The organism is Paraburkholderia sp. BR10936, from assembly GCF_040965735.1.
In the GTDB taxonomy this organism is placed as follows: domain Bacteria; phylum Pseudomonadota; class Gammaproteobacteria; order Burkholderiales; family Burkholderiaceae; genus Paraburkholderia; species Paraburkholderia nodosa_A.
Map to the genome: position 1 here is coordinate 169,334 of NZ_JBFRCM010000007.1, position 177,403 is coordinate 346,736.

The window sequence follows — 177,403 nt, forward strand, 5'->3', positions numbered from 1 at the left end:
TTTTGTATTCTTCTGGGAAGCGAACTGATGAATAAGCGATGCCAACGCGGGAGGGTGTCCGGCGCCGACTCGCCGTGGGGGCTGCAGTCTTGCAAAGCCTATTTGCGACGATGACCCGGTCAGGCGGGCCACCAAGTACCGCCACCGGTGCGTCCTGGCATCTTCCAGAGGGCTGCAACCGAGGTGCCGCGTTGCACTGCCTGGACTCTGTCGGCACCTGTGTGCCGCCAGAGCTGGCTATGCCCGTCAGGTTCGCGTTGCGGTGCGACTGCTGGCGTTGCACGCAGGTAATCGCGTGAGGCGAGGAGAAAGCGTTCGATATGCATGATTCAACTCCCGTCGAGCCCGGCTGGCCGGGCAACGTTCGATAAGTGGCACACCGTCAGCGAAGTCGGGCGCTGTCGGCGTACTTAAGCAAAAAGGGAGCGAGCTACAGACAGACCGCACGGGCGGTCCGGAAGAAGCGCGCTGACCCGTCAATCGGGGTCAGCGGCAGGAGGGAAAGTCCGGCGTCGCTAACGCGCGATTGCAGTCTGGTTGCCGGCACACGCCGGCATACAAGATCGACAACTAGAGCTTGCGTCCACGAAGGACTCTCCTGTTTCTAAGACAGGGCGGATTCTATGCGCGCCATCTGCGAGCGCGCAAGTAAAAATTGTCATGCAGTGCAGAGCAGTTCGAAGAGGGACGCCAAACGCACCGGACCGTGCCAGCTCAATGGCATTCTGGGATGCACACGAGCGTGCGCGGCGCAGCACGTGTGCAACACAAACTCACGGGAAATGGTTCTGTTGTGGAGTGCATAACAAAACGGAATGCAAATGAATTTCGTCAAATGGAAGTAACAGATTCGAAAGAAAAATCTTTGAAATAGTCGTTGACTCGGCTCACGCGTCGTCACTAGAATTCGCCTGTTTCCACGAAAGGGGCATATGCCTTGGACAGTTGTAGTTGTCGACCTTCGAATCGTTTTTCTGCCTGACCGGCACGACGCCCGCCTGGATTCTTCCTTAGCCGCCGTCCTGCCAGCAGGCAGACGGTGCGCGCCGCAGTAGCTTCCGCAGTCTCTCCCGCGCATCTCTTCGATTGGCCGCCGTCGTTGGCGTGTGTGCTATCACGCACGTTCGTCAACGCGACCCTGGGTGTCGAGCCATTGGCTCGCGCCGCCGCTTGTTCACGCCGTTTTCGCGCACTGGCGCGCGGGACCTGGCGTGTGGTTAAACACGTCCGTCAAGCTTGACTCGGACCCTGACCCTGACAACAGAGGAGTTCACAATGCCCGACCCTGAGCCTTGTCCCTGCACGACTTGCGTTGCGCTCCCACAAGGCGCGGCCCGCTTCGCCTGACATCAGTCCGCATACGTTCCTCCCACACGCCCGGGCATATTGCCCCCCGCGTGAAGCGAAACGAAGGCACGCCTGATCGATGGCGCCACGTTTCAGGCATCTGGAGGAATCACCATGCACTTCGCTCTCCTCGTTTCGCAACTCCCGCACGTCGAAGAAGCTCGCACGCACTACAACGGCATGCTCGGGCTCGACTCACATTCGCACGGTTCCACCGGCGTAGTCGCTGCCGTCTGGACGGCATTCAAAAAGCTCGTTCGCTGACACGGCCTGGCGTCACCGACTTCTGCCCCTGCTCCCGCACCAGCAGTCGGCGGGGCAGCGCCACGTCTCAATCATTAAGTTCAAAAAAGTACTACTAAGGAATAAGTAACGATGTCCACCACTCCTGCAAACATCACGCAACGTCGGAGTGCCGTGCTCGACGACGCGCACGTGGGCGATATCAAAGGCGCCCTCGGCACCATCGCCCGCCACGACACCGCTCCGCGCAGCAACTGGATGGCGCGCCTGCGCACACTGCTTGCCATCCTCGGCCCCGGCCTCATCGTCATGGTCGGCGATAACGACGCCGGCGCCTTCGGCACTTATACGCAGGCGGGGCAGAACTACGGCACGTCGCTGCTCTGGACGCTCGCGCTGCTGATTCCGGTTCTCTACGTGAACCAGGAAATGGTCCTGCGCCTGGGCGCCGTGACCGGCGTCGGCCACGCACGCCTCATCTTCGAACGCTTCGGCAAGTTTTGGGGCGCCTTCAGCGTCATCGATCTTTTCCTGCTCAATGCGCTCACGATCGTCACCGAGTTCATCGGCATTACGTTTGCGCTCGACTTTCTCGGCGTCTCGAAGGTGCTCGGTGTCTGCATCGCCGCGGTACTGACGATGGCGGCGGTCAGTACGGGCGACTTCCGGCGCTTCGAACGCTTCGCGATCGTGCTGTGCCTGCTGAGTCTGCTGCTGATTCCGGTGCTCGTTTCGATTCACCCGCCTGTGAGCGTTATCGCGCGCGACTTCTTCGTGCCGACCTGGCCGGCGAATTCGAAGCTCTCCGACGTGATGCTGCTCGTGATCGGCATCGTCGGCACGACCGTCGCGCCGTGGCAACTGTTCTTCCAGCAGAGCTACGTGATCGACAAGCGCATCACCCCGCGCTTCATGAAGTACGAAAAGGCGGACCTCTGGATCGGTATCGCGTTCGTGATCGTCGGCGCTGTGGCGATGATGGCCTTCACCGCCGCGCTCTTTGACGGCAAGCCCGAGTTCGGCAACTTCACCGACGCGGGTGGCGTGATTGCGGGTCTGCACAAGTACGTCGGCCAGACCTTGGCCACGATCTTCGCCGTGGCGCTGCTCGACGCGTCGATCATTGGCGCCGCCGCCGTTTCGCTCTCGACGGCCTATGCGATTGGCGATGTCTTCAAGGTCAAGCACTCGCTGCACCGCAGCGTGCTCGACGCGAAGGGTTTCTATCTTGTCTACTTCGGCATCATCGCGCTCGCGGCGGCCCTCGTGCTGATTCCCGGCAGCCCGCTCGGCCTCTTGACTGAGGCTGTGCAGACGCTGGCCGGCGTGCTGCTGCCGAGCGCAACGGTGTTCCTGTTGCTGCTCTGTAATGACAAGGCGGTGCTTGGCCCGTGGGTGAATTCGAAGAGGCTGAACGTGTTCACGGGTGCAGTGATTGCCGTGCTCGTCGTGCTGTCGATCATCCTGACGGCGGCCACGGTTTATCCGGATCTCAGTGGTGCGGCAATTATCAAGATTCTCGTGGGCGGATGCGGGCTTGCCGCAGCGGTGTACGCCGCGGTGGAACTCTCGCGCAAGTCACGCCGCGCGAATGGCACCCAGGATGCCCTGCCGCTCAACAAGCCAGCGCTCAAGGAGTTGCGCAACACGTGGCGCATGGCGCCGCTCGAAGACCTGCCGGCGCCGCAGCACCTGACGTTGTCGACGCGCGTGTGGATGGGCGTGCTGCGCACCTACCTCGTCGTCGCGGTAGGTCTCGTGATCGTGAAGGTCGTGCAGATGGCTATCCATTAACGTGCATCGGGCAGACGCAAGTCTGCCCCTTCTCTAGTGCGCACGGCCCCGTCTTTTTCGTGCAAGCGTATGCATACGGGCACGTGACGCGGCTTCTGCTCTCGACATGTCTTCATTTGCGGGGACTTCGATGCTCAGCCACCATGAGATTGGCACGCTGCTAACGCTTGCGAACGGGGAAATGCGGGTACGCACACTGGACCCGAACATGAGGGCATTGCAGAGTCGGAAGCTTGTCGAAACTCAGGAGCGAGCGCCTGACTGGATCACCGTGCGATTAACCGAGGCAGGACGGGCTCTGCTACGGCGCCTGCGGGTCGGGTCGTGATGGTTGACAGTCATTTGAAGCGATACATTTCGTACGCAGTTCGCAGCAGGTATCGGCTCCGGGACCGCGACTCTTCGGCGCGGACGGCCCGAGAGGGCCGCGTTAATGCTCAAGTATCTTGGCGGTCCGAATGGACATGGACAACGGCGTATCTAGCTTCGATTGGTCGACAGGCCCACGAATCTGCGCCCGAATGAAATGAGTGGAAGCGCGGACAGCGCGCCGAGGTACATACTCCGCCGTGCAAGTCAAATGACGCCACGGCGGCGCAGAGCAACGTCATGTTCATTTGGCGAACGTGGCATAACAGGTCACTCAGTGGCATGAACTGAGAGCGAGCTCCGCCGCACCTTGGCAGGGCGTTTCGGGTTACCGTATCAGGCACCGACGATGAAAAAGCACATTCCACCGATATGCATGGTTTTTGCTCTGGTCTTGGTCATCGCATTCCAGTCCATAAATCAAAACCGTCCGGTTTTCACAACGAACACGACACGGGCTGTTACTGGCGTTTTCGCTGAAAACGCATTGCCGAATGTTGGAATTCACCACTGTTTGGTCTACGGGAAATACTGCCTTAGTAACGCATTACGCAGCCGATGACAGGAAACCCGGTACTGAACGTCATGACGCGTATAGACCCTGTTTGCGGGCCGACGCTCGTAGAGGTAAATATTAATCGCCACTAACTCGCGCTTCGCTTGTCAAGCTGACCCAAGTAGTCAGTCCTCTACTGGAATCGAGCCGGTTCCAGGGTTTGTGCTCGGCGTCGGCTACCACGATGCCGTAAGCCCATGAACAGGTATGCGCCACGTCAGCTACTGTGTCGTTGCCCGTCGCTCATTCGCGTGCGTCAATGTAATGACACTCTGCTAACCTGAAAAAAGCCATGGGTAGCTCTGGAACCCGTTACGGCTCGATCACGCAATTCCTTCACTGGTGTACGGCAGTTCTTGTCCTCGTCGCATCGTCTACGAGCCAGGCGGACGCGAACGGCGCGTGTATTCGTCCGTCCACGAGATAGACCGGCGATTCCACGAGACGCTTGGATTGTGTGTGTTCACGCTCGCCGTCATGGAACTCGGTGGCAATCCGTGGACTGCAGCGGGATTTTCGTTTCTGTTGTTTGCGGTCGGAGCCATCTTCCCGGCGATGCCATTGCTGTGGACGTCCGGCACCCCGGCGATCGTGCAGTGCGTAGGTCTGAGTATTTTTGCATTGGCGGCCGTCGGGGTGTTCACGTCACTGTTCAATGGCTGGCGCGTCATGAATGACCTCGCTCGAGTGTGGGGCTGGCGCGCCGGACGCAGGAGCTTTCGGGCAGACGTTTGCAAGCATGCGACCAGTGGCGCTGTATTCCGATGAGCCGCAGCGAACGTGACTGCGCGCGGTAGGGTGACGGGGCCAGACAGTTGCAGGCTCCTGAAGTCATCTGTTTCACCTGGCCATGCGCCGCCGCGCTGCGGAGATGGCAATCCGTCGAGTCCAACCTTTCTTGACGCGTCCGTGCGCAGCTGATCGTCCGAGTGCGGTCAACTGCCTGTGCGGAACCCATGAATTTAGTACGCTTGCCCGCGCCGGACCGCATCCTATACTTCGAGCGCTTCACGGACGAGGGACACTCCGCTTTGTCCCCCAAGCCTCCGTGTTCCTTGACATCAAGATCTTCTGCCTTCGTGAAAAGTATCGTGCGACGCCTGGCAGTTGCGCATCGAAGGCAATGCAGGGGCAATGAAATGATTTGCGATCCATCACGTCTTTGCGCGTCCTGCAGTCTTCTGCTGAGTCACCCCGATTTCGATGTGACCCACCCTCTGCGCGATGTCGGCGAACCGGCATATCTCGGCAGCATCCGCATCCAGTACTACCGCTGCCCGGGTTGCGGAGCTGAATGGTGCTGTTCATGTAGTCCTTTCCAAAACAGGGACGTTCATTGGACACTTCGCTGACGTCGTAGGGCCTGCGGCGTGCCATTGCCCACGTCGCGCTGCTGCTGCAACGGCCGCGGGAGCTCGCATGGCGTTCACAAAAGCCCGCTGGCGAATTACCTCCCAACTGGACATGCGCGTGCCCGCGCGTATGGCGCGGCCCCTGTCGATGTAATGCAACAGGCAAAGTGGGTTCCGATGAGTTCCGGTTCGTTTGAGCGGCTGCACCGGGACGACGCACCGGACTTGTATGATGACGGACCCGCGGCATGAAGGTTGCGCGCCATATTGCGGGACCGCTATTGGAGTATCAAATGAGACACAGCGTGACAGGGATTATTGTGCTTGCAGCGCTGCTGGCGCTGCTATCGGCTGCTGGATGCAAACGTGCCGACAACACCAATGCACAGAGCGACACTGGCATGAGCAGTTCGCCTGCTGCGGCGAGCAGCGCTGCCGGCGCCAGTCAATGAGAGATGGCGCGCCGCTTCGGGCGAACGTTCCGCGGTGAGTCCAGCGACGCCAGTCCGAGCGATGAGCCGTCGCTCGGGTCATATGCGGACGGTGAATCAGGCTGGTACAAGTTGCAACGGGGCAGCAGGCCTTACCAGGCCTGAGCGACGCTTGCGGCGATCTATTGGCCGCTCCGGCCCGTGCTAGCCCGTGCGGTTGGCAAGCGTGCTGCGAAGGATTTACTGCGTTGAAAGACTTGGGTGCCCGAGCATGCCTGATGCCTATGTCTGGCCTTTTCCGCACGGTCTAGCGGGCGCAGGCGCGGTTGGGCGAGAGTTACCGAATACCGCGGATGGGTGATCCGGTCAGTTGTAACGCCTGCAGAAAACGGTCGCCGTAAGGCAGCTGCGATTGTGACGGACCCGCTCGCGCAAGGCTTGCGCGAGCAATGCCTCGCCGCAGGCCTGCGAAAGGATCGTCTTTCCGTAGCGCGGATGCGCGCCAGCGAACTCGAGTTCTGCAATCAGTTTCCAGTCCTCATAAAAGCGCGTGCGGTGGATGGCACGCCCTTGCGCGACCATCGCCTGCGCGACGCCCGTGGACTCCAGCAGTTCGAGTGCGCGGGGATTCACGACCTGAGCGCGCGATTCGGTGGCAGCCCGCGGAGCGGCATCGACGATGCGGGTGCGCATGCCCTGGTCAGCAAGAAAAAGTGCGGCCGCGAGACCGACCGGTCCAGCACCGATGACAGGCGTCGTGTCATTCATGGTCCATCTCCGCACGGTCACACCGCCGCGGGCGCGCATTCCATAACGTAATAAAAGCAGGATCTTTGGCGGCCCTGACCTGGGGCGCCCTCTCAATGGCAGCCCATCCAGGACTCATGAGGAGGGTGTCCGGCGCTTCCCGGTTTTGTCGGCGTGACGTTCTGCTCGCAACTATTGATCGCCTTGAACTTCAATGGAGGACGCTCAAGGTCGCTCTTAGGGAAAATGATTCGGCCGGCTAGCGGTGCCCCTTGTAATACGCATCAGCCTTGATTACTTCGACGCCGCGCCAGCCCCAATACACGCGATGCCGACTGATCCGACCGTTCTCAACGTCCATCGCTTCAACAAAGTCCATTTGCTCGCCGTTGGGCGTCGCGCGCGGGTATTCCCATATCAACCGGCGACCGTTCGTGAAATAGCCCTCGCGATGGAAGGAGCGGGCATCAGGCTTGCGCGGCGCCGCGCTGTCAAGCAGTGAACGGATTCGCTCGCGCCCTTGAAGGACACCGTCGCTGCCGCCGAGCAGGTGAGGAACGAGTGGGCTTTCGAGTACCGCCTCCGGTGCATAGAGCGCGACCATCGCGTCGAGATCGTCGGTCGACCATGCGAGGTCCCATTGCTGGTAGATACGTTCGATCTCTGCGGCCACATCAGGAGGCAGAACGGTTCGATTCAGATTGTCGGTCATCGTGAACTCCGGTTGAGCGGCGGCCAGTGCGGCGTTCGGCCGCCGACGTTCATTGATCGCGCCAGTGCCTCATTGCGGCGCTGCCGCGCGCGGAAGAGACTCCAGGGGTCTCGCGTTTCCCGCTGGCAATGGAAACAGGCGCGCATCATCTGATCCTGCCAGCCGCGACTCGCACTGCAAGGAAGGTGCGGAGCGCGTATCTGATGCCGCCGGAGGCCCCGGAAACTTTTGATCCCGGGCATGTGTCGCGAAGCTCTCGCAAGTATGGCCAGTTTGGGTGCGCGTTGAGTGGTGGGTCAGTCGAGACGCACCTGGAAGATGTCGGCCCTTCGAGCCCTTCTTTGCCCGCATTGACCCGGCCCAACACCGGGATAGCAGATATGAGGCTATGCGATTTCATCGGGTGCAGCATGGACGTCCTGGTCGACGACTGGATCGGGCAGATCCGTCCTCCCGGATTGATCTTGCGGCCGGCGGCGGACCTGGAAGACTCTAGGTCTGGTGGCGCTAGCCGCCCTTGCCGGACGATGACGCGCTGTTCATGGGCGGCGATGCAGGCAGGTAATGAAGATGCTGCGCCACGGACACCGGAACTTAGGGCGAAAGCATACCGACGATGGTAAGTGCGTAGACGATGGCCGCGATCGTTGCCACTATGCGAATCGGTCGCGCAACCGCCGAGTGGCCAACGACGATGTTGAGATAGAACCAGATGCCGAGCAGTCCGAGCAGCAACAGACGGGGCTTCTTCGGAGTGTGCAATCAACGTGCCTTGTCGCGGTCGCTGCAATGGAGCCTTGAATCGAATTCAATGCGGAATCGAGATAGATCATAACGACAGGATTCCGTATTAAATGTGAGGCGAGCGGGTGAGCCGGCGCAACAGAAAGCAATCGCCATACACATGTTTTCGCTATCAGTGCAGGTACAGAAACCCTTCAGGGCAGCGGTCACTCCGCCGCCCGCTCGCGTGCGCCGTCCGACACGCCGCCTCCACCAGGCTGCCGGGCTGTCAGGACTGCGGGCAATGACGGGTTTTCCGGTTGCGTGTAACGTGCCTGAATAGCAGCGCGAATGCGCAGACGGCTCTCGCAGGCATCCAGCGAGTCGTCCCGCTCTATCGCACGCGCTTCCGAGGCCAGATCGTCATCGCCGATCTGCTCTTCGAACCAACGCGAATAGTCGCCCTTCAGGCGATGGAATTGCCACGTGTCGACATCGATGCCTTCTGCCAGTTCGATGAAGAGCACCAGGTTATGTGCGCGCAGATTCAGCTTGCCCTGCTCGCCGCGAAAATAAAAACTGCGCTCGGGAATCAGCAAGCCTTCCGCGTATTTGCGGTGATGGCGCCGCTTTTCCTTGTTCCCCGGTTCGAGGCAAACCGCCTGCGGTGCGGCTGCGTCACTGACACGCCACAACAGCGCCTCGCCACGCTTAAGCAGCGCAGTGCCCGTGCTTGCCCCCGGTGCCATCGAGGCCGGCAGCGGACGTGCGCTTACCGACGCGAAACTGTGCAGAGCCTCTTCGGCGTCATCGCCCATTGCCAGTACGACGCCGACTTGACGCAAGAATGCCGGCGCGAGCTGGTCGGGCGATACCGTTACGGCCAGCGCGGTTTCGAGCGTTTCGGGGATCGCCTGGCTCGCGCCTTCCCAAGCTGCCGGAAACAGATGATGTGCTTCGTCAAAAACGACCCAGTGCGGACGACCGGTGCGCGTGCGCAGGCGCTGAACGTGCAACAGCAGGTTCGCGCAGAAGACGGGGCGATCCGCCTGCGGCACGCGCAAAAGGTTGACGGCGACTACGGGTCGTGCTGGACGGGTCAACAACTGCATCAGTTCTTCGACCGAAGGCGCGCTGTGCGTGTCGCCGAGCACGATAGTCATGTCGTCGTTGGCATAATCGCCCTCGGGATCGATCACGCACAACTGGCAGCCCGCGCCTGCGAGCCGCTCCAGCATGCCCGCCGTCACGGTAGACTTGCCGCAACCTGACGGGCCGACCAGCAGTGAGACGCTCCCTTGCAGCGGTAGCCACTCCCGGTTTTTCTCACGGTCTTGCTCGTGGCTCTTCTGATTGTCCTGCAAGGAACAGCGTGTCCCCAGCAGGACGCGACGGCGCGGCGATACGGCGGCGATGGCGCGCAGATCGTCGGCGAGCAGCATCCCGATCAACTCCGCGACGCCCGATCCGGCCGCCTCATGCATCACGGCGTCGGCATGCTTCTTCAATGCGGGCAGCGCGTTTGCGACTGCGATGCTCAGGCCGCATGCGCTGAGCAGGGCGTGATCGTTTTCCGCGTCACCGACACCAACCACGTTCAGCGGCGCCAATTCGAGTTCGTCGAGCGCCGCGTTTAGACCGCTTGCCTTCGAAACACCCGGCGCCAGGATCATCACCGCATCGCCGTTGAAAACGATCTGCAAGCCCAGACCGAGGTCGCGGATCACGTCGAGCGCGACGTGCTCGTGCGGCTTCACCGTCGCGACCAGCGTCTCGCCGATGCTGAACGCGCCGGGCGCGCGCCGCCGCAATTCGGCGACGAAGGCTTCCGGCGGGGCGGGCGAGAGCAGACGATGAGAGCCAGTGGCGGGGCAATAGAGGACGCCTCCGTTCTCGGCCACGACGCGCGAGAAAAGGTCGAGGCGCGGGCAGATCGCGAGAAGATCGTCGAGCTCGCGGCCGCTCGCGAGAACGGCGTGACGGCCCGATGCACGAAGACGTTCGACGGCGTCCCACGTCGAATCGGCGACGCGGCCGTCACTCGCCAGCGTATTGTCGTAGTCGGTGGCAAGCGCAAAGAATTGCATCGGGCCCTCCTGCGGGTCTTGGCGGAGCGCCTGACGATTACTCGTTACCGACGCCCTTTGATACGTCGGCGGCCCTCTGAAATTCCTGCGCGGGCAAATCATCGAGGCGTTACATCACGTCGTCGCACCGTTTGCTCTAGGGGTTTCAATAGGCACTCTTCAGCGCTCTCTGCATATCGAATTCACGAACACGCATCGCGCGTACCTAAACAGCCTCGAGGCACGCTTCGCCCCCGTCTTCTACTTCACCCAGTTCGCCGCGATAGCGCAAGCGGCCGAGCGGGAGCTTCCCGATCTCTTGGGTAGCGCAGGGCCCATCGAATGGCGCGGTTTCGGGGCCGGGCAACGCTTAGTCGACCGCCAGAAACCGCGCATGGCCGGAAAGGCTGTGTTTCGTACAGCCAGGCCTTGCACATGCGGAACGTCGGTTGCTGATCGAGCGACGTGTCGGCTGAGGGAATCAACCGGCAAGCAACTGAATCGGACAGTCTGACCGCCCGCATCAGAGACATTGGAAAGGAGGGGGTATGAGAATTCAATGTATAGAAATGGCGGAGCTGTCGATAACGCCGACGGTCGAATTCGATTCCGAAGGGCGATTCCTGTGGGTTGTCCGAGTCGCTCGGCGCGCGCCCTTGATATTGCAGCACGTGCCGCGCAGGCTTTAGCCGTCGAGCTAGCGGCGCGATCGGCACATGGCGGCCGAGGTGGTTGACCGCCTGCACTTGAGGGGTGGCGACGCTGATGAAGCGGTCAGGCAGGCGCTCGCCGCGCTTGGGAATGAGTCGTTCGAGAGCCCGGCGGCAGTGTCGAAGGCGCTAGGCAATGAGGCATAGACGCCACCCACGTCGCATCACTTCGACAGCCTCGTTGGTATCGGGGACCAGCGCGTGGAGAAGGGGGAAGCGGCATCCGCCAATGAATAGAACGCTCAAGCGCAGGAATGCGAGTCGGTGAATTTCCTGAGGAGGACGCGCGCGAGCCGGGCTGGATCAAGGTCAAGCTAGAGCCGTGATGTCCGTGCTGGCGTGTGCCGGCGCACACGTGCTGGCTCCGCACGATGGGTAACACCGCTCGGCAATGGCCCGAGTTTGCGATAGATCTGAAGCGCGAGCGCGAGGCACGACATCGCCGCAACGTTGCGGTCTTTTGGGAGCCGGCGGTCGCGGACCGCCTGCCCGTCGTCCTCGCTCCGGCCTTGCCCCCAATGACCGTCGCCATCCGTTGAAGGTGCGGCACGGCCCGTGCTCTATTGGATGTGTCCTTTTCAACGATTGGGATAACTAAATGAAGACGATTAAACGTATTTTTGATTCAGGTGGAGCAGGCGGGTTACGAACCGTCGGCGGGCGACCGGGCGTCTTATCCGCGCGACCTGCAGGCGGCTGAAGCGCGCGTTAGCGCCCAGCAGGTGGGCATCGCGGGCAGCGGCTATGGCGGCGTAAGCGCGGGCTCGTCGGAGTCGGCCGCGAAGTGGGCGCAGCCAATGAACGCCCCCGCTGGAATCAAGCCGATCTACTTTGGGCACTGACACACAGGCTGTCACCTATACATGCGCACTGCGGCGGTGCTCGTGCGGCGCAGTGGGTTGGGCAACAGGCCTGGCGCCTCGGTCGTGTCCGAAGCACTTTCGCGAATGAAGGCTGGCCACGCTCAGTGCGAAAAGCAACGCGCCTCGATCCGCAGCCGCGCGGAAGCCTGCTCGGGCGCAAGCGGCTCGAAACCGAGGGGCCGGATCACTTGCCCAAGCGCTCGATCAGCGCGTTGAGCAGTTCGATCGGCAGCGGGAAGACGATGGTGGAGTTCTTGTCGGCGGCGATGGTGGTGAGCGTCTGCAGATAGCGCAGTTGCATGGCCTGCGGCTGCTTCGCGAGGCATTGCGCGGCTTGCAGCAATTTTTCGGACGCCTGCAGTTCGCCTTCCGCGTGAATCACCTTGGCGCGGCGCTCGCGTTCGGCTTCGGCCTGGCGGGCAATTGCGCGGATCATCGTTTCGTTCAGGTCCACGTGCTTGATCTCGACGTTCGACACCTTGATGCCCCATGCGTCCGTTTGCGCGTCGAGCACTTTCTGGATGTCGGCGTTCAGTTGCTCGCGCTCGGCGAGCAGGGCGTCGAGTTCGTGTTTGCCGAGCACGGCGCGCAGCGTGGTTTGCGCGAGCTGGCTCGTCGCGTCGATGTAGCGCGCGACCTGAATCACGGCCTTTTCCGGGTCTACCACGCGAAAATAGACCACGGCGTTGACCTTCACCGAAACGTTGTCGCGCGTGATGACGTCCTGCGAAGGCACGTCGAACACGACAGTGCGCAGGTCGATGCGCACCGCCACCTGCACCACGGGAATGATGAGCACGAGGCCCGGCCCCTTGACCTTCCAGAAGCGCCCGAGCATGAACACGACGCCGCGTTCGTACTCCTTGAAGATGCGGATGGACGACAAGGCGATCAGCACCAGCAGCGCGATCAGAAGACCTGTGAAGCCGAACGTGAAGCCGATCATGAATGTTCTCCCTTCTCGTTTGCCTTGTCGTGTGCCGCGCCGTGCAGCGGGGTCACGGTGAGCGTGAGACCGCTGCGCGAGCTCACTTGCACGCGGCTGCCGGCGGCGAGCGGCGTGGCGCATGCCACGCGCCAACGCTCGCCGTGCACGCGCGCCCAGCCCGTCGACAAAGCTGCGTGGCCGGGCCGCGGGTCGGGGTGCAGGCCCTCGTCGATTACTTCGCCCGTGGCGCCTACCATCGCCTCAGCGCCGGTCACCACGGGCCGGCGCCGCGCGCGCAGCGCCACGCTCGAGACGGTGGCGACGAACGCCGCGCCGCCTAGCGCGAGGCCCGCGATGAGCGGGATGGGGATGCCGTAGCCGGGCGCGCCGGTGTCCATCAGCATGAGCGCGCCGATGGCGAACGCCACGATGCCGCCGAAGCCCAACACGCCAAAGGTCGGCAGAAATGCCTCCGCGATGAGGCATGCGAGCCCGAGCAGCACGAGCCCGAGGCCCGCGTAGTTCACGGGCAGCAGCTGCATGGCGAAGAGGCCCACCAGCAGGCAGGTCGCGCCCGCCACGCCGGGCAGCACGAAGCCTGGGTTGGCGAACTCGAAGAAGAGTCCGTAAATGCCGATGGTCAGCAGAATCAGCGCGACGTTCGGGTCGGCGACGATCGAGAGGAAGCGGTTGCGCCAGTCGGGCGCGACGACTTCGAGCGGCGCGTGCGCGGTGGCGACGCGCAGCGTTCCCGCCGTGGTTGTGACGGTGCGGCCGTCGAGCTGGCGCGCGAGATCGGCGGGGTCCAGCGCGATCAGATCGATCACGTGCTGGTCGCGTGCTTCTTCATCCGAGAGGCTCACGGCCTCGCGCACGGCGCGCTCGCCCCACGCGGCGTTGCGCCCGCGCAGTTGTGCAAGGCCGCGAATGTAGGCGGCGGAGTCGTGCATGACCTTGCGGGCTTCCGTCGATTCGTTGTCGTCGGCGTGCGGGGCCGAGGCGCCGGAGGCGGTCTCGGGAGCGCCTGGCGGGCCGCCTGGAAAACCACCGCCACCGCCACCGCCGCCGCCCACGCCGAGCTGCACCGGCGATGCCGCGCCGAGGTTCGTCCCCGGCGCCATGGCTGCGAAGTGGCTTGCGTAGACGATATAGGTGCCCGCGCTCGCGGCGCGCGCGCCGCCGGGAGCGACGAAGGTCGCAACGGGCACCGGCGAGGCGAGAATCGCCTTGATGATCTGGCGCATCGACGTGTCGAGGCCGCCGGGCGTATCCAGTTCGAGGATCGCAAGCGGCGCGCGCTCGCGCGCGGCTCGCTCCAGCGAGCGGACGATGAAATCGGCGCTGGCGGGCCCGATCGCGCCGTTCACCGTCATGACGACGACGGGGGGGCTCGGTGCCGCGAACGCAGCCGGCACGGCTAGCGCGGCCGCCACAGCGGCCCACGCGACCAGCAAGGCGACGAACACAACGGCGCGAGCAAGCCGCGCGGTGAGCGGATGGTGCGGGTGAGCGTGCGGCGCGTCGTGCACCGCGGCATGCGAGGGGCGATGATCGCGCATCGGAAGTCCGGAAGGTGGCGCACGTTCCGGCTCACAGATGGGGCAAGAGCCGATACCTCAAGATTAGGCGCTTTCCGCCCAAAGCGCGAACCGGCCCGAATGGCGGGAAAACGCGCCGAATGTTGTGCCGCACACGGATTGCACGGCTCCGAAAGCAATGGAGGAATCGGGATTTGGCGCGCCGGGCTGCGGCGCGCACATCTTGTGGCCGGCAAGTCGTTGCTATTGCAACTAAACGGCAAGAGGGCTGCGGAAGCGCACGGACCCATACGGCGACGAGCCCTATGGTCGCAGCTTCGCTGCGGCGAGCTTCGAGGACGAACGGGATGTGGCCGCGTACCGCTCGAACGCGGTCGCGCATTTCATGCTTGTGCGCTACCAGGATTCGGTGCGGTGGCCATGGTGAAAGCTACGCGCTCACCCCCGGCGGGGTCTGGACGACCGGCCGGTCACGCGGGAACTGCGTGGCCTTGCGCAAGCCTATGACCGCACACGCGCATTTCTGGCTGCGCCGGGATCACGGCCCGATGCGGCGCGCACGGAGGCCTCCCGAATCGAGGCACGGCTGGGCGCCGCATAAAACCCGACCGCTCGATGCGGCCGCGTGTTACTTCTTCTCGTCCCTCGTTTGTACGGGCAGGGACGCTTGCTGCAGTCAGGCGCGGATTAGTACCAGCGGCGCTGAGCTTCTGCGAGCAGTTCGCAGTATTCGAGGTGACGGTTCAGCGCTTCGGCGCCAAGACGACGCAGTGCAGCCAGAACTTGAGTCAGTTTTTCGACGATTGCACCCATGATTTCCTCTTTGCTAGGGTTAGTGCCTAAGGGATAACCCTTATTATAGAGATTTCAGGGCAGAATGCAAGGCGCGAGGAGCTAAGTGTGCGGTGCAGCAACACTTTTGATTCGCCCCTTATTGTCGTGTTAGCCGGCCCCGCCCACGCGATACCATGAAGCTCGCACACCCGCTCGCTCGGCGCCGGCGCACTTGCTGCCCTCGTTGCCGTTCCTGCGCTCTCGTTCGCCCAGTCGAGCCAACCGGTGACCCGTGCCGAAGTGAAGGCCGAACTCGTGCAACTCCAGAAGGCCGGCTACAACCGCGCCAGCGACAACACGCGATCCCCCGCGAACCTGCTGTTACCATGTGCTTGCGTGGCTACGCGGCTCACGCGAACGCTTTCACGTTCGAGTTCAAGGCGCATCCATGCGCATCAAGGCGCACTTCGCGCCCACACCCCGAAGCTCGCACGAGGTCAACATGCCGGGAACCCAGATCCCCACTTCCGCTCGTCCGCGCATGATCCTGTTCAGCGCGCGCCAGTACGACGTCGATACGTTCGCCGAGGCGAACAGCGCTTTCGAATATGAATTGCACTACCAGGAATCGCATCTCGACGCCGATACCGCCGTGATTGCCGATGGCTACGAGGTGGTGTGCCCGTTCGTCAACGATACGGTCGACGCCGCCACGCTCGAGCGCCTCCACAAGGGCGGCACGCGCCTCGTGGCGCTACGCTCGGCAGGCTTCAATCACGTCGATCTGCCAGCGGCGCAGCGTCTTGGCATCACCGTCGCGAGAGTGCCCGCCTATTCGCCGCATGCGGTGGCCGAGCATGCCGTCGGGCTGATCCTCGCGCTCAACCGCAAGCTGCCGCGAGCCGTGTCGCGCACGCGCGAAGGCGACTTCTCGCTTGCCGGGCTGCTCGGTTTCGATCTGCATGGCAAGACGGCCGGCGTGATCGGCACGGGCATCATCGGCCGGTGTTTCGCGCGCATCATGGCAGGCTTCGGCATGCAGGTTCTCGCCCATGATCCCGGCCCGCCGGCCGCAGACTTGCTGGCGTTCGGCGCGCGTTACGTGCCGCTCGATACGTTGCTAGCGCAGTCCGACGTAGTGAGTCTGCATTGCCCGCTCGTGCCCGCAACCCGGCATCTGATCGACCGGCACGCGCTCGCGAAGATGAAGCGCGGCGCCATGCTCATCAATACCGGCCGCGGCGGCCTGGTGGAAAGCACCGCGCTCGTCGATGCGCTCAAGAGCGGCCAGTTGGGGCATCTCGGCCTCGACGTGTACGAGGAAGAGGGCGGCCTGTTCTTCGAGGACCACTCGGATGCGCCGCTGCAGGACGACGTGCTCGCGCGTCTCCTGATGTTTCCGAACGTGATCGTCACATCGCACCAGGCGTTCTTCACGCGCGAGGCGATGAACGAGATCGCGCAAACGACGCTGCGCAACGTGGAGGCCTGGCGCAGCGGTTCGCCGGTCAATCTCGTGGACGCGCCGCACGGCTAGCGCGCAGCGCGCACGGCAACGCATAAAAAGCGAAGCGGGGCGCGCGCAAGCCGCCCCGCTTTTTTGCTTTCTTCTGCTCCGCGATCACGCCTCGACGACGCTGAGCGTGACGTCGATGTTGCCGCGCGTGGCCTTCGAGTACGGGCAGATCTGGTGTGCCGTTTCGACGATGCGCTGTGCCGTCTCGCGATCGACGCCCGGCAGGGTCACGTTCAGACGGCCGCGCAGCTTGAACGCGTCGTCCGCGTTGATGAGGTCGATCTCGGCGTCGACCGCCACGTCGCGCGGCAGCGTCGTGCCGAGTTTCGTGGCGGCGCGACCCATGGCGCCGATGAAGCACGCCGACCAGCCCGCCGCGAACATCTGCTCCGGGTTCGTGCCAGGTGCGCTCGATCCGGGCGGCGAGAGCTTCACGTCCAGACGCCCGTCTTCGCTGCGGGCCGCGCCATCGCGGCCGCCGGTGGTGTGGGTCTTGCCGGTGTACAGCACTTTTTCTGCCTGACTCATGGTATTTATCTCCTGGGGTTAGCGTCGTCGGGACAATGAATTAGCTGCCGCGGTACAGTTGCTGGATCGCGGCGAGCTGGCCGTCGTGCTGCGCCTGAACCAGTTCCTGGCGAACCTGTGCACGCGTGATCTTTGCGTTGGCCGCATTGCTGGCGGGCATCCATGCCGGACTTTGCTGTACCGAGGGTTGCGCGGCGACCGACTGGGCGGGCATGGCGGCGAAGGCCGGAGCGGCGGTGAGGACTGCGGCGCTGGCGGCGAAGGCGAGGGCGAGCTTCGAGACGTTCATGACTTTCTCCTGGGAAGGGTTCGGAAATCCGTCCGGTCAACAGCAAGTTCCGGCGTTGATGCATTACAACCACCGGACGTATCTGCCGTGTTTCATGAACGCCGCGTTTTGCAAGGGTATGTGTCTGTGGCCGGCGCTTATACATTGCGATACAAACGCGCCGCTCGTGCAATCCCGCTCACGCCGAATCGATCCTGGCACGCCGACGCTTTTTTGATTCGTTTTGTGTACGCGCTCGCAACAGACACATTGGGATACATGGCGCTTTTGCTGCCCGGTTATAAATTCACCGGGGCGTTTTGCCTGCCGCCGCGAGCGTGATCGACCGGTTCGAACGATCTGCTGCCGCCGGCTCATCAACGAGGCCAAGCCGTTCGGGCGCGGCCTGCATGCACAACAAGGAGAAATGGTCATGTCAGATCCCGTCAACGTCCGGCGCCGTCGCCTTCTCGGCACGTCGCTTGCCGGCCTCACGCTCGCGGACTTCGCATTCGGCGGTCTCGCGCACGCACAGTCGGCTGGCGGCACGGAAGGCAACTCGCGCACGGGCAACGGCGTCTCGTTCGGCCCGATCAAGCAGGTCAACGCAGGCTTGCTCAATGTGGGCTACGCCGAAGCGGGTCCGAAGAACGGTCCGGTTGTGATTTTGCTGCACGGTTGGCCGTACGACATTCATAGCTATGTCGAGGTCGCACCGATGCTGGCCGCGTCGGGCTATCGCGTGCTCGTGCCGTATCTGCGCGGCTACGGCAGCACGCGCATTGTCTCCGACGACACGCCGCGCAACGGCCAGCAGGCCGTCACCGCCGTCGATCTCGTCGCGTTCATGGACGCCCTGAAGATCGATCAGGCCGTGCTGGGCGGCTACGACTGGGGCGCGCGCACGGCGAACATCGTCGCGGCGCTGTGGCCCGAGCGCGTGAAGGGGATGGTCTCCGTGAGCGGCTACCTGATCGGCAGCCAGGAGGCGAACCGCAAGCCGCTGCCGCCGCAAGCCGAGCTGCAGTGGTGGTACCAGTTCTACTTCTCGACCGAGCGCGGCGTGCAGGGCTATGCCGCGAATCGCGATGCGTTCAACAAGCTGATCTGGCAACTCGCCTCGCCGAAGTGGAACTTCGATGACGCGACCTACGAGCGCAGCGCAGCGTCCTTCCAGAATCCGGACCACGTGGCCATCGTGATCTCCAACTACCGCTGGCGCCTCGGGCTCGTACAGGGCGAGGCGAAGTACGACAGCCTCGAGCAGCGTCTTGCCGCCGCGCCGGCCATCACCGTGCCGACCATCACGCTCGAAGGCGACGCCAACGGCGCGCCGCATCCCGCGCCGGCCGCCTACGCGAAGAAGTTCACGGGCAAGTATCTGCACCGCAATCTCGATGGCGGCATTGGCCACAATCTCCCCCAGGAAGCGCCCAAGGAGTTCGCGCAGGCCATCCTGCAAGTCACGCATCTGTGACGGAGGCCGCGATGCAAGCACGTTTTCTCAAGCATCGCGCGCCCGTCGTGCTCGCACTGCGCGCGGCTCTCGCGCAGGTTCCCGCTGCGTGGGCCCAGTAAGGTACGCAAGCGCCGGGGCAGGCCGCATCGCCGATCTACGGCTTGACGATTGCGCCCGGCTACCGCAAGTGGGAAATGATCGCGACTACTTGTTTACTCGATTTGCACCTTGACAGGGTGCAGGGGCTCCTGATTCAGGATCGGTGACATAATTCCGCAGTTGTCTTCACACTGATCGGGAGAGCCCCATGCAGCGGACGTACCGTGGAAGTTGCCATTGCCAGTCGGTGAAGTTCGAAGCCCTAATCGATTTCAGCAAGGGCACGGGAAAATGCAACTGCAGTTTCTGCGGAAGGCTCCGCCTCTGGCTCGTCCAGGTTCGCCCGCAAGACTTCGTTCTGCTTTCGGGCGAAAGCGATCTCACGCATTACGAAGGGAAGAACCCGGTAGCCCACCATCCGTTCTGCAAACACTGCGGCGTGCATGTATTCGACCGCGTCGATATGCCGAATGGAACGGGTTACCCTTACATCAACGTGAATATCATGTGCATCGACGACTTCGACCTGAACGAAGCCCTCGATGCACCGATCTCCTATGCCAACGGTCTCGCGAATGATTGGGGCAATCCGCCTCCGCAAACGCGGCACCTTTGAGTGTCTCAGGGCGCTCGTCCCGCATGTTGAGCAATGCCGGGCTCGCGGGCGTCCAGCTGATGCCGCTCAGACGTGAACTGAACGAATTCGGCGCGAAACCGTGAAGGGTCATCGAGCGATCCGGCGTAGATCGTCACGATATCCGGCGCATGCTGTGGTGTGCCAAAGAGCAGGCTGCCGCAATGCGCACAGGAATTTCGTGTCGTTGGCATGCCGCTGCCGCCCGTTATTGTGTAAGAGCGGATTTCGCCTTCGAACGAGAATTCGGCCGCACTCACCACGACTACCGGCAACCCGGCCGATCCGGAAGCGCGCTGGCAATCGCGGCAGTGACAAACGAGCTGCGCGAACGCTGCGCCGCGAGCCTCGTATTGCACCGCGCCACACAGGCAGCGGCCTTTCCAGTCTGTCGACATCGGTCTTCTCCGTTTTTGCGGGTACGCGCGCATGTTACGCGTATAGTCGGTCTCTTCGCGCGCTGCTGCCGGATCTACGCGGGCAAACGCGTGATCGCCGCCGCCCCGCCAGCCGGAGCGGCGCCGCGCCAGCCGATCATCCCTGCTTGCCCTGAATGCCCAGCAGATCGCGAACTTTCTGCTCGGTCTGCGCGTAGTCGCCCTCGCCGAAGTGGGTATAAACGAGCTTGCCGTTCTGGTCGATGAGGTAGACCGCCGGCCAGTACTGATTGCCATAGGCGTTCCACGTCGCGTAACCGTTGTCCTGCGCGACAGGGTACGTAATGCCGTATTGCTTGATCGCCTTCTGCAGGTTGCCGGTATCGCGCTCGAACGAATATTCGGGCGTATGCACGCCGACCACCAGGAGACCCTTGTCGCGATAGCGCGCGTCCAGCTCCTTGATGTGCGGGATAGTGTGCGCGCAGTTGATGCAGTCGAAGGTCCAGAAGTCGACGAGCACGACCTTGCCGTGCAGTTGCTTGAGGTCGAGCGGCGGGCTGTTGAGCCAGTTGCTGATGCCGGTGAAGTCGGGCGCCTGCGCGCCGGTCTGCAGCGCGGCCGAGCCGCCCGACGGCGCTTCGCCCGAAGCGTACGCGGCGAGCCCGGCGGTGGCAGCGAGGCCGATGGCAACAGCGGCTATCTTGAGACGAGAGATCATGAGAGTTCTCCTTGTGTGGACGACGAGCGTATTGGACCGCTCCCACGTATCTGGCTCGTGTCCCGCTTGCGGCACTGTTGAAACGTAGTGTGTCGCCGGCGGGGCGCGATACGTAGGGATACAAATCGTCCACTGCGCGGCCACAGCTTCGCGGGCCGCTGTACGCCGTGCGCGTGTTTGTATCCCCATGTATCCAGCCGCCTGCGCGATACATGACGATGCACGACGCCCGCGTTCCGGACATTCCCCGGATACATGCCCGCGCTGAAATACGGCACATGGCAAGTCCGCCGACTTTCGTCTGGAGACCGAACTCATGTTACTCATCGTCATCGCATTCGTGGGCGGTGCGTTCACCGTCCTGAGCCCCTGCATCCTGCCGGTCGTGCCGTTCGTGTTCGCACGTTCCGAAGAACCTTTCCTCACTGGCCGGCTGCCCATGCTGCTTGGCCTCGCGCTCACGTTCGCGCTGCTCACGGGGCTCGGCGCCGCCGGCCTGAACGGCGCGGCGCAGCTGAGCGAGTACGGCCGCTGGATCGCGCTCGGGCTCTTCGCGCTGTTTGGCGCGGCGCTGCTCTTTCCCGCGCTCGCCACGCGCCTTTCCGGCCCGCTCACGGTGCTCGCCGACAGCTTCATGGCGCGCTCGCAGGACGACGGCGCGTCGCGCCGCATCGGTTCCGCCGTGCTGCTCGGCGCCGCGACTGGCCTGCTGTGGGCGCCGTGCGCGGGGCCGATCCTCGGTCTCATCATCACCGGCGCGGCTCGCCACGGCGTGACCTGGCAGACGTGGGCCGCGCTCGCGGCCTATGCCGTGGGCGCCGCCAGTTCGCTCGCGGTGGTGGCGGGCCTCGGCCATCGCGCGATGGCTGCGCTCAAGCGCTCGCTCGGCGTGGGCGAGCATGTGCGGCGCGCGATGGGTGCGCTCGTGCTCCTCACGGTCGGTGCGATCGCGCTGGGCGTGGATACGCGCCTGCTTGCGCTGGTGCCGGGCGCGCCGACCAATGGCGTGGAAGCGCGCCTCGTCGACCTGCTTGCGAGCCCCGCTGCGGCACGGCAGACGCCGAGCGCGGAGCCAGCGCGTCATGAGGAGCGGGTAGCCCAGGCAACTCGTCCAGCGGTACGAGACGAACCAGCGGCCCACATCGTGCGCGTGTCGCTGCCGGCCCCGGCGCCCGCGGTCGATCTTCCGGTGGAAGGCCGCCTGCCGGCGCTCGACGGCGCGAACGCGTGGCTCAACTCCGCGCCGCTCACGCCCGAAGCGCTGCGCGGCAAGGTCGTGCTGGTCAACTTCTGGACCTACTCGTGCATCAACTGCCTGCGAACCCTGCCGTATCTGAAGACGTGGGCCGATCGCTACCGTAACGACGGCCTCGTCGTGATCGGTGTGCACACGCCGGAATTCGGTTTCGAGCACGACACGGGCAACGTCAAGCGCGCGCTGGCCAATCTCGACATCCGCTATCCCGTCGCCGTGGACAGCGACTACCGCATCTGGAACGCCTTCGGCAACCAGTACTGGCCGGCGTTCTATCTCGTCGATGCTCAGGGGCGCGTGCGCTATCACCACTTCGGCGAAGGCGACTACGCGCAGGCCGAGCAGGCGATCCAGCAACTGCTGGCCGACAACGGCCGCGCCGCCCCCGCCGCCACGCCGACAGCACCACAGTCAAGCGGCGCGCTGGCTCCCGCGGATCAACGCGACATCGGCTCGGGCGAAACGTATGTGGGGTATCGCGAGGCGCAGGGCAATGCGAACGCGCAGCGCGTGCAGGCCGATACGGCCGCCGCGTACACGTTGCCGGGGCAGCTCGGCTTGAGCCAGTGGGCGTTCGGCGGGCAGTGGAACGTGGGCGCCGAGTCCGCCGTGGCGGGCGCGCCGCAGGCGAGCATTGCCTATCGCTTCCATGCGCGCGACCTGCATCTGGTGCTCGCGCCCACTGCCGACGGCAAGCCCGTGCGCTTTCGCATCAGCATCGACGGCGCGCCTCCGGGAGCCGCGCATGGCGCCGACGTCGCAGCGGACGGCACCGGCGTCGCCACCAGCGCGCGCCTCTATCAGCTCGTGCGGCAGTCCGGCCGCATTGGAGATCACACCTTCGAGATCCGCTTTCTCGACCCGGGCGCGCACGTCTACAGCTTCACGTTCGGCTGATAAGCGCCACGCCACGCCGCCGTGCCCTCGCGGGCCGGCGGCGTTTGCTTTATGGCTGTGCCGCATCGCGGAGGGCTTTTTGTAGAGCAATGTATCTGCGGGCAATTCGGACACGTTCATATGCAAACCGCGCCCCAAATGGAAACACGGCAGATACATCGGGGCGTTCAAATACACCTACGCCAGCTCGATAAACCCCTCGCGCTGAACTGAACCCGGTTTGAACCCGATCGCTGTCTACCCCTTCCTCTTTGGAGAACCTCATGAAAGCCCTCAAGCTCCTCGCCCTCGCCGCTCTTGCCGCCGCCCCGGTTCTTTCGTTCGCTCAGTCGAACGAGCCCGTCACCCGTGCGCAGGTGCGCGCCGAACTCGTGCAGCTGCAGAAAGCCGGCTACAACCCGGCCGCCGACGAAACCCAATACCCGCGCAACATCCAGGCCGCGCTGGCGCGCGTGGAAGCCACGCAGGTCGCGCAGCAAGCCGCTTCGTCATCGTATGGCGGTGTGACGGCCGGCTCGTCCGATGCGTCCGCTCCGCGCAAGCCGCATCACGCCATGAACGGCACGAACGCCGCGCGCGCTGCGCAGGACGATATCCCCGGCCTCGGCCCGATCTACGCGCATTCGTAATCCGCCTTTCCCGACCCACCGAACGACCCGATAAGAGAAGAGAGAAAAACGATGGCTTCGATCAAGCAGATTTTTACGTCCGTGGCCTTCCTCGGCGGCCTCTTCGCGCTGCAAGCGGCGCATGCCGCGCCGCCGCAGGACCTGAAAGGCACCAACGTCGTGCTGGTGCACGGCGCGTTCGCCGACGGCTCCAGCTGGAACCGCGTGATTCCGCTCCTCGAAGCGCGCGGCCTGCACGTCGTCGCCGTGCAGAACCCGCTCAGCTCGCTCGCCGACGACACGGCCGCAACGAAGCGCGTGATCGAGCAGCAGAAGGGCCCGGTGGTGCTGGTCGGCCACTCGTGGGCAGGCGTCGTGATCAGCGAAGCCGGCAACGACGAGAAGGTGAAGTCGCTCGTGTACGTGGCGGCCTTCGCGCCCGACAACGGCCAGTCGATCGCCGATATCACCCAGGGCCAGCCGGACGCGCCCTGGGCGAGCGAACTGCGCAAGGACTCGGCGGGCTACCTGACGCTTTCGGACAAGGCGATCCGCGAGGACTTCGCGCCCGACCTGCCGCCCGCGCAGCAACGCATCGTGGCGGCGACCCAGGGCCCGTGGTTCAGCGGCGCCCTCTCGCAGAAGGTCACGCAGGCCGCGTGGCACGACAAGCCTTCGTACTTCGTCGTGACGGCGCGCGACCGCATGATCGCCCCCGCGCTGCAGGAATCGATGGCGAAGCACATCGGCGCGAAGGTGACACAAGTGAACGGCAGCCACGTCTCGATGCTGAGCCAGCCGAAGGCCGTGGCCGACGCGATCATCGACGCGGCGGAACACGCGCAGCAGGACGTCAAGTAACCGGCCCGTCCCGGCCGTGCGGTGGAAGCGCTTCGACTCGCGCGACCGCTCGCCCGCCGCCGACATCGCACCCGAGGAGCACCTGAATGCAACGCTGGGTACAGGGACTGATAATCTGCACACTTCCGTCATCGTCCGGAAGGCCCGCCGTGCGCCCATTCAGTGCCCTCATCATGCTCGTCGGCGTCCTGCTCGCATCGGCAGGCTATGGCGCGACGTTCCTGTTCTCCATGCACGTGCGCGCCATCGGCGGGAACGACATCAACACCGGCGTGGCGCTCGCGGGCGCGGCGCTCGGCACCTTCGTGGGCGTCTCGCTCACGGGCTGGGTCGCCCAGCATGTGGGCGCGGCGCGCATGGCCGCGCTCGCGGCGCTCTGCGTGGGCGCGGGCGTGGTGAGTTTCGCGCTCGTCGAGCAGGTGAGCAGCTTCGACGTCGTGCCCGGCTTCCTCGTGGGCTTCGGCTGGGGCGCGTTCTGCCTCGCCGCGCCCATGGCGCTCGCCGAGCGCACGAACGACGCCGAGCGCGGCCTGTGGTTCCTGCGCTTCGCCACGATGCAGATGACGGGCATCGGCGCCAGTCCGGCGCTGGCGGGCTTTGCGATCCGCTTCTGGCGCATGCCGCTTGGCGGCGTGCTCTATGCGATCGGCGGCCTGTGCGTGCTGGCGGCCGTCCTGCTCGAGCTGTTCGGCCGGCTCGCGCCGCACGTGCGCTCCACTACCGCGACGCAAGAACCGGCCTCGCCGGACCCGTGGCTCCTGAAGATGGGCGTGATCGCCCGCACGCGCGCGGTGTATCCCATCGTCATCATCGCGCTGGGCGGCTGCGTGTTCTCGGGCCTCATGACGTTCCAGATGTCGCTCGTGCAAGGCACCGAGGCGAAGGCGACGACTTTCTTCAGCGTCTACACGGTGACGGTCATCGCCACGCGCTGGCTGCTCTCGCGCGTGGTCATCAAGATGCGCTCCGAAACCGCGACGAAAGTGCTGCTCGTCATGATGGTGATGGGCAGCGCGGCGATGTTCGTCGTGCCGTTTCACGTGCTGTTTCAATCGGCGGCCGCGGTGCTGCTGGGCACCGGGTACGGGCTCGCTTACCCGATCGTCCAGCTTCAGGCCGTCAACGACTCCGTCGCCGCGCACCGCCGCGCCGCGCTCACGTGGTTCGTCGCGGCGTACTTCGTCGGCGCGTTCGGGTTTCCGACCGTCGGCGGCTGGGTGCTGGTGCACGGCGGCCGCGCGGCGCTGCTCGCGCTCATCGCGGCATGCGGACTCGCGGCGCTCGCGCTGGCGGTTCTGCGCGACCGGCAGCGTGTCGAGACGTTATCGGCCAGCGCCTGAACAGGTCTGGCCACTCCCGATTTGCTAACGAACCGGAGGGATCGTGACTGAACTATGGCGTTTAACTGCAACTGAGCTCGCCAAGCGGGTTCGCGCGCGCGAGGTGTCGGCACGCGAGGCCGCGAAGGCCGCGCTCGATCGTCTCGAAGCCGTCAATCCGCTCATCAACGCGGTGATCGACTACCGGCCCGAGTGGGTCGTCGACCAGGCCGACAGAATCGACGCGGCGATAGCGCGCGGCGAAGACCCGGGGCCGCTCGCGGGGGTGCCCGTCACTACGAAGATCAACATCGACCAGGCGGGCTTCGCGACGACCAACGGCACGCGTCTGCAAAAGGATCTGATCGCGCAGGTCAACAGCCCCGCCGTCGAAAACCTCGTGCGTGCGGGTGCGGTGCTGCTCGGCCGCACCAATTCGCCGACCTTCGCCCTGCGCTGGTTCACGAGCAACCAGGTCCACGGGCATACGAAGAACCCGCGCAACGCATCGCTCACGCCGGGCGGCTCGAGCGGCGGTGCGGCGGCGGCGGTCACGGCCGGCATCGGGCATATCGCGCTCGGCACCGACATTGGCGGCTCGGTGCGCTACCCGGCCTATGCGTGCGGCGTGCATGGCCTGCGGCCCAGCATCGGGCGGGTGCCGGCGTTCAACGCGTCGTCGCCGGAGCGGCCGTTCGGCGCGCAGATGATGTCGGGCGCGGGCCCGATGGCGCGTACGGTCGAGGACCTGCGCGTGGCGCTCGCGGCGCTTGCCGCGCCCGACCTGCGCGACCCGTGGTGGACGCCGGCGCCGCTCATCGGGCCCGACGTGCCGCGGCGCGCGGCACTCTGCCTGCGCCCGGGCGGCATGAGCATCACGAAGGAGGTGGAGGATGCTTTGCTCGACGCCGGCCGCCGACTCGCCGACGCGGGCTGGACAGTCGAGCGGATCGACGACGTGCCGCTCCTGCGTGACGCCGGCGAAGTGCAGGAACGCCTGTGGCTCGGCGACGGCTTCCCGGCGCTCGCCGACGCCGTGGCGAGTGACGGCGACCCGGGCGCGCAGGCGGTGGTGGACGGCGTGCGCGCCAAGGTCGCGGCGATGCCCGAGAACGTGGTGGTCCCGTCGCTGGTGCGCCGCACGACGCTCACGCGCGCATGGCGCATGTTCCTTGCGGAATATCCCGTGCTGCTGCTGCCGGTTTCGGGCGAACTGCCGTTCCCCGATAACCTTGACATGCAGGGCTCGGCGGGATTCCAGCGGGTGTGGGACGCCCAGCTGACCATGCGCGCATTGCCCGCGATGGGCTTGCCGGGGCTCGTCGTTTCGACGGGCATGGTGAAGGACGTGCCGGTTGGCGTGCAGATCGTCGCCGGGCACTTCCGCGAAGACCTGTGTCTGCTGGCGGGCCAGGCCATCGAGGAACGCGGCGCGCCGCCTTCGCCCATCGACCCGGCCATGTAAGCCGGGCGGGCGTTATGCGGGCTTCTTGACCACGGTGTCGTGAGGGGTGAGCGCCTGCCCTTCGCGGGTCTGCGGAAACATCGACAGCAACGGCTTGCCCGTTGCTTTGTCGATCAACCACGAATGCCGTTCGCCGCGCTCGAACAAATGGCGCTCGCCCCACTGCTGAAGCGCCACGATAACGGGGAAGAGGCTTTCCCCTTTCTTCGTTAGCACGTACTCCTGATAGGTCGTGCCGTCGGAGGCAGGCCGAGTTTCGAGAATGCCGGCCTCGACGAGATGGCTCAAACGGCCTGACAGGATATTGCGCGCCACGCCCAGATTGCGCTGAATGTCACCGAAGCGGTGAATGCCGTCGAAGACATCGCGCAGGATCATCAGCGACCACCGGTCGCCGATCACGTCGACCGAGCGCGCGACGGGGCAGGTTTCCTTCTGCATGGATTTGCGGCTTGCCATGGCGATTCTCTCTCTTGCTGGAACGTATTGACGTAATGCGTACGCCTCACGTAGTTGCATTTTAAAACCAGTCGACATACCATTCAATCAGTTTTGTTTTGAAACTGGATTGAAGATCATGGACGCGGATTCCGTTGCGCTTGCAACGCCGGCCCGCGGCGCTCCCGTGCAGCCGCGCGCGCCGTTGTCGCGCGGCCTCGTACTGCTGTTCGCCGTAGCCAGCGGTTTGAGCGTCGCCAATGTCTACTATGCGCAGCCCTTGCTGGACGCCCTGGCGCGCGATTTCGGCATCACGCGCGCCGCGGTTGGCGGCGTGGTCACGGCGACGCAGGCCGGTTGCGCGCTGGCGCTGCTGCTACTCGTGCCGTTGGGCGACAGGGTAGAGCGTAGCCGCCTGATGATCGTGCAATTGCTGGCGCTGGCGGGCGCGTTGGGCGTGGTCGGTCTCGCGCGATCCGTAACGGTGCTGCTGGCCGGCATGCTCGGTGTGGGTATGCTCGGCACGGCCATGACGCAGGGTTTGATCGCCTATGCGGCGGCCGCCGCCGCGCCCGACGAGCGCGGGCGCGTGGTGGGCGCAGCGGGCAGTGGCGTGTTCATCGGCCTGCTGCTGGCTCGCGTGTTCTCCGGCGGCGTGAGCGATCTTGCCGGTTGGCGCGGCGTGTATGGCTGTTCCGCCGCCGTCATGCTCGCCGTGGCCGTGCCGCTGTGGCGCCGGCTTCCGAAACTGGCACGCGGTGAGCCAGGCACGATGAGCTATGTACAACTGATCATCTCGATGTTCGCGTTGCTGCGCTCGGATCGCGTGCTGCAGACGCGCGGCGTGCTCGCGCTGCTGATGTTCGCGACCCTCAATATCTTCTGGAGCGCGTTGGTGCTGCCGTTGAGTGCGCCGCCCTACAATTTTTCTCATACGGCGATCGGGGCCTTCGGCATAGCCGGGGCGGCGGGCGCGCTGGCCGCTGCGCGCGCGGGCCACTGGGCCGACCGGGGTTGGGGCCAGCGCACCAGCGCTGCCGCGCTGGCGCTGCTGTTGCTGGCCTGGTGGCCGCTCTCGATGCTGGGACACTCGCTATGGATGCTGCTGGTCGGCATCGTGCTGCTCGATCTCGGCGGTCAGGCGCTGCACGTGACCAATCAAAGCCTGATTTTCCGCAGCAGCGCGCAACTTCATAGCCGGCTCGTGAGTCTTTACATGCTGTTCTATGCGGTTGGCAGCGGGCTGGGCGCGATCGGCACGACGGCGACGTATGCCGCGGCGGGCTGGCATGGTGTGTGTACGCTGGGCGCGGCCGTGAGTTTGCTGGCGCTCGTGTTCTGGGCCGTCACGGTGCGCCGCATGCCGCGCGTCCCCGTGCGCCTGTACGTCGAATTGAAGCCTGAATGGAAACTCGAACCGGGAGACATGGATGGATGAACTGAAACTGCTGGCGGATGCCGACGCACGCGGCCTGCGCTATCTCGAAGGCAACGCCACACGGCGTGTTTTCCCCTCGAACGCAGCCATCGCGGCGCTCAGTGCGTTCGACGAGCCGCTGCCCGCGAGCGGATTACCCGCCGAAGACACGCTGTCGCTGCTCGACCGCGTAGGCTCGCCGGCGACCACGGCTTCGAACGGCCCGCGCTATTTCGGCTTCGTGATCGGCGCGGCGCTGCCTGCAGCGGCCGCGGTCGAGCGGCTCATGCTGGCGTGGGATCAGTGCGCCTCCACGTTCGACAACTCGCCGGTCGCAGCCACGGTGGAACGCATCGCGGGGCGCTGGGTGCTCGAAGCGCTCGACCTGCCACGCGAAAGCGCCGTGGGCTTCGGCACCAGCGCGACAGCGTGCACGCTCGGTGCGCTCGCTACCGCCCGGCGCGCGCTGCTCGCACGGCAAGGCTGGGACTTCGACCGCCAGGGGCTGATGGGCGCGCCCGAAATCAAGGTCGTGGTCTCGGAACTCGCTCACATTACAGTAAAGAAGGCGTTGCGCATCCTGGGCTTCGGGCTGGAGCGCATCGTCTACGCGGCCGTCGATGCTCACGGCGGCGTGGATGCGGCGCGACTCCCGCCGCTCGACGACCGCACGATCCTGTGCCTGCAGGCCGGCGAGGTGAATACCGGCGAATTCGACCCGTTTGCGCCGATCATCGCGCGTGCGCGGGAGGCCGGCGCGTGGGTGCATGTCGATGGCGCGTTCGGCCTGTGGGCGCGGACCTCGTCACTGGCGGCGCTGACCGAGGGTATCGAAGGGGCCGATAGCTGGACGACCGATGCGCACAAGTGGCTGAACACGCCGTACGACTGCGCCATGGTCATTTGCCGCGATGCAACGGCGCTCGCCGAGGCGATGAACAGCGACGCGGCCTATTTGTCTGCGAGCGCCGACGCGCAGAAGAACCTCACACTGGAGTTCTCGCGCCGCGCGCGCGGCATTCCCGTGTGGGCGGCGCTACGCACGCTCGGTCGCGAAGGTGTCGCGGCCATGGTCGAGCGCCATCACGCGCAGGCGCAGCGCATCGGCGCCGAACTCGAACGCCTGGGCTACGAGGTGCTCAACCGGGTCGTGCTGAACCAGGTGCTGTTCCGCGGCGCAACGGATGCCCAGACGCTGGCGCTGCGCAGCGCCGTGCAGGCTTCGGGCGAAACGTGGTTCGGCGGCACGATCTGGCAAGGGCGGCCTGCGTTGCGGATCAGCGTGTCGTCGTGGCGCACGCGGGATGAAGACATCGAGGCGCTCGTGCAGTTGCTGGCATCGCTGCGCGGCGATTCGCGTGCGCCGTAGCGAACACCGGCGACAACGTTGCGCGCACAGCGAAAGCCCATTCTCGAGTCAACGTAGCAACGCGAGACTCAGCGCGATACCGGCCGCGTAAGTGCCGAGCGCGCCGATAAATCGGGCGGGATTGGGTTTTGCCATCGAGGGAAACGCGACCAGCCCGACGACGAGCAAGCACCGGCAGACGGTCGCGGCCACGATCAGCGCGAGCGTTGCCGGCGAGGGCGAGTGTGTGCCCAGATAGAGAAACAGCGCGGCCAGGAAGGGCGCATATTCGGCCGTGTTCGCATGCGCGCGCACGAACTTGTGCAGCAGGCTGGCCGGGTCCGGCGCGCATCCCGAGAGCGTGCCTTCGCGAAAGCGAAGCATGGAAATGGACAGGCCGAGGCCAAACAGCAAAAGACCCAGCACGGCCACGCAGGCCAGCGCAATTCTGTCCATGACGGCCTCCCTGGCGAAAGAACGCGATGCGATTGTGGCGCGCGCTAGCCGACTTCCACGCGGTTGCGTCCGCTGTCTTTGGCCCGATAGAGCGCCACGTCCGCGCGTTTGACGATCGCACCGAAGTCATCCTCGCCCGGCAGGCGCTCCGTTACGCCGATGCTCACCGTAAACGGAACGGGCTTGCCCAGCCGCCATTGATGCTCGAAGTCCTGCTGCTCGATGGTCTGGCGCAATTCCTCGGCCACGGCCGTTGCCTGCTCGATATTGAACTCAGGCAGCGCGGCGACGAACTCTTCGCCGCCCCAGCGCGCAAACACGCCAATGCGCCTGTCGCTGTTCATCACGACTTTGGCCAGCACGCGCAGCACTTCGTCGCCGATGTCGTGCCCGTAGCTGTCGTTGATCTTCTTGAAGTAATCGATATCGAGAATAAAGACGGAAAGCGTTTTGTCGGCTTCGAGAAGCTGTTCAACGGTATCGGCAAATTCTCGGCGGTTCGGCAGGCCGGTCAGCTCGTCGGTGACGGCCTGCTTCTGAAGCAGATCCATCAAGCGAACGCGGTCGGCGATATCGCGAATCACGGCGGTGAATTCGATCAGCCCGCCCACGTTGATTTTCGAAATCGCAATTTCGACGGGCAACAGCGACCCATCCCGATGCAGCCCATACACGCGGTTGCGCTCGTCCATCTGCCGCGAGCGCACGGGCGAGCGCGCAAACAGGTGGACGTATTGCGAATGATTGGCGCGGTAGCGCTCGGGCAGAAGGTCCGTGATCGGTTGGCCGAGCATTTCTTCGGCAGAGTACCCGAACAGGTTTTCCGCGGCACGATTGAATAGCGTGATGCAATGCTGCTGGTCGATCGTGATGATGGCGTCGTAGGCTGCATCGACGACCGAACGAAAGCGCGACGTGCTGACTTCCAGTTCGTGCGTCAGCAACATCTTCGTGGTGATTTCAAGGCCTGTGACCATGATTTCGAGTACGGAGACACCGCTTTCGGCGTGGCGTATCGGCTTCAACGACAGGCGCCACCAGTGCGTTCCGTCCCTCAGGTCATAGGCTTGCTCGAGTTCCCGGGCGACGCCGGATTCGAAGCACTGGGTCAGCTTTTTGCGGAATTCGGTTCGGGCGTAGTTGGGAATGAGCGAATCGAACGGCGCCGGGAACGACTTGATCGCGCTGCGCCTGCCGCCCGTCATGCGCATGAAATGATCGTTGCAGGCCGAAACCACGAACTGGCCCCGCTCATCGCGGCCGATCATGGCCACGCTCGCAGCGATTTCGTCGACGAAATCGCGCATCATGTTCGACCAGTCGGCCATCGAGCCTCCTTTGCCCGGTTGCCCAATACACTGACGATATAGTAGTCCGCATTGCGCGGCGCGACAGCGTAATGTGTCCCACGGACGTTTTCGAACATGCGGGTTCACGCGCGTTCGGGCAGACCCCAGCGCGGAATCGGGGTAATTCGAAAACGCAAAGAATGCCAACGCCGAAGTCAGAACGGGAGGTAAATGCCGCGCTTTTTTACGGCATTTTTTCTTGTGAGAAGAAGCAGGGCTTCATCGGGCCTGTACGAAGCGGTGGAAGTGCGCACGAAGCGCCACTCGAAATTGCCAACGCGTGCCCGCGACGCTGGCTCGTCGTGCTGCATCTCGAGTTGAATCCGCAGCTCGCACAAGGCATGTGAGATTTAGACACGACGCACCGCTATTTTTAACACTGCTTTTACGCGTTCGGGAATACGCTGAAGTTGTGTTCACAACCTGCGAATAGCAATTCAAATCTCATGGCTTGCGCAAATCCCATCCCCCGTTACGAGATCGTGGCGCCGGCTCCGCGCCCGCGTGCAAAGGTCGTTCCGTTGCGGGCCCCGCGTGCCTGGCTCGAAGTCATGCTGACCGCGAATACCGAAGAAGCCGCGCGGGCGCATCTCGCGGCGCTGCTGCATTCCCCGCTCGGCGTCTACGTCGCGCAAACTGCCTTCGCGCGCGGCGCCATGCGTGTGCTACTCGATATCGCGCCCGAAGACATCGACTTCACGATGCATACGCTGATAGGCAGCGTGCCGGAAGCCACGATCGGCGCGTTGCGTCTGCGTACCGGCAACAAGGGGGCCTGATATGTTCGAGGGAATCCGGTTGCCCATCGTGACGCCGTTGCGCGATGGCGAGTGGATGTCGAGGCGTTGTAACTCCTGACCGACAAATACGCGAGTGACGGCGTTGCCGGCATCGCCGCGCTCAGCACGACCGGCGAGGCGGCGCTCCTGAACGACGTGCAGCGCGTGACCGCCGCGCCTTCGCCCTGATTTCGCTTCGCGCCCGCGCCCACGCGGATTTTTTTTCGCGTTTTCGAACTTTCATCTTGTCGCGCTACTATCCCCCTACTGTGTCATGGGAAACCACGAAGATGAAGTACGAGAACGCTCTGCAACGAGCGATCAAGGAGCGCCTCGAGCGCGCTATGGAGCTGGCCGAACTGTTCGGTCTGTTGATCATCGGCATTGGCACCGTGGCCGCCATGGGCGCGCTGATCTGGCATATGGTGCATTCGGACGGCGTGACGCTGACCGACCTGCTGCTGATGTTTCTCTACCTCGAGATCTTCGCCATGGTCGGGCAGTATCTCAAGGCTGGACAGCTGCCCGTTCGCTTCCCGCTGTATATCGCCATGGTGTCGATCGCGCGGGACCTCATCCTGCGCGCGGGCGCGAACACCGAGCTGCATTTGCTGGCGTCTGCGGGCGCGATCGTGCTGATCGCGCTGGGCGTGCTGATCATCCGCTTCGGGCAGGCGAAATATCCCAGCAACACCGATGAACGGCGCGTGGAAGAGGCGAAGTAGGCCGGTCCTGCTGAAGTCGTGCCGTTTTGAGTTATCGCAAGCAAACCGGCCCGAGCCGTGCGGCAATGGTGCGGCACGCGGCGAGCAGGGGTTCGATGTAGCTCTGCTGCGCATCCGCCTGGCGGCGGAACATCGGCATGCTGACGCTCACGCAGCCCACTGCGTGACCATCGGCGCCGAGAATCGCCGCGCCGTAACACCAGATCGACTGTTCGTTTTCTTCGCGGTCTTCCGCGTAGCCGCGTTGCGCCGTGAGTTCGATCTCGTCGCGGATCGCGTCGAGGTCGGTCATCGTATGCTCGGTGAAACGCACGCGCGGCGCCTGTGCGAGCATTGGCTCGCGCTCGGGCGGCGTGAGCGTGGCGAGCCAGGCCTTGCCGACCGAACTCGACGTGAGCGCCACGCGCGTGCCGATACGCGAAGCCATGCGCACGGCGTGCGGACTTTCGAGCTTTTCGATGTACACCATCGCGCCGTCGCTGGGCACGGCGAGGTGCACTGTTTCCGAGGTCGTGTTGCGCAGTTCCATGAGCGCGTCGACGGCGGCGATGCGCAGGTCGGATCGCTCCCAGCTGCGGCTCGCGAGATTCACGAGACGCGGCCCGAGCGCGAACGTATTGCCGCCGCCCACCGCCGCGACGAGCCCTTCGGCCTGCAGCGCGGCGACGATGCGATGCACGGTCGGGCGCGGATAGCCGCTCGCGGCCACGAGCTTCGCGATGTTCGGCGGTGTGCTGGCATCAGCGATGAGCTGCAGCACGGCGATGAACTTCGAAAAGGCGGCCGTGCCGGCAACGCCCTTGGCGTCGCCGGATTGGGAGGAGGTGGGGGAATCAGTGGTCGACATCGGAAAGCTAGCGGGCGCCATGTGTGGCGCCATTATGCCCGCAATTCCTGCGGATCAGGCGCACAGATAGCCGCCGTCCACGGGCACGATCGCGCCCGTCATGAACGAAGCGGCGGGCGAGCAGAGAAACGCGGCCACGTTCGCGACTTCTTCGGGCTGCCCCCAACGCTTCATCGGCGTACGCTCGAGGATGCCCTGCGAGCGGCCGCCGTCGTCCTGCAGGGCCTGGGTGAGGGGCGTCGCGATCCAGCCGGGCGCGAGTGCATTGACACGGATATTGTCGGGCGCATAGGCAATGGCGAGTGAGCGCGTGAGCTGCGCCACGCCGCCCTTGCTGGCGCTATAGGCCGGCACGAGACCACCGCCGAAAAAGCTCAGCATCGAAGCCGTGTTCACGATGCAGCCGGAAGAAGCCCTGAGCAGCTCGCGCGCGCTCGAACACACACGCATGGTGCCGTTGAGATTGATATCGAGCACGCGCTCGAACGCCTCGATCTGGTGCTCTTCGCCGCGGCTGATCACACCCGCGCAGTTCACGACGATATCGAGCCGCTCGCAGCCATTAACCAGTCGCGTCACGTCTTCGCTCGAACGCACGTCGAGCGAGGCGCGTTGCACGCCGGCATCGAGTACGTCCGGCGTGCCGGCGGGAGGCGGCAGGCCGGCGGCCGTGGTGTGTGCGCCGAGTTGTGCGAGCCGGTTGGCAATGGCCGCGCCGATGCCGGAGTGGCCGCCCGTCACGAGCGCGACCTTGCCCGCGAGAAAATTGTCCTTGAATGTCATGATGCGTAGTGCGAGTGAACAGATGAATCAGGTGGGTTGGGTCGCTGCCGTCCGGCGCTCGTTTTCAGGCACGACTTCCCTGACGACGAAGAGATAGACGAACGCGGCGGCGAACGCCACCGCTGCGCTGATGAGCAGGGCGTTCACGAACGAATGCGTCTGGTCGACCACGATGCCGGTGATGACCGGCGCAAACGAGCCGCCGAAATAGCCGCCGAAGTTCTGCATGCTGCCGAGCGACGCCACGAGATGGCGCGGGGCCGCCACGCTCACGAGCGCCCAGGCCGCGCCGCTCGACATGTTCACGAAGAACATCGCGACGGAAACATAGGTAATGGCGAGCGCGGTGCTCGGCGTGTAGGCGGCCGGCACGGTGAAGGCCGCCGCGCCGATCAGCCCGACGCACAGCGGCCACTTGCGGCTGCGGATCGGCGCCATGCCGCGCTTGAGCAGGTAATCGGAAATAAAGCCGCTGCTGGCCATGCCGATCGTGCCGAACACATAGGGAATGGCGACGAGCCAGCCCGTATGCGCGATGGAGATATGGCGCTCCTTCTCCAGATAGCCGGGCAGCCAGGTGAGATAGAGCCACACCATGTAGATCACGCCCATGAAGCCGAAGATCATGCCCCACGTGTTGCGCTGCTTGAGCAGCATGCCCCATTCGGCGAAGCTCAGCGCGCTCTTCTTCGGTGCTTCGGTCGCGCCGTCTTCGAGCCATGCCGTTTCTTCGGACGTGAGCACGACCTGATCGCGGTTGCGATAGACCACATACCAGCCGACCGAGACGAGCACACCCAGCACACCCATGATGATGAACATCGGACGCCAGCCGAACGAGAGCATCAGCGCGGTGAGCAGTGGCGGCGCGATCATCGGCGCGATGGTCGAGGAGGAGACGAACGTGCCGGTTGGCGCGCCGCGTTCGCGCACGGCGAACCATTCGTGAATGACCTTGGCGCCCGCCGGAAAGAGCGGCGCTTCGGCGATGCCCAGCACCACGCGCGCCGCCAGAAAATGATTGAGCGTTTGAATGAAGCCCCCCGTGACCTGCGCGAGCGACCACACCAGCATGCCGAGCCCGAGCATCACGCGCGAGCCGAAACGGTCGAGCATCGCGCCCACCGGCAATTGCGCGAACGCATAGGCGAGCGAGAACGCCGAAAGCAGCAAGCCCATTTGCGACGCGTTCAGATGCAGTTCCTCCGCCACCGAATGGTTGGCGATGGAAAGCGTGCTGCGGTCCAGATAGTTCACGATGCCCGCTATCGTCAGAAAGGCGATGGCGATCGTCTGGGTGCGTTTGAGCCGTTGCGATTTTTTGATCATGGGTCGTCTCCTTTTGGCTGTTGTCGTGTGGGTGTCTTTGGGCGTGTATCAGTACGTGGCGCGGCCGCCGGAAAGATCGAATATCGCGCCGGTGCTGAACGTACAGGAATCCGAACAAAGCCATAGCGCGAGATCGGCGACTTCATCCACGGTGCCGAGCCGCCCGAGCGGACTCTTGTCGATCATCGTCTGCACGTGGGCGGGCGCCATCTGCGCGAGCAGCGGTGTTTCTACGGCAGCGGGCGCAATGCCGTTGACGAGAATGCCCGTTCGCGCGAGTTCCTTGCCGAGCGATTTGGTGAGCGCGATTACACCGGCCTTCGCCGCGCTGTAGGCGGACGCGTTCGGCGTGCCCTCCTTGCCCGCGAGCGATGCCACATTGACGATGCGCCCCGAACCGGCGCGGCGCATGGCGGGCACGACGAAGCGGCAAACGTGATAGGTGCCCACCAGATTGACGTCGACGATGCGTTGCCATTCGGCGGGATCGTAGGCGTCGAGCGGCACGGTCGAACCGGCGAAACCCGCGTTGTTCACGAGGTAGTCGATGCGCCCGAATTCGGCGAGCGTCGCTGCCAGCGCCGCTTCGATCGTCTCCGGGCGCGTGACGTCGGCTTCGATGTGACGGGGCGCGTCCTGCGTATCCAGCGGGCCGGGCACGCGGTCCCAGTTGACCGTGCGCGCCCCGCCGCGCGCGAACGCATTGCAGATCGCGCGGCCGATGCCGCCCGCCGCGCCGGTCACGACGGCCACGCGCCCCGCGAAATCGTACTGGGCGCGGGTCATCGGATGAACTGATCCACGTAATCCTCGCCAAGACCCACCGCCGCGTAATGCTTGCGGCACATGTCGATCTTCGTGAACACGTCCTCATAGCCCGTGTAGTTGCCCCACGGATCGCAATAGAACATGACGCCGTTGACCTGGAAGTAGGTGATCATTTCTTCGACGTCTTCCGGTACGTAGAGCGTATGCGTTTCGCCGGGCGGCTCGAACACGTAGCTGCCTTCGGTCGCTTCCCAGTCGTGCTCCAGATAGCGCCAGCGGCCCTTGAGCACCATGCCGTGAACGGCCTGCGGATGCCGATGCCTGCTCAGGACACCTGATTTACGCACGCGCAGCAAATTCATCCAGTAGCCCTGTGCCGTGTTCAGGCACAGCGGACGGAACCATACGTTCTCGGCCTGGGGTACCCACACGCGCTCGTCGGTGGGAATGGCGTGGGGAATGACGATTTCCTGCTGCGCTTCCTTGGGGAACGGAAGCTGATACGGCGTCATGGGGGAATAGGGCTTGTCCGTCATCAATTGCTCTCGTTATGTCCATAATATGGACGATAAGTCCACGATATGGTTCATTGTGCGGGAGGGATTTGATTCAGGTCAATGCCAGGGTTTCCCCGGGCCGGCTGTCGCGCGCTTCAGAATTCAATGCCTTGCTTGTCGCACAGTGTTTCAATGAGCAGCCGCGCCGCGGGGGTGAGCGGCGCACCCTGGCGCGTGACCAGTTCATACGGTTCGCTGCGGGAAGCGAGGCGCAGCGGCAGGATGCAGGCCATCTCCTGGCTCGCGAAGAACTGCGCAACGTCGATCGACACCAGCGCGACGAACGAGGGATTGCCTTGCAGCAGCGCCAGCGTGGCGAACGCGGAGGTCGTTTCGAGCAGATGCGTGGGAAAGCGCAGTTCGGCCTCGCGAAACTCGCGTTCGAGCAACAGCCGCATGGGCATGTTGGCGCGGTAGACCACCCAGCGATACTTCTCCGTGTCCTTGAGGGTGAGCTTCTTCGCGCGGTGCAGCGGATGCCGCACGTTGGCGATCACGGCGAGCGTTTCGTCCTGCAGCTTGAGGCTCTCGTAGAGATGCGGCGTCTGGCTGACCGTGGTGCGGCAGATCGCGAGATCGAGCCGGCCCGCATCGATCTGGCTCAGCAGCGCAGCACTCGTGTCTTCGACGATTTCAACCGACATTTCCGGATGCGCCGCGATCAGCGTGGAAATCGCGTCGGTCAGCAGCGGCACCGCGCCCATGATGACCCCCACCGCTACGCGTCCGCCACGCCCGCGCGAGAGTCCGACAAGCTCCTCGCGCAAATGCGTGAGATCGGTGTGGATCAAGCGCGCGTAGCGGATCGCGCAGTGACCGGCCTCGGTGGGCTCGAGACCTCGATTGGTGCGATTGAAGAGCGCGGTGCCAAAGGTCGTTTCGATCTCCTGCAATGCCTTGCTGGCGCCGGGCTGCGTGAGTGAGACCTGTTGGGCGGCCTTCAGCAGCGAGCCGTGATCGCCCAGGGCGATCAACAGCCGAAGTTGCTTCACATGGAGGCGGGAGATGATCGAGTTGAGCGACGGGGTCATGGGGTTGAGGAAAAGTTATAGCTGTATCAAATCTTCTCAATTACCGCGTATAAGGTGTCTCCCTATACTGGCCCAAAACAATAGCACTATGCGGCCGAAATGCGGTAATTGCATTGCCGTTGTCAGCGTTTGCCGCCGCAACGGCCAAATTCACTATAACTGAAGCTCAATCCTATGTCCCTCATCAACTACGTCACGCAAATCCAGTTCGATTTCGGCGCCATTCATTTGCTGCGGAACGAATGCGAACGTGTGGGCATCAGCCGGCCATTGATCGTCACGGACAAGGGCGTACGCGCGGCGGGGATCGTCGATAGGGTGCTGGGCGCGCTGGCAGGCGTTGCGCCAGCAACGATCTACGACGGTACCCCGCCCAATCCGAGCGAAGCGGCCGTGCGTGAGGCCGTGGCGGCCTATCTCGCGGGGGAGTGCAACGGCATCGTCGCCGTTGGCGGTGGCTCCGCCATTGACCTCGCCAAAGGCGTCGCCGTTTGCGCGACGCACGAAGGACCGCTGCAGCGCTTCGCGGTGATCGAAGGCGGCGCGGTGAACATCACGGCGAAGACGGCCCCGGTGATCGCCGTGCCGACGACCGCGGGCACCGGCAGCGAAGTGGGGCGTGGCGCCATTCTGATTCTCGACGACGGTCGCAAGGTCGGTGTGATCTCCCCGTACGTGGTGCCGCGCGTGGCGATTTGCGATCCGGAACTCACGCTGGGCTTGCCGCCCGGTTTGACGGCGGCGACGGGCATGGATGCGATCGCACATTGCATGGAGACTTTTCTCGCGCCCGCCTTCAATCCACCCGCGGACGGCATTGCGCTGGACGGCTTGTGGCGCGCGTGGCGTCATATCGAGCGCGCGACGCGCGATGGCGGCGACCGCGTGGCGCGGCTGAACATGATGAGCGCATCGATGCAGGGCGCGCTTGCGTTCCAGAAGGGTCTGGGTTGCGTGCACAGCCTGAGCCATTCGCTCGGCGGCATCAACCCGCGTTTGCATCACGGCACGCTGAACGCGATTTTCCTGCCGGCTGTGCTGCGGTTCAACGAGGCAGCGTCTTCGGTGCGCGAGGAAGGCAAGCTCGACCGCCTCGCGACGGCAATGGGGCTAGGCAGCGGCGCCGAAGTGGCGCCTGCCGTGCGTACGATGACCGAACGCCTCGGTTTGCCGACGGGCCTCGCGCAACTCGGTGTGAACGCCGGGCTGTTCCCCGAGATCATCAGGGGCGCGCTCAAGGATCACAGCCACAAGACCAATCCGCGCGAGGCCTCCGAAGACGATTACCGCGCCATGCTCGAATCGTCGATGTAAAGCGGCGCGGCGTTCTAGTCCCACTGCGGGGCGAGGCCCATAGGGCGCACTTCACGACCGTTGCGTTCGAGCGCGGCGATCTGCACCATGTCGTCATCGTGAGTTCCAGCGTTTGCGCGAGCAGGTTGCTGGTCAGGTTCTCGCGCTTCGTCGAAGAGGGAATGACGGAGTAGTTCAGGCGCAGTGCCCAGGCGGGCGCCACCTGCGCGGGCGTGGCGTGGCGCCGTTCGGCAATCGCGCCGACGACCGGATCGCCGAGCACCTTGCCGTAGGCGAGCGTCATGTACGACGTCACGTGAATGCCTTCCTGCTTCAGGAATTCAACGAGCTTGCGATTCTGCAGATAAGGGCTCAACTCGATCTGGTTGGTCGCGATGTTTTCCTTGCCGACCACTGCGACAGCCTGCTTCGTCAGCTCGATATTGAAATTGGAAATGCCGATCTGTCCGGTCAGCCCTTGCAATTTCGCCTCGGCCAGTGCGCGCATGAATTCTTCGAGCGGTACGCCGTTGTTGGGCGCGGGTCAATAAATCAGCGTGAGATCGACTGCGTCAGTGCGCAGCTTCTTCAGGCTCTCCTTCAGGCTCGGCACCAGCTTTTCACGCGCGTAGTTGTCGACCCAGATCTTGGTCGTGAGAAAGAGATTGTCGCGCGCGATGCCGGAAGCGGCGATCGCTTCGCCGACTTCGGCCTCGTTGCGGTAGATCTGCGCGGTATCGATGGCGCGGTAGCCGACTTCGAGGCCGTTACGCAGGGAGTCGATCACAGCCTGGCCTTGCAGGCGGAACGTGCCGAGGCCGAATGCGGGAATCTTGCGCATGTTGCTCTCCACCAAAAATGATTGGGTAACCTAATCGAAAATAGTGATTTAACGCGAGCGCCGGCTCATGACGATCCAGGACGAGGACGAGTGCAACGCCGCCAAGCGCGACGAACGCTGCAGCGTAGACCGAGGTCGCGGTCGAGCATGGCATCGTGCCTGGTGGGGCACCGGCTAGTTGGGCCACTTAGCCCGAAGCGTTCGCATGAGCGGAGTCCGGCGTTATCGCGGCTTCAACACTGTCGTCATATATTCCGTCGCGAATTCTGTGAATGCCTGCACGCGCAGCGGCAGCCGCCTTTGAACGGGATAGACGATTTGCGCGGCGAGTGGTTTCGCCTGCCATTTCGGCAAGAGGCGCACGAGGCGGCCCGATATCAGATCCTCCTCGATCAGCCATTCCGGCAACACGGCCAGGCCCAGCCCCATGCGCGCGGCCTCGCGCATGCTCGTCACCCCCTCCGAGATCATCACGGGCTCGATCTGCAACGTATACGTTGCCGCGCCCGAATACAGCGTGACATCTCTCGAACCGCCGAATTGCCGGCTCGAAAGTGCGATCCACGGTAAGGCCTGGAGACTTTCCGGTTTGCTGGCGAACTTGTGATCCTTGAGGAAGGCGGGCGAGGCAACCGGATAGCGGCGGATCTCGCCCAGCGAGCGCGCCACGACGCGATCGTCAGTGAGCACGCCAGCGACGATACCCGCGTCGCAGCCCTCTTCGATCATGTGCAGCGGGCGGTTCGAATAGGCCAGCTCCATTCTCACTGCCGGGTGCGCCTGGATAAAGCTGCTGATCATCCGGCTCACCACGGACTGGCCAAAGTCGATGGTGGAGAACACGCGGATATTGCCGCTCAGCGCGCTCTGGTCGCGCCGCATGCGCTGCGCGGACTCCTCGGCTAGCGCGAGCAGCGCCTGGGCGTCGGCAAGGAATTGGTGGCCGGTTTCGGTGAGGCTCATGCGGTGCGTGTCGCGCCGCAGCAGCGCCGCGCCGCATTGATCTTCGAGCGAACGCAACTGGCGGCTCAGCGTGGGCTGGCTCAGATTCAGCTTGCGGGCCGCCGCGGAGATGCTGCCGCTCTCCACGATGGCAACGAAGGCCTGCAGCAGGCCCAGGTCGTTGAATATGGTCATACGCCGGGAGCATAACCGATATTCTGGCTATGCGGCTACCGTGGAGCGTTGGCTGGCGGGAAGATGCACCCATCGCATCACGTTGCATCACCCACCCAACCGGAACGGAGAGTCACCATGAGCACGCAAGCCAACACCAGCAAAGTCGCGATCGTCACCGGCGCTTCCCGCGGGATCGGCGCATCGATCGCCAGACGCCTCGCGGGCGAAGGCATCGCAGTCGTCGTCAACTACGCCGGCCGCGCCGCAGACGCCAATGCGGTCGTGGAGGACATCAAGGCCGCGGGCGGTCGCGCCGCGGCGATTCAGGCAGACGTGGCCGTGCCCGCCCAGGTGGCCGCAATGTTCGACCAGGCCATTACGCTCTTCGGCGGCGTGGATATCGTGGTGAACAACGCGGGCATCATGCAGCCGGGCCTCGTCAATCTGGCCGATACCGATGACGCCCTGTTCGACCGGCTCGTCGCGATCAACCTCAAGGGCACCTTCAATACGCTGCGCATTGCCGCGAAGAAGCTGCGCCAGGGCGGCCGCATCGTCAACTTTTCGAGCAGCATACAGGCGCTCGCGCTGCCGGGCTACTCGGTGTACGCCGCCACCAAGGCTGCCGTGGAAGCGATGACCAACATCTTCGCCAAGGAACTGCGCGGCCGCAATATCACGGTGAATGCGGTCGCCCCCGGGCCTACCGCAACCGAACTGTTCCTCAAGGACAAGACGCCCGAGCAGATCGAACGCCTCGCAAAGATGCCGCCGCTCGAACGGCTCGGCCAGGCGGACGACATCGCCGAGGTGGTCTCGTTCCTTGTCGGCAACGGCGCAGGCTGGATCGACGGTCAAACGATCCGTGTGAACGGCGGCATTGTTTGATGTCCTGATCAAGCGTTTCATGACGAACAAGGAGCCCATCATGAAGAAGGTCATTGTCGTTACCGGCGCATCGAGCGGTTTTGGCCGCCTCGCTGCCGAAGCACTCGCGAGCGCCGGTCATACCGTCTACGCGTCCATGCGCGCGAGCGCCGGGCGCAACGCCCCGGTCGTCGCGCAGATGGCGGAATTTTCGCTGCACAAGGGCGTGGATCTGCGCACCGTCGAACTCGACGTGCAGTCACAGGCGTCCGTGGACGCGGGCATCGCCCGCGTAATTGCCACAAGCGGGCGTATCGATGTGATCGTCCACAACGCGGGCCACATGGCCTTCGGGCCGGCCGAAGCGTTCAGCCCGGAGCAGTATGCACACCTGTACGACATCAACGTGCTGGGCACGCAGCGGGTGAACCGCGCGGTGCTGCCGCACATGCGCGAGCGGCGGGAGGGCCTCGTGGTATGGGTGTCGAGCAGCAGTTCCGCGGGCGGCACGCCGCCTTATCTCGCGCCGTATTTTGCGGCGAAGGCCGCCATGGATGCGATTGCGGTGCAGTACGCACGCGAGCTTGCGCGCTGGGGCATCGAAACGTCGATCATCGTGCCGGGCGCCTTCACCTCGGGCACGAATCACTTTTCGCATGCGGGCAGCCCGGAAGACAAGGGCGTCGTCGCCGCCTATGAAGCCGGCCCCTATGCCGGGTTCGGCGAGCAGATCCAGGAGGCGTTTGCCGCCATCGTGCCGCCGCAAGCCGACGTGGGCCTCGTGGCCGAGGCGATCGTCGATGTGGTCGATGCCCCCTTCGGGAAGCGGCCCTTCCGGGTGCACGTGGACCCGACCCAGGATGGCGCGGACGTTGGCTTTGCCGTACTGGACCGCGTGCGGGCGGAGATGCTGCATCGCGTGGGCCTCTCCGACCTGCTCGTGCCGCGCGGGCACGGCGACGCGTGATGCCACCGGCGGCGGGCGGCGGGGCGCGCTTACTCCGTGAGGCACTCCGACGCCTCGAGCCCGCGCAATGCCGCTTCGAACTCCTCGACAGGAATCGGGCGGCAGAACAGATAGCCCTGATACGCGTAACACCCGGCCGAGGCGAGGAAGGCGCGCTGCTCTTCGGTCTCGACCCCTTCGGCGATCACGCCGAGGCCCAGGCTGTGCGCGAGCGCCACGATGGTGCGGGCGATCGCGGCGTCGTTCGGGTCGACGAGGACATCGCGCACGAAGGATCGATCGATCTTCAGTTGAGCGAGCGGCAGGCGCCTCAAATACGAAAGCGACGAATAGCCGATGCCGAAGTCGTCGAGCGCGAAGACGACGCCGTTCGCCTTGAGCGCCTCCATCTTCTCGATGATCTCCTGCACGTTGTCGACCAGCACGCTTTCGGTCAACTCGAGCTTGAGCCGGTCCGCTCTTGCGCCAGTCTGTTCGAGCATGGCCAGCACGCTTTGCACGAAGTCGGGCTGGTGCAGCTGCTGCGCGCTGACGTTGACCGCAATGGTCAGATGCTCCGTGTCGGGCTGCGTGGCCCAGCGCGCCAGCTGGGTGCAGGCCGCGCGCAGCACCCAGCCGCCCAGCTCGGCGATGAGCCCGGTTTCCTCGGCCACGGGAATGAAATCGGCCGGGTACACGAGCCCGCGCAGCGGATGACGCCAGCGTACCAGCGCCTCGACGCCGGTGACCCGGCCGCTGTCGATCTGCATCTGGTAGTGAAGCACGAACTCTTCGTTCTCGATGGCTTCGCGCAGTGCCGCTTCGAGCGCGGCACGTTCCACCACGACCGTCTGCATGTCGGGGTCGAAGAGGCGCACCGCGTTGCGTCCGCGTTCCTTGGACTTGTACATGGCGAGGTCGGCCTGCTTCATGAGGTCGTCTGTCGTCGCCTGGAAGCCCTTGAATACGGTTGCGCCGATGCTCGCCGTGCTGCGGTAGTCGATCTCGTCGAGTCGATAAGGATTCCCGAGCACGGCGAGAATCCGCTCGCCCAGGGCCTCGGCCTGGCGGGCCGCTTCGCAGGGAACGGGGTTCAGGTTCCCCACCACGACGACGAACTCGTCACCGCCCACGCGCGCCACCGTGTCGCCCGCGGGTATGCTCGCCGCCAGGCGTTTGGCCACTTCCTGCAGCAGCAGGTCGCCCTTGTCGTGACCCAGCGTATCGTTCAGCGTCTTGAAGTGATCCAGATCGATGAACAGCAGGGCGCCGCTCGTGCCGTTTCTTGCGCTGTCGGTCAGGGCGTCTTTCAGGTTGTCGAGCAGCAGCGTGCGATTGGGCAAGCCGGTGAGCGCGTCGTAGAAGGCCAGCTCCTTGATGCGCTGGTCGGCGATCTTGCGCTCGGTGATGTCGCGCCCGCTCGTGCGGAAACCGATGAAGTCGCCTTTCGAGTCGGTAATCGGCACCCACGAGGCACAGAGCCACATGAGCGAGCCGTCTTTGCGCACGCAGCGGAACTCCAGATTGTCGCCACGCGAGCCCAGTTGCGCGCCGCGGAACTCGGGCGCGACGTAGGAGGCATCGCCCGGATAGATCACGGTGCAGGCGAAGTCGCTCATGGCCATGCATTCGTCGACGGTATAGCCGATGTACTGCTCCACCGCCGAATTGATCCAGCGCGGCTTGCCTTCCGGCGACCACCAGATTTCCCAGTTGACCGTACAGTCCGCAATGGCGCGGAATTTTTCCTCGCTTTCGCGCAGTTCCTTCGTCATCGACGAGGCAAGACGTATCGCGCGGCTGCGGCCCGTCATCATGAGGCGCGTGAGCAGCGCGAGCAGCAGGCTCAGACCCGTTCCGGTGATCGCGATGAGCGTTGCCGCGTCGCGGCCGAAGCGCGCCTTGAAGCCGTCGCGCGCCATCAGCTTGAGCATCCAGTCGTGCCCGCAGACCACCAGATATTCGGTTGCCGAAAGATCGCTGGGCAGGTGAGGGGCGGGGGCGCCCGACGTTCTGTAGAGCAAGGCGTCCGGCGACGATTCCACGCCGTCGTAGATGGAGACCGAAAGGCCGGGCGGTTCCTCGCCGTAAAGGCTGGCAATGACGTCGTGCATGCGAAAGGACGCATAGACCCAGCCCACCAGCTGCGCCTGGCGTTCCGTGGCGTTTTCCGGCGCCGAGCCGCGTGCGTAGACGGGCATGTACATCACGAAGCCGGGGTCGGCGGCGGGATCGGTGTCGACCGAGAGGCGCACCTTTCCTGAAATGGTCGCCATGCCGGTGTCGCGCGCCTGCTCCATGGCGCGCCGGCGCACCGGGTCGGCCCAGGCGTCGAAACCGGGCGCCGCGCGGTTGGCGCCGATATACGGCTCGCGCTGGATGATGGGTGCGTAGTTCGCGCGCGGACCGTCGGGCTGGATCGAGTAGCCCGGCACGCCGCGCTGCTGCATGGCCGTGATATGTGCGGCCTTTTGCGTTTGCGGCACCCACGCGACGATGCCGATGGCCTGGATGCCGGAAAAGTTGGCGTCGAGAGTGAGTGTATTGACGTACGCCCGGAACGCGTCGCGATCGACCTCGCCGGTGGCGGCAAAGAGGCTCTGCACGCCGCGCAGCAACAGCTGGTAAGTGCCCATGCGCTGTTCGATGCGGCTCACGACGTCGCCGAGTGAGTAATCGAACTGCGTCAGCAGTTCGTGGCGAGCCGCTTCCCGCTCGTGGTTCCAGAGCGTCCAGGTCACGCCGAGCGCGGCGGCGAGAACCAGTAGCGGGAGCAGAACGAGGCGCGTCCGGGTCATGGCGGCGTCTAGAAGGGGACCATCGAATCGGCGAGGTCAGGCTTGAAATACTTCGTGAAGATGCGCCGCACCGTGCCGTCCGCGATCATTTCGTTGACGAGGGCGCGCCACTTGTCCCGCTCCTCGGGCGAAAGCGCCTTCTTCGACATGATGAGTCCATGCGGAATGGGTGGATCGTCGAACTCCACGATATTGGTCACGCTCCGAATCTTCGCTTCATCGATGGCGGGATAATCGAACGGCTCGATGATCATTCCCTGAATGCGGCCAAGGATCAGCGCCTGGTAAAGCGGCTCGAGGCCCCCGGCCTGACTCACGCGGTTTTCGGCCGAGAGCGAATCGACCAGCCGGTTGGCCGACTCGCTATAGCGGAAGCTGCGGATCACGCCGAGCTGAAACTTGTCGTTGTGCTCGAAATCGGCCAGTTGATGAATGCCTGAATCCTTGCGAACCAGCAGATAGTACTTGTTGCTGAAGTACCAGGCAAAATCCGCGTATTGATTGCGCTCTTCGTTGGCAATGCCCGACAGACTGAAATCGAGCGCGCCCGATTCGATGAGCTTCCAGATGCGTGCGCGCGACATCAGGCTCACGCGAATCTGGCAGCCGCTGCGCCGCGCGAGGGCGTCAGCGAAGTCCTTGTCGATTCCCGTGTCGGTGTCGACGGAGTAGAGCAGCCCGTGATCGTGTAAGGCGAGCGTAAATGAGCGCGAGCAGTCGGGGCCCGCGGCAACCGCGGTGCCAATGCAACCGAGCGCGAGCAGCAGGCCGCCAAGGCAGGTTCGAATCACAGCGTCTCCGTTGCGTGTCAATGGCCCGATAGCGGTGCACTGGGCGGAAAACAGACTTCACGTCTTATCGGCAGCGTGCTTCAATTCTTGAGACAATTCCAATTGTTTTTTTTGCACGCTTTTCGTGCGGGCGCTGGGGTGTTCAGGTGGGACGATTGCCCGTGCCCGCCAAAGCGCAGAGGCCAAAAAAAAGCGCCGGCGCAAGGCCGACGCAATTTTCAAAACGGGTTTGTGTAAGGAGGGCCCAGCCGGAAGGTGGTGGAAGGTGGCCCTCGCAACGGACGATCTAGCCGATTCGCATAACGTTCAGTTCTCTTCCACCGGGTCGCGGTTCAGCATGCTTTGCGGAATCGACAGAATCAGAACGCAACTCACGAGCAGACAGGCGCCCAGCGCATAGGTGCCGTTGTTGATGTCGCCGGTCAGGTCCTTCGCCACGCTGGTGATCATGGAACCCGTGAAGCCGGAGAGATTGCCGACCGAGTTGATGAGCGCAATACCGGCCGCCGCGGCCGTGCCGGAGAGAATCTGCCCCGGGAACGTCCAGTAAATCGGCATGAGCCCGAGGATCGCGCAGGTGGCGATCGTCAGGAATACGATCGAGAGCGGCACGTTGTGCGCGAAGAGTGCGCTCAGAATCAGGCCGACGCCGCCGATACAGGCCGGAATGGCCGCATGCAGGCGGCGCTCGCCCGTCTTGCGCGAGTGTGACGCATTCCAGATCATGGCGACGACGGCGCTGAGGTAGGGAATGGCGGTCAGCAAGCCGATGTTGAACGTGCTCTTCACACCGGAAGCCTTGATGATGGAAGGCAGCCAGAATGCCAGGCCATAGAAGCCGGTATTGAAGGTCAGCAGGATGAACGTCAGCAGCCAGACACGCGGGCTTTTCAGCGCTGCCACGGCGCTATGCGTTTTTTTCGCGCTTTCCTGTTCGAGATTCTTTTGCAGCACGGCTTTTTCGGCGGCGCTCAGCCATGTCGCCGACTGAATGCCGTCGCCCATGCGCAGCAGCACCACGAAGGCGACGAGAATCGAAGGAATGCCTTCGAGCAACAGCATCCACTGCCAGCCGCCCAGGCCCAACAGGCCATGCGTGTTTTCCATCAGCCAGCCCGAGATAATGCCGCCGAGCGTGAGGCTCACCGGAATGGCGATCAGGAACCCCGACATCGCGACGCTCTGGCGACGCGCCGGAAACCAGTAGTTCAGGTAAAGAATGATGCCGGGGAAAAATCCCGCTTCGCAGACGCCGAGCAGAAACCGCAGGATGTAGAACATCGTCGAGGTCTGCACGTGAAAGATACTCGCGAGCGGCGCGATAAAGGCGAGCGACGAAGACACGATGCCCCACGTCACCATGATGCGCGCGATCCAGAAACGCGCGCCATAGCGATGCAGGAGCAGATTGCTCGGCATCTCGAAGAGGAAGTATCCCCAGAAGAAAATGCTTGCGCCCACCGCATAGATGCTGTCGCTCAAACCGAGCGAATCGAGCATCTGCAGCTTGGCAAAGCCGACGTTTACGCGGTCGAGGTAGGCGACGACATAGCACAGAAGCAGAAGCGGCAAGATGCGCTTCAGTACCTTGCGGTACAGCCGTTCTTCGGCTTCGTTGACGGCGGCCGGCGAGTCCGCAATCTGGGTCAGGGTTGGCATGGGATGTGTCTCCTTTCACATATGCCTTTGAACGCTCCCGGTACTGGGGAGGCGATTCCACGAGCTTCGTGGTGTGCTTGCTGGATCTCTGCGCTGGCTGTGAACAGCGCATTGTTTGTTATCGGTAACACAGCGGGCGCTAAATTAGCATGAGACGAGGCGCTACGGCAAGTCGGTCGCGGGCGCCGAAGTCGGGAAAACGCGTGGTCTCACCTGGTGCACAGGGCGCTTGCAAAGTGCTAATATCCAGAAATGTTACCGATAACAAATGGCGCGGACCTGCGTGCCACATCGTCGAGACAAGGAACAAGCAAGTGAGTGATATGACCCAGCCCAACGCACGGCGCCTGCGCAGCCAGGAATGGTTCGACGACCCGGCCCATGCGGACATGACCGCGCTCTATGTCGAGCGCTTCATGAATTACGGTCTGACCCGGGAAGAACTGCAATCGGGCCGCCCCATCATCGGTATTGCGCAAACGGGGAGCGATCTCGCCCCGTGCAACCGTCACCATATCGAGCTGGCGGCCCGCACCAAGGCGGGCATTCGCGACGCGGGCGGCATCCCAATGGAATTTCCGGTCCATCCGCTCGCCGAGCAGAGCCGCCGGCCCACGGCGGCGCTCGACCGCAATCTGGCCTATCTGGGTCTCGTCGAAATTCTTCACGGTTTCCCGCTCGATGGCGTGGTGCTGACCACGGGCTGCGACAAGACCACGCCCGCGTGCCTGATGGCCGCGGCAACGGTCGACATGCCCGCCATCGTGCTGTCGGGCGGCCCAATGCTCGACGGCTGGCATAACGGCCAGCGCGTCGGGTCGGGCACGGTCATCTGGCATGCGCGCAATCTGCTGGCGGCAGGCGAGATCGACTACGAGGGCTTCATGGAGCTCACGACGGCCTCGTCGCCCTCCATCGGCCACTGCAACACGATGGGTACGGCGTTGTCGATGAACAGCCTCGCCGAAGCGCTGGGCATGTCGCTGCCCGGCTGCGCCAGCATTCCGGCCGCTTACCGCGAGCGAGGCCAGATGGCGTACGCAACCGGCAAGCGCATTGTCGACCTCGTGCGCTATGACATGCGGCCTTCGCGCATCATGACGAAAGAGGCGTTCGAGAATGCCATCGTCGTGGCCTCCGCGCTGGGTGCGTCGACCAACTGCCCGCCGCACCTCATCGCGATCGCGCGGCACATGGGCATCGAGCTGAGCCTCGAAGACTGGCAACGCGTCGGCGAACAGGTGCCGCTCATCGTGAACTGCATGCCGGCAGGCGAGTATCTGGGCGAGAGCTTCCACCGCGCGGGCGGCGTGCCCGGCGTGCTGCGCGAACTCGATCGCGCGGGTCTCGTGCATCGCGAATGCCTCACGGTATCGGGCCGCACCATCGGCGCCATCGCCGACGGCACGCCCGAGCCCGATCGCGAAGTCATCAGGACAACCGATGACCCGCTCAAGCACGGCGCAGGCTTCATGGTGCTCTCGGGCAACTTCTTCGACAGCGCGATCATGAAGATGTCGGTGGTCGGCGACGCCTTCCGGCAAACCTATCTGAGCGAGCCGGGTGCGGAAAACACCTTCGAGGCACGCGCCATCGTGTTCGACGGTCCAGAGGACTACCATGCACGCATCAACGACCCGTCGCTCGAAATCGACCAGCACTGCATTCTGGTGATTCGCGGCACCGGCACGGTCGGCTATCCCGGCAGCGCCGAAGTGGTGAACATGGCGCCGCCGGCGGAACTCGTGCGCCAGGGCATCACGTCACTGCCCACGCTGGGCGATGGCCGACAGAGCGGTACGTCGGCGAGCCCGTCGATCCTGAACATGTCGCCCGAGGCGGCAGTGGGCGGCGGCCTCGCGCTGCTGCAAACAGGCGACCGCATTCGTGTGGATCTGAACGCGCGCAGCGTGAACGTGCTGGTCGACGAAGCCGAGCTGGCGCGCCGCCGCGAAACTGCGCACTTCGAGGTGCCGCCTGCACAGACGCCCTGGCAGGAGCTTTACCGCAAGACGGTGGGGCAATTGTCCACGGGCGGATGCCTCGAACCCGCCACGCTTTATCTGAAAGTGATCGCCGAGCGCGGCAACCCGCGCCATTCGCATTAACCGGACACTCAACTGGACGCACCATGACCTCGAACACCCCCTCAAACTGGCTTCCCGGCGATGTCGGGCAGGCGCTGCTCGTTGGCCGCGTGTGGCGCAAGGCAGGCGAACATGAAGGCCCCTCCGTCGTGCTCGTGCGCAACGGCGAAGTCATCGATATCACGGCCAGCGCGCCGACCACCGCGGATCTGTTCGACCGCGAGGACCTCGCGCAATTCGCGCGCACCGTGAGCGGCGAATCGCTCGGCCCGGTGCAGAAGCTGATCGAAGCGAATTTGCCCGGCAGCGGGGAGCCAGCGCTGCGTCTGCTCGCGCCCAACGACGTGCAGGCCATCAAGGCCTGCGGTGTGACGTTCGCGGTGAGCCTGATCGAGCGCGTGATCGAAGAGCAGGCGGGCGGCGATCCCGCGAAAGCGCAGGAAGTGCGCGAAACCATCGCGGCCACGATCGGCACCGATCTCTCGAAGATCAAGCCGGGCTCGGACGAAGCGATGAAGCTAAAGGCGGAACTCGAGCGGCGCGGCGCGTGGTCCCAGTACATGGAAGTGGGCATCGGGCCCGACGCGGAAGTGTTTTCGAAGTCGCAGCCGATGTCGGCGGTAGGCTTTGGCGCGGCTGTCGGCTTGCTGGCCGCTTCGGTCTGGAACAACCCCGAGCCGGAAATCGTGCTGGCCGTGAACAGCCGCGGCGAGATTGTCGGCGCGACGCTCGGCAACGACGTCAATCTGCGCGACATCGAAGGCCGCTCGGCGCTGCTGCTCGGCAAGTGCAAGGACAATAACGCCTCGTGCGCGATCGGCCCGTTCGTGCGTCTGTTCGACCAGTCGTTCAGCCTCGACACGGTGCGCAAGACGAGCGTCGCGCTACGCGTGGAGGGCACGGACGACGACTTCGTCCTGGAAGGCATCAGCCACATGAGCGAAATCAGCCGCGACCCGGCCGACCTCGTGGCGCAGACGTGGGGCCCGCATCACCAGTATCCCGACGGCTTCATGCTCTTTCTCGGCACCATGTTCTCGCCGATCAAGGATCGCGACACGCAAGGCGGCGGCTTTACGCACCACCTTGGCGACAAGGTCACCATTTCCGCGCCGGAACTCGGCGCGCTGATCAACACCGTGCAATTGAGCACGGCTCTCGCGCCGTGGACCTTCGGCGTGCGCGCGCTCTATCGCAATCTGGCTGCGCGCGGATTGCTGTGAGCCACTGAATCGGGAAACGCGACATGAACCAGTTCGACAATTACATCGGCGGCCAGTGGGTGCGCGGCGCTACGGCATCCACCAACATCAATCCCTCCAATCTCGACGACGCGATCGGCGAGTTCGCGCAGGCAGACGACGCGCAGACGCGCGACGCCATCGCCGCCGCGCGCAAGGCCTTTGCGCAATGGTCGCTCTCCACGCCGCAGCAACGCTTCGATCTGCTCGACCAGGTGGGCAGTGTCATTCTCGCGCGCAAGGCCGAGTTGGGCCGCGTGCTGGCGCGCGAAGAGGGCAAGACGCTGCCCGAGGCCATCGGCGAGGTGGGCCGCGCGGCGCAGATCTTCAAGTTCTTCGCCGGCGAGGCGCTGCGCCTTGGCGGCGAGATCGTGCCTTCGGTGCGGCCCGGCATGACCGTCGAGGTGACGCGCGAGCCGATCGGCGTGATCGGGCTCATTACGCCCTGGAACTTTCCGATCGCCATTCCCGCCTGGAAGATCGCGCCCGCGCTGGCCTATGGCAACACGGTCGTCATCAAGCCTGCCGACCTCGTGCCGGCCAGCACGTGGGAGCTCGTGAAGATCATTGCGGAAGCGGGCGCGCCGGCCGGCGTGATCAACCTCGTGATGGGGCGCGGCTCGGTGGTGGGCGAGGCGATCGTCAGCTCGCCCGATGTCGATGCCGTGAGTTTCACCGGCTCGGTCCCGACGGGCCGCGCGATCGGCGCGAAGTGTTTTGCAACGGGCAAGAAGTTCCAGCTGGAAATGGGCGGCAAGAATCCCATGGTCGTGCTCGACGACGCCAATCTCGACGTCGCCGTGGACGCCTGCATCAACGGCGCATTCTTCTCGACGGGGCAGCGCTGCACGGCGTCGAGCCGCCTCATCGTGACCGAAGGCATTCACGACCGTTTCATCGAAGCGATGAAGGCGCGCATGAAAACGCTGAAGACGGGCGACGCGCTGGCGGACGGCACGCATATCGGGCCGGTGGTGGACGACAAGCAGCTTCAGCAGGACGAGCGCTACATTGCGATCGCGCGTGAAGAGGGCGGCGAGGTGTACGGCGGCGAGCGCGTGGAAGGCGCCACGCGCGGCTACTTCCTTGCCCCCGCGCTGATCACCGGCACGACATCGCAAATGCGCATCAACCGCGAAGAAGTGTTCGGCCCCGTCGCCTCGGTCATCAAGGTGAAGGACTATCACGAGGCGCTCGCCGTGGCGAACGACACGGAGTTCGGTCTGTCGGCCGGCATCTGCACGACTTCGCTCAGTCATGCCAACCATTTCCGCCGCCATGTGCAGGCCGGCATGGTGATGGTGAACACGGCGACGGCGGGCGTGGACTATCACGTGCCGTTCGGCGGCCGCAAGGGTTCGAGCTACGGCCCGCGCGAGCAGGGCAGCTACGCTCGCGAGTTTTACACCACGGTCAAGACGGCGTACGTCAATCCGGGCGCAGTGTGACGCCGCGCGGGCGGCGTACGGAAGACGCCGCCCGCGCCGGTTTTCAGATCATGCCGTGCACCACGGAGTGGGCGAGCCGCAGCAGATCGTCGAATTGCGTGACCAGTTCGAAACACACGAGAAATGTGAATGCGGCAGCCGCCCCGGGAAAGCGCACCATCAGGCGCAGAGCGGGCTCGGCGGTCCGCTTCCTGACTGCGTCGCGCGTCATCAGCCAGGTAATCACCACGCCGATTGCGGCGCCCGCGATCAAATCCGTGGGGTAGTGATAGCCCAGATACGCACGCGGCAGGCAGATAACGAGTACCACGTATAACATCACCAGCGCGCCGACCACACGCCATACCAGCAAGATCCCCATCGCAATCGCCACCCACAGCATGGCGTGATCGCTCGGGAACGAACTGAAGTCGGTGAGCCCGGCCGCCCGCAGCGACGACGAGGCGAAATGCAGATGCAGATCGGGATTGAATAGCGGCCGTTGGCGGAACGGCAGTAAACGCGCGAGGAGGCGTCCCACGGCGAGCGCGATCAGGCCGCTCGTCACCGTGGCGATCATCATCTCGCGCCGCCACTCGCGCCGCTCGTTCGGCTGAAACCAGATCCACCAGATGAGCGGGATGAGGAAATACCCCTTGAACGTATAGAGTCCCACCATCACCCGGATCGCATGATTGAGCAGTGGCGGCAGATCGACTTGGGTGAGGGCTCCCAGAATGACGGTATCGAAGCTGTTCATTTATTGTGGGCCATTCCGCTGACTTATTTACGAATGAGCAAGGCGGCCGGAAACGGAGGTCTCCGGCCGCCTTGGGGCCCGATGTTTCAGGCGCTAGCCATCGTAAGTTTCAACTCAGCGCGCATAGGTAAAGAATCGAAAGCAAGTGTAAATCGCGCTTGCTCCCGCCCTCACTGCGCCGCAGCGGCAGGCATCGTCCTGTGCGGCGTGCCTGCCGGCCCGCTGTTACGCCCCGTCACATATCGTTTCGTTTCCAAACGAACCGGGCCGCACAACGTGTCCGTTATCGGGCATGACCCCACATCGTTTCGGGCGATTTGCCCGGTTTCATCGCCTAGCCAGGCAGCAGGGAGCCGCTGCGCAGCGGCGTGGCGCCCGCCACCCACGCCACTTCCATCCCCGCCGTGGCGAAGCGCGTGCGTTGGCGTGCGTACAGCATGCCGGTCACGGAGCTCGTGATCGTGACGACGTGATCGGTCAGCGGATCGACCACATCGGCAATCGGCTGACCCGGTTCGACCCTCACGCCAACCGGCGTGCGGAACACGAGCACGCCGGAGGCCGGCGCAATGAGCGTTTCGGCGCCCGCGAACGGCGTGGCCGCGTATTCGAGCGCAGGCAGCGGCGCGGGCGTGCCCTCGATCACACCGCGATGCGTGAGGTAGTTGACGATGGCGTTCGCGTCGCGTTCGGCGAAGTCGTAGCTCACGTCTGCCTGGCCGCGCAACTCGATCGTCACGGACACCGCACCGTTGGGAATCGGAAAGCGTTCGCCGTAGCGCTCGCGCAGCGCGGACCAGCAGAAGCTGTGAATCTCGTCGAAGGGATTGCCGTCCGAATTGAGCGCGAAGAGCGACGCCTTCGCTTCGAGATAGCGCGCGAGCGGCTCGACATCGGCCCACAGGTCGGGGTTCGTGTAGAGATGCATCGCACCTTCGAAGTCGCAATGCAGGTCGAGCACGACATCGGCGTCGTACGACAGGCGCTGAAGCGCAAGACGCTGCGAGCCGAGTTCCGTGGTGGGCGTCTGTTCGTCGAGCGCCTCGCGCATCGCAGCGCGCACGACGGCCACGTTCTGCTGTGCGTCGCCGCTCAGGCGAGAGCCGACACGCGGGAGCACGAGTTCGGCGAGATCGTGGAAGTGGCGGTTGAAGTTGGCCGCGGTGCCGCTTTCGAAACGCCCGAGCAACTGACCGAGCAGGCGCTGATTGAGGCCGATAGGATTGGGCACGGGCACGACGACGACCTCGCCGCGCAGCTTGCCTGCGGCTTCGAGCGCGGCGAGGCGTTGGCGCAGGGCCCAGGCGACGAGCATGCCCGGCAGTTCGTCGGCGTGCAGCGACGACTGGATGTAGATCTTCTGTGCGCCGGTGGGGCCGTAGTGGAAGCTCGTAAGGTGCCGCGCGGTGCCGAGCGCCGGCGAAATGAGCGGATGGGTCTGGATCTGCATGATGGCGTGAGGACGGAAGTTGCGGGCGGCGGAAAGGGCAAAAGGCGCGGGAGTGTCCCGCGCCTTCGTCGCTAATCGTGTGCTCCGGTCAGACTCAGGAACCGTACACGTCGAATGCGAAGTAGCGCGATTCGATCTTCTTGTACGTGCCGTCCTTGAGCATGTCCGCGAGTGCCTTGTCGATCTTTGCCTTCAGGTCGGCGTCGTCCTTGCGCAGGCCGATGGCGGCGCCGTTGCCGAGAATGCCGCTGGGATCGCTCAGTTCGCCGTTCGTGAACGCGAAGCCTGCGCCGCGCGGGGTCTTCAGGAAGCTCAGGTCGGCTTGCACGGCGTCTTGCAGCGCGGCGTCGAGGCGGCCCGAGAGCAGGTCCGCATAGACCTGGTCCTGATCCTGGTAAGGCACGATCTTCACACCGTTCGGCGCCCAATTGGCTTTTGCGTAGGCTTCCTGGGTCGTGCCCTGTTCGACGCCGACCGTCTTGCCCTTCAACGAATCCGCCGTGGGCTGGAGGCTCGAGCCCTTCTTCGCGACGAGACGGCTAGGCGTGTGGAAGACTTTTGAGGAGAACGCGATTTGCGCTTCGCGCTGCGGCGTCATCGACATCGAGGAGAGGACGGCGTCGAACTTCTTCGCCTTGAGCGCCGGAATCATGCCGTCGAATTCGCTTTCCACCCACACGCACTTCGCGTTGATGCGTTTGCAGATTTCGTTGCCGACGTCGATGTCGAAGCCGACCAGCTTGCCGTCCGTGCTCTTCGATTCGAACGGGGGATAACTTGCGTCCACGCCAAAGCGGACGGTGGTCCAGTCCTTCGCACAGACCGAGGTGGCGACGGCGAGCATCGCAATGCACAGGGCAAACTTCTTCATTGACGTGGAGTCTCCAATATGGCTTTCGACGCCGCCATGACGGATGGCGGCATGGTCAACAGCGGGCTGTCACGTCAGCCGTGTTGTATAGACAAGATAACGGCTCTCACATATTGAGACAACTAGGGTTTTTGCTGGCGGAAGGTGTAAACGTGCTGACACGTGCGCGGTGCACGTGGGAAAGGACGGCGGCAGGCGGATTGGAGCGTGCGTTGTAAGTGCTTATTGGCTAGACAACTTTGATGGGCCTAGCCTGGCATGGCCGAACAGGACTGCTGTCGCAGGGAGGGAGCGACGGACTTTGCACACGTAGGGAGAGGCAGGCGCGCGCATGAGGTTGCGCGCGCAACGAACAAGAGCTGGCGGGCGCGCCGATCAATCGTCGTCGCCGTGGTGATGTTCCCAGCCACGATGACGGCCGTGGTCGTGCCAGTGGTGTTCGCCTTCGTCGTGGTCGTAGCGGTAGTAGCCGTAGGCCGGGGCCGGTTCGTAAACCGCAGCGGGCGGTGCCGCATACACGACGGGCGGCGGTGCCTCGTACACCGGCTCGGGCGCGGCATAGACCGGACCGGGAACGCCGAGATAGACACCGATATCGGCATGGGCGGATGCCGCTGTGCTGACACACGTCCCTGCGAGTCCTGCGAGAAGATAAAACGTCAGGCGATTCATGATGATCTCTATTCCAGTCAACGGACGCGGTTGCGATGGAAGCGGATTCTAGTCGCTGGGCTTACGAACGGGATGCGCAGATTTGTCAATCGTGTAACCGCTGGTAAGGCCGCGCGAAAAAATCGCGAGCTTAAGGTTCTCATAAGGTAGTTGCGCGGATCTGAATGTCCGGTTGTGTGGGGCCGCCGCTTTGGGGCCATTACACGGTTGTGCCTTTGCCATTACCCTATAGAGGTTGCTCGCGTCCGGGACAGGTTGCCCATGTGCACCGACGATCGAACTGCTACGCAAGCCTCCATGCCTGAATTCCGGACGCAGGGCGATGTCTGCTCGTTCGGGAATCAAGCCGTTGCATTGCGCTGGACACTCGAGGACGAACACCTCACTCGCTTCTCGCTCGTCGATTGCGCAAGAGCATGCGAGCTGCCGATCGTCGCGCCGTTCACGCTGACGTTCGCAGATGGCACCACGCTCGGTCTGGCCGGATTGCGGGTGCTTGCACCGGTACGGGAAGACGCGCTCGCGGCCAACCCGCACGCATCGCGCCTGGCCGAACGCGTTGAGGGCCAGCGCGTGAGCATCACGCTGGGCGACGCCCAGGGGCGTCTCGCGATTCAATGGAGCGTAGAGCAGCGCGACGGCGCGCGATATCTGCGCATGACGCTAAACGTGACGGCCCTGCGCCTGGACGAAGCCATTGGCGTCGTTTCATTGCTGCAGGCGCGCGCTGCCGCCGCGCAGACCGGCAGTGAACGCAAGGGCACGCCGGTCGTCGCGGGCAGCTTCTATCTGGGCTTCGAGTTGCCGCTTGCAACCAGCCACGTGGAGGCAGATAGCATCGCTTTTACGCTGCATCGCGCGTTGCCGCTGGAAAAGAACCGGACGCTGACTTACTCCGCCGTGGCCGGCGTGGCTCGCGACGGACAGTTGCGGCGTGATTTCTCCACATACCTCGAGCAGGAGCGCGCTCGCCCATATCAGCCGTTTCTGCACTACAACAGCTGGTGGGATATCGGTTATCTCACGCCTTATACGCAGGAGCAGGCGCTGGAGCGTATCGACGCAATCGGCCACGAGTTACATACCGCGCGCGGCGTGCAGATCGATTCGTTTCTTTTCGACGATGGCTGGGACGACCTTGGCGGCGGCTGGCATTTCAGCCAGGCGTTTCCTCATGGCTTTGCGCCGCTGCGCGACGCGGCGGCGCGCTATGGCGGCGCGCCCGGCGTTTGGCTGTCTCCCTGGGGCGGCTATTGCGCGCCGAAGGACGAACGCGTCACGCACGGCCGCGCCACGGGCTATGAGATCATCGATAATGGCTTTGCGTTATCGGGGCCTCGCTATTACGAGCGCTTTCACGAAGTCGTGATGAGCCTGCTCGCGAGAGACGGCGTGAACCAGTTCAAGTTCGACGGCACGGGCAACGCGGACCGTGTATTTCCAGGCAGCCTTTTCGATAGCGACTGGGACGCGGCAATCCAGCTCATCGGCGACATTCGCGCGGCGAAACCGGCAACCTTCATCAATCTCTCGACCGGCACGCATCCCTCGCCGTTCTGGCTGCGCTACGTCGACGCGATCTGGCGCGGTGGTAGTGACGACGGTCAGGCGGGCAGCGGCACGAACCGCGAGCGCTGGATCACGTATCGCGACGCGCAGACGTACCGCAACGTCGTGCTGCGCAGCCCGCTCTTTCCGCTCAATTCCCTGATGCTGCACGGCATTGTGCTGGCACAGTGCAATCCGCGCCTGAATGCGCCGGCAGGCGACGCATTCGCGCACGAGGTGCGGTCCTTCTTCGCGAGCGGTACGCAATTGCAGGAGCTATACATCACGCCTTCGCTGCTGGGCGAAGACGACTGGAACGTGCTCGCGCAAGCGGCCCGGTGGGCGCGCGCGAACAGCGATGTATTGCGCGACAGCCACTGGATCGGCGGCGCGCCCGACGAAGCGGCCATCTACGGCTGGGCCGCGTGGGCGCCGCACAAGGCATTCGTCACACTGCGCAATCCGCACGATCAGGCGCAGCGCTTTGCACTGGCGCTGCGGCATCAACTGGAATTGCCGGCCGAGGCGGCAGGACGATTTCATGTGCGGAATCTCTGGCATTCAGGCAAGAGCAGCATTCCCGCAATACTGGACGCGGACGTGCCGTGCGAAATCCAGCTCGCGCCATGCGAAGTGCTCACGCTGGAACTGCTGCCGACCGCTGGGGCTAATACAACGCATTCGCCAGATGCACCGGCTTCGCTTCGATCTGGTGCAGGTCGAAGATCAGCACCTCGTTCTCGCCTTGCGTGAGCCACGGCGCGGGGCAAAACAGGCGCTGTTGCGGGCCGATACTCCAGTAGCGTCCGAGATTGTGCCCATTGACCCAGACCACGCCCTTGGCCCAGTGGCTCATATCGAGCCAGGTGTCGCCGATTTCATCGAGAACCAGGCGCGCCTTGAAAAAGAGCCCGGGTTTCAGCGGATTCGTGCAGCGTGCCTGCAACCCGGCGACGTACGCCTCATCCATCGGTAGCAAAAAGACTTCCCATTCCTCGAGCGATGAAACGGACCCGTCGGCGTATTGCATTTTCACGGGCTCCAGCAGGCCTTTGCGGTCGACGATTGCAGGCCCGAAGTTGACGCGGCCCATGGCCTCTACCAGGATCTCCAACGCGCCGGACGCGGCGGCGGGCAATGCGAGCGGCGCGCGATGCGTCACGCGTAGCCGCTGTGAATAGTCGTGCGGAATCCGCGCACGCGAGACGCCGCCCGCGTAGCGCTCGCCGACGAAGACCGTTGCATAGTCGTGAACGCCGCTGATATCCAGCGCGTCAGCAGGTTGCGAACGCAACGTTTTTCGATACAGCATGAAGCCGAATGTCTGGCCGTAGTGCTCGAACGGCAACGGAGCGACACTTGGCAAGGGCGCGGGGAGGTTGTCCCAGATCGAGGCATAGAGGGTGGGCGTCAGGGTGTGGCCCGCGACCGTGGGTATGGCGTCCGGGATCTCCGGCAACGGCTCGGCCAGGTAACGGGCGATGATGTCGCGATACTTCAGGAATTTCGCGGTGGCGGCCCCTTGCTCGTTAATTGGCGCGCCATAGTCGTAGCTCGTGATATCGGGTTGATAGTTGCCCGACTCGTCCATATTCGCGCCGGCATAAAAGCCAAAACTCGTGCCGCCATGAATGACATAGAGGTTGAACGACAATTGCGACTGCATGAATGCACTCAAGATGGCGGAAAGATCGTAATGAAGTCCCGCGAATTCAGGCTCGCCCCAATGCGTCAGCCAGCCCGGGTAGACCTCGCCCGCCATCGCGGGAACGGCAGGAAACGCGCGTCGCACCGTGGCGATTTGCGCCGCGTTGCCGTTGCTCAATGCAATGGCGCCGCCCGTCACCGTCGTGCGATTGCGTTCGAGTTGCGCGAGGCCGTCCTCGGTGTAGAAGGGCCCCGTTACGCCGCCCCGTAGCCAGAGCTGCCTCAGTTCTTCGAGGTAAGCGGGATTACTTGCGTACGAACCGAATTCATTCTCTATCTGGATCATCAGGATCGGCCCGCCTGCATCGATCATCAACGGTTTGATGCGGGGAACCAGTTCGCCGATGTAGCGCGCAACCGCAGCCATGTAACGGGCATCGCTGGCGGAGTCGGTGCGAAGCTGGATGTCCGGTTCGCTCAGCAGGTAAGCGGGAAGGCCTCCCAGGTCCCATTCTGCGCAAACGTAGGGGCCCGGACGCAGCAGCACCCACAGCGCTTCTTGCTGACACAGACGGATAAAGGCTTCGAGATCGCGGTTGCCGCTTTCGAAGTCGAACACGCCCCTGCGCGTCTCGTGGTAGTTCCACATGATGTACAGCGCAATGCAGTTCATGCCCATCGCTTTGGCCATGCGAATGCGATGCAGCCAGTACTCGCGTGGTATGCGCGCGGGATGCATCTCGCCGCTGCGAATCTGCAAGGGTTCGCCGTCGAGCAGGAAGTGCTCGCCGTTGGGACTGAACGAGAAGGTGTGGCTGCGTTCGAGGCTCACGGTGCAATCGCGCCCTTGTATTTGCACACTCACGCACTATACTTCGACGGCTGATAGTAGAACGCTTAATTTCGCTTAAGCCTATAATTCGGCAAGAATACGCGCAAGTCAGATATGCCGAGCTATGTAACCGTATTGACGCAGTTACATTCGAATATGAAAAAGCGTGCTATTTTTCCGATTGCCAGTTCAACGCTTCTCGTCGCGGCGGGAATTTTCTGCATCGTCTTGTCACTCTCGACAAGGTCCCTGATCGGAACGCTTTTCATCGCAAGGATGCTGCTGTTCTGCGGCTTCGTGCATGCCTTGAATCTGTTCACGACGAAGGACTGGAAACTCGCTATCAGGCGCATTCCGCCGGTCATCGTGCCCATACTCATCGGCATTCTCATTCTGGTCAATGACAGCGCACGGGCTCGCGGGCTTACCGTGATGCTGATGATCTTTTTCGTGCTCGACGGCTTCTTCAAGATCATTGCTTCCGTCGGGCAGGACGTGAAGATCAACAACATCGGCATTGTCAGTGCGGCGCTGTCTTTCCTGCTCGCCATTTTTCTGGCCGCCAATTTCCCGAGCGTGCCGTTGCCCTTGCTCGGATTGTTCCTCGGGCTGGATCTCATTTCCATGGCCGTGGTGCCGTTTGGCGGCCGGGAGCGCAGGCGCGACCTGATCTGACCTGACGAAAGCGCAGTCGGCGGCCGCGTCACGGCCGCGCATCACGTTTCGCGCGCACACGGTATCGCCATGGATGCCCGTGTCAGTGTGCGGTTGCCGTTTTACACACGCAAAACCGACGGAGGCGATTCATGATCTTCGCAAATGGCTTTACGTTTTCGAACTTTATTATCGATACGTTTTCGATATTCATGTTCATTCTGTGGTTCTGGCTGTTCATCACGATCACGAGCGACCTGTTCCGTCGAACCGATATATCGGGCTTCCTGAAGATCGTCTGGGTGATCTTTCTGATTGTTTTGCCCTATATCGGCATATTTGCCTATGTCCTCACGCAAGGCAGGGACATGGCGCATCGCAACCAGGAACGGGCGCAGAAGGCGCGCGAAGAACTGCGCCACATAGTGGGCTACAGTGTCGCGGACGAAATCGAGAAGCTCGACAAGCTGAAAACGACAGGCTCGATTACCGACGACGAGTACAAGCGCCTGCGCGCGCGGCTCGTCGAATGAGAAGGGCAGCAGGCATGGCAACCGTCCATGCCTGAATCATGCAGCAAGCACGGGCTACGGCAACGTAGCCCGTCGCGTCATCCGGTCATTCAGTACCCGAAACGATCTTCGAGATCCTCCAGTTGCTTCTCGTCACCAGCACGTAGTCGCCGTTCACGCCAAGCCATTGCTGGCCGCGCTTCGGTGCGTCCAGGTTATGCGACTTCCAGTCTTTCATCTGGTAGTTGTAATGCCGATACTTCGAGGGAACCTGTTGGCCCTCATGCCAGTCGCGATGCGGCATGGTCGGCATGACCTGCTGGCGACCTGTCCCCTGGCTTTGGTCTGCACCCGATGCTGCGTCTTGCGCCATTGCGGAAGAGGCAACACCGAGGAGGAGCGCAGCGATGACTGAGAGGACGAGTTGGCTTTTCATGATTCGATCTCCGGAGGCAAGAAGATGATTGACGTCACCATGACTATGGCTTCTTCGGTTATAGAACATCCCGAAATCCGTGATATCCAGTTGTGCGAACGTGCCCTTAAAAGCGTATGGGCAAAGGCTGGAAAACGAACGAATCTAGCGGTGTGAATAAGGGTGTGAAGCGTCTATCCATAGTAGTAAACGGAATTCCGACTTCAAGTAATTTACGAGTGGTTGATTTTGCGGCGGTTTTGCGTAATTCCTGTGAATGCATGAAAGCGCTGCTTGTTAGATAACGATCGAAACGTTATGCGTTTTTCGCGCGCTTGAGCATTCGCGAATTGCGCACATCGGGGGCTCTGATTTGCAGTTTGAGTGAACATCGCAATGATCCGGTCGGGTACGGCGCAATGAGCCATTCGGGGCGCGCGCGTACCGTCTCTATTTTTCGGTGGAGCCTCGCGTGCCAAACTGCGAACCCAGATCCTGCAGACCGTGGCTGATCGGTATTGCGGCAGTGTTGCTGCTCGCGGGCAACGGTTGCCGCGACAGGCAAGCTCAGAGCGGCGCGGCGCCACCGCCGCCGAGCGTGCTCGTCGTAACGGTTGCGGCGCAAACGATTCCCCGCGAGATCGAACTGCCGGGGCGGATCGAAGCGATCCGTTCGGCGGAAGTGCGCGCACGCGTGGACGGGATCGTCGAGCGGCGGCTCTTCGAGGAGGGCACCGACGTGCGCGCCGGGGCGCCGCTCTTTCTGATCGATTCGCGCGACTACGAGGCTGCATTGCAGCAGGCCCAGGCCGCGCTCAACCGGGCCCGGGCCGTGCAGGGCAATGCGGCCTCGGAGGTGGCGCGCTTCAAGCCGCTGGTGGCGCGCCAGGTCGTGAGCGCCCAGGAGTTCGAGGCCGCGACGGCCGCACTGCAGCAGGCCGACGCGAATGTTGCGGATGCACGCGCCGCGGTGACGCTCGCGCAGCTTCGCCTCGATCGATGCACGGTTCGCGCGCCGATAGCGGGCCGTGTGGGGCGCGCGCTCGTCACCGAAGGCGCGCTGGTCAGTGCTGCGGGCGCAACCTTGCTCACGCAGGTCAACCAGCTAACGCCGGTGAATGCCGTTTTTACGCAGTCGAATATTTCGTTGCTGGAAGTACGCAAACAGATCGCGTCAGGCACGCTCGCGGCGCCGGCCGCCCGCGCGCAAGTGTGGCTCACGCTCGGGAACGGCGACGACTATGGCGAGCCGGGCGTGCTCGACTTCACCGATCTCGTCGTCGATCCTTCCACCGGGACGCAGGTGCTGCGCGCGCGCTTCAGCAATGCATCGCGCATCTTGTTGCCGGGGCAGTTCGTGCGCGGGCGCGTCGTGATCGGGACGATACCGAACGGCCTCGTCGTCCCCGCGCGCGCCGTGCAGTTCGACAGCAACGGTGCGAACCTCTCGCTCGTCGCCGACGACGGCACCGTCGTGCGCCGCAATGTCGTGCTCGGCCCGCAGGAAGCGGGGCAATGGGTCGTGAAGGATGGGCTGGAGCCGGGTGAGCGCGTCATCGTCGACGGCTGGCAAAGGGTGCAGCCGGGGCAGCGCGTGGACGCCCATCCCTTCACCGCGCCGGCCCACTCCTGAGCGGCGCGCCTCATGAACCGATTCTTCGTCTACCGGCCAGTCTTCGCGTGGGTCGTTGCGCTCTTCGTCACGCTCTTCGGCGCCCTCGCGCTCATGCTGCTGCCGGTCGAGCAGTACCCCGACGTCGCGCCGCCCTCGCTCACGATATCGGCGGTCTATAGCGGTGCCGACGCGAACACGCTGGACCGCACGGTGACGTCGATCATCGAAGACGAGATGAACGGCGTCGAGAATTTCCTCTACATGTCGTCGCAGAGCCGCTCGAACGGCACGGCGCAGATCACCGTCACGCTCAGGCCCGGCACGAATCTCGACGTCGCGCTCTCGCAGGTCCAGGACCGCCTGAGCCGCGTGGAGCCCCGCCTGCCGCTGGAGGTGAGGCAGGTGGGCGTGAGCGTCACGAAGGCGTCGTCCGGCTTTCTGATGCTCATTGCGCTGCAGTCCGCCGATGGTTCGATCCCGGCTGTCGAGCTGGGCAACTTTGCGGCCAATAACATCGTCAACGAATTACGCCGCATTCCCGGCGTCGGCGATGCACAGCTGTTCGGTTCGTCGTATGCCATGCGGATATGGATCGATCCGGAAAAACTGAGCAGCTTCGGGATTTCGGCAATCGAAGTGATGACGGCCATCCAGGAGCAGAACAGCCAGACTGCGGGCGGCAGCCTCGGCGACCAGCCCATTGCGCCGGGCGCCGAACTCAATGCGCAGATCGTCATGCGCGGCCGCTTTTCTACGCCCGAGCAGTTCCGCGAGGTCATCGTGCGCTCGAACCCGGACGGCTCGACGGTGCGTGTGGGCGACGTCGCACGCGTGGAGCTGGGCAACGACAGCTATGGCTTTCGCTTTCGCGTGAACGGCAGGGAGTCCGCCGGGATCGCCATCCAGCTTGCGAGCGGAGCGAACGCGCTGGCCGTGGCGAGCGCCGTCCGGCAGCGTCTCACGCAATTGCAGCCGACTTTCCCGAAGGGCGTGGCATGGGTCGTGCCGTTCGACACGACGCCGTTCATCACGACCTCGCTGAGCGGCGTGCTGCGCACGATGGTCGAGGCGTTGCTGCTCGTGACGGTCATCGTGTTCCTCTTCCTGCAGAAATGGCGCGCGACGCTCATCCCCACGCTGGTCGTGCCGATCGCGCTGATCGGCACGTGTGTCGGTATTTATTTGTTCGGACTCTCCATCAATCTGCTTTCGCTGTTCGCCATGGTCGTGGCGATCGGTATTCTCAACGACGACGCGATCGTGGTGGTGGAAAGCGTCGAGCGCGTGATCCAGGAAGAGGGACTCGGTTCGCGGCGCGCGACCGTCAAGGCCGTCGGGCAGATTGCGGGCGCCGCCATTGCGAGCACACTCGTGCTCATTGCGGTGTTCGTTCCCATGGCGTTTTTTCCGGGCTCGACGGGCGCGATCTATCGCCAGTTCTCGGTCACGCTCACCGTTTCGATCTTTCTGTCGACCCTGCTCGCGCTGACGCTGGGCGTGGCCATGTCGGCAACGCTGCTGGGCAGCCGGACGAAGACCAGTGACGGCACAGGCAAGCCCGCCGCCACACACTGGCCGGCCCGCATGCAACAGCGCGTGTTCGATGCCTTCAATCACGGCATGGAAAACGCCACCGAGCGCTACGTGCTGGCCGTGCAGGCCATGCTGCGCAAGCCGGTGCGTTGGCTCCTCGTCTTCGTCGTGGTGTGCGCGGCGACCGGTTTCTTCTTCACCCAGTTGCCGCGCGGCTTCATTCCGGGCGAGGACCAGGGGCACATTTTCGTCGCGTACGCGGCGGCGCCCGGCGCGACGGCGCAGCGCACGCAACAGGTCGTCGATCAGGTCGAGGCCTTTCTCAGGCAGCAGCCGCAGGTGCGCAATATCGCATCCGTCACGGGATTCAGCTTCTTCGGCCAGGGACAGTCGGCGGCAATGTCGTTCGTCGACCTGAAGCCGTGGTCGGAGCGGCCGGGCGCGGCCAATTCTGCGGGGGCGCTGGTGGCGCGCGCGAACGCGGCGTTGCGCAATATTCCTCAAGCGCTCGTCTTCGCGCTCGATCCGCCGGCCATTCCCGCGCTCGGCAATGCGAGCGGCTTCACGATGAAGATACTCGACCGCAGCGGCGTGGGCGGCGCGGCGCTGCAGCAGGCGAGCGCGCGCATGCTGGCGGAGGCCGCGCGCAGTCCCTTGCTGGTGGGCGTGCGTCCCGACGGTTTGCCGCCCGCGCCACAGCTCTATGTCGATATCGACCGCGTGAAGGCGCGCGCGCTGGGGCTGCAGATCGGTCAGGTGAACAGCGCGCTCGCGCTCGCATTCGGTTCGAACTACGTGAACGATTTCGTCTACGAGGGGAACGTGCTGCGCGTGCTCATGCAAGCCGACGCCGACCAGCGCATGAGGCCCGAGGATATCGGCGCGCTGCGGCTGCGCAACAACGTGGGGGAGTTGGTGCCGTTCTCGGCGTTCACGAGCGTGCACTGGAGCGCGGGACCGCAGCAGGTCGAACGCTACAACGGCTTTCCCTCGGCCACGATCTCCGGGCAGGCGGCGCCGGGCCGTTCGAGCGGCGCGGCACTCGCGGAGATGGAGCGCATTGCTGACCACGTGCTTACCGGCAGCCTGACCTACGAATGGACCGGCACGGCGTTCGAGGAACAGCAGGCGGCCGGGCAGATCGGTGCGCTGCTGCTGCTTTCCCTCGTCGTGGTGTTCCTGCTGCTCGCCGCGCTCTACGAGAGCTGGGCGATTCCCGTTGCCGTGCTGCTCATCATTCCGCTGGGCGTGCTGGGCGCGGTTCTCTTCACCATGGCGCGGCGTTTTTCCGCAGACATCTACTTCAATATCGGTCTCGTGACCATCATCGGGCTCGCGGCGAAAAACGCCATTCTGATCGTGGAGTTCGCGATCAAGGAGGAGGCCGGTGGCAGCGATACGGTGAGCGCAGCCGTGAACGGTGCGCGTCAGCGCTTGCGGCCGATCCTGATGACGAGCGTGACCTTCGTGCTCGGCATGCTGCCGCTCGTGCTCGCCACGGGCGCGGGCGCGGCGGGCAGGCAGGCGGTGGGCACGGGCATCATGGGCAGCATGCTCACGGCCACGCTGTTCGGTATCTTCTTCACGCCCGTGTTCTATGTGGTCGCGCGCCGATGGTTGAGCCGCAAACGGACGCGCGACGATGACGAAGCAGACGCGCGGCCCGCGGGAGCGCACGATGCTTAAGACTGCCAGGTGGACGGCGATCACCGCGTGCCTGACGCTCGGGTCGTGCAACTTCGCGCCTCGCTACCAGCAGCCCGATTTGCCGGTTGCGCAAAGCTATGAGAGTGCGGATATCGCCGCGCCGGGCGGCGAGCGGCTCGCCTCGGAGCTGACGTGGGAGACCTTCTTTCGCGACCCGGCGCTCAGGCAGCTGATCGCCATGGCGCTTGCGCATAATCGCGATCTGGCGGCATCGGTTGCGCGCATCGGGCAGGCTCAGGCGCTTTATCGCGTGCAGCGCTCCGCGCAGTTTCCACAAGTGGCCGTGGGCGCGGACGCAACCCGCACCAAAACCCCGCTCAACTCCATCGAGCCCGAGCTGCCCAACAACAACACGTCGATTCACGTCAACCAGTACAGCGTGCAGGTGGCCGTCACGTCGTTCGAACTCGACTTCTGGGGGCGCGTGGCCAACCAGAGCGAGTCGGCGCGGCGAAACTATCTGGCGACGGTGGAGGCGAACGAAGCGTTTCGCCTCTCGCTCATCAGCAATGTGGCCGCGACGTACTACGCGATCCTTTCTGGCAACGAGGGCATCGACCTCGCGCAGCACACGCTGCAAACGCGCCAGTATGCGCTGGAGGTCGCGCGGCTGCGCCTCGAAGCGGGCGCGACCTCGCTCGTGGACTACGAGCAGGCGCGCATTCTCGTTACGCAGGCACAGACGCAGCTTGCCGAGCTGCAAAGAACGACAGGCCAGCAGCGCGATCAGTTGGCGGTCCTGATCGGCGGTCCCTTGCCGGATGCGGCGGACATGACGCAACGCCACGCGCTGGCCGACGCGGACCAGTTCGGCACGCTCGACGCGGGCCTGCCTTCTTCGCTGCTGGCGCTGCGCCCCGATATTCGCGCGGCCGAGCAGTCGCTGCGAGCCGCCGACGCCGATATCGGCGCCGCGCGTGCGGACTATTTTCCGCGTGTTTCGCTCACGGGCAATTTCGGCTATGTGTCCCCCGAGTTGAGCGACCTGTTCGTGCCCGGCAAGCAGGCATGGCTCATCTCCGGGTTCGTCGCGCTGCCGATCTTCGACGCGGGGCGCCGCAGCGCGCAAGTGCGCCTCTCTGAAGCGCGTCAGACCGAACTCGTGGCGAACTACCAGAAAGCCGTTCAGGTGGCGTTCCGCGAAGTCTCCGACGCGCTGATCGCGCGCCAGCGCCTGCAGGAGCAAATCGCGGCACAGGAGCGCGCGGTGGCCTCCGAGTCGCGCCTGGCGGAGGCCGCGGAACTGCGCTACGAGAACGGCATTTCCATCTACCTGGAAGTGGTCGATGCGAAGCGCAGCCTGTTCGCGGCGCAACAGCAACTGATCCAGCTACGCGCTGCGGCGCTGCAAAACGGCGCTTCGCTCTATGTGGCGCTGGGAGGCGGGCAGGACGCGCGCCCGGCCGAGCACGCAGGCGCCGCTTCCGGTAGTGTCGTCACCCCGTAGCCGCGCGGGTCAAGCGCCACACATGGCGACGCGGTTGCGGCCGCGCGCTTTCGCATTGTACAGCGCCTGATCCGCCGCCTGGATGACCTGCGTGACATCGACATCCCGATCCGGCGACCAGCTTGCGTAGCCGATGCTTGCTGTGACGCGCCCGTACTCGCTGCCCGCATGCTCGATCGCGAGTTCGCTGATCGCATGGCGGATTTTCTCGGCGATCGCGCTCGTAAAGCTCGAGGTTGCGCTCGATGTCGCGTTCGGCGATGAGCGCAACGTTGCGCGAGTTCTCCCGGGCGCGCTCCAGGGCGTCGTGGCGGCTCTCGTAGAGCACCGTCGCACAGAGCGACGCCATGATGAAGGCGACCGCGAGGCTGCCATAGAAAATCGCGCGCGGCCCGGTGAGCCATCTGAGCAGGTTAGCGCTGGTGAACGCCGGCCGCATGGCTCCCTTCCAGGTAAGACTGCGCGCTCGCTGCGTCCACAGGGCGAGAGAACCAGTAGCCCTGTGCCTCGTTACAGCCGTTCTCGATCAGGAATTCCAGTTGCCGCAGCGTTTCCACGCCCTCCGCCACCACGCGCATGCCGAGCGTATGGCCGAGCGCGAGCACAGCCTTCACGATGACCTCGTCCGCGCGCGAGTGGCCAATGCCCTTCACGAACGACATGTCGAGCTTGAGGCGATCGGGCATGAAGCTGCGAATATAGCCGAGGCTCGAATAGCCCGAGCCGAAGTCGTCGATGGCGACCGAGAGCCCCAACTCGCGAAGGGCACGCAGCGTGGCGAGCGAACGGGGCGCCATGAGCACGCCTTCGGTGATTTCCAGCTCGATATTGCGCGGGCTCACGCCGGTACGCGCCAGCGTTTGCGCCATCATCGCGGGCAAGTCAGCACGCACGAACTGGACCGGCGAAACGTTGACCGAAACCACGATGTCCGGGTGCTCGCGCGCCCACTCGCGGGCCTGGCGGCAGGCCTCCTCGAACACGAACTCGCCGATCTGCACGATCAGGCCGTTTTCCTCGGCGAGCGGCACGAACAGCGCCGGGCTCACCTGGCCGCGCTCTGCGTCGTGCCAGCGAACGAGCGCCTCGAAACCCATCGTCTCGCCTGTCCTCGGGTTGACTCTCGGCTGCCACGCAACGGCAAACGCGCGCGACGCCACGGCCAGCCGCAACGCCTGCGCGAGGCTCGCCCGCTCCAGGTTCTGCATGGCGATGGCCATGTCGAATACCTGCATGCTGCCGGGTCCCATCGACTTGGCGCGGTACATGGCGGAGTCCGCGTACTTGAGCAGCGAGTCGGGATCGCTCGAATGATCGGGGAACACGGCGAGGCCGACACAGGCGAGCGGCACGATGACCTTGTTGCCGATCAGCAGGCCATGTGTCAAGGATTCCTGCATGCTTGCCGCTGCGGCGACGAAGTGATCGACGCTGCCCCGGCCGTACAGCACGGCGACGAACTCGTCGCCCGCATAGCGGGAAACCATTTCGCCCTGGGCGATATTGGCGGAAAGGCGGCGCGCGACTTCGCACAATACCTCGTCGCCCGCGGTATGGCCGAGCGAGTCGTTGATCTCCTTGAAGTTGTCGAGGTCGATGAACACCAGCGCGAACTTCTGCTGCGCGTCGAGCGCCGTGCGGACCAGTTCGCGCAATCGCGCCTTGAGGCCGAGCCGGTTCGGCAGATGCGTGAGCGAGTCCTCGTTGGCCTGCAGGCGCAACTGCTCCTGATAGCGGATGCGCTCGGAAACGTCGTTGAACACGGTCACGCAGTGCGTGGGGCGATTGCGCTCGTCGAGCACCGGCGCGACATGCAGCTCGATCCAATAGGGCGAGCCGTCGGGCCGGCAGCATTTGAGCAGACCCTCGCCTTCGCGCTCCGATTGCATGGCAGTGCGAACGATATTGGCATCGGCGCACGCTTTATCGCAATCGAGCATGTCCCAGTGCCCGGCGCCATTCGCTGTAGCCACGGCGCGGCCGGTGATGCGCTCGAACGCCGCGTTGGCGTACGTAATGATGCTTTCGCCATCGACCTTTTGCGAAATGATCACAGCGTTTCTCGAAGCCTCCAGCGCCCGGCTGCGAATGCGCAAATGCTCTCTCGCCTGTTCGTGCGCGGTGACGTCGTGCGCAGTGATGAAACACGCGTCCTGACCCGCATAGTCCAGCAGATGCCAGGCGATATCGACGTGGATCACTTCTCCGTCGATGCGCACGTGCCGGCGCACGCCGCCTGCTCCGCTTTGCGCTCCGGAATTGACGTAGCCGTGCAGATCGCGGCGGAACGCACCGGTTTCGGCCTGCAGGCGGAGTTGCTCGACCGACATGGCCCTGAGTTGTTGAAGGCTCGCGCCGTATTGGCGCTGGGCCGCGGCGTTGGCGGTGAGGATCGCGTAGGAGCGCACATCGAAAATGAGCATCGCAACCGGATGCTGCTCGAAGTACTCGCGAAAGCGCCGCTCGGCCTCGAGCGCGACGATCTTCGCGGCGCTGCGGGAAAGCGCGGCGCGGTGGCTCGTAAACAACGTGAAGAGCAACAGCAATGCGCCGGCTGTCGCCGTGCCGATCAGCGAGATCTTTTGCCGCGCGAGCTGCGCCTGCGCGCTGAACTGCACGACCTTGATCTGCTCGCGCTGCTCGGAGCGCAGCTCGGTGAGCAGCGACATGATGGAGCTGAGCGTTTCGTTCGCGCGCTGCATCAGGGCGGGGTCGAGCCTCGCGCCCGCGTCTGCGAGCGCGATATTGCGCGCGGCCGCGTCGAGCTGCTCGGGCCAGATGGCGCTCAACTGCCGCAACTCGCGGATCGTGCGCTCGTTGCGCGGCGCGCCGGCAAAGTCGTGCTCGAGCCGGTCGTAAGTACCGGCCACGACTGCGGCCCGCTTGATCGGCCACGCGCGCGACGTATAGCCCGCCGTGCCCACGCCTTTGAGGAAGTCCGTATTCGCCGCGATGTGCAGCGTGAGCAGGGCTTCGAGTTCCGACGTGGTGTTCAGTTCCTGGCGAAGCCGCGAGTCGGCCGTGCCGCGCGACAGGTTCGCGCTCAGTATCGCGCCGATTGCCACGCAGACGATCAGCGCCACGGCCAGCGCTACGGCGACGCCCTTGCCGGGCGCGCGGGACGGGGCCTGTGGAGGGGTTCCGGATAGTTCTACGTTCATCGCCACGCAACGCGATTCGGCACATCGCCACTCGCGCCGCGTTGCTCGGCCGGAGTGGGCAGGTTACTGGTGAATGCACCGGCATCAGCGCGGGAGGCGGGCAGAGGGGCCATGTGTTCCAGGCATGCAGACCGCGAAGGCACGGCAAGTCCGTGATCGGTCGATACTGTCTGAATAACGGGTATTCCGCGTGCCTCTTTGATGGGTGTTTTTACCTAGAGGCCTGGATGCTGGCGCTACGTGTGGGGCAGGCATCCGGAACGCATTCGATGCCCGTGCTTCAATACGTTCATTGGCGTGAAGGGAGCGCGCACCGTCCCGTCGTTTTGCCCCTCGCTTCTGCCCCTGGTTTTTGCCCCGGTTACTCGTTCAAGGGACTCTCATGAAGAAACTCGTCAACGATCCGTCGTCAGTGGTGCACGAAATGCTCGAGGGCATTGCGCGTACTGCGCCGCATGTCGCCGTGCTCGGCAACGAAAACGTGCTCGTTCGCAACCCACTGCCCAGCCCGGCCGAGCGCAACGTCGCCGTGATTTCGGGTGGCGGCAGCGGCCACGAGCCCGCGCATGGCGGTTACGTCGGACAAGGCATGCTCACCGCCGCCGTGTGCGGCGAAGTGTTCACGTCGCCCTCCACCGACGCCGTGCTGGCCGCAATTCGCGCGAGCGCGGGTCCGAACGGCGCGCTGCTCATCGTGAAGAACTACACGGGGGACCGGCTCAATTTCGGCCTCGCGGCCGAACTGGCGCGAGCCGAGGGTATTCCGGTCGAAATCGTCATCGTGGCCGACGACGTGTCGCTGCGCGGGCATACGGAGCGCAATCAGCGGCGCGGCATTGCGGGGACGGTGCTCGTGCACAAGATCGCGGGCGCGGCGGCGGCGCGGGGCGACGCGCTGGGCCTCGTGGCCGCGATTGCGCGCGGCGTGGCCGAGAATCTCGGCACGATGGGCGTGGCGCTCGATGGCTGCACGCTGCCCGGCGCTCAGCAAGCCGGCTTTCGCCTCGCCGACGACGAGATCGAACTCGGCATGGGCATCCACGGCGAGAAAGGCGTGGAGCGCACGGTGCCGATGGCGGCGGGCGAATTGACGGAAACGCTGCTCGCCAACATCGTCGAAGACCTGGCGTTGAAAGGCGGCGAGCGCGTGGCGCTGCTCGTGAACGGACTGGGCGCGACACCGGCGATGGAGCTGGCGATCATCATGCGCGATGCATTCGAGAGCCTGAATCGCCGCCACGTGACCGTCGAGCGGGCATGGACCGGCACGTTTCTCTCGGCGCTCGACATGCCGGGCTGTTCGATCTCCGTGCTGCGGCTCGACGATGCGAAGCTGGCGCTGCTCGACGCCGCCACCGAAGCGCGCGCGTGGCCCGGCGTCGGCACGGTCAACCGGCGAATCCGCATCGAGCCGGCGTTTTCGGCAGCCGATGCGGGCGCCGAGTCGGGCGCGACGCCTGCGGACGCGGCGAGCGTTGCATGGGCGCAGCGTCTGAAGCCGGCGCTCGATGCCGTTGCGCACGCATTGATCGAGAACGAAGCGATTTTTACGGACCTCGATTCCCGAGCCGGCGACGGCGATCTGGGCGCGAGCATGCAGCGCGCCGCGCAGGCCATGCTCGCCCTAACGCCGGGCGCGCTCGGCTCGCCGGGCAGCGCGCTCGCCGCGCTCGGCACGGCATTGCGCCGCGCGATAGCGGGCAGTTCCGGGCCGTTCTACGCGACGGCGCTGCTGCGCGCCTCGCGCACGCTCGGCGCGAAGGCGCAGCCCGCCGCGCGGGATTGGGCGGCCGCCATGCGCGGCGCGGCTGAGGCGATCAGCGAACTGGGCGGCGCGAAACCCGGCGACCGCACGATGCTCGATGCGCTCGTACCCGCCGTCGATGCGTTGGAAAGCGCCTTGAAGTCGGCGCGCCCCGTGGGCGAGGCGTGGGCGCAGGCGGTGAGCGCCGCGGAGTCCGGTGCGAAAAGCACGGCGCAAATGACGCCGCGCGCGGGCCGGGCAAGCTATCTCGGCGCGCGGGCGATCGGGACGCCCGATGGCGGGGCGGTGGTGGTGGCGTGCTGGCTCAAGGCGCTGCAGCCGCATATCGGCGCGGCGTGAGGCTCGGCAGCGGCCCAGCGCGTGGCTCAGAGCACTTCGAAGATGCTGTAGCGCGGGCCGCCCGGAACGGACGGCACGATGCGGACGCGGCGCAACGAGCATTGCGCCGCCGTGCGCCCGCCGATTGTCCAGCAGACGGCGTCGCGCCGAAGCGATCGTGGCGTCGGGCGACGCGGATCTCGTGGCGTTTGGCAGGCATTTCTCGTCAAACGCGAACTTGCCGTATCGTCTGAAGCACAAACTGCCGCTTACGCCCTATGTGCGCGCAGCATTCCGGGGCAGCGACGAAAAGCATGACCCGGATTTCCCGATTCATCAGTCGAACTCGCAGGCCGCGGTGAGCCTGTGATGCGCCCATTACGTCCTCATCAATCGAAGCAGGAGTCAGTCATGTCACGCACAGTCAGGTTTGCACAAGCAGGTGGCCCGGAAGTACTGCAATTCGTGGACGAACCGGTACGCGCCCCCGGCCAGGGCGAAGTTCGCATCGACGTGAAAGCCATTGGTCTGAATCGCGCGGAATCGATGTGGCGCGCCGACCAGTACATCGAACCCGTGCGCTTTCCGGCAGGACTCGGGTACGAAGCGGCCGGCATCGTCGACGCCGTGGGCGAGGGAGTAGTCGGCATCGCACCGGGAGACAAGGTCAACGTGATCCCGTCGTTTTCGATGAATCAGTACTTCACATATGGAGAAAGCATCGTCGTGCCGGACTATGCAGTCGTCAGGCATCCTGAATCGCTTTCGTTCGCTGAGGCCGCGTCGGTGTGGATGATGTTCGTCACCGCATACGGCGCGTTGATCGAAGATGCGAAGGTGGGCGCCGGCGATTACGTCGTCGTGCCGGCCGCGTCGAGCAGCGTCGGACTCGCGGCGATCCAGATCGCGAACTACGCCGGTGCGACGTCGATCGCAGTCACGCGTCACGCCGCCAAGAAACAGCCGTTGCTCGACGCAGGCGCGGCGCACGTGGTCGTGACCGACGAGACGGATCTGCTGGACGAAATCATGCGCATCACCGGCGGCAAGGGGGCGCGTGTCGTTTTCGATCCGGTCGGTGGCCCGAACTTCGCGAAGCTGATCTCGGCGCTGTCTTTCCAGGGGATCGCGTATCTCTACGGCGCGCTCGATGAACGTGCCACGACGCTGCCCGTGCTGGAGATGATCGCGAAGGTCGTGAGCGTGAAGGCCCACAACATCTGGCTCACCAGCGGCGACGCAGAGCGCCGCAAGGCCGCGGTGGAATACGTGCTAAAGGGACTCGAAAGCGGCGCGCTCAAGCCCGTCATCGATCGCACGTTCACGTTCGACCAGATTGTGGATGCACACCGCTACCTCGAAACCAATGGGCAGTTCGGCAAGATCGTGGTGACGGTGTAGTCTGCCGATGCGCGGCGCCCAGCATCGGCAAAAACGATCAGCAATAACCGGTGCGAAGCGCCGCTGCCCAGTCGGGCCGGCCATTGGCGGCCGCACGTTCGGCCGCCGCGTGCCAGTCGTACTCCACGGCGCGAAACTCCACGTCCCAGCCGCGCGCGGTACGGGTGACGCTCGCGTAGCGCGCATGCGGCGTCCCCGTTTCCATACGATGCGCAAACGGATGCGTGTCTTCGTATGCGGGCAGGCCGACGCTGCCCGGGTTTACGATGAGGCGGCCGTCGGCCAGCTGCATCGTGCGCGCGAGATGCGTATGGCCGCACAAGATCAACGCCGCATCGACTTCGGCCGCGCGGCGTCTGACCTCGCTATGCGTGGCCGTTCGGCATCCGCTGGCCGTGACGGTTTCGAGGAAACAGGAGAGGTCGTCCTGCGGCGTGCCGTGCACGAGCAGCACGTCGCTTTCGAGCCATAGCGTGGCAGGCAATGCGCCGACCCATTCCAGCTGTGCTTCGCTCAGCACGCCGCGCAAAGCGGTCCGATGGCCCCATGCGAGTGCCATCCGCGCCAAGCAGCTGTCTTTCGTGGTTGCCGCGTATCGTGGGCAACCCAAGCTGCATCAACCGGTCCGCCGTTTGCGCGATCACCGACATGACCGCCGAGCACATCGAGGTAATTAAACCGCTCATTCCGCTCAAGCGCGCGGCGGACCCGGACGAGATTGCCGGGCTCGTTGCGTGGCTCGCGCGCAAGGAGTCCGGCCATATGACGGGGTCGAGCCTCACCATCGACGGCGGCATGGCGCTGTGAGCGCGCGTGGTGGCGGGCACTCAGGCCCGTGGGGCGTAGACGTTGCACCAGCCGTCGGCGGCCACTGCCTTGCCCGGGAACATCGGGCACGCGCCCGAGGCGTCGGCCGCCGCGCCCGCATAGAAGCGGCAACTCGCGCAGCGCTGCCCCGCTGCGTACTTCGGAAACTTGCCTGCGTCGACGCTACTGGCTTTGGCGCGGTAGCCCAGCGACTTCGCGGTGGTGTCGTTCTCGTCGACGAGGGCGGGGCCCGCGAGTGCGCGCCCGGCCGTGGCGAGCGCGGCGCAAAGACCGGCGGTGTGAAGGATGAAGGTTCTGCGATTGCGGGAGATCATGCTGGTTTCCTGAGTTGCGTTAGTGGCGCGGTCCGGCGTTGAGCGGCGTGGTCGACAATTGCGCGGCTTCGGAAGTGAGCTTCGCATCGCCCGTGTCATAGCCGTTCGTGTAGAGCAGGAAGGCCATCAAATCGGCGTACTCCTGATCGGTCATCTTGCCCGGGCGGTCGGCCGGCATGTTGGTCGACATGTACTGATAGATGCCGCCGATGGTCAAATGCGAATTCGCAGCCGGGGCGAAGGCCGGGCCGCTCAGCGCGGGCGCTGTAATGCCCTCGAGTTGCGCGCCGTGGCATTTCGCACAGGATTCCGAATAAAGATGCTGGCCGTGCTCGACCTGTTCGTGATCGAATGCGGGCGCGTTGCCGCCAGTCGTTGCAGCGACCTTGATGATGGCGCCTGGGCCGTGCATGGCGCTGCGCCCATACGAGGCTTTCGTGCTTTCGAGCGATGGCGCACTCGAATGCGCCTCGCTCGCGGCGCTATCCGGCAGCGTCCAGCCGCGCGTGAGTGCGGCGAGACGGCCGTCTTCGTTCATGCGTGCAAGGGCGTCGTCGATGCGCGATTGCAGCGCACGCATGCCGGCCCCGGAAGCGAACACGAGATGCCAGTCGGCATACGGCGAGGCCGTCGCCGCGACCGCGAATTGATGTTGCGGATGCGCGCGCTGGTAAGCCACGACGGCCGGATACCAGACGATCGCGCGCTGCGCGCGCCCTTTCGCGACCGCGTCGACGGTCAGTTCGGAGGTGTTCTCCAGGTCGAAGCGCGCGTTCTTCTCCTGCACGGCGATGAGTTGCGACGGGCTCGACCAGGTCGCCGCGACCGTTTCCTTGCCGTCGGCAGCGGGCGTGGCGGCGCGCGGGTGGCGTAGCGTGACGCTGACATAGCCCGAGCGCAAGTAGCCTTGCGAGAAAATCATCTGCGAACCCGACGCATCGGCGACGCTCGAGCGCGGGAAGCCCGCAACGAGATCGCAGTCGCGGCCCAGCGCGCTGGCGAGTTCGTGCGCCGAGATGCCGTCGTCGCCGCCATCGTCGTCGATGCCGTGGGTGACGAACGTCGCAACCACGCCAGCGGTTTTCAGCACGGCGCGCGCGACGGCCTGGTCGAGCGCGGCCGTGGGGCTGCCCGGCAACGTGCAGACACGCACGGCGTTCGCCGCCGCATGGGCGCTGGTATGCGCGCCGCCTGCCGCGAGCGCGGCGGCCACGGCGAGCCAGGTGATCCGGATAGTCATGATCGTGTGTTCCAGTGAAGTCGGGGCCGCACGCAAGCGCGGTGGCTTGCGCACAAGCGTGCGGCGAAAGGCGAGAACGTCGTTCAGCCCAGGTTCAGCCCCGGTCCAGTGCGAACACGTAGAGCGTGCCGCCGCGCGGGACATCCTTTGCCACATCGGCCATCGGGCCGCCCCAAATCGGATTCGCGCCGCCGTAGCCCGCAAGCACGGCGACATACTCCTTGCCGTCGACTTCGAACACGGAAGGCTGCGCGATGATGCCGCTCGCGAGCTGCGGGCTTTCCCAGAGCACCCTGCCGGTCGCGACGTCGAACGCATAGAGATGGCCGTCGAGCGAGCCGCTGAACGCGAGACCGCTGGCTGTGGTCGCCACGCCGCCGTTCCAGGGCATCTTGCTCCAGTGGCCCCAGAGCTTCTTGCCGGTGTTCACGTCGATGGCCTGCAGCTCGCCATAGCCTTCGCTGCCCGGTTCAGGCTTGATTTCGAAGCCTTCGCCGAGATAGGGGAGACCTTCCATATAGCTCACCGACTTGCCCGAGAGGCTCATGCACGCGTGCAGCGAAGGCACCACGGCAATGTGCCGCTCCGGATCGTAGGACACCGACCACCAGTTCTTGCCGCCCAGAAAGCTCGGGCAGGTATCGATGGTCGTGCCGGCCTTCGGGTATTTCGACGGGTCCTGAATCGGCTTGCCGTCGTCCGTGTAGCCCGTGACCGAGCTCGCCTTCACGAATGGCTCCGCGTAGATCAGCTTGCCCGTTTGGCGGTCGATGGCGTGGAAGAAGCCGTTGCGGTCGGCGTGGATGATGGCGTCGTAATCCTTGCCCTTGTACTGGATGTTCGCGAGGATCGGCGTGTTGACGCCGTCATAGTCCCATGTGTCGTTGCTCGTGTACTGGTAATGCCATTTGAGCTTGCCGTTCTTCGGGTCGAGCGCGAGTAGTGAATCGGAGTACAGATTGTCTCCGGGGCGCAGCGCGGCGAGCCACGGGCCGGGGTTGCCCACGCCCCAGTACAGCGTGCGGCTCGCGGCGTCGTAGGTGCCGGTTAGCCACGCGGCGCCGCCGCCGTGCGCCTGCATGCCGTCGGGCCAGGTCTCCGCGCCTTTTTCGCCTGAGCCCGGAATGGTGTAGCGCTTCCACACGATCGCGCCGTCGTCGGGGTTCAGCGCGGCGATATAGCCGCGAATGCCGTATTCACCGCCCGAGGTGCCCACGACGATCGAGCCGTCGAGCGCAAGCGGCGCGAGCGAGAACGCGTAGCCGAGGCCCGGTTCGAACATCTGCTTCTTCCAGACCACGTCGCCGGTCTTCGCGTCGAGTGCGGCGATTTCGCCGCTCAGCATGGCGATATAGACGTTCTTGCCGTACAGCGCCACGCCGCGGTTCACCACGTCGCAGCACGCGGTCTTGAACGACTCCGCGCCGAGCTTCGGCTCGTATTTCCAGAGTTGCGTACCCGTCTTCGCATCGAAGGCGTAGACGTTGTCTTTCGGCGTACTGACGAAGAGATAGTTGCCGTTGACGATGGGCGTCGCCTCGAAACCCTGCTTCAGTTCGGCGGGGAACTGGTAGCTCCACGCCTGTTTGAGCTCGCCGACGTTCGACGCGTCGATCTGCTTGAGCGGCGAGTGCGACTGGCCGTTGTAGCTGCGGTAGTACGTGAGCCAGCCCGGGTCGCTTTGCGCGCGGGTCAGGCGGTCATAGGTCACGGGCGGATAGTCCGAGGCGGCATCCACTGGGCCCGCGTTCAAGGACATCGCCGCTGCGATGGCCATGGCGCAGGTCGCAAGCCGGCTTGCCGCAGCCGAGCGTCTCTTCATCTTCGTCTCCTGAATATTTGTCGATGCACGGCCGGGAAGCGGTCAGGCTGGATGTGCGGGGGATGGGGCCGGTCCGGGTGCGCTGCCGTTCTTGCAAGTCGTATGCCATTCGCCGCGAAGCGTTGCGTGTCGGGCGATGCAGCCCGTTGACCGGCTTCCCGGCGAGGTGCCCCGTGCGTGGCCGATGTGTTGCATTCCGGTACAGGCCGCCGCGAAAAGTGTTGGCGAACGTGACAGTGGGCCGGTCGCGCCGAAGGACGCTGCGCGCAATCGCGCGTGCCGATGCACGCTGGCACGTTCCTGGCTAGATCACGGCAAAGAGGAGACGGTTGTGTGCGCAGCGGTCGGCGCTCGACGCTACGGCGTCGAGCTACACGAGCGCGAAAAAACAGATGGAGACGAAAGTTGATTCCAAAGAAGGCGGTGGGCGCCAGGCGCGCGTATGCGACGCTCGGCACGAGCCTCGCCCTGGGCGCGCTGTGCAGCGGTACATCCACGCTGGCCATCGCGCAGGCACAGAGCGCAGCGGATAACAGCGCGGCGAGCGCGACGGCGGCCCCGCTCGTGCTGCCCGCTGTCGTGGTGGTCGGCACGACGCCGCTGCTCGGCATCGGTACGCCGCTCGCGAAGGTGCCGGCCAACGTGCAGACCGTGAACGCGCAGGACATCGCGACACAGCACCGCGAAACGCTGACCGACTTTTTCGCCGCGAACCTGCCGGGCGTGAGTGTGACCGACGCACAAGGCAATCCTTTCCAGATGAACCTGAACTATCGCGGCTTCACGGCCTCGCCGGTGCTTGGCACCCCTCAGGGATTGTCGGTGTTCGTCGACGGCGTGCGCGTGAACGAGCCGTTTGGCGACGTGGTGAACTGGGACCTGATACCGACCGGCGCGATCGACAAGATCCAGCTCATTCCAGGCTCGAATCCTGTCTACGGCCTCAACACGCTGGGCGGCGCCATCGCGATCACGACGAAGAACGGGCGCACGAGCCCCGGCGGCGACATCGATCTATCGGGCGGCTCATGGGGACGCAAGAGTGCGCAGTTCGAGCAGGGCGGCACGCTCGGGCCGCATGTTGACTACTACGCGAACGCGAACGTCACAAACGACAACGGCTGGGCCGACCACAACGCGAGCCGCGTGCGCCAGGGATTCGGCAAGCTGCGCTACACCGACGACGACACGACGCTCTCGATCTCGGGCGGCGGCGCGGACAACCAGCTATACGGCAGCCAGACCATTCCGCGCTCGTTTCTGGACAACCCGAAACAGGCCTACACGTTTCCGGACCTGAACCGCAACAGCGTGGGCTACCTCACACTCTCGGGCGAACACTTCTTCAACGACAACGTGGAGTTGAGCGGCAACGCTTACTATCGGCACCTGCGCAACGAGAACGTGAGCAGCAACAACAACACCGATTACGGCTCGATCGACGCGGACGGCAACGTCGATACGCTGGAGGGCAGCAACGTCGATTCCATCGTCACGACGGACAGCTTTGGCGCGAGCCTGCAGCTGACGCTGCTCGGCAAGCTGGGCGGCATCGGGAGCCAGCTCGTTGCGGGCGTGGCGGCGGACTTCGCGAACTCGCACTACGTCTCGTCTTCGCAGGATGCCGCCTTCACGCCCGACCGCGCGACGGTCGGTATCGGCGATTTCGTTCAGCAGACCGATGCAAAAACACGCAACGCTAACTATGGCCTCTACCTGAACGAGACGCTCACGCTCACGCCGCAATGGACGCTCACGCTGTCGGGGCGCTACGACTGGGCGAGCGCGCGCATCGCAGACGAAAGCGGCGTGCAGCCGCTGCTCGACGGCTATCACACGTTCTCGCGCTTCAATCCCGCAGTGGGGCTCAACTGGAATCCGCTGCCCACCGTCACGGTCTACGCGACCTACAACGAAGGCATGCGCGCGCCCACCGCAATCGAGCTTGCGTGCGCGGACCCCGCTGCGCCGTGCTCGCTGCCGAACGACTTCGTGGCCGATCCGGCGCTGCAGCCTGTGGTCTCGAAGACTTTCGAGGCCGGTGCGCGCGGTCGTATCGGCTCGCAGACAACGTGGAGCGCCGCCGCATTCAGCACCACGCTCTCCAACGACATCGAGTTCGTGAGCGCGGCGGGCAGCACGCAGGGCTACTTTCAGAATGTCGGCAAGACGCGCCGCCAGGGTGTCGAGCTGGCGGGTCACACGGCGTTCGGCCCCGTTGGCATCAGCCTGAACTACAGCTACGTGGACGCGACCTACCGCTCGACATGGACCGAACAAAGCTCCGCGAATTCGTCGGCGGATGCGAACGGCGTCATCACGGTGCGGCCGGGCGACCACGTGCCCGGCATTCCGGCGCATGCCGTCAAGCTGCGGCTCGATTACGCGGCCACGGCGCAATGGAGCATCGGCACGAACATCACATGGCGCAGCGGCGTGTATGCGCAAGGCGACGAAAACAATCAGGATGCCAATGGAAAGATCGCGGGCTATGTGCTCGTGGATCTCGACACGCGCTATCGCGTCACAAAGCGGCTGGAGGTCTACGCGAACGTGACGAACCTGTTCGACAAGCGTTATGCGAGCTTCGGCGTGCTGGGCCAGAACTTCTTCAACGGACCCGGCCACACGTTCGACGGCGCGAATCCGGTGAACGAGCAATTCGTCGGACAAGGCGCGCCGCGCGGTTTTTGGGTGGGCCTGCATTACGCATGGGATTGAAGGGATGTGCTGCATATGCGCGCATCGGGGTGAGTCCGCATTCCTCCACGCGGGCCATTTGCGGTAATACACAGGCTGGCGAATCGCTGCGGAGCGTGTTTCGATCGACGCACGTTGCGTTGCATACGGTTCGCTTACACAGCGTGTTGCGCGTCGCGTGCGCGTTCGGCGCAAACCCGCTGGCTGGATTCGATGGCCGGATGGCCCGGAGCTTGCTAATAGAGGACACCGAGAAATACCGAAGTGTCCGGCAAGGTACCGGCCAATCGTGGAGGAGAGCATGCGCGACGACGTACAGATGGCCGCGGGGCAAGCGGTCCAGGTGTCCAATGGCTGGCCCGCACCGGCCATCCAGAAGGCACACGAGCGCTCGGAGACCTTCGGTCTGCGCGCGAGCGCGAGACCGGATTACGACGTGCTTTCGGGTGCGGGCCTCGAGCTCAAGCGCGAGCAGAACCGCGTGCTGTGCATGCATGCCACGCCGGTCATGGAGACGCTGCACGAGCAGATCGTCAACACGCAAAGCATGATCGTGCTGACCAATGCCGAAGGCTTGATCCTGCATTCGATCGGCGACGACGATTTCCTCCAGCGCGCCGAAAAGGTCGCGCTGCGGCCGGGCGCCAACTGGGCCGAGGACCGCCAGGGCACCAACGCGATCGGCACCGCGCTCGCCGAGCGCTGCGCGATGGTCGTGCACGGCGACCAGCATTACCTCGCGGCGAACCGCTTCCTCACCTGCTCGAGCGTGCCGATCTTCGACCCATACGGCGACGTGATCGGCGTGCTGGACGTGACGGGCGATCATCGCAGCTATCACCAGCACACCATGGCGCTCGCGCGCATGTCCGTGCAAATGATCGAGAATCATTTGTTTGCGACGACTTTTCAGGAGACGCTGCAGGTCTCGTTTCACGGCCGCCCGGAATTCCTCGGCACACTCATGGAAGGCATCGCCGCCTTCACCTGCGACGGGCGTTTTCTCTCGGCCAACCGCAGCGCGCAGTTTCAGCTCGGCCTCTCGCTCGCCGCGCTGCGCGCTCATACGCTCTCGTCGCTATTCCAGACCACCAGCGCGCAGCTGATCGACAGTATGCGTGCGGGGTTGGAATCGCACTTCATGCTCAATCTGGCGAGCGGGGCGGTGGTTTGCGCGCGCGTGCAGTTCAGGCGCGCCACGTTGGCCGAAGGCGCCCGACCCGTTGCGGTGCATGGCTCGGCTGTGCAGCCGGCCGCCTATGCAACGGCGCAGCCGCCTTCCATGGGCCTCTCGCGCCTGAGCTACCTCGACACGGGCGATCCGCAAGTGGCGCTCGTGATCGCGAAGGTGCGCAAGGTGATCGGCAAGGACATCCCGGTTCTCGTCACCGGCGAAACCGGCACGGGCAAGGAGCTGCTCGCCCAGGCCATTCACAACGATTCGCCGCGCCGCGACCAGCCGTTCGTGGCGGTGAATTGCGCGTCGATTCCGGAAACGCTGATTGAATCGGAGCTGTTCGGCTACGAGGAGGGTGCATTTACCGGCGCGCGGCGCAAGGGCGCGGTTGGCAAGTTGTTGCAGGCGAACGGCGGCACGCTGTTTCTCGACGAGATCGGCGACATGCCGTATCCGCTGCAAGTGCGCCTCTTGCGTGTGCTGCAGGAGCGCATGGTCAATCCGCTCGGCTCGACGAAGACCATCCCCGTCGATATCTCGATCATCTGCGCGACGCACCGCGACTTGCGAGAGATGATCGCGCAGAACCGTTTTCGCGAGGACCTGTATTACCGGCTCAATGGCCTCGTGGTGCGGCTGCCGCCGCTGCGCGACCGCACGGATCTCGCGGTCGTGATTCAAAAGCTCTTGCACCGGGAATCGCACGGGCGTACCAACGTGCAGCCACTCAGCGTCGCAGCGGAGGTGATGGCGCTGTTCGAGCGCTGCGCGTGGCCCGGCAACTTCCGCCAGCTCGGCAACCTGCTGCGCACGGCCGCAGCCATGGTCGACGATGACGGCCAGATCCGGCGCGAGCACCTGCCCGACGACTTCTTCGACGATCTGCGCTGCTGCGGCCAGACCCAGGCATTGCCCCCGGCGCATGCCCGCGCGGAGCCGCTGGTGCCGGAGGATGCGCGCCTTGAAGACGTGACCGCCTCGACGATCGCGGCCACACTCGCGCGCCATGGCGGCAACGTGTCGGCTGCGGCGCGGGCGTTGGGCGTGTCGCGCAATACCATCTACCGCAAGATGCCCGCTGCCGATCCCGGTCGCGGTTCGGGCGACGCCTGAAGCGCCATTCGCGCGCGCGGCCAGGCCACTTCCTGTCTCCTCCTCTGTCCCACGGGTGTTGCATCCTGTAGCACCCGTGTTCCGAAACGCAACACTCCTTCCCGCGCCGGCAGCACTGGCCGCATCGAGCGAACGCTGGCTCACACCGGCATGCCCCTTGCTTTAAAGAGACTGGCCGCACATTCTCGATGCGGTATGCAACCTCAATCTCAAACAAGGAGACATGTCATGCAGTGGACAACCCCCGCTTATACCGACTTGCGTTTCGGCTTCGAAATCACGATGTATATCGCCAACCGCTGAGCGCACGGCAGCGTGCCGCCCGCGCGGCTATCAGGGCGTGGCGGGCGGCATGCAGCGAGAACGATCATGAAGATCAGGATACTGGGTTCAGGCGCGGGCGGCGGCCTGCCGCAGTGGAACTGCAACTGCGCGAATTGCCGCCGCGCGCGGCAGGCGTGCAGCGATGTGCTGCCGCGCACGCAGTCGTCGATCGCTGTGAGCGGCGACGGCGTGGACTGGGTGCTCGTCAATGCGTCGCCGGATCTGCTTGCACAGTTGCGCTCGCACCCCGATCTGCAGCCCGCTCGCGCAACGCGCGATAGCGCGCTAGCGGCTGTCGTGCTGACCGACGCGCAGATCGACCACGTAACGGGCCTGCTGATGCTGCGCGAACGCACGTCGCCGTTGCCGCTCTATGCGTGTGCGCCGGTGCTCGACGATCTGTCGAGCGGGTTGCCGCTCGTACCGCTGCTCGGCCACTACTGCGGCGTGGAGGCACATACGGTCGCGCCGGGCGAGCCGTTCACGGTTGCCGCTTGCGCCGGCCTGCGTTTTACCGCGCTGCCCGTGGAGAGCAAGCCGCCGCCATATTCGCCACGCCGCGAGGCATCCGCGCCGGGCGACAATATCGCACTCTTGATCGGGGATATCGCAGCGGGCACGCGTGCGTTCTATGCGCCGGGTCTGGCGCAGATGAGCACCGACGTGCTCGGCACCATGCGCCAAGCCGACCTCGTGCTCGTGGACGGCACGTTCTGGACCACCACCGAAATGATCGACCTCGGCCTCTCGACGAAGCACGCGGTCGACATGGGGCATCTCGCGCAGCGCGGTGACGACGGCCGGCCGGGCATGATCGACTGGCTCGACACGTTGCCGCGCGGCACGCGCAAGGTGCTCACGCATATCAACAACACCAATCCGATTCTCGACCCGCATTCCGTCGAGCACGCCCAACTGCGTGCACACGGCATCGACGTGGCCCACGACGGTATGCAGTTTCAGGTATGACGATGAACGCACCTCTCAAGCTTGAAAACACGCACGAAATATCATGGACTGCGAATGAATTCGAATCGCGTCTTCGTGCCCTCGAATCGCGCTATCACATCCACCATCCATTCAACCGCATGCTCAACGGCGGGCGTTGCTCGCCCGCGCAGATCCGCGGGTGGGTCGCAAACCGCTTTTACTATCAGATCAACATTCCGCTCAAGGATGCGGCGATTCTTTCGAACTGCCCCGACCGTGCCACGCGCCGCCGCTGGATCCAGCGTCTGACCGACCACGACGGGCAAGGCGAGAACGAAGGCGGCATCGAAGCCTGGGTGCGCCTGGGCGATGCCGTTGGCGTCGATCGGGACACGATGTGGTCGCAACGACTCGTGCTGCCCGGCGTGCGCTTCGCGGTCGATGCCTACGTGAATTTCGCGCGGCGCGCGCCGTGGCAGGAGGGTGTGTGTTCGTCGCTTACCGAGATGTTCGCACCGCAGATTCATCTGGACCGGCTCGCGGGTTGGCCTTCGCATTACCCGTGGATCGAGCCGCAAGGCCTTCAGTATTTTCGCAGCCGCGTGCCGCTCGCGCAGCGCGACGTCGAACACGGGCTCGAAGTGACGCTGAGCCATTTCCGCACGCCCGCCGGACAGCAGCGTGCGGTGGAGATCCTGCAGTTCAAGCTCGACATTCTCTGGTCGATCCTCGATGCAGTCGAAAAGGCGTGGCCCATATGAATCCGATAGTGCCCGATGCAGGCAGCGGCGTGCCGCTGCGCCCGCGCTTGCGCGGCATGTACCGCTTGCAGTGGGAGGCGGCCCAGGACGCCTACGTTCTGCTCTATCCCGAAGGGATGGTGCAGCTCAACTCGAGCGCGGGCGAGATACTCGCGCGTTGTGACGGCGCGCATGAACTCGACGAGATCATCGGCGAGCTGGAGCGGCTTTTCAGTACCTCCGAGCTTGCGCCCGACGTCTATCGCTTTCTCGATCACGCGCGGCTGCGCGGCTGGCTCGACTGACATGGCGACCGCTCCTGCCCCCCTGCCCAAGCCGCTCTGGCTGCTCGCCGAGCTGACTTACCGCTGCCCGCTGCATTGCGCGTTCTGCTACAACCCGGTGGACTTCTCGCGGCACGGCGAAGAACTCGACACCGAAACATGGCGCGCGACCATCAGCGCCGCTCGCGAACTGGGCGCGGCGCAGATCGGCTTTTCCGGCGGCGAGCCGCTGCTGCGCGACGACCTGGAAGCGCTCGTCGCGCATGCGCGCCAGCTTGGCTTCTATACGAACCTGATCACGTCCGGGATCGGCTTGAACGTTGAGCGCATCGAGAGGCTCAAGGCGGCCGGGCTCGATCATATTCAGGTGTCGATGCAGGATTCCACACGCGAACTCAACGACTTTCTCACGAGCACGCGCACGTTCGAACTGAAGCGCAACGTTGCGCGGCTCGTGAAGGCGCATGGCTATCCCATGGTCCTCAACTGCGTGCTGCATCGTTTCAATCTGCCGCACATCGCGCAGATCATCGACATGGCGCTCGAACTGGGCGCCGACTATCTGGAGCTCGCGAATACGCAGTATTACGGCTGGGCCATGCTGAATCGCGACCAGTTGATGCCCACCGCCGAGCAGCTTCGCGAAGCGGAGGAGACCGTGAACCGCTATCGCGCCCGGATTGGCGATCGGTGCCGCATTCTGTTCGTCGTGCCCGACTACTTCGAACAGCGGCCCAAAGCGTGCATGAGCGGCTGGGGCAGCGTGTTTCTCGGCGTGGCACCCGATGGCGCGGCGTTGCCTTGCCACGCGGCACGTTCGTTGCCGGGCCTCGTGTTGCCGAACGTGCGCGACGTGCCGCTGCGGCAGATCTGGTACGAGAGCGAAGCGTTCAACGCGTTTCGTGGCGATGGCTGGATGCGCGACCCCTGCCGCAGTTGCGACGAGCGTCACGCCGATCATGGCGGCTGCCGATGCCAGGCCTACCTGCTGACCGGCGACGCCGCCGCGGTCGACCCGGTGTGCGGGAAGTCGCCGCATCACGACCGCATCGTGCAGGCCGTGGAATTCGCAAGACGGCCAACGCGCGACGACGAGCGGCCGATCGTGTTCCGCAGCCGGCAGAACTCGCTCGCGCTTTGAGTGGAGAATCGACATGGCGTCGGTCGTTGCGCGCTTCGATCGCGGTGAGCCTGCGGCGTTCGGCCAGCACCCGTTCGGGCGGCGTGCCGCAATCGCCGGTGTGGTCGCGGGCGTGCTCGCGCTGCATGCCGCGCTGATTGCGGTGGCGCGATGGGAGGCGCCCGCGTCGCACGCGATGCCGGTGCACGTGAGGGTCATTGACGCCGTGCTGATCGCGCCGATTCCGCCTGTGTCGAACAAGAACGAAGCGCCTGCGCGAACGTCTTCGCCGAGCCGACCCACTCACGAAGCAATCCAGAATAATCGTGTGCAGTCGGCTAGAACCCGTCCACCTGCGCCTGTGCGTGCGCAAAGCATTGCACGCACGCCGCCGCCGCTAACGCCACCACCGTCCGCACATGCTGCCCCCGAAGCCGCGACGCCGACGGAGCGCATAGCTGGACCGCAGCCGCGATCGCAACCTGCGCCCGTCGCTCAGGCACCTGCCGTGGACGTGCCGCGCCGCGTCGCCCATCTGGATTGCGCGCTCACGAAGCCCGACTACCCCGCGCAGTCCTTGCGCCGCGCCGAGGCGGGCACGGCCATCATCGAAGTCGATACCGCAGCGGACGGCCACGTAGTCGCCGCGCGTGTAGCGACGACCAGCGGCTACGCGAGGCTCGACGAAGCGGCGCGCGACGCGGCGCTCGCGAGCCGCTGCCAGCCCTATGCCGAGGACGGCAAGGCGGCGCCCGCGCGTGCCGACGTGCCGTTCACGTTCACCCTCAGCGAATGAAACGGAGGATCTCATGCCAACCTATGGAATCGCGCACCTGTGGACCCAGGGCGATCCGATGACGCGCTTCGTGGCGGCGCTGCTCATCGCGATGTCGGTCGTGTCGTGGTCGGTGATCGTAGTGAAGGCGTTCGAGTTCGCGCGTCTGCGCCGCCATTCGGGCTTCGCGCAAAGACGCTTCCGGGAAGCCGTCGACGCCGACGATGGCGTCGATGCATTGGGGCCCGCGGGCACGCCGTTCTTCGAGTTGGCCAGCGCAGGCCAGCGCGCGCTGGCGCACCACGGGGCGAGCGGCGCTGCGCATCGCGGGCGCGTCGACTTGAGCGAGTGGTTGCTGCGCAGCCTCAGGGCTTCGGTGAACGAGAGCTCGACGCGTCTTCAGCGCGGTCTCGGCCTGCTTGCCTCGATCGGCAGCACGGCGCCGTTTGTCGGCCTCCTCGGCACCGTGTGGGGCATCTACCATGCGCTGCTCGCACTCGGCGCGAGTGGCGACGCCAGTCTCGAACACGTCGCGGGGCCGGTTGGCGAGGCGCTCATCATGACGGCGCTCGGCCTGTGCGTGGCGATTCCCGCCGTGCTTGGGTATCACGCGCTTGCGCGTGTTTCGCGCGATATCGTCGCGCAGCTCAACCGCTTCGCATACGGCGTACACGCGCTGTTGCTCACAGGCAGCGCGCCTGCGCCGCGTGGGACGATGAAGGAACGGGTATGAACGACGATCGCGATCTGGAAGACGAAGCGATGCCGACGGCCGACATCAACATGACGCCGCTCATCGACGTGATGCTCGTGCTGCTCGTCATCTTCATGGTGACGCTGCCGGTTCTGCACCATGCTGCGCAGCTGGCGTTGCCGCGCGCGAGCAGCCAGCGTGAGGACCTGGCCGCGCCGCACGTCGACATCGTCGTCGATGCGCTTGGCCACATGAGCTGGAACGGGCAGCCTGTTCAGGAGTCCGCTCTATCGGCGCGGCTGGTAGAAGCCGCGCGGCTCACGCCGCAGCCTGAAATCCGGCTCTCGGCCGATCGCGCCACGCCGTACGGGCGTGTCGCGAAGCAGCTCTCGGCGGCGAGCGCCGCGGGACTCGCGAAGGTCGGCTTCGTGACCGAGCCGGACCCGCCGCGGCGTGGCCAGTAACGACTAAAGCTTCATGCGCTGCAGCACGCGATCTTTGAGCACAAAGCGATGAAACAGCGCCGCGGCCACATGCAGGCAAATGAACGCGAACAGCACCCACGCGAGCACGCTGTGGACGTCGCCCATGGCGTGCCCGAACGATGAACCCGCAGGGGAGAGCGCGGGCAGCGGGATGGCGCCGAACAGCGTGACGTCCCACGCGCGCGACGACGCGTTGATCCATCCGAGCACGGGCACCGCGATGAGCAGGGCGTAGAGGCCGGCATGCGTGAGGGCTGCCACGGCACGCATGAACGGCGTCTGGTCGTCGGGCGGCGGGCGATGGGTGGCGCGCCAGAGCAGACGGCACACCATGGCGGCGACGAGCGCCGTGCCGACGCCTAGGTGCCACGCAATTTCGCCGACGGGGCGCGTGTCGCGGTGCACATCGGGCATGGTCCAGCCGATCACGAACTGCGCCGCGACGAGTGCGACGACGAGCCAGTGAAGCAGGCGCGCTACGAGGTCGTAGCGCGAATCGGCAGCGATTTGCATGGGCGCTCCGTGCTCAGAAAGGGTCGGTTGAAAGCGCCGATTCTAGCGTGCCGAGATTAACGGATCATTAACTGTGCAGCTTGCCGGTCACCCTTAAAGCCACGTTCCCCCTTGGCGCTCGTTCGGCTCCTGGGCAAGCGCGTCGAAATCGTGGATCCAGTCCAGATGATTGAGCACGCCCTCGCGCGAGCCGAGCCGGGCGTTGCGTTGCTGCGCAGCGGGGCCGTCGGGCAGATGCAGCACGTCCGCCGTGGTGATCGAAGCGTACTGCACCTTGCGCGTGCGGCCCCGGCGCAGGCGCTCGTAGGCTTGCTGCGCTTCGCGCCAGTTACCCGAGCCCGCCTTCGCCAGCTGGTCGGCCAGCACCACGGCATCCTCGATCGACTGGTTCGCGCCCTGGCCGTGGTGCGGCACGAGCGCATGGGCGGCGTCGCCGATCAACGTGATGCGGCCCTTGCTCCAGCGGCCGAGCGGCGGGGGGTGGAACAACCCCCAGCGCTGGCTGATCGGCACAGCGGTGATCATCTGCACGACGGCCGGGTGCCAGTCCCTGAAAAGGCGCAGTTGCTCGCCTTCCTGGGCAGGCATCACCCACTCGCGCGACGGCCACGGCGACGGATGGCGCTCCACCAGCAGGAAGTTCTGGTCGCCCTTGTCGCCAATCGGATAGTGCAGCAGATGGCCGCCCGGCCCGACCCAGAACTGAATGGTCTCGGGATCGGGCAACAAGTCCGTGCGCTCCGCGGCCACCACGCCGCGAAAGCCCGAGCAGCCCGAATACAGCGCGTCGTCGTAACCCAGCATCCAGCGCCGGGTGATCGAGCGCGCGCCGTCCGCGCCGATCACGAGATCGGCATCGACGTGTTCACCGTTGGCGAACGTCAGGCTCACGTGGTCGGGTTGCTGCGCGAGATCGACGAGCCGATGGCTGAGTTTGATGCGCTCGAGCCCGACCGCGCCCGACAGCACCGCTTGCAGATCGGCGCGATGCACGCCCCAGTACGAGCCGCCGAATTGCCCGCGGGAGTCCGGTGCGCCGCGATGGTGGCCGATCACCGCGCCGCTGCGGCCGTCACGATAGACGAGGCCCGGCACTTCCGCGCAGACTTTCTCGAAGGCCGGTCGCAGGCCCATGCGCTCGTAGAAGCGCGTGGCGTTGGCCGAGAGGGCGACGGCCGCGCCCACTTCGCGCAGCTCGTCGGTCTGCTCGAAGAGTTGCGCGTCGATGCCATGCTCGCGCAGCGCGAGAGCCAGTGTGAGGCCGCCGATGCCAGCGCCGACGATCGCAATCTTCAGATCACGTGATTTCATGACTGTGTCTCCGATATTCATATAGGTGGGGTCGGCTGGCGCTGCTTCGTCACGCTCACACCGTGTCCGTATTCTCGGCAGCCGCTTCTCATTCCACAATAAAATGGAAGGAATCTGCTTCATCACTGGATTGAATGAATGGAACTGGGCGACATCGATCTCAATCTGCTGCTGCTTTTTCATCGGCTCATGCGCGAGCGGCGCGTGGCGAGCGTGGCCGAGCAGATGAACATGAGCCAGCCCGGCGTGAGCAACGCGCTCGCGAAGCTGCGCCGCCTGCTGGGCGATCCGCTCTTCGTGCGCGGGCCCGGCGGCGTGGTGCCCACGCCGTTCGCGCTGCGTCTCGCAGAGCCGGTCGCGCAGGCGCTCGCCACGCTGCACGGCGCGCTCAATCCCGTGACCGGGTTCGACCCGTTGCGCGCCACGCGCACCATGACGATCGGCATGACCGACATCGGCGAGGTCGTGTTCCTGCCCGCGCTGCTCGAGCGCCTCGCGCGCGAAGCGCCGGGCGTCGCGCTCAACACCGTGCGCAATACGGGCGTCAACCTCAGCGAAGAGATGGCCGACGGCCGGGTCGATCTCGCCATCGGATTGCTGCCGCAACTCAAAGGCGGCTTCTATCAGCGGCGTCTCTTCGATCAGCGCTATGTCTGCCTCTTCAGGCGCGGCCATCCGCTGGAGAATGCGCCGCTCACGCTCGCGGCCTGGCGCGAGGCCGAGCATCTGGTGGTGGTGTCGGCGGGCACGGGGCACGGACAGGTCGACGAATGGCTGAAACGGCGCGGCGTGAAGCGCCAGGTGCGGCTCTCGGTGCCGCACTTCATGAGCGTGGGCTACATCCTCGAGCGCACCGATCTGATCGCCACGGTGCCGGAGCGGCTGGCGCTGCAACTGGCGAAGCCGTTTTCGCTGAGCCTGAGCGCGCTGCCCATGAAGCTGCCCGCCGCGCCGATTCATTTGCTCTGGCACGCGCGCGTGCAGCACGACGAAGGCAATCGCTGGCTGCGCGAACGCGTGATCGAACTCTTCGCGGATGGCGGCGGGCAAGCGCGCAAGGGTAGCGGCGCGGCCCGCGCCTAAGCCTCGAGCGATCCCGCTAGCGGAATTTGCCTGCGCGCTGCGTGGCCGCGGGCAACTGCCGTGTTTCGCGCACCGAACGCGGATGCCACAGGCGCGCGCCGCCTTCGATGCCGCGGTCGTTCGGCACGGTGGCCACGTTCGGCGGCAGATCGAACGTGAGGCGCGCCGCGTTGCCGCCGCCTATCCAGAGCTTGTCGTAGTGCACGAGCGAGTCGAGTATGCCGATGATCTTCTCGACGCGCGCGTTCCAGCGCTTGTTCCCCGCCTTGCTGCGCGCGGCGTCGCCGATGTACTCGTCGTAGGCGCGCTTCCGGCTGACCGGATGATGCGCGAGTTCGAGGTGCGGCATCAGTTCGCCATCACGGAACATGGCCGTGCCTACCCCCGTGCCGAGCGTCATCACGAATTCGAGGCCTTGCCCTTCGATCGCGGCGAGGCCCTGCATTTCCGCGTCGTTGATCATGCGCACCGACGCAATGCCCAGGCGCTCGCCGAGCATCTGCGCGAGCGGCACGTCGTTCCAGTCGTCGGGGCCGAGATGCGGCGCCGTGATCACATGATTGTTGCGCACGACACCAGGAAAGCCGATCGAAACGTGGGTCGCCGGATGCTGCTTGAGCAGCGGGCCGACGAGCGTCGCGAGCGTTTCGACCAGCAAGGCGGGCGGGCACGGATGGGGTGTCGCCACGCGCACGCGCTGCGTGCGCATTGCGCCGCTCGCGTCGATGATCGCGGCCTTCAGGCCCGTTCCGCCAACGTCGATCGCGAGAATATTTTCGATGTCGTTCGAGGTGTGCGTTGCACTTACCGCGCTTTTCACAGCGCTTTTCTTCACCGCTTTTTCGATTTTGGTCATACGTTCTCCTTGGCTGTCTGGTTCACGTCTTCTTCGCCGGCGCCGGCGCGAGGGCGCGCCACGCGCGGCCGTCGCGCGCGAGCAGTGCATCCGCCTGCGCCGGGCCTTCGCTGCCCGCGGCGTACTCGTACACGGGAAGCGCGGCGTCGAGTTCCGGGTGCAATACGCCATCCACCGTCGACCATGCCGCCTCAATGCCATCGGCGCGTTGAAAGAGCGTCTGGTCGCCGAGCATGCAATCGTAGAGCAGGGTTTCGTAGCCGACATTGGCACGCTCCGCGAAGAAGTCGTCGTAGTCGAACGACGAATGCACCGGGCCGATCTGCACGACCGGCCCCGGCGTCTTCACGTTGAAGTCGAAGCTCGTGCCATGCGACGGATCGATGCGCAGCGTCAGCACGTTGGGCGTGAGCGTATCGACCGGCGTGTCGCGAAAGAGCAGAAACGGCACGCTCTTCAGCTGCACCGAAATCTCCGTGCGCCGCGCGGCGAGGCGCTTGCCGGTACGCAGATAGAACGGCACGCCCGCCCAGCGCCAGTTGTCGATCTGCACGCGCGCGGCGGCATAGGTTTCGGTGCGGCTGTCCTGCGCCACGTCCGGTTCTTCGCGGTAGCCCACGCCCGCCGGGCCTTTGGCGTATTGACCGAACACCACGTCGTCGGGCGTGAGCGGCTTGAGCGCATCGAAGATGTCGGCCTTCTTGTTGCGCACGGCTTCGGCGTCGAACGAGTTGGGCGGCTCCATGGCGACCATGCCGAGCAGCTGAAACAGGTGATTGGGCACCATGTCGCGAAACGCGCCGGTCTGCTCGTAGAACTTGCCGCGGCCTTCCACGCCGATCACTTCCGAAGCCGTGATCTGCACGCTGTCGATGTACTCGCGCCGCCAGACGGGCTCGAACATGGCGTTGGCGAAGCGCAGCGCGAGTATGCTCTGCACCGTGTCCTTGCCGAGGAAGTGGTCGATGCGATAGACCTGCGATTCGCTCGCGAAGCGCAGTACATGCTCGTTCAAGTCGCGCGCCGAAGCGAGATCGGCGCCGAAGGGCTTTTCGATCACGATGCGGCGGAACGCGCCGTTGCGGTCGTTGCCCTCGTCGAGCAGCCCCGCCTTGCCGAGACGCTCGATAATCGGCTTGAAGAAGCGCGCGCCCACGGCGAGGTAGAACACGACGTTGCCGCGCGACTTGCCGTTCAGCTGCTGCGCGAGGCGCTCGAATGCGCTGTCGTCTTCGAATTCGCCTGCCATGTAGGTGAGCCGCTGCGCGACCCAGTCCCACGCCTCGTCGTCGAGCTTGCCGGCGTGGAAGGTGCTCGCCTTGTCGGCGGCGAATTTCTCCAGCGCGGCGTGCAGATCGTCGACCCACGCCTTCGTTTCGCGCTCGCCATGATTCACGCCGATGATCTTCATGCCGTCGTCGAGCAGGCGGTCGACGGCGAGGTTGTAGAGCGCCGGCATCAAAAGGCGCTTGGTCAGATCGCCGCCCGCGCCGAAGATCACGAGCGTGCAGGGCGGTGCGGGACGCTTGCCAACGGGCGAGGCGGGCGCGGCCGGTGCGCCGTGCGGATGCGCAGGCACTTTCGCGCTGGGGGCCGCGCGGGAAGCTTCGTTGGAAGCGGGGGGCTGGGTCGCGGGGTGGGTCGGTTTCGTCGACATGATTTCGCTTCAGTGGGCCGAAATGAATACAGCGAGCAAGTCCGGTTCCTTGACTGACCGAGTTTGCGCGCATTGAGTTCATTCCGCCATCGAAGGCGTTTTGTAATATCGTGGGCACTCATGTCACGCCGTTCTCCAACGCGCTGATTGCACAATTCGCAGTACCCTTACCGGCGGCGGCAACTTCGACCAGGCTGATTGAACCGACCCGAGGATGGTGGCTATGTCCGATAAGCACTCCCCCGACGAAAAAGATTCCCATGATCCGCAGGGCATGCGCGGCGGACTCACGAACTACGGCGACACCGACTTTTCGCTGTTCCTTCGCAAGGCCTTCATCAAGGGCGCCGGATATACCGACGACGCGCTGGCGCGACCCGTCATCGGCATCACGAACACGGGCAGCGCGTACAACCCGTGCCATGGCAACGCGCCTCAGCTTCTCGAGGCGCTCAAGCGCGGCATTCTGCTGGCGGGCGGCTTGCCGATGGAATTCCCGACCATTTCCATCCACGAAAGCTTTTCGCAGCCAACCAGCATGTTCATGCGCAACCTCATGTCGATGGATACGGAGGAGATGATTCGCGCGCAGCCCATGGATGCGGTCGTGCTCATCGGCGGCTGTGACAAGACGGTGCCCGCCCAGTTGATGGGCGCGGCGTCGGCGGGCATTCCGGCCATTCAGCTCGTTACCGGGTCGATGATGACGGGCGCGCATCGCGGCGAGCGCGTCGGCGCGTGTACGGATTGCCGCCGCTACTGGGGCAAGTTTCGGGCGGGCGAAGTCACGGCGGACGAGATCGCCGAGGTGAACGACCGCCTCGTGCCGAGCGTCGGCACCTGTGCCGTCATGGGCACGGCCAGCACGATGGCCTGCGTGGCGGAAGCCATGGGCATGACGATGCCGGGCGGGGCCTCGCCTCCAGCGGTGAGCTCGGACCGCATGCGCGTGGCCGAGCAGACCGGCGCGCAAGTCGTGGAGATGGCGCGACGGCGGCTCACCATCGACCAGGTGCTCAGCGCCGAGTCGTTCGAAAACGGCTTGCGGGTGCTGCTGGGCATCGGCGGGTCGACCAATGGCATCGTGCATCTCGCAGCGATTGCCGGGCGCATGGGCTTCGACATCGATCTGGACGCCGTGGACCGCATGGGCCGCGAAACGCCGGTGCTGCTCAACCTGAAGCCGTCCGGCGAGCACTACATGGAAGATTTTCATCGGGCGGGCGGTATGGCCACGCTGCTTCACGAACTGAAGCCTTTGCTGCATCTCGACGCCATGACCGTGACCGGCCGCACCCTCGGCGAGGAGATGGAGCGCGCCGGGCCGCGCTTCGCGCAGGACGTAGTGAAGCCGCTCAGCGCGCCCATTTACCCGCAGGGCGGCCTGGCCGTGCTGCGCGGCAATCTCGCGCCGGGTGGCGCGGTCATCAAGCAATCGGCCGCCTCGGCGGCGCTCATGGAGCACGAGGGCCGCGCGGTGGTGTTCGAGGACGCGACCGATATGGCGAACCGCATCGACTCCGACGATCTCGACGTCCACGCCGACGACGTGATCGTCCTCAAGCGCATCGGACCCAAAGGCGCGCCGGGCATGCCCGAGGCCGGCTACATCCCGATCCCGAAGAAGCTGGCGCGGGCCGGGGTGAAGGACATGGTGCGGATTTCGGACGGACGCATGAGCGGCACGGCATTCGGAACCATCGTGCTGCACGTCACGCCGGAAGCCGCCATCGGCGGCCCGCTAGCGCAGGTCCGCAACGGCGACCGCATCCGCTTGAGCGTGGCCAACCGCGAGATTACGCTGCTCGTGGACGACGAAGAACTGCGGCGCCGGGCGCAGGCGAACCCGGTGACTGCGCCCACGGCAAGCCGCGGTTATCACAAGCTCTTTCTCGACACCGTGACCCAGGCAGACAAGGGCGCCGATTTCGATTTCCTCAGGGCGGTCGAATCGCGTGGCGCAGTGCCCAGGAAGTAGCTTGCGGGCCGGGAGAGCCGGGTGGCCGCACTTCTTGCCCGGCGTCCTGATTTCGGTATAATGAAAGCTCGTTCGGAATATCGAACAAGAAACACCACGCAGCAGCAAAGCATCCAGAGTCGGACTGACCGACGCCAACCTGCCCTCCCGGGCAAGGTGGAAGCCCTCGAGGCGATGCGGCCGATTCACGGCAACGAAACGGGAACAGCCTGGCTGGCACCGGTTCGATCAACCTTCATCCGGAGCCACCATGCATCAAGATATCTCCTCCTCGTCGACCGTCTGTGAAGACCTGTCGCACTGCCTCCCCGGTTTCACGCTTACTCACACCGTGCATCTGGTGTCCGGTCTGGATCTCGGCGTCGTGTCGACCGCCGCCGGCGTGCTCGACGGCGAACAGGTGGTCGTCGACCGATGGGCCGTGACCCGCTTCGGCGACGTGCTCGAGCAAAAAATCGTATTTGGCGACATGACCGAACGGCGGGCGGCCCGGCTGCGCGAACAGCTCGCGGCCGTCGACGGCGTGTTGCGCGCGAAGATAGAGCATCATTTCGTGCGCGCCCGCTGAAACCAAAGGCTGGCGTCGCCGATGCACTTAACGAGGAGCCAGGGTGCCAGACACCAGCGTTGAACAAGGGCAACACTCACGCGTCTTTGTCGCGGACATCGGCGGCTCCTACATCAGGCTCGGTGTATCGGACCGTCCGCGCAGCGTGCGCCTCGTCGAAAGCGTGCCGACCCCCGTCGACAGTTGGGAGGCGTTCGGCGCGACCCTCGAAGCCCTGGCGGCCCGGCATATTGGCGAGACCCGCTCGCCTCTCGTCATCTCGATGGCAGGCGCGATCGACCCCGCAAGCGGCGTGATTTGCGCGTCCAACGTCCCCTGTGTCTCGGGCCGCGTGCTCGGCGCGGAGTTGTCCTCCCGGCTCAAGCGGCGCATACGCATTGCAAACGACGCGGACTGCCTCGCGTTGGCCGAGGCCGTCGAGGGCGCGGGTGCCGGCCACGATGTCGTGTTCGGCGTGGTCCTCGGCTCGGGTGTCGGCGGCGGGCTGGTCGTGGGCGGCCGCGTGGTGGGCGGCGCGAGCGGCATAGCGGGAGAGTGGGGCCACGGGCTGCCGGTCAGCACGCACGTCGACTTCGACGGCATGGGCCACGCGGAGCCCGTGATGGCATTGCGTTGCGGTTGCGGGCGAGTGGGCTGCGTCGACACCATCGGCGCGGCACGCGGTCTGGAACGGCTCCACGCACTCCTGAACGACGAGCAGAAAGACAGCCACACCGTTCTCGACGACTGGCAGCAAGGCGGCGAGCGCGCGAGGCGCACCGTTTGCGCGTGGCTCGCGCTGGTATCGGAGCCGCTCGCGGCCGTGGTCAACATCACGGGCGCTTCGGTCGTCCCGGTTTGCGGCGGCCTTTCAAATGTGGCCCCATTGATCGACGCGCTGGACGCGGCCGTGCGCAAGCGCACGCTGCGGCAGTTTTGCGAACGCGTCGTCGTTCCGGGCGCGTTCCGGCAGGACGGCGGACTCATCGGTGCGGCCATCATCGCGCGGCAGGACGACTGGCGCGAGCCGTAGCGCGCCGTGGTCGCCCGCACAGGAAAAATGGGCTTCCGACGCCTAAACTAATCTATGAAGCCAGACGGCTATCGGTCAGCGTTTCGGTCAGCGGCTACCGGGGTAAGCATCATGAAAGCGCGTGAATTGTGCAGACTCCTGCTCGTGCTCGTGGCGCTATGCATCAGCGCCGGGGCAAGCGCGGGTCGAGGCGGCGGTTGGGTGCATGGCGGCGGCGGTGGCTGGGGCGGCGGTGGCGGCGGCGGCTGGGGAGGCGGCGGCTACGGCGGCGCGAATCACAGCAGCGGCTGGAGCGGCGGCTACCACGGTGGCTATAACGGCGGCGCCTGGTCTCACGGCGGTTATTACCACGGCGGCTACTACCATGGCGGCTACTACCACGGCTACGGCTGGTATCACGGCGGCCGCTATCACGGCTGGTATGGCTGCTGCGGATCGGCGAGCGTCGGCTTCTACTTCGGCCCCGGCTTCATCTACGGCTATCCGTTCTATCCGTACTACTATCCGCCGTACGTCGCGAGCGTCTACTACCCCTACGTTTCCGGCGACTTCTCGCAGCCCACGCAGTGGATCGAACAAGGCCAGGGTCAGGCCCAGGCCGAGCCCCAGTACGGCGGCGCCAATATGTACGATCAAAACGAGCAGTACGGGCAAGGCGATCAAACCGGCCAGGGCGGCCAGGGCGGCGAGGCGCCATACGGCGTGTGGTACTACTGCGTCGCGTCGCAGACCTACTACCCGTACGTGCGGACCTGCCCAGGCGGCTGGCAGCAGGTGCCCGCGCGGCCACCTGACAGTTGAACGACGGCGCGTCAGCGCACCGCGTAGCGTTCGGCGTCGGCGTGCCGGAACGTCAGGCCATGGCCGTGGCGCGCGAGGTCGGGCGCGATATGTCCGGCGTGCAGGCGCGGCGCGCCCTCGAACAGCATGGCCTCGATGCGCGCGTGATCGTGAAACCATTCAATATGCACGAGGCGCCGCGCCGAGCATGCTACATGCAGATGCAGCGCCGGCGCGCAATGCGCCGAGAGCGGCGTATGCCACGCATCGCACAGCGCGTCGGCCTGCAGAAAGCCGGTGATGCCGCAGCAGCGCGTGGCGTCGGCCTGCAGCACATCCACGGCGTGGGTTTCCAGCAGCGCGCGGAAGTCGTCTGCCGTATAGCCGTATTCGCCCGCGGCGAGCGCCATGCGCGCGGGCAGGGCGGCGCGCAGCGCGGCGAGGCCGCGGCGGTCGTCCGAAGAAAGCGGCTCTTCGAACCACTGCACGTCCTCTTGCGCGAAGCATTGCGCGAGCCGCTGCGCCTCCTCGATCTCATAGGCGCCGTTGGCGTCGACGAAGAGGCCCGCCGTGCTGCCTATCGCCTGGCGCGCCGCCGCCACGCGCGCCGGATCGTCGGCCGGGTGCGAGCCGACTTTCATCTTGACCCACGCGCAGCCGTCGTTCTCGACCCAGCCGCGCAACTGCTTCGTGAGCGTTTTCAGGTCGTAGCTCGTGAAGCCGCCGCTGCCGTACACCGGCACGCGCTCGCGCTGCATGCCGAGCAGCGCGCACAGCGGGATGCCGAGCGCCTTCGCCTTGAGGTCCCAGAGCGCGGCATCGACGGCCGATATTGCGCAGGCCGCGAGGCCCGGCCGGCCGATGTTGCGCACGGCCCGCTGCATTTCGAGGTTGATGCGCGCGGTGTCGAAGAGGTCGTGCTGGCGCACGGCGTCGCCGAGCACGCTCTCCACGAGCGCTGTGGCGCCCGCATGCGCATAGGTATAGCCCACGCCGGTGAAGCCGAGCGCATCGATTTCAACCAGCACGAGCGTGGTGGAACGCCAGGCGATGGTGCCGTCCGCTTCGGGCAGGTCGGTGGGGATCGTATAGGCGCGCGCTTCGAGGCGCGTCAATCGGGTGGCATTCATGATGTCTCGCGCGCGTGGCTCACAGCAGCTTGTCGAGCGTGATCGGGAGATCGCGCACGCGCTTGCCCGTGGCGTTGTAGATCGCGTTCGCCACGGCGGCGGCCACGCCCACCACGCCAATCTCGCCCACCCCCTTCGCGCCGAGTGGGTTCACCACGTCGTCGTGCTCGTCCACGAACAGCACGTCGATCTCGCCGACGTCGCGATTCACCGGCACGTGATATTCCGCGAGGTTGTGATTCATGATGCGCCCGAGCGTATGGTCGAACTGCGCTTCTTCGTGCAACGCCATACCGATGCCCCATACCACGCCCCCGGCGATCTGGTTCGCGGCCGTCTTCGGGTTGACGATGCGGCCCGCCGCAACGGCGCTCACCAAGCGCGCCACGCGCACCATGCCGAGCGCTTCGGCCACGCGCACTTCGGCGAACACGGCTGAATGCGTCGCCATGGAATACTGCTTCTGGAGCGCCTCGGGCTTCAGTGTGACCTGCGCTTCGAGCGTTTTCATGCCCGCGTCGGCGAGAACGTCGGCAATGCGGGCGCGCGTTTCGGGCCGGCCGGCGCTCTCGCTCAACCTCACCTCACCGCCTTCGATCACGAGCGCTTCGTCCAGCATGCCGGGGTCGAGATTGGCGAACGCCACGCCGCCGTGCGCGGGCAACAGTTGTGCGAGGCGCGAGCGCAGCTGCGTGCAGGCGAGCGATGCGGCGCTGCCCACGGAAGCCACGGTCCACGAGCCGCCTTCGATCGGCGCGGGCGGTAGCGATGTGTCGCCGAGCGTGAACTCGACATCGTCGATGGCCATGTGCAGCGCGTCGGCGGCGATCTGCGAAATGGCGGTGTAGGTGCCGGTGCCGATATCGGCCGTGGCGCTGGCGAGTTCGAGCCGCCCTTGCGCGTTGAGGACGGCGCGCACGGTCGCTTCGGTCTGCAATGCCTCCCACATGCCCGTGGCCATGCCGTAGCCCACCAGTTCGTGGCCCTCGCGCATGGCGCGCGGCGTGGCAATGCGCGCGCCCCAGCCAAAACGCTCGGCGCCTTGCGCGTAGCAGTCGAGCAGCGCCTTGCTCGAATACGGCAACTGCTTGTTCGCGTCCTCGTCGGCGTAGTTGCGGATGCGCAGTTCGAGCGGGTCCATGTCCAGCGCGACGGCCAGTTCGTCCATGGCGCATTCGAGCGCGTAGAGACCTTGCGCGGCGCCGGGCGCACGCATATCGAGCGGCGTGTACACGTCGAGCCGCCCCAGCTTGTAGCCGAGCTGGACGTGCGGCGCGCGATACAGCCGGCCCGACCAGTTGACGACCACGTCGGTGAAGTCCTCGAACTGCGAGGTTTCTCCCACGGCTTCGTGGATGATCGCTTCGAGGCGGCCATCGCGTTGCGCGGCAAGCGCAACGTGCTGGATCGAGGCGGGCCGGTGTCCGAAGGTGAACATCTGCGCGCGCGTGAGCGCCACGCGCACGGGCAGGCGCAGCACGCGCGCCGCCATCATCGCCAGCGGCAGATGGTATTGCGGCCGCAGGCCGGAGCCAAACGCACCGCCCACGAACGGCGAAATCACGCGTACGCGGTCCTGAGACAGGCCGAAGACCTTCATTAGGTACTGCTGAGTATTGCTCACGCCTTGAGTCTTTTCGTAGACGATGTAACGCCCGTCGGCGGAAGGCACGACGGTGCAGCCGTGCATCTCCATAGGCTGATGAAACTCCGCGGGTATGCTGTAAAACGCGTCGGTGCGGGCGGGGGCGCGCGCGAGCGCCCGGTACGCGTGGCCGCGCGGTGCCGGCGGCGGCTCGAAGCCGCCCTTCTCGGTGGAGGGGTCGACCGCATGCTCCAGGGCGCGGGCCAGTTCGGTCTGATGCGCTTCGCTGCGATAACGCACGCGCACGAGCGAAGCCGCGTAGTGCGCGAGTTCGGGCGTCTGCGCCACCACGAGCGCGACGGGCTGGCCCGCGAAGGCGACGTGCGTGTCGGCGAGCGGGCGAAACGGCTTGCCGCCCGGTGCGATCTGATCCTTCCAGGCCGCGTCGTCTTCGGCGAGCGTGGGGCGGTTCTCGTGCGTGAGCACGTGCAGCACGCCTGGCAGCGCGAGCGCCGCGGACGCGTCGATGGCGACGATCTTGCCGCGCGCGATGGTGGCGTTGACGACCGCGCCGTGCACGAGCCCTGTGGCCGTGAACTCGGCGGCGTAGCGCGCGGCGCCCGTGACCTTGCTGCGGCCATCCACGCGCGAGAGCGGCGCGCCGATGCGTGCGACCGGGTCCGCGTCGCGGCGAGCTTCATAGGCGGTACTCATGCTGATTCCTCCCCGGAGTCTTCTGCGCCGTCGCCCTCGGCTCGGGGCGCCAGCGCCTGTTCGAATGCGCGCACGATCGCACGTCGCGCGAGATCCACCTTGAACGCATTGCCGGGACGCGGGTCGGCGTGCGCGACCACGGCGTCGGCGTAGCGTTCGATGGCACGTGTATCGTCGACAGCGCGGCCGATCAGACGCGCTTCCGCTTCGCGATCCCGCCAGGGCTTGTGCGCGACGCCGCCCAGCGCGCAGCCTAGCGCGCGCATCGTGCCGTCCTCCACGCGCACGCCGAGCGCGACCGAAACGAGCGCGAACGCATACGACTGGCGATCGCGCAGCTTCAGATACGTGAAGTGCTGCGCATAGCCCTCGCGCGGCAATTCGACGGCGGTGATGAGTTCCTCGTCGGCGAGCGTCGTTTCGCGGTGCGGTGTGTGACCGGGCAGGCGGTGCAGGCTGTCGAAGGGCAGCGTGCGCGTGCCGCGCCGGCCCGCCACGTGCAGCGTGGCGTCGAGCGCTTCGAGCGCGACGCACATGTCCGATGGATGCGTGGCGATGCAGTGTTCGCTCGCGCCGAAGATCGCGTGCATGCGGTTGACGCCGTCCAGCGCGGCGCAGCCGGTGCCCGGCGCGCGCTTGTTGCAGCACGTGGCGGGATCGTAGAAGTAGAGGCAGCGCGTGCGCTGAAGCAGATTGCCGCCCACGGTCGCCGCGTTGCGGATCTGCGCGGACGCCCCGGCGAGCAGCGCCTGCGCGAGCAGCGGATAGCGCTCGATCACGCGCGCGTCCCATGCCAGCGCGCTATTGGTGGCGAGCGCGCCAATGCGCAAGCCGCCGTCCTGCGTCGCCTCGATGTCGCGCAGCGGCAGCCGTGTGATGTCGATGATCGCGGCGGGGCGCATAACATCCTCACGCATCAGATCGACGAGATTCGTGCCACCGGCGAGGAATTCGGCGCCGGGGGTGGCGTAGTGCAGCCGCACGGCGTCGTCCACGCTCTTCGCGCGCGCGTACGAGAAGCGGTTCATGGTGCGTCTCCTTCGTCCTCTTCGCCGCCGGCGAGGTCCTGCGCGCGGCGCACGCCTTCCACGGCGTTCGCGATGTTCACGTATGCCCCGCAGCGGCAAAGATTGCCGCTCATTTGCTCGCGCACGTCGTCGCGGCAATGCGCGTGGCCTTCGGCGAGCAGCCCCACGGCCGAGCAGATCTGGCCCGGCGTGCAGTAGCCGCACTGAAACGCATCGTGGTCGATGAAGGCCTGCTGCACGGGGTGCAGCGCGCCGTCTTGCGCGAGTCCCTCGATCGTCGTGACGTCCGCGCCGTCGTGCGACACGGCGAGCGCGAGACACGCGTTGATGCGCACGCCGTTCACGAGCACCGTGCACGCGCCGCATTGGCCGTGATCGCAACCTTTCTTCGTGCCGGTGAGATGAAGCTGCTCGCGCAGCAGGTCGAGCAGGCTGGTCCACGGTTCCACGTGCAGCGCGTGGTGCGCGCCGTTGATCGTGAGTTCGATCGGCACGGCTTCGCTGCGAAGATGCGTGTCATCGTGCCTCGCCTTTGCGTCGTGTGCGCGCGGCGCGGGGTTGCGGGTGGCTGTGTGCATAACGGCCTCGTTATCAGGGCGGGTTGGGCTGGAATGGTCGCGATCATGCAATGCGCAATGCGCTTGCCTGGTGGTTCGGGTGCGTGCGGGGCCCGATCGCGCCCTCGAACCTATAGCGGATGCTCACCGTGTTCCGGCAACTCGGGCTCGAAAAACACCCAGCGCGCCGCAGGAAACGCCGCCTGCAAGGCGTTTTCGACACGGTCGATGATGCGCACCAGCTCGACGGCGTCGCAGCGCTCGGCGAGTTCGGCCTGGACTGCTACGAGCAGGCTGTCCGACCAGCGCAGCACGACGAGGCTGACCACGCGGCCGATCTCGGGGCGCGCTTCGAGCCACGCGCGCATGTCCCGGCGCACGCTCGCGCGCGCCGCTTCGCCCACGATCAGCGACTTGATCTCGCGAAGCGCGAACACGGCCGCCGCCATCATCACGCCGCCCACGCCGATGCTGCCGAGCGCGTCGAAGCCCGGCCAGCCGGTGAGGGCGGCCAGCCCCGTGCCAGCAATCGAGACGACGAGGCTTGCGAGCGCCGCGGCGTCCTCGCCGATCGAGAGCATGTTCTCCAGTTCGCCGGTTTCGCGAAACCAGCGCCATAGACCGCCCGCGCGGCGCCGCCGGTCGACGGAACGGATCGATGCGCGCAACGCGGTGCCCTCGGCGAGCGCCGCAACGGCCAGCACGCCCAGGGCGATCTGCACATGATCGACGCCGCTGTGATGCCAGAGCCGCCATGCACCGATGGCCATCGAAAGCAGGCCGCCCACGAAGAAAAACTGCAGCGCGACGAGCATGGCGTAGAAGTGCGTCTCGCGGCCAAAGCCAAGCGGATGCTGTTCGTCGGGCCGGTTGCGAGCCGCGCGCCGGCCCGCGATGAGCAAAAACTGATTCAGGCAGTCGGCGCTGGAGTGCGCGGCCTCGGCAAGCGTGGCGCCCGAATTCGTGTAGGCCGCGGCGGCGAACTTGCACAACGCCACCACGACGTTGGACGCGAGCGCGTAGTAGACGGCGCGCGGGACCTTCACGCTGGCCTGCCCAGTCGCGCCGCGCTCCATCAGAACCCCGGGATGTCGCGCGCCGCAACGTCTATCGTCTTGGTCCATGCAGCCATCGTGCCCCCCCTTCACCCCCTTATTGCGGGCGCGCAAATCGCATGCCTCCTGCGCGCGTGCGCCGGCGCGATTGCGAGGGCACATCGCTTGCGCTCCGGATGATGTTGTCGCTCGCCTTCACCTTGTGGCGAGCCATTCGGAACACTCACCAGGAGCCACCCCATGACAAAACACAAAAGCCCTCAAGGCAAGCATCGGCCCACCGACGCGAAATCGCAGAGCCTCGAATCGTTTCGCGCGCATGCGGACGGCGAGGCGCTGCGCACCAACCAGGGCGTGAAGATCGCCGATAACCAGAACACCTTGCGTTCAGGTGCGCGCGGCCCTTCGCTGCTCGAAGACTTCATCATGCGCGAGAAAATCACGCACTTCGACCACGAACGGATTCCGGAGCGCATCGTGCACGCGCGCGGTTCCGCTGCGCATGGGGTTTTTCGTGTATACGAGTCGCAAGCCGAACTCACGCGCGCGGGCTTCTTGCAGGACCCCGCGAAGGAAACGCCTGTCTACGTGCGATTTTCGACAGTGCAGGGGCCGCGCGGCTCGGCGGACACCGTGCGCGACATACGCGGCTTCGCCACCAAGTTCTACACGGACGAGGGCAATTTCGATCTGGTGGGCAACAACGTGCCCGTGTTCTTCATTCAGGACGCGATCAAGTTCCCCGACTTCGTGCATGCGGTGAAGCCCGAGGCCCCCGACGAAATGCCCACGGGCGGCACCGCCCACGATACGTTCTGGGACTTCGTCTCGCTCGTGCCGGAAAGCGCGCACACGGTCATCTGGGCCATGTCCGACCGCGCGATCCCGCGCAGCCTGCGCACCATGGAAGGGTTCGGAGTGCATACGTTTCGCTTCGTCAATGCCAAGGGCCACGCGCGCTTCATCAAGTGGCACTGGCGGCCCGTGCTGGGCTCGTACTCGCTGCTGTGGGACGAAGCGCAGAAGATCGCTGGCAAGGACCCCGACTTTCATCGGCGCGACTTGTGGGAGGCGATCGAGCGCGGCGACTATCCCGAGTTCGAACTGGGCGTGCAGGTCATCGAGGAGAGCGACGAACACAGCTTCGATTTCGATCTGCTCGACCCGACCAAGCTCGTGCCCGAAGAAGAAGTGCCGGTGAAGATCATCGGCAAGATGACGCTCAACCGCAATCCGGACAACTTCTTTGCGGAAACGGAGCAGGTCGCGTTCCATCCCGGCCATATCGTGCCGGGCATCGATTTCACGAACGACCCGTTGCTGCAAGGGCGTTTGTTCTCCTATACCGATACGCAGATCAGCCGTCTTGGCGGCCCGAACTTTCACGAGATTCCGATCAACCGGCCGGTTTGCCCGTACCAGAACAATCAGCGCGATGCGATGCACCGGCAAACCGTCAACGTCGGCCAGGCTTCGTACGAACCGAATTCGGTGAGCGGCGGGTGGCCGAAGGAAACGCAGCCGAAGGACGGCGGCTTCGAAAGCTACCAGGAACGCATGGACGGCGTGAAGATACGCGTGCGCAGCGAGTCGTTCGCGGACCACTTCTCGCAGGCCACGATGTTCTACCACAGCATGTCGGAGCCGGAGAAGGACCATATCAAGGCCGCCTATACCTTCGAACTGGGCAAGGTCACGAAGCCCGAAATACGCGAACGCCAGGTCAACGCCATTCTCGCGAACATCGACGCGGACCTCGCTGCGAGCGTGGCGCAGGCGCTCGGCTTGCCGAAACCAAAAGCCGGCGCCAAACCAGGCAAGCCGCGCACGGCCAGTTCGCCCGCGCTCAGCCTGCTCAACCGCGTGCAGCCCGGCATCAAGGCGCGCAAGATCGCCTTGCTCACCGCGCCCGGCGCGGACCCCGCCATGCTCACGCGGCTGCGCGATGCCTTTGCGCTGGAGGGCGCAACGGCGCTCGTCATCGCGCCCACGCTCGCGCCGATCGGCGATCTCGCGCCCGATGCGACTATCACCGGCATGCCCTCCGTCATGTTCGACGCGGTGTTCGTCCCCGGCGGCGAGAAGGCCACGGAGGCACTGGCCGAGTCGGGCGACGCGCGTCACTTCGTGCTCGAAGCGTTCAAGCATCTGAAGGCGATCGGCGCGCTCGATACGGGGCGGCTCGTGCTGTCCGCCGCGCAGTTGCCCGATCACGCGGACGGCGTCGCGAACGGCGATGAAGCCGAACTCGAGCGCGTGCTCAAGGAATTCATCGAAGCGGCAGGGCAGCATCGCGTATGGTCGCGCGTGGCGCAGACGCTGGCGGTGCCGGCGTGAGCGTCAACGGGAGGGCACAAGCAAATGGACAAGCCGGCTACACGATCGAAGAACGCGCGCAGCGACGCGCAATCGCAGTTCTCGCGCTATGCGCAGCCGCTGGTGAGGGAAGCGCTTGCGCGTGTCACCGCGCTCGACACCGAGCCGGAAACGATGCACCAGCTGCGCGTCGCGTTGCGGCGGCTGCGCACGCTGTTGTGGGCGTGGCGGCCGCTGCTCGGGCGCGCGAGGATCGAGCCGCAGCGGGCGTTTCTCAAGCGTGCGGCGTCGGCCGCGGGCGAGGTGCGCGATTGGGATATTGCCGTCGCGCTGCTCGGCACGGACGGCGGCGCACTCGCGAACGGGCACCTTGCGCCGGTACGACAAGCGGCGCGCGAGCACGCCCGGCAGACGCTCTCTGCCGCCGATCTCAAGCACGCGCTGCGCGACATGCTGCATGAGGTGAACCGCGCGTTGAACACGTCGCCGCGCCGCACGCCGCTCAAGCGCCTCGCGCGCGAACGCGTGCGAGCGGCGCGCCGGTCGCTGGCTAAGCGCATGCGGCGAGCGCGCAGCGCAAAACGCCGCGATTACGCCTCGTGGCACGAGGTGCGCAAGGGGGCGAAGCGCCTGCGCTATCTGCTCGAGTTCTTCGGATCGATACTGCCGCGCCGCGAAAACCGGGGTATGAAGTCGCTCAAGAAACTTCAGGATCGTTTCGGCAAGCTAAACGATGCGGTCGCGAGCGAACACCTGCTCGCGCAACATCGCGAGATCTTCCCGGACGGTGCGAAGGCCGATGCCGCGCTCGCGACGCTGCGTCGCGAACGCAAGAAGCGCCGGCGAATGGCGGCAAAGCTGCTCGATTAGCGCGGCGGTGGAGGGGCGGACGAGGCGATCGGCCCCGCTTGCTCCCACCCGCCGCCCAGCGCCTTGTACAACGCCACGAGGTCGGTGCATACCTGCAGTTGCTCCTGCTGCGCGTTCTGCTCGGCGCTGCTCAGTTGGCGCTGCGCATCGAGCACGTCGATGAACGAGATAATGCCCTTGCGATAGCTCTCGCGTGCGAGATCGAACGCGTGGCGCTGGGCTGCCGCACTCTCGTCGAGCGAGACGAGGCGCGTCTGATCGGTGCGATACACATCGAGCGCGTTGTTCACGTCGCGCAGCGCATCGAGCACGGTTTTGCGGTAATCGAGCGCGGCTTCGACCTGCTGGAGCTTCGACAGCCTCAAGTTCGACACGAGCGCGCCGCCCTGGAAGACGGGCAGCGATACGCTCGGCCCCCACGACCAGAAAAGGTTCGCCCAGTGCGTGAGATCGTGCGGCGAGGTCGCGCGCGCGCCGACCTGCCCGGTGAGCGAGATGTCCGGATAGAACTGCGCCACGGCCACGCCCACGTTGGCCGTGGCCGCGTGCAGCGAAGCTTCGGCGCGGCGGATGTCGGGGCGCCGGCGCGCGAGCGTGGCGGGCAGCCCGACCGGCACTGCGGGCGGCGTGCCGGGCAGTATGCCGGGCGGCGTGAGTTCGGTGTCGAGCGCGCCTGGCGCTTCGCCTACCAGCACCGCGAGCGCGTTGAGCGACTGCGCGATCTGCTGATCGTATTGCGGCAGCAGCGCCTCGGTTTGCGTACGCTCGGCGTGCGCGCGCGCTACATCGAGTTCGCTTTCGAGGCCGTGCATCGCGGCGCTGCGCGCGAGGTCCTCGGTCTCGCGCTGCTCGGCGACGAGGTTCTGGGCCGTCGCGTGCAGCATCTGGGCGCCGCGCAGCTGCAGATAGGTCTCGGCCACTTCGGCTTCCAGCGAGACCTGCGCATCGCGTTGCGACTCGAGCGCGACATCGGCCTGCGCATTTGCGGCTTCGACCGAGCGTCGCACGCGCCCGAAGAGGTCGAGTTCCCATGACGCGTCGAAGCCCGCTTGCCACAGGTCCACGGGCGCGGTGAGCCGGTCGAGCGCGCTTTGCGCGCCGCGCTCCACGCCTGGGCCCGCACCCGGCGCGATCTGGTTGATGGGCGAGTTGGGCGCGCCGAGCGCATCGACCTTGTTGTAGACGCCCGCCGATTCGAGCAGGCCCTTCGCGCCCAGTTGTTCGCGCTTGTAGCTCGCGCTCGCGCGCACGTTCGGCAGACCTTGTGCGGCGGCCTGCTGGGTTCGTTCGCGTGCTTGCGCGATGCGCACGACCGCGATCTGCAGATCGGGGTTGTCGCTCAATGCGCGCTCGATCAGGGCGTCGAGCGCGGGGTCGCCGAAGCCGCGCCACCACTGCGGATCGGGATTCGATTCGACGGTGGGCGTCGATGCGCCGCCCGGTCCGTTCGCCGTGCGTTGCGTCGCATGCCAGTCTGCGGGCGCGTTGGCCTGCGGCGGCTGGAAGTCGGGGCCTACGGTGCAGGCACACAGTGAAGCGGCGAGAATGACGGCGAGCGCTCGCATGTCAATGGCCTCCTGAACCCGCCGCTTTCGAGGGCGAGAACAACAGCGCGAGCGGCGCGAACACCGCGCAGAAGCAGGCGAGTATGCCAAATACGTCGATATAGGCAAGGATGGTGGCCTGCGAAACGAAGGTCTCGTAGAGATGGCCGTTCGCCGTCTGCATGGCGTGCGCGAGCGGCGCTCCGGTGCTTTGCATGACGGTTTGCGCCTCGCGCGCGAGTGTGTCCTGGTAGTTCTGCGAGAACGGCGACATATGTGCCGAAAGATGCGCCATCCATGCCTGCGAGCGCTCGCGAATCAACGCGGTGGAGACCGAAATGCCGATCGAGCCGGCCACGTTGCGGAACATGGTGAACAGTGCGGAGGCGTCGTTATTGAGCTCCTTCGGCACGGTCAGGTAAGCGAGCGTCGTGACAGGCACGAACAGGAATCCGATGGCGAGCGACTGCGCGCTGCGCAGCTTCACGAGCGTGAGGTAGTCGATATCGGGCGTGAGCGTGCGCGCGTAGATGAGCGCCACGGTGAGCATGATGAAGCCGGTCAGGATGAGCATGCGCGTCTGGATATGCGGCATCAACCGGCTGACGATGGGAATCTCCATCGTGATGAGCAGCGCGCCCGGTGACAGCACGAGGCCCGCGAGCGTGGCGGTGTAGCCGAGCTGCTGCTGTGCGAGCTGCGGAATGATCACGGCGCTGCCATAGAGCACGGCGGCGAACGCGGCGATCATGCAGCAGCCCAGCGCGAAATTGCGGTCGCGCAGGCAGCGCAGATCCACGACGGGATGCTTCGCGTAGATAAGGCGCAAGGTTGCCCCCACGATGCCGAGCACCGCGAGCACGGCGAAGGTGACGATGAACGGCGACGAGAACCAGTCGTCGTCCTCGCCGCGATCGAGCGTGACCTGCAGGCAGCCGAGACCCAGGGCGATGAGCCCGATGCCCCAGAAGTCGACCGTGCGCCAGTTCATGCGTTGGTGTGTCTCGCGTTTGACCCATGGCGGGTCTTCCACGAGCTGGAACACGGCGAGGGTCGTGAGAATGCCGACCGGCACGTTGAGCAGGAAGACCCAGCGCCATGAGACGTGGTCGGTGATCCAGCCGCCCAGCGTCGGGCCGAGCACAGGGGCGACGACGATGGCGACGGCGGAGATCGAAAACGCGCGGCCGCGCTGGCTGGGTTCGAAGGTGTCGAGGATGATGGACTGCTGGTTCGGCTGCAGGCCGCCGCCAAAGAAGCCTTGCGCCACGCGGAAGATCACGAGCTGGCCGAGGCTCGTGGCGACGCCGCACAGGAAAGAGCACACCGTGAACGCGACGATGCAGAGCATGAAATAGCGCTTGCGGCCGAGCACGCGGGCGAAGAACGCCGAGATGGGCAGCACGATGCCATTGGCGACGAGGTAGGACGTCAGCACCCAGGTGGCCTCGTCGTAGCTCGCCGACATCGTGCCGGCGATATGGGGCAGCGCGACGTTCACGATGGTCGTGTCGAGCACTTCCATGAACGCGGCGAGCGTGACCGCGATCGCGATGAGCCAGGGGTTGCCGGCGGGGCGCCAGTTGCTCTGCGAATCGCTCATGGCCGCGCCCTCAGTCCGCCAGATACACCGTAGGCTCGACCGAAAGCCCCAGCGGCAGCGGCCGGTTCCCCGGCAAGCCGCTGTCGATCACGATCTTCACCGGCACGCGCTGCACGATCTTGACGAAATTGCCCGTCGCGTTCTCGGCGGGGAACGCCGAAAAGCGCGAGCCGCTGCCGAGCTGGATGCTGTCCACGTGGCCGCGTAATTCGAGCTTCGGGTAGGCGTCCACGCTGATCTTGACCTTGTCGCCCGGGCGCATGCGCGTGAGTTGGGACTCCTTGAAATTGGCGGTGATCCACATTTGCGGCGTGACGATGGAAAAAAGCGACGTACCCGCCTGCAAGAACGTGCCGTACTGCACATTGCGGCGCGTGACCCAGCCATCGGAGGGCGCGCGCATGTCGCACCAGGCGAGGTTCAGTTCCGCCGTGTCGAGCTGCGCCTCGGCCTGCGCCACCTCTTCGCGGCGCGCCTCCACGGCGGCCACGGCCTGGCGGATCTGCTGCGGCACGAGGCTCGCCGTCTTCAGTTGGGCACGGGCGCTCATGACGCCGGCATGCGACACGCGCTGCTGGTCGTTGGCCGTGTCGATGTTCTGTTGCGTGGTTGCGCGGGGATCGACGCCGTGCTGGCGTTCGTAGTCGGCCTGCGCGCGCGCGTAGTTCGCGCTGGCTGTTTCGATCTGCGCCCGCGCCTGGTCGTACTGCGCGGGGTACTGCACGCGCGCGATGTCGAGCTGCGCTTGCGCGGAAAGCAACTGGGCCTTCGCGAGGCCGAGTTGCGCGCGCGCCTGGTCGACCTGGGCCGCGTAGTCGCGCCGGTCGATCTCGACCATCAGGTCGCCCTTGTGCACGTAGACGTTGTCGTCGACGTTGAGTTGCGTCACATAGCCCGATACCTTCGGGGCGATGGTGATGGCGTTGCCGTCGGTATAGGCGTCGTCGGTGCTGACCTCGTTGCGCGTGACGAACCACCAGACAAGCGCGCCAATGGCGATCACGAGCAGCACGATGCCGATCACGATGAGCGGCTTCTTGCCGGGTCGCTTGCGGCCCTGATTGTCATTCATCTCACTGCGGTTCGCACCGTTTTTCGGTTTTTCGGCATCCGTGCGGCGCGCTTTGCCCCGGTGTGTGCGCGACCAGGCGCCCACGCCGCCCGAGCCTTCTTGCTCAGCCATGCGCGGCTCCTGGCTCACCGTTGAAATCGGCTGAATGGGGGAAGGCTTTCATGCGGCTCCCGGTGGATTCGATTTGCGCGAAAAGGGCAACTCCCTGCAGGCAGCAATCGCTATGCCTATGCAGAGGGTGTCGAACGAAAAAAGACGCGCATCGAGGCGCAAAAGCCGCCAGTCTCACCCGGCGCCAGGTTCGGCGTTTGCGCGGGTAACGCCAACACGGCAAACGACTCGGACTATCCGTAAGGAGAACGGCACATGGCGACGACTACGGTGAGCGACTTCATCATCGAGCGGCTGCACGAATGGGGCGTGCGACGCATCTACGGCTATCCCGGCGACGGCATCAACGGCATGTTCGGCGCGCTGCAGCGCGCGCAGGGCAAGATCGAATTCGTGCAGGCGCGCCACGAGGAAATGGCCGCCTTCATGGCGAGCGCCCACGCCAAGTTCACGGGCGAGTTGGGCGTGTGCATTGCCACGTCGGGGCCGGGCGCGGCGCACCTGCTCACGGGGCTCTATGACGCGCGGCTCGACCACATGCCCGTGCTGGCCATTGCGGGCCAGCAGGCGCGCGCCGCGCTCGGCGCGCATTATCAGCAGGAAGTCGACCTCGTCTCGATGTTCAAGGACGTCGCGGGCGCCTACGTGCAGCAGCCCAGCGTGCCTGCGCAGGTACGCCACGTGGTGGACCGCGCAGTGCGCATCGCACTCTCGCGGCGCACGGTCACGGCCATGGTGCTGCCCAACGACTTGCAGGAACTCGAATATGAGCCGCCCGCGCGCAAGCACGGCACGGCGCATTCCGGCGTGGGCTATAGCGCACCCGAAGTGGTGCCGCGCGAGGCCGACCTCAAGCACGCGGCCGAGGTGCTCAACGCGGGCCACCGGGTGGCGATACTCGTCGGCGCGGGCGCGATGCACGCCGGCGACGAGGTGCTCGCCGTGGCCGAGCGCCTGCACGCGGGCGTTGCCAAAGCGTTGCTCGGCAAAGCCGTGGTGCCCGACGACATTCCCTGGGTGACGGGCAGCATCGGCCTGCTCGGCACCAAGCCGACCGACGAGATGATGTCCTCTTGCGACACCTTGCTGATGATTGGCTCCGGCTTCCCGTATTCGGAATTCCTGCCGAAGGAAGGCGACGCACGCGCGGTGCAGATCGACATCGACGCGGGCATGCTCAGCGTGCGCTATCCGATGGAGGTGAGCCTCGTGGGCGACAGCGCGGCCACGCTGCGCGCGCTCTTGCCGCTGCTCGAGCAGAAGAACGCCGGAAGCTGGCGCAACCGCCTCATCCATGCTGGCGAGCGCTGGCAGCGCGTACTCGAGGATCGCGCGCACGCGGCGACGAGCGGCAAGGTGAACCCGCAGCGCGTGGTGACCGAGCTGTCGCCGCGTCTGCCCGATGGCGCGATCGTCACGAGCGACTCGGGTTCGTGCGCGAACTGGTATGCGCGCGACCTCAAGATCCGGCGCGGCATGATGTGTTCGCTGTCGGGCGGTCTCGCCTCGATGGGGGCGGCCGTTCCCTATGCCATCGCGGCGAAGTTCGCGCATCCCGAACGGCCCGTGATCGCGCTCGTGGGCGACGGCGCCATGCAGATGAACAACATGGCCGAACTCGTGACCGTGGCGAAGTACTGGCGCCAATGGGCGAGCCCGCGCTGGATCTGTTGCGTGTTCAACAACGAGGACCTGAATCAGGTGACCTGGGAGCAGCGCGTGATGCAGGGCGACGCGAAATTCGAAGCCTCGCAGGACATTCCCAACGTGCCGTATCACCGTTTTGCGGAACTGGTGGGGCTCACGGGCATCTACGTGGACAACGCGGAGCAGCTGGGCGACGCCTGGGACCAGGCGCTCGCATCGCCGCGCCCCGTGGTGCTCGAAGTGAAGACCGATCCCGACGTGCCGCCGCTGCCGCCGCATGTGACGATCGAGCAGGCGCGCCATTTCGCGCGCGCGCTCATGGAAGGCGACCCGGACGAGGGCGGCGTGATTGCGAACACGGCGCGCCAGGTGATGGCGAGCGTCATTCCGGGCAAGAAGTGATGGGCGCACAAGGAGCCATCGATGGACGCTGACATTCCCGAGACGATGCTCGCGTGGCGCGTGCCGCGCTTTGGCGGCGTGGAGTCGTTGCGCCAGGAAAGCCTGAGCGTGCCCGAGCCCGCGCATGGAGAAGTGCTGATCGAAGTGCAGGCTGCCGCGCTCAATCCCGTCGATCTCAAGACGCTGCAAGGCCGCTATCCGCTCGTTACGGAAGTCGATTTGCCGTATACGCTGGGCCGCGACGTGACGGGCGTGGTGGTGAGCAGGGGCGAGGGCGCACAGGCATGGCCGCAAGGCGCGCGCGTCTGCGCGTTCGTGGGCCAGGGGTCTGGCGCGCTCGCCGATTACGTGGTGGTCGACGCAACCGCGCTGGCGGGCGCGCCTGCAACCTGCGCCGTGGACGCGGCGGCCGCCATTCCGCTCGCCGCGCTCACGGCGTGGCAGGGTTTGTTCGAGCACGGCAAGCTGCAAGGCGGCGAGCGCGTGCTGATTCAAGGCGCGAGCGGCGGCGTCGGGCGCTTCGCCGTGCAGTTCGCGCGCCATTGCGGCGCGCGCGTCGTCGCGACGGCCTCGGCGAGCGAACGCGACGCGCTATTAGCGCTCGGCGCGAGCGAAGTCATCGACTATCACGCGCAGCGCTTCGAAGAGGAGGCAGGCGAGGTGGACCTCGTGTTCGACCTCGTGGGCGGCGAAGCCCAGCAACGCTCGTGGCAGGTCGTCAAGAACGGCGGGGCGATGGTCTCGACGCTGGGCGAACCTTCGCAGGCGCAAGCGAGCCGCCACGGCGCGCGCGCTACGCGCTACACCGCGCGAGCGGACGGCGCGCAGCTCGCCCATATCGTCGAGCTCGTCGAGAAGGGCGCGGTGAAGGCCGAAGTGGTCGAGCGCTTCGACTTCGACGACACGCCAAGGGGCTTCGAGCGGCTCGCCGGGGGGCACCTGCGCGGCAAGCTCGTAGTGATGCGTCAGTGGCACGACGCCCTTTGATCTTCGATGCTCACGCTGCGCGCACGCGACGCTGCGAGATGTCCTGGAGTGTATTCGTCGCATTGGCAAGCCGGGTGTGGGCTGCGCACGCGTTTCAAGCCTTACACGTAATCGATGCAAGTTCGCGCGCGGCCGACTGCAGCGCGAAAAGACGGTGTGCGCAGCCATTGCAAAGGGACGCGCCCTCATTGGGCTTGCAAACCTTTCGGGAATCCGAAGTGCTCGCACGGATTCGAGCGCGCCCATTCGTGCGCGGATAGCGCTATCGTCCATGACCCGAACACGCCTCATCGAAGATTACGCATTGCTTGCCGATGGCCGCAGCGCGGCGCTGCTCGCTCGCGATGGCTCGATCGACTGGCTCTGCTGGCCGCGTTTCGACAGCGAACCCTGCTTTGCCGCGCTGCTCGGCCGCGAAGAGGATGGCCACTGGCGCCTTGCACCCGCCGATCCGGCGCGCCGCGCGAGCCGCAGCTACCGGCGCGACACGCTCATGGTCGAAACCGCCTGGAAGGGCACGCACGGCAGCGCGCGTGTGATCGACTTCATGGCGGCTGATAGCGCTGAACCGTGCATCATGCGCATCGTCGAAGGCGTGGACGGCAGTGTGGATATGCACATGATCGCGCAGCCGCGCCGCGCGGATGGGCACGCTGCGCCACACACGATAGACGCAAGCGGCGCGGCGACCGTGCACGCCGCGTGTGGCCCGATGACGTTGCGCGCGGAGGTGCCGTTGCGTGTCCACGCGCAGGCGCTCGAAGCCGCGTTCACGGTGCGCGCGGGCGAGCGCTTCGTTTTCACGCTATGCCCGGGCGAGGCCGTGGGCGTCGATCCCGCATCGGCCGTCACGGCGCTGCACGACACGCAACGTCACTGGCGCCGCTGGATCGACCACTTCGACAACGATCGAACGCTCTGGCCGCAAGCGGTGCGGCGCTCGCTCCTCACGCTCTACGCGCTGGTCTACCGTCCGACGGGCGCGATGGTCGCCGCGCCCACCACGTCTTTGCCGGAGGCGCCGGGCGGCGAACTCAACTGGGACTATCGCTATTGCTGGCTGCGCGACGCGAGTTTCGCGCTGGAAGCGTTGCTCGAAGCGGGCTTTCACGACGAAGCGCGCGCCTGGCGCGACTGGCTGCTGCGTACGATCGGCCATGTGCGCGGACACATTCACGTCATGTATTGCGTCGATGGCTGCCACGTGCCGCGCGAGCGCGAGGTCGACGCCCTGGCGGGCTGGCAGGGCGCGAGGCCCGTGCGCTTCGGCAATGCGGCGTGTATGCAATATCAGCCGGATGTGTTCGGCGAGGCGTTCGATTGCCTCTATCTCACGCGGCGCGCCGGCATCGTCGCGGCGCAGGAGGAGGCCGAACTCGAAGCGCGCTTGATCGGCTGGCTGCTCGATCATGGCGGGAAGCCGGGCTCGGGAATCTGGGAGACGCGTGGCCACGCGCGCCACTACACGCTTTCGCGCGTCATGGCGTGGGTGGCGCTCGACCGCTTCATCAAACACTGGTGTGAAGACGGCCCGGGCATAGGCGACCCGCTGGTGCAACGCGCACTGCAGATGCGCAAGGCCCTGTACGAGGAGGTCTGCGAGCACGGCTGGAACGCGCGGCGCGGCGCCTTCGTCCGCGGTTACGGCGAAGAGGCGCTCGATGCGAGCGTGCTCCTCATGCCACTCGTGGGCTTCATGCGCGCCGACGAGCCGCGCATGTCGGCCACCATCGACGCGATTCGCGCCGAACTTGGCGAAGGCGGCCTGATTCGTCGCTGGCGGCTCGGCGGGGACGAAGCGCCCGACGAAGGCGCCTTCCTCGCGTGCTCGTGCTGGATGGCCGACTGTCTCTACCTGCGCGGCGACGTGGACGAGGCCATCGCCCAGTTCGAGCGCGTGCTGGCCGTGGCCAACGACGTCGGTTTGCTCGCCGAAGAGTATGACGTGGGGGCGCAGCGGCTGGCGGGCAATTTCCCGCAGGCGCTCAGTCATCTGGCCGTGGTCAAGACGGCAATCCTGCTGAGCGGATCGGCGAAGGGCCATCGCCGCGCCAGGTGAGCCGGCGCGGGTCGTCAGGCCGATCAGCCCGCCCGCCACGATCGCCCCGATCAGCCGCGCCGCGAAATCGGGCCAGGTAACGACGAGCGGCATCGGGTTCATGAGTGCGGCGGGGTTCATTGCAGGCTCGGCCCACAGCGACGCAAACGTGCGCGCAAGCCGTATGCCCCTGCGCTGCGGCAGACGCTCGCATGCGTGGCACACCATGTGCGCTGCTAAGGGCTAGCGCGCGGGTGGTTTTCAGCACGCACCGCCCGTTTTTTCTATCCAGACGATGACGAGGAAAGCCAACCATGAAGCCACGACACTATTTCATTTCTGCACTAGCGAGCGTGACGCTTGCTACATCGGGTCTCGCGCTCGCCCAGGGTTCAGGCGGCGGCAGCAGCAGCACGAGTCCAGGCGCTGCGACCGGCGGCGCAAGCGACGTGTATCCGGCGCAGACTCAGGGCGTCGAGCAGAATCCTGCCGCTACCGGTACGACACACAAGTCGACGCATCACAAGAAGCACACGAAGGCGATGTCCAAACCGATGAACGACACGACCAACACCCCGGGTGCGGACGCAAGCAGCGACAGCAAGGGGCAATAAGCTCGTCAGATAGCCCCTGACCCGGATGGCGCGCGGTCGTTCCCCACCGCGCGCCATGTTTGACTGGAAGGAACGCTCAACGGTGGATCGCGCCGCGCAGTCGCGTAACTTCGGCGGGTGCGATGGGCGCCGCGTCGTTGCCCCACGCGCCGCGCACGAAGCTCGCCACCTGGGCGACCTCGCTGTCCGTGAACTGGGTGCGGAACCCGGGCATCTTGCGCGGCATGCCGCCATTACCGGTTTGCGGACTCTGGCTGCCTTCGACGATGAGGCGCAGTACGCTTGTCGCGTCGGACGAGAGCGCGAGCGAACTGCCCGCAAGGGGCGGCGCCTTGTCGGGTTTGCCGGCGCCGTCGGCGCCGTGGCATTTTGCGCAGTACGAGAGATAGAGGCCGGCGCCGGGCCGCTCCGGCGTGCCGCCGTGCAATGCCGCCATGGTCGAGGCGCGCGCGGCCGCGGAATCGGCATACTGGCCACTCGCCTCGCGTGCGGGCAGCGATTTCAGATAAGTGGCGATGGCGTGCAGATCGTCGTCGCCCAGGTATTGCGTGCTCGCGCCCACCACGGGCGCCATCGCGCCGAATGCATAGGCGCGGTCGTTGTGCCCGTCGCGCAGGAACGCGGCGATGTCGTCGGCACTCCAGCGGCCCAGGCCGCTGCCGGGGTCGCCCGTGAGATTCGGCGCGTACCAGTGGTCGTTCACGCCGCCCGTGAGGTAGAGCGGGCTGCTTTGCGTGTAGCCCATTTCGTTGTAGGCGGGCCCGCGCGGCGTGTGGCACGCGCCGCAGTGGCCGAGACCCTGCACGAGCCAGGCGCCGCGATTCCACTGCGCGGTCTGCCCGGGGTCGGGCTCGAAGCGGCCATGCTGTGCGAACGCGAGACGCCAGAACATCATCACCCAGCGCTGGTTGAACGGAAACGGCAGATGCGTTTGCGGCGCGGCATTCGGCACCGGCTTCACGCCATACATGAAGTACTGGTAGAGCGCGTTCACGTCGCTTGCCGCCAGCGCCGCAAACGACGGATAAGGCATCGCGGGATAGAGCCGCTTGCCGCCACGTGCTTCGCCGCGCTGCAAGGCCGCGGCGAACTGCGCGGGCGTGTAGTCGCCGATGCCGTGCACGGGGTCGGGCGTGATGTTGCTCGCGTAAATCGGACCGAACGGCGAATTCACGGCGAGACCGCCGCCGAAGGGTTCGCGCTTGGCGGAATCGTGGCACGAGGCGCAATCGCCCGCTTTCGCGAGCTTTTCGCCCAGTGCGATCTGGGCGGCATCGGGCGGCGGTTTCGTCGTCGCGAACGGCTCGTCGCGGTGGCAGCCGGCGAGCAGCACGAGGGCGGCGAGCACAGCGCTCGAACCGGCGCGGGAGTTCATCGCAACGCCCCGCATAGCCGTTCGAGCGGCAACGCGAACAGCACCGAGATCGTGAATACGAGCGCGATCGTGAACGCCACGGCAACGGCCGTGCTGCTCCAGGCGAGAAAGCGGAAGGTGTCGCGCTGCGGCGTGTCGACGGCGGCGCTTTCGCGCCACGTGCGCCGCGCCAGCAGCGCGCCGGTGAGCGCCAGAGCGAACGCAGCGGCGGAGACGAGCGCAAGCGTCCAGTGCACGACCTCCCAGGGCTCGCCATTGCGTTGCGGGACGCCGCCGGCACACGCGGTGGCCGCGAGCGTCTGGCAGACCAGCACGTGGACCGCCCAGATGGCCGGCACGCCAAAAATGCCGTACCACACGGCAATATGCTGCCGCAGCGTGGGCCGGATGCGTGCGGGCACGGATGCTGGAGACGCGGCGGATTGCATCATCGTCCTCGCATCCAGTAAGGCGAGAGATAGAGCACGGAGAAGATGAAGAGCCACACCACGTCGACGAAGTGCCAGTACAGGCCGCCAATGGTGAGCGCCGCATCGCGTCTGCCGTCGAAGTAGCCGCGCGCGATCCAGAACGCGAGCGCGGCGAGCATCAGCACACCCGCCATCACGTGGGCCATGTGAAAGCCCGTGATCGTGAAGTAGAGCGAACCATACAGATGCGTCGCGAGCCCGTAGGGCCGGTCGTGCCACTCGAAGAACTGGATCGTGACAAACGCGATGCCGAGCGCAATGCCGGCGATCATCGACCAGAACGCGGGCCAGGAGCGCGCGCGCCGCACAAACGCGCCCGCGAGCCATACGAACACGCTGCTCGTGAGCAGCAGCGCCGTGTTCAGTCCGCTCATGCCGAGCTTGGGCAGGCCATCGGGCGGCCAGGGCTGTGCGCTCTGCGAAGCGAGATAGAGGTACGAGAAGATCAGGTAGCCGAACAGCGCGGTTTCCGTCACGACGAGCGTGAGCACGCCCCACCAGCCGCCCGCATGTTCGCCGGCGCTGCCCACGGGCAAGGCAAGGGTTTCGTCTTCGCTTCCTGTCGTGATCGACTCGGCAGCCGTCTCGGCGACTTTGCCGGCGGGCGTCGTGCCTTGCGGCGCGAACGGTTCGCGCTGTCCTAGCGAGCGCCGCGGCCACAGCCACGAGAGCAGCGCGAGTCCGCATGCGAGCCCGGCGAGCGCGATGAACTGAGTCGAATGGAACAGCAACCCCACGAACACGAGCGTCGAAGCCACGCCCAGCACGAAGGGCGCGTAGCTGTCCTCGGGCATCTTGAGGATGACGTCGGGCTCGCCCATGAGGGGCGTGACGCCGAGCGCTTCGCGCCCGCGATGGAGCAGATAGCCGGGACGCGGCACATTTGCATCGGGCTGCCAGAGCGGGTCCCGCGAGCGCACGCTCGGCAGGATCGCGAAGTTGTACGGAGGCGGCGGCGACGAGGTCGCCCACTCGAGGCCCGCCGCATTCCATGGGTTCGCGCTCGCGCGTGCGCCGCGCCGCGCGCTCACGAGCGCATTGCCGATGAACATGGCGATGCCGATCGCGAACACGAACGCGCCGATGCTCGTGAGCAGGTTGGCCGTGTCCCAGCCCATGCCTTCCGGGTAGGTATAGATGCGCCGCGGCATGCCGAGGAGCCCGGAGATGTGCATCGGAAAGAAACCCAGATTGAAGCCGATGAACGTGACCCAGAAGGTCCACTTGCCGAAGCGCTCGTGCATGAGCCGTCCGGTGAACTTGGGAAACCAGTACGTGAGTCCGCCGAGCACCGGAAACACGTTGATGCCGAGCAGCACGTAGTGGAGGTGGGCCACGACGAAGTAGGTGTCGGTGAGCTGCCAGTCGAGCGGCACGGCGGCGGTCATCACGCCGGAAACGCCGCCCACGGTGAACATCAGCACGAATCCCGCGAAGTAGTAGAACGGCGTCTTGAACACGGGCTTGCCGGTCCAGATCGTGGCGATCCACGCGAACACCGCAATCGCGCTCGGCACGGAAATCACCATGCTCGCCGCACCGAAGAAGGCCAGGGCGAGCGGCGGCAGGCCCGTGGCGAACATGTGATGGAGCCACACTTCGAAGCCCACGAGCATGGTCGCGACCGTTGACAGCGCAACGGCCGCGTAGGCGACGATCGGGCGGCGGCAGAAGGTGGGCAGCGCGTCGGACACGATGCCCATGGCGGGCAGCACGACCACGTAGACCCACGGGTGCGCGAAGATCCAGAAGAGGTGTTGCCACAACAGGGGGCGCCCGTCGACTGTCGTATCGAAGAAGTGCGAGCCCGCGTTGCGGTCGAGCCAGAGCATAAAGAACGCGAGGCTCACGGAGGGCACGGCGAGCAGATTGGCGGCCGAAGCCGTGAGCGTGCCCCAGACGAGGATGGGCAGGCGCGCGACCGACATGCCGCTGGCCCGCATGCGCAGGAACGTGATGACGAAGTTCCCCGCGCCCACTGTGGTGGAAATGCCGAGCAGCACCATGCCGAGCGCGTAGACGTCGATGTTCGGCCCGGGGTCGTAGGCGGCCGTGGAAAGCGGCACGTAGTTGAACCAGCCCGCATTGGCTCCCTGTCCCGCGGGAAAGCTCGCGTAGAGCAGAATGCCCGCGCCGAGAAAGACCCAGTACGAGAGCGCGTTCAGGCGCGGGAACGCCATGTCGCGCGAGCCGAGCACGAGCGGCCACAGGTAGTTCGAAAACCCGCTCAGCACGGGGAGCGCGTAGAGAAAGATCATCGTGACGCCGTGCATCGTGAACAGCTGGTCGTATTGCTCGGGCGTGAGCAGCGTTTCGTTGGGGCGCGCGAGTTGCGCGCGCATGATGAGCGCCTCCGCGCCGCCCAGCACGAGGAACACGAACGCCGTGACGAGATAGCGGAGGCCGATGGTCTTGTGATCCACCGTGGAGAGCCAGCCGCGCCAGCCGGCGCGCGTTTCCCACATCTCTTCGAGGCGGCGCAGCGTGGCTTCGTCGAGCGGCGCCGTGCCCGTTTCCGGCACGCGCGAGAGGCGCCCGGCACGCGGACGGCGCGGCACCGTCGCGCTGGCGGGACGGTCGGAAGCTGCGGGGGAGGCCGGGATATCGTTCATGTCACTGGAGTGTGTCGAGCCACGCGCCGAGGTCGCTCGCCTCGGCCGGAGTGAGGGCAATGTCGGGCATGAGCGATTCGGGTTTGCGCTGCTGCGCGTGCGCGACCCAGTCGAGCCGGTTGACGGATGTGTTGGCGAGCGTGCCCGCGGCGATCAGGCGCCGCGAGGCGAGATGCGTGAGGTCGGGCGCCTGCATGCCGCCCGACTGCGTGCCGCGCACGGCATGGCAGCCGCCGCAGCGCGCGGCGAACAGTTGCTCGCCGCGCTGCGCCGCGCCGCTTTGCGCGGCCGCTGCGGGCTGCCGTTGCGCATCGAGCCAGCGCGAGAAATCGGCGGGGGCTTGCGCCACCACTTCCATGGCCATGTGCGCGTGCTGTGCCCCGCAGAACTGCGTGCACTGCCCGCGCCATACGCCGGGATGGTCGGCCTCGATCCACTGGTGATTGACCTGGCCGGGTATGGCCTGCGTCTTGCCCGCGAGCGCCGGAACCCAGAACGCGTGCACGACGTCGGCGCTTTGCAGATCGACGCGCACGGGCTCGCCCGTGGGAATGTGGATTTCGTTGGCGGTTTCGAAGCTCGCGCCCTCGGGCGTTCGATAGCTCACTTTCCACCACCAGTCGTAAGCCGTGACGGTCACGGTGAGCGAAGGCTCGCGCGGCGGGTCGGCCACGGCGGCCAGCACGCGCAGCATCGCCACGAGCGCGCCCAGCAACAGCACCGATGAAATGGCCGTGCCGACGGCAACGATGCGGTTCGCCGTGCGCTCGCCTTGCTCGTCGGCAACGTTGGTTTGTAACAAAGCTTCATCTTGCGCCGCGCCACCGCGACGCCTGCGCCGGATCGCCAGATAAAGCAACGACGCTATGACGATGCACACGCCCACGCACAGGACAGCGAGGCCCCAGTCGAGCGCCTGCACCGGACCCGATGCGGGGCCCGCGCTGTGCAGGAAGTAGGCAAGTGGGGTCATGAGCGGCGCAGCAGCGTAGGCGTCCAGAACGTTTTTCGCCTGCGCACCCGGCATGCCCATGCACGCCTCATCGCTGCGCGAGCCAGGCACACGCGCTGCGCGATCCCGGCAGGCCCGCTACGCGCTTTTACCGGCGTTTTTTATGGAGATCGAGCATGCAAAGCCCTTACGACCTGCCCCGTTTTCGACGCGTCCAGATGGAGCCCGCCACGCCGCCGAAAAAGAACGATCCGGGCGGCGGCGCAGAACCCGACGAGCGCGAATCCGGCGCCCCTCAGGCGGAGCCGCACGAGTTGCCGGACCTGCCGGAACCTGCCGAAGTCGGCGAGGATGGCTAACTCACGAAACACGAAACGCGTGATGAAAGACGCGCCGCGTGCGCGGCGCGCCCGATCACTTCTGGTTCTTCTTCGGAATCTTCGCGCCGGATTTGCGCGCCTGGTTCAGCGCGATGGCAACGGCTTGCTTCTGCGACTTGCCTTGCTTCACTTCCGTCTTGATGTTCTTCGAGATCGCTTCGCGGGTTTTTCCCTTGCTGAGTGGCATGATGGCCTCCTTTTGAAAAACATCTGCGTCAACGCACGACGCGTGCCCGCGCGATGGTCATCAAAGCTCGCCGCGCGCGGCCAGCGTCTTGATGCGGTCGGCGGTGCGGCACGCAACGGCCTGGATGGTGAGCGAAGGATTGACGCCGCCTACGGTCGGAAACACGGAGCCGTCGCAGATCCATAAATTCGGAATGTCCCATGAGCGGCAGTCCGCATCGACGACGCTCGTTTGCGCGTCGCTGCCCATGCGCGCCGTGCCGTTCAGGTGGCAGGTGTCGTCGTCCTGGGTCCAGATGTCGCGCGCGCCCGCCGCCTCCAATGCACGGCTCATATAGTCCAGCGCGTGGTTCACGAGCCGGCGGTCGTTCTCGCCCATCGACCATGTGACGCGTGCGACGGGCAGGCCGAGCGCGTCTTTCTCGTCGGCGAGCGTCACGCGGTTGCGTTCCTGCGGGAGCGTCTCGCCCACCATCTTGAGACCCGCCTGATGGTTGTACTTCGTCATCTCGCGCATGAGCGCGTCGCCCCACAGGCCGCGGCTCGTTTGCGTCGCCGCCCAGACGAGCGGCAGCGGGCCCTGGCTCATGTAGCAATAGCCGCCGTGAAAGTCCTTGCCTTCGTCCTGATAGTTCCAGTGTTCGGTGAGCGCCAGCGAAGGCGGCCCCTTGTACCAGCGGATTTCGTCGTCGAATACGCCCCACGCGGCCTGGTTCGTCTGCACCATGAGATTCTTGCCGACGAGTCCCGAGCGGTTCGCCAGGCCTTCGGGAAAGCGTCCGTTCGCGGAAAGCAGCAGCAGGCGCGGCGTTTCGATGGCGTACCCCGCCACGACCACGTTGCGCGCGCGCTGGAAATGCCAGCGCCCCTCGCGATGAAAATGCACGCCGGCGGCGCGCGCCAGCGCGTCGGTTTCGATGCGGCCCACCATCGCGAGATCGCGGATTTCCGCGCCCGCGCGCACGGCGCGCGGAATCCACGTGACGAGCGCGCTCTGCTTCGCGTTGGTCGCGCAGCCCGACACGCAAAAGCCGCGATAGACGCACTGATGCGCGTCGCCGCGCGGCGCGGAGAGCGTCGCGAGCGGCGTGGGCGCCCAGGGAATGCCGAGCGCCTCGCAGCCGCGGGCGAGCACGAGGCCCGCGCCGTTGATTTCATGCGCGCGATACGGATAGCGCGGTCGTTTGGGTCCCCACGGATAGTTCACCGGCCCGGAGATGCCGAGCGCCTGCTCGACCTCGGTGTAGTAGCGCCACATCTCGCGCCAGTCGAGCGGCCAATCCACGCCATAGCCGAGTTTGGTGCGCGATTGAAACCACTCGGGCCGAAAGCGCAGCGAGACCATGGCGAAGTGGACGGTGCTGCCGCCCACCGCACGGCCGCTGTTGTTGCTGCCCAGCTGCAAGGGGTTTTCGCCGTCGCAGATGCGTTCGTCGGTCCAGTAGAGCTTGGCCTGGTGGGTCTCGTCGGAGGCGAATTCTTCGAGGGGCCGCCACCATGCGCCCGCGTCGAACGCCACCACGCGAAAGCCCGCCTCCGCAAGCCGGCAGGCGAGCGTCGCGCCTCCCGCGCCGGTGCCGACGATGGCGAAATCGACCGGATCGTCGAGCGCGTATTCGCGCATGCGCATCCAGCCGCCGCGCCGGAACACGTCGGGCGCGCGGCCGTGCTTGCCACGCGGCGCTTCGCTGGCGTCGGTCGAGTCGGCGAGATCAGCGCACACGCTCGTTCTTCCTGCGGGCCGCCTCGTGCGCCGCGTCGCTTTCGTCGGCGGCTTCGACGGCTTCCCAAGGATCGCGCCGGTTCGTATAGAGGCGCACGTAGCCGCGCGGATTCGCCGGGCCGCCAAAGCCCATCGCATTCCACGCGAGCGGGTGTGACCAGTACGCGGCGCTCACGTCGTGCAGCACGCGCTTCGCGAAGAACAGGTCGCACGGCATGCCGTGCCAGGCCCGGCTGCGCAGCTCGCCACGCTGCATGCGGGCGACGAGCGCACGCCGCCGTTCGTCGTGCAACTGCGCAAAGGGCTCCCCGCAGGCTTTCACGCTTTCCGCATCGAGGGCGGCGAGCCCCGTCTCCCAGGCGGCGCGCAACGGCGGCAGGCGGGCGTCGCGAAACCCGTCGCGGCGGTCGTCGAGCAGTTTGCCTTCCACGAGCGCGGCGACCGGCACGCGCGGAGCGTGCTCGCCATTGACGTTGCCGGGCTGCGGCACGATCGTGTCGCACAGCGCGAGCAGCGTCTGCCACTGCGATGGACCGAGATAGCGCGCCTGGTTCGGGATGTTCAGGCGCGCCTCGATCACCGCACGCGTGGGCGCGTCCCACGAAGGCGTGTCGCGTTTGGCAAGCACGTCGTAGCCGGGATAAGTCGGCGTTCGGGTCATCGTTCGGTCTCCCGCATGCGCAACGCCGCAAGCCCCGCGAGCGCGAGCGCGCTGAAAGCGGGCGGCGCGGGCAGGGGCGGCCCCGCGAACAGATTTTGCGACCAGTTGCGCCAGCCGCCCTGCGCGCGCGCCACGCCGTTCGCATGAAAGCCGAAGCCCGCAAAACCGAGCGCCGCCGTGAGCCGCAGCCAGAAGCGCGCGAACACGCTCGCGCGGGCCGCATGGCGGGGCGGGGCCCACGCCGCATGCGCGAGCAACGCGCTGCTCACAGGCACGATGGTCACGGGCGCGTACATCGCCGGATGCTGGAACGCGCCGCGAAAGTGCAGCAGCGCCGCCTCGGCCGCTGTGCCGAGCAGCCCCACGCCCGCCACCAGCGCGAGCGCCTTGCCCGCGGGCATGCCGAAGAGCTGCGGGTCGTGCCCGGGCTCGTCGCGCAACTGCTCGGCGACTGCGCCCAGCACGCCGGAGAGCACCAGCGCGAAGGGTGCGCCCGCCGGCGCGCCGTAAAAGGCGTTATGCCAGCTGAATCCGCCGGGCCGCTTCGTCACGTTGTAAAGATGGAAGGCGGTGCCCGTCACGCCGGTCGCGGCGCTGGTGAGCTGGATCGCGTGACGCAGCCCGTGCGAGGCCGCGCGCCGGTCCGCGCCGCCATGCAGCGCCGCGGCGAGCGAGCAGAGCGCCACGGCGGGCGGCAGGTACATCGCACGGTTTTCGAACGAGCCGCGATAGTGCTCCATGGCGCTGTCGGCCAGTACGGAGAGCGCGAGCAGCGCCGACCCATGATTGAAGCTGCGCGCTGCGGCCACGTGCTTGCCGCTCGCACGTGCGTGCGCAGCTTCGCGCAGGCTGCGCGTGGACCACATGGCGAGCGCGGCGCCCGCCGCGACGCTCGCCATGGCCGCGGCGGCGCGCGTGGATCGTGTCATCGGCCTGCCCTCCGTCCTGTTCGTCAGTCCCCGACGAAACAGCAAGGCAGATGCCGCGGCCCCCGCGCTCGCTCTCTGCCACCCCTGCAGGCACGGCAATTGCGCAAAGTGACGGATTGATCCCGATTCACCTGCCAGCCTGGACACCAATTGATCTACCGAGACTTCATCGCCATAGGCACATCGTCGGGCGGCGTCGATGCGCTTCGAAGTCTTGTGTCCGCGCTTCCGCCCGACTTGCGGGCGACGATCGCAATCGTGCTCCATGTGGGCAGCCACTACAGCCATCTGCCTTCGCTGCTCAACAGCGCAGGCCCGCTGCGCGCAGTGCATGCCGCGGACGGCGAAACCTGGGCGCGCGGCAGGATTTACGTGGCGCCCCCCGACCAGCACATGATCGTGGAGGGCTCGCATCTGCGGCTCGTGCATGCCGCGAAGGAAAACTTTGCCCGTCCGGCCATCGACCCGCTCTTTCGCAGCGTGGCCGCGGAACTGGGCCCGCGCAGCATCGGCGTGATTCTTACGGGCCTGCTGGACGACGGCGCGGCCGGTCTCGAGGCCATCCAGGCCTGCGGCGGCACCGGGATCGTCCAGGACCCATCCGACGCCTTCGCCAGCGAAATGCCGCTCAACGCTGCGCCGTTCGCCGACTACATCCTGCCGCTCGCGGGCGTGGCCCACCGGCTCGTGGAATTGACGGACCGCGCGCCGCCCGCAACGGCCGAGGAAGGCGTCGCGAGACGCCGCGCCGCCGGGCTCGTCAGCACGGAGCTGCGCGCCTGGCGCGAGGGCAATGGACTGGCCGGCGATCTGACCAGCATCGGCACGCCTTCGACGTTCACCTGCCCCGAGTGCAACGGCACGCTCTGGCGCCTCGACTACTCGCGTCTGCTGCGCTACCGCTGCCATACGGGCCACGCCTACACGGCGGCCTCGCTCAACCGGGGCCGCAGCCGCGACGTGGAGCGCTCGCTGCGCGACGCGCTGCGCGCGCTGCGCGAGCGCGAATCGATGAGCCGTGCCCAGAGCGAACACTACCGGCAGTGCGGCGACCGCGATGCGCAGCAGCGGGAGGAGGAAACCGCGCGGCGTGCGGGCGATGCGGCAGGACTATTGCAGTCGATGCTCCTGGAGGGATAATGTCGGCGCAGCACCCGCGGCCTGAGCGCGCGAGTGCGAACGCGATTCATTCCAACTTCAGGACCTGGCGATCATGCCGAAACGACGTGGCCATATGCCCCGCAGCCAGACCAATTATCCGATCGTCGGTATCGGCGCATCGGCAGGCGGCCTTAGCGCGCTGCTGGCCTTCTTCGAATCCCTTCCCTCCCACACCTCGATGGCGTTCGTCGTGGTCGTCCATCTCGCGCCCGACCACGAAAGCAGTATGGCCGCGCTGCTGCGCAAGGCGACCGACATGCCCGTGGTGGAGGTGACGAGCCCGACCCCCATCGAGCCCGACCATGTGTATGTCATCACACCGTCACTCGATCTGGCGATGGTGGACGACTATCTGCGCGTTTCTCCCAGTCAGCCTCAGGAGGGCCGCCGCGCGGCGATCGACGTGTTCTTCCGCACGCTCGCCGAAACGCATCACGAGCGCGCCATCGGCATCGTGCTCTCGGGCGCGGGTTCGGACGGCTCCGCCGGCCTCTCGCGCGTCAAGGAGATGGGCGGCATCACGTTTGCCCAGGATCCCTCGGAGGCGGAATACGACAGCATGCCGCGCAGCGCCATCGCCACCGGCATGGTCGACTTCGTCACCACGGCGGCGGAGATGCCGCAGCGGCTGATGGACCTCTGGTCGACGACGAAGGAAATTCAACTGCCGGTCGCGGAAAGCGAGGAGCGGCGCGAAGAGCATATCAACGAGGCGGCCGAGCGGGCGCTGCGCGAGATCATGATCATCCTGCGCACGCGCACGGCGCACGATTTCCGCCACTACAAGCGCGCCACCGTCCTGCGCCGCATCGAACGGCGCTTGCAGGTCAACGGCATCACCGACCTGCAGGCGTACCGGGACCATCTGCATCTGCATCCCGAGGAAACCCAGGCGCTGCTGCAGGACATGCTCATCAGCGTCACCAACTTCTTCCGCGACAAGGAAGCGTTCGACGTGCTCGAGCGCGAGGTCCTGCCGCAGCTGTTCGAAGGGCGCGGCGAACAGGACCGCATCCGCGTGTGGTCCGTGGGCTGCGCCACGGGCGAGGAAGCCTATTCGCTGGCGATGCTGCTCCAGGAGCGCTCGCTCAAGTCGACGGAAGGCACCTCGTTCCAGGTCTTCGCAACCGACATCGACGAACGCGCGATTTCGTTCGCGCGCACGGGGCTCTTCCCTGACTCGATCCTCGCCGACGTCACGCCGGCACGCGTGCGCCAGTTTTTCTCCAAGGACGCCGCGCATTATCGTGTGAAGAAAGAACTGCGCGAGCACATGCTGTTCGCGCATCACAACGTGCTGAGCGATCCGCCGTTCTCGCGCCTCGACCTGATCTGCTGCCGCAACCTGCTGATCTATCTCGACCGCGAAGCGCAGATCGAAATCCTCAAGATGTTCCACTTCGCGCTGCGGCCGGGCGGCGTGCTGTTCCTCGGCAGTTCCGAATCCGCGGACAGCGTGAGTTCGATGTTCACCGTGGTGGACAAGCGCAACCGCATTTACCGGGCGAACATGGCGGTGCGCGGCGACACGCCCGTGCCCGTGGCGATTGCCGGCACGATGAACGCGCGGCCCGTGGTCGCGACTGTGCAGCCGCCGGGGCGCCGCCGCTTTTCGTTCGGCGACCTGCACCAGCGCCTCGTCGAACAGTACGCGCCGCCTAGCGTGCTGGTGAGCCGCGATTCGGAAATCGTGCATCTGTCCGACCGCGCGGGCCGCTTCCTCCAGTATTCGGGCGGCGAGCCTTCGCACAACATCGTCGCCGCCGTGCGCCCGGAATTGCGGCTCGAGCTGCGCACCGCGATCTACCAGGCGCTGCACACGAACCGCAGCGTCGAGGCGCGGCGCGTACGCCTGGAGCGCGACGGGCGCTCGTATTTCGTCAACATGACGGCGCGGCCGGTGCACGACCCCGAGGCGAACGCCGACTTCGTGCTCGTGCTCTTCGACGAAGTCGAAGACAGCATGAGCGGGGTGGAAACGGCTTCCGTAGACGTGCAGAAGGACCCGATCATCACCCAGCTCGAACGCGAACTGCAGCGCACCAAGGAGCAGCTGCAGTCGACTATCGAGCAGTCGGAAACCTCGACGGAAGAACTGAAGGCGTCCAACGAGGAACTGCAGGCGATCAACGAGGAACTGCGCTCGGCGACCGAGGAACTCGAAACCAGCAAGGAAGAGCTGCAGTCGATCAACGAGGAGCTCACCACCGTCAACGCGGAGCTGAAGTCGAAGGTCGAAGAGACCAGCAAGATCAACGACGACTTGCAGAACCTGATCGCGGCGAACGATATCGGTACGATCTTCGTGGACCGCAACATCTGCATCAAGCGCTACACGCCGCGCGCGACCGACGTGTTCAGCATCATTCCTTCGGATATCGGCCGCTCGCTGCTCGACATCACGCACCGGCTCGAATACGACAAGCTCGCCGACGACGCCGCCGAAGCCTTCGACTCGCTGCGCCTGATCGAGCGCGAGCTCAAGAGCAACGACGGGCGCTGGTATCTCGCGCGCTTCGTGCCGTATCGCACGACCGAAGACCGTATCGACGGCGCGGTGCTCTCCTTCATCGACATCACCGGGCGCCGCCAGGCCGAAGACCAGTTGCGCGAAGGCGAGCGGCGCATGCGCATCGTCGCCGAGGGCACGAAGGACTACGCGATCATCACGTTCGACGACGAAGGTTACATCACGAGCTGGAACGCGGGCGCGGAACGCATTTTCGGTTATACGGAGGCCGAAATGATCGGTCAGTCCGCCGATCTGCTCTCGACCGAAGAAGACCGCGTGAACAAGGTCGCCGACCGCGAGTTCGCGCTCGCGCGCCAGCATGGCCGCACCGACGAGGAACGCTGGCACCTGCGCAAGGACGGCACGCGCTTTTTCGCGAGCGGCGTGCTCTCGCGCCTCGACGAAGCGGGCGTCAGCGGCTTTGCCAAGATCGCGCGCGACCTGGGCGAGCTCGTGCCCGCGGACGCGGACCTGCACAACGCCACGCTCGAACAGGTGCGCGACGCCGGCGAGCGCGACGGGCAGCGGCGCCAGGACGAGTTTCTCGCGGTGGTGTCGCACGAACTCAAGCATCCGCTGAACTTGATCTCGGCGAGCGCCGAACTCATTGCGCGGGCGCCGGAAACGCGCCAGAGCCTGAACCTCACGCGCGCGGCGGACACGATCCGGCGCACCGTGGTCGGTCAGGCGCAGATCATCGACGACCTGCTGGATATTTCGCGCGTGCGTACCGGCAAGCTTTCGGTCATGCGCTCGGCGGTGGACATGCGCGAGATCGTGCAGCGCGTTTGCCACGCCGTGCAGTTCGAGGCGCAGCAGCGCGGCATTGCGCTGAACGTCTCGGTCACACAGACGCCGGTGATCCTGCATGCCGATTTCACGCGCATCGAGCAGATTGTCTGGAACCTCATCAGCAATGCCATGAAGTTCACCCATCGCGGTTCGGTGGACGTCTCGCTGGAGGTCGCCGAAGACGAAGCCGTGCTGCGCGTGAAAGACACCGGCACCGGCATCGAACCGGCGCTCCTGCCGCATATCTTCGACATGTACAAGCAAAGCCGGCAGTCCGCCGCGCGGCGCTCGGGTCTCGGCATTGGCCTCGCGCTCGTGCGGGAACTCGTGACGATCCACGGCGGCAGCGTGCGCGCGGAGTCGCAGGGCCTGGGGCGCGGCGCGACGTTCACGGTGACGCTGCCGATGCAGCGTTCGTTCGCGCATGCGGAAAGCCACGACGGCGCGGCCGTGGCGTCGCTGCAGGGGCTCCATATCCTGATGGTCGACGACGACGCCACCACGGTCGAGACGTTCAAGCTGCTGCTGGAGAGCGAAGGCGCGAATGTGCAGACGGCCACGAGCGGCGAGGAAGCGCTGACGCTGCTCAACGGCAACGCGCCGGATCTCGTGCTGTCCGATCTCGGCATGCCGGGCATGGACGGGTACGAGTTCATTGGCAAGCTGCGTTCGCAGCCCGCGCTCGAATCCGTGATCTGCATCGCGCTGAGCGGCTTTGGCCAGGAGGCCGATGTGGAGCAGTCCGAGCAGGCGGGTTTCGACGCGCACCTCAAAAAGCCGGTACAGCTCGAAGATCTGCTGGCGACTTTCGCGCGCTTGAGACGCTAGTTCGCGAGCCTCCGGGCGAGTACGGGAGCCACGTGTGCAACGGACGTTCTTCTACATCAACGGCGCGAGCGACGGCGAGTTTCCCGAGCGGGAGCTGATCCAGCTCGACAAGGCGGGCTACACCGTGGCGCTCAGCCGCGTGGCCATCGACGCGGTGGCGCCGTATGTAGCCGCCGCCGAACGGCCCGCGTTGACGAGGCTGCTTGGACGCATCGATGCCGAGGACGAGTTGGTGGTCCTGCAGCTTTCCGCTTTGGGCTGCAACGCGCGCGACGTGCTCGCTACGCTGCTCAACTGCCGCAAGGGGAAAATTGGCGTGCGCTGTGTCGAACTGGGCGGCGTCGATCTCACGGGGCGCCCCGAGCCGCAAGCGGTCAAGATGCTGCGCGCGGTGGTCCGCATGGAGGCGGCCGCGCGCAGCGAACGCAGCCGCAACGGCCTGAAGCTCGCGCAGCGCAGCGGGCGTCCCACGGGCAGGCCCGCCTCGCTTTCGGCGCACGACCGCGCGCGCGTGATGAGTTCGCTGGGCAGCGGACTCTCGGTGAGCGAAGTGGCACGGCGTTTCGGCACTTCGCGGCAGACGGTTCTGCGCATACGCGCCGCCGCGGGAACGCCGGATCTCAAGTAATCAGCGTATAAGGGTCGGCTTCCAGCGCGACGCCCGCCCCGCGGATCACCTGCATGTAAGCGAACGTGTCACCCACTGCAGCGCTGGCTTGCTCCGCGAGACTGCGCACATCTGCCGATTTCTCGGCACTCGCCATCATGGATTCCAGCGCTGCCGAGTCCGCGAAGCCGTGCGCGGCCGCTGCACAGAGAACCGCATCGAGAATACGCCGGGCCGCCGCGCGGGCATCGACCGACGCGAGCGGGGCGCGGTAGGCGAGAAAGCCCGCCATCAACAGAAAGTCCGCTGGGCTGATACGGTGGCCATTGCCAACCGGCACGCCTTCCGGCATGTCGTGATGTCGCGACATACTTCGCCTCCCGCGTTGGAGCGCTGTGAAAGCTGCTGCGGCTGTCAAAAAATATAGTACAGAAAGCATCGCTCATGCCGACGAATGCGGTTGTTCTGCAGTGTTCCAACCGGCGGCGGCCTTGTTAAGTGGGGGTTTCGATAAGTGGTACAGACATTATTTCGACGTGCCGCGGCAGCAAGTCGTAGTATTCTTGACCCGGGCAAAGCTGCCATCCAGCAAAGTGTCATGTTTTTGTAGGCTTCGAGACAAATTCACGATTTTTCTCCGAGGGCATTCATGAAAACGCTGTTTCTGCAGGCACCTTCCTACGAAGGCTTCGATGGCGGCGCGGGCTCGCGCTTTCAAACGAAGCGCGAAATCCGCTCGTTCTGGTATCCCACGTGGCTCGTTCAGCCCGCCGCGCTGGTCGAAGGCAGTCGCGTGGTGGATGCCCCAGCAGACGACCTGACGCTCGAAGCGACCCTGGATATTGCACAGGAATACGAACTCATTATCATTCACACGAGTTCGCCCTCGTTCCAGAGCGACATCCAGTTCGCCGAGCACCTGAAGCGGCGCAAGAGCACGGTCCTCATCGGCATGATCGGCGCCAAGGTGGCGGTCGATCCGCATGGTTCACTGACTGCGAGCGACGCGCTCGATTTCGTGTGCCGCGAAGAATTCGATTTCACCTGCCTCGAGATCTCCCAGGGGCGGCCGTTCGAATCGATCCTGGGCCTGAGCTATCGGCTGCCCGACGGCGGCATCATGCACAACGACGCGCGGCCGATCCTCGAAGACATGGATCAGCTTCCTTTCGTGTCGCCGATCTACAAGCGCGACCTCACGCCCGAGCATTATTTCAGCGGCTATCTCAAGCATCCGTATCTCTCGCTCTACACGGGGCGCGGCTGCAAGTCCCGCTGCACCTTTTGCCTCTGGCCGCATACAGTGGGAGGGCATCGTTATCGCACGCGCTCGGTCGAGCACGTGCTGGAAGAGGTGAAATGGATTCGGGACAACATGCCCGAAATCAAGGAGATCATGTTCGACGACGACACGTTCACCGATCTCAGGCCGCGCGCCGAAGAGATCGCGCGCGGGCTGGGCAAGCTGGGCGTGACGTGGTCGTGCAACGCCAAGGCGAACGTACCGTACTCGACTCTCAAGGTGATGAAGGACAACGGCTTGCGTCTGTTGCTCGTGGGCTTCGAATCCGGCGACGACCAGATTCTCGTGAACGTCAAGAAGGGCGTGCGCACGGACTTCGCGCGCCAGTTCAGCGAGGATTGCCGCAAGCTCGGCATCAAGATTCACGGGACCTTCATCCTCGGGTTGCCGGGCGAGACGCACGAAACGATCCAGAAGACCATTCAGTACGCAAAAGAGATCAATCCCCATACCATCCAGGTCTCGCTCGCCGCGCCTTATCCCGGTACCGTGCTTCATAAGCAGGCGGTCGAAAATGGCTGGCTGAACGATACCAAGGTCATCACGCTCATCAATTCGGCCGGTACGCAGGCCTCGACGATCGGCTATCCGCACCTGTCGCGCGAAGAGATCTACCTTGGCGTCGAGGAGTTCTACAAGCGCTTTTATTTCCGGCCGTCGAAGATCTGGGAGATCGTCCGCGAGATGCTGGTGAGTTGGGAAATGATGAAGCGGCGCCTGCAGGAGGGCGCAGAGTTCTTCAAATATCTCCGCGCGCGCAAGGTCTGAAGCAGCAGCGTCCCCTTCGAAAAAACGCCCGGAATTCCGGGCGTTTTTGTCACTCGCCGTCACTGTTTCCGTTTTTTTCGTCCGCTGTATTGCGCGTCATTCGCGCTGCGGTGTGCAGTGAGCACCTGTCCGGAATGCTGCCATTACGAACATCCTGCGGCAATTAACATTCTCTTCGGCGGTGCATAAAATGTCTCAGCCCCATTACCACGACATAAATAGCTTCATCGGGCCACCGGAGGAGACCGCAATGGCACCGAAACGCAGGTCGCCCGCCATCGCCGATATCGATGCGCGACCGTCTCGCGCGCCCGACCATGCGCGCGAGAACCAGGCGCTTCTCGCGTTGGTCACCGCGCAACTGGACTCGCGTGAAGTGCTGTTGCAGAGGATTGCAGACTTTGCGATGCGTCTGTGCTGCGCGCAATCGGCCGGCATCAGTTTGCTGGAGCGCGAAGGCGAAGAGCGCTACTTTCGCTGGCACAGCGTGGCCGGCAAGTTCGCGAACCTGTGCGGAAGCCGAATCCATTGGAGCGACTGTCCGTGCGCCGCCGTGCTCGAAGCCGGCAAGCCGCTGCTTTTCACCGCGTTGAGCGACGATTTCCCAATTCTCGCCCCCGCATGCGCCGACGTCCAGGAGGCGCTCATTCTGCCTATCGTTTCGAAAGGGCGGCAACTGGGCGCGATCTGGGTCGCCTCGCTCGAGGAACGATCGCGTTTCTCCCGCGAAGACCAGCGGGTGCTCGGCGAGTTTGCCGCCGTGGCCGGCTCGGCGCTCGATCTGGTCGAGGCGCGCGACCATAGCCGCATGCAGACACAGCGCTATTCGGAAGTGATCGCCGTGCTCGCACACGAGTTCCGCAATCCGCTCGCGCCGCTCGAAAACGCGTTTCAGGCGCTCCAGATGATCTGCAAAGATCGCGCGCCGCAGCGCGAATACTTCGCGGTTGCGCAGCGCCAGATCGCGCAGCTCAAACGTCTGATGGACGAACTACAGGATGCGTCGCGCCTGGACCATGACAAGTTGAACGTCGATCCCACCGACGCGTCGTTGAACGAAATCCTCTCCGACGCGCTCGCCTCCATCCGCGAGCGTGTGCAGGCGCGCAGGCATACGCTGAGCGTGCGGCCGCTTGCCGGCGACCTGCGGTTGTTCGCAGACCCGACGCGGCTCACGCAGGTGATCGTGAACCTGCTTTCCAATGCCGTGCGCTATACGCCTGACGGCGGCGAGATTACGCTCGTCGTCGAACAGAAGAGCACGGGCGGCGCGCGCTGTGTCGAGATCTCGATTCGCGACAACGGCATCGGGATCGACCCGGCCGTGCTCTCGCGCATTTTCGAGCCGTTTGCGCAATTCGCGGGCAAGAGCGCGCGGCTGGAAGGGGGCCTCGGCATCGGCCTTCCCATTGCGCAGCGTCTCGCACAGTTGCATGGCGGCGAGATTCTCGTGACGAGCGAGGGAATCGGACGCGGCACGCTGGCGCGCCTCTCGATTCCCGTGCGAACCGGCAGCGCCGAAACCGTCAAGCCGCTCCCCGCCGTGCTGGCGGGCAACGGCCCGGCGCGCGTGCTCATCGTCGACGACAATGCCGACGCGTGTTTCGCACTCGGCGCGTTGCTCGAACTGGAAGGGCATGAAGTCAGAACGGCCGGCGACGGCGCGAGCGCACTGACTATGCTTAGGCAATGGAAGCCGCATCTTGCGCTCGTCGATATCGGCATGCCGGGCATGAACGGCTACGAACTAGCGGAGCGCATGCGCGCCATGCCGGATCACGCCAACGTGATGCTGGTCGCGCTGAGCGGGCATGTTTCGGACAGCGACCGGGCGGCGGCGCTGGCGGCCGGTTTCCATGCGCATCTCGCGAAGCCCGCCGATATCGGACGGCTGCGCACCATGCTCCAGATGTGCGCGCAAGACGGCTGGCGTATGACTGGCTAGCGCAGGTGCGAAGAGCGGATGCCGTTGTGGTGGTGGAGGTTGCGCAACAGACTTGCGCGGCGCCGTTCGCGGCGATAGTGCGCAATCACGGCCGTGGCCGCGATGACCAATACCATGACGCCGATGGCGGTTCCCCACTGTAATGCGTCCATGTCTGCCTCCTTGTCACGTCAGGGCCGTCGCGTCGAGGCGAACGGGTTCAAGCGTAGTGCGGCTGGCAGGTGCGTTCCGCGGCAAGCGCCGGGGGAAACAACGCGACGCACACGAAAGGGTGGCGCTGGTCGCGGACGCAAGAAAAGATTAGCCGATTGCGATGCGCAATTGAACCGAGCGGCAGTGTACGGATGCCAGCCATTATGGACACCTCGGCTTCGCCAGACTTGCACTCGGGCGAGCGCTCTTCAGTTCTTTGGGAAGTCTCGAGCCCTGCCGGGAGCAGGCCCGTTCGGCTGACGACTCGAACCCGGTTGCGATTGCCATTGCGCTTGCGTCGGCGCGCTTACTCGAGATCGCGCGTTTCGAGCTCCACGGACTGGCCCCCGTTTTTCTCCAGCGCGTGCCGCGCGGCCAGTTCGATGCTCGGGCGGTTTGCCTCGAAGGCGCTCAATAGCGCATGCGCCGATGTGCCGGTGTTGCCGAAGCGGTCGTTCAGCGCGTCGAGCGACACGCTGCACCATACCGGGCGGTTGTCCACGTTGGCTTCGAACGCGACGCGTGCGGCAGCCACAGCGTGACGGCGACTCGTGAATTCGATTCTCATCCTGGTCCTCCGTGAGTTCTATTGTTAAAGGGTAGAGCCTGGCGCAGCCAGGGGTGAGTCCTATTTGCGCTTCTTTTTGTGCTATTTGGCCTGAGCGTCGCTGGCGGGGTCGCTGCGCATCATCTTGTCGTGGGTGGCGGGCCCCTTGGGTTTCTTCACAGGCATGTTATCGGGGTTGGCGGGGTTCGATTCGCTTGCCGTGCCTGGCACGGCTGCCGGCGGTTTCACCATCGGCGGCGCAGGGGGATGAGCGGGCGTTTGGGTCTGTGCGTTGATGGACAACGAGGAGGCGGCGAGCGCCAAACAGGCGATCGCGCCCCAGACGGGAACATGCAGTGGCTTCATGGCTCCTCCCTGGTCTTCATCGTCATGCCCTGCAAGGTGCCGCGAATCGCGTGCCCGCAAGGGTGGACGTGCGGCCATCGTCGTCAGTGAAACAACGCCGACGTGTCGACGTCGGCGAGTTGTTCCAGTTCGTCGCGGCGCGTGTCGCACGACCCGCGGATGGTCGCGCCCTGCGTGACCCAGATGGCCAACGCGACGACGGCGAGGCTGCCGAGCGCGAGAAACGCCGCTGGATAGCCGAAGCGGTTGGCGAGCCACCCGCCCAGCAGCGGACTCAGGCAGCCGCCCGCTGCCTGCACCGCGAGCACCGCACCCTGACCGAGATTCACGCGGCCGCTGCCATGCAGCAAATGCACCACGAGCGCGGGGATGGCGACGCTCTGCAAACCGGAGCCGAGTCCGTCGAGGACCTGCACGGGCAGGATGCCCCACGGCGACGCCAGCCACGCGGCGAACACGCCGCGCAGCGGCAGCGTGAGGAGCGTCGCGAGAATGACCCGCCAGAAGCCCCAGCGGCGAATGATGCGGCTTGCGAAGACCGCGGCCGTGAGCATCACGATCTGCGAGATGATGATGTTGGCGGCGGTGATCTGGTTAGCGTCGCCGTGATGGGCTGCCGCGACGGCAAGACTATAGAGCGGCAGCATGGCGGAATTGCCGAGACTGAACGCGGCAAGCGACGCCGCGAGCAACAGCAGGGGGCGGCAATGCAACAACATGCGCATGCGTTCGGCACGCACCTGCGAACGATCTTTTTCGTCGTCGTGCACGAGGCCGCGCGCGTAGTGCCGGTGCACCGAACGCGGGGGAATGAGCAGCACGGACGCGATACACGCGAGACCGAATGCCGCGCCCAGCACGAACACATAGGCAATGCCGAGCCACCATCCGAGGGCGCCGGACAACGCCGCGGCGATGATGTTGCCGGCATGGTTCGCGACCTGGTTGCGCCCGTATTGCCGGTCGAAGTTCTTGCGGCCGACCATGCCGAGCGTCAATCCCGTCAACGCGGGGCCCATGACCGAACCCCCGACGGCTGTGGCGATCTGCGAAAACGCGATCGGCCAGTAGCCGTGCGAAAGCCAGATCACGCAAGCGGCCACGATGGTCAACAGGCTGGCGCCGACGACCACCGCGCGGCGGTGATAAATGGCGTCGACGAGCGCGCCGCCGGGCACTGTCGCGAGCGTGCCGATCACCGCGCCCATGGTCAGCACGGTGCCGATCGTTTCCGGCGTCCAGCCATGCGCCTGGAGATAGATGCCGAGAAAGGGGCCCGCGCCCGCCTGTACGTCCGCGGCGAAGAAACTGACGGCCAGTAGTGGAAGGGTCGGCTTCACGCGGATGCGTTGTCATTTCTCTCTTGTCAACAGGGTCTTCCGCATCGCGCGTGCCTGCTTCGCGCCTTATGTGCTCTGCTTAAACCCCGGCCATGCCAGGGTTTTGCCAGGGGTTCTAGAATGAGGTCATGAGTGTAAAGGAGACCGTAATAACGTCATGGATACACAAGCGAAAACATTCGAGGAATTGCTGCGGCGGGAATATCGTCACGGTTTCGTTTCGGACGTGCAGTCGGACACGTTGCCGCGCGGTTTGTCCGAGGACGTGATCCGTCTTATCTCGGCGCGCAAGCAGGAGCCGGACTTCATGCTCGAATGGCGGCTCGCCGCCTACCGGCATTGGCTCACGATGACCGAGCCGCATTGGGCGAGCATCGAACACCCGCCCATCGATTTCCAGGACATCGCCTACTACTCGGCGCCGCTTACCCAGGCAAACCGCCCGAAGAGCCTCGCGGAAGTCGATCCGGAACTCCTGCGCACCTACGAAAAGCTCGGCGTGCCGCTGCAGGAGCGCGAGATGCTCGCGGGGGTGGCCGTGGACGCGGTATTCGACAGCGTGTCGGTTGCCACGACGTTCCGGCGGCAGCTGGGCGAGCTTGGCATCGTCTTCTGCTCGTTTTCGGAAGCGGTGCGCGACCATCCGGACCTCGTGCGCCAGTATCTCGGCTCAGTCGTGCCGTACACCGACAACTTCTTTGCGACGCTCAACTCGGCTGTCTTCAGCGATGGCTCGTTCTGCTATATCCCGCCGGGCGTGCGCTGCCCGATGGAGTTGTCCACGTACTTCCGCATCAACGCGCGCAACACGGGCCAGTTCGAGCGCACGCTCATCGTGGCCGACAAGGGCGCTTACGTGAGCTACCTGGAAGGCTGCACCGCGCCGATGCGCGACGAAAACCAGCTGCACGCCGCCGTGGTGGAACTCGTCGCGCTGGAAGGCGCGCAAATCCGCTATTCGACGGTGCAGAACTGGTATCCGGGCGACGCGCAAGGGCGCGGCGGCATCTACAACTTCGTGACGAAGCGCGGCGACTGTCGCGAGGCGAACGCGCGGATTTCGTGGACCCAGGTCGAAACCGGCTCCGCCATCACGTGGAAGTATCCGAGCGTGATCTTGCAGGGCGACAACTCGATCGGCGAGTTCTATTCGGCGGCGCTCACCAATCACTATCAGCAGGCCGATACCGGTACGAAGATGGTGCATATCGGTCGCAACACGCGCAGCACGATTCTCTCGAAGGGCATCTCGGCCGGCCGCGGCAAGAACGCCTATCGAGGCCTCGTGAAAATGGCGCGCTCGGCCGAGAACGCGCGCAACTACACGCAGTGCGATTCGCTGCTGCTCGGCGATCGCTGCAGCGCCTTCACGTTTCCGTATATCGAGGTGAAGAACCCGAGCGGGAAAGTCGAGCACGAAGCATCGACGTCGCGGATCGGCGAAGACCAGTTGTTCTATTGCCGCCAGCGCGGGCTCAGTGAAGAGGACGCGGTGTCGATGATCGTCAACGGCTTCTGCAAGGACGTGCTCAAGGAGTTGCCGATGGAATTCGCCGTGGAAGCGCAGAAGCTGCTGGGCGTGAGCCTGGAAGGCAGTGTAGGTTGAGAGGGAGAAAAGGATGCTGGAAATCCGCAATCTGAATGTCGAAGTGGAAAGCAAGCCGATTCTGCGCGGAGTGGATTTACGCGTGAATGCGGGCGAGGTTCACGCGATCATGGGGCCGAACGGCTCCGGCAAAAGCACACTCGCCCATGTGCTGGCGGGGCGCGAGCAATACGTGGTCACGGGGGGCAGCGTGCACTACGACGGCTGCGACCTGCTCGCGCTTGCGCCCGACGAGCGCGCGCGCCGCGGGCTCTTTCTCGCGTTTCAGTATCCGGTGGAAATACCGGGCGTGAGCAATATCTATCTGCTCAAGGCCGCGCTCAACGCGCAGCGCAAGCATCGTGGCGAGGCGGAACTCGACGCCATGGACTTTCTCGCACTGGTGAAGGAAAAAATGGCGGCCATGGAGATGAAGGAAGACCTGCTCTACCGGGGCGTGAACGAAGGGTTTTCGGGCGGCGAGAAAAAGCGCAACGAGGTGCTGCAGATGACGGTGCTGGAGCCGCGTCTCGCCATTCTCGACGAGACCGATTCCGGGCTCGATATCGACGCGTTGCAACTCGTCGCCCGTGGTGTGAACCAGATGCGCAGCGCGGACCGGGCCATCGTGCTCGTGACGCACTATCAGCGCCTGCTCGACTACATCGTGCCGGACCAGGTACACGTGCTTTCACAGGGGCGCATCGTGCGCTCGGGTTCGCATGAGCTTGCGCTCGAGCTGGAGCGCAAGGGTTATGGCTGGCTCGGCGGGCAGGATGGCGACGAACCGGCAGCGGGGCAGGGCGCCGGCACGCAACACACGGCAGCCGCCAGGGAGCAACGATGAGCGAATCAACGCGCGAGCATTACCGCGACGCCTTCCGCACGATGGCGGGGACGCTGGCTGGCGTCGAGCTGCCGTGGTTGCGCAAGGCGAGACGGCACGCGTTCGACCGGTTCGAGACGCTGGGCTTTCCCGGCACGCAACTCGAAGCGTGGAAATACACCAATGTGATGCCGATTGCGAAGCCGCATTGGCATTTCATGCCTTCGGACGGCGAGCAGACCGACTACGCCCGCCTGATCGACGACCTCGTGCCCGCCGACGCGGGCGGGCGTATCGTGTTCGTGAACGGCCGCCACGTGCCGAAGCTCTCGTCGTTGCCGCCCTTGCCGGAAGGCGCGTTCGTCGGCACGCTCGCGCAGGCAATGCGCAGGATTCCTGAGCGGGTCGAATCGATCATGGCGCGGCGTGCGCCCGAGGACGGCTTTGCGGCGCTCAACGGCGCGTTTCGCAGCGACGGCTACATGGTCGTGCTGCCGCCCGGCTGCGCGCTGGACTGGCCGCTGCACGTGCTGTTCTTCAGCAGCGAGGCCGCGCTTGCCATGCACCCGTTCAACGCGGTGGTCGCGGAGCGCGGGGCGCGTTGCTCGATCGTCGAGCAGTTCGCGGGCATTACCGACGAAGCCTATTTCGTCAACACCGCCACGGAAATTGTCGCCGATGAAGAGGCCGACGTTCAGCATTGCCGCATCCAGCAGGAGGCGCGCAGCGCGTTTCATATCGCGCATGTCGGTGTTTCGCAGCGGCGGGCGAGCCACTTCACCTCGCACTCGTTCGCGTTCGGCGGCGCGTTGTCGCGTACGCAGATCGACACGCGTCTGGACGCAGAAGACGCGCAAGTCGACCTGAACGGCCTGTATTTCGTGAGCGCGCGGCAGCACGTGGATCATCACACGCGCATCGACCATGAGATGCCGCGCGGCACCAGCCGGGAATACTATCGCGGCGTGCTCGACGGCGCGTCGCATGCGGTGTTCGACGGCCGCGTGATCGTGCATCAGGACGCGCAGCAGACGAATGCGCATCAAGGCAACGACAATCTGCTGCTCTCGCGCAACGCCGAAATCGACACGAAGCCGCAACTGGAGATTCACGCCGACGACGTGAAGTGCACGCACGGCGCGACCGTCGGCCAGCTCGACGAGAGCCCGCTCTTTTACCTGCGCTCGCGCGGCATAGACGAGCGCATGGCGCGAGCGCTCCTCGTGTGGTCGTTCGCGCGCGTGAGCGTGGATCGCGTGGAAAGCGCCGCGCTGCGCGGCCGGCTCACGCAACAGTTGCTCGCGCGCCTGCCCGGTGGCGAGTACCTGCGGGGACTGTCATGAATCTACTCGAACCGGTGGGCATTCCCGACGCCGAAGCGGTCATGGCCTGGCGCCGCGACTTTCCGATTCTGCGGGAAAGCGTGCACGGCAAGCCGCTCGTGTACCTCGACAACGCGGCGACCACGCAGAAGCCCGCGAGCGTGATCGCCGCCGAGCAGGCCTATTACGAGCACGACAATGCCAACGTGCATCGCGGCGTGCATCTGCTGTCGCAGCGCGCGACCGATGCCTACGAGGGCGCCCGCGCGCGCATTGCGCGTTTTATTCACGCGACGCACGAGAAGGAGATCGTGTACACGCGCGGCACCACCGAAGCGATCAATCTGGTGGCGCAAAGCTACGCGCGGCCGCGCCTTGAGCCCGGCGACGAAGTGCTCATCACCGCGATGGAGCATCACTCGAATATCGTGCCGTGGCAACTTGTCTGCGCGCAGACCGGCGCGGTGCTGAAGGTGGCGCCGATCGACGACGACGGCACGCTCGACTTCGACGCCTACGCGCGCCTGCTCGGCCCACGCACGCGCATGGTGGCGGTGTCGCATGCGTCGAACGCGCTGGGCAGTATCAATCCGCTTGCACAGATGATCGAACTTGCGCATGCGCGCGGCGTGCCGGTGCTGGTCGACGGCGCGCAGGCGATCGCGCATGTTCCCGTGGACGTAGTCGCGCTCGATTGCGACTTCTATGCGTTCTCGGGTCACAAGGTCTATGGCCCGACCGGCATTGGCGCGCTGTACGCGAAGTCTGCGCTACTGGAAGCCATGCCGCCATGGCAGGGCGGCGGCGACATGATCCGCTCCGTGACGTTCGAGAAGACCGAGTACAACGTGATTCCATGGCGGTTCGAAGCGGGCACGCCGAACATTGCGGGGGCGATCGGGCTCGGCGCGGCACTGGACTATATAAGTGCAATTGGCCTGGAAGTCGCGCAACGGCACGAGGCCGATCTGCTCGCGTATGCCGACGAAGCATTGCGGGGGATGCCTAACGTGCGAAGGATCGGAACGGCGAAAGAAAAACTCGGCATCCTCTCGTTCGTCATGGAGAACGCGCACGCCCACGACATCGGCACGATACTCGACCAGTGCGGCGTGGCGGTGCGCACGGGCCATCATTGCGCGATGCCGGTGATGGACCGCTATGGCGTGCCGGCCACGGTGCGCGCTTCGTTTGCGCTGTACAACACACGCGCCGAAGTCGACGCGCTGCTCGACGGCCTCGCGCGTGTAGAAGAGGTGTTCCCGCTATGAGCGACTTGCGCGACCTGTACCAGGAAACGATCTTCGACCACTACCGGCGGCCGCGGAACTGCCACACGGTGCCCGGCGCGACGCATAGCGCCGAAGGCTACAACCCGTTGTGCGGCGACCGCGTCACGTTGTATCTGCGTATCGAGGACGGCGTGGTCAAGGAAGCCGGGTTCGAGGGCGCGGGGTGCGCGATCGCCACGGCTTCGGCTTCGTTGATGACCGAAGCGCTCAAGGGCCGCACGCAGGCGGAAGTCGAGGCGCTGTTCGAACGCTTCCACGCGATGGCGACGGCGCCTTCGGACCGCCCGGCCTCTGCCGAAGGTCTCGGCAAGCTCGCGGTGCTCGCGGGCGTGCGCGAATTTCCGGCGCGCATCAAATGCGCGACGCTGGCGTGGCACACGCTGCACGCCGCGTTGCGCGACGAGCGCGGAACCGTATCGACGGAATGAGGCCGCGCGGGCCTGGAGGCATATGACGATGAATACGCAAACGGCGAGCAACGACTTGCGCGAACGCGTGATCGACGCGTTACGCTCGGTGTTCGATCCGGAGATACCGGTGAACATCTATGATCTGGGGCTCGTGTATCAACTCGACGTGGATGCCGAAACGGGGCACGTGATGATCCGCATGACGCTGACCGCGCCGGGCTGCCCGGTCGCGCAAACCTTCCCTGGCACGGTCGAAGAATACGTGAACGAAGTGGAAGGCGTGAGCGAAACGAACGTCGAGTTGGTTTGGGACCCGCCGTGGACGAGAGCGCGCATGTCCGAAGCGGCGCTGCTGCAACTGGGGATGCTCTGATATGGCCGACTGGGTGGACGTGGCACCATACGCCGAGTTTGAACCGGGTTCCGTACGCAGCGTCGATGTGGACGGCACGGCGGTCGCCGTATTCAATCTCGAAGGGACCTGTTATGCGATCGAGGATACCTGTCCGCACGACGGCGGCGTGCTGACGGGCGGCGCCGTGGAGGGCGACGAGGTGATTTGCCCGCGCCATGGCGCCCGTTTTTGCATCAAGACGGGCAAGGTTCTCGCGCCGCCCGCGTATGAGGACGTCGCGGTGTTCGCAGTGCGCGTGGAAGCGGGCATGGTGCAAGTGCGCGATACACGCTGGGATGAGGGCTTTTCCTGAGAGCGGAAGCCATGCAGGCGCCTCACGCACAGTTGTCAGCGGCATAATGGCTGCGCGGATCGATGCAATGGCCGGTCGACTCAATCAAGTCGACCGCGCCGCATTCCGCGCTTTGCATGCGTTGCAACTATCGAGAGGCATCCATGAAGGCACTGTTCCATCTCGCAGCGGCCGCCGCGGCAGGCACGCTCGTCATGTTTTATCTGGACCCGGTTTCCGGGCCGCGTCGCCGCGCGAAGCTGCGCACGCCGCCGTTTTCGCGCCGTGGCGGCCGCATGAACGCCCACGGCCACGCGGCTGAGCTGGGCGTAGACGGCGAACTGGCGGGCCCGGGCGGCGGCATTGGCACGGCGCCGTGAGCGCGTCGAGGCGAGCGTCTTGCGCAAGGGCGGCTGTGAAATGCAAACCGACCGCAGAAGGAGTCCACCATGTCCGCTCTGTTGCCCGACCTGAATCATCGCGTTGCGCTCGTGACCGGCGGCTCGCGCGGGATCGGGCGGGCCATTGCCCTGGCACTGGCTTCGGCTGGCGCGGCGGTTGGCGTGAACTACCGGCAGCGCGCTGACGAAGCGGACCAGGTCGTCGCGCAGATCGAAAGCGCCGGCGGCCGCGCGCTCGCGGTGCGCGCCGATGTGTCGTCGGCGAGTGACGTCACCAGCATGATTGGCGAGATCGAGCGCCGCCTCGGCGCGGTCGATGTGCTCGTGAACAACGCCGGCACGGGCACGTTCAGCGACATCGAGTCGATTACGGAGGCCGAATTCGACCATACGCTCGCCGTCAATCTCAAGTCGGCGTTTCTTTGCACGCAGGCGGTGCTGCCCGGCATGCGCGCACGCCGCTGGGGCCGCATCGTCAATCTTTCGTCCGTCGCCGCGCGCGGCGCAGGCCTCGTCGGCATTCATTACAACGCTTCGAAGGCGGGTCTCGAAGGCTTGACGCGTGGCTACGCCTCACGCGTGGCACGGGAAGGCGTGACCGTGAACGCCGTGGCGCCGGGACCCATCGACACGGAGATGGCCGCGCCGCTGAAAGCCGGGAACATCGCCGAGCGGCTGCCCGTCGGCCGCCTCGGTGAAGCCGATGAGGTCGCACAGGTCGTGTTGATGGTGGTCGGCAACGGCTTCGTCACGGGGCAAACCATTGCCGTCAACGGCGGCGTTAGTTTCATCTAGGCCGCCTGTTCCATTGCCGGCCGCCGCACTGCGGCTCAATTCATTTTATTCAGCTCGTTTGCTAACCGGCGCGCGCGGTTAGCAATCTTCATACCTGAAATCCCGGTGGCCTTTATCGTTGCGTCGGCAACTGAGCGTGCCAATCGAATGCCGAGTGCCGATTCAGCGCCAAACTTTCCAATCGAAAATATTTCGTAAGGAGTCTGACGCTGAGCATTCATAACCCGATGCTTTAATCCTCATGCCGTGTAGCCTCCGCATTCAGCTGGCATGAGCGCCACGATGCGAGCTGCATAACGCCTTCACCCGGCTTCACGGTGATCCCGACAATACGAAACCAACCAGGAGCCGAAAATGCAATGGCGTCACGTCGCAGTTGGTTCGCTCACAGCCGCAGCATTCGCATCGACAATTGCGTGGAGTGCTGGTGACGATCACGACAAGAATCATCCGGAACACAATCACACCGCCACTCCGATCAAGCACCTGGTCGTGATTTATGGCGAGAACGTCTCGTTCGACCATTACTTCGCGACCTACCCGCATGCGACCAACCCGTCCGGCGAGCCAGCATTCAAGGCGCAACCGGGCACGCCCGAAGTGAACGGTCTGACGGGCACGCTGCTGACGAAGAATCCGAACTTCACGAATGCGGCCAATGGCACGGGCGCTGCCAATCCGTTCCGTCTGGATCGGACCCAGGCGGCCACGGCCGACCAGAACCACGCCTATACGGCCGAGCAGCAGGCGTACGACGACGGCCATGCCGACCTCTTCCCGTTGTACACGGGTAACGGCACGAGCGGCGGCGCCGGCGCGTTCGGGACGAAGGGCCAGGTGATGGGCTACTACGACGGCAACACCGTCACGGCGCTGTGGAACTACGCGCAGCACTTCGCGATGAGCGATAACGCCTATACGTCGACCTACGGTCCGTCGACGCCCGGTGCGCTCGAAGTGGTCTCGGGCCAGACCAACGGCATGAAGGTTGTGCTCACGACCAAGAAGCCTTCGACCGCCGGTTCGTACTATGTGAACGACGGGCAGAACGGTTTTACGATGATCAACGACGTCGATCCGGCCTACGACCTCTGCTCGAGCGCGACCGACCAGGCGCAGATGACCGGCAAGAATATCGGCGACCTGCTGAACGCGCGTAGCGTTTCGTGGGGCGGCTTCATGGGGGGCTTCAACCTCGCGACGACGAACAGCAACGGCACGACCGGCTGCAAGCGCAGCACGGTCTCGCCGGTGGTGGGCTCGGCTACCGCCGACTATATTCCGCACCACAACTGGTTCCAGTACTATGCTTCGACCTCGAACCCGCAGCATCTGCGTCCGAGCTCGCTCGCCGCAATCGGTCACACCGAGGGCAAGAACGGCAACCCCGACCCGGCGAATCACCAGTACGATACCGACGACTTCTTCGCTGCCGTGAAGGCGGGCAATTTCCCGTCGGTGAGCTTCCTGAAGGCTCCGGCCTACCAGGACGGCCACGCCGGTTATTCGGACCCGCTCGACGAGCAGGCTTTCGTCACGAAGGTCGTGAACTTCCTGCAGGATCAGCATGACTGGGAAGATACGGCCGTGATCGTGGCATGGGATGACTCGGACGGCTGGTACGACCATGCCTACGCGCAGCCCACCAGCGCTTCGTACGACAGCGTGGCCGACCAGCTGACGGCCGCCGGCATCTGCGGCACGGGTTCGGCGCCCGCCGGCCTGAACGGCAAGCCCGTGAACGGCCGCTGCGGTCCGGGCACGCGCATTCCGTTCGTCGTGATCTCGCCGTGGGCGCGCGAGAACTACGTCGACCATACGCTGATCGACCAGGCGTCCGTGGTGCGTTTCATCGAAGACAACTGGCTTGACGGTCAGCGCATCGGCGGCGGTTCGTTCGATGCGACGGCAGGCAGCATCACGGGCATGTTCGACTTCGACCGCCGCGGCCGCGGCCACGAAGATCGCAGGCTGTACCTCGATCCGACGACGGGCGTGGTGCTCGACAAGGCACCGAAGGTTTGACCGTTGAGGATCGCTGATCGTTGTTGATCGGTAGAAAGAAGCGCGCCCCTGCCGGATTCGTCGGGAAGGGGCGCGCTGTGTTTTTCAGCAGCCGATCATGCGGGGCGGGAAGCGTGCCCGTGATCGCCTGTTCCGCGCGCGTCGTCGTATTCGCGCGAAATATCCTTGTTCGTGTAATCGCCCATGCGCCAGGCGGCGAGCAGACTGATCACACCGCACACGGCGATATAGATCGCGATTGCATAACCCGTGCGGTAATACGCGAAGAGCGCCGTTGCGATCAGCGGCGCCGGGCCGCCCGCAATCACGGAAGCCAGCTGATAACCGAGCGAGGCGCCGCTGTACCGCAGCCGCCCCGTGAACGATTCGGCGATGAAGGCCGCCTGCGGACCATAGAGCATGGCGTGCGGCACGAGCGAAAGCACCACGGCCGCGAAAATCAAAGCCGTGTTTTTCGTATCCAGCATGCCGAAGTAGATAAAGCCGAAGATGCCCGCGGCCAACGCGCCGATCATGTACATGCGCTTGCGTCCGATCAGGTCGGACACGTGCCCAAAGAACGGAATGGTCACGAACTGCAGCACGGCGGCAGCCAGAACCGCAGTGAGCATGAGGTCGCGCGAAACGTGCAGTGTCTTCACGCCATACGTGAAGACGAAGGCCGTGTAGATGTAGAACGGCGCCTGTTCGGCCATGCGCGCCAACGCCGAGAGGAGAATGTCCTTCGGTTGGCGGCGAATGACCTCCAGCATCGGCGTTTTCTCGATCTTGTTCTCGGCGAGGAGCTTCGCGAAGATCGGCGTTTCGAGAATGCTCAGCCGGATATAGAGGCCGATCGCGACGAGCACGATACTCAGCAGGAACGGCACCCGCCATCCCCACGTCATGAAGGCGTCTCCGGAGAACGCGCTGACGGCGAGCACCACGAGATTGGCGATGAAGAGTCCCGCCGGCACGCCGAATTGCGGCCAGGAAGCAACGAAGCCGCGGTGCGAATTGGTGCGCGCCCACTCCATCGACATCAGGACCGACCCGCCCCATTCACCGCCCACGCCCACGCCCTGGATGAAGCGCAGCACCGTGAGCAGAACGGCGCCCCAGATGCCGATCGAGGCATAGGTCGGAACGAAGGCCACGGCGAAGGTGGCGACTCCCATGAGCAGCAGCGTGACGATCAGCGTGGCTTTGCGGCCGACGCGATCGCCATAGTGGCCGAAAATGGCCGCGCCGACTGGCCGTGCGACGAAGCCCACGGCATAGATCAGAAAGGCCTGCAGGGTGCCGACTAGCGGGTCGGATTCAGGAAAGTACAGCTTCGCGAAGATAAGCCCGGTGACAATGCTGTAGAGGAAAAAGTCGTACCATTCGATCGTCGTGCCGATGGTGCTGGCAATTACGGCGCGGCGCAACTGGCGTTGGGCGTCTTCGTCCGAAAGGAGCGTGGCTCCCGGTTGATCGGCATTCATTTCGCACCCCCAAGGCAAGGGCGATATGGCCAATGCAAAACGCATGACCAGGGTCCCGGTGGTGCGCAAAAAACGTGCCCCGATCGGCCGGGATGTTGGCTTCGCCGGATCGGGTGGAAATGATACGTCCCTCGGTATCGCTCCATCCTGATCGGCACGGGTTGAGACGTCGTGATACAGCTCGATGATATGTCACGTTGTGATGCAGTGTGCGCTTTTGAACGAAATCGCCATGCGGCAGTGCATCACGGAAGACGGAGGCGCGATGACTCCACCGCTATCCTCGCAGGCCCTCAGCCCTTCTGAGTATATTGCGCGGCATCTGCAGAATTTCGCCTCGAACACGCCGGCTTCGGCGAGTGTCGATCAGCACGCGCAATTGACGGTATGGAATGAGCACGTTTTCGTCGTCGCCGGCATTTTGTTCGTCGTGCTCGCGTGCATCGGCGCGCGCCGGGACAAGTGGGCGCTGTTTAGGCTGAATCCCGGGGTGTCGTTCGGCCGGCGTCTTTATCTCTGGTGGTCCTGCGCCTGGCGTCAGTGGCTCGCGAGCGCGCTGCTCTTCGTGGTGGCCTTCTCCGTGTTGCGCTTATCGCTCGGAAAGATCGCGACGCCGCTCATGGCGTTCGCCGCGAACCGGGTGCCGCACGACCTCGCGCAATCTTCGCCGGCCATTTCGCTTGCGATTGCCGGCATGCCCTTCATCGTGCCCATGCTCGCGTATTTGCTGCTCAGCCTGCCGCTCGTGGGGTACATGGTGCGGCGCGGACTGGCCGCGCACGCTATGCCCGCACCCAGGCGTTTCGGCTTCTGGCGCGCCACGCTGCTCGGCTTGATCACGTATGCGTGGACCTTGCCGGCCAGCCTCGCCATTACCAATGTAGGGGTCTCCTCTGCGCAGCCACTTGCAAACGCACTGCGCGCGATACTGCTTGTGGCATGGGGCATGTATATCGTGCTGCCGCGCCAGGTGCGCAGCGTCGCGCGCCTGGCCGCCCCTCGGTAGCGGGGACTTCAGGCCGCCAGGTCGACGACCGCCTTCAGCGGTATCAGCCGCCATTCGCCGGCGGTCGCGAAAGCGATGATCTGCGAGAACGTGGCGGGCGCGTTGCTGAAGATCTCGGCTTCGAGCGCGGGCGCGCTACCAATGCGATGGATGATCGAATCCGGGTCCTCGTCCAGCAGCCCGTAAAACACCTCGACGACGATGCGGCCCCCCACTGGGCCAAGGCGCGTCAATGCGCCGACGCCGAGCTTGCCGTCCTGCGTGCCGAGCATGTCGTCTTCACTGAACGTCTCGCCGACGGGCGCGAGTTCGAGCACCGGCCGTTGCGCTTCAGCGAGGATATAAAACCATAGCGGCGTATCGTCCTTGAACGTGTCGCCCAGCGCCGGGCTCGCGCCATCCGCATTCAGCGAGGCAATGCGATCGAAGCGGAAGGTCTTCGACGGATCGCTCGAAACCTGGGTGCGCACCACGAGTTCGTCGGGACCGAGCGGCGTCACGCCGAGCGCGCTCGCCACCGTTTCACCGCTTGGCAGGCCATAGACGTTGCCGCGCAACAGGTTGAGCATGGCCAGCGAACGAAAGCCCTTCGCCGATGCGAGATTGTTTGCCGCGTCGGGAATCGGCACATCGGACACGCTGTGCGGAAGTTTCGAAAGCGGATCGACGATCGATGGATCGAGCTTGTACGCGTATTGCAGACGCTTGACGTCGTTCGAGGCATTGTCGGCAACGCCGGTGGCGGCCTTGTTTGCGCCATCGAGTCCGGGCCCGCCTTTCTCGCCCGGCAACGGATGCTCGCGCGGGAAGAAGCGCTGCCAGTCGTCGATCACGTGTGTTTCGGGCAGCCGGTCGAAACCGACGAGGCTGTCCTTGTTGGCATTCGTGCCGTCGAATATCGGTGCACTGAAGTTGTCGTTCAGCACATAGCCGTTGCGCACGCCCGAGTGGCCATACCGGTACGCGGCCCCGGTGAATTCGCGCGGCAGGTTGCGTCTCGCCGGGCCCGGACCATAAAGCTTGTAGGCATGCGCGCGGTCCTGCTCGTGCGCGGTCACGAATGCATCGACGACGGACGAATCGACGATCCGAAGCAGGAAGTCTTCGACCAGCACGCGCTGATACGCCCAGCGCACCTGTGCGCGCGCCGCTTCGAACAGATCGCTTCCGCGCAGCGTGGCGTCGGCTTTCGCGAGCCGCGCGACCACGCGGTTATGAAAACGCAGGAACAGCATCTGGATCTGGCAGACGATCGAATTCTCGTCGTTGCGCTTGTCGCCGATAATCGCGCGAGCGTTATAGGCATTCCCGGTTCGCGGCAGATCGTCGTGACCTTCGATCAGCGAGGCGCCCTGATAAATCCCTTTGTGCGGGTGGTTTTCGTCCGCATACATGTAGGGCGCGTCGTCGGGTCCTGGGCCGTACACGTTGTCGAGGTCGAAGCGCGGCGTGCGCAGGTTCGTCGGCAGCTGTCCGGTCTTGCGCGCCTGGATCAAGGTTAGCTGCGACGTGGTATCGAGCGTCAGGTCGTGATCGATGAACTGGCCGAAATACGTGTAGCCGGCCGGTACATAAAGGTTCTCCTCCGGGTCGGGATCGTTCGATACGGTGTCCGCTGCTGACTGCATGCCTCGCGCGAGTACGGCGAGGTGCGCAGGGTCATAGTGATTGAAGCGCGGCGGGAAAATCGAAGTCAACTCTTCGTTCAGGCCGCTCATTCCCGCATGGGCTCCGACGAGGTTGCGCGGTGTACCTTGGGTATTCATCATCGTTCTCCTAAGTAATTCATCGCAGAAAAGACACTTCGCAAGCATGCTGGCGAAGGACCCCGTTCGACTTCAGGCTGAGTGGATTATTTTGAGGTGATGGCGGCGACGATCGCCGCAAACGGAGAGGGCGGATTGACAGGAAGCAGGATTAATTTTTCTGAAAGCTTTGAATGTGCGCTAACCCACGCTTGGGCGGCGCTTCGATTTGCGAACGTTCGACAACGCAGGCAGGCAATCGCGAATCGCGCCCAGGCGGCCCGGTTGATGGTTACGTGACGGTATTCGCGTGCTGCGCGCCGAACTGCAGCGCCGCGAGCTGCGCATAAAGCGGCGAACTCTGCAGCAGGTCCGCATGCCGGCCTTGCGCCACGATGCGGCCCTGCTCCATGACGATGATGCGGTCGGCCTGCTGCACGGTGGCGAGGCGATGCGCGATGACGAGCGTCGTGCGGTTTTGGGCAGCGTTGTCCAGCGCGGTTTGCACAAGGCGTTCGCTCGCGGCGTCGAGGGCGCTGGTGGCCTCGTCGAGCAGCAGAATGGGCGGGTTCTTGAGGATCGCGCGCGCAATGGCAATGCGCTGACGCTGACCGCCTGAAAGGCGCACGCCGCGCTCGCCGAGGAACGTGTCGTAGCCTTGCGGCAGTTCCTCGATAAAGCCGGCTGCCGCCGCCATGGAGGCGGCGCGCTGCACGGCTTCGAGCGTCGCGTCGGGCGAGCCGTAGCGAATGTTGTCGAGCACGCTGCCCGAGAAGATCACCGACTCCTGCAGCACGACGCCGATCGCCTGGCGCAGTGCCGCGAGCGACACCTGTTGCGTCGGCACACCGTTGATGCTGAGGCTGCCCGATTGCGGGTCGTAAAAGCGCAGCAGCAATTGAAAGAGCGTGGTCTTGCCCGCGCCCGACGGACCGACCAGCGCGACATGTTCGCCCGGGCGCACGTCGAGCGAGAAGGCGTCGAGCGCGGCAATGCCAGGGCGCGAAGGGTAGGAGAAGCCAACGTTGTCGAAGCGGATGCCCGCGCCATGAGCGGGCAGCGGCACGGTTGCCGCCGCCTGCGCCACCGGCGAGCGCGCGGCGAGCAGTTGCAGCAGCCGTTCGGTGGCGCCCGCGGCCCGTTGCAGATCGCCCCACACTTCGGCAACGGCGCCCACGGCGCCGGCCGTGAACACCGCGTAGAGAATGAACTGGGAGAGCTGGCCGGCGCTCATCTGCCCGGCCAGTACCGCCTGCGCACCGAGCCAGAGCACGAACACGACGGCGGCGAACACGAACACGATCACCACGGCCGTCAATCCGGCACGCGCCCGAATGCGTGTGAGCGCCGTTTCGAAGGCCGCTTCCACGGCGCCCCCAAAGCGCTTTGTCTCGAACGACTCCTGGGCATACGACTGCACCGTGGGCATGGCGTTGAGCACTTCGCCAGCCAGGGCGCTTGCGCTCGCCACCTTGTCCTGGCTCGCGCGCGAAAGCCGCCGCACGCGCCGCCCGAAGATGACGATAGGTGCGACCACAACGACCAGTGTCGCGATGATGTAGCCGGACAGCACCGGGCTCGTCGCGACGAGCATCGCCACGCCGCCGACCGTGAGGAGCACGTTGCGCAGGCCCAGCGAGAGGCTGGTGCCCACCACCGTCTGGATCAGGGTCGTGTCGGTGGTGAGGCGCGAGAGCACTTCGCCCGTCTGCGTGGTCTCGAAGAACTGCGGGCTCATGCGTATCACGTGGTCGTACACGGCGCGCCGCATGTCGGCCGTCACCCGCTCGCCGAGCCACGAGACCCAGTAGAAGCGCAGCGCCGTCGCCGCGGCGAGGATCAGCGAAACCACGAAGAGCGCGATGAAATAGCGGTCGATATGCGTGCGATCGCCGCTCGCGAAGCCACGGTCGATCAGGTACTTGAATGCCACCGGCAGCGCGAGCGTCGCGCCCGCCGAGGTCAGGAGCGCGAGGAAAGCAAGCGCCCAGCGTCCCGCATAGGGGCGCAGGAAGGGCAAAAGGGCGAAGAGGGGCGCGACGCGGGAAGGGCGGCGGGCGGCGACATCTGGCATGGAGCTTCCTGGCGGATCGACAATGAAGGGATTGTGCCAGCCCGAGGCGGGGCGAGGCTGGCACGGGTTTATTGCGCGGGCGGCGCGGCGCCATTGCGCAGTTGCTCGCGCTCCTCGGGCGTCATGTGCTGCCATTGTTGCCACTGGTGCCAGTGCATGCGTCGGCGGCAGCCGCCATGCCCGCGGAAACCGCCGAACAGGATCCGGCACAGCACCAGCAGTCCGATTGCGCGCGGATAGTCGATGGCATGGGCATTGGCGACGATCGCCGGTGCGATCCAGTTCCACAGGCCCATGACGATTGCGCCCAGCAGTGCGATGACCGCCACCATCAGCAGCGCCTTGGCGAATATTTTGCGGCGAAACTTCATTCCATTCTCCTTCGGTTCAAATCTCGAGGTCGTCCCATGACGCGCGCAAACGTTCGCGCAGATGCAGCACCGCATAACGTTTGCGCGCGAGCAGCGTGTTCACGCCCACCCCGCTCGCGGCGGCCAGCTCCTTGAAACTGCGCCCGTCCAGTTCGTGCGCGATGAACACCTCACGCTGACTGGCGGGCAATTCGTCGAGCGCGGCGCGCAGTGCGTCGAGCATCGCTGCGCGTTCGTAAGCGGCCTCAGGGCCGGCGTCGGGCGAGGGCAGCGCGAGGTCGAGGCGATACTCGCTTTCGCCCTCTTGCGGCTCGACGAGCGGCACTTCCTTGCGTTTGCGAAACCGGTCGACGATGCGATTTCGCGCCACGCGAAAGAGCCACGCACCAACCTGCTCGATGGGTTCCGGCAGCCGCCACGCCTGGACCAGTTCTTCGAACACGTCCTGAAGAATGTCGTCGGCTTCGTCCTGGTCGATCACGCGGCGGCGGATGAAATTGCGCAGCCTGGGGCGCTCGCGGGCGACGGTGTCGGCGATTTCGCGGTCCTGCGTACTCGGCGGGCTGGGGGTGGGCGGCGGTTCCATACCCGTGTAGACGATCCGGAAATAGAAATATTGTGGCGCGTAATCGCGGGTTTTATGTGGCATGGATATTTCGTTAAACAAGACCCGAGATAGCCGCATATTTATTGACATCTGTCACTATATTTCGGTCACAATGCAGCATCGAACAAAACCAACAAATTCACACGCTATCGGTCATGCACCTTCACGAGCCTGGCAGCGGTACTGCGTCTAAAACGCTGGAACTGCTCGCGGACCCCGGGCAGTTGCCCCTCGAAACGCCGCTGCCATTGGCGGTGTTTCACCATGATGGAACGATGCTGCTGCCGCAAGGCGGGATGCTGAACGGCGAGCAGCGCGACTTCCTCTTCGCGCACTTCCAGCCTTATCGCAACACGGCAGACGAGGCGAGTCTAGCGAGCACGCAAGACAGCCTGGCCGACCGTGGCGAGCGTGGCAAAGGGCCGTTGACGCTGGACGACATGAATCTCGCCATTGGCGCGCTGCTAGGCATACGCAGCCAGGCGGGCATGGGGCGCGAGATGCTGCCGTGCCGGCTGATCGGTTTCCGGCCCGGCGGCGCGATGTTCGTCACGCCGCCCGCCGCGGCCAAACCCGCGTGGGAGCCGTTTCAGGGCGAACAGGTCGAGATCGTTGCGATCGCAACACAAGCCGTGTTCTGGCTCGTCTGCACCGTCGAGGCGGTCTGCACGCATCCGTTCCGCTATCTCGTGCTCTCCGAACCGGGCACGATACGCCGGCTGCGCGAACGCCGGGCCGTGCGCGTGCGTACGCAACTCGCGGTGCGCTATGGCGTGGACCTGACGGGCTCGGAACTGGACCGGCTCGGCATTGGCTGCGATATCAGCGTGCTGGGGATGTCGCTCGCCGCCGGGCGCAAGATCGGCGAGGTCGGCGAGCGCATATGCGTGGTGTTTCCGATCGAAGCGGGGAACGTCGGGGCGACGTTCCAGGCCGTCGCCGTGATTCGCAATCTGCGCGCCGATAACCCGCAGGCAGGACTCACCCTGCACGGACTCGAATTCGACACGCTTTCTCCCGAGAGCCAGGTCGCGCTCAAGACGTTCGTGTTCGATCGGCAGGACGCCGTGTCTTACTGGGCCGGCATGCCGACCTGAACCGGGCGCGCTCAATGCAATGACCGGTTGTTCGAACTCGAAGGCATGGGTGTGAACGTGCAATTCGGGTCCTTGTGCGCCGCGTCTTTGCAGCAGTCCAGCAAGGCCTTGACCGACGCGAGATTTGCCTTGTCCCATTGTTCATTGCTCATGGCGTTGTCGGTCGGCATCCAGTGGTCCCATGGATAGCTGTTGGCGAGCCGGTCGTTGCCAGGCGCTTTCTGATTGCCCACAGAGAGCCCGAGAAAGGCGGTGCAGCTCTGCTCGCTGCCGATGCGGTGACAGCCAATGCAGGTGTTGCCCGGTGTGCTCATCGTCATGAGGTGAAACGACGAGAAAGCCTGCCCGATGCTCGAATACTTACCCCATGGGTCGGTGGGCACCTTGTCCCACACTTGCCCGATATACGGGCTGAAGATGAAGGGGCCTGCGTCGTGGCATTGGAGGCAGGTGGGCTTTTCGGAGGCGACCACTGCGGGTGTCGCCCAGAATTCGACTGCGGAGGTGTGTCCTGCAGGTGGCTTTCTCTCGTTCGGCGGCGGCACGCGGGTCGCCACGAATCCACCACTCGCGGACACGCTGGCTTGCGATTTCGGTTGTGGCTTCGCCTCGAACCAGCAGGTCTTGCCGTTGCCTGAGTGATGCATCACGACGACTACGCCGTCATAGTGCGGGTCGTTATCGGGGCGCAGCGCGTCGCGCCGGCAATACGCGGAAATTTGCGTGTTGCCGCGCGATAGATTCAGGATCTTCGAAAACGGGATGCATTGACCTTTTGCTTCCGAAGTTGGACTCAGCAATGAAGGCTTGTCGCATCGCGTCGGGGACTCGTTTGGCCCGGGCGGCTTTCCATCGATCGTAATGGGAATATCCGTTCCGTCATTGCAGTTGAACGGCGGGATTTCGCCAATTTCCTTCACGCATTGATCGGCGTATTCGAGCAAGGTCTGCTCATGCGTAAAAGCGGCAAGCGGCACGGCGAAGAGGAAGCACAGAGCGAACAGGCGGACGCGGACAGACATGGTCATCCTCCGCTTTTCATCTGCATTTGCGCAACTTTGCGAATCGCCTCGCGATACTTCACGTAGCCTGTGCATCGGCACAGGTTTCCGCCCACCCAGGTGTCGATTTCCGTTTCTAGCTGGTCTCCGCTGATGCGGTACGCCTTCACATGTTCGAGCATGGCGGTTGCGGCCATCAGAAAACCGGGCGTGCAGTAGCCGCACTGAAACGCAAAAGATTCGAGGAAAGTCTGCTGCAGCGGCGAAAGCCTGTCGCCGTCCGCGAGGCTCTCCACGGTAAAGATATATTGATTCGCGACAGCGCTTACTGGTGTGACGCACGCCAGAGTCTTCTCCATCAGCGTGTCCTGGCTGCTGCGCAGGCCCACGGTGCACGCACGGCACGCGCCAATGCCGCAGCACACCTTGGTCCCTGTCAGGTCCAGGCGTTCGTGAAGGAATTCGGCGAGGCTCATGTCGGTATCGGCGGCCGGTACCGTCACGGCGCGTCCGTTCACGTGAATCTTGACGTCGGCTTCGTTCACTGCAGGGCCTCGCGTATCTTGTCGGGCGTGACGGGGGTTTCCCTGAAGCGATGCCCGGTTGCCATGGCCAGCGCATTCAGCAGTGCCGGCGCAATGGGGCACATCACGGCCTCGCCGATGCCGCGCGCGCTGTGAAGGTCCCCTTCCGGCGGCGGCAGCGCGATCAGTTCCTGCCGCGGGACGTCGGTCATGCGCGTGATGAGGTAGCGGTCGAGGTTCCACGTGCCGTCGCCGGGGCCGTGATTGCCCAGCGGACACGCTTCGCTCAGCACATTGCTCATCGCCATGGCCACCGCGCCTTGCGACTGAACTTGCACGATTTCAGGACAGATCAGGCGGCCGGCGCTGAGTGTCGTGACGACCTCTTCGACCTTTACGTGGCCGCTTTCGGGGTTCACGGACACCGCGACGAGCGCTGCCGAAGGCGCATAGTTCGTGCGCCCGAAATTGAACGTATCGCGTGGCGGCAGCAACTTGCCGTGAGGCAAGCCCTCGAGATGGTGCGTATCGGGGCCAACGGCTATGAAGTCGCAGTCCATCTCGACGGCGCCCGAGGCGAACGTGTACCGGCTTCTCCAGAATCCGCCGGCATAGGTCACATGGGCGGCGGCCACGGTAGGCAACTGCTGGCGGTTGATCTCGTCGAGCAACGCGGGCCAGCTGATTGCCGGGTGACCGGCCGCGGTCAGCTTGCCATTTGTCCACGTGAGGTCATGCCGCTCGATGTGCGGGTTGTTCCATATTGCGCGTGCGGCAGGCAGCACGCTTTGCAGCATCAACACCATCGCGGCGCGATCTACGGCCTGAAAGTGATGGAACGCACCGAGGCAGGCGCTCGAAGAACCGAAGGGGGCCGAGATCGCTTTGCTTCCGGTAGCATCCAGGATGCCCAGCTTTGTGTAATCGAAACCCGGTATCTGAAACGCCTCGACTTCGTTCATGGTGATTTTCTGCGCGTTCTGCCCAAGGCACGCCGCAGGAGCCAGGGCCAACGTCGTCGCCGCGCCATTGCCCATGTCCGTGTAATGCGTGAGCACATGCAGGCCCGCGTTCGGCTGAATCTGCACCATCGCGAATACGGCGTCTTTGCCGGTACCGTAGGCCTGGTTCGACATGGCGAGCCCAACGCCATACCGTAACCCGAGCGCGTGGCGTTGCGCGCGCACGCTTTCCCTGTTGCGCCATAACTCGTGGGCCTCAAGCTGGTTCAGCAGCTCGGCGAGTTGCAGATGGAACAGAATGGGTGCGCCAGTGAGCGTTTTGCCGTGCTGCTTGCGGAGCAGGTTAGTGCGTCGGATGTCGAATGGACTTTTGTGCAGCGCCTGGGCGGCCTCGTCCATGAGCGTTTCGATGGCGAGGTAAGCCTGAGGACCGCCGAAGCCGCGCTGCGAGCCGCCGAACAACGCGGGCGTATAACTCACGGAGCTTTGCGCAATGGCGCGCGGAATGTCGTAGCAACTCATGGCGCTCATGGCAGCAAGGTCGCCAACGGGGCCTGTGAGATTTTCCTTGGCGCCGCCATTGAAGCTGAAGGAACTGACGAGCGCCTGGAGCTTGCCGCTCTCGTCGAGCCAGATGGACTCCGTGAAATCCGTCTTCGCGCGTTTCAATCCGACCTGGAATTGTTCATAGCGCGATTGCTGCCAGCGCAACGCCCCCTTCGCGAAGGGCGCGGCGAGGGCGAGATAAACGGGAAAATACGATTCGTCGCGGCCGCCGAATCCGCCGCCTGGGTAGCAACTGATCACGTGAACGTGCTTGACGTTGATATTGCTGTCCTTGAACAACTTACATGCGGATATGCAGTCGCCGCGCGGCGATTGTGTGCCGAGCACCAGGTTCAGACAACCGGAATCCGCCTGAAACCACGCGAGTCCCGACTCCGGTTCCATGAAGACGGGATCGATTGCGGGCGTTCTGAAGGCGCCATCGAACTGGTGCCAGGCCTTGCTGTCGACCCTGGCGCTGGCCAGATCGTAAATTTCTTTACTTGCGCTGTCGCGTGCCTTGGTGAACTTCTCAAAGGGGAGGCTGCTACGCTGGAGGTTCGAAAACGACCTCGCGTCGTCGCGCACATAAACCTTGGACGCGGACGGATACAAAGTGGTGATGGCGCTTTCCGGTACCGTTGCGCCGTAACGGATCACGGACTCGTTGAAATCGAGCAGTTTCTTTGCGCGGCGATACGTATCGAAGTCTTCGAAGATCAACAAGGCGACGGGCTGGCCGTAGCAATTGGCAGGTTTGCCCTTCTGCGCGAAAAGATAGATATCCTGGCTAGCGACCGGATCCTTTTCGGCCGCGAGATAGATGCGATTGTCATTCAACGTCTGGTTGGATACCACGGCGATCGGGCGAAGATTGCGCGGCAATACGCTCAGATCGAAGCCTTCGAAATTCTTGTCGACGCAATTGCATCTCAGCGCATATAGCCAGTTTTCTTCTTTCGGCCAGCCTTCGAAGTCGCGCGCCTTGTAATCACGCGCGTAGATCTTCGCACCCGTGACCTTGCTCACGCCCTCGATGCGCCAGCGCGCCTTGCCGGGCTCCGGCGCCCAGTCGGGTGTGCCGTTCGGCGGCGATAGTGCGGAGTGGGCGCGCGTCGCGCCAGGTACGGTTGGGCTGGCGGCCGTGAACGCGGTGATGGAGCTGACCGACATCGTGACCGCGCCGCTCCCCATGGCCTTGAGGAATGTCCGGCGAGTGATCGGAACATCGCAAGCCATGTGCGTCTCCAGGCGAGACCCGCAGCGCGATCCGCATTATTTCATGTCGCGCGCTACGCGAAATCCATTGGCTTCGTAGCGAACGCTGCTGTCGTATTTGAAGCGCGTGGCGGCGAGCATATAGCCCGCGCCGTCACGCCACGATCCGCCGCGAATCACGCGCGTCTGGCAGTTGGGCTCGTCCCACGAGTGGCCATCGTTCGGCGCGTTCTTGTACGAGTTGTGCCAGCAGTCGCTGACCCATTCCCAAACGCCGCCGGCCATGTCGTAGAAGCCAAACGCATTGGCCGGGAACGAGCCGACGTCGTCGGGCGCCTCGACGTGCCACGGCTGGCCACAGTCCTTGCAGTTCGCCGTGCCCTTGCGCATGTCGTTGCCCCACCAGTAGCGCGTTTCGGTGCCGGCGCGCGCGGCATATTCCCATTCCGCTTCCGTCGGCAGGCGGTAGGGCTTGCCGCTGATCTTCGAAAGCCATTTCACGTACTGCTGCGCGTCGTCCCAGCTCAGGTCGCGCACGGGGGCGTTCGGCGAGGCGTTGTTCTCGTTCGACAGGCGCGGGCAGGCGCTCGCGGCAACGCACGCGTTCCACTGCGCCACCGTCACCGCATACTTCGCGAGCGCGTAACTATGGCTGATCGTCACGTGGTGCGCGGGCCGCTCCGAGACGTCGTCGGTGTCGATGCCCATGGTGAAGTTGCCGGGCGTCACCGCGACCAGCACCGGGCAAGATGGGCAGTCCTGAATGTCGTGGGGACCCGGCTTCGAAATGGCCGGATTGCCCTTGGCAGCAACTGCCGCCGCAGCTGCAGCCGTTGCCGCGGTCGTCGCGGCGCCCGGCGGTGCGGAGGCGGGCGCTGCCGTGGTCTGCGCGGGTGGGGGCGGCGGTGTCTTTGCCTGAGGCGCTGGCGCGGGTGCCGGTGTGGGAGCGGCGGCAGCGGGGCTGCTAGCCGGGTGCGGGGTGGACGTAGCGGGCGTGGCGGAGGCTGCAGCGGGTTTCGATGCCTCCGCACGCAAACGCGTCAGGCGGGCCTGCGCGAGCGGCGCGAAGCGTCCGTTCGGATAGGCCTTCAGATATGCCTCGTAGTCGCTCGCGTATTGACTGTCCTTGATCGAATTCCAGAACGTGATTTCGTATTCCTGGGAGGTGTCTTTCGGCATCAGGCCCACGCGCACGATCGCGACGCCATAGCGTTGCCGCGCTGCGCCGGCCTCGGTGAGGCGCTCATGTCCGGCGTGGGCGCTTGCGTACCGGCCAGGAGCTTGCGGCTCGAGACGCGGCTGCTCGCGTGCCGGAGCCGAACGGTCATGCGCTGCCGGCGCGGCCGAACGTAGCGTCGAAGTCAGGCCTAGCGAGATCAAGAGGCACACAGGCAACACTAGCCGCCACATGTTCGTTCTCCCTATCAGGTGCCAACCCGGGTGCATACCCAGGCGTCATCGCCTTTCAATGCCGACGGTGCGCTACCCCGCTGCAGTCGCCAGCCGCGCTCGCATGAAACGCGGGCCGCCGCCGGCACAGGCACTGCCTGCGCACAACTACAAAATAGCACGCACGCCGCGCGATGCAGTAACTCGGTGGCACCGGCACGCGCGGCGCCGATTTATCTCCGTCCGCTTGAATCCGTCCTAAGCTGTAGAACACGCACCGAACTCCAAAGCGGCGCGCCGTCTGCCGAACAAGGAGCACGAAGATGCAACGAAGAGCAACCCTGTTGGCCCTGGCAGCGGCCGTTCTGATGCCGCGCCTCGCGTTTGCCGAGCGCACCCCGTCGCCGCCCGGCGCGGAGGTCTACATTATCTGGCCGCCCGACGGCGCGACGATTCCCACCGGCAAGTTCTGGGTTCGCATGGGCCTGCGCAACATGGGCGTTTGCCCCAAGGGGATCAACAAGGCGAACACGGGCCATCATCACTTGCTCATCGACACGGACCTGCCGCCGCTCGATCAGCCGATCCCGTCGGATCGCAATCATTTGCATTTCGGCGCGGGCGAAACGGAAGCCCGGGTCGAGCTTGCGCCGGGCAAGCACACGCTGCAGTTGCTGATGGGCGACTACAATCACGTGCCGCACGATCCTCCGGTCTACTCGAAGAAGATCACGGTCACGGTCAAGTAGCGAAGGACATCCGGCTTTGGCCGCAGCGCAAAAGAAGCGGGAGTGCACGCCATGAAGAGGTTCCTCGTTTTTGCTGCCAGCCTCGTGCTGCTCGCGGGCGGTGCGGCGCAAGCAGGCACGACGCCGGTCGACCCGAACGCGCACGTTTATATCGGCTGGCCCAACGACGGCCAGGTCATGCCGGCCGGGCGGCCATTTCGCGTCTGGTTCGGCCTGCGCAACATGGGCGTGGCGCCCGCGGAAGTCGAGTTTCCCAATACGGGCCACCACCACCTGCTCGTCGATACGGACTTGCCGCCGATGGATCAGCCCATTCCATCCGATCGCAATCACCTTCACTTCGGCGCTGGCCAGACCGAAACGATGCTGCAGTTGCCGCCGGGCAAACATACGCTGCAGCTGCTGATGGGCGACGCCCACCACGTGCCGCACAACCCGCCGGTGTACTCGAAGAAGATCACCATTTACGTTAAGTGATCCATACGAATCGATCGCGAATGTTGCGGGATGATTCGAACGTTTGCGACGCTTTCACTTTCCCCCAGCAAACAGTGTTCGTAGCGCGCCAACATAAGCCGATCGACGCGTTGGCGCGCGCCCGTCACCACGCACGACGCGCACGCGCCACGCGCCGCGCGTGAGACTCCGGGAATTCCAGAACAGTCCTTATGCGACGGGCGATGCGCGCCGTGCGCACGCGCACTCGTGCATCTGGCACGCCTCATGCCTTGTTGGACCCGAGCCCGCAACCATGCAGCTCACAATCCCAACAGTGTTGCATCCATTCCTGGAGAACTGCCATGAGCAAGCTGATGATCGCCGACCTGAGCGTCGCGCAAGAACTCGACCGCCGTGAAATGAGCGCCGTGCGCGGCGGCCTGGGCCTGTGGCCCGTCTGCTACCCGACGATGCCGAGCGTGAAGGTCGACTCCACCAACTTCTCCGCATCGCAGTTGATCGGCCAGACGAACACCATCCTGTCCAACACGGGCAACGACGTGGCGTTCGTGAACAACCTCCACGCTTCGACCAACCCCGTGCAAACGGCTCACAACACGATCAACTTCTGATCGTGCTGCCAGCCGTGGAGGCTTACCCGCCTCCACGGCGCCGCCCTCCACCGCATCCGCTGCACACCGCTTCTTCGTCGCGTCCTTCGCCGCCTTTCCCTTAAGGAGTCGATCGTGAACACACTGCTCTCGCCGTCCGCCGCGCACGTATGTCGCGGCGCGTCGCGCTGGCTGACCCGCGTCGTCGGAGCGGCCGGGTTGTGTGCCGTGGCGCTGTGCGGCTGCATGGATCTGAGCACGCCTGCGTATCGGCGCCCGGACATGCCTGAGAAGGACGCCTGGGCGCATACGAGCCGCACGTTTTCCGCGGCCGATACGGTCAATCCGCAGTGGTGGACAGAGTTCGACGATCCCTACCTGAATACACTCATCGAAAAGGCGATTGCGGGCAATATCGATATCCGGGTGCTGGCGGCGCGCATTGGCGTAGCCGGCGCGCAGATCGGGGAAGTGCAGGCCGGTGCACTTCCCACGGTCGACGCGGGCGCGGGTATCGACTATGAGAAGAGCACGGGGCTAGCGCTCTCGAAGACCTATAACGTCGCCACTCAGGTCAACTGGGACATCGATATCTGGGGCAAAGTCGAAAAAAGCGTGCAGGCTCAAAAGGCCGAGTATCACGCTAGCGAAGCGGATTGGCGCGCAGGCTATTTGACGCTCGTTACGAAAGTGGCGAGCACTTATTTCCAGATCCTCCAGTTCGACGATCAGATCCGCGACGAGGAAGACACGCTCAGGCGGAACAAGCAGATTCTCACCATCTACCAGCAGATGTACGCAAACGGTGTCGCGCCCAAGACCGAGGTGCTGCGCCAGAGCGCGGAAGTCAATGGCGTCACGAACGAACTGCTCGAACTGCACCGCGAGCGCGATACCGCCGAAAACGCGCTTTCCACGCTGGTCGGCGTGCCCGCCGGCGAGTTCAAGATGCCGTCGGGCCAGTTGCGCGAGCGCGTGAAGTTGCCGGATGTGCCCATGGGCCTGCCCGCGCAGCTGCTGGGGCGCCGTCCCGATGTGGTGGCCGCGCAGTACCACATTCTCGAATCATATGACGAAGTCGGTTCCGCGCGGCTCGCGCAATTGCCGACCATCAGTCTCACGGGCCGCGCCGGCACAGCCGCGTTTTCGCTCTCCGACCTCTTCAAGGTGTTCACGCTGAGCTTCATGCCGAGCATCGACTTTCCGATGTTCGACCCCAGCGTGCATGCCCACATCAAGACGACCGAGGCCCAGAGCAAGGTTGCCGAAGAGCAGTATCGCCAGGTGGTGTTCACGGCGTTCGAAGAAGTCGAAAATGCGCTGGTGAACCTCGACGCGCATAAGAAGCAGCGCATCGAACTGCTGCAGCAGAACGAGCGGCTGCGCACCGTCGCGGCGCAGGTCGAGGCGCAGTTGAAGGAGGGGCTGGTGTCGCAGCTCGAAGTATTGGAGTCCGAACGTTCGCTCGCAAACGCAGAACAGTCGCTTTTGTCCAACCATGAACTGATCCTGAGCGACACCGTCACCCTCTACAAGGCAATCGGCGGCGGCTGGCCCGACGTCGATGTCGCCAGCGTGGCCTCGAATTCCGCTGTGTCGGCAGCACCCGTCAAGTGAGCGCGCTGGTCGCAGCGGGCCGCGTCAGTTGTTTGACTCCAGCCAACAGTCGCCTACACTTTTCTCACACCCCGATCGCCATGTGCAAGGCGCGCGGCTCCACACGGAGAGTCAGTGCGCACGCGGCGCCTGCGCCACGCGCGTCCCGGCTCACAACTGCTGATCGCTGGCGGAATCATGGTGCCTGACGCCGCTTCCATTGCCGAGAGCCAGACATCGCTCGACCGAACGTTCGATATCGTGCTGCGGCCGATATCGCATGCAGAGCTGGGCGAGATCCGCATCGACAAGGATCTTTTCGCAGTCGGGCGGACCCAGCCGCCTTTTGCCGAGGCGAAGCCTGAGGTCGTGGTCGATGTCTCGCGCCGTCATGCGCGCATCTTCCGCGAGGGCGCGGCGGCCTACGTGGCCGACCTGGGCAGCAAGAACGGCACGGCGGTCAATGGCATCGAAGTCACCCAGAAGCCTCACGTTCTCAAAGACGGCGACGAACTCAGCTTTGCCGGCGCGCTCGCGTTTCGCGTGAGCTTCGCGCCGCGTACGGTGCGGGCGACCGCGCGGGCGACCGTGGTGACGCTCACGCCGGTGCGCGCCGATCTGGGTTTGCAGCAGATCGTCGTGACGAGCTTTCCGTTCCTCGTCAGCAAGGCCGACGAGACCTTTTCGCAGTATCACGACGCGTATCCGCACCAGGTGAACTATTTGTCGCGCCGTCATGCGCACATCTACGCCGAAGACGATGCGATGTACGTCGAAGATCTGGGCAGCACCAACGGCACGTTCCTTGACGGACAGCGACTCGACGATCATGCGGTCAAGCTCGAAGACGGCCAGCGGATCGCCTTTGGCGGCGAGCACTTCGTCTACCGGGTTGGCCTCGAAAGCACGAGTGGAAGCGATGCCACCGTGACGGCGACGCGCGAGCGCCGCGCCTCGGTGCTCGCCGAAGATGCAGACCGCACGACGTTCATTGGCAGCGCGCACTCGTTTCTCGATATTTTTTGCACGCCGCCCGCGCCTGCCCAGGACGACGAAATCAATCCCGATGCGCCGCAACCCGCGCCGGAGCCGGGCCACGACGCGCGACGCCGGCGCGGCAGGATCGAGGTCTTCCTGAGTGAGTTGAGCGAAGCGCTGGGCGGCAGCGGAAAGATCAACATGGGCGCGTTCGCGCGCTGGGGCGGCGGCGCGATTGCCGTGATCGTCGCGCTCGTTGCGCTCACGTATTTCCAGGGTGCGCCGCAGCGCGACATGCAGGCGTTGCTCACGAGCGGACAGTTCGAAAGCGCGGCGCGCATGGCCGATCAATATCTCACGAGCCACCCGAACGACAGCACGTGGCGCGCGATGGGGACGGAAGCGCTCATCAAGGCCGACGTGCCCGACTGGGTCGCCGCGATCAACGCTCGCGCGTTCGACCGTGCGCGTGCCATCGTGGAGGACATGCGTACGCTCGCGCGCCACAACCCGGACGCCGCGTCGCTCGTGGAAAACATCGGCTGGATCGGCGCACTGCAATCGTTCGTGCAGGGACGGGGCGGCCCGCAGGCGCCGATCCGCATCTATCGCGACGAGGCGCCGATCCATGCGCTGACGAGCCGCTGGAACGACGACCCCGGCGAGCATCAGCGTGCATTCGACCGGATTTCGGCCTACGTGCCGGCGTTTGCCGCCGTGTATGCCGATTCGCTCAGCCACCTGCGCAAGCTGCAGAGCGACGACTCGGTGTATGTGGCCGCGCTCGAGCGCATCCAGCAGGCAATCGACAGCGCACTCGCGAGCGACCGCTTCGACGCGCTCACCGCGATGCTGAGCGACTATGCGCAGCGCTATCCGCGCCTCGCAGGGCTCGATGCCGTGCGCGCCGACGTCGACCAGTATCAGCAGATCGACAGCGAGGCGCATGCGGGCCATGTGCAGGCCGTGCACGACCGCCTGGCCGCCGCTCACTTCGCCACGCCGCCGTTCGCGGCCCATGCGGGCGCGCTCGAAAAGCTTGCGCTAGCGGGAGGGCATGGTGAATCCGCGCCAGCTCATTGAGCGCCTGCGCAAGGCGCTCGGCATGCATGATGGGCATGCCGCGCCCGAACCGCCGCGGCCGCTCGGCGAGGCGCTGGGCGACCACAGCGAGGAAGGGGTGGCGATCCTCACCGCGCGTCCGTGGCGCCTCATCGAAGCGACGATCATCACGATGGTCGCGCTCGTGGTGTGCGGCCTCCTGTGGTCGTTCGTCGGCCGCGCCGACGTCATCGTGAGCGCGCAGGGGGCGCTTGCCCCGGAGTCCGAGGTGCGCCGCATCTACGCGCCCGTGGATGGGGAACTCGTGGATATCTACATCGCCGAAGGTCAGCCCGTGGAGAAGGACGACGTCATTGGCCGCATCAATGCACGCGGCGCGATCCAGGCGGCGACCAACGCGCTCGACGCGCGCCTGAAACTCGACGACGCCGAGCGCGACTGGAAGGCGTTCCCCGAGAAGAAGGCGCTCATGGAGCGCAAGGCCGAGGCGCTCAAGGCGCAGATGGACGTGGAAACGCATCTGCATGAAACGCGCGTGGCGGAAGGCACGAGCAAGCTCCAGCAGGCCGAGAACGCCCAGCTCGATGAAGCGCGCGGCAATATCGACAACGCGCGCCACGTGCGTGACCTCGCGAAGGAAGACCAGGACAAGTACGAGCGGCTGTTCGCGCTGCCCGGCGGCGGCGGGGTCTCGCAAAGCCAGGTCGAGGAAAAGCGCAGCGCGTTCCTGCAGGCCGATAACAACTACCGGATCGCGCAGGCGCGGCTCAGCGAATTGCAGGCGCAAACGAGCCACGACTTCGCTCAGGCGAAGGCGCAGCTCGAAGGCAGTGCCGGGCAGCTCACGTCGCTGCGCATCGAATACGACGCGACGGAGCGCGAAATCGCCAATACCGAGGACAAGTTGCGCCTGCAGGTGCAAACCGCGCGCCTTGCCGCCGACGCCGCGGCGCGCATCCGCTTCGAGAACATCGACAAGGACAACTTCCTGCTCGTGCTCGCGCCGGTCTCGGGCGTGATCACGGACGTGACGACGACGCAGCCCGGCGACAAGATCCAGGCGAACACGCCGCTAGGCGGCATTGCGCCGGCCAACGCGCGCCCGGTCGTGAAGGTGGCGATTGCGGAGCAGGACCGCGCGTTCCTGCATGAAGGCTTGCCCGTGAAGCTGAAGTTCAACGCGTTTCCGTACCAGCGCTATGGCGTGGTGGACGGCACGCTCGAATATATTTCGCCGACCACGAAGCCGCAGGTGCAGACGAAGGAACCGGTTTACGAGGGTCGCGTGCGTCTCGCGCGCGATCATTTTTCGATTGGCGGCGCGACGTATCCGTTGCGCTACGGTATGACGGCAACCGCCGAAATCGTAGTGCGCGAGCGGCGCCTGATCGATTTCGCGCTGGACCCGTTCCGGCAGGTCGCTGGCTGAAGATATTCACCAGTTCAGATTTCGGGAATCAGCAATCAGGGGAACGCAATGACGACAATCGTACGGATCGACGACGAAGCGATCGACACGGAAGATTTCATCCGCGTGCTGAAACTCACGGGGCAGTTCGAGAGCCTGGTCGAGCAGCAGGTGCGCGACCGGCTCACGGTCATCGCCGCGAAGAAAATGGGCGTAAAGGTGGAGCCCGACGAAATCCAGCAACGCGCCGACCAGTTTCGCCGCGTGCGGGGGCTGCACCGCGCGGCGGACATGAATCGCTACCTGGACGTGTTCGGTATCAGCCTCGACGAATTCGAGCACTTCATTACCGACACGCTCTATCAGGAGAAGACCTTCAACCTGATCTGCAACGACGAGGCGGTCGAAAGCTACTTCAAGCTCAATTCGCCGAAATTCGACAGCATCGAAGTGAGCCACATCGTGGTGGACTCGGAAGGCAAGGCGCGCGAGGTCATGTCGATTCTCGAGGACGAGCCGCAGGCGTTCGGCGAAATGGCGCGTGAGCATTCGATCGCCGATACCAGCGAGCGCGGCGGCGTGATCGGCAAGGTATTGCGTGGGTCGTTGAAGACGGACATCGAGGCGAAGGTGTTCAACGCGCAGGTCGGCGACCTGCTCGGCCCGTTTCCCGCGCCGGACGGCTCGTTCTTCGAAATCTTTTGCGTGACGGCAAAGCATCCGGCGTCGCTCGAAGCGGACGTCTCGTCCGAGGTGCGGCGGCTATTGCGCGAAGAATGGCTCGCGGAGCGCGCACAAGAACATATCATCGACGCGCACTGAGCGCGCAGAGCCACGCAGATGGACACCCAGGCGCCCCTACCTGCCAGCGCGCCGTCGCTGGTGGATTTTCTCGCATCGGTCGAACCGCTCTCGCTCTTCTCGCGCGAGGAACTCGACCGTCTTGCCGCGCAGGTCGAAACGCACAACTACGCATTTGGCGACACGCTGTGCAAGCGCGGCGAGCCCGCAACCGGACTCTATGTGATCCGCTCGGGCTCCGTGCGGATCATCGCCGAAGAGCGCGGCAAGGAAATGAGTCTCGGCGTGCGCAAGGAACGCGAAGTATTCGGCGAAATCGCCATGCTGCGCGACTACTGGCACGAAGTGTCGGTGCGCGCTTCCGCGAAAACCGAGGTGCTTTGCATCCCCCGCGCGGCGCTCGAGCCGTTGCTGGCTGCGAATCCGGCCGCGCAGTCGTTCGTGACGAGCTATGTCGCGATCAGCTCCGCGGGCGGCTTCGTCACGCGGCTTTTCGACCTGCGCGGCAAGCTTTCGCGCGCCGAGCTCGAAGAGTATGTGTCGAGCGTGGGCGTCAAGCGCGTGAGCGCGGGCAAGGAGATCATCCATCAAGGCGCTGGCGGCGACATGCGCCTGTATGTCGTGCGGCAGGGCGAGGTCAGTATCGCGCGCGAGGAAGACGGCAGCGTCTATCAGATCGCGACGCTCGGCGCGGGAGAGATCTTCGGCGAACGCGCTTGCCTGCTGCGCCAGAATCAGCCCGCGACCGTCACGGCACTCACCGATGTACGGCTCCTGGTGATTCCCGAGAAGACTGTGCATTTCATGCTGGAGCGCAACCCGAAGCTGCGCGAGGTGCTGGAAGAGCGCGTGCGCTTCAACGAGCGCGAATTGCAGCGGCAGAAGAAGCTCGCCGAGCGCCGCAGCCGGCCCGTTGCCGTGGACAGCGGGGCGGATGCTGCATTGCGCGAACGCGTGGTCAAGCGCTTCGTGCTCATCGAGCAGGCCGAGGAGATGGATTGCGGCGCAGCGTGCCTCGCCATGATCTGCCGGCATTACGGCATACCCATGACGCTCGGCAAGCTGCGCGACCTCGCGAACGTGACGACGCAGGGCGCGACGCTGGACAGTCTCGCGCGCACCGGCGAGGCGCTCGGCTTCACGACGCGGGGCGTGCAGTGCACGTTTGAGGCGCTGCAAGGGTTCGAGCTGCCGTTCATCGCGCACTGGGAGGGCTACCACTATATCGTCGTGTACGGCGTGTCGAAGCAGTGGGTGAGGGTGGCCGACCCGGCGCTCGGCTTTCGCAAGCTGAGCGTCGAAGCGTTCGAGCGCGGCTGGAACGGCACGTGCCTGCTGTTCACCGAGGTCGAGACCACGGGCGCGCAGGCGGCGACGCGCTCGCCGTGGGTGCGCTTCATCGGCTACCTGCTGCCTTACCGGAAAATACTCGCCCACCTGTTTCTCGCGACCTTCGTGATCCAGTTGCTCGGCGTGGTGCCGCCGCTCATCATCCAGAACATTCTCGACAGCGTGATCGTCCACCAGAACGTGAGCCTGCTGCATCTCCTGATCGTGGGACTCGTCATTTCGCACCTGTTTACGCAGCTCATGACGACGATACGCGCGCATCTGTCGAATTTCATGGTGCGCAGTCTCGACTTCGCGATGATGTCGCAGTTCTTCAAGCACACCATGTCGCTGCCGTTCTCGTTCTTCGCGCGCCGCAAAACAGGCGACATCTTCGCGCGCTTTCAGGAAAACCAGACGATACGCGCGTTTCTGACCGAATCGACGGTGACCACGGCGCTCAACCTCCTGATGATCTTCATCTACTTCACGATCATGTTCCTCTACAACGTGAAGCTGACGCTGCTGCTGATCGCGTTCGTGATTCCCATCATGGCGCTCACCGCCATTGCCACGCCGCGCATCAAGCGCTACGCGCGCGAGGTCTTTGCCGTGTCCACCGATGCGCGCTCCATGCTGATGGAGACGCTTGGCGGCGTCGAAACCGTGAAGGGCATGGGGATAGAAAGAGCGGTGCGCCTGAAGTGGGAGCGCAAGTACGCGAAGTCGCTCGAAGTGCAGTATCGCGCGCAGGCATTCAATATTCTCGTGGGTCTCGGCAGCCAGTTGCTCAACGCGGCGACCACGATCGTGATTCTCTGGGCGGGCGCCACGCTCGTGCTCGATCAGGAGTTGAGCATCGGCCAGCTCATTGCGTTCAATGCGTTCATGGGCAGCGTGCTCGCGCCGCTCATGGGCCTCGTCGGGCTCTGGAGCCTCATGAACGACGCGGCGGTCGCGATGGAACGGCTAGGCGATGTGCTCGACATCGAGCCCGAGCAGAAGCCCGCCGACCTCGGTTCGCGCGTGCTGCTTCCCGACCTGCAGGGCGACATCGAATTCAACGGCGTGTATTTCCGCTATGGCGGCAACGAAACGCCGTATGTGCTGGAGAACATCAGCTTCTCGGTGGGGCGCGGCCAGATGGTGGCGATCGTGGGGCGCAGCGGCTCCGGCAAGACGACGCTCGCGAAGCTGCTGGTGGGCTTCTACGCGCCGACCGAAGGCAAGATCAACGTGGACGGCTACGACATGAGCGCGATCGATCACGCGTACTTTCGCGCCCAGGTGGGCTACGTGATGCAGACGAACCTCGTGTTCTCCGGCACGATTGCCGAGAACATCGCGTGCGGCGATGCAACGCCGGACTGGCGGCGCATGGAGGAAGTGGCGCGCATGGCCGATGCGCACGCGTTCATCAGCAAGATGCCGCTCGGCTACGAGCAGGTGGTGGGCGAGCGCGGCATGGGCCTTTCGGGCGGGCAGATCCAGCGTCTTTGCATTGCGCGTGCGCTCTATCACGACCCGCGGCTGCTCGTGTTCGACGAAGCCACCTCGTCGCTCGACACGCAGTCGGAAAGCAACATCCTCTCGAACATGCACGACATACTCCAGGGCCGCACGGCGCTCATTATCGCGCACCGGTTGAGCACCATCATGCGGGCGGACAAGATTCTCGTGCTCTACGAAGGGGCGATCGTGGAGCAGGGGCGGCACGAGGAACTCGTCGAGCGCAAGGGCATGTATTACCAGCTCGTGCAAAAGCAGCTGGGGGCGTCATGAAACTCTTCGATCCGCACGGATTCGGCAGCTCCGTTGTGTCATATGCGGGGCTGCTCGAGAAGATCGAGATCCTGCGCTCGACGCTGCGCTGGGCGCCGCGGCTCGAACGCACCGATATCGAAAAGCTCTTGAACCAGTCGAACGCGCTGCGCGACGAAGTCATGCAACTCTCGCGCAAGGAGCGCTTCGTCGAAGCGGCGGCAGAGGCGCCCGAAGCGCTCGATGCGCTGGCAAGGCCGGATGCCCTCGCGCCCACAGCGCACCGGCGGCGCGAGGCGCTGATCGAGCGCAGCTTCATCTTCGAAGGCATATTCGGCGACAACCCGAAGCTGCTCGCAGCGCTGGAGATCGCGGAAAAGGCGGCGCCCACCGATCTGCCCGTGCTGATCGACGGCGAGAGCGGGACGGGCAAGGAGTTGATGGCGAAGGTGATCCACGCCAACGGTGCACGCGCCGACCGACCGTACATCTCAGTGAACTGCGGCGCGATACCCGAGAACCTGCTCGAATCAGAACTGTTTGGGCATCGCAGAGGGGCGTTCACGGGGGCGTCGAGCGATCGCAAAGGGAAGTTCGAAAGCGCGCATACGGGGACGATCTTTCTGGACGAGATCGGTGAGTTGCCGCTGCAGGGGCAGGTAAAGCTGCTGCGTGTGCTCGAATCGCACGAGATTCAGCGGGTGGGCTCCGATGAACCCATCGGGGTCGATACGCGCATCGTCGCCGCGACGAATCGCAACTTGCGCGAGCTCGCGGCGCAGGGGCAGTTTCGCGAGGACCTCTTTTATCGGCTGAGCGTGATTCATGTCACGCTGCCTGCGCTGCGAGAACGCAGCGACGAGATTCCGCTGTTGATTGCCTATTTCGGCGACGAGGCTGCTGCGCAGCTCAAGCGGCGGCCTATGAAACTGACGCCCAAGTTGCGCGATTTTCTGCTTACGTATGCTTATCCGGGGAATATTCGCGAGCTGCGTAATCTCGTGTATCGGCTTTCGTGTCTTGCGGGTGAGACGGCCGATATCGAGCATCTGCCCGATGATATTCGGCCTAAGTCCGCTGCACTGGCTTTGCGGGTGGCGGAGGGCGAGGCGGCAGGCGCGCCTCTTTCACTGAGCGATGCCAAGCGTGCTGCTAGCGATGAGGCCGAGAGGGCGTTTCTCGAGCGGGGCTTGCAGGAGACCGGGGGTACGGTCGCGGAGCTGGCGCGGCGCTGTGATATGAATCGGTCGCACTTGCAGATGCTGCTCAAGAAGCATGGGATTCATTCCAAGGATTTTCGGCATGCCGAGAAGGTGAATCATGAGAAGGGGTCTTGATCTGGGTGCCGAGCGGTGCGTTTTGTCGTGGCTCTTGGCGCTTTTGGCCGTTCATGCCCGGGAGTCCTGTAACCTGGCTGATGCGGCGGGCAGTTTGTTCACCGTGCGGTCTTCAGCCGGAAAGAGGCTCCTGAACAGTTCGCCCAGCATCATTGCGCCTCCGGCACAATGCCTTGCGGCAGGGGCATTGCAGCGTGCTTCGCCGCGGCGATGGCTGCCGGCGGCAGCGGCGGCGCACTGCTCGCCATGGCCTTCGGCCCAGCCTTTGCGCTGCCGGTCAGAAAGATGCGCGCGGGCAATGCAACGTGCCGCAGCTGCAGGACGTCAAGCGGTCCGGCGCCGGCCTCGCTGCGCAACTGGAGCCTGAGCGCGATGCCCTGGCTTGCATCCGGCGT

At 65.0% G+C, this 177,403-nt stretch carries 149 protein-coding genes, 9 pseudogenes and 1 riboswitch; of the genes and pseudogenes, 85 read left to right on the forward strand and 73 right to left on the reverse strand.

Annotated features, from left to right (window positions below; translation table 11 throughout):
* Positions 1-1,461: 1,461 nt before the first annotated feature.
* The 4 genes and pseudogenes from AB4Y36_RS17245 (at position 1,462) to AB4Y36_RS17260 (ending at position 6,113) form a co-directional block, all read left to right on the forward strand.
* The gene (locus tag AB4Y36_RS17245; RefSeq protein ID WP_176732903.1) at positions 1,462-1,611 is read left to right on the forward strand and encodes a hypothetical protein; all 150 of its coding nucleotides are present in this window, start codon (positions 1,462-1,464) and stop codon (positions 1,609-1,611) included.
* Positions 1,612-1,722: 111 nt separating this feature from the next.
* Positions 1,723-3,384: an Nramp family divalent metal transporter gene (locus AB4Y36_RS17250; RefSeq protein ID WP_368683656.1), complete on the forward strand. Its 1,662-nt coding sequence runs from the start codon at positions 1,723-1,725 to the stop codon at positions 3,382-3,384.
* Between the two features lie 1,405 nt (positions 3,385-4,789).
* A pseudogene (locus AB4Y36_RS17255) lies at positions 4,790-4,969 on the forward strand (VIT1/CCC1 transporter family protein); the annotation flags it as partial.
* Positions 4,970-5,909: 940 nt separating this feature from the next.
* Positions 5,910-6,113, forward strand: coding sequence for a hypothetical protein (locus AB4Y36_RS17260; RefSeq protein WP_368683657.1), 204 nt, complete (start codon positions 5,910-5,912; stop codon positions 6,111-6,113).
* Positions 6,114-6,458: 345 nt separating this feature from the next.
* Here AB4Y36_RS17260 and AB4Y36_RS17265 read toward each other — a convergent pair whose 3' ends face one another.
* From AB4Y36_RS17265 to AB4Y36_RS17280, 4 genes are all read right to left on the reverse strand, one after another.
* Positions 6,459-6,860 carry an FAD-dependent oxidoreductase gene (locus AB4Y36_RS17265; protein WP_368683658.1) on the reverse strand — a complete coding sequence of 134 codons (402 nt, stop codon included), beginning with the start codon at positions 6,858-6,860 and terminating at the stop codon, positions 6,459-6,461.
* 238 nt (positions 6,861-7,098) lie between these two features.
* Positions 7,099-7,551 carry a nuclear transport factor 2 family protein gene (locus tag AB4Y36_RS17270; RefSeq protein WP_368683659.1) on the reverse strand — a complete coding sequence of 151 codons (453 nt, stop codon included), beginning with the start codon at positions 7,549-7,551 and terminating at the stop codon, positions 7,099-7,101.
* Positions 7,552-8,145: 594 nt separating this feature from the next.
* Positions 8,146-8,313 carry a hypothetical protein gene (locus AB4Y36_RS17275; protein WP_342948337.1) on the reverse strand — a complete coding sequence of 56 codons (168 nt, stop codon included), beginning with the start codon at positions 8,311-8,313 and terminating at the stop codon, positions 8,146-8,148.
* 188 nt (positions 8,314-8,501) lie between these two features.
* Complete coding sequence (locus tag AB4Y36_RS17280) at positions 8,502-10,361, reverse strand: HAD hydrolase family protein (RefSeq protein ID WP_368683660.1); 1,860 nt, start codon at positions 10,359-10,361, stop codon at positions 8,502-8,504.
* A 1,309-nt stretch (positions 10,362-11,670) separates the two neighbouring features.
* Between AB4Y36_RS17280 and AB4Y36_RS17285 the strand changes: the two genes are divergently transcribed.
* Entirely contained in the window at positions 11,671-11,892 is a 222-nt protein-coding gene (locus AB4Y36_RS17285) for a DUF4148 domain-containing protein (RefSeq protein WP_368683661.1), read from the forward strand.
* A gap of 205 nt (positions 11,893-12,097) precedes the next feature.
* Here the strand turns inward: AB4Y36_RS17285 and AB4Y36_RS17290 are convergent, their stop codons facing one another.
* The 3 genes from AB4Y36_RS17290 to AB4Y36_RS17300 form a co-directional block, all read right to left on the reverse strand.
* The gene (locus tag AB4Y36_RS17290) at positions 12,098-12,859 is read right to left on the reverse strand and encodes a slipin family protein (protein ID WP_069262378.1); all 762 of its coding nucleotides are present in this window, start codon (positions 12,857-12,859) and stop codon (positions 12,098-12,100) included.
* Positions 12,856-14,400: a nodulation protein NfeD gene (locus AB4Y36_RS17295; protein ID WP_368683662.1), complete on the reverse strand. Its 1,545-nt coding sequence runs from the start codon at positions 14,398-14,400 to the stop codon at positions 12,856-12,858. The genes AB4Y36_RS17290 and AB4Y36_RS17295 overlap by 4 nt, the downstream gene beginning before the upstream one ends.
* A gap of 666 nt (positions 14,401-15,066) precedes the next feature.
* On the reverse strand, positions 15,067-15,192 hold the full coding sequence (locus AB4Y36_RS17300) for a hypothetical protein (RefSeq protein ID WP_256094506.1): 126 nt from the start codon (positions 15,190-15,192) through the stop codon (positions 15,067-15,069).
* 192 nt (positions 15,193-15,384) lie between these two features.
* On the opposite strand from AB4Y36_RS17300, the pseudogene AB4Y36_RS17305 reads away from it, so the two are divergent.
* A pseudogene (locus AB4Y36_RS17305) lies at positions 15,385-15,765 on the forward strand (DUF4148 domain-containing protein); the annotation flags it as partial.
* On the forward strand, positions 15,656-16,690 hold the full coding sequence (locus tag AB4Y36_RS17310; protein ID WP_342948332.1) for a 2-hydroxyacid dehydrogenase: 1,035 nt from the start codon (positions 15,656-15,658) through the stop codon (positions 16,688-16,690). The pseudogene AB4Y36_RS17305 and the gene AB4Y36_RS17310, both read left to right, overlap by 110 nt.
* A gap of 84 nt (positions 16,691-16,774) precedes the next feature.
* On the opposite strand, the gene AB4Y36_RS17315 is transcribed toward AB4Y36_RS17310, so the two are convergent.
* A complete protein-coding gene (locus tag AB4Y36_RS17315) occupies positions 16,775-17,197 on the reverse strand; it encodes an organic hydroperoxide resistance protein (RefSeq protein WP_069262376.1) in 423 nt (140 codons plus the stop codon).
* A 40-nt stretch (positions 17,198-17,237) separates the two neighbouring features.
* On the reverse strand, positions 17,238-17,486 hold the full coding sequence (locus AB4Y36_RS17320; protein WP_069262375.1) for a DUF4148 domain-containing protein: 249 nt from the start codon (positions 17,484-17,486) through the stop codon (positions 17,238-17,240).
* Positions 17,487-17,898: 412 nt separating this feature from the next.
* On the opposite strand from AB4Y36_RS17320, the gene AB4Y36_RS17325 reads away from it, so the two are divergent.
* From AB4Y36_RS17325 to AB4Y36_RS17335, 3 genes and pseudogenes are all read left to right on the forward strand, one after another.
* Positions 17,899-18,942 (forward strand): alpha/beta fold hydrolase, encoded by a 1,044-nt coding sequence (locus AB4Y36_RS17325; protein ID WP_368683663.1) that lies wholly within the window; start codon positions 17,899-17,901, stop codon positions 18,940-18,942.
* Between the two features lie 110 nt (positions 18,943-19,052).
* A pseudogene (locus AB4Y36_RS17330) lies at positions 19,053-19,127 on the forward strand (cytochrome C oxidase subunit III); the annotation flags it as partial.
* A 143-nt stretch (positions 19,128-19,270) separates the two neighbouring features.
* Positions 19,271-19,639, forward strand: coding sequence for a GFA family protein (locus AB4Y36_RS17335; protein ID WP_368683664.1), 369 nt, complete (start codon positions 19,271-19,273; stop codon positions 19,637-19,639).
* A 5-nt stretch (positions 19,640-19,644) separates the two neighbouring features.
* Here the strand turns inward: AB4Y36_RS17335 and AB4Y36_RS17340 are convergent, their stop codons facing one another.
* Together AB4Y36_RS17340 and AB4Y36_RS17345 are read right to left on the reverse strand one after the other, a co-directional pair.
* Positions 19,645-20,088 (reverse strand): GFA family protein, encoded by a 444-nt coding sequence (locus AB4Y36_RS17340; RefSeq protein ID WP_368683665.1) that lies wholly within the window; start codon positions 20,086-20,088, stop codon positions 19,645-19,647.
* 103 nt (positions 20,089-20,191) lie between these two features.
* Entirely contained in the window at positions 20,192-20,755 is a 564-nt protein-coding gene (locus tag AB4Y36_RS17345; protein ID WP_368683666.1) for a thioredoxin family protein, read from the reverse strand.
* Between the two features lie 316 nt (positions 20,756-21,071).
* Between AB4Y36_RS17345 and AB4Y36_RS17350 the strand changes: the two genes are divergently transcribed.
* The 5 genes from AB4Y36_RS17350 (at position 21,072) to AB4Y36_RS17370 (ending at position 27,160) form a co-directional block, all read left to right on the forward strand.
* Positions 21,072-22,907, forward strand: a complete 1,836-nt coding sequence (locus tag AB4Y36_RS17350; protein ID WP_368683667.1) for a redoxin family protein — start codon at positions 21,072-21,074, stop codon at positions 22,905-22,907.
* Positions 22,908-23,170: 263 nt separating this feature from the next.
* Positions 23,171-23,536: a DUF4148 domain-containing protein gene (locus tag AB4Y36_RS17355; RefSeq protein WP_368604718.1), complete on the forward strand. Its 366-nt coding sequence runs from the start codon at positions 23,171-23,173 to the stop codon at positions 23,534-23,536.
* 51 nt (positions 23,537-23,587) lie between these two features.
* Positions 23,588-24,376, forward strand: a complete 789-nt coding sequence (locus AB4Y36_RS17360; protein ID WP_368683668.1) for an alpha/beta fold hydrolase — start codon at positions 23,588-23,590, stop codon at positions 24,374-24,376.
* Positions 24,377-24,525: 149 nt separating this feature from the next.
* Positions 24,526-25,716 (forward strand): MFS transporter, encoded by a 1,191-nt coding sequence (locus AB4Y36_RS17365; RefSeq protein WP_368683669.1) that lies wholly within the window; start codon positions 24,526-24,528, stop codon positions 25,714-25,716.
* A 43-nt stretch (positions 25,717-25,759) separates the two neighbouring features.
* Complete coding sequence (locus AB4Y36_RS17370) at positions 25,760-27,160, forward strand: amidase family protein (RefSeq protein ID WP_368683670.1); 1,401 nt, start codon at positions 25,760-25,762, stop codon at positions 27,158-27,160.
* A 12-nt stretch (positions 27,161-27,172) separates the two neighbouring features.
* Here the strand turns inward: AB4Y36_RS17370 and AB4Y36_RS17375 are convergent, their stop codons facing one another.
* The gene (locus tag AB4Y36_RS17375) at positions 27,173-27,619 is read right to left on the reverse strand and encodes a winged helix-turn-helix transcriptional regulator (protein ID WP_368617580.1); all 447 of its coding nucleotides are present in this window, start codon (positions 27,617-27,619) and stop codon (positions 27,173-27,175) included.
* Between the two features lie 118 nt (positions 27,620-27,737).
* On the opposite strand from AB4Y36_RS17375, the gene AB4Y36_RS17380 reads away from it, so the two are divergent.
* Positions 27,738-29,036, forward strand: coding sequence for an MFS transporter (locus AB4Y36_RS17380; RefSeq protein WP_368683671.1), 1,299 nt, complete (start codon positions 27,738-27,740; stop codon positions 29,034-29,036).
* On the forward strand, positions 29,029-30,384 hold the full coding sequence (locus AB4Y36_RS17385) for an aspartate aminotransferase family protein (protein ID WP_368683672.1): 1,356 nt from the start codon (positions 29,029-29,031) through the stop codon (positions 30,382-30,384). Before AB4Y36_RS17380 ends, AB4Y36_RS17385 begins: the two co-directional genes overlap by 8 nt.
* Positions 30,385-30,432: 48 nt before the next feature.
* On the opposite strand, the gene AB4Y36_RS17390 is transcribed toward AB4Y36_RS17385, so the two are convergent.
* Together AB4Y36_RS17390 and AB4Y36_RS17395 are read right to left on the reverse strand one after the other, a co-directional pair.
* Positions 30,433-30,819, reverse strand: coding sequence for an MAPEG family protein (locus AB4Y36_RS17390; RefSeq protein ID WP_368683673.1), 387 nt, complete (start codon positions 30,817-30,819; stop codon positions 30,433-30,435).
* A gap of 44 nt (positions 30,820-30,863) precedes the next feature.
* Complete coding sequence (locus tag AB4Y36_RS17395; protein ID WP_069262360.1) at positions 30,864-32,147, reverse strand: sensor domain-containing diguanylate cyclase; 1,284 nt, start codon at positions 32,145-32,147, stop codon at positions 30,864-30,866.
* 161 nt (positions 32,148-32,308) lie between these two features.
* Between AB4Y36_RS17395 and AB4Y36_RS17400 the strand changes: the two genes are divergently transcribed.
* From AB4Y36_RS17400 to AB4Y36_RS17410, 3 genes are all read left to right on the forward strand, one after another.
* A complete protein-coding gene (locus AB4Y36_RS17400; protein WP_368683674.1) occupies positions 32,309-32,515 on the forward strand; it encodes a hypothetical protein in 207 nt (68 codons plus the stop codon).
* A 204-nt stretch (positions 32,516-32,719) separates the two neighbouring features.
* Positions 32,720-32,947, forward strand: coding sequence for a hypothetical protein (locus AB4Y36_RS17405; protein WP_256094505.1), 228 nt, complete (start codon positions 32,720-32,722; stop codon positions 32,945-32,947).
* Positions 32,948-33,237: 290 nt separating this feature from the next.
* The gene (locus AB4Y36_RS17410) at positions 33,238-33,672 is read left to right on the forward strand and encodes a phosphate-starvation-inducible protein PsiE (RefSeq protein ID WP_069262357.1); all 435 of its coding nucleotides are present in this window, start codon (positions 33,238-33,240) and stop codon (positions 33,670-33,672) included.
* A 31-nt stretch (positions 33,673-33,703) separates the two neighbouring features.
* Here AB4Y36_RS17410 and AB4Y36_RS17415 read toward each other — a convergent pair whose 3' ends face one another.
* From AB4Y36_RS17415 to AB4Y36_RS17440, 6 genes are all read right to left on the reverse strand, one after another.
* The gene (locus AB4Y36_RS17415; protein ID WP_069262446.1) at positions 33,704-34,519 is read right to left on the reverse strand and encodes an IclR family transcriptional regulator; all 816 of its coding nucleotides are present in this window, start codon (positions 34,517-34,519) and stop codon (positions 33,704-33,706) included.
* Positions 34,520-34,573: 54 nt separating this feature from the next.
* Complete coding sequence (locus AB4Y36_RS17420; RefSeq protein WP_069262356.1) at positions 34,574-35,302, reverse strand: SDR family NAD(P)-dependent oxidoreductase; 729 nt, start codon at positions 35,300-35,302, stop codon at positions 34,574-34,576.
* A 27-nt stretch (positions 35,303-35,329) separates the two neighbouring features.
* Positions 35,330-36,631 carry an MFS transporter gene (locus tag AB4Y36_RS17425; protein ID WP_342948317.1) on the reverse strand — a complete coding sequence of 434 codons (1,302 nt, stop codon included), beginning with the start codon at positions 36,629-36,631 and terminating at the stop codon, positions 35,330-35,332.
* A 48-nt stretch (positions 36,632-36,679) separates the two neighbouring features.
* Complete coding sequence (locus AB4Y36_RS17430; RefSeq protein ID WP_069262354.1) at positions 36,680-37,417, reverse strand: SDR family NAD(P)-dependent oxidoreductase; 738 nt, start codon at positions 37,415-37,417, stop codon at positions 36,680-36,682.
* Positions 37,414-37,935 (reverse strand): 2,4'-dihydroxyacetophenone dioxygenase family protein, encoded by a 522-nt coding sequence (locus AB4Y36_RS17435; protein ID WP_069262353.1) that lies wholly within the window; start codon positions 37,933-37,935, stop codon positions 37,414-37,416. The genes AB4Y36_RS17430 and AB4Y36_RS17435 overlap by 4 nt, the downstream gene beginning before the upstream one ends.
* Before the next feature lie 116 nt (positions 37,936-38,051).
* Positions 38,052-38,987, reverse strand: a complete 936-nt coding sequence (locus tag AB4Y36_RS17440) for a LysR family transcriptional regulator (RefSeq protein WP_368683675.1) — start codon at positions 38,985-38,987, stop codon at positions 38,052-38,054.
* Positions 38,988-39,161: 174 nt separating this feature from the next.
* Between AB4Y36_RS17440 and AB4Y36_RS17445 the strand changes: the two genes are divergently transcribed.
* Positions 39,162-40,301 carry an iron-containing alcohol dehydrogenase gene (locus tag AB4Y36_RS17445; protein ID WP_368683676.1) on the forward strand — a complete coding sequence of 380 codons (1,140 nt, stop codon included), beginning with the start codon at positions 39,162-39,164 and terminating at the stop codon, positions 40,299-40,301.
* A 14-nt stretch (positions 40,302-40,315) separates the two neighbouring features.
* On the opposite strand, the pseudogene dkgB reads toward AB4Y36_RS17445, so the two are convergent.
* A pseudogene (gene dkgB, locus AB4Y36_RS17450) lies at positions 40,316-41,121 on the reverse strand (2,5-didehydrogluconate reductase DkgB).
* A gap of 222 nt (positions 41,122-41,343) precedes the next feature.
* Entirely contained in the window at positions 41,344-42,258 is a 915-nt protein-coding gene (locus tag AB4Y36_RS17455) for a LysR family transcriptional regulator (RefSeq protein ID WP_368683677.1), read from the reverse strand.
* 117 nt (positions 42,259-42,375) lie between these two features.
* On the opposite strand from AB4Y36_RS17455, the gene AB4Y36_RS17460 reads away from it, so the two are divergent.
* Positions 42,376-43,128, forward strand: a complete 753-nt coding sequence (locus AB4Y36_RS17460) for an SDR family oxidoreductase (protein ID WP_342948313.1) — start codon at positions 42,376-42,378, stop codon at positions 43,126-43,128.
* A gap of 40 nt (positions 43,129-43,168) precedes the next feature.
* Positions 43,169-44,074, forward strand: a complete 906-nt coding sequence (locus tag AB4Y36_RS17465) for an SDR family oxidoreductase (protein WP_069262445.1) — start codon at positions 43,169-43,171, stop codon at positions 44,072-44,074.
* Between the two features lie 29 nt (positions 44,075-44,103).
* Here the strand turns inward: AB4Y36_RS17465 and AB4Y36_RS17470 are convergent, their stop codons facing one another.
* The 3 genes from AB4Y36_RS17470 to AB4Y36_RS17480 form a co-directional block, all read right to left on the reverse strand.
* Positions 44,104-46,851, reverse strand: coding sequence for an EAL domain-containing protein (locus AB4Y36_RS17470; RefSeq protein WP_368683678.1), 2,748 nt, complete (start codon positions 46,849-46,851; stop codon positions 44,104-44,106).
* 8 nt (positions 46,852-46,859) lie between these two features.
* On the reverse strand, positions 46,860-47,642 hold the full coding sequence (locus AB4Y36_RS17475; protein WP_069262347.1) for an ABC transporter substrate-binding protein: 783 nt from the start codon (positions 47,640-47,642) through the stop codon (positions 46,860-46,862).
* A 306-nt stretch (positions 47,643-47,948) separates the two neighbouring features.
* Positions 47,949-49,301, reverse strand: a complete 1,353-nt coding sequence (locus AB4Y36_RS17480) for an MFS transporter (RefSeq protein ID WP_368683679.1) — start codon at positions 49,299-49,301, stop codon at positions 47,949-47,951.
* A gap of 323 nt (positions 49,302-49,624) precedes the next feature.
* Between AB4Y36_RS17480 and AB4Y36_RS17485 the strand changes: the two genes are divergently transcribed.
* Genes AB4Y36_RS17485 through AB4Y36_RS17495 form a run of 3 tightly spaced genes read left to right on the forward strand, consistent with a single transcriptional unit; the run spans position 49,625 to position 54,077 of the window.
* Entirely contained in the window at positions 49,625-51,409 is a 1,785-nt protein-coding gene (locus tag AB4Y36_RS17485; RefSeq protein ID WP_342948370.1) for an IlvD/Edd family dehydratase, read from the forward strand.
* Between the two features lie 23 nt (positions 51,410-51,432).
* Positions 51,433-52,611 (forward strand): fumarylacetoacetate hydrolase family protein, encoded by a 1,179-nt coding sequence (locus AB4Y36_RS17490; RefSeq protein WP_368604705.1) that lies wholly within the window; start codon positions 51,433-51,435, stop codon positions 52,609-52,611.
* A 23-nt stretch (positions 52,612-52,634) separates the two neighbouring features.
* Positions 52,635-54,077 carry an aldehyde dehydrogenase family protein gene (locus AB4Y36_RS17495; RefSeq protein WP_342948309.1) on the forward strand — a complete coding sequence of 481 codons (1,443 nt, stop codon included), beginning with the start codon at positions 52,635-52,637 and terminating at the stop codon, positions 54,075-54,077.
* A 43-nt stretch (positions 54,078-54,120) separates the two neighbouring features.
* Here AB4Y36_RS17495 and AB4Y36_RS17500 read toward each other — a convergent pair whose 3' ends face one another.
* From AB4Y36_RS17500 to AB4Y36_RS17515, 4 genes are all read right to left on the reverse strand, one after another.
* On the reverse strand, positions 54,121-54,816 hold the full coding sequence (locus AB4Y36_RS17500) for a phosphatase PAP2 family protein (RefSeq protein ID WP_368604703.1): 696 nt from the start codon (positions 54,814-54,816) through the stop codon (positions 54,121-54,123).
* A gap of 334 nt (positions 54,817-55,150) precedes the next feature.
* Positions 55,151-56,266, reverse strand: a complete 1,116-nt coding sequence (locus AB4Y36_RS17505; RefSeq protein WP_368683680.1) for a succinylglutamate desuccinylase/aspartoacylase family protein — start codon at positions 56,264-56,266, stop codon at positions 55,151-55,153.
* 94 nt (positions 56,267-56,360) lie between these two features.
* Positions 56,361-57,137: an ABC transporter substrate-binding protein gene (locus tag AB4Y36_RS17510; RefSeq protein WP_342948306.1), complete on the reverse strand. Its 777-nt coding sequence runs from the start codon at positions 57,135-57,137 to the stop codon at positions 56,361-56,363.
* A 375-nt stretch (positions 57,138-57,512) separates the two neighbouring features.
* Positions 57,513-57,809, reverse strand: coding sequence for a hypothetical protein (locus tag AB4Y36_RS17515; protein WP_069262339.1), 297 nt, complete (start codon positions 57,807-57,809; stop codon positions 57,513-57,515).
* Between the two features lie 297 nt (positions 57,810-58,106).
* On the opposite strand from AB4Y36_RS17515, the gene AB4Y36_RS17520 reads away from it, so the two are divergent.
* The gene (locus AB4Y36_RS17520) at positions 58,107-60,110 is read left to right on the forward strand and encodes an enterotoxin (protein WP_368683681.1); all 2,004 of its coding nucleotides are present in this window, start codon (positions 58,107-58,109) and stop codon (positions 60,108-60,110) included.
* Here AB4Y36_RS17520 and AB4Y36_RS17525 read toward each other — a convergent pair.
* Positions 60,025-61,836, reverse strand: a complete 1,812-nt coding sequence (locus tag AB4Y36_RS17525) for a beta-galactosidase (protein ID WP_368683682.1) — start codon at positions 61,834-61,836, stop codon at positions 60,025-60,027. The two genes, AB4Y36_RS17520 and AB4Y36_RS17525, sit on opposite strands and share 86 nt — an antisense overlap.
* Before the next feature lie 156 nt (positions 61,837-61,992).
* Here AB4Y36_RS17525 and AB4Y36_RS17530 point away from each other — a divergent pair, with 156 nt between their 5' ends.
* Together AB4Y36_RS17530 and AB4Y36_RS17535 are read left to right on the forward strand one after the other, a co-directional pair.
* Positions 61,993-62,511 carry a DUF308 domain-containing protein gene (locus AB4Y36_RS17530; protein ID WP_254318469.1) on the forward strand — a complete coding sequence of 173 codons (519 nt, stop codon included), beginning with the start codon at positions 61,993-61,995 and terminating at the stop codon, positions 62,509-62,511.
* 131 nt (positions 62,512-62,642) lie between these two features.
* Positions 62,643-63,023 (forward strand): SHOCT domain-containing protein, encoded by a 381-nt coding sequence (locus AB4Y36_RS17535; RefSeq protein WP_069262336.1) that lies wholly within the window; start codon positions 62,643-62,645, stop codon positions 63,021-63,023.
* A gap of 85 nt (positions 63,024-63,108) precedes the next feature.
* On the opposite strand, the gene AB4Y36_RS17540 is transcribed toward AB4Y36_RS17535, so the two are convergent.
* Positions 63,109-63,438, reverse strand: a complete 330-nt coding sequence (locus AB4Y36_RS17540; protein ID WP_069262335.1) for an RcnB family protein — start codon at positions 63,436-63,438, stop codon at positions 63,109-63,111.
* A gap of 24 nt (positions 63,439-63,462) precedes the next feature.
* Between AB4Y36_RS17540 and AB4Y36_RS17545 the strand changes: the two genes are divergently transcribed.
* From AB4Y36_RS17545 to AB4Y36_RS17560, 4 genes are all read left to right on the forward strand, one after another.
* The gene (locus AB4Y36_RS17545) at positions 63,463-63,594 is read left to right on the forward strand and encodes a hypothetical protein (RefSeq protein ID WP_256094503.1); all 132 of its coding nucleotides are present in this window, start codon (positions 63,463-63,465) and stop codon (positions 63,592-63,594) included.
* 295 nt (positions 63,595-63,889) lie between these two features.
* On the forward strand, positions 63,890-65,050 hold the full coding sequence (locus tag AB4Y36_RS17550) for an efflux RND transporter periplasmic adaptor subunit (RefSeq protein ID WP_368683683.1): 1,161 nt from the start codon (positions 63,890-63,892) through the stop codon (positions 65,048-65,050).
* A 12-nt stretch (positions 65,051-65,062) separates the two neighbouring features.
* Positions 65,063-68,251 carry a multidrug efflux RND transporter permease subunit gene (locus tag AB4Y36_RS17555; RefSeq protein ID WP_368683684.1) on the forward strand — a complete coding sequence of 1,063 codons (3,189 nt, stop codon included), beginning with the start codon at positions 65,063-65,065 and terminating at the stop codon, positions 68,249-68,251.
* Positions 68,244-69,719: an efflux transporter outer membrane subunit gene (locus AB4Y36_RS17560; protein ID WP_368683685.1), complete on the forward strand. Its 1,476-nt coding sequence runs from the start codon at positions 68,244-68,246 to the stop codon at positions 69,717-69,719. The genes AB4Y36_RS17555 and AB4Y36_RS17560 overlap by 8 nt, the downstream gene beginning before the upstream one ends.
* A gap of 9 nt (positions 69,720-69,728) precedes the next feature.
* On the opposite strand, the pseudogene AB4Y36_RS17565 reads toward AB4Y36_RS17560, so the two are convergent.
* Positions 69,729-69,935, reverse strand: a pseudogene (locus AB4Y36_RS17565) (diguanylate cyclase); the annotation flags it as partial.
* 197 nt (positions 69,936-70,132) lie between these two features.
* On the reverse strand, positions 70,133-72,880 hold the full coding sequence (locus tag AB4Y36_RS17570) for a putative bifunctional diguanylate cyclase/phosphodiesterase (protein WP_368683686.1): 2,748 nt from the start codon (positions 72,878-72,880) through the stop codon (positions 70,133-70,135).
* 382 nt (positions 72,881-73,262) lie between these two features.
* On the opposite strand from AB4Y36_RS17570, the gene AB4Y36_RS17575 reads away from it, so the two are divergent.
* From AB4Y36_RS17575 to AB4Y36_RS17585, 3 genes and pseudogenes are all read left to right on the forward strand, one after another.
* The gene (locus AB4Y36_RS17575) at positions 73,263-74,984 is read left to right on the forward strand and encodes a dihydroxyacetone kinase family protein (protein ID WP_368683687.1); all 1,722 of its coding nucleotides are present in this window, start codon (positions 73,263-73,265) and stop codon (positions 74,982-74,984) included.
* A 145-nt stretch (positions 74,985-75,129) separates the two neighbouring features.
* A pseudogene (locus AB4Y36_RS17580) lies at positions 75,130-75,333 on the forward strand (alkene reductase); the annotation flags it as partial.
* Between the two features lie 41 nt (positions 75,334-75,374).
* Complete coding sequence (locus AB4Y36_RS17585) at positions 75,375-76,364, forward strand: zinc-dependent alcohol dehydrogenase family protein (RefSeq protein WP_368604694.1); 990 nt, start codon at positions 75,375-75,377, stop codon at positions 76,362-76,364.
* 37 nt (positions 76,365-76,401) lie between these two features.
* Here AB4Y36_RS17585 and AB4Y36_RS17590 read toward each other — a convergent pair.
* Positions 76,402-77,002, reverse strand: a pseudogene (locus tag AB4Y36_RS17590) (metallophosphoesterase); the annotation flags it as partial.
* A 10-nt stretch (positions 77,003-77,012) separates the two neighbouring features.
* Between AB4Y36_RS17590 and AB4Y36_RS17595 the strand changes: the two are divergent.
* Positions 77,013-77,171 (forward strand): SDR family oxidoreductase, encoded by a 159-nt coding sequence (locus AB4Y36_RS17595; protein ID WP_368683688.1) that lies wholly within the window; start codon positions 77,013-77,015, stop codon positions 77,169-77,171.
* Positions 77,172-77,191: 20 nt separating this feature from the next.
* Here AB4Y36_RS17595 and AB4Y36_RS17600 read toward each other — a convergent pair whose 3' ends face one another.
* The 3 genes from AB4Y36_RS17600 to AB4Y36_RS17610 all read right to left on the reverse strand — a co-directional run bounded on the left by AB4Y36_RS17600 (position 77,192) and on the right by AB4Y36_RS17610 (position 80,568).
* On the reverse strand, positions 77,192-77,506 hold the full coding sequence (locus tag AB4Y36_RS17600; protein ID WP_069262325.1) for a high-potential iron-sulfur protein: 315 nt from the start codon (positions 77,504-77,506) through the stop codon (positions 77,192-77,194).
* Between the two features lie 19 nt (positions 77,507-77,525).
* Entirely contained in the window at positions 77,526-78,746 is a 1,221-nt protein-coding gene (locus tag AB4Y36_RS17605) for a c-type cytochrome (RefSeq protein WP_368617383.1), read from the reverse strand.
* A 94-nt stretch (positions 78,747-78,840) separates the two neighbouring features.
* Positions 78,841-80,568 (reverse strand): methanol/ethanol family PQQ-dependent dehydrogenase, encoded by a 1,728-nt coding sequence (locus tag AB4Y36_RS17610; protein WP_368683689.1) that lies wholly within the window; start codon positions 80,566-80,568, stop codon positions 78,841-78,843.
* Positions 80,569-80,973: 405 nt separating this feature from the next.
* Between AB4Y36_RS17610 and AB4Y36_RS17615 the strand changes: the two genes are divergently transcribed.
* From AB4Y36_RS17615 to AB4Y36_RS17660, 10 genes are all read left to right on the forward strand, one after another.
* Positions 80,974-83,289, forward strand: a complete 2,316-nt coding sequence (locus tag AB4Y36_RS17615) for a TonB-dependent receptor (protein WP_368683690.1) — start codon at positions 80,974-80,976, stop codon at positions 83,287-83,289.
* A gap of 280 nt (positions 83,290-83,569) precedes the next feature.
* A complete protein-coding gene (locus AB4Y36_RS17620) occupies positions 83,570-85,558 on the forward strand; it encodes a sigma-54-dependent Fis family transcriptional regulator (RefSeq protein WP_069262321.1) in 1,989 nt (662 codons plus the stop codon).
* Positions 85,559-85,786: 228 nt separating this feature from the next.
* Positions 85,787-85,861 (forward strand): pyrroloquinoline quinone precursor peptide PqqA, encoded by a 75-nt coding sequence (gene pqqA / locus AB4Y36_RS17625; protein WP_006410019.1) that lies wholly within the window; start codon positions 85,787-85,789, stop codon positions 85,859-85,861.
* A 66-nt stretch (positions 85,862-85,927) separates the two neighbouring features.
* Positions 85,928-86,851, forward strand: a complete 924-nt coding sequence (gene pqqB, locus AB4Y36_RS17630; RefSeq protein WP_368683691.1) for a pyrroloquinoline quinone biosynthesis protein PqqB — start codon at positions 85,928-85,930, stop codon at positions 86,849-86,851.
* A 2-nt stretch (positions 86,852-86,853) separates the two neighbouring features.
* Positions 86,854-87,573, forward strand: coding sequence for a pyrroloquinoline-quinone synthase PqqC (gene pqqC, locus AB4Y36_RS17635; RefSeq protein WP_368683692.1), 720 nt, complete (start codon positions 86,854-86,856; stop codon positions 87,571-87,573).
* Positions 87,570-87,857 (forward strand): pyrroloquinoline quinone biosynthesis peptide chaperone PqqD, encoded by a 288-nt coding sequence (pqqD, locus tag AB4Y36_RS17640; protein WP_069262319.1) that lies wholly within the window; start codon positions 87,570-87,572, stop codon positions 87,855-87,857. Before pqqC ends, pqqD begins: the two co-directional genes overlap by 4 nt.
* 1 nt (position 87,858) lies before the next feature.
* Positions 87,859-88,977 (forward strand): pyrroloquinoline quinone biosynthesis protein PqqE, encoded by a 1,119-nt coding sequence (pqqE, locus tag AB4Y36_RS17645; RefSeq protein ID WP_069262318.1) that lies wholly within the window; start codon positions 87,859-87,861, stop codon positions 88,975-88,977.
* A 13-nt stretch (positions 88,978-88,990) separates the two neighbouring features.
* Positions 88,991-89,752 carry a TonB family protein gene (locus tag AB4Y36_RS17650; RefSeq protein ID WP_368683693.1) on the forward strand — a complete coding sequence of 254 codons (762 nt, stop codon included), beginning with the start codon at positions 88,991-88,993 and terminating at the stop codon, positions 89,750-89,752.
* A gap of 13 nt (positions 89,753-89,765) precedes the next feature.
* Positions 89,766-90,464 carry a MotA/TolQ/ExbB proton channel family protein gene (locus tag AB4Y36_RS17655; protein WP_069262316.1) on the forward strand — a complete coding sequence of 233 codons (699 nt, stop codon included), beginning with the start codon at positions 89,766-89,768 and terminating at the stop codon, positions 90,462-90,464.
* Positions 90,461-90,889: a biopolymer transporter ExbD gene (locus AB4Y36_RS17660; RefSeq protein ID WP_069262315.1), complete on the forward strand. Its 429-nt coding sequence runs from the start codon at positions 90,461-90,463 to the stop codon at positions 90,887-90,889. The genes AB4Y36_RS17655 and AB4Y36_RS17660 overlap by 4 nt, the downstream gene beginning before the upstream one ends.
* A 3-nt stretch (positions 90,890-90,892) precedes the next feature.
* On the opposite strand, the gene AB4Y36_RS17665 is transcribed toward AB4Y36_RS17660, so the two are convergent.
* Positions 90,893-91,417: a cytochrome b gene (locus AB4Y36_RS17665; protein ID WP_176732836.1), complete on the reverse strand. Its 525-nt coding sequence runs from the start codon at positions 91,415-91,417 to the stop codon at positions 90,893-90,895.
* 99 nt (positions 91,418-91,516) lie between these two features.
* On the reverse strand, positions 91,517-92,734 hold the full coding sequence (locus AB4Y36_RS17670; RefSeq protein ID WP_368683694.1) for an FAD-dependent monooxygenase: 1,218 nt from the start codon (positions 92,732-92,734) through the stop codon (positions 91,517-91,519).
* 138 nt (positions 92,735-92,872) lie between these two features.
* Here AB4Y36_RS17670 and AB4Y36_RS17675 point away from each other — a divergent pair, with 138 nt between their 5' ends.
* Positions 92,873-93,817 (forward strand): LysR family transcriptional regulator, encoded by a 945-nt coding sequence (locus tag AB4Y36_RS17675; protein ID WP_069262312.1) that lies wholly within the window; start codon positions 92,873-92,875, stop codon positions 93,815-93,817.
* Positions 93,818-93,833: 16 nt separating this feature from the next.
* Here the strand turns inward: AB4Y36_RS17675 and AB4Y36_RS17680 are convergent, their stop codons facing one another.
* On the reverse strand, positions 93,834-94,673 hold the full coding sequence (locus AB4Y36_RS17680) for an ROK family protein (RefSeq protein WP_368683695.1): 840 nt from the start codon (positions 94,671-94,673) through the stop codon (positions 93,834-93,836).
* A 22-nt stretch (positions 94,674-94,695) separates the two neighbouring features.
* Positions 94,696-96,330, reverse strand: coding sequence for a glucose-6-phosphate dehydrogenase (gene zwf / locus AB4Y36_RS17685; protein ID WP_368683696.1), 1,635 nt, complete (start codon positions 96,328-96,330; stop codon positions 94,696-94,698).
* Positions 96,331-96,553: 223 nt separating this feature from the next.
* On the opposite strand from zwf, the gene AB4Y36_RS17690 reads away from it, so the two are divergent.
* The 4 genes from AB4Y36_RS17690 (at position 96,554) to AB4Y36_RS17705 (ending at position 100,689) form a co-directional block, all read left to right on the forward strand.
* The gene (locus AB4Y36_RS17690) at positions 96,554-98,308 is read left to right on the forward strand and encodes an IlvD/Edd family dehydratase (RefSeq protein ID WP_368683697.1); all 1,755 of its coding nucleotides are present in this window, start codon (positions 96,554-96,556) and stop codon (positions 98,306-98,308) included.
* 104 nt (positions 98,309-98,412) lie between these two features.
* Positions 98,413-98,516: riboswitch (SAM-I-IV-variant riboswitch) on the forward strand.
* A gap of 42 nt (positions 98,517-98,558) precedes the next feature.
* Positions 98,559-98,876 carry a hypothetical protein gene (locus tag AB4Y36_RS17695; protein ID WP_176732832.1) on the forward strand — a complete coding sequence of 106 codons (318 nt, stop codon included), beginning with the start codon at positions 98,559-98,561 and terminating at the stop codon, positions 98,874-98,876.
* A 43-nt stretch (positions 98,877-98,919) separates the two neighbouring features.
* On the forward strand, positions 98,920-99,888 hold the full coding sequence (locus AB4Y36_RS17700) for an ROK family protein (RefSeq protein ID WP_368683698.1): 969 nt from the start codon (positions 98,920-98,922) through the stop codon (positions 99,886-99,888).
* 111 nt (positions 99,889-99,999) lie between these two features.
* Complete coding sequence (locus AB4Y36_RS17705) at positions 100,000-100,689, forward strand: hypothetical protein (RefSeq protein ID WP_368683699.1); 690 nt, start codon at positions 100,000-100,002, stop codon at positions 100,687-100,689.
* Positions 100,690-100,700: 11 nt separating this feature from the next.
* Here the strand turns inward: AB4Y36_RS17705 and AB4Y36_RS17710 are convergent, their stop codons facing one another.
* The 5 genes from AB4Y36_RS17710 to AB4Y36_RS17730 form a co-directional block, all read right to left on the reverse strand.
* A complete protein-coding gene (locus AB4Y36_RS17710) occupies positions 100,701-101,798 on the reverse strand; it encodes an enolase C-terminal domain-like protein (RefSeq protein WP_342948292.1) in 1,098 nt (365 codons plus the stop codon).
* A 19-nt stretch (positions 101,799-101,817) separates the two neighbouring features.
* A complete protein-coding gene (locus AB4Y36_RS17715) occupies positions 101,818-104,097 on the reverse strand; it encodes a xanthine dehydrogenase family protein molybdopterin-binding subunit (RefSeq protein WP_368683700.1) in 2,280 nt (759 codons plus the stop codon).
* The gene (locus tag AB4Y36_RS17720) at positions 104,094-105,125 is read right to left on the reverse strand and encodes a xanthine dehydrogenase family protein subunit M (protein ID WP_368683701.1); all 1,032 of its coding nucleotides are present in this window, start codon (positions 105,123-105,125) and stop codon (positions 104,094-104,096) included. Before AB4Y36_RS17720 ends, AB4Y36_RS17715 begins: the two co-directional genes overlap by 4 nt.
* Entirely contained in the window at positions 105,122-105,703 is a 582-nt protein-coding gene (locus AB4Y36_RS17725) for a (2Fe-2S)-binding protein (RefSeq protein WP_069262304.1), read from the reverse strand. The genes AB4Y36_RS17720 and AB4Y36_RS17725 overlap by 4 nt, the downstream gene beginning before the upstream one ends.
* A gap of 110 nt (positions 105,704-105,813) precedes the next feature.
* Positions 105,814-106,806 (reverse strand): cation diffusion facilitator family transporter, encoded by a 993-nt coding sequence (locus tag AB4Y36_RS17730; protein ID WP_342948289.1) that lies wholly within the window; start codon positions 106,804-106,806, stop codon positions 105,814-105,816.
* Between the two features lie 171 nt (positions 106,807-106,977).
* On the opposite strand from AB4Y36_RS17730, the gene katE reads away from it, so the two are divergent.
* Both katE and AB4Y36_RS17740 read left to right on the forward strand, forming a co-directional pair.
* Positions 106,978-109,074 carry a catalase HPII gene (katE, locus tag AB4Y36_RS17735; RefSeq protein ID WP_368683702.1) on the forward strand — a complete coding sequence of 699 codons (2,097 nt, stop codon included), beginning with the start codon at positions 106,978-106,980 and terminating at the stop codon, positions 109,072-109,074.
* Positions 109,075-109,098: 24 nt separating this feature from the next.
* On the forward strand, positions 109,099-109,923 hold the full coding sequence (locus AB4Y36_RS17740; protein ID WP_368683703.1) for a CHAD domain-containing protein: 825 nt from the start codon (positions 109,099-109,101) through the stop codon (positions 109,921-109,923).
* Here AB4Y36_RS17740 and AB4Y36_RS17745 read toward each other — a convergent pair.
* The 3 genes from AB4Y36_RS17745 to AB4Y36_RS17755 are packed head-to-tail and all read right to left on the reverse strand — an operon-like array spanning position 109,920 to position 114,253.
* A complete protein-coding gene (locus AB4Y36_RS17745) occupies positions 109,920-111,488 on the reverse strand; it encodes an efflux transporter outer membrane subunit (RefSeq protein ID WP_368683704.1) in 1,569 nt (522 codons plus the stop codon). The two genes, AB4Y36_RS17740 and AB4Y36_RS17745, sit on opposite strands and share 4 nt — an antisense overlap.
* A gap of 1 nt (position 111,489) precedes the next feature.
* Positions 111,490-113,070, reverse strand: a complete 1,581-nt coding sequence (locus AB4Y36_RS17750; RefSeq protein WP_342948285.1) for a DHA2 family efflux MFS transporter permease subunit — start codon at positions 113,068-113,070, stop codon at positions 111,490-111,492.
* Positions 113,071-113,080: 10 nt separating this feature from the next.
* Positions 113,081-114,253, reverse strand: a complete 1,173-nt coding sequence (locus AB4Y36_RS17755) for an HlyD family secretion protein (protein WP_368683705.1) — start codon at positions 114,251-114,253, stop codon at positions 113,081-113,083.
* Between the two features lie 255 nt (positions 114,254-114,508).
* Here AB4Y36_RS17755 and AB4Y36_RS17760 point away from each other — a divergent pair, with 255 nt between their 5' ends.
* The 4 genes from AB4Y36_RS17760 (at position 114,509) to AB4Y36_RS17775 (ending at position 119,941) form a co-directional block, all read left to right on the forward strand.
* The gene (locus tag AB4Y36_RS17760; RefSeq protein ID WP_368683706.1) at positions 114,509-116,302 is read left to right on the forward strand and encodes a thiamine pyrophosphate-requiring protein; all 1,794 of its coding nucleotides are present in this window, start codon (positions 114,509-114,511) and stop codon (positions 116,300-116,302) included.
* A 21-nt stretch (positions 116,303-116,323) separates the two neighbouring features.
* Positions 116,324-117,289 carry an NADP-dependent oxidoreductase gene (locus AB4Y36_RS17765; protein WP_368683707.1) on the forward strand — a complete coding sequence of 322 codons (966 nt, stop codon included), beginning with the start codon at positions 116,324-116,326 and terminating at the stop codon, positions 117,287-117,289.
* A gap of 271 nt (positions 117,290-117,560) precedes the next feature.
* The gene (locus AB4Y36_RS17770; RefSeq protein ID WP_368683708.1) at positions 117,561-119,348 is read left to right on the forward strand and encodes a glycoside hydrolase family 15 protein; all 1,788 of its coding nucleotides are present in this window, start codon (positions 117,561-117,563) and stop codon (positions 119,346-119,348) included.
* Between the two features lie 293 nt (positions 119,349-119,641).
* A complete protein-coding gene (locus AB4Y36_RS17775; RefSeq protein WP_342948283.1) occupies positions 119,642-119,941 on the forward strand; it encodes a hypothetical protein in 300 nt (99 codons plus the stop codon).
* Between the two features lie 76 nt (positions 119,942-120,017).
* Here the strand turns inward: AB4Y36_RS17775 and AB4Y36_RS17780 are convergent, their stop codons facing one another.
* From AB4Y36_RS17780 to coxB, 4 genes are read right to left on the reverse strand one after another with little or no spacing between them, the layout of a single operon-like run.
* Positions 120,018-121,316 (reverse strand): cytochrome c, encoded by a 1,299-nt coding sequence (locus tag AB4Y36_RS17780; RefSeq protein WP_368683709.1) that lies wholly within the window; start codon positions 121,314-121,316, stop codon positions 120,018-120,020.
* Entirely contained in the window at positions 121,313-121,747 is a 435-nt protein-coding gene (locus AB4Y36_RS17785; RefSeq protein ID WP_368604667.1) for a cytochrome C oxidase subunit I, read from the reverse strand. The genes AB4Y36_RS17780 and AB4Y36_RS17785 overlap by 4 nt, the downstream gene beginning before the upstream one ends.
* The gene (gene ctaD, locus AB4Y36_RS17790; RefSeq protein ID WP_368683710.1) at positions 121,744-124,398 is read right to left on the reverse strand and encodes a cytochrome c oxidase subunit I; all 2,655 of its coding nucleotides are present in this window, start codon (positions 124,396-124,398) and stop codon (positions 121,744-121,746) included. The genes AB4Y36_RS17785 and ctaD overlap by 4 nt, the downstream gene beginning before the upstream one ends.
* A gap of 1 nt (position 124,399) precedes the next feature.
* Positions 124,400-125,425, reverse strand: a complete 1,026-nt coding sequence (coxB, locus tag AB4Y36_RS17795; RefSeq protein WP_256094516.1) for a cytochrome c oxidase subunit II — start codon at positions 125,423-125,425, stop codon at positions 124,400-124,402.
* A 101-nt stretch (positions 125,426-125,526) separates the two neighbouring features.
* Here coxB and AB4Y36_RS17800 point away from each other — a divergent pair, with 101 nt between their 5' ends.
* Complete coding sequence (locus tag AB4Y36_RS17800) at positions 125,527-125,709, forward strand: hypothetical protein (RefSeq protein ID WP_342923528.1); 183 nt, start codon at positions 125,527-125,529, stop codon at positions 125,707-125,709.
* 55 nt (positions 125,710-125,764) lie between these two features.
* Here the strand turns inward: AB4Y36_RS17800 and AB4Y36_RS17805 are convergent, their stop codons facing one another.
* The 4 genes from AB4Y36_RS17805 to AB4Y36_RS17820 are packed head-to-tail and all read right to left on the reverse strand — an operon-like array spanning position 125,765 to position 129,166.
* The gene (locus AB4Y36_RS17805) at positions 125,765-125,917 is read right to left on the reverse strand and encodes a DUF6496 domain-containing protein (RefSeq protein WP_176732830.1); all 153 of its coding nucleotides are present in this window, start codon (positions 125,915-125,917) and stop codon (positions 125,765-125,767) included.
* A 60-nt stretch (positions 125,918-125,977) separates the two neighbouring features.
* A complete protein-coding gene (locus AB4Y36_RS17810; RefSeq protein ID WP_368604665.1) occupies positions 125,978-127,639 on the reverse strand; it encodes a GMC family oxidoreductase in 1,662 nt (553 codons plus the stop codon).
* Entirely contained in the window at positions 127,629-128,300 is a 672-nt protein-coding gene (locus AB4Y36_RS17815; protein WP_368683711.1) for a gluconate 2-dehydrogenase subunit 3 family protein, read from the reverse strand. Before AB4Y36_RS17815 ends, AB4Y36_RS17810 begins: the two co-directional genes overlap by 11 nt.
* Positions 128,297-129,166 (reverse strand): hypothetical protein, encoded by an 870-nt coding sequence (locus AB4Y36_RS17820; protein WP_256094515.1) that lies wholly within the window; start codon positions 129,164-129,166, stop codon positions 128,297-128,299. Before AB4Y36_RS17820 ends, AB4Y36_RS17815 begins: the two co-directional genes overlap by 4 nt.
* 213 nt (positions 129,167-129,379) lie before the next feature.
* Here AB4Y36_RS17820 and AB4Y36_RS17825 point away from each other — a divergent pair, with 213 nt between their 5' ends.
* From AB4Y36_RS17825 to AB4Y36_RS17835, 3 genes are all read left to right on the forward strand, one after another.
* On the forward strand, positions 129,380-130,369 hold the full coding sequence (locus tag AB4Y36_RS17825; protein WP_069262288.1) for a chemotaxis protein CheB: 990 nt from the start codon (positions 129,380-129,382) through the stop codon (positions 130,367-130,369).
* 73 nt (positions 130,370-130,442) lie between these two features.
* The gene (locus AB4Y36_RS17830; protein ID WP_342948277.1) at positions 130,443-134,522 is read left to right on the forward strand and encodes a CheR family methyltransferase; all 4,080 of its coding nucleotides are present in this window, start codon (positions 130,443-130,445) and stop codon (positions 134,520-134,522) included.
* A gap of 34 nt (positions 134,523-134,556) precedes the next feature.
* Positions 134,557-135,150 (forward strand): recombinase family protein, encoded by a 594-nt coding sequence (locus tag AB4Y36_RS17835; RefSeq protein WP_069262286.1) that lies wholly within the window; start codon positions 134,557-134,559, stop codon positions 135,148-135,150.
* Here AB4Y36_RS17835 and AB4Y36_RS17840 read toward each other — a convergent pair.
* Complete coding sequence (locus tag AB4Y36_RS17840; RefSeq protein ID WP_256094501.1) at positions 135,143-135,481, reverse strand: hypothetical protein; 339 nt, start codon at positions 135,479-135,481, stop codon at positions 135,143-135,145. The two genes, AB4Y36_RS17835 and AB4Y36_RS17840, sit on opposite strands and share 8 nt — an antisense overlap.
* Before the next feature lie 297 nt (positions 135,482-135,778).
* On the opposite strand from AB4Y36_RS17840, the gene hpnJ reads away from it, so the two are divergent.
* On the forward strand, positions 135,779-137,200 hold the full coding sequence (gene hpnJ, locus AB4Y36_RS17845; protein ID WP_342948275.1) for a hopanoid biosynthesis associated radical SAM protein HpnJ: 1,422 nt from the start codon (positions 135,779-135,781) through the stop codon (positions 137,198-137,200).
* A 250-nt stretch (positions 137,201-137,450) separates the two neighbouring features.
* On the forward strand, positions 137,451-139,145 hold the full coding sequence (locus tag AB4Y36_RS17850; RefSeq protein ID WP_368683712.1) for an ATP-binding protein: 1,695 nt from the start codon (positions 137,451-137,453) through the stop codon (positions 139,143-139,145).
* Here AB4Y36_RS17850 and AB4Y36_RS17855 read toward each other — a convergent pair.
* The 4 genes from AB4Y36_RS17855 to AB4Y36_RS17870 all read right to left on the reverse strand — a co-directional run bounded on the left by AB4Y36_RS17855 (position 139,142) and on the right by AB4Y36_RS17870 (position 141,590).
* Positions 139,142-139,297, reverse strand: coding sequence for a hypothetical protein (locus tag AB4Y36_RS17855; RefSeq protein WP_169739106.1), 156 nt, complete (start codon positions 139,295-139,297; stop codon positions 139,142-139,144). The genes AB4Y36_RS17850 and AB4Y36_RS17855 overlap by 4 nt on opposite strands.
* Positions 139,298-139,644: 347 nt before the next feature.
* Positions 139,645-139,905 carry a DUF1488 domain-containing protein gene (locus AB4Y36_RS17860; protein WP_028204289.1) on the reverse strand — a complete coding sequence of 87 codons (261 nt, stop codon included), beginning with the start codon at positions 139,903-139,905 and terminating at the stop codon, positions 139,645-139,647.
* A gap of 81 nt (positions 139,906-139,986) precedes the next feature.
* Positions 139,987-140,250, reverse strand: coding sequence for a hypothetical protein (locus AB4Y36_RS17865; protein ID WP_368683713.1), 264 nt, complete (start codon positions 140,248-140,250; stop codon positions 139,987-139,989).
* A gap of 83 nt (positions 140,251-140,333) precedes the next feature.
* On the reverse strand, positions 140,334-141,590 hold the full coding sequence (locus AB4Y36_RS17870) for an MFS transporter (protein WP_368683714.1): 1,257 nt from the start codon (positions 141,588-141,590) through the stop codon (positions 140,334-140,336).
* 157 nt (positions 141,591-141,747) lie between these two features.
* Here AB4Y36_RS17870 and sufB point away from each other — a divergent pair, with 157 nt between their 5' ends.
* The 9 genes from sufB (at position 141,748) to AB4Y36_RS17915 (ending at position 148,907) form a co-directional block, all read left to right on the forward strand.
* The gene (gene sufB, locus AB4Y36_RS17875) at positions 141,748-143,196 is read left to right on the forward strand and encodes a Fe-S cluster assembly protein SufB (protein WP_368604661.1); all 1,449 of its coding nucleotides are present in this window, start codon (positions 141,748-141,750) and stop codon (positions 143,194-143,196) included.
* Positions 143,197-143,209: 13 nt separating this feature from the next.
* Complete coding sequence (gene sufC, locus AB4Y36_RS17880) at positions 143,210-144,022, forward strand: Fe-S cluster assembly ATPase SufC (RefSeq protein ID WP_069262279.1); 813 nt, start codon at positions 143,210-143,212, stop codon at positions 144,020-144,022.
* Positions 144,019-145,344: a Fe-S cluster assembly protein SufD gene (sufD, locus tag AB4Y36_RS17885; RefSeq protein WP_069262278.1), complete on the forward strand. Its 1,326-nt coding sequence runs from the start codon at positions 144,019-144,021 to the stop codon at positions 145,342-145,344. Before sufC ends, sufD begins: the two co-directional genes overlap by 4 nt.
* Positions 145,341-146,594 (forward strand): SufS family cysteine desulfurase, encoded by a 1,254-nt coding sequence (locus AB4Y36_RS17890; protein ID WP_368683715.1) that lies wholly within the window; start codon positions 145,341-145,343, stop codon positions 146,592-146,594. The genes sufD and AB4Y36_RS17890 overlap by 4 nt, the downstream gene beginning before the upstream one ends.
* The gene (sufU, locus tag AB4Y36_RS17895) at positions 146,591-147,043 is read left to right on the forward strand and encodes a Fe-S cluster assembly sulfur transfer protein SufU (RefSeq protein WP_368617414.1); all 453 of its coding nucleotides are present in this window, start codon (positions 146,591-146,593) and stop codon (positions 147,041-147,043) included. Before AB4Y36_RS17890 ends, sufU begins: the two co-directional genes overlap by 4 nt.
* Positions 147,044-147,071: 28 nt before the next feature.
* The gene (locus AB4Y36_RS17900) at positions 147,072-147,398 is read left to right on the forward strand and encodes an SUF system Fe-S cluster assembly protein (RefSeq protein WP_368604657.1); all 327 of its coding nucleotides are present in this window, start codon (positions 147,072-147,074) and stop codon (positions 147,396-147,398) included.
* 1 nt (position 147,399) lies between these two features.
* Positions 147,400-147,732, forward strand: a complete 333-nt coding sequence (locus tag AB4Y36_RS17905; protein ID WP_069262274.1) for a non-heme iron oxygenase ferredoxin subunit — start codon at positions 147,400-147,402, stop codon at positions 147,730-147,732.
* 143 nt (positions 147,733-147,875) lie between these two features.
* On the forward strand, positions 147,876-148,091 hold the full coding sequence (locus AB4Y36_RS17910; protein ID WP_368683716.1) for a hypothetical protein: 216 nt from the start codon (positions 147,876-147,878) through the stop codon (positions 148,089-148,091).
* Positions 148,092-148,160: 69 nt separating this feature from the next.
* Positions 148,161-148,907, forward strand: coding sequence for an SDR family NAD(P)-dependent oxidoreductase (locus AB4Y36_RS17915; RefSeq protein WP_368683717.1), 747 nt, complete (start codon positions 148,161-148,163; stop codon positions 148,905-148,907).
* A 35-nt stretch (positions 148,908-148,942) separates the two neighbouring features.
* Here the strand turns inward: AB4Y36_RS17915 and AB4Y36_RS17920 are convergent, their stop codons facing one another.
* Positions 148,943-149,128: a hypothetical protein gene (locus tag AB4Y36_RS17920; RefSeq protein WP_368683718.1), complete on the reverse strand. Its 186-nt coding sequence runs from the start codon at positions 149,126-149,128 to the stop codon at positions 148,943-148,945.
* A 244-nt stretch (positions 149,129-149,372) separates the two neighbouring features.
* Between AB4Y36_RS17920 and AB4Y36_RS17925 the strand changes: the two are divergent.
* Positions 149,373-150,932: pseudogene (locus AB4Y36_RS17925) on the forward strand (phospholipase C); the annotation flags it as partial.
* 95 nt (positions 150,933-151,027) lie between these two features.
* Here AB4Y36_RS17925 and AB4Y36_RS17930 read toward each other — a convergent pair.
* Positions 151,028-152,398: an MFS transporter gene (locus tag AB4Y36_RS17930; protein ID WP_069262271.1), complete on the reverse strand. Its 1,371-nt coding sequence runs from the start codon at positions 152,396-152,398 to the stop codon at positions 151,028-151,030.
* Positions 152,399-152,663: 265 nt separating this feature from the next.
* Here AB4Y36_RS17930 and AB4Y36_RS17935 point away from each other — a divergent pair, with 265 nt between their 5' ends.
* Positions 152,664-153,404 carry a hypothetical protein gene (locus AB4Y36_RS17935; protein WP_368683719.1) on the forward strand — a complete coding sequence of 247 codons (741 nt, stop codon included), beginning with the start codon at positions 152,664-152,666 and terminating at the stop codon, positions 153,402-153,404.
* Between the two features lie 8 nt (positions 153,405-153,412).
* On the opposite strand, the gene AB4Y36_RS17940 is transcribed toward AB4Y36_RS17935, so the two are convergent.
* From AB4Y36_RS17940 to AB4Y36_RS17955, 4 genes are all read right to left on the reverse strand, one after another.
* Positions 153,413-155,170: a peroxidase family protein gene (locus tag AB4Y36_RS17940; protein ID WP_368683720.1), complete on the reverse strand. Its 1,758-nt coding sequence runs from the start codon at positions 155,168-155,170 to the stop codon at positions 153,413-153,415.
* Between the two features lie 271 nt (positions 155,171-155,441).
* Positions 155,442-157,223 (reverse strand): ABC transporter transmembrane domain-containing protein, encoded by a 1,782-nt coding sequence (locus AB4Y36_RS17945; RefSeq protein ID WP_368604653.1) that lies wholly within the window; start codon positions 157,221-157,223, stop codon positions 155,442-155,444.
* Between the two features lie 68 nt (positions 157,224-157,291).
* Complete coding sequence (locus AB4Y36_RS17950) at positions 157,292-157,594, reverse strand: hypothetical protein (protein WP_368683721.1); 303 nt, start codon at positions 157,592-157,594, stop codon at positions 157,292-157,294.
* 16 nt (positions 157,595-157,610) lie between these two features.
* Positions 157,611-158,180, reverse strand: coding sequence for a sigma-70 family RNA polymerase sigma factor (locus tag AB4Y36_RS17955; RefSeq protein ID WP_342948367.1), 570 nt, complete (start codon positions 158,178-158,180; stop codon positions 157,611-157,613).
* A gap of 176 nt (positions 158,181-158,356) precedes the next feature.
* On the opposite strand from AB4Y36_RS17955, the gene AB4Y36_RS17960 reads away from it, so the two are divergent.
* Positions 158,357-159,298 carry a flagellar brake protein gene (locus AB4Y36_RS17960; RefSeq protein ID WP_342948262.1) on the forward strand — a complete coding sequence of 314 codons (942 nt, stop codon included), beginning with the start codon at positions 158,357-158,359 and terminating at the stop codon, positions 159,296-159,298.
* An 11-nt stretch (positions 159,299-159,309) separates the two neighbouring features.
* Here AB4Y36_RS17960 and AB4Y36_RS17965 read toward each other — a convergent pair whose 3' ends face one another.
* From AB4Y36_RS17965 to AB4Y36_RS17980, 4 genes and pseudogenes are all read right to left on the reverse strand, one after another.
* Complete coding sequence (locus AB4Y36_RS17965; protein ID WP_342948366.1) at positions 159,310-160,395, reverse strand: hypothetical protein; 1,086 nt, start codon at positions 160,393-160,395, stop codon at positions 159,310-159,312.
* The gene (locus AB4Y36_RS17970; RefSeq protein WP_368683722.1) at positions 160,323-160,844 is read right to left on the reverse strand and encodes a (2Fe-2S)-binding protein; all 522 of its coding nucleotides are present in this window, start codon (positions 160,842-160,844) and stop codon (positions 160,323-160,325) included. Before AB4Y36_RS17970 ends, AB4Y36_RS17965 begins: the two co-directional genes overlap by 73 nt.
* Positions 160,841-163,570, reverse strand: a complete 2,730-nt coding sequence (locus tag AB4Y36_RS17975; protein WP_368683723.1) for a xanthine dehydrogenase family protein molybdopterin-binding subunit — start codon at positions 163,568-163,570, stop codon at positions 160,841-160,843. The genes AB4Y36_RS17970 and AB4Y36_RS17975 overlap by 4 nt, the downstream gene beginning before the upstream one ends.
* Before the next feature lie 36 nt (positions 163,571-163,606).
* Positions 163,607-164,734: pseudogene (locus AB4Y36_RS17980) on the reverse strand (formylglycine-generating enzyme family protein); the annotation flags it as partial.
* 527 nt (positions 164,735-165,261) lie between these two features.
* On the opposite strand from AB4Y36_RS17980, the gene AB4Y36_RS17985 reads away from it, so the two are divergent.
* From AB4Y36_RS17985 to AB4Y36_RS18025, 9 genes are all read left to right on the forward strand, one after another.
* The gene (locus AB4Y36_RS17985) at positions 165,262-165,687 is read left to right on the forward strand and encodes a DUF4399 domain-containing protein (RefSeq protein ID WP_069262263.1); all 426 of its coding nucleotides are present in this window, start codon (positions 165,262-165,264) and stop codon (positions 165,685-165,687) included.
* Between the two features lie 51 nt (positions 165,688-165,738).
* Entirely contained in the window at positions 165,739-166,164 is a 426-nt protein-coding gene (locus tag AB4Y36_RS17990; protein WP_368604649.1) for a DUF4399 domain-containing protein, read from the forward strand.
* A 323-nt stretch (positions 166,165-166,487) separates the two neighbouring features.
* Positions 166,488-166,757 (forward strand): hypothetical protein, encoded by a 270-nt coding sequence (locus AB4Y36_RS17995; protein WP_069262261.1) that lies wholly within the window; start codon positions 166,488-166,490, stop codon positions 166,755-166,757.
* A gap of 123 nt (positions 166,758-166,880) precedes the next feature.
* The gene (locus AB4Y36_RS18000; RefSeq protein ID WP_368683732.1) at positions 166,881-168,353 is read left to right on the forward strand and encodes an efflux transporter outer membrane subunit; all 1,473 of its coding nucleotides are present in this window, start codon (positions 166,881-166,883) and stop codon (positions 168,351-168,353) included.
* A gap of 114 nt (positions 168,354-168,467) precedes the next feature.
* On the forward strand, positions 168,468-170,393 hold the full coding sequence (locus tag AB4Y36_RS18005) for an FHA domain-containing protein (protein WP_368683724.1): 1,926 nt from the start codon (positions 168,468-168,470) through the stop codon (positions 170,391-170,393).
* 22 nt (positions 170,394-170,415) lie between these two features.
* Positions 170,416-171,801, forward strand: a complete 1,386-nt coding sequence (locus tag AB4Y36_RS18010) for an HlyD family efflux transporter periplasmic adaptor subunit (protein ID WP_342948363.1) — start codon at positions 170,416-170,418, stop codon at positions 171,799-171,801.
* A gap of 48 nt (positions 171,802-171,849) precedes the next feature.
* Entirely contained in the window at positions 171,850-172,602 is a 753-nt protein-coding gene (locus AB4Y36_RS18015; RefSeq protein WP_069262259.1) for a peptidylprolyl isomerase, read from the forward strand.
* Between the two features lie 18 nt (positions 172,603-172,620).
* Positions 172,621-175,692 (forward strand): peptidase domain-containing ABC transporter, encoded by a 3,072-nt coding sequence (locus AB4Y36_RS18020; RefSeq protein WP_368683725.1) that lies wholly within the window; start codon positions 172,621-172,623, stop codon positions 175,690-175,692.
* The gene (locus tag AB4Y36_RS18025) at positions 175,689-177,008 is read left to right on the forward strand and encodes a sigma-54 interaction domain-containing protein (protein WP_368683726.1); all 1,320 of its coding nucleotides are present in this window, start codon (positions 175,689-175,691) and stop codon (positions 177,006-177,008) included. The genes AB4Y36_RS18020 and AB4Y36_RS18025 overlap by 4 nt, the downstream gene beginning before the upstream one ends.
* A gap of 149 nt (positions 177,009-177,157) precedes the next feature.
* On the opposite strand, the gene AB4Y36_RS18030 is transcribed toward AB4Y36_RS18025, so the two are convergent.
* Positions 177,158-177,403: hypothetical protein (locus AB4Y36_RS18030; RefSeq protein ID WP_368683727.1), on the reverse strand; the 246-nt coding region annotated here is incomplete at its 5' end.

Bases quoted from the DNA above. Each gene is read 5' to 3' on its own strand.
- AB4Y36_RS17380 (WP_368683671.1), top strand. From the start codon at position 27,738: ATGGACGCGGATTCCGTTGCGCTTGCAACGCCGGCCCGCGGCGCTCCC.
- AB4Y36_RS17440 (WP_368683675.1), bottom strand. From the start codon at position 38,987: ATGACCCCGTCGCTCAACTCGATCATCTCCCGCCTCCATGTGAAGCAA.
- AB4Y36_RS17360 (WP_368683668.1), top strand. From the start codon at position 23,588: ATGGCTTCGATCAAGCAGATTTTTACGTCCGTGGCCTTCCTCGGCGGC.
- AB4Y36_RS17510 (WP_342948306.1), bottom strand. From the start codon at position 57,137: ATGAAGAAGTTTGCCCTGTGCATTGCGATGCTCGCCGTCGCCACCTCG.
- AB4Y36_RS17395 (WP_069262360.1), bottom strand. From the start codon at position 32,147: ATGGCCGACTGGTCGAACATGATGCGCGATTTCGTCGACGAAATCGCT.
- AB4Y36_RS18020 (WP_368683725.1), top strand. From the start codon at position 172,621: ATGGACACCCAGGCGCCCCTACCTGCCAGCGCGCCGTCGCTGGTGGAT.
- AB4Y36_RS17655 (WP_069262316.1), top strand. From the start codon at position 89,766: ATGCCAACCTATGGAATCGCGCACCTGTGGACCCAGGGCGATCCGATG.
- AB4Y36_RS17995 (WP_069262261.1), top strand. From the start codon at position 166,488: ATGAGCAAGCTGATGATCGCCGACCTGAGCGTCGCGCAAGAACTCGAC.
- AB4Y36_RS17960 (WP_342948262.1), top strand. From the start codon at position 158,357: ATGCACCTTCACGAGCCTGGCAGCGGTACTGCGTCTAAAACGCTGGAA.
- sufD (WP_069262278.1), top strand. From the start codon at position 144,019: ATGAGCGAATCAACGCGCGAGCATTACCGCGACGCCTTCCGCACGATG.
- AB4Y36_RS17495 (WP_342948309.1), top strand. From the start codon at position 52,635: ATGAACCAGTTCGACAATTACATCGGCGGCCAGTGGGTGCGCGGCGCT.
- AB4Y36_RS17720 (WP_368683701.1), bottom strand. From the start codon at position 105,125: ATGAACCGCTTCTCGTACGCGCGCGCGAAGAGCGTGGACGACGCCGTG.
- AB4Y36_RS18015 (WP_069262259.1), top strand. From the start codon at position 171,850: ATGACGACAATCGTACGGATCGACGACGAAGCGATCGACACGGAAGAT.
- AB4Y36_RS17570 (WP_368683686.1), bottom strand. From the start codon at position 72,880: ATGAACGTAGAACTATCCGGAACCCCTCCACAGGCCCCGTCCCGCGCG.
- AB4Y36_RS17470 (WP_368683678.1), bottom strand. From the start codon at position 46,851: ATGACCCGGACGCGCCTCGTTCTGCTCCCGCTACTGGTTCTCGCCGCC.
- AB4Y36_RS17465 (WP_069262445.1), top strand. From the start codon at position 43,169: ATGAAGAAGGTCATTGTCGTTACCGGCGCATCGAGCGGTTTTGGCCGC.
- AB4Y36_RS17725 (WP_069262304.1), bottom strand. From the start codon at position 105,703: ATGCACACAGCCACCCGCAACCCCGCGCCGCGCGCACACGACGCAAAG.
- AB4Y36_RS17460 (WP_342948313.1), top strand. From the start codon at position 42,376: ATGAGCACGCAAGCCAACACCAGCAAAGTCGCGATCGTCACCGGCGCT.
- AB4Y36_RS17695 (WP_176732832.1), top strand. From the start codon at position 98,559: ATGCATCAAGATATCTCCTCCTCGTCGACCGTCTGTGAAGACCTGTCG.
- AB4Y36_RS17985 (WP_069262263.1), top strand. From the start codon at position 165,262: ATGCAACGAAGAGCAACCCTGTTGGCCCTGGCAGCGGCCGTTCTGATG.
- AB4Y36_RS18010 (WP_342948363.1), top strand. From the start codon at position 170,416: ATGCATGATGGGCATGCCGCGCCCGAACCGCCGCGGCCGCTCGGCGAG.
- AB4Y36_RS17830 (WP_342948277.1), top strand. From the start codon at position 130,443: ATGCCGAAACGACGTGGCCATATGCCCCGCAGCCAGACCAATTATCCG.
- AB4Y36_RS17945 (WP_368604653.1), bottom strand. From the start codon at position 157,223: ATGCCAGATGTCGCCGCCCGCCGCCCTTCCCGCGTCGCGCCCCTCTTC.
- AB4Y36_RS17480 (WP_368683679.1), bottom strand. From the start codon at position 49,301: ATGCCAACCCTGACCCAGATTGCGGACTCGCCGGCCGCCGTCAACGAA.
- pqqB (WP_368683691.1), top strand. From the start codon at position 85,928: ATGAAGATCAGGATACTGGGTTCAGGCGCGGGCGGCGGCCTGCCGCAG.
- AB4Y36_RS17770 (WP_368683708.1), top strand. From the start codon at position 117,561: ATGACCCGAACACGCCTCATCGAAGATTACGCATTGCTTGCCGATGGC.
- AB4Y36_RS17425 (WP_342948317.1), bottom strand. From the start codon at position 36,631: ATGATCAAAAAATCGCAACGGCTCAAACGCACCCAGACGATCGCCATC.
- AB4Y36_RS17670 (WP_368683694.1), bottom strand. From the start codon at position 92,734: ATGAAATCACGTGATCTGAAGATTGCGATCGTCGGCGCTGGCATCGGC.
- AB4Y36_RS17710 (WP_342948292.1), bottom strand. From the start codon at position 101,798: ATGAATGCCACCCGATTGACGCGCCTCGAAGCGCGCGCCTATACGATC.
- AB4Y36_RS17515 (WP_069262339.1), bottom strand. From the start codon at position 57,809: ATGAATCGCCTGACGTTTTATCTTCTCGCAGGACTCGCAGGGACGTGT.
- AB4Y36_RS17610 (WP_368683689.1), bottom strand. From the start codon at position 80,568: ATGAAGAGACGCTCGGCTGCGGCAAGCCGGCTTGCGACCTGCGCCATG.
- katE (WP_368683702.1), top strand. From the start codon at position 106,978: ATGACAAAACACAAAAGCCCTCAAGGCAAGCATCGGCCCACCGACGCG.
- AB4Y36_RS17690 (WP_368683697.1), top strand. From the start codon at position 96,554: ATGTCCGATAAGCACTCCCCCGACGAAAAAGATTCCCATGATCCGCAG.
- AB4Y36_RS17310 (WP_342948332.1), top strand. From the start codon at position 15,656: ATGCCGGGAACCCAGATCCCCACTTCCGCTCGTCCGCGCATGATCCTG.
- hpnJ (WP_342948275.1), top strand. From the start codon at position 135,779: ATGAAAACGCTGTTTCTGCAGGCACCTTCCTACGAAGGCTTCGATGGC.
- AB4Y36_RS17620 (WP_069262321.1), top strand. From the start codon at position 83,570: ATGCGCGACGACGTACAGATGGCCGCGGGGCAAGCGGTCCAGGTGTCC.
- AB4Y36_RS17705 (WP_368683699.1), top strand. From the start codon at position 100,000: ATGAAAGCGCGTGAATTGTGCAGACTCCTGCTCGTGCTCGTGGCGCTA.
- AB4Y36_RS17280 (WP_368683660.1), bottom strand. From the start codon at position 10,361: ATGCAATTCTTTGCGCTTGCCACCGACTACGACAATACGCTGGCGAGT.
- AB4Y36_RS17545 (WP_256094503.1), top strand. From the start codon at position 63,463: ATGATTGACGTCACCATGACTATGGCTTCTTCGGTTATAGAACATCCC.
- AB4Y36_RS17400 (WP_368683674.1), top strand. From the start codon at position 32,309: ATGCCAACGCCGAAGTCAGAACGGGAGGTAAATGCCGCGCTTTTTTAC.
- AB4Y36_RS17295 (WP_368683662.1), bottom strand. From the start codon at position 14,400: ATGCGCGATCATCGCCCCTCGCATGCCGCGGTGCACGACGCGCCGCAC.
- AB4Y36_RS17660 (WP_069262315.1), top strand. From the start codon at position 90,461: ATGAACGACGATCGCGATCTGGAAGACGAAGCGATGCCGACGGCCGAC.
- AB4Y36_RS17765 (WP_368683707.1), top strand. From the start codon at position 116,324: ATGGACGCTGACATTCCCGAGACGATGCTCGCGTGGCGCGTGCCGCGC.
- AB4Y36_RS17975 (WP_368683723.1), bottom strand. From the start codon at position 163,570: ATGGCTTGCGATGTTCCGATCACTCGCCGGACATTCCTCAAGGCCATG.
- AB4Y36_RS17600 (WP_069262325.1), bottom strand. From the start codon at position 77,506: ATGATCTCCCGCAATCGCAGAACCTTCATCCTTCACACCGCCGGTCTT.
- AB4Y36_RS17435 (WP_069262353.1), bottom strand. From the start codon at position 37,935: ATGACGGACAAGCCCTATTCCCCCATGACGCCGTATCAGCTTCCGTTC.
- sufB (WP_368604661.1), top strand. From the start codon at position 141,748: ATGGATACACAAGCGAAAACATTCGAGGAATTGCTGCGGCGGGAATAT.
- AB4Y36_RS17865 (WP_368683713.1), bottom strand. From the start codon at position 140,250: ATGAAGCCACTGCATGTTCCCGTCTGGGGCGCGATCGCCTGTTTGGCG.
- AB4Y36_RS17555 (WP_368683684.1), top strand. From the start codon at position 65,063: ATGAACCGATTCTTCGTCTACCGGCCAGTCTTCGCGTGGGTCGTTGCG.
- AB4Y36_RS18025 (WP_368683726.1), top strand. From the start codon at position 175,689: ATGAAACTCTTCGATCCGCACGGATTCGGCAGCTCCGTTGTGTCATAT.
- AB4Y36_RS17340 (WP_368683665.1), bottom strand. From the start codon at position 20,088: ATGCGCGCGTACCCGCAAAAACGGAGAAGACCGATGTCGACAGACTGG.
- AB4Y36_RS17605 (WP_368617383.1), bottom strand. From the start codon at position 78,746: ATGACTATCCGGATCACCTGGCTCGCCGTGGCCGCCGCGCTCGCGGCA.
- AB4Y36_RS17815 (WP_368683711.1), bottom strand. From the start codon at position 128,300: ATGACCCGAACGCCGACTTATCCCGGCTACGACGTGCTTGCCAAACGC.
- AB4Y36_RS17420 (WP_069262356.1), bottom strand. From the start codon at position 35,302: ATGACATTCAAGGACAATTTTCTCGCGGGCAAGGTCGCGCTCGTGACG.
- AB4Y36_RS17290 (WP_069262378.1), bottom strand. From the start codon at position 12,859: ATGATCGGCTTCACGTTCGGCTTCACAGGTCTTCTGATCGCGCTGCTG.
- AB4Y36_RS17260 (WP_368683657.1), top strand. From the start codon at position 5,910: ATGAAGGTTGCGCGCCATATTGCGGGACCGCTATTGGAGTATCAAATG.
- AB4Y36_RS17320 (WP_069262375.1), bottom strand. From the start codon at position 17,486: ATGAACGTCTCGAAGCTCGCCCTCGCCTTCGCCGCCAGCGCCGCAGTC.
- AB4Y36_RS17760 (WP_368683706.1), top strand. From the start codon at position 114,509: ATGGCGACGACTACGGTGAGCGACTTCATCATCGAGCGGCTGCACGAA.
- AB4Y36_RS17740 (WP_368683703.1), top strand. From the start codon at position 109,099: ATGGACAAGCCGGCTACACGATCGAAGAACGCGCGCAGCGACGCGCAA.
- AB4Y36_RS17375 (WP_368617580.1), bottom strand. From the start codon at position 27,619: ATGGCAAGCCGCAAATCCATGCAGAAGGAAACCTGCCCCGTCGCGCGC.
- AB4Y36_RS17955 (WP_342948367.1), bottom strand. From the start codon at position 158,180: ATGGAACCGCCGCCCACCCCCAGCCCGCCGAGTACGCAGGACCGCGAA.
- AB4Y36_RS17900 (WP_368604657.1), top strand. From the start codon at position 147,072: ATGAATACGCAAACGGCGAGCAACGACTTGCGCGAACGCGTGATCGAC.
- AB4Y36_RS17950 (WP_368683721.1), bottom strand. From the start codon at position 157,594: ATGAAGTTTCGCCGCAAAATATTCGCCAAGGCGCTGCTGATGGTGGCG.
- AB4Y36_RS17780 (WP_368683709.1), bottom strand. From the start codon at position 121,316: ATGAACTCCCGCGCCGGTTCGAGCGCTGTGCTCGCCGCCCTCGTGCTG.
- pqqE (WP_069262318.1), top strand. From the start codon at position 87,859: ATGGCGACCGCTCCTGCCCCCCTGCCCAAGCCGCTCTGGCTGCTCGCC.
- AB4Y36_RS17405 (WP_256094505.1), top strand. From the start codon at position 32,720: ATGCTGACCGCGAATACCGAAGAAGCCGCGCGGGCGCATCTCGCGGCG.
- AB4Y36_RS17965 (WP_342948366.1), bottom strand. From the start codon at position 160,395: ATGCACAGGCTACGTGAAGTATCGCGAGGCGATTCGCAAAGTTGCGCA.
- AB4Y36_RS17560 (WP_368683685.1), top strand. From the start codon at position 68,244: ATGCTTAAGACTGCCAGGTGGACGGCGATCACCGCGTGCCTGACGCTC.
- AB4Y36_RS17820 (WP_256094515.1), bottom strand. From the start codon at position 129,166: ATGTGGTCCACGCGCAGCCTGCGCGAAGCTGCGCACGCACGTGCGAGC.
- AB4Y36_RS17915 (WP_368683717.1), top strand. From the start codon at position 148,161: ATGTCCGCTCTGTTGCCCGACCTGAATCATCGCGTTGCGCTCGTGACC.
- AB4Y36_RS17445 (WP_368683676.1), top strand. From the start codon at position 39,162: ATGTCCCTCATCAACTACGTCACGCAAATCCAGTTCGATTTCGGCGCC.
- sufC (WP_069262279.1), top strand. From the start codon at position 143,210: ATGCTGGAAATCCGCAATCTGAATGTCGAAGTGGAAAGCAAGCCGATT.
- AB4Y36_RS17300 (WP_256094506.1), bottom strand. From the start codon at position 15,192: ATGGGTGCAATCGTCGAAAAACTGACTCAAGTTCTGGCTGCACTGCGT.
- AB4Y36_RS17530 (WP_254318469.1), top strand. From the start codon at position 61,993: ATGAAAAAGCGTGCTATTTTTCCGATTGCCAGTTCAACGCTTCTCGTC.
- AB4Y36_RS17930 (WP_069262271.1), bottom strand. From the start codon at position 152,398: ATGAATGCCGATCAACCGGGAGCCACGCTCCTTTCGGACGAAGACGCC.
- AB4Y36_RS17800 (WP_342923528.1), top strand. From the start codon at position 125,527: ATGCAAAGCCCTTACGACCTGCCCCGTTTTCGACGCGTCCAGATGGAG.
- AB4Y36_RS17490 (WP_368604705.1), top strand. From the start codon at position 51,433: ATGACCTCGAACACCCCCTCAAACTGGCTTCCCGGCGATGTCGGGCAG.
- AB4Y36_RS17505 (WP_368683680.1), bottom strand. From the start codon at position 56,266: ATGCAGATCCAGACCCATCCGCTCATTTCGCCGGCGCTCGGCACCGCG.
- AB4Y36_RS17675 (WP_069262312.1), top strand. From the start codon at position 92,873: ATGGAACTGGGCGACATCGATCTCAATCTGCTGCTGCTTTTTCATCGG.
- coxB (WP_256094516.1), bottom strand. From the start codon at position 125,425: ATGCCGGGTGCGCAGGCGAAAAACGTTCTGGACGCCTACGCTGCTGCG.
- AB4Y36_RS17415 (WP_069262446.1), bottom strand. From the start codon at position 34,519: ATGTCGACCACTGATTCCCCCACCTCCTCCCAATCCGGCGACGCCAAG.
- AB4Y36_RS17430 (WP_069262354.1), bottom strand. From the start codon at position 37,417: ATGACCCGCGCCCAGTACGATTTCGCGGGGCGCGTGGCCGTCGTGACC.
- AB4Y36_RS17650 (WP_368683693.1), top strand. From the start codon at position 88,991: ATGGCGTCGGTCGTTGCGCGCTTCGATCGCGGTGAGCCTGCGGCGTTC.
- AB4Y36_RS17575 (WP_368683687.1), top strand. From the start codon at position 73,263: ATGAAGAAACTCGTCAACGATCCGTCGTCAGTGGTGCACGAAATGCTC.
- AB4Y36_RS17520 (WP_368683681.1), top strand. From the start codon at position 58,107: ATGCCTGAATTCCGGACGCAGGGCGATGTCTGCTCGTTCGGGAATCAA.
- AB4Y36_RS17325 (WP_368683663.1), top strand. From the start codon at position 17,899: ATGTCAGATCCCGTCAACGTCCGGCGCCGTCGCCTTCTCGGCACGTCG.
- AB4Y36_RS17245 (WP_176732903.1), top strand. From the start codon at position 1,462: ATGCACTTCGCTCTCCTCGTTTCGCAACTCCCGCACGTCGAAGAAGCT.
- AB4Y36_RS17680 (WP_368683695.1), bottom strand. From the start codon at position 94,673: ATGACCAAAATCGAAAAAGCGGTGAAGAAAAGCGCTGTGAAAAGCGCG.
- AB4Y36_RS17535 (WP_069262336.1), top strand. From the start codon at position 62,643: ATGATCTTCGCAAATGGCTTTACGTTTTCGAACTTTATTATCGATACG.
- AB4Y36_RS17785 (WP_368604667.1), bottom strand. From the start codon at position 121,747: ATGATGCAATCCGCCGCGTCTCCAGCATCCGTGCCCGCACGCATCCGG.
- zwf (WP_368683696.1), bottom strand. From the start codon at position 96,330: ATGTCGACGAAACCGACCCACCCCGCGACCCAGCCCCCCGCTTCCAAC.
- AB4Y36_RS17840 (WP_256094501.1), bottom strand. From the start codon at position 135,481: ATGCCGGAAGGCGTGCCGGTTGGCAATGGCCACCGTATCAGCCCAGCG.
- AB4Y36_RS17355 (WP_368604718.1), top strand. From the start codon at position 23,171: ATGAAAGCCCTCAAGCTCCTCGCCCTCGCCGCTCTTGCCGCCGCCCCG.
- AB4Y36_RS17905 (WP_069262274.1), top strand. From the start codon at position 147,400: ATGGCCGACTGGGTGGACGTGGCACCATACGCCGAGTTTGAACCGGGT.
- AB4Y36_RS17935 (WP_368683719.1), top strand. From the start codon at position 152,664: ATGACTCCACCGCTATCCTCGCAGGCCCTCAGCCCTTCTGAGTATATT.
- AB4Y36_RS17410 (WP_069262357.1), top strand. From the start codon at position 33,238: ATGAAGTACGAGAACGCTCTGCAACGAGCGATCAAGGAGCGCCTCGAG.
- AB4Y36_RS17910 (WP_368683716.1), top strand. From the start codon at position 147,876: ATGAAGGCACTGTTCCATCTCGCAGCGGCCGCCGCGGCAGGCACGCTC.
- AB4Y36_RS17345 (WP_368683666.1), bottom strand. From the start codon at position 20,755: ATGATCTCTCGTCTCAAGATAGCCGCTGTTGCCATCGGCCTCGCTGCC.
- AB4Y36_RS17595 (WP_368683688.1), top strand. From the start codon at position 77,013: ATGACCGCCGAGCACATCGAGGTAATTAAACCGCTCATTCCGCTCAAG.
- AB4Y36_RS17265 (WP_368683658.1), bottom strand. From the start codon at position 6,860: ATGAATGACACGACGCCTGTCATCGGTGCTGGACCGGTCGGTCTCGCG.
- AB4Y36_RS17455 (WP_368683677.1), bottom strand. From the start codon at position 42,258: ATGACCATATTCAACGACCTGGGCCTGCTGCAGGCCTTCGTTGCCATC.
- AB4Y36_RS17855 (WP_169739106.1), bottom strand. From the start codon at position 139,297: ATGGACGCATTACAGTGGGGAACCGCCATCGGCGTCATGGTATTGGTC.
- AB4Y36_RS17990 (WP_368604649.1), top strand. From the start codon at position 165,739: ATGAAGAGGTTCCTCGTTTTTGCTGCCAGCCTCGTGCTGCTCGCGGGC.
- AB4Y36_RS17745 (WP_368683704.1), bottom strand. From the start codon at position 111,488: ATGCGAGCGCTCGCCGTCATTCTCGCCGCTTCACTGTGTGCCTGCACC.
- sufU (WP_368617414.1), top strand. From the start codon at position 146,591: ATGAGCGACTTGCGCGACCTGTACCAGGAAACGATCTTCGACCACTAC.
- AB4Y36_RS17755 (WP_368683705.1), bottom strand. From the start codon at position 114,253: ATGGCTGAGCAAGAAGGCTCGGGCGGCGTGGGCGCCTGGTCGCGCACA.
- ctaD (WP_368683710.1), bottom strand. From the start codon at position 124,398: ATGAACGATATCCCGGCCTCCCCCGCAGCTTCCGACCGTCCCGCCAGC.
- pqqC (WP_368683692.1), top strand. From the start codon at position 86,854: ATGAACGCACCTCTCAAGCTTGAAAACACGCACGAAATATCATGGACT.
- AB4Y36_RS17540 (WP_069262335.1), bottom strand. From the start codon at position 63,438: ATGAAAAGCCAACTCGTCCTCTCAGTCATCGCTGCGCTCCTCCTCGGT.
- AB4Y36_RS17730 (WP_342948289.1), bottom strand. From the start codon at position 106,806: ATGGACCAAGACGATAGACGTTGCGGCGCGCGACATCCCGGGGTTCTG.
- AB4Y36_RS17890 (WP_368683715.1), top strand. From the start codon at position 145,341: ATGAATCTACTCGAACCGGTGGGCATTCCCGACGCCGAAGCGGTCATG.
- AB4Y36_RS17250 (WP_368683656.1), top strand. From the start codon at position 1,723: ATGTCCACCACTCCTGCAAACATCACGCAACGTCGGAGTGCCGTGCTC.
- AB4Y36_RS17270 (WP_368683659.1), bottom strand. From the start codon at position 7,551: ATGACCGACAATCTGAATCGAACCGTTCTGCCTCCTGATGTGGCCGCA.
- AB4Y36_RS17315 (WP_069262376.1), bottom strand. From the start codon at position 17,197: ATGAGTCAGGCAGAAAAAGTGCTGTACACCGGCAAGACCCACACCACC.
- AB4Y36_RS17715 (WP_368683700.1), bottom strand. From the start codon at position 104,097: ATGAGTACCGCCTATGAAGCTCGCCGCGACGCGGACCCGGTCGCACGC.
- AB4Y36_RS17485 (WP_342948370.1), top strand. From the start codon at position 49,625: ATGACCCAGCCCAACGCACGGCGCCTGCGCAGCCAGGAATGGTTCGAC.
- AB4Y36_RS17385 (WP_368683672.1), top strand. From the start codon at position 29,029: ATGGATGAACTGAAACTGCTGGCGGATGCCGACGCACGCGGCCTGCGC.
- AB4Y36_RS17750 (WP_342948285.1), bottom strand. From the start codon at position 113,070: ATGAGCGATTCGCAGAGCAACTGGCGCCCCGCCGGCAACCCCTGGCTC.
- AB4Y36_RS17775 (WP_342948283.1), top strand. From the start codon at position 119,642: ATGAAGCCACGACACTATTTCATTTCTGCACTAGCGAGCGTGACGCTT.
- AB4Y36_RS17390 (WP_368683673.1), bottom strand. From the start codon at position 30,819: ATGGACAGAATTGCGCTGGCCTGCGTGGCCGTGCTGGGTCTTTTGCTG.
- AB4Y36_RS17805 (WP_176732830.1), bottom strand. From the start codon at position 125,917: ATGCCACTCAGCAAGGGAAAAACCCGCGAAGCGATCTCGAAGAACATC.
- AB4Y36_RS17940 (WP_368683720.1), bottom strand. From the start codon at position 155,170: ATGAATACCCAAGGTACACCGCGCAACCTCGTCGGAGCCCATGCGGGA.
- AB4Y36_RS17860 (WP_028204289.1), bottom strand. From the start codon at position 139,905: ATGAGAATCGAATTCACGAGTCGCCGTCACGCTGTGGCTGCCGCACGC.
- AB4Y36_RS17850 (WP_368683712.1), top strand. From the start codon at position 137,451: ATGGCACCGAAACGCAGGTCGCCCGCCATCGCCGATATCGATGCGCGA.
- AB4Y36_RS17500 (WP_368604703.1), bottom strand. From the start codon at position 54,816: ATGAACAGCTTCGATACCGTCATTCTGGGAGCCCTCACCCAAGTCGAT.
- AB4Y36_RS17350 (WP_368683667.1), top strand. From the start codon at position 21,072: ATGTTACTCATCGTCATCGCATTCGTGGGCGGTGCGTTCACCGTCCTG.
- pqqD (WP_069262319.1), top strand. From the start codon at position 87,570: ATGAATCCGATAGTGCCCGATGCAGGCAGCGGCGTGCCGCTGCGCCCG.
- AB4Y36_RS17920 (WP_368683718.1), bottom strand. From the start codon at position 149,128: ATGAATGCTCAGCGTCAGACTCCTTACGAAATATTTTCGATTGGAAAG.
- AB4Y36_RS17585 (WP_368604694.1), top strand. From the start codon at position 75,375: ATGTCACGCACAGTCAGGTTTGCACAAGCAGGTGGCCCGGAAGTACTG.